This window comes from Mesorhizobium sp. M0145 (assembly GCF_040322355.1).
GTDB lineage: Bacteria > Pseudomonadota > Alphaproteobacteria > Rhizobiales > Rhizobiaceae > Mesorhizobium.
Genome location: NZ_JAMYTK010000002.1, coordinates 1 through 227373, shown reverse-complemented (window position 1 = coordinate 227373; position 227373 = coordinate 1). Strand labels below are relative to the sequence as shown.

Here is a 227373-nt window from a genome sequence, read left to right as displayed (position 1 = left end):
GGGCTCGAACAGATGGTCATCGGCTGCCTCGTGCCAGGTAAAGACCCGCTTGCCCCATCCGGCGCGAAGATAGCTTTCCCGCAGCGCCTCGCCGAAGGCGAGCACGCCGTCGTAATGTTCAAGCTGCAAGGCAGAAATCGCTTGCGTGGCCGAGATGGCGCGATGGTGCGTGTCGTGGAACAGCAGCGTGAAACGGCCGCCAGTTGCTTTCGCCTTGCCCAGCCGCGCAACAAGGTCCGGCTCGGTCCACTCATGCACGATCACCACATCGGCATCGGATATCCAGGCTTCGTGGTCGAAAGCGGCATCGTAGGTCACCGGCATCAACTCGGGGAAATCCTTCCGGAATCGCTCGATCGCGAAGGACCCTTTCTCGGCTACCAGGTTCGACCGGCTCCAACCGTCGGCGGGTTCCAGCGCGATCGCCTGGTGCCCGCGCGCGACCAGCTCGCGCATGATGCCGCGCAGGAAATGTGCGTTGCCGTGGTTCCAGTCGGAAACGATCGAATGGGTGTAGAATAAAAATCGCATAATCAATTATCCGCCATGGTGGCCAGGGCCGCCTTGTCGTAGACGCCGCGCATGGCGGTCGCCTGCCTTGCCAGTGAAAATCTGCGGCTTCGGCGCGCCGCCGCCTCACCGAGCTCTCGCCGGCGCTGCGCGTCATTGCAAAGGCCATTGATGCAGCTGGCGAGATCACTCGGATCGCGCACGTCGTAGAACAGGGCCGCGCCGTCCCACAGTTCCTGGTAGGTCGCGATATCGGCGAGCACCAAGGGCGTTGCCGACATTGCGGCTTCCAGCGTGGCCAGGCCGAACGGTTCGTAGAGCGACGGCGATACGAAGATACCGGCCCGAGCCATCAGCGAGCGCACTTCCTCATGTGGCACCGGCCCGAGGGGAACGGCGCCACTGAAGCCAACATGCTGGCCGTCCGGGCCTTGCAAGGAGCCGGCGACGAAGACCGGCCATTGCGTCAGGGAGGCGGCTTGGTCCAGCACCGCCGCATTCTTTCCTTCGTCCCACCAGCGCGCGGCGGCGAAAACCACCGATTCCCGCCTTTCGCTCTTGGCGCCGGGCCGCGCCCCGTTGCCGACGACGCTCAGGCGGGCGATCGGCCCGTAGCAGGTTTCGAGCATGTCGGCATGGCTGCGGCTCGGCGCAACGACAATGCCTGCTTTGTCGAGACCGCGCCGGTTGCGGTCCTTCTGCCAGGCCCATTCGCCGTCCACCGCCTGTCCTTTGACGGCGTGGAACCATGTCACCACGCAGGAATGCGACACCGCCACGACGGGGCAAGGCACGTCGAGCCCCGCGGCCTGCGTCGGCGCGTTGAGATGGACGATGTCGATGGCGTAGTCACGTAGGAGTGGGTGCAGCTCCTGCTGCAATGTGTCGAGGTCGTGCTCGTTACGGGTCATCCAGTCGGGCGGCGTGTTGAGCCATGTCAGGGTTGCGAATGACTGGGCCTCCTCCGCCTGCTGCCTGGACGGTTCCGGACCAAGCCCGGCAAGCACGACGCTGTCGCCGCCGGCGACCAGTTGCCTGGCCAGATCGAGCGCATAACGCCAGACGCCCCCAACGGCATCGACAGTCATCAGGATACGCCGCGGCCGCGGGCTCAGTGTCCGCAACATGTGGCCTCCAATTCGGCCAGCGGACGCGGCCGCTTCTCCTGGATGTCGCTGAACGTTCGGAAGGATGCGAGATAATGTTCATGCGCGCGCTCCCAGGCGAGATCGTCCGGCTCGCCCCAAAGTTCGCGGTAGCTCGGCGAACTCGGATAAGGATAGAGCGGCACCGGTTCGTTGGCCCAAACGCCGTTGTCGATCAGGTGCTTCCGCCAATAATCGACGAGCGCGGGATCGTCCTCGACCACGCCGATCAGATTGGCCTGCACGAACGGCACGTGGCGCCTTGCGTCGACCAGCAACGCGGCCAGCTCCTCGGTGCCCAAACGGCAGCGTTTTGCCAGCATGGCGCGGCCTTCCACCGTCAGGCTTTCGAGCCCCGCCTCTATGGAGACGCAGCCGGCGGCGCCGAGCAGTCTCAGCAATTCCGGTTTCCAGAGGTCGATACGGGTCTGCACGCCGAACTTCACATCGCGATCGACCAGCGCCTCCAGCAAAGCCTTTTGTGGCAGGAATATCTCGTCGATGAAGTAGATGTAACCGACACCCTGTGCGATCAGCCGGTCGATCTCGGCGATCACCGCCTCGTGGTTCCTGCGGCGGTAAGCATCGCGGAAATCGATCTTGGCGCAGAAGCTGCAATTATACGGGCAACCGCGCGACGCTTCGACCTCCGCTCCGAAACCGACCTGATCATCGTCGAAGCGATGATGGTGGTGCGAATGGGCGGCAATCCAGTCCGATGGCCATTCGAGCGCTGGGTGATCGATGAACGAGCTCGCATGGACGCCGCCGTTCGAGACCAGTTTTCCATGCTCGAATTGAGCGGTGGACGGCACCGCGCTCCAGTCGTCGCGCCGGGCAAGTTCAGCGACCACTTCCTCGCATTCGCCGCGCACGACGATGTCGACGCCAAGCTTGCGTAATGTCGGCGCCGGCGTCGCAGAGCCATGCGGACCGACGGCGACGGCGCGGCCGCCGCGCCCGGCAAGATGGTTGAGGAAATCGGCCGGCACGCGCAACTCGGGCGGTGCGCAACGCCAGAACAGATAGGTCGGCGCGGTGCTGACGACGGTCATGTCAGGCTCGAATGCGGCGACGCGATCGGCGAGCGCGGCGTTGTCGAGCTTCTGGATCTGCCCGTCCAGCATCAGCACCTCGTGGCCGGCTGCTTCGAGCAGCGCTTTCGAATAGCCGAGTTCGAGCGGCAGATGCGGCTGGCGGCAGCCGAAATAGATGCTGTCCTGGTACGTCCAGGACGGATTGACCAGAGCGACCCTCATGCCACGTACCTCGCCGGTTCGGGATGCGGGTCGAGGCGATGACGCTGCAGCCAGTCGGCGAGGTCGCGGATGCCGTTTTGCCACGGGACGTGCGCTTTCCATCCCAGCGCCGCCTCGATCGCGCGTGTGTCGGCGACGAAGAACGGTTGGTCGCCGGTGCGTTCGCGGTCGTAACGGATCGGAACGTCCCGTTTCGTTATGTCGCGAATCTCCTTCAGCAGCATGCGCAGGCTGACGGCGTTTTCCGGTCCGCCGCCGAGATTGAATGCTTGGCCCCTGATCGCCTCGATCCGGTCGAGCACGGCGCGATAAGCCGCGACCGCGTCGGCAACGTGGAGGATGTCGCGCACCTGCTTGCCATCACCGTAGATGGTGATCGGCCGGCCGGAGAACGCGTTAAGCAGGAAATGGGCGACCCAGCCCTGATCCTCCGTCCCGAACTGGCGCGGTCCATAGATGCAGCTCATGCGCAGCGCCGCCGTCGGCAGATCGTATGACTTGGCGTAGTCGAGGACATACTGGTCCGCTGCGCCCTTGGAGCAGCCATAGGGCGTGCAGAAATCGAGGCCGCGCGTCTCGTCGACGCCGTGCGCTCGGATGCCCGCGTCGCGAGGCGCGTATCTGCCGTCTTCTTCGCGCATGGCAAGGTCGGCGAGGCGGCCATAGACCTTGTTGGTGCTGGCGAAAACGACGGGGATGCGCTTGCCGCTGCGGCGAGCCGCTTCCAGGACGTTGAACGTCCCGCGCAGGTTGATGTCGAAATCCTCGTCCGGCCGAACCAGGCTCGTGGTGACGGCGGTCTGCGCGGCAAAGTGGAAAACCGCCCTCGAGCCTGCCACCAACGGCGTGAGCGCCTCGGCGTCACGGACATCGGCGATTTCGACAGCGAGGCGGTTGCCGTGCTTTTGCGTCAGCCATTCCAGGTTCTGCTCGACGCCGGGACGGCTCAGATTGTCGATGACCAGCACCGGCTCGCCGTCCGACAACAGGCTGTCGGCGAGGTTCGAGCCGATGAAGCCGCTGCCGCCGATAATGGCGACGGGCGCTTCGCGAAAATTGCGTGAATCCGGTCTCATGATACCAGCCCTCGCGCTTCGAGTTCCCGCTTCATCTCGGCGCTGCGATCGATGGCGACCGTGTTACGCACCCAGGCGACGAAATCGCCGAGCGAATGCTCCAGCCGGTGCTGCGGCTGGAAGCCGAGCAGTTCGCGCGCCTTGGAGATGTCGGCAAAGCAGTTGCGGATATCGCCGGAGCGTGCCTTGCCGAGGATTTCCGGCTGGCGCCCAGGCACGCCCATCGCTTCGGCGAGCAGCCGGGCGACGTCGCTGACCGGGTAGGCCCGCCCGCTGCCGATGTTGATGACGTGGCTTCGCGCCTGGGGCTGTTCCAGCGCCAGCCGGAAGGCGCGGGCAACGTCGCGCACGTGCACGAAGTCGCGCTGCTGTTCGCCGTCCTCGAAAATCAGCGGCCGCTGGCCATTGGCGATGCGCGAGGCGAAGTTCGCCAACACGCCGGTATACGGGTTGGAGAGTGCCTGTCCGGCACCGAAGACATTGAACAGGCGCAGCGCCACCGCATCGACGCCATAGGCTTCGCCGAAGATCAGCACGGCTCGTTCCTGGGCATATTTCGTCAGCGCGTAGATCGAGGCGAGGTCGACCGGTTTCTGCTCGTCGGTCGGCAGCGGCAACAGGACTTCTCCTTCCGGCGAGAGGGGATTCCATTGGCCGCTGCGGATGTCGTCCGGCTGCCGTCTTGCATTGTCGATGCGCCGGCCGTCCGGCGTGGCATAGAGACCCTCGCCATAGACGCTCATCGACGACGCAACGACGATCCGTTCGATCGGCCGTTTGATCAGTGCCTCCAGCAACGTGGCGGTGCCGAGGTCGTTGGCGCCGACATAGCGGGCGATCTCGTACATGGACTGGCCGACGCCCACTTCAGCCGCCAGGTGAATGATCGCGTCGACATCGTCGACCGCCTCTGCGATGGCGTCGCGATCACGAACGTCGCCTTTGATCAGCTTGGCGCCTGGCGGCAGGCTGATTGCCTCGCCGCCATGCACCTGGTCCAGCAGCGCATCGAGAATTGAAACCCCATAGCCATGTTCAACGAGTTCCTGGGCGACGTGGCGGCCGATAAAACCGCAGCCTCCCGTGACCAGTATACGTTTCACGACAACTCCTCATACGAATGGCTTTGCCGCCCCAAACTTCCGGGCGAAAGGTTTGTTCCCTTGCTTCAACAAAGTTCAGGAGGCTCGCCGGGGTAGGTTCAACCAGGCGTGGGAACATCGAAGGCTGCTTGGTGTTAGGAGCCATGTTCGACCAACCGCGCACATGCCGGGCAGCGATGCATCTGCTGGTTGTGTGGAGGCAGACCGGCAACGCGGGGGTCTCGCGGTCTGCGGTGGAATCGAAGGGAGATTGCGATGTCTGAATCGAAGACGACCACCGATCACGACGAAATCCGCCGTTGGGCCGAGGATCGCGACGGGCGGCCGGCGGTGGTGCGCACCAAGGGCGAGGGCGGCATACTGCGCATCGACTTCGGCGAGCCTGAAGAGACGTTCGAGCCCGTCGAATGGGACGAGTTCTTCAGGATATTCGATGAGAACGAACTGGCGTTCCTCTACCAGGATGAGACCAGCGGCGGAAAGACTAGCCGCTTCAACAAGTTCGTCGAGCGCAGCCGGAAAGGCTAACATCGTCTAGTACCCCTGCACAGAGGATTCGACGGGTTCGATGGGTTGTAGCCTGGGTAGGATATCGGGTTTGACGAGCAGTTCAAATGCTGCGCCGAGGCCCGGTTGCCTGCGGATCAATCCGACCCGCTCGAGGGTGAGCACCATCTGATGGACGGAAGGCGCGGTGACGCTGAAGAAGCGCTGCATGTCGCGTTGGCCGCAGAACTATTCGAGACGACGGAAGCGATCGAGCGCGTCCTCGTCATAAGGGATGCCTCCCAACTCTCGGGGTGCGCCGAGGCTAGACTTCGCCTGGAAAAGGCGACGACGCGCATCATCGACTATGGCAGCGGCGACCTCACGCAAGAACCCTTTCACGTGAGGATCGTGCTTGCAGATGGCGTCGCCGCCTACGTCGGATCGGCCAACCTGCTCAGGCGCTCGAAGGTAGCAAACCCGAGTGCGGAATGTTATCGAGGGTCCGGCTGTTCATGCCGTCAAAGTGCTCGTCGATGCGGTTGCCAACATGGCGGAAGCAATCTCCACGAGGTGCTGACCACGAAACGGTATCATGGAACTATTGCCAATGCCGTCATGGCGAGAGTGTTAGCGCAATCGCTGTCACCGGAAGCGCGCGCTTATGTGCCGTGCTGGAATGCACATGAAGAATCCGCGTCCGCGCGGCCTCGTCGATTTCCTTGCCTTCGAGGAAATCGTCGATCTGTTCATACGTGACGCCATGGGCATCTTCGTCAGGACGAAGCGGGACAAGGTTCTCCAGGTCGGCGGTCGGGATCTTGTCGACGAGTTCGGGCGGAGCGCCCAGATGCGCGGCCAAGGCTCGCACCCTGCGTTTGTTTAGCCCCGAAAGAGGAAGGATATCGGCGGCGCCGTCGCCGAACTTGGTGAAGAAGCCCATCAGTGCCTCGGCCGCATGGTCGGTGCCGATGACCAGTCCTCGGCTGGCGCCGGCGAGCGCGAACTGGGCAATCATGCGCTGACGCGCCTTGATGTTGCCAAGCAAGAAATCCTCGCGGCCTGCGTCGCCGAACTCGACACCAGCCCGCTTGATCGAATCTAGCATTGCGTCGGCAGCCGGCTTGATGTCGACCCGATGCACTTCGTCCGCCCCTATGGTGTCCAAAGCCCGCTGGGCGTCGCTCTCGTCGGCCTGGTTGCCATACGGGAGCCGAACGGCCAGGAATTTGGCGTCGTATCCAGCCGTTCGCAGTTCCTCAACGGCCCGTTGAGCCAGAAGGGCCGCGGCAAGTGAATCCACCCCGCCGCTGATCCCCAGTACATAGGTGCTGAGCCCCGATGCACGCAGATACGTGCCGAGAAAGTCGATACGCCGGCGTGCCTCCAGCGCGACGTCAACACTGGGAGCGACACCCAACGCGTTGATAATCATTTCCTGTTCGGTCATTGGCAGTGGGTGCTCCTGATATCACAGCAATGACGGGTTCGATGGGTTGTAGCCTGGGTAAGATATCGGGTTTGACGAGCAGTTCAATGCTGTGCGCGAGGCTGGGTTGCCTGCGGATCAATCCAGCGCGCTCAAGGGCGAGCACCATCTGATGGACGGAAGGTGCGGTGACGCCGAAGAAGCGCTGCATGTCGCGTTCGGCCGGCGCGCGATCGTTGAGCAGGCCGTAGGTCCAGATGAAGGCGAGGTACTGGCCCTGCTTTTCGGTGAAGCGGGGTCGGTCTGGCGGCCGTCCGTCACCTAATTGATTCATTTTCTGATTCTTCCGGAACCTCCGCAACCGAAGGAGGCCTTCCGGGATGAATGTACGCTATCGCGTCGATCTCGACCAACCCGAACGCGACGAACTCACAGCCATGCTGGCAGGCGGCAAGCATCCGGCGCGCAAGCTCAAGCGGGCGCAGATCCTGCTTGCTGCCGATGCCGGCCGCAGTGACGAGACCATTGCCACAACGGGTGGCGGTCGGCGGCTCCACTGTCTACCGCACCAAGCGCCGCTTCGTGGAGATGGGCCTAGAGGCGGCGCTCAGCGAAGAGCCACGCGCAGGCGCGCAACGCAAGCTGACGGGCAAGGAAGAAGCCCTGCTGGTGGCCACCGCCTGCTCCAGTCCGCCGCCGGGTCGGGCCCGTTGGACACTGGATCTGCTGGCCGATGCGTTCGTCAAGCTGACCGAGCACGAACAGCTGGCGCGCGAGACGGTGCGCCGGCGCCTGGCCGAGAACGATCTCAAGCCGTGGCGCAAGGACATGTGGTGCATTCCAAAGGTTGACGCGGAGTATGTCGCGCGCATGGAGGATGTGCTCGACCTCTATGCCGAGGCACCGGACCCGAAGCGGCCGGTGGTGTGCTTCGACGAAAGCCCGACCCAACTCATCGGCGAGGTGCGTCAGCCAATCCCGGCCGCGCCGGGAAGGCTGGAGCGCTACGACTGCGAGTACAAACGCAACCGCACCGCAAACCTGTTCGTCTTCCTCGACGCGCATCGTAAGCGCTGTTTGCCTCGCACCTTGACCACGACGCCGTTGTGCCGTTTCGAAGACTGCCGCTGTGACGGAGATGGCAACAAATGCGCCAACAGCGGACGTTGTTGGATTGCGATCCGCAGCACCAAGGTGACGAAGGCCGTCAATATTCTTCGCGTTGACAGCGGTTCTGTGGGACGCGAAAGCTGCGTCCAATAGGAAGCTCGCGCTACCTCTTCTCCAGGCCTTTGAGATGTTCGATGAAGGCCCGCAGTTTGGGGTGAACTTGAGACCGCTGCGGGTAGTAGAGGTACACACCCGAGCTTGTCCCGGTGAAGTGGTCCAGAACGACTTCGAGCTTGCCGCTCGTCAACTTGTCGCTGATCGCTTCTTCAGGGCTGTAAACGACCCCTAAGCCGTCGACGGCCGCATCGATCGCCAGCAGAACATCATTGAGGATCAGCGGCCCCTTTACCTGAACCTCAAATTCCTTGCCGTCGCTCTCGAACTCCCACCGATCGTACACACGATTGCCAGCTCCCGCGCAGATGCAAGGATGGGCCAACAGGTCTTTTGGATGTTCAGGGTGCCCATGCTTGTCAAGGTAGGCCGGTGCAGCAGCCACAACCCATCGGACGGGACCGAAGAGTTTGAGCGCCACGACATCTTTGGCAAGGATGTCTGACACCCGTATTCCTGCATCAAACCCGCGCTCGAATATGTTGGTGGCCGCGTTCTCGAAGAAGATCTCAACCGTCACATCCGGGTACTTTTCGATAAAGGTCGCGATCAGCGGCCTAAGGAAGTTCGGATAGACGGTCTGCGGGACATTCAAGCGCAGACGACCGGCAGGCTTGTCCGCTGCGCTTCCCGCGTCCTTCATAGCGGAAAGGATCGCATCCAGCGCCGGTCCCGCCTGTTGCAGGAATTTCTCCCCGGCTTCGGTCAAGCTCGTAGCTCGTGTCGTTCTTGTAAGCAGGGTGACGCCCAGGCGAGTTTCGAGGTGTCTGATCATCTTGCTTATCGCAGGCGGCGAAACCCTGAGTGCTTCTGCCGCCGCCGTGAAGTTCCGCTTCTCGGCGACAAGCGCAAACGCCACAAGCCCATCAAGCTGATCCTTGTCCATTATGAACCTCTGGTTAATGTCGCATCAACCCGAATGCCATTTTTTGAAAGGAACGGCCATCGTATTCTGCGCTCACTCACGAAGACACAGCCGCAAACGCTGATGTGTTTCGGAGGTTGATCAAACCCAGTGGAGGTGCAGCACCATGAAGAACTATGCAGACGATTTCGAAACAGGCGCTCCCGAGATGCCAAGCCGCCGTAAATTGTTCGCCGCTGGGCTAGGCATCGCCGCAGCGTCGCTGCTGCCTCTTTCCGAGTCGAGAGCTCAAACGGCAACATCGGGTGCCGCAGCCACAGGTGCAAGGTCATCGAACCTTCAGCGTCGCATGCTCGGCTCGCTGGAAGTCTCTGCCATGGGGATGGGCTGCCAAAACTTTGCCGGGATGTACAGCCCGCCCACGAACAGGCAGGAGGCCGTGCGGATCATCCGGGCGGCGCATGACCGGGGCGTGACCTTTTTCGACGTCGCTGAAGTCTATGGACCCTTCCTGGGCGAGGATATTGTTGGCGAGGCGCTTTCGCCGATCCGCGACCAGGTGATCATCGCGACCAAGTTCGGCTTCGACATCACGCCCGAAGGCCAGGTCACAGGCGTCAACAGCCGCCCTGACAATATCAAGCGGGTGACCGAGCAACAGCTCCGCCGCTTGAAGACGGACTACATTGATCTTCAATACCAACACCGTGTCGATCCGACCGTGCCCATCGAAGACGTGGCCGGAGCGGTGCAGGAATTGATCCGTGAAGGCAAGGTCCGCCACTTCGGCCTGTCCGCTGCAGGCGAAGCGACCATCCGCCGCGCCCACAAAGTGCAGCCAGTCACGGCGGTGCAGAATGAATACTCTGTCTGGACCCGCGATCCGGAGGTGGAGGTTCTGGCGACCTGCGAGGAGCTTGGCATCGGGTTCGTGCCATGGAGCCCGCTCGGCATGGGATACCTGACCGGTACAGTCACCCCCATGTTCGTGCATGGCCCTGCCGACCTACGGGCCAACCTGCCGCGCTTCACGCCTGAAGCCCGCCGCGCCAACTGGCCGGTGGTCGAACTGCTACAGCGCGTAGGCGCACGTCATCAGGCTGCGCCCGGCCAGGTCGCCCTTGCCTGGTTGCTCGCCCGCAAGCCGTGGATCGTGCCCATTCCCGGCCCGATAACGGAGGACCAGATGGACCAGAACATGGACGCGCTGCAGGTCCAGTTGAGTGCGGCCGATGTCAAGGAGATCGATGACGGCTTTGCCCGGATCACGGTCCAGGGCGCGCGTCTGAGCCCACCAATGCTCGCGATGATCGATACTGGCGCAAAACTTGCAACGAGTTCCAAGGGCGGAACCGGCATGTCACCGGTCAGGTGACCAACCCACAAGAACCGACGGGCTGAAGTCTAGCCGGGTACCTGCGGCGCTTCTTGTCCGAGGCGCTGCCACCTCTGTGGTCCTCGCTCCGGTCTTTCCGAATCGGTAGGGCCAGCCAGAGAGCACAACGAAGGGGACTACCATGAATAACAACAATCGGGTCGCTGTAATCACTGGTGCATCCTCCGGAATCGGTGAGGCGCTGGCACGTGAGCTTCTTTCAGAAGGATATCGCGTAGCCCTTCTAGGGCGGCGCCTCGAGCGTGTCGCGGCACTCGCAGACGAACTCGGCGAAGGCGCTATCGCGATCCAGGCTGACGTGACCGACCGGGACTCCATCGCTGGAGCCGCCGCGCGCGTCCAGGAGTTCGGCGGCGCCGATGTTCTAGTCAATAACGCAGGCGTGATGCTCACAGCGCCGTTTGGATCGGACAAGCGATCCGAGCATCGGCAGATGGTCGAAACCAATCTCCTGGGTGCCATGACTGTGACTGAGGTTTTCCTTGACCAACTCCGCGCCAAGAAGGGAGATCTGGTGAACATCTCTTCTGTGGCAGGTCGCGTAGCTCCAGCCGGGTTCGCTGCCTATTCGGCAACCAAATGGGGGATCAACGGCTGGTCCGAGGCGCTTCGCGTCGAACTCCAGCCAGACATCCGCGTGATAGTCATCGAGCCTGGTGCGGTGGCGACAGAATTATCCGACCACATCACCCACGAGGAAAGCAAAAAGTCTGCTCAGGACTACCGCGACAACGTTGCAATTCCGGCTCAGGACATCGCCGAAATCATAGCCTTTGCTCTCAGCCGGCCGAAGCGGACGTCCCTCAACGAGATCCTGGTCCGCCCGACCGTGCAGGCGATGTGAACAACTGTCTTACAGCCCGCCGCAAGATCGGTGAAGGGCTGACAACATGAAAGGACACATGAGATGAGTAACAAAGTGTGGTTCATCACCGGGGCAGGACGTGGCCTCGGCCTGGACATTGCCAAGGCGGCCCTGGCAGCCGGCCACAAGGTGGTCGCGACTGGTCGTAATCCAGACAATGTGGCGAACGCTCTAGGTGCTTCCGACGACCTTCTTGTCGTGAAACTCGATGTCACAAAGGCCGCTGACGCCGACGCCGCCGCGCAGGCGACCCTTGAGCGGTTCGGACGGATCGACGTGCTGGTCAACAACGCGGCCAGCTTCTACGCCGGGTATTTCGAGGAACTGTCTCCCAAGCAGATGCAGTTGCAGCTAAGCACGAGCCTTGACGGTCCGATGATCGTGACGCGGGCGTTCCTTCCGGTCATGCGCAAGCAGCGCTCCGGCCAGATCGTCTCGATCTCCTCGACGGCAGGTCTGATGGGCTTTGAATTCTGCACAGCCTACTCTGCTTCGAAGTTTGGCCTCGATGGCTGGATGGAAGCGCTGCAGACTGAAGTCGGTCCGTTCGGCATCGAGACGATGATCGTCAACCCAGGCTTTTTCCGCACGGAGCTTCTGACGGAGGAGTCCACCAGTTACGCGGAAATCGCGATCGAAGATTATCACGAGCGACGCACGGCACAGATTGCCTTCTGGAAGTCCCAGAACGGCAAGCAGGGCGGTGACCCCGCTAAGCTGGCACGCGCTCTAATCATGCTCGCTGAGCAGGACGAACTGCCACGGCGCTTCCTCGCTGGCTCTGACGCTATCCAGGTGGCGGAGCAGAAGATTGCTCTCTTGCAGCAGCAGATCGAAGCGTACCGAGAACTGTCGAGTTCTCTCGCCATAGACTGAGGACGCTGGAACGCCCTGAGTCCACACCCTGCGTGCGGGCTTTGGGGCATTCGCCGATCCTCTATCTGCGTACCTTCCGAAGTCCGCTTTGGGCCGACTGTAGTCTTCGGGGCCACATTACTTCCCCTTGTAAGCCCAAGGCAGCAGCTCATCGATCCGGCTCTGCTTGTGACCGTTGACGATGGCGGTGAGCGTATTGATCAGGTAGGCCTGCGGATCGACGGCGTTGAGTTTGCAGGTCTCGATGAGCGATGCGATGGTGGCCCAGTTCTCGGCTCCAGCGTCGTGCCCCGCAAAGAGTGCATTCTTGCGATTGAGGGCTATCGGCCGGATGGTTCGCTCGACGCTGTTGTTGTCGATCTCGATGCGGCCGTCGGTCAGGAAGAGCTTCAAACCATCCCAATATTTGGCGATGTACGCCAAGGCCTCGCCGAGTGGAGACTTGGTCGCGACACGGGCCCGGTGATGGACGAGCCAGGTCTGCATGTCGGTGACCAGTGGCGTTGATCGTTCCTGTCGTCCGGCGAGGCGAGCCTCCGGATCAAGGCCACGCAGTTCGGCCTCGATCCGACCCAGTTCGCTGATCCGCTTGACGCCCTCTTCGGCGATAGGTGCTGCTCCGTTGCGGGTTATCTCCACCAGCTTGCGGCGAGCGTGTGCCCAACAATAGGCAAGCCGGATGTCCGAGCCGACACGGTCAGGTGCGATCAGTCTGTTGTATCCGGCATAGCCATCGACCTGCAGGATGCCGGAGAAGCCCTGCAATATCCGCTCGGCATGAATGCCCCGAGCGTAGGTGAAGGCCACACCAGGCGGAGCACCGCCGCAACTGGATGTTCTCAACCGAACAGGCGCGCCTCAAATTGGCTAAGGCCTATCCAAAGCCAACCGCCAAAGAGTCATAATCCATGTGCAGAGATGCTAGTTGCCGGCGGGCATGGTCAGTGCAGCAGGTTTGCTCCGCGTGCCTTGACGATGTTTCGCATGATGCCGTTAAGCCAGTCCTCGGTGGAGGAACCGGATCGTCTCCTGTCGATCTCGCCGATCGCCTGCTCGAGCGTCCGCTCGACCAGCCGGTCGGAAGCGTCAACGTCTCCCAGCAGCAGACGCGCTGCGAGCCTGAGCTTAGGCAGCAGGGAAAATACGTCGTCTGACGGCTCGGTCGCCAGATTTCCGCTTGATGCTTTGGGCTCGGAGGGGAAGAGAGCATCGAAAACAGCCTGGCCGTCCGAGGATTTTCTGAGGCTGCTGGCATACCGAAGGCGCTCAGGAATAACGATGTCTTCGTCGCCGCTGAAAAACACGAACGGCACGCCGCGGCGCATCAGTTCGTCCGCGATCGGGAATACCCGTCTTCCGTTGAGATTGACGTCCAGGATTGCGGCTTCCGCCTCATCGGTATGCTTCGACGCCTGTTCGACTGTCGCCACGGGGCCAAGCACGACGGCGCCCATCTTGCTGAAATAACGTGCAAGATCGCCCGCCAGCATCCATTCGTCCTCGACGATCAGGATATGCAAGCCTTGCAGGTCGCGCACCTCATTGTTCCTTCTTTCTGCGGGAGTCACGGCTGTCGGCGCGGACTTGTACAAAATGACGGGACAAAGCCTCTTGCAACCGTTCCGCGCGCGCGAGCAGACGAGGCGGGATTTCTTCGGATACCGGGACCTTGGCCAGATCCGGCGAACGTAACGAGATTTGTTTTGCCGGCTTTATCTCAGGTGGTCGTTTTGCCATTGGAACCGCCTCGAAAACCGGATGTTAATGCCCACCGGCGGTGCTTTGTTCCGTTCGAGGACTATTTACTGGCCTGAGGCTCGGTCCGGTCCTAAAGCACGTCGCGTTTTGCCGGCCTCATGCGACGCGCTTTAGGCTGTTGTTTTTATTCATCTCGTTATCGCAAAACCGCTGCACACTTTTGCGCGACATGCATTAGTCTGAGGTCCGATTTGGCGGTTTCGCAGCCGCGGCTGTTACCGAGGCGTGGCATGGTATTCCAGAACGGAAGATTTCCCATTGTCGGCGTCGGCGCATCGGCCGGCGGCATTCCCGCGATGGAGGGCCTGTTCAAAGGACTGACCGGCGGCACCGGCATGGCGTTCGTCGTCGTCACTAATCTGAGCCCAGAACGCGAAAGCCTGCTGCATGACGTTATCGCACGTTACACCGGAATGCCGGTCATCGTCGCCGAGGAGGGCATGGCGGTCCAACCCGACCAGGTCTATGTGATGCCGCAAAACGTCGTCCTCACCATCCGTAAGGGCGCGCTTTCGCTACGCCGGCCGAACACGCTTAACCGCGAGCGCAAACCGATCGACATCTTCTTCCGTGCACTGGCCGAGGACCAAGGGGAGTACGCCGTAGGCATCATCTTGTCGGGGGGCGATTCGGACGGCACGCTGGGCGCCCGGGCGATCAAGGAACATGGCGGACTGACGATTGCCCAAGCCTCCAACGGTTCCGGCCCGCGCAACCCGGACATGCCGCAAAGCGCGATTTCGAGCGGCCTGATCGATATCGCAGCGCCCGCCGAGGAGATCGGCGCAAAGCTTCAGGCGTTTGGCCGCGGCTTCAATGTGCTGAACGGGCTGGCCGAGGGGGGTGGCGAGCACAAAGCTGACGTGGATCGGGCCGCCGATGAAATCGACCCCACTCTGCGCGGCCATTCCGGTCACGACTTTTCCAGCTATAAGACGAAGACGTTCTCCGCCAATGAAGAGGCGCAGTCGACTAATGAGGAGCTTGAGGCCTCGAAGGAGGAGAAGCAGTCGCTCAACGAAGAGCTCAGCACCATCAACGCAGAGCTGACCAGCAAGATTGAGGAGCTCGACCGCGCCAACAGCGATCTCAGAAACCTGTTCGAAAGCACAGAGATCGCAACCATATTCCTCGACCGCAACCTTGTGGTGCGGACCTTTACCCCCGCTGCATCGGCCTTCTTCAATCTGCGCCCATCCGATGTCGGACGGCCGCTGACCGACCTTTCAAGCCAGCTCGACTATCCCGAGCTGAGGCCTCACATCGAGGCAGTGCTCGAGACGGGAGAGATCCTGAACCATCACCTTGCGCGCGACGACAAGGGCCGGTTCTACCTGGTTCGCATCAACCCGTACCGGGACAAGAGCGGCAGCATCCAGGGCGTCGTCGTGACCCTGATCGACGTGACGACGCTGGCGCAGGCGGAAGAGCGTCAGCAGGTGCTCATCTCCGAGCTGAACCATCGCGTCAAGAACATGCTGGCGGTCGTGGCCAGCATCACCAACCGGACCCGTGAAAACTCGGCATCGAAAGAGGAGTTCGCCGAAGCCTTGATCGGGCGCCTGCATGCCATGTCACGAGCCTATAGTCTGCTCTCGCGCGAGAGCTGGACGGAAGCCTCCGTCGAGGAACTGCTGCGTCAGGAACTCGATCCCTTCGGCCCCGAACGGTTTGAGCTCGATGGCAAGAGGGTAAATCTCAAGCCGGCACAAGGGCTTTCCTTCGGCATGGCCATCCATGAACTGGCGACGAATGCCGCCAAGTATGGCGCACTGTCGAGGCCTGCCGGGCGGATAGTTGTCAAATGGTCGGTGGCCGACGGAACCTTCAAGCTCGTCTGGCGCGAGAAGGGCGGCCCCCGCATCAAGGAGCCAACCGACAGCGGCTTCGGCCTTACCCTTCTGCGCGGAGAAATCGGCTATAGGCTGGGCGGAAAAGTTGAAACAAGTTTCCGCTCAAATGGTTTGGAGGCGGAAATCGCATTTCCTCTGACCCGCGAGGGCTCGTCGTGACCGGAAAGGTGCGTGTGCTGATCGTCGAGGATGAATGGCTGATCGCCGACGATGCGGCGGCTTACCTGCGCAAAGCCGGCCATCAGGTGGTTGGACCTGTTTCGTCGGTGACGGCGGCACTCCGGCTCGTTGGCGAAGGCGGCGTCGACGCGGCGTTACTGGATATCCAGTTGAACGACGAAACCAGCTATCCGATTGCGGAAGCGTTGCGGACGCGTGGTGTTCCGTTCGCCTTCCTCTCAGGCTTTGGTGAACGCGAAATTCCGGCCGGGTTCCGCGCTTGCAGGATCGTGCAGAAGCCGGCGAGCCAGAGTGCGATCCTGAATGCCGTGGATGAACTCGCGCGAGCCGGCTGAGGTCGCGATTTGAAAGTCGCGCCAGGTCACATCGGCGTGGTGCGTGCCTGCCGCGAACGACGAACGCCTATGGCAATATCCGCACCGGTACCGATTTGACCGCCGGAACATGAGCCTTCTCGGCTCTGTGCCACAAAGGAACCAGCGGGTTGAGCTCGGGGTAGTAACCGGCGCAATTTCCCTCCGGCACCGAGTAAGGCGTGATGCGCAGTCCGTGCACGCGGCGCTCCACACCGTCCCGCGCGTTGGCTTCGAGATCGACCTCCTGTCCGGCGCTCAAACCGAGGCGCTGGATATCCTTTTCATTCATCAACAGCACCATGCGTGTGCCGCTGATGCCGCGCAGCCGGTCGTTGTAGCCGTAGACGGTCGTGTTGAACTGGTCGTTGGAGCGCACCGTGATCAGTGTCAGCACATCACGGCCGGCGACATCGATGTCAGGATCGGTTTCAAGGCCAGTTGGCAGCTTGAAATTGGCCTTCTTGTTCGGCGTCTCCCACACCCGCTTGCTCGCCTTGATGTCGCGATGGAAGCCACCGGGCGTCAGGAAACGCTTGTTGAAGTCGCGGAAATGTTGGGGGTAGCAGCGCTCGATTTCGTCGCGGATGCGGGAATAGTCGCCAACCCACTCATCCCACGGGATCGAACTCCTGCCCGGCACCGTCGCCTTGGCGAGTTCGGCGACGATCCTGGGCTCTGAAAGCAGATGCGGCGAAGCCGGAGGTCGCGATCCGAACGAGCCGTGGATACAGGCGGTGGAATCCTCTACCGACACCCTTTGGTCGCCGCTTGCCTGATGATCTCTTTCCAGCCGTGACAGGCAAGGCAGCAAATAGGTTGTCCGCCCGGCGATCAGGTGGCTGCGGTTGAGCTTGGTCGCGATCTCGACATGCAGGTCGAGCCCACGCCAGGCTTTCTCGACCAGGCCGGTTTCCGGAACGGCCCGCACGAAATTGCCGCCCAGCCCGACGAAGCCCTTGACCGATCCGTCGATGACGCCTTCGCAGGTCTCGACCGTATCGCGACCTTTCTCGCGCGGCGGTTCAAAGGCGTAGAATTCGGCGAACTTGTCGAGCGGGACGAGCTCGGGCTTTTCCGATATGCCGACGGTGCGCTGCCCCTGGACATTGGAATGGCCGCGCAGCGGCGAAATGCCGGCGCCGGCTTTTCCGATATTGCCGCGCATCATCAAAAGGTTGCACAGCATCTGGACGTTCTCGGTGCCGTGCCGATGCTGGGTCAGGCCCATGCCGTAATTGCCGATCACCGCGTTGGCATGGCTGTAGACTTCGGCGACATGTTCCAGGTCGGTCTGCGCAATGCCGGATCGCGCGACGATATCGCTCCACTGGGTTTTGCGCAGGAAGGCCTCGAATTCGGCGAAGCCATGCGTGTGTTCGGCGATGAAAGCCGTGTCGAGGACACGCCTCCTGCCGCTTTCGCGGGCGGCATCGTCGAGCGCCAGCAACGCTTTGGCGATACCCGTCATCGCGGCAATGTCGCCGCCGGAACGAACCTGGAAGTAGTCGCTGGACATTTTGGTGCCAGGCCCGGGCGACAGCATGTCGACAGGGTTTTGCGGGTTCTTGAAGCGCTTCAGTCCCCGCTCGGGCAAGGGATTGAAGGTGAAGACGGGCACGTTGCGTTGACGTGCCTCTTGCAGCGGATGCAGCAGGCGCGGCGCCGTCACCCCGGTGTTGTGCCCGAAGAAGAACATCATGTCGCATTTCGCAAAGTCTTCGAGCTGCACGGTCCCGACCGGCGAGCCGATCGATTCCGGCAAGCCGACCGAGGTCGATTCATGACACATGTTGGACGAATCGGGCAGGTTCGAAGACCCATAGATTCGCGCAAAAAGCTGGTACATGAACGAGGCCTCGAGCGAGGCCCGGCCGGACGTGTAGAACACCACCGATTTGGGATCGAGCCGCCCCAGTTCGGCAGCTATGTCGCGGAATGCATCGTCCCAGGAAACCGGCTCGTAACGGTCGGTGGCGGCACTGTAGCGCATGGGCTCTGTTAGCCTGCCCTGTTTCTCCAGATCGTGATCCGGCCAATCGAGCAGTTCCGTCACCGAATGCTCGGCGAAGAAAGCGGGTTCGCAGCGCAGCTTGGTCTGATCCCACATCGTCGCCTTGGCGCCGTTTTCACAGAATTCGAAAGGCCTCGGCTGGGCTGGCTTTGCCCATGAGCAAGACACGCACATATAGCCGTCGGCCTTGTTCTGCTTGAGCAGCGTGCTCCATATCCCGGACAACAGCAGGCCTTCGCCTCGCGCCTTGCGGACCAGTGATTTGAGCGATCCCCAGCCGCCTGTCGGGTGGTCGTATTTCTTGGTTTCGATGCGATCGGTTACGGCGGGTCTCATGCAAGCCACTCCCTGTAAGAAGAGCACTCATACGAACCCGCGGTGAGGCTGAATGTTCCGGGCTGGGTCCGTACCGTCACGCCGTCCGTCTAACCGGAACCATTTCCGCCATCGTTTGTTCGGCTCGAAGAAAGGAGCCGCGCAAAATGGAGCGACGTAATGCATTAATTGCGATGGTGATTTCGGCCATCATCATCGTCGGCCTTCTCATAGGCTTTTTGTACGGCGATATGGGCTGGCAGACTTCGCCGCTCAAAAGAGCCCCTGAACAGAACCAGGGTGGCAATGCTCCGGCCGATACCTCGCCTGCCGCCGGCATCAAGAAGAACCCCAAGGAAAATACCGAAATGCCAGGCCAGCAATGACGTAGGGCCAGCAATGAAATTCAGCAGCAAGGCAATGCCACGAACTGAAACGGGTTCCTGTTTTTGCGGCGCCATAACGACGGAGATGCGCGGCGAGCCTTTCTGGATTTGCTCCGATCACGATGACGACTGCCGCAAGGCGATAGGAAGCCCTCTGTCGGTGTGGGTCGGTTATCGGCCTTCCGAATTCTCGTTGCTCACCGGCACACCGAAGACCTTTTCGAAAACCCCCGGCGTGCTTCGGTCCTTCTGTGCGGATTGCGGAACATCGATCGGCTATGTCGACCAGGGCCTGCCCGACGAACTCTATCTGGCGATCGGCTTCCTCGATCATCCCGAACGGTTTCCGCCGCAGGCCCACGCATATTGGGACATGAGGCTTCCCTGGGTCGACTTTCCAGACGAGCTGCCGCGGGTGGGAACGTATTCGAGGCGGCGCGATCCGGCCTTCGGAAATCCGGCGGAACGCTAGCCTGCTGCCCGCCTGCAGGTGGAAACGTACCGTTCGCAGCCTCGTACGAAAACGACAATTGGCGCGCGGCCGAAAACGCGCGATCATGTGCCCAATGGGCCGCCGTTTGGATGACAAGCTCGATTGCAAGGCGTGCGGGACGATCCTGATGGAGATTCCCGACAACCCGAAGGATTCGACGCCGATCCATTGCAGCAATTGCGGCGCCTATCTCGGCGAATGGGGCGATCTGCAGGAGGATTTCTTCAGGCAGGCGTTCGGTGCCCAGGCCTTCGATCTGAACAACGGAAACATCATCAAGAAATAATCCTGGATCCCGCCGGCCCCAAGCCACGGCCTGTGGACCCGGCTCGTTGCGGCAATCACCGTTAGTATCGGACCCTCGGGAACCTTTCTCCCGAGCCGCTTGTTTGGGTGGCGGAAGGAGAAACGCCATGAGCACAAAACCTCCGCCTGTGCCGCCGAAGAATCTGAGCCCAAAAGGCGCCGGTGACAAAAAATCGGTAGCAGCCGACCAGGCGCCGCAATCTGCCGTTCCGGATCCCGACAAGCAGGGCCAGCAAGGCAATACGAAGGTCAATACCACCCATCAAGGCAACGTCCAGGATCGCTAGGTCATGTCCACGTCGAAGAAGACTCCTGCCAGCATCCGCCAGGGCGGTCCCGGCGCCGCGCACGAAAACGCCAAGAAGCCGCTGAGCATCGAAAAGCCGCCGGCCGACTCCGACCGTCGCAGCCACAGCAAGGTCTCCGGCGGCGGCGGCGAACGCGACAGCCACCATACCCACGACCCCGAAAAGAAAGGCGACACCCGGCCCGCGCATCAGGACAAGTGACGTCGGGCGGCGACGCGACGATCGGTGAGGTTCGAGCGAAGTGTCAGCGGGGACGGCGCGCCAAGGCAAACGGCACGACGTTGTCGACATTTACTACCGGGACCACCGGCAAGTCGAACAGCATCGGAAGCCCCCGCGTCGCGGCCATTTCCACGATCAGCTCCTCGATGGAGTGATCGGTCAGACGGGTCTCGACGCCCAGCCGGATCATCGCCGCCAGCTTGTGCACCGGCACTGGCACGGACTTCGCCCGGTCGTCGAGCAGCTTGCTGATTTCGATCACGACGTCGGCGTCGATATTCCTGGGCAAGTCTCGCATAAGCGCCTCCCCGCCAAACGAAACGAAAAGCCCGCCGCACCTTTCGATACGGCGGGCGATCCAGTAATGCGTACCGGCGAGGGGATCGGGGTGGGCGTGCCGGCGCGCGCAGATCGCAAGTAATTTTAGTTAAATCCGTCAACTTCGATGTGTCACGGAAAAACGTCTGTACGGTTTTTACCGAACCGCGCGGATCGTTAGCTGTCCCCGCCGTCGCGCGGCGCGGCAGCACAGATGGCGCGATCCATTGCCCTCCGGATAGCGAACTCAAACAGTATACATTATAAACTTAAAACATCTTGCCAGGTGATCCAGCCTATGCTCCACTTGAGCCGGTAACATGGCTGATAGGTCGATTTCTGCCGACACGTGGCTGCATTTCAAACGGCACGACTACGAGAACACAGCCTCAAACGATATACGAAATCTTCGCATGGGAAGGCGTGGATGACGGAAACGATAGAGCTCAAACGGGTTGGCGATGGCAATCTGCGTGCCCAGGTCTATCAACAAATCCGGCTGACGATACAGCTTGGCGAATTGGCGCCTGGCCAGAAGCTCGTCGACGTCGATATTGCCGCCCAGCTCGGCATTTCCAGAATGCCTGTCCGCGACGCCTTGATGCAATTAGTGCATGAGGGCTATCTCGTCGGCACCACACGCGGCTTCACCCTGCCCACGCTTACCGCAACGGATGTCGCCGACATCTTCGAGGTCCGCCGCTTGCTCGAGCCGCGGGCCGCCGCGCACGCCGCACGGACACTTGACGCCGCTGGCCTCAAGACCCTGGCAGCCGCGCTTCGGGAGGCCGAGGCTGCGGCCGCCGCCGGCGATGCCGACCGCTTTTTCCAGGCCAATTCGGCATTCAGGAATTGTTGGCTCGGCGCCGTCGAGAACGAGCGCCTTTCCCAAACGATTGCAAGGTTCGCCGACCATGTGCTCGTCGTCCGCTTAAGGACGCTGTCGCACCAGCCGACGCAGGCCGTTATCGTTGCCGGCATGCGCGCAATCTATGAGGCATTCGTCAAGCGCGACGCCGTCGCCGCTTACGACCGCATGACCCACTTCATTCAGAACGCCGAGGAGCGTTTCATGAAGCTTAGCCCACCGTTTCAAAACTCCAACGGTGAAGGTGAGAGCATGTCGCAGCGGGGGAAAGAATGATCAGGAAGCAGCACCCGCTGAAAGGGCCGAACAGGTTCAAGCTCGGCGTCTTTTCAATGAACGCCGATGGCGGCCTGGCAATGACCACCGTTCCCGAGCGCTGGCGTGCCCGCTGGGAAGACAACCTCAATTCCGCCTGTATCGCCGACCGCGCCGGCCTCGAGTTTCTGCTGCCGATCGCCCGCTGGCGCGGCTTCGGCGGTTTGACGCATGTGCGGGAATGGTCGTTCGAGACTTTCACCTGGGCGGCGGGCCTTGCTGTCGCCACGGAAAACATCGGCCTGTTCATGACGGTGCATGTGCCGCTGGTTCATCCGCTGCAGGCTGCAAAAGCGCTGGCGACGGTCGACCACATCTCCAATGGGCGGGCCGGCTTGAACATTGTCTGCGGCTGGAACCCCGACGAGTTCGCCATGTTCGGGCAGACGGTCGGCGATCGAACCTACGATCAAGCCGAGGAATGGATCAACATCATCGTGCGTGCCTATCAATCGAGGGAGCCGTTCGATTTCGGCGGCGAGTTCTATGATCTGAAGGGGGTCGTCAGCCGCCCACCAAGTCTGCAGGCGCCACGACCGGTGACCATGAACGCCGCCTTCGGCGCGCCAGGGCGCAACTATGCAGCGCGCCACTGCGACTATTTGTTTTCGACTTTTTCCGAAATCGCCGACGGCCGTGCGCATGTGGTCGACATCACCAACCGAGCGGCCGAAGTCGGACGCGAAGTCGGCGTCTATACGGTCTGTCACGTCGTCTGCCGGGAGACCCAGCAGGAAGCCGAGGACTACTACCGGCATTACGCGCTGGAATGCGCGGACGAGGGTGCGGTCGACGAGCACATGCGCAAGAAGAAGGAATTCGCGAACTCGCACGACGCGAAGGCTTTCACCGAATATCGGCAAAGGTTCGCCGGCGGTGCCGGAACGTTCCCGCTCATCGGCACGCCGGAAAAGATCGTCGACGATCTCACTGAGATCATGGACCAGGGCTATTCCGGCGCCGCCCTTACATTCGTCAACTACACCTACGAATTGCCCTTCTTCTGCGACCGCGTGCTGCCGCTGATGCGCCAGGCCGGGCTTCGAGTCAATTGATGCCGGCGGCCGCCATTCCGACCCCGTGGGTGGATGGGCACGACGCCATCAATCCGCGCGCCTTCAAGCAGGCGATGCGGGCGGTGGCGGGCTCGGTCGCCATCCTTGCCTCGGAACATCACGAGATCGGCTTTTGCGGCATCACGGCGACGGCTCTCTGCTCGTTCAGCGCCGAGCCGCCGTCGCTGCTGGCCTGCGTCAACCGCGGCAGCACCTTTGCCTCGGCCATTCGCGAAGACTTGCCGTTTTCGGTCAATCTTCCCGCCGGCGACCAAGAGAACGTTGTGCGTGCCTTTGGCGGCATGACCAAAGCCAAGGGCGCCGCGCGGTTCTCGTCCGGATCATGGGTGCGTGGCGAAACCGGCGCGCCCTTGCTTGTCGGCGCGCGGGCAATGTTCGAATGCCGGGTGGCCGAAATCATTGTGCGGGCGTCGCACATGATCGTTATCGGCATCGTCTCAGGCGTCGCGCTGGATCGCGCTGACCGATCGCCGGTCTTCTACGCGCATGGGCGGTTCCTGACAGTAGGAGATGATGCCAACTAATCGCCGTTCACGCGGCGGCGCAGCGATTGCAATTTTAGATCGACCCGATCATGGGCGAACTATCAGAGGGAGTACGGCAATGCGCATTTGGAAGTCCCTTGTTCTGGCTGCACTCATGTCGGGCTTGGCGGGTAGCGCCACGGCCGAAGAGGTCGTCCTCAACGCCGTGCATTTTACGCCGACGCAGAACGGCTACGCCCAGAGCTTCTTGAAATTCGTTCAGAAGGTGAACGAAAAGGGCAAGGGCGTGGTCCAGATCAACGTCCGTGGCGGGCCGGAGGTCATTCCGCCGATCCAGCAGGGCGCGGCGCTCAGGAGCGGCCTGATCGACGTGATCGACACACCGGCAGGGCAGTTCCTCGAACTCGTGCCCGAAGGCGAGGTTTTCTCCGCATCGACGAAGACGCCCTGGGAGGTTCGCGACAATGGCGGCTGGGATTTCATCAACGGAATTTTCGAGAAGAAGGCCAATGCCCATCTGCTGGCGCATGTCGACGCGGGCTCGGGCTTCAACGTCTTCACCGTCGACGAACCCAAGCTCAACAGCGAAGGCAGCATCGACTGGGGCGGCCTGAAAATCCGTTCCTCGCCGCTCTATCGCGATTTCCTCGAATCGCTAGGCGCGACGGTGATCGTGCAGGCGCCGGGGGATGTCTACACCTCGCTCGAGCGCGGCGTCGTCAATGCCAACGCGTATACCGTATTTGGCTATGCGTCGTTCGGCTGGGACAAATTCACCAAATACCGTGTCGACCCGCAATTCTTCAAAACCGATGTGCTGATCTCGATCAACAAGGCCAAATGGGACACGCTGTCGCCCGAGGCGCAGAAGCTGCTTGCCGACACGGCCGTCGAATACGAGCGCGTGAGCTATGACGCCAATCTCGCCGAGTCCGAAAAGCAGGCACAGGCAATGATCGGCGGCGGGCAGAAGGTGATCAGCTTGACCGGCGCCGGCCGCGACAAATTCCTGGCGGCTGCCACGCAGGCGAGCTGGGCGAGAATGACCAAACGCGATCCCACCAACATCGATCAGTTGAAGAAATTCTTCCAGTAGCCCGAGCCGAGGGCGCTCGTGCGCCCCTTCATCAAGGTGGATATGAGGGTCGTGGGAAATGGAAGGATTGTTTGCAGCGATCGGGAAGCTGAGCCTTGCGTTGGCGGCGGCGGCAAAAGCAGTGCTTGGCCTCATCATCGTCGCGGTGGTTGCTGATGTGTGCGTCCGCAATCTGGGCCTGAGGCCGCTTGCCTGGGCAGTATCGGCGACGGAATACGGTCTGCTCTATGCGGCATTTCTGCCGATGCCCTGGCTGGTCCACAGCAAGGGCCATGTCTTCGTCGAGTTCCTGCGCCAGGCGCTGCCGGTGCGGGCACGGGCGGTGCTTGAAAAGCTGGTCTATCTCGCCTGCATTGCCGTCAGCCTCTACCTCGGCAGCGTCGCTCTGTCTTCGCTGACAAGTGCTGTGGCGGGCGGCGAATACGAAACGCGCAGTTTCGATATGCCGAAATGGCTGGTCTTTCTGCCCATCATGCTCGCCTTCTATCTCTCGGCGCTGGAATGGCTCAGATATCTGCTCGGCCGTGACACGCTGTACACGCTCGATCCGCTGGAAATGGAAGGGCTCTGAGGAGTGGCCTGGCTGTTTCCATTCGCCGTGCTCGTTGGCACCATCCTTGTCTTGATGGGCCTTGGGCTGCCGGTCGCCTTCGCATTCTTCGTCACCAATGTGATCGGGCTGTACCTGTTCTTCGGCGGTTCGATCGGCGTGACGCAGATGGTCGCCAACTTCTCCGACGCTGTCTCGACCTATGCGCTTGCCCCGCTGCCGATGTTTCTTGTCATGGGCAGCCTGTTCTTCCGCTCCGGCCTCGGCGAGAAGGTCATCTACGCGCTCGACCTGTGCATCGGCAATCTGCGCGGACGTCTTGCCTATGTCGTCCTCGCCGCCGGCACGATCTTTTCCGCGCTGTCAGGTTCCAGCCTTGCCAATACCGGCATGATGGGCTCGCTGATGGTGCCCGAGATGCTGAAGCGAGGCTACAAGCCGCATATGGCCTACGGCCCGGTGCTTGGCGCCGGAAGCCTTGCCGTCATCATCCCGCCATCCTCGCTGGCTGTCTTGCTCGGCTCGCTTGCCCAGATCGATGTCGGCGCGCTGCTCATAGCAGGGGCTCTGCCTGGACTGCTGCTCGTTGTCATGTACGCGGCGCTGATCTTCGCGCAGACAAAGATCGATCCGGACGCCGCTCCGCACTATCCGGTGCCCGCCGTTCGTGCGGCCGAGAAGGTGAGGGCGGTCGCCGTCAACATCATTCCGATGAGCGTCATCGTGTTCATGGTGGTCGGCACGATCATCCTTGGGATAGCGACGCCGACGGAATCGGCCGGACTCGGCTGTGCCGCCGTCTTCGCCTTGTTGTTTGTCTACCGACGGTTCAGCTGGTCGGTTGTCTGGAAGTCGCTGGACGATGCGATGAAGGTCACCGGCATGACCTTCCTGATCATCTCGGCTTCGACGACGTTCTCGCAGATATTCGCCTTCTCCGGCGCCTCCAACGGCTTTATCCAGTTCATTGTGGGCTACGATCTTGGACCGTATCCCATGCTGCTCATGATGGTGCTCGTCATCCTGCTGCTCGGCATGTTCATGGATCAGGTCTCGATGATGCTGATCACGCTGCCGATCTTCCTGCCGATCGCCCAGCAATTCGGCTACGAGCCGGTATGGTTCGGGCTGATCCTGCTGCTCGCCTACGAGGTCGGCTTCACCACGCCGCCGTTTGGTCTGCTGCTGTTCATCATGATCGGCGTTGCGCCGAAAGGCACATCGCTCAAGACGGTTGCCATGGCTGCGGCGCCGTACATCGCGCTGACGCTTCTGCTGATCCTGCTGATTGTCCTCTTTCCGCAGATCGCTCTCTTTCTTCCGAATTTGATCTAGTCGAACTCGATCCAGCAGGTGTCCACATGCGCTTTGCCTATCTTGCTTTCTTCCATGATGACCGCGAGGCAAATTTGGCCATCGCCGGCGAAGATGTTGACGCCGTGCGGCGTGTGATTGCTTCAACGCCGGGTCTTGCGCTTGCAAACATCTATCTACCCGAAGTGGCGACGGACATGTTCAACAACGATGGTCCACCGCCGGTCTTTGGCTTCCAGCTCTATTTCGACGAACTGGCGGACATGGAGGCGGCGCTGGCGCCGTCCGGCCATCTGCAGGCGCTTGCCGCACCTGGTATGCTGTCGAGCATCGCCGGTTCGAGGCCGACGCAACAGGCAATGTGCGTGCGTCCGTTTCCCGTCGACGACGCTGGCGTCAAGACGTCCGGGCTCCCCTGCAGCTATCTTGTCCACTATCCCGGGCCGGCCGAAGACATGAATGCCTGGCTCTACCACTATGTGACGCATCATCCGCAATTGATGCGGGGCTTTCCCGGCATTCGCCACATCGAGGTTCTGTCGCGACTGGATTGGTGCGGTTCGCTGCCCTGGCCGCGGGTCGACCATATGCAGCGCAATCGCGTCATGTTCGACAGCCCAGCGGCGTTGACGCACGCACTGCAATCGCCGGCGCGGCTGGAGATGCGCGCCGACTACAAGACCTTCCCGCCGTTTTCAGGCGGCAGCCGGCATTTTCCGATGTCGACGGAAGCCGTGCATCCTTCGTCAAGGGCCACATAGGCAAACAGGTTTTTTGCCGACGCAGAAAATTTCTGGAGATTTCATGTACGACTTTCGCAAGAAATGTGTCTCTCTCGATCGCCTCATCGGTACCTTCTGTGCCATCCCGCACCCTGTGGCGGTCGAAGTGGCCGCCGCCAGCGGGGTCGATTTCCTGTGCATCGACTGGGAGCATTCGCAGATCGGCCGCGAACGGCTCGAGGATCTGATCCGCGCCGCCGATGTCCACAAGGTTCCCGCGATGGTGCGCGTTCCCGGCCACACGCCGGAGTGGATGGCCGCCGCGCTCGACGCCGGCGCGTCGGGTGTCCTGGTACCCCGCGTCTCCACGGCCGAGCAAGCGCGCGTGGCGGTCATGGCCTGCCGGTACCCGCCGGTCGGCGCCCGCGGTGTCGGCCCGGGCCGCGCCGCCGGTTACGGCTACAGCATTCCGGACTACCTCAAATCGGCCAACGATGTCCTGACGGTCGCCATCCAGGTCGAGACGGCCGAAGGGCTCGCCAACATCGACGACATCGTCCAGGTCGACGGCGTCGACGTGATCTTCATCGGTCCCGGCGACCTGTCGGTTTCGATCGACGCCATGGGGCCGGCCGGCCAGGAAAAGCTCAATGCAGCGATTATGAGGATCGCGGCCGCGGCGCGCACGGCCCGCAAGGCCGTCGGCATCTTTCGCCCTTCGGCGGATGATGTCGGCAAATGGTCGCGGCACGGCATCAGCTTCTACATGCTGGCCAGCGATACGATGTTTCTCGGGGCCGGCCTTGCCGCCGGCGTCGCCTCGGCGCACAGCGCCTCATAGCAAGAGTTTGCCATGAAGATCATCAAGACCGACGGCGTGTTGTCAGTCGAGGAGGAGCAGCTGCGCTACCTCGACGGCTTGAGCGCCGAGTTTGTCGAAAAGACGCTGCTCACGGAAGATGCCCTGATCGAACACTGCCGCGACGCCGACGCATTGATGGTATTGCGGGAGCCGATCACGGCTCGCGTTTTGGCGGAACTGAAGAGGCTCAAGGTCATCGGGCGGTTCGGCGTAGGGCTCGATTCGATCGACGTCGAGGCCGCCAGCCGAGCCGGTGTTCAGGTAACCTACGTGCCGGACGCCAATCTGGTTGAAGTCAGCACCCACGCCATGGCCCTGATCCTGGCCTTGACGCGCAGGCTGAAACAGTTCGACAGCGCGGTGCGCGCCGGCCGCTGGGCTGCAATGACCGACGGCGCCGGCATCACGCGGCCCGACAGGCAGATCCTCGGCCTGATCGGCTTCGGCCAGATCGGGCGGCTGACTGCCGAGCGGGCGCGGGTCTTCGGCTACCACATCATCGCCTACGACCCGCATATGCCGGCCGAGCGCATCGCGGCCGGTGGTGCCGAACCGGTCGGCTTCGACGAGCTGCTGGCCAGGGCCGACATCGTCTCGCTGCACGTTCCAGCGACACCGGAGACCAGAAACATCATGTCGGCGGAAGCCCTGTCGCGGATGAAGGAAGGGGCGATACTCATCAACGTGGCCCGCGGCGGCCTTGTCGACGAGGTCGCATTGGCGGACGCGATCCGGCGCGGCCATCTGGCAGGCGCCGGCATCGACACGTTCGAGCGGGAGCCGCCTTCGCCCGACAATCCGCTGCTGGCGCTGGACACCGTCCTGGTCAGTCCACACGCGGCGCACTACTCGACCCAGTCTTACGCGGAGGTTCGCAACAAGGTGTTTGCCGATGTCGCATCGGTCCTGCGCGGCGGCAAGCCGGTATATCCGGTCAACCGGATATGACCAATTCCCGATGTCGGCACCACCTCTATCCGCCTGCTCCGAGGAACCCAAGTCCTGCAAGTCGGGGTTCGCAGGGCGATAAGGGCAGCGCAACCTGTCGCGATTTATCCGGTTTGCCACATTTTGTTCTTGCTTTGTGCCGGCAGCTATGCTACTAATTTGGGTATGGTGCTGATTCGCACTGAGGACCCGCCGCAAGGCGGTTTTTTTGTCTTTAGGTTTCAGCGCCATCCGTCGAGGCTCAACTCGGCTTGTCGCGACGCTCGACGATGTAGATGTGATCGGCGGCCAGCACCACGTCGCCATGCTGGTTGATCACCTCGCAGCGCTCGACGACCCGGCCTGAATCGGGTCGCTTCGGGTCGTCTTCCTTGGCCGAGATGGTGGTGCGGGTCCTGATCGTATCGCCGATGAACACCGGCTTGATGAAGCGCAGCCTGTCGTAGCCATAGGAGAAGGCAACCGGGTTGACGACGCTGGCCGTCAGCCCGACGCCGACCGAAAACACCAGCGTGCCGTGGGCGATGCGCTGCCCGAACGGCGTCGTCTTCATGAACTCGGCGTCCATGTGGTGGGGAAAGAAATCACCGGTATGGCCGGCATGGACGACGAAATCGGTCTCGGTGATCGTGCGCCCGCTGGTCACGCGCGACGAGCCGATCCGGTAGTCCTCGAAATAGACAGTCTGCTCCATGTCAGGGCCTCGCCGCTATCGGTGTTGCCGGCGCCGCGCTCGATCGGTAGGCGGCTTCGACCAGCGCCATGGTGTTCCAGCCGTCCTCGACGGAACTGACAAGCTCGGCGTCCTCGCCCGATGCATAGCGCTGGACATTGGCCATGCGGCCGGCAAAGGCGTCCGGAAACCATGCGCCGACGAGTGGAACCGCAATCCAGTCCGTGCCGCCTTTGGGGTAGATTTCGAGAATGTCCGGCTCGCCGCGCGGATAGTCGAGGTTGACGCCTAGTTTGAGGTAAGCGGCGCCTTCGGTGCCGCAGATGCGGAATTCGCAGGCCTGGTGTTTTCGACCGAATTTGTGATCGTGGTTGATCGACAGTGCACAGCGCACGGTGTCGCCATAGTCGAGGATCGCGCTGGTGCGCGTTTGCGCAACCTTATGGCCGGGATGGCCGAGTGTCTTGGCGTGAACCCCCTTGGGGTCGCCGAGCAATTGCCGGATCAGGTCGAGATAATGGATGGAATGCATGGTGATCTCGACGCGCGGCGCCTGCAACAGGAATTCCCAGAGCTGCCAGGGTGTCGCCAGCGCCAGCCATGCGTCGAAATCGACCACGTCGCCGAGCCAGCCCTTGGCGATCGCATCCCTGAGCGCCAGCATCATCGGCGCGAAGCGGAGCTGGAAATTCACCGCCGCCTTCAGGTCTTTGGAGCGGCAGATTTCGAGGATGTCGGTCGCCTCGATGAGATTGCTGCCCATCGGCTTCTGGATCAGCGCCACCGCACCATCGGGCAGCGCCCTGAGCACCCCGGCATGATAGGCCGGCGGCGTCGCCAGATCGAAGACGGCGTCCTTGATTGACGCAGCTTCCTCGACCGACCGGTAAGCGGTGACGCCCCATTTCTGCGCCAGTCCTTCCGCCTTGGCCAGGTCGGGGTCGAAAAGCCCGGCAACCGGGAAACCGGCTTTCCCATAGGCCGGGAAATGCGCATCGCCGACGATCGAGCCGGCGCCGAAAATCACGATCGGCTTGGGCTTTGACGGCTGTGCCCAGGCCTGGGAGAGCGAGGCAGGATCGAAAATGTCATCAGTCATAATGGAAGACTTCGTCCATCGACGCCCACCACTCGCCCTCCTTGCGGGTCGGCAGCGGCTCCTGACATGGCATGCAGAGCGCCCACCATTCCTGCGTCGTGGGATCGGCGGCCATCTTGGCCATGTCGGCGGCATAGTCGGTGCCGTGGTACTCGAAGGTGCTGAACAAAAGGTGCTCCGGCTCCCTCAGATAAATCGAATAATTCTTGATGTTGCAGGCGGAAATCATCTTGAGGACGTCCGGCCAGACGGCAGCGTGAAGCCGCACATACTCGGCGACTTTCTCCGGCTTGAGGCCGAGCACCATTCCCATTCGCTGCATGTCCGCCTCCTACTTCACTATCGCCATGGTGAATTCCGCGATGCTCTTCGACTTGATCGCATCCCAGTCCCAGTCGATGCCGATGCCGGGCTCGTCCGGCGCCAGCGCGTGCCCGTCCTCGATTCGCATTTTCTTGCCGGTCAGCTCGTCGAGCTGGGGAATATACTCGACATATCTGCCGTTCTGAACGGCGCATGTCAGGCTGACATGCAGTTCCATCAGGAAATGCGGGCAGACCGGTATGTCGAACGCCTCGGCTGCATGCGCCACCTTCAGCCACGGCGTGATGCCGCCGATGCGGCCGACATCGACCTGCACGATCGAGCACGCGCCCTTCTGCATATATTCGCGGAAATGCCGGATCGAGTAGAGCGACTCGCCGACGGCGATCGGCGTCGACGTCGCATTCGACAGGCGGATATGGCCGTCTATGTCGTCGGCCGGCAACGGTTCCTCGATCCAGGCGAGATCGAGTTCACGCAAGCGCTCGGCCCGGCGGACTGCCTCGTCGACCGAGAAGCCCTGGTTGCAGTCGGTCATGATCTCGTAGGAGTCTCCAACCGCCCGGCGCACCGCCGTCAGCCGGGCAAGATCCTCGGAGCCGTGCGGCTTGCCGATCTTGACCTTCGAGCCGCGAAACCCCTTGGCCTTGGCGGCCAGCGCATCCTCGACCAGCGCCTCGGTTTCGATATGCAGCCAGCCGCCTTCGGTCGTGTAGAGCGGGCAGCGGTCCTTGGCGCCGCCGGCAAGCTTCCACAGCGGCAGCCTCTGTTTCTTGGCCCGCAGGTCCCAAAGGGCAGTGTCGATGGCCGCGAGCGCGATTGCCGTGATCGCGCCGATCGTCGTGGCATGGGTGGCGAACTCCAGCTCGTGCCAGATCGCCTCGATCATGTCGGCGTCGCGGCCGATCAGCCGCGGCGCAAGGTGGTCGGCCAGCAGCCGCATCACCGAGGAGCCGCCCGTGCCGATCGTATAGCTGTAGCCGGTGCCGACCGCGCCGTCGGCGTCGGTGATGGTGACGATCGGTGTTTCCTGGCTGACAAAACTCTGGATGGCATCGGTGCGCTTGACCTTCGGCACCAGGTCGACCATCCGCAGTTCGATTTTCTCGATCTTTGCCATGATTTTAACCTCGCAATGTCTCGCCCGTTTCGGCGGAAAACAGATGGGCCTGCGACAGGTCCAGGCTCATCTTGACCCGGTCGCCGGCTTTCAGCGGCTTTGGATTGAGCATCCGCGATACCCAGTCGCTGCCGTTGAATTCGGCGAACACCAGCGTCTCGTTGCCGAGCGGCTCGGTGATGGTCACCGGCAACTCCACCTGGTGGACGTCGACGTCTTCGCCGGAGCTGATGCCATGCCCGGTCGGATAGATGTCGTCGGGCCTGAGGCCGAACACGACTTTGTCGCCGGCCTCGATATTGGCCTTGAACTGGCTGGGCAAAGGCAGCCTCTCGCCGCTGGCGAACAGCAACTGTCCGTCGTCGACAACCGCCTCATGCAGATTCATCGGCGGCGAGCCGATGAAGCCCGCGACGAAGCGTGTCTGCGGCCGGCGGAAGACCTCGTCGGGTGTGCCGACCTGCTCGATGAAACCGTCACGCATGATGACGATACGGTCCGCCAATGTCATCGCTTCGACCTGGTCATGGGTGACGTAGATCACTGTCGACTTGACCTTGGCGTGCAGCTTCTTGATCTCGGTGCGCATCTGCGTCCGAAGCTTGGCGTCGAGATTGGAAAGCGGCTCGTCGAACAGGAAGACGTCGGGATCGCGCACGATGGCGCGGCCCATGGCGACGCGCTGGCGCTGTCCGCCGGACAGCTGCGACGGCCGGCGGTCGAGCAACTGGTCGAGGCCGAGAATGCCGGACGCTTCGGCGACGCGACGGTCCATTTCTTCTTTCGCGGCGCCCGCTATCTTGAGCGAGAAGCCGAGGTTTTCGCGCACGGTCATATGCGGATAGAGCGCGTAGGACTGGAACACCATCGAGATGTTGCGCGAGCGCGGCGGCAGGTCGTTGACCATGCGGCCGCCGATCTCGATGATCCCGTCGCTGATCGCCTCGAGGCCGGCGATCATGCGCAGGGTTGTCGACTTGCCGCAGCCGGACGGCCCGACCAGCGCGATGAATTCGCGGTCGGCGACCTCGAGATCGATGCCGTGCACCACCGCCACCGGGCCATAGCTTTTGGTGAGGTTCTTGAGGGATACAGTTGCCATGTCAGCCTTTCACCGCGCCGGAAGTGAGGCCGCCGACGAGGTGTTTCTGGACGATGAAGGTAAGCGTGAGCGCCGGTATGACCATGACCACGGCGAGCGCGCACATGCCGCGCCAGTCGATGGTGAATTCGGCCGTATAGTCGAGCAGGCCGACCGGCAGGGTCTTGGAGTTGATCGAGCGCGTCAGCTGCGAGGCGAGCGCGAACTCGTTCCAGGAGGTGAGGAAGGCAAAGATGCCGGCCGAGGCGATGCCGGGCCCGGCGAGTGGAAACTCGACCTGCCAGAAGGCCTGCCAGCGCGTGCAGCCGTCGATCTGCGCGGCTTCGGCGAGATCTTTCGGCACCTGGCGGAAAAAGCCGTCGGTCAGCCAGACGGTGAAGGGCACGTTGAGCGCGACATAGACCAGGATCAGCCCGAAATGCGTGTCGATGATGCCGAGCCGCGCAAAGACGAAGAACAGCGGCAGCGACAGCGCGATGCCGGGCACCGTGCGCGTCAGCATCAGGCCGAGGAACATCGCCGACTTGGCGCGAAAGCGGTAGCGGGCAAAGGCGTAGCCGCCGGCCATGCCGATGACGATGGCGATCACCGTCGAGGTCACCGAGATGATCAGCGAATTGCGGAAGTAGTCGAGCACCGGAATGCCGCCCTGGCCGACGCCGCTGAACATGGCGATGTAAGCGTCGAGCGAAAGCTGCTGCGGAATCCACACCGGCGGCTTGGCCATGATTTCGACGGTCGGCCGCAGCGACGACAGCACGATCCAGATGCCGGGCAGGCAGATGACCAGCATGGCCAGGAACAGTCCGATGCCGTGAACGATTCCGAGCGCTTTGTTGCCGACGCGATGCAGGCTGTTCTGGTCCATCCTCACCACTCCGCCGCGATCTGCGTGCGCGCTGCGGCGAGCTTGCGGTAGAAATAGACGGTGAACAGGATCGACAGCAGGATCGAGAAATAGGCCATGGCATTGGCCATTCCCATCCTGGCGTCGCTGTAGGCGGTGCGGGCGACCAGCGTCCAGACCAGTTCGGTGCGGCCGGCGGGGCCGCCGTCGGTCATGATCTTTACGATGTCATAGGCGCGCGCGACGTCGAGTGAGCGGATGGTCATGGCGATAAAGGCAAACGGCATGATGAACGGCCAGGTGACATAGCGGAATGTCTGCCACGGCGTGCAGCCGTCGACGCGGGCCGCCTCGACCGGTTCGCGCGGCATCGCCAGCAGCCCGGCCAGGATCAGGATCGCGAACACCGAGGTCGACGACCAGATCTCGGCGATCAGGATGGCGATGAAGGCGAGATTGCCGTCGATCAGCCACGGGATGGCGCGATCGGTCAGGCCGAGCCCCTGCAGGGCGTTGTTCACCAGGCCGATATTGTCATTGAACATGAATTTGAACTGGAAGCCGACGAGGATCGGCGAAAACATCATCGGAAACATCATGATGGTGCGCAGGATCCGCTGGCCGCGCGACGCCTTCTCCACCAGCAGGGCCAGCCCGAGCCCGATCAGCATTTCCAGGTTGAGCGCGACGGTCAGCAGCACCACGGTGCGGGCAAAGGCGACCCAGAAAGCGCGGCTGGTCAAGATGGTGACGTAGTTGCGCGCGCCGATGAAGACCCAGAACGTCTCCGGCCTGGTCAGCCGGAACGGCGTGAAGCTGGAATAGAGCGAAAGCAGCAGCGGCACCACCACCACCGCCGCCAGAACGATCACCGCCGGCAGCAGGAGCAGCAATGGCGGCGAAGGTCTCCAGCCTTTCATGGCGATCCGGTTCTGGTTGGTGCCCGGACACCGAAGGCCGCCATCGGCGAGCTGGGATCAAGACAAAGCGTGTTGCGCATGGTTCGTAAAAAAGTTCGGGGGCGCCGCTCTTCGATGAGCGCGGCGCCCCCTTGGGAGAATGGTCAAAGCTTGCCGGCGTCCTCGAGGATCTGGGTGGCCTTGGCGGCAGCGTCGTCCAGCGCCTGCTTGGAGGTCTTGTCGCCCAGGATGGCGGCCTGCAATTCGGGATAGACGGCATTGGAGATTTCGATCCATTCAGGTGTCTGCGGCACGGCAAAAGCGTGCTTTGCCTCTTCCTGGAAAGCCGCCAGCACTTCCTTCTTGTAAGGATCGCTGGCCGCCTGCTGGATGTCCCAGTCCCACACCGCCGTGCGGGTCGGCAGTGGACCGCCTGCTGCTTCAAGCTTCTGGCTGTCCTCATTGGTCAGGAACCAGACCAGCGATGCCGCGGCTTCCTTGCTGGCGCAGTTTTCGGTGACCGAAAATCCGTGGTGCCCCGACCAGCCGGTGCGAATGCCGGCCGATCCCTTCGGCGCCACCTTCACGCCGACATTGCCGGCGACCTTCGACGACTTCGGATCGTTGAAGAAGCCTGCCCAGCCCGGCCAGTCGAGGTTGATGGCGACGGTGCCCGAGGCAAAGCCCTGGCCGAGATCGTCCCACAGATAGTTGGTGGTGCCGGCCGGCACCGCCTTGGCCTTGTAGAGATTGACGAACCAGTCGAGCGCGTGCACGCCGGCTTCCGAGTTGAAGGCCGGCTTGCCATCCTTGTCGAGATATTCGCCGCCGTCGGCGATGAGCATCTCGTAAAAGCGGCCGTTGATCGCCTCTTCCTTGCCGGCGAACTGGGTACCGTAGAAATCGGGCGGGCTGGCGAAGAATTCCGCCTGCTGGGCGACCTCGTCCCAGGTGTCGGGCGGTGTCAGTTCCTTGCCGTACTTGGCCTTGTAGGCGGCCTTCTTGGCTTCGTCCTGGTAGAGGCTCTTCTGGTAGTAGAGCGCCGACACGTCGAACTGCGCGCGCGGCAGCATCACCAGCTTGCCGTCGAGCGTCGAGGCCTTGATCGTCGACGGCACGAAGGCGTCGATCTCCTCCTTCGGCAGCAGCTTGTTTAGGTCGGTGTAGATATCAGGATATTGCGGCGCGAAGGACGAGTGGTTCGACCCGACGCACCAGTTGATGCTGCCGGAGGCGATGTCCGACTTGATTTCCTTGTCGAGCTCGAAGTGATTTTTCTTCGAGATCACGTTGACCTTGGCGCCGGTCAGTTTTTCCCATTCGCCGATGCGCGCGTACAGCCCTTCATATTGCTGGCCGCCGATCAGCTTGGCGTCGATGGTGACGCCGTCGAATTTGCCGGGCAGGTCGGCAGCAAGGGCACTCGCACCCAGTGCGAGCAGCGTTACGCCGGCCGACAGGCCGCAAAACAGTTTCGTCATTGGTATCCTCCCAAGAGTCTGCGTCGATCCATAGCGAGGGCTGATCGGCAGCTTCATTCATATACAAACAAAACATTTATAGGATCGTCAAGCCGAAAGTTCTTCCGGAAGCAATGCCGTTATGCGTATATGAAAGATGAAATTCACTGGAGAAGCCCAATGGCAGAGGACGAGGAAGACGACCGCTATCGAGCCCCGGCGTTGGACAAGGGGCTCGACATTCTCGAGCTGCTGGCCGGCGTCGACGGCGGCCTGACGCAGGCGGAAATCGCCAAGAAGCTCGACCGCAGCCCGAACGAGTTCTACCGCATGCTGGACCGGCTGGTGCGGCGCGGCTACGTCACGCGGCCGGATGGCGACCGTTATTCGCTGACGCTCAAGCTGTTTGGCCTGGCGCAGCTGCACGCGCCGGTGCGCCGGCTGGTTTCCTATGCGACGTCGCTGATGCGCGAACTGGCCGAAACCACACAGCAGGCAAATCAGTTGGTTGTCTTCGACCGCGGTTCCGCGGTGGTGATCGCACAGCAGGAAGCGCCGGATTACTGGGGCATCTCCATTCGCGTCGGCTCGCATATCAGCCTGTTCGACACCGGCTCCGGCCATGTCTTGCTGGCGTTCCGCCCGCCGGAAGAGCGGCAGATGATGATCTCAGAACATCTGCGCAGCACCGACAAGCCACCGCAATCGCCGGAATTCTTTGCCCGCCTCGACCAGATCCGGGAACGCGGCTACGAGATGATGGCATCGATGCAGACCGCCGGTGTCTTCAACCTGTCGACACCGGTTCTTGGTTCGGACGGCAGGGCGATCGCCGCGCTGTCGATCCCCTACATAACCCTGGTCAACGCACCCAAGGCGCCCGACATTACGAGGACGATTGAGCTGCTGCTGGCAGCGACCGAAAAGCTGTCGCAACTGGCGGGATCGACCGTCAAGCAATCGAGATGAATTCTTATTTGAATGAAGAATTTCTCCGTGAGATGATCTCGAAGTCGCCAAGGAGGAGCGCGCCACCATGATCTTCGACACCCATCTGCACCTGATCGACCAGTCCGCGCTGCGCTATCCCTGGCTGGCCGGCGTGCCGGCGCTCAACCGCGATTTCCCCTACGACGAATATGCAGTCCAGGCCCGCCGCGCCGGCATCGAGGGCGCATTGCATATGGAGGTCGATGTCGATCCTGCCGACATCGAGGCTGAAACCAGCCGTGTCAAAGCGCTGTCGCGGGAAAAGGCCAGCTTGCTGCGGGGGGCAATTGCCTCCTGCCGTCCGGAAGAGCCCGGCTTTGCCGCCTATCTCGAGCGCCAGCGCGCCGATCCTTTCGTCAAGGGCTTTCGCCGCGTGCTGCACGTCATGCCGGACGAGCTTTCGGAGGGCGCGCTGTTTCGTGAAAACATCAAGCGGCTTGCCGGCAGCGGCCTGACCTTCGACCTTGTCGTTCTGCCGCACCAGATCCCCAAGGCGATTGCACTCGCCGACCTCGCGCCGGACGTGCAATTCGTGCTCGACCATTGCGGCGTGCCCGACATCAAGGGTGGTGCCGAGCACCCCTGGCGCGAGCACATGGCGGAGATTGCACTGCGCCCGAACGTCGTCGGCAAAATTTCCGGTGTGGTCGCCTATGCGGATGCCGGATCCTGGACTGTCGAAACGCTGCTTCCCTATGTCGAGCACACCATCGAATGCTTCGGTTGGGATCGCGTCGTCTGGGGCAGCGACTGGCCGGTCTGCACGCTCGGCGGCGGGCTTGCGACCTGGGTGGCTGCGACGCATGCGCTGCTCGCCGGTGCAAGCATCGATGAACGGCAAAAGCTGCTCTCCGGCAATGCGAAGCGGCTTTGGAGCTTGTAGAGCATTTTGCAGCCAAGTGGGATCACTTGGCGTCGCACAAATGCGGCTAAGACGAAGGCGGCCTCAGATCGTCGCCGACACGTGCCGCTCGCGACCGTAGAGCGAAACCAGGAGCACGATGACCAGGCCAAGTGCCGCCTGCACGGTCGAGGGCCGGAAGCCGAGGCCGATCAGCAGCGTGTTGATCTCCGTCAGCACCAGCACGCCGGCAATGGTGCCGAAATAGCTGCCGCGGCCGCCGATAAGGGCGGCGCCGCCGACCACCACTGCCGCGATCGTCTGGAACAGATAGGGCTGGCCGACATCGCCATAGGCAGAGCCGGTGAAGCCGAGCAGCAGCACGCCGGCTGCGGCGGCGAAGAAGGCGCTCGCGGCATAGGTCACGGTCCACATGCGGACTGGATCGATCAGCGCCAGCGGCGCAGCACCTGGATTGCTGCCTAGGGCGTAGAGACGGCGGCCGTATGGCGTGCGCGCCAGCACCAGCGCCACCAGCAAGGTCAGCACCGCGACGCATGGCACCAGCCCCGGCACCGGCAGCGGTCCGACCGAACCGCCGATCGAAACGAAGGCGGAAACCGCTTGCGGCGCCGATCCGGACGGAAAGCCGCCGGTCCATAACAGGACGGCGCCTTGCACGATCATGCCAGTGCCGAGCGTGACGATCAGGGGGTGGATATCGAGCCCGCGCGAGATCAGGCCGTTCAGCGCCCCGATCAGTATGGCGAGCGCGACGACGACTGCGCAGACAAGGGCAAAATTCCAGCCGCCGCCGTAGAGCTGTGCGGCAACGACATTGGCAAAGCCGATGATGAAGGGGATCGACAGATCGATACCGCCCAGGATTACGACGAGGGTCTGGCCGATCGATGCCACCGCCAGCAGCGAGGCGATCACCAGCAGCGCCCGGATGGCGAACGGCTGGGAGTAACCCGGGATGAGCAAGGTGCCAAGGAGATGCAAGGCGACAGCGACGGCAAAGGCACCGGCGACGCGGGCATTGGTGGATTGGAACCAGGTCTGGCGCATGCTTCTCAGCCTTTCCCTCCCGAGAGCCGTTCCTGCAGCGCCGTCATGATGACGGCCACAACCAGGATCGCGCCATAGGCGATCTGCAGCACATAGGTGGAGACGTTGAAGGCGGTCAGCACGCTCTGCAGCAGGAAGATGTCGACAGCGCCGATGGCGGCGCCGGCGAGCCCGCCGCGCCCGCCGGCAAGGCTGACGCCGCCGAGCGCCACCGCGGCAATCGCGATCAACGTGTAGGTTGGCCCGATATTAGGGTCGGCCGAACCGATCAGGGCGGTCAGCATGAGGCCGGCACAGGCGGCAAGTATGCCGGTCATGACATAGGCGATGAAACGTACTTTCGTCACCGGAATGCCGGCCGTGTAGGCGGCGCGGTCGTCGCTGCCCACCGCCATCAGCTGGTCGTAATAAGGCGTCTGTCGCACCAGCCACCAGAACAGGAAGATCAGCGCCAGCGGCAGTGCCGACCAGGGTCCGGCCATTGCCTTCAGCCAGCCCGGCGCCGGCCCGATCGGCGCCGGCAGGACGGTCAGCGTCATGCCGGTGAGGATCAGATAGGTGCCGAGCGTCGCAACGATCGGCTGGATGCGAACGATGGTCGCCAAGAAGCCGTTGGCAGCGCCGACGATTGCGCCGATCAGAAGCGCCGCCGGCACGATGACCAGCGGCGAAGACATGCCAAGCCTGAGAAACAGCAGCTGGATCACCATCGCATTGACGAAGCCCATCAATGGCCCGACGGAAATGTCGATGCCGCCGCGCCCGGCCAGGATCACCGGAGCCGAGGCGACCGCTGCGCCGATCAGCGGCGCGGCGAGCCCGATCAGCGCGCCCCAGGCGGCAGGATGGAAGCGCGCCGGATTAAGCAGCAGATTGACCGCGATCAGGATGACCAGCAGAACTGCCGCAAAGCTAGCGCCGCGCCATCGCGCCGCCATGCGCCGCAACCCGCTCATGCGGCGCGTCCGAACATGGCGGCTATCACCGTATCGCTTTTCATGTCGTCTCCGGTGATTTCGGCCGCGACCTGCTGTTCGCGAAATACCAGCACGCGATGGCAAAGCAGCAAGATTTCCTCGATCTCGCTCGACAGGATGACCAGCGCCATGCCGTCGGCGGCCAGCCTGCGGAACACGTCATAAAGGACGTGGCGCGTCGCCACGTCGACACCGCGCGTCGGATCATTGAGGAGCAGGATCGCCGGTTCCAGCGCCAATGCGCGGGCCAGCAGCACCTTCTGCTGGTTGCCGCCGGAAAGCGTGGTGATCGGGGCGTCCGGCCGTGGCGCGATGATCGACAGTCTGTCCCGGTAGCTCTCATAGCGCTGCCGCCGCGCGGCGAAGCTGAGCAGACCGAAACGCATATCGCGCGACAGCGTCGAGACGGCAAAATTGTCGAGCACCGATTGGGTCGGAAAAATGCCGGTGGTGCGCCGGTCGCGCGGCAAATAGGCGATGCCGCCGGCGACCGCCTTGCGGAAATTGGTGATCGCGCGCGCTCCGGTTGGCGCCTCGACGGTCACCTCGCCGCCGGCCGGGCGTTCCAGGCCGGCCAGCACTTTCAGGAACCGCTCCTGTCCGTGGCCGTCGAGGCCGGCAAGGCCGACGATCTCGCCCGGCCCAATGGTTTGCGTCATGGGGCTTGCGCCCGGCGCGATCACCAGGCCGCGCACCGAAAGGCTGGCGCGATCAGCCATGCGCCAGCTCCGCCGCCGTGCGTGGCGCCATTGCCTTGAGAAGTTCGGATGCGGTGGACGTGCCGCGTTCCTCAGTCGTGACCACGCTGCCGCCGCGCAGCACGGAAATCCGGTCCGAAAGCGACATCACCTCGTCCATGCGATGGGTGATGAACAGGATCAGGCAGCCTTCCGAAGCAAGCTTGCGCATCATGGCAAAGACCGCCTCGCGATCGGCAAAGTCGAGCGCAGCCGTAACCTCGTCAAGGATGAGAATGCGCGGGCTGCGGACCACAGCGCGGGCGAGCACTACCAATTGCTGAACCGCAAGCGGCAATTGCCCGGCCAACTGGTCGAGCGGGATCTCGGTCACCGCAAAGCGCTTCAGCACCGCTTGCGCGCGTTGCCGCCGCTCGGCGCGCGGCACGGTGCGCGTCAGCAGGCCGTCGAGGCCGAGCAGGATGTTGTCCGTCACCGAACGGTCAGGCGCGATCAGCACTTCCTGGAACACAGTGGCGAACCCGACGCCCTGGAACGCCGCCGGCGAGAGGCCGGTAAAGGGCGCTCCGTCGAGCAGGATCGCGCCGCTGTCCGGCTGGACGATTCCCGACAGCAGCTTGACCAGGGTGCTCTTGCCCGAACCGTTCTCGCCCAGGATGGTGTGGATCGTGCCGGCGCGGAATGCGATGGAGGCATTGGCCAGCGCAATCGTTTCGCCGTAGCGTTTCGAGATGGCCTGGACTTCCAGCATGAGCAATCCTGATGGAGAAAGCCGGCACCGCTGGTGCGGAGCCGGCCCTCATAAATGCTACTTGGCGCAGGCGTCCGGCACCTTCGAATAGTCCCAGCCCTTGGTCGGTGCCGGATTGGCGAAATAGGCATCGAGCCATTCCTCCGGCATCGGATCCTTCGGCGGGACCGGGAAGATCGAGACGGCGTCCGGCGTCATGCAGTCCTTGTACCAGGCGCCGAGGTCGGCATTGTGCACCGGCGGAATCGGGATCAGCAGCGTGTTGAGCTTGGGCTTCTGCCCATCCAGCATGCGCGCCCCGACACGAAACAGCGTCTCGGCCGTCCAGTGCGGCAGAACCGCATGGCCTTCGAAGCGGTATTTGTCGGGATTGGCCTTCCAGTAGCCGAGCGCATCGCCGGTGATCGAGCCGGTGATCAGCGGGGCAGGGCGGCCGGCCTCGGCAAAGGCCTCGGCGACGACGCGGCTTTCGCTGCCCGTCGTCCACACTGCATCGATCGGCGCCGGATTGGTGGCGATTGCCTGCAGCACCGCCGTCTTGGTGACGTTGGCCGTCCAATTTCCGTTGACGGTGCGCGAGACCTTGAGCTTTGAATTTTCGGCCAGCGCCTTGTCGGCACCCTGGCGCTCCTGCACGACGATCGGGTGACCGGCAATGCCTTCGACCAGAAGCACGCTGCCGCCGTCCGGCATTGCTTTGCCGATCGCCGTCATCATGTCGTAGCCCCAGCGCGCATAGTTGGAATCGACATTGATCGCATTCGCGCTGGTCACCGACCCAGCTGCCGTGATGAAGGGGATGCCGGCTTTGGCTGCGGCATCGATGGCATCGTCCAGCGCCGTCGCCGAGCCGGGGATCGAGGTGATGATCGAGCATTTCTTGTCGATGAAGGCGCGGATCTGGTTGATCTGCTGACTGGCGTCATTGTTGGAATCCGACACCTCGAAGCTCGCCACGGTGCCGTCGGCGATCAGGCCGTCGACCAGCCGCTTCAACTCCTTGGTCACGGTGACGCGCCACGGATTGCCCTGGTAGGACTCGGAGTGGCACCATTTCCACGGCTTTGACGGCGGCGTGAAATTATCCCAGGCCGACGGCAGCACCTTCTGCGGCGCGCCGTCATATTGTGCCTTCAGTTCGGTCGGCAATCCAGCAATCACGCCCGAAACGTCTTGAGCGCAGGCTATGGTCGTGACCGATGCAAGTGCGGTTGCGGCCATAAGGCCGCGGATCAGGCTGTTCATGTTCTCCTCCGTTCGGTTGTTCAGGCTCCTCCGCCGGCAACGCCGGACACCTGCGTCGAAAGGCTCTCCCGAAACAGGCGATTGAGATCGGCAACGACGCGAGCGGCATTGTGCCTTTCGCTCAGGCCGAGATTGATGCGATCGGACGCCGCCTGCTGGAACGCCATGTAGCCGTCGTGCCGCGGCCTCACCCAGGCACCTTCGAGCGTGGCCCGCGTGTCCTTGTAGAAATTGCCGGCGGCGGCGTTGACGGCGGCATCCGCCCAGGCTGCCGCATGGCCGGGCTGGCCGCCGGCCGAGGCGTAAGGGCCGCGCTGCACGTCACCGCTGGCGATCCAGTAGGCGAAGTCGATTGCTTCCTGTCCGGCCTTCGAGAAGGCCGACACGGCGATGCCGGTCCCGCCGAGCGCCGAGCCTTTGGGGCCGGCATTGCCAGCGGCCGGGATATCCGCGAAAGCCAGGCGGTTGGGTCGAAACCCGGCGATGGCATAGGAGACATAGCCATAGATCAGCGGTGCGCAGGCGATCCGCGAGCCGGATCCGGCCATTTGCTCCAGAACCGCGATCGGATCCATGCCAAGACAGGCCGGGTCGACGAGGGCTGCGATCTCGCGCATCATCTCGAAGACCTGCTTGCCCGCTGCCGGATCCACATGGTCGCCAGGGCCTTCACCGGCGGGTCGGCCGAGATTGCCGGCAAGCGTGTAGAACACCATCAGCGAATGCGGCGGCCTGAGCGGCAACAGCACGTGGCCTTGCCGGGCCAGATCGAGGGCATCGGCCCAGCTCGCCGGCGCAGCCGAAAGCATGTCGGGCCGCCATGCCTGCACCTGGCTGGCCGCGTCGATCGGAAACGCCCACTGCCGGCCTTGCCAGTTGTAGCTCGGAAAGGACCGGCCGACACTGCCCGCCGTAAGTGCTGCACGTTCGGCTTCCCGGCCGGCGACATCGAGCGGCGCCAGGCAATTCTCGGCGGTGATCTGGCCGACATGCGGATGGTCGACGACGATTAGGTCGTAGGCACGAGCCAGTTCCTCGACCGGGAAGGATTCGAAATCCTGCAGCGAGCGCTTGTCCCATTCAACGGCGACGCCGGTGCGTTCCGTCCACACTGCCGAACAGGCGACCATCGGGTCATAGCCGCGCGGATGGCTCCAGGTCATGCCTTTGAGCGTGACGTCGCTCACAGCCCGAACTCCGCGCGGATTTTTGCGCTGTGCTCGCCGATGCGTGGCGCGGCCCGCTCGACCTTCGCGCGGATGCCGTCTACCCTGAGCGGCGAGCGCGTGGTGAGGATCGAAACATCATCCTCGCGCGTCACCGTCTGCAGCATGTCGAGGACCTGGAAGCCTTCGCTGGCCATCATCTCCGGCCAGGTCAAAACCTTGGCGCACCAGATGTCGGCAGGCTCGAGAATGGCAAGCCATTCGTCGACCGTCTTCGTTGCGATCTTTTGCGCGATGATCGCCTTGATCTCGTCGCGGGCGGTGAACCAGGTCGACGGCTGGTCGCGATAGGGCGCAAGCTCCTCGAGCCCGAGGAGATCGGCGAGTTTCGAGATCGGCGTCATGGCGATCGCCAGATAGCCGTCCTTGGCCGGATAGACGCCGTAGGGCGCCGAGAGATAGGCGTGCGCGCTGCGGAAGCTCGACCGCCGCGGCAGCCGGCGCCCGTCATTGAGATGCGTGGTCAGCACCTCGAACTGGAAGTCGACCAGCGCTTCGAGCAGGCTGGTCTCGACATGGCTGCCCTTGCCGGTCACGCCGCGCCGCACCAGTGCGGCGAGGATGCCTTGCGCGGCGGCGGAACCCGCCAGCATGTCGGCGATCGCCAGGCCGAAGGGCACCGGCCCTTGGTCCTCGTCGCCGTTCAGCCACATCACGCCGGAGCGGGCCTGCGCCAGCAGATCCTGCCCGGGCCGCTTGACCCACGGGCCTTCCTCGCCATAGCCGCTGATCGAGGCATAGACCAGGCGCGGATTGATCTTGCGCACCGCCTCGTAATCGAAGCCCAGGCGTTCGATGACGCCGGGCCTGAAATTCTGGATCAGCACGTCGGCCTTGGCCAGCAGGCCGCGCAGCGCCGCAAGGTCGGCCTCGTCCTTCAAGTCGATGGCAAGGCTTTCCTTGGCGCGGTTGATCGCATGGAAAATGGTGGAATCGCCGCCGATCTCGGTGTCGCTGAGATAGAGCCGGCGCGACAGATCGCCGCCGTCCGGCCGTTCGATCTTGATGACGCGAGCGCCGAGGTCGAGCAGTCGCAGCGAGCAGTAAGGCCCGGACAAGAACTGGCTCATATCGACAACGATGAGCCCGGTCAGCGGCAGTTCGGCAATGGCAGCCATTGCCTATTTCTCCGTCTTGCCGGCGAAATCGGCCGGATTGCGGTACTTCACCGTCTGCAGGTGCTCGCAATAAAGCACGAGCTCGCCTTCACCCTTGAAGACTTCATAGCTGGCGCGGATCAGCCCCATTTCCTTGTATTTTGGCTTCTTGTCGAGGTTGGAGCGGATCGAATAGATCGTGTCGCCTATGAACACCGGCTTGATGAAGCGCAATTTGTCGTAGCCATACGAAAAGGCGTTGATGCAATTGGTGGCGACGAGACCGAGCCCGGCCGAGAACACGAAGGCCCCTGCCACCAGCCGCTTTCCGAAAATGCCTTGCGTCTCGGCGAACATCTGGTCCTGCACGTATGGATGGATGTCGAGCACCAGCGTGTTGAAGAGATGGCTGTCGCCCTCGGCAATGGTCCGGCGCAGCGAGCGGATCTTCTGGCCGACCGGCCAGTCTTCGTAGAACCAGTTCTCCGCGTTCCAGACGGGAAGGTCGGCGTGATCCCTAGGCATGTTGGCGGGGTGTGTCGATGCCACGCCCACGGTTGGCGCGAAACCGCTCATGACGACTTCCTCTGGGAGCGGGAATCGTCCATCAGGGCGCGCCGCAGACCAGCGAAATGCATGATCGGTCCTCCCGTCAATCTTCTTTTGTGAATAGTATTTTCACATATGGGGTTGTGTTGCAAGCGTGAACAGGCGAAATTTTGCCTGCTCCGTCGGGGCCAATGCCGGCGGAACAAGGGAGGAAGTGATGCAGAATGCCTGTCTGGTTTTCGTCGGCAGCCTCAATCGCGACGCCCCGTATTTTCAGGGCGCGCGCGGCATCGGGCTGGGTGTCTACAGTTTCGACGAAGGGACGCTGCAGACGAAGAAACTGGCCGAGACGGGAGACATCGACAATCCCACCTTCCTGTCGGTGACGCCGGACGGCTCCCACATCTATGCCAACTCAGAAGTGTTCACCTGGCGCGAAGGGGTGGTCTCGGCCTACCGTTTCGACAGGCAGACCGCCACGCTGTCCTACATCAACAAGCAGCCGACGCTGGGCAGCATCACGGCGCACAACACCATCACGCGCGACCGGACGAAGCTGCTGGTCGCCAATTACGGCATGGGCGAGGGCGGCCCCGATCGCTCGGTCGTGCTCTATGGGTTGGGTGAGAATGGCGGCCTGACAGCGCCGTTGTCGAGCGTTGCCCATAGCGGGACCGGACCAGATCCTGCCCGCCAGGAGCGGCCGCATGCCCATAGCGTAACCGAGACGGTTGCCGGCGGCATGGCGATCGTCGCTGACCTCGGCATCGACCGGCTGGTGTCCTATCGCATCGGCTCAGACGGCAGCCTGACGAAGCTCGCCGAGTCGGCGCTTGCGCCAGGCGCGGGTCCGCGCCATCTCGCACTGCATCCGGGCGGTCGCTTCGTGTTCGTCATGAACGAGCTGGATTCGACGGTTGTCTCGCTGGCGCTGGACGAAGGATCAGGCAAGCTTACGGTGATCGACAGCAAGCCGGCCGTGCCGCCCGAGGCGCGCGACGGCAATCACTGCGCCGATATCCAGATCTCGCCTGACGGCCGCTTTCTCTACGGCTCCAACCGCGGCCATGACAGCATCGTGGTGTTTTCGATCGACCAGCAAACCGGCAGGCTTGCCCTTGTGGGCTATACGCCTTGCGGCGGCGCCACGCCGCGCAATCTGGCCCTGACGCCCTCGGGCGGCCATCTGTTCTCGGCCAACCAGAATGCCGACCGCATCTCGATTTTCGCCCGTGATGCCGCAGCCGGCCGGCTGACCGACACCGGCCGATCCATCGATATTGGCACGCCGATGTGCGTGAGGATCGTGCGTTGACGCGATCTCAGAACTCGAGCGCCTGCCTGAGTGCCGGGCCGCTCCTGACGCGCAGATCGAGGTCGGCCTCGATATGGTCGATGTGGTGCAGCATCAGCGCGCTGGCGCGTTCGGCATTGCCATTTTCCAGCGCCTCGAGGATCTGCGTGTGTTCGTTGTGGCCGCAGCTCGAGATGCCCGAGCGGCCATAGAGTGCGATCACCAGCGATGAACGAGCGACCAATTCCTCCATGAAGCGCTGCAGGATGACGTTTCCCGCGACCGACGCCAGAAGCAGGTGAAAATCCCCCGACGCCTTGATTTCCGATCGCCTTGCGTTCGGTCCGCGTTCGGCGATGAAACGGCCTTCTTCGTCGAGCTGGGCCTTGAACGCGGCGACATGCGCCGGCGTCATCCGTCCGGCGGCGGCAATCGCGATGCCTGGTTCGATGAGCCGGCGCGAAGCAAAAACCTGCCGCGCTTCCTCCGGCGACGGATTGGCGACGAAGGCGCCGCGATTGCGCTCGGTGCGCACCAATCCCTCGAAGGAAAGCATCTGCAGTGCGGCACGCGCCACGGTGCGGCTGACATCGAACAGCGTGCCGACTTCGCCTTCGGAAAGCTTTGTTCCCGGCGCCAGCCGGCGATCGACGATCGCGTCGCGCAACTGGTCGCGAATCGCCTGCGCGCGATCCTCGTTGGCGGCCTCGATAGCAGGGAAGGTCTGGTCGGCAATGTTCATAGCAGTGGTCCTGCGTTCTTCTACCCTGAATCGCATCGCTTGGACGAGAGACAAAGTGAATACAGAGATGAAAAAGATTGCATACGATCTTTGCGAAGATCGGCGGCAATCGCCTATAATTTGTGCATTGCACAAGGGCGACGTATCGGCAGCTATATAGAGGCGGCCCTGATTTCTTCGAGGATTCAGTCGGTTGGTGCGGCGGCGCGCAACTGGCACGCATGATGCTTTGGCTAATCCGACCAAAGGGGAAGCTGGATGTCCAAAGCCGCCGAAATCGACATTGTGTCCGTTTCGAAAGTCTATGGCGCGACGACTGCCGTCGAAGGCATCAGCCTGAAAATCCCTGCGGGAACCTATTGCTGCCTGCTCGGTCCGTCCGGCTGTGGCAAGACCTCGACGCTGCGCATGATCGCCGGGCACGAGAGCATATCGAGTGGCGACGTGCGTCTCGGCAACACAGTGGTCACCGACCTGCCGCCGGCCAGGCGCGGCACTGCCATGATGTTCCAGTCCTACGCACTGTTTCCGCATCTCGACCTGATCGACAATGTCGCCTTCAGCCTGAAGATGAAAGGCGTCGGCAAGGAGGAGCGCCGCGCCAAGGCACTCGACATGCTGAAGCTGATGCAGATGGAGGCCTATGCCAGCCGCCGCCCGGCGCAGCTTTCCGGCGGGCAGCAGCAGCGCGTTGCTCTTGCGCGCGCATTGATCACCGATCCCGAGGCGCTGTTGCTCGACGAACCGCTTTCGGCGCTCGATCCTTTCCTGAAGATCCGCATGCGAGCCGAACTGAAGAAGCTGCAGACGTCGCTCGGCATCACTTTCGTCCACGTCACCCACAGCCAGGAAGAGGCGATGGCGCTGGCCGACCTGATCGTGGTGATGAACGATGGCCGTATCGAGCAGGCGGCGCACCCTCGCACGGTGTTCGAGCGGCCGGCCACGGCCTTCGTCGCTCGTTTCATGGGCGACCACAATGTCATCTCCGGGCGCGTCGCCGGCAGTCGCGACGGCATGGTCGTTTTCGATGTGCCCGGCGGCGTCACGCTCGCGGCCAGCGGGCAGGGCAGGGAGACCGGGGAACCCATCGACATCGCCATTCGCACCGACCACGTGCGCATCGGCGAGCCGCCGGCAGCCGGGCTCGGCTTCACCGGCATCGTTTCAAACGTCGAGTACCGCGGTTCGACCGTGAAGCTCTCGGTCAATGGCGCCGGCATCGAGGATTTCACCGTAATCGTCGACGACACCAGCTTCTTCGCCAGCCCGGTTGCCGTCGGCGACGCAGTGCCGATCGCCTGGGACGCCGAGGACGCGATCGTCCTTGGTCGTCTCGATTCCTGAAATCCAGCATAACCAATCAAAACAGGGGAACTGAACATGACCAACACCACCGACAAGAAGACTGGAATATCGCGACGTTCGCTGCTCAAGACAGGTGCCGCCGCCGTCGGTTTCGCCGCCGGTTCCGGCGCCATATCTGGCTTTCCGACCATCTGGGCGCAATCGAACATCACGCTGCGCCAGTTCGGCACCGGCGTATCCAACCTCAATGCCATCGCCGACAAGTGCAAGGCCGATCTCGGCATCACGCTGGAGATGACAGCAACCGATTCCGACGCCGCCGCACAGCGCGCCGTGACGCAGCCCGACAGCTACGACATCGCCGACATCGAATACTGGATCTGCAAGAAGGTGTTCCCGACAGGCGTCCTGCAGCCGATGGATGTCACCAAGCTGAAATATTACGACGAGCTGGTGCCGCTGTTCAAAACCGGCAAGCTGGCGCCGGACAGCGTTATCGCCCAGGGCACCGCGCCGCACACGGTCGGTTACGTCGAGGCGCAGGACAGCAAGGTCTTCGCCAAGGCGCCGACCAACTGGTTCACCATGGTGCCGACGATCTACAATGCCGATACGCTCGGCATCCGCCCCGACCTCGTCGGCCGCGATATCACCACCTGGGCCGACATCATGGATCCGGCCTTCAAGGGCAAGACCGCCATCCTCAACATCCCGTCGATCGGCATCATGGATGCGGCGATGATCATGGAAGCCACCGGCAACATCAAATACGCCGACAAGGGCAACATGACCAAGGAGGAGATCGACAAGACGATCGACTTCCTGATCAAGGCCAAGCAAGCCGGCCAGTTCCGCGCCTTCTGGAAATCCTTCGACGAGAGCGTCAACCTGATGGCTTCAGGCGAAGTGGTGATCCAGTCAATGTGGTCGCCGGCCGTGGCCGCGGTCCGCTCCAAGGGCATCGCGTGCCGGTTCCAGCCGCTCAAGGAAGGCTACCGGTCCTGGGGTGGCGGGCTTGGCCTGGCAGCCCATCTCTCCGGCGCCGAACTCGATGCCGCCTATGAATACATCAACTGGTACACGTCCGGCTGGGTTGGCGGCTATCTCAACCGCCAGGGCTATTACTCGGCCAACATGGTGTCGGCCAAGAAGTTCATGTCCGAGGACGAGTGGGGCTACTGGATCGAAGGCAAGCCGGCAAAGGGCGATATCCTGTCGCCGGACGGCAAGGTCATGGAAAAGGCTGGCGCCGTGCGTGACGGCGGCTCTTTCGAAGAGCGCATGGGCAAGGTCGCCTGCTGGAACTCGGTCATGGACGAAGACCGCTACATGGTGAAGCGCTGGAACGAGTTCATCGCTGCGTAGGTACAACGTCTTCCCCTTCTCCCCTTGTGGGAGAAGGTGGATTGGCGCGCAGCGCCAAGACGGTTGAGGGGTGCCGGCCGGAGCGCTGTTGGTGCCAAGCTGGAACACCCCTCATCCGACCGAGCTTCGCTCGGCCACCTTCTCCCACAAGGGGGAGAAGGAAAGGCGGCTTCGCCGCATCGCTGACTTATACCGAGATGTTCATGACAGCCGCGCTCGAACGCCCCGCCACCGCCGCCGCCAAACCCGCCAGACGCCGCCGGCTCTCGATCGGCGCCCTCGTCCCCTATCTCCAGGCAACACCACTTGCCCTGATCCTCGGCGCGTTCCTCCTGCTGCCAATTCTGATGATCGCCGTGGTCTCATTCTGGGATTACGATTTCGCAGCGATGTATCCGGATTTCCTGACCACCAATTATTCCGACACGCTCGGCTCCTGGGTCACCTGGAAAACCTACCTGAATACGCTGAAATACGCCGCCATCGTCTGGGCGCTGACGCTGTTCATCGGTTTCTGGGTCGCCTATTTCCTTGCCTTCCATATCAGGACCACGGCCATGCAGATGGTGCTGTTCCTTGTCTGCACGGTGCCGTTCCTGACCTCCAACATCATCCGCATGATCTCGTGGATTCCGGTGCTTGGCCGCAATGGCCTGGTCAACTCGACGCTGGTGCAAATGGGGCTGATCCCGAAGCCGATCGAATGGCTGCTCTATTCCGAATTCGCCGTGGTGCTGGCCATGGTGCATCTCTATACGCTGTTCATGGTGACGCCGATCTTCAACACGCTGATGCGCATCGACAAGTCATTGATAGAAGCCGCGCGCGACGCCGGCGCTTCCGGCTGGCAGGTTCTGTGGAACGTCGTCATTCCGCTCGCCAAGCCCGGCATGGCGATCGGCACCATTTTCGTCGTCACCCTGGTGATGGCCGACTTCTCGACGGTGCAGGTGATGTCCGGCGGGCAGAGCGCCTCCGTCGCGCTGATGATGAAGAACCAGATGTCGCTGCTGCAATATCCGGCAGCCGCCGCCAACGCCGTCGTGCTCTTGGTGCTGGTGCTGCTGATGGTCGCGGGCATCCTGCGCATCGTCGACATCCGCAAGGAGCTGTGAGGCGATGAGCCAGGACAAGCGCACCCTCGAATTCTATGTGTTGGCGGCGTTCTTCGGTCTTTTCGTGTTGTTCCTCTACGGCCCGCTTTCGGCGATCCTGATCCTCTCTTTCCAGGGCGAGAACGGCGGTCTGACATTTCCGCTGAACGGCGTGTCGCTGCACTGGTTCGCCAATTTGTTCGAGCGCCAGGCGGTCGGCGACTTCGGCAGCAGCTTCAAACGCTCGCTCGTCCTTGGCCTGATGGTGATGGTCGTCACTGTCGCCGTGTCGCTGCTCGCCGGCCTGGCCTTCCGGCAGAAATTTCGCGGCGCAACCGCACTGTTCTATCTGGCCGTCGCCAGCCTGGTCGTGCCGTCGATCATCATCAGTCTCGGCATCGGCGTCGTCTTCCAGCAGATCGGCTTCCGCCCCGCCTGGTACACCTCCGCTTTCGGCGCCCATCTGACCTGGACCTTGCCTTTCGGCGTGCTGATCATGTTTGCTGTCTTCAACCGGTTCTCGCCAGCCTATGAGGAAGCCGCGCGCGATCTCGGAGCATCGTCGTGGCAGACCTTTGCCCATGTCGTGCTGCCGATGATCGCGCCCAGCCTGATCGGCGTCGGCCTGTTCGGCTTCACTCTGTCATATGACGAGTTCGCCCGCACGCTGATGACCTCGGGCACGTTCAACACGTTGCCGCTCGAAATCTACGGCATGACGACGAATGTCACGACGCCGGTGCTCTATGCGCTGGGCACCGTGACGACCGTGTTTTCCTTCCTGGTGATCCTGCTGACGCTCGGCGCAATCGTCTATGTCGGCCGCCGCCGCGAGCGTGCCTGACAGTGCAGATCCTCGTCGTCAATCCAAACACCACCGCCAGCATGACCGATACTATCGCGGTCGCCGCCCGATCGGTCGCTGCTCAATCGACGAAGATCGTTGCCGTCACCTCGTCGATGGGACCTGTATCGATCGAAGGCTATTACGATGAAGCACTTGCCGTGCCCGGCCTGCTGGTCGAGATCGCCGCCGGCGAACGCTCGGGCGCGCAAGCCGCGATCATTGCCTGTTTCGACGACACCGGCCTCGATGCCGCGCGCGCCATGGCCAACATTCCGGTCATCGGCATTTGCGAGGCATCGCTCAGCACGGCCTCGTTCATCGCCCAGCGCTTCACCGTCGTCACCACCACCGGACGTTCGCGCGTGCCGGTCGAAGGGTTGGTGCAGCGCTATGGCATGGCAGGGCGCGCGCGTGTGCGCGCCGCCGACATCCCGGTTCTTGCCCTCGAAGATCCGGCGTCCGACGCACTGCTCAGGCTGCGCAACGAGATTGCGCGCGCCATCGACGAGGATCGCGCCGAGGCGATCGTGCTCGGCTGTGCCGGCATGGCCGATCTGGCGGCGGCGCTGCAGCGGGAATTCGGGCTTCCGGTCATCGACGGCGTGGGCGCTGCCGTGAAACAGGCCGAGGCATTGATCGCCCTTGGCCTGACGACATCCAAGCGCGGCGCCTATGCAAGCCCGTTGGCAAAGTCCTATCATGGCGCGTTGAAATCCTTCGCGCCTGGCGCCGCCGAGTGATCGCAATGCCCCGAACGATCCGAACGCTCGCACGTGAAGAAGTGCAAACCCTTGTCGATTGGGCGGCGGCGGAAGGCTGGAATCCCGGCCTTAACGATGCCGGGCTGTTTCAGGCAGCCGACCCGCAGGGCTTCATCGGCGCCTTTATCGATGGCGAGATGGCGGCGGGCATTTCGGCCGTTGCCTATGGCGACGGTTTCGGCTTCATCGGCCTCTACATCTGCCGGCCGGACAAGCGTGGCCAAGGCCATGGCAAGGTCGTTTGGGATGCCGGCACGGCGCGGCTCGGCAAGCGCACGATCGGCCTCGACGGTGTCGTCGAACAGCAGGCCAACTACCGCAGCATGGGTTTTGCACCGGCCTACCGGACGATCCGGTTCATGGGGTCACCGAATGTCCCGGCAGCCGTCGGCAACGACATTCGCGCCATAGGGCCGGAACTCGTGCCGGACATACTGGACTATGACCGCCGCTTCTTTCCCGGCCCGAGGCGATCCTTCCTGGAACACTGGCTGCGCCCGCCGCATATGGCGCTTGCGATCCTCAAGGGGGGCGCCATTGCGGGATACGGCGTCGCGCGCCAATGCCGGGACGGCTGCAAGATCGGCCCGCTCTTTGCCGACAGCCTGGACGCGGCAAGCCATCTCTTCGCCGCGCTCGCGCACATGTCCGGTCCCGGAAACGTCCATCTCGACGTTCCCGAAACCAGCCGGCAATTTGCAGACTTGCTGTCGTCCGCAGGCCTTCAACCGGGCTTCGAGACGGCTCGGATGTACAAGGGAAAGGCGCCGCAGCTCATGCAGTCCGGAGTTTTTGCGATAACGACTTTGGAGTTGGGGTGAGGCGGTACAAGCCGACGTCCAGTGCAAAGTCGGGCAACAGGACTACGCGTCTATTTTTCCTGAACTGAAATGCCGGAATCGTCGATGCGAAGTTCCACGCCTTTCGGCCTAGTCTCCACGCGATAAACGTAAATCCCCAACGCAATAACGGCGACGGCCAAAGCGCCGATGATGAGATAAAGATAGTTCTGCTTCATCCGCTGTCGTTAACAACATGATTTGAGCGAGTCTAGCGGTTCGGTATCAGGACGGCGGACGGAGACGCACGTCGATCAGCCATCCAGCCGGTCGCGCAGCATGCTCCAGGGGAGCACCATGTTTGGTGCATGCCGCATCAGGCTATGGAACGGGATCGGCGACGGCGGCGCAAACGGCAGCGGCAAATCCTGAGGCTTTGTTCCATCAGCCCAATCCGCAAGCACCTTGCCCATGCTCGTGGTCATGGCGATGCCGCGCCCGTTGCAGGCAAAGCCCGCGATCAGGCCGAGGCCGAGATCGACGAGGTGCGGCAGGAAGTCGGGCTCGACGGCAGCCATCCCCGACCAGCTGTATTCAAGCGGCGGGATGTCCGGGAGATCGAGATGCCCGGCAAGCCGCCGCCAGATCGCCCGCGGCACCCGCGTGTCGGCACCGGGGCCAAAAACATGCATGCCGCCGGTGATCAGCCTGTTTTCGCCGTCGAAGCGGAAGGTGAAGAGATTGCGTCTTGTGTCGCCGACGCCTTGCCCGCCAGGAAGCAGGCGAGTGCGTATTTCGCGCGGCAGCGGCGCTGTCGCGATCTGGAAGATTTTCAGCGGGAAATAGGTTCGCTGCAACGCGCGATCCAGCGCTCCGCCATAGGCGTTGGTGGCGACCAGCACCTTTCCTGCGCGTACCGAACCGGAGGGCGTCTTCAAAGCCCAACCATCGCCTATGTGATCGATCGACGCGACACGCGTATGCTCGAAGATGCGCGCTCCGGCCTTTTCCGCCGCGTCGGCCAATCCGCGCGCATATTCGACCGGATTGAGGACGCCACCCGATCTGTCGATCCAGCCGCCGAGATAACCGCGAACGCCGGTCAGCTCTTCGACCGCCTGTCTATCCAGTGCAACAGCCGGCCTTCCGCGTGGTGCCCATTGTTCGGCGCGCGATCTGGTCTTTTGCAAAGCGGCCGGTGAATGGGCTGGTTGTATCCAGCCGCTCTGGACGGCATCGCATTCGATGGCATGCCGCCTGATCAGGTCGAAGACGAGGTCGGCGCTGCCGGCGGCGAAATCGACAAGGCGTTCGCCGCGTTCGGGCCCGAGCTGGGCAATGATATCGTCGGGGTCTCTTTTCGCGAAATTCGGCACGACGAAGCCGGCATTCCTGCCGGTTGCCCCCCAGGCGATGATTTCCGCCTCGAGGACGGCAACCGAGATGCCTTTCTCGGCACTGTGCAGCGCGGTGGAAAGGCCTGAAAACCCGCCGCCGACAATTGCCAGATCGACATCGAGTGCGCCTTCGAGGGTGGGCCGGTCGCGGCGACTGCGGCTGACGGCATGCCAAAGGGAAACGCCGGGAGACGCGGCAACGCTGCTCATGGCCTTGCGGCGCTCTCGTCCGGAGCCGCTTTCGTGCCCTTGCCGAACCTTGCACGCCGCGGCTTGTCGCCAAACAGGCCGTTCGGCCTGACCAGAAGGATGACGCACAGCATCACGCCGATGGCGACGATCTGCAGCGAGGCGGCGCGGGCCTGTTGTTCGGGCGAGAACAACATACTGGTCAAGGCTCCTGATCCGGCCCATATCGCCCAGACCAGGATGCTGCCGGTGACGGCGCCGATGTTGCTGCCGGAGCCACCGACGATCAGCATCACCCAGACCTGGAAAGTCAGCGCCGGCAAATAATTGTCCGGCGCGATGAAGCCGGTGAAATGCGCCTGCAGCGCACCGGCAAGAGCCATGATGGCGCCGCCGACGGCAAAGGCCTGGACGCGGTAGAACCGCGCGCTTTTACCTAGGGATATCGCGGCCCGCTCATCCTCGCGAAGCGCCTTCAACACGCGCCCCCATGGGCTGCGCGACAGATGCTCCAGCGCGAGATAGACGATCAGCGTCACCACCGAGACGATCGCAAGGTTCGAAAGGTTGAACAGCAACGGCGTTTCGGCAAGACCGCCGAACGGACGCGGAATGAAGCCGATGCCGAACGGCCCGCCGGTCAGCTTCTGGGCATTGAGCGCTACCAGTTGCACGACGACGGCGACGCCGAAAGTAGTGATCGCCAGATAGTCCGATCTCAGACGTAGCGTGGCAATGCCGGTGATGGCAGCGGCGACGCCGCCCAACAGCATGGCGCCAAGCCAGCCGATAAGGATCGGCAGGTCGAAGCCGCCCAGGCGCGCGGCATCGTCGGGCGTGGTCAGCAGCGCCGAGGTGTAGGCGCCGATGGCAACGAAGCCGGCGACCCCGACATTGAAAAGCCCGGTCAGCCCCCATTGCAGATTGAGCCCGAGCGTGATGAGCGAAAAGATCAGCGCGGTGGTCAGGAAGAAGGCGCCGTAACCGAGCAGATCCATCAGCGTTCCCTCACTCCGAAAAGGCCGATGGGCCGCACGAACAGCACCGCCATCAGGATGATGAAGGAGACGGCTGCCCGCCATTCGGCGCCGATCAATTGCACGGCAGCCGCTTCGGCCATGCCGATGATCAGGCCGCCGAGAACGGCGCCGGGCACGCTGCCGATGCCGCCGAGGATGGCGGCCGCGAACATCGGCAGCAGCATCTCGAAACCCATGAACGGGCGGATCTGGATGAGAATGCCGATCATGACGCCGGCGACGCAGGCCAGCGCGCCGCCGATGATCCAGGTGACGCGCACCACCCTGGCGACGTCGATGCCGACGATGCGGGCAAGTGCCGCGTTCTGGCTCAATGCCTGCATCGAGCGGCCGGTCTGGGTGCGCGTCATCAGGAGATGCACGCCGAGCACCAGCACGGCGGTCAGCAGCAGCAGCGCGATCTGGTCCGGGGTGATGCGGATGCCGAAGCCTATCGGCATCGCGATCTGGATCGCCCGGCTGAAATAGGTCGGACGCGAGGTGAAGATGAATTCGAGCAGGCTTCTCAGCGCCATCGAGGCGCCGAAGCTCGCCATCACCACGATGATCGCCTGCCCCTTGGCCCGCAGCCGCGCGAACAGCACGATGTCGAGCGCCAGCGCCAGCAGGCCGGTGGCCGCCATGCCGATGATGAGCGCGACGATCAGCGGCCAACCGAAGGAGAGGGGCGCGATCGGCGCGATCTTGCCGAAAATCGCGCCAATGGCGCCAACCACGGCGAGCGTCGCATAGGCGCCCCAGGCCATGAAGTCGCCATGGGCGAAGTTCGAGAAGCGCAGGATCGAATAGGTGAGTGTCACGCCGATGGCGCCGAGGCCGATCATCGACCCTGCCAGCAGTCCGTCGACGACGAATTGCAGGTTCATGCCGCGCTTCCTTGTCCAAGGTCGAGGCGGCGCTGGCCAAGATAGAGTTCAGCGACGACCGGGTCGTTCCAGAGCTCGGAGGCGACGCCCTGGTGCCGCTCCTTGCCCTCGACCAGCACATAGGCGCGGTCTCCAATGGCAAGCGCTGCCTTGGCGTTCTGTTCGACCAGCAGGATGGTGACGCCGGACTTTCGGATGCCGGCCAGCATCTCGAGCACCATCGCCACGAATTTCGGCGACAGGCCGGCCGACGGCTCGTCGAGCACCAGCACCTTGGGATGGACGATCAACGCCCGGGCGACGGCCAGCATCTGCCGCTGTCCACCCGACAGATTGCCCGCGGCCGTTCTGCGCTGACGGGCGAGATCGGGAAAGGCCGCATACATTTCCTCGATGCGGGCTGGGACCTCGCGCGGCCTCAGGATGCCGCAGGCGACCCTGAGATTGTCCTCGACCGACATCAGCGGGAAGATGTTCTCTGTCTGTGGCACGAAGGCAAGGCCAAGGCGGACCATGATGTGAGCGGGCGACGCCGTGATATCCTTGCCGTCCAGCAGCACCGTGCCGCCGGTGATCGGGACAAGGCCGGCGATGGCCTTGATAAGGCTCGACTTGCCGGCGCCGTTGGGACCGAGAACGACGACGATCTCGCCCTGGTCGACGGTGATCGAAGCGCCGCGCACGATCGGAACGCCAGGCTCGTAGCCGGCTTCGAGATCGCGGACATCAAGTACCTTTTGGCTCATGCCGTGCCTCCGAGGTAGGCCTCGATGACGCGCGGGTCGCGCGCCACCTCCTCCGGGGTGCCTTCGCACAGAAGCTGGCCGCTCGCCATGACCAGCACGCGGTGGCAAAGCCGCGTCACCATGTCGATATTGTGCTCGATCAGCAGGAAGGTGATGCCGCGCGCATTGATGTCGCGGATGCGGTCGATAATGATCTCGAGCAGGGTTGCGTTGACCCCGGCCGCCGGCTCGTCGAGCAGGATGATCGCCGGGTCGGCCATCATCACGCGGGCCAACTCGAGCAGCTTGCGCTGGCCGCCTGAAAGCACGCGCGCAGGTTCGTGCGCGAGGTGAGCGATCGTGACGAGCTCGAGCAGTTCGACGGCTCTTGTCTCGGCAGCCCTTTCTTCGGCAGCGACCCGCCGGGGCGTCAGGAAATTGGCGAGCAGTTTTTCTCCGGCCTGCCCTTGCGCGGCCAGCATGACGTTTTCGATCAGCGTCAGGTTAGGCAAGGGCCGGGGGATCTGGAACGTGCGGCCAAGGCCGCGGCCAATGCGGCGATGGGCAGCTTCCCCCGACACCGATACGCCGTTGAGGAGGATTTCGCCGCTGGTCGGCAGAATGCTGCCGGCGAGCAGGTCGAACATCGTGGTCTTGCCGGCGCCGTTCGGGCCGATAAGGCCAAGTATTTCGCCCGGCCGGACGTCAAACGAGACATTGTTGACCGCGACCAGGCCGCCGAAGCGTCTGAGGACGTTCCTGGCCGTGAGGACCGGCGTACGGATCTCCTCCTGCCGTTCCGTCGTGTCGCTCATCAATTCCTCTGGCCGAAAAGCGATCTTCGTCGCCTATGATTTGATTTGTGATCACGCTTGCTTTGATCACGCTATTCGGCTTTAATTTCTTCCGCAAGCCGAAAACGGCCATGACCGGGATTGCCTATGCAGAAGGCCGCCATCGAAAAGAACAATGAGATGATCGCAGCCCAGCTTACGCCGGTCGGCCGCGAGACCGTGCAGGATCGCGTCTATTCGGAGCTGCGCCGCGCCTTGATCGGCGGCCTTTTCGAGCCGAGCCAGGTTCTGACCATCCGCGGCCTGGCCGACGCGCTGGTCACCAGCACCATGCCGGTGCGCGAGGCGCTCGGACGGCTGATCACCGAGAAGGCGCTGGAGGCGCTTCCTAACCGCTCGGTGCGCGTGCCGCCGATCACGCTGGAGCGCATCGACGACCTCTTGCGCGCCCGCTCCCTGATCGAGGGCGAAGCGATCGCCCTGGCCGCCACGCGCATGAACCCGCGCCAGATTGCTTCGGTCGAGGCCATGCTCGGCGAATGGGACGAGATGCGGGCGCTGAAGCACAAGAAGGATATCGACCGCGAGGCCACGCTCAACCAGAGCTTCCACTTCGAGATCTACCGTTGCTGCGGTTCCGCCGTGCTGATCCCGATGATCGAGAGCCTGTGGTTGCAATCCGGGCCTTGCATCCGCGTTGCCATCTACGCCTTCTCCGACGCCGGCGAGGTCGATACGGCCCACTACCACCGCAGCATCGTCGCAGCGCTTGCGAGGCAGGATGCGCAAGCGGCGCGCGAGGCGCTGGTGGCCGATATCAGCCGGCCCTTCGCCTTTCTGCGCGACAAGCTCCAATCCACAAGCAAGGAAGGATTGAGGGCATGACGGCGCCTGGCATCAGCATCACCGAGCCACGCTCGAAGCTTTCCGTGACCGCGCTGCTGTTGCCTGAAAAGGCGCCCGACAACGCCGCCTTCCTGCTGGCGTATCTCGAGCAGCCGCGCGTCGTTTCCGGCATCCATGCTATGTGGACGGGGCCGGAAATCTCCTGCCCGGTTCCATCAGCCGAACTTAAGGGCCAAACCTATGCCAGGCCCTTGCCGGCGGAGAACGCAACGCTGACGCCGCAGCCGGGCGACATCGTGCTGTCCTACGTGCCGCCGCGCATGTGGGGCGGCAACCCGAATGCCATCTTTGACGTCGGCCTGTTCTACGGAGCGGGTGCACGCCTGCTGTTCCCGATCGGCTGGCTTGCCGGAAGCGTCGTCGCGCAGGTGGTGCCTGAGGATCGCGATAAATTCGCAGCCGCTTGTGGCGTCATCCGCCGCAACGGTGCCTGCGACATCACCTTCACCCGGGTGGAGATCTGAATGGCTGAGACCGACGACAGTTTCGAACTCTTCGACCTTCGCGTCGAGGCGGTTATCCCCGAGGGCAAGCCGATCTATTGCGGCGCCAAGCCCGGCGACTATTTCGAGTTGAAGGGCGAGATGCTGTCGATGCCGGCGGGGCAAGGTTTCTCGATCTATTCCATTGCGGCAGTGTTGCCGCTTCTGGCCGCAAAGCAGCGCCCGACCCACAGGAACGACTGGATGACGTCGGACGCCGAGATCGCTTGTCCGGATCCCAATTGTGCCAGCCGGCTCCGGATCGTCAGGACCGGCAAGCGGCGGTTCAGCCATGCCGAAACGACGGCGGTGCCGCTGCCGAAGGAGAATGACCGGAGATGACCGCCAAGGCTTTCGAGCTCAGCCCCGGCTATACGATCTCGTGCGTTATTCGCGGCGGCTGGCAGCTTGCCGGCGGGCACGGCGCGATCGACCGCCAACAGGCGGTAGCTGACCTGATCGCCACCTTCGACGCCGGCATCAGGACCTATGATTGCGCCGATATCTATACCGGTGTCGAAGAGCTGATCGGCGCGGCGCGCCTGCGCCTTGCCAATGAGCGTGGCCTCGACGCTGCCACCAAAATGAAGGTGCACACCAAGCTGGTGCCTGACCTGGAAAGGCTTTCCAATATCAGTCGCGACTACATCAGAGGCATCGTCGAGCAATCGCTGCGGCGGCTGAAGACCGAGCGGCTCGATCTCGTGCAGTTCCACTGGTGGGACTATGCGCTGCCCGGCTACGTCGAAGCGATGGGCTGGCTCAACGAAATCCGCAGGGAAGGCAAGGTGCGCAACATCGGCACCACGAACTTCGACACGCCGCGGTTGGCCGAGATCCTGGCCGCCGGTGTGCCGCTGGTCAGCCAGCAATTGCAATACTCGGTGCTCGACCAGCGGCCAGCCAACAGCCTTGCAGCGCTCGCCAGCCGGCACGGCGTGAGTTTCCTCTGCTACGGTTCGGTGGCGGGCGGCTTCCTCAGCGAAAAATGGCTTGGCGCTGCCGAGCCGCAGACGCCGCTCGAAAACCGATCGCTGGTCAAATACAAGCTGATCATTGACGACTTTGGTGGCTGGGAGCTTTTCCAGGAGTTGCTTCGCACACTGAAGGCCGTCGCCGACCGCCACGGCGTCGATATCGCCACCATCGCCAGCGCCTGGGTGCTGGAGCAGCCGCAAGTGGCGGCCGTCATCGTCGGCGCCCGCAACCAGGCGCACGCCCTTGCCAATGCCAGAATCATGGACGTCGCGCTCGATGCCGACGACCGGGCGAGGATCGCTGCCGTGATCGCGCAAAGCCGTGGGCCGCTGGGCGACGTCTACACATTGGAACGCGACCGTCACGGCCGCCACGGCTCGATCATGCATTACAATTTGAATGCAGGCAGGAAATGAACGCGGCCATGGACGAAAAGCCCTCCTTGCTTTCCCGCGCCAGCGCCGAGGTGGTCGATCTCCACCGCTTCTTCGTCGACTGGTTCAATGCGGCGAGTGCGGACAATTCAGATTTCAGGCGCTTCGAACGCGTCATGGGCGAAGGCTTCTGCATGGTTGTGCCGGATGGCCAGGTCCTCGATCGTGACGCGGTGCTCGACCATGTCAGGGCAAGCCGCGCCACTTGTGACGGCGATTTCACCATCTCGATCGAGGAAATCCGGGCCGGCTGGCAACAAGGCGACACGATCGTCGTCAGCTACATCGAAGCGCAGCAGCGCGCCGGCAAACATAGCCGCCGCCGCTCGAGTGCCGTTTTCACCACCAGTTCATCGGCGCCCAACGGCGTCGAATGGCGACATCTGCATGAAACCTGGCTGCAGATGCCGGAAGGCTGAACAGGCTCAAGACATCAATGAGAGTCGTGTAACGAAAGGGGAACAACAATGAAAAAGACCATACTTCAGATCACCACCGCGCTCGCACTGCTGACAGCGGCCGGCGCAGCGCAAGCCGCCGATTGCAAGATCACCGTCGGCCTCGTCATGGAACTGACAGGCCCGGCCGGCGAGTACGGCCAGGCCGGCGCCAAATCGGTCGAGATGGCCTTCCGCGACATCAACGATGCGGGCGGCGTCCGCGGCTGCGATCTCGCGACCGACACGCGCGACAGCCAGAGCCAGGGCAACATTGCGGTCGACGCCGCGACGCAGCTCGTGCAGGTCAAGAAGGTGCCGGTGATCATCGGCGGCATCATCTCCTCGGTGTCGATCCCGATCCTGACCTCGGTCACCGCTCCGGCCAAGATAGTCCAGGTGTCGCCTGCTTCCTCGTCGCCGACGCTGACGGCGCTCGGGCGCGACGGCAAGACCAACGGCATCTTCTTCCGCACCATCACATCTGATGCGCTGCAGGGCGTCGCTGCCGCCAAATATGCCATCGACAAAGGCTTCAAGAAGCTGTCGGTCATCCACGTCAACAACGACTTCGGCGTCAACATGGTGGCGGAATTTTCGCGCGCCTATAAGGCACTCGGCGGCACCATTGTCTCCGACACGCCCTACAATGAAAAGCAGTCGAGCTATGCCTCGGAAGTGACGGCGGCGATGGCTGGCGAGCCCGACGGGCTTTATCTCGTCAGCACGCCTGTCGACGGCGCAACCATCGCCCGCACCTGGATTTCGCAGGGCGGTGTCCAGAAATTCCTGCTCAATGACGGCATGAACAGCCCGGACTTCATCGAATCCGTTGGCGCGGATTACCTGAAGGATGCGTACGGCACTTCCTCCGGCACCAGTCCGACCGCATCGACCGAGTATTTCACCAAGAACTACAAGGAATTTTCGGGCATCGAACCGTCGAACCCGGCGGCCGACCGGTCGTATGATGCCGGCGCCATCGTCGGCTTGGCCATCGCCATTGCCGGCTCCGAGGATCCGGCCAAGATCAAGGACGCGATGTACAAGGCGGTCGACCCGGCCGGCACGGCGATCTATGCCGGCAAGGACGAGTTCGCCAAGGCGCTCGGCCTGATCAAGGATGGCAAGCCGATCCGCTACGAAGGCGTCATCGGCCCGGTCGCCTTCGACAAATACGGCGACATCACCGGCCCGTTCCGCCTCTGGAAGATCGTCGATGGCAAGGTGACGACCGACGGCGAAATGACGACGGATGACGTCAACGCCCTGCAGGCGAAGCTTCAGTAAGCCGCCTATGTCTTGTCCGGCGTCGATCCCATTTCAATGAGGTTGATGCCGGCCACTTGCATGTCCTGCCGCTGGTTAGGCCGGCCTGGAAACGACCACCGCACCTGCCGCCGGCATGATCCAAGGGCAGGCATAGTAATCGGCGATGCGATTTATGGTCCCGCCGGCGGCTTCGATCCGAACCGGATGGGCCGGCTTCCAACCGTTTTCGCCATGGTGGAGCACTAGCAGCACCGCCTGGCCATCGATCTCGCCAACCGCCATTTTCCAGGTCGTCGAGGCTCTTTCATATTCAACGAAGTAAGGTGATTCCGACAGCCTGCCCTTGAAGCAATCCGCGACACGCAATTGTGCGTCGGCGCTGGTCAACGCCCGTACCCCATCCCAGTCGCGGCGGTTGAACAGTTCGACATAGCGGCTGAGCAATTCCAGGAATTCCGGATCGCGTTGGGGCTCCGAACGGACGATTGGGTCGCCTGACAAGGCGGCCAATTTCGAACGGCCACGGCTCAACGCAGCCTTGACGCCGCCCACGGTCGAGCCGACGAGGTCGGCGATCTCTTCCAGCGAATAGTCGAAGACGTCCTTGAGCAGGACGCAGGCGCGTTCTTTGGGCGGCAGGTGGATCACCAGCCGTTCGATCGCGCGATCCGCGCCCTGGCCCGCCGGCTCGACCGGCAGGATGATCTCGTCTTCGGCGAAATTGGCCTCCGCATGCTGACGCACCTGCCGGCTTCGCAGAAAATCGATGCAGCGATTATGTGCAATGCGAAAAAGCCAGGGGCGAAGAGCACTCGCATCGTCCAGCTTCTCGATCTTCCGATAGGCCTCGAACAGCGCCTCTTGCATCACGTCTTCGGCGTCGAGCGTTGAACCGGTCATGCGTGCACAGTAGCGGTGCAGCCGTCCACGCAAATGCGCGACTGTCTCCAGAAAACCGGCGTAGCGGACGTCGAAAAGCCCGGTCGGGTCAAGTCTTGGCTGCATCTTCATGGCATACGGATCATAGCGGGACATAGGTCAACGTAATGACGCCGTTCTTGAAACGGTGGGTATCTATAAGCTCCAGTCTGACCAGGGACGGGTCGACATCCTGGAAAGCGCGTTTGCCATGTCCGACGCGGGTCGGCACGATCGAGAGCTGATACTCGTCGACAAGCCTGTTGGCGAGCAGCGTCTGGTCGAGATTGCTCACTCCGTACTTCAAAATGTTGCCGCCGGCCTGCTGCTTGATCCTGGCAATTTCGGCAGCGATGTCGCCTTCGATCAGCGACGCGTTCCAGCTCACTTCCTTGAGGCTGCGCGACGCGACGAGCTTCTTCAGCCCGTTCATGCGATCCATGTACTTGCTGCCTTTGACCTGCGGCCAACGCGCCGAAAACATTTCGTAGGTGACGCGGCCGAGCAGGAAAAAATCCGCCTCGCCGGCCTTTTCATAGGAGTGTTCCTTCATCTCTTCGTCGAAGAACGGTGACGCCCATTCCATTGGTGCTTCGATGACGCCGTCCAGCGAAATGAAGCTGCCTACGATTAATTTTCTCATCGCGTGTCTCCGGTTGCGCAACAGGCATCCCGTCGGATCCAAGAACCGGCGCAAACGAACCGGCCCGACGGATGACCACAGGATGCAGTGCCTAAGACGTTTCCGGTTCGACTTTGGATACGCGTGAGAATCGTTTGAGCTAATAAAGCGGCTTGGCCATATGCCGGGGGGTCGGCCATTCCGTCGTTATCCCGGGCTGCACTGGCCGCTCGAGATAGGTCGACAGGACCACATAGCTTCGGGTCGAGGTGACGCCAGGCGTTTCGTAGAGGCGCGACAGCAGGCCTTCGAGTGCCCGCGTGTCCTCGGTGCGGACCTTGATCAGCATGCATGTGTCGCCGGCCACCGAATGGATCTCCTCGACTTCGGGGTGCTCGGAGATCGCCATCAGCTCCGGCGTCTTTCCCCACCCCTTGGTATCGATATGGACGAAGGCGAGCAGCGGCTTGCGCACCGCCTTGGGGTCGATGATGGCCGCGGTGTTGCGGATGGTGCCGCTGCGCCGGAGGCGCTTGACGCGTTCATGGGCTGCCGGCGGTGAAAGGCCGACGCGGTCGCCGAGCTCGGCATAGCTGATCGTGGCGTCGTCGACCAGAACGCCTAATATTTTTCGGTCGGTTGCATCGATATCGCGGGCGGCAGGCCTGTTCTGCGGAATGCCATCTGTTTCTTCATCCATATTAAAATTCCCGATTGATGCAGAATTTAATACGGCCATTATTGCCATATGTCGAACACTGATCAAGTCGCTACATTCGCAGCGGCCCCCAAGCCGCCAATCCCGGCACTCGCTTACCTGCTGACGGGGTGCATTGCCGTGATCGGCTCGAACTCGCTGGTGCTCGGTCCGATCGCGCCGGCGGTGGCCGCGTCCTTCGGCACAAGCGTGCCGGCGGTTATGATCGCGTCGGCCGCGTTCGGGCTCGGGACGTCGGCAAGCGCCTTGTTCCTGGCGCGCTATATCGACCGGCTTGGTGCCCGCCGCATGCTGCAAGGAGCGTTGCTGCTGCTGGCGATAGCGCTCGTCGCCAGCGCTGCTGCGCCGACGGTGACGGCGCTGGTCGCGGCCCAGCTTCTCGCCGGCATCGCTGCAGGTGTCGCCATGCCGGCAATCTACGCCAGCTCAGCCGCGATTGCACCGCCCGGCCGCGAAAGCGGCACCATAGGCGTCGTGCTGACCGGCTGGACGCTGAGCATGGTCGCCGGGGTTTCGCTGTCGGCCGTACTTGCCGACCTGGTGCATTGGCGCGCCGTTTTCACGGCGGTCGCGGTGCTCGCAGCACTCGCATTGGCAAGCCTGGCGCTGACGTCGCTGAGCGATGTCAGGAAGAGCGGCCCGGCGCCGACGCCGCTGGGCGCCTTGAGCGTCCCTGGCATAGTGCCGCTTCTGGTTGCCTGCGCCGCATTCATGACCGCGTTCTACGGTGTCTACGGCTATCTTGGCGATCACCTTCACAATGGCTTGGGACGGCCGGTCAGCGCCAACGGGCTGGCCGCGCTCGCTTATGGCGCCGGATTTGGTGCGGCGGCACTTCTTGACGGCGTTATCGACCGCCTGGGCGCGCGGCGTGTCATGCCATTTGCCTATCTGCTTGTCGCGGTCGTCTATGTCGTGATTGCCGCGGCAAGCAGTAGTTTTCATCTGACCATAGCGGTGATAGCCGTCTGGGGCCTTGCCAATCATTTCGGGCTGAACGTCCTGGTGATGCGCCTGTCGGCGCTCGACCCTGCGCGTCGCGGCACGATCATGGGTTTGAACAGCGCGGTGACCTATCTTGCGGTGTTCGTCGGCACCACGGCGTTCGGACCGCTCTATTCCACGTTCGGTTTTGCAGCATCGGCGGTGATTGCAGCTTTGCTCATGCTAATCGCTGCTGCGGCAGCGGCGTGGCGTTCGCCGAAGCTATAGCGCAGCAAGGCTTGCTTCTCGGTCCCGTCCTTCGATAGATGCTTGGTGGATGGACAATACAACGCTTGAGACAACCGCCGATCCCTTGCCGCACGAGCTGGCTTTTCTCGGAGAGCGGCTTGCGGCGTTCAACGACAGTGATGTCGGCGCCTCCTGCAGGAAGGCATTGGCCGTGTTCGTGCGCGATGAGCACGGCGCTATTGTCGCCGGCATCTCGGGATATACAGCCTGGGGCTGGCTCTATGTGCAATGGCTCTGGGTCGATGAAAAACTGCGCGGTCACCGCATGGCTGGCAGGATGCTCGAAGCGGCCGAGAGGGAGGCGATCGCGCGCGACTGTCACGGCGCCTGGATCGACACGTTCAATCCCAAGGCCGCCAAGGCCTATGAGCGCCAGGGCTATTTGCCCTTCGGCGTGCTTGCCGATTTCCCCATTGGCCGCAGCCGTATCTTCCTGCAGAAGAAATTGTTGGCTTAGTTAGCTGGCAAGGCGTCCGCCGCGCATCGGCTGGGGCACGCCGGTCGTACTGGGGAAGCTGATCGGCAAGCCTCTGAGCACGCGCACTGCCAGGAACGCAAAACACTCCGCCTCCACCGCATCGCCCTTCCAGCCAAGCGCCTCGGCCGGAACCGCTTCGACGCCAGCGCGGCTGGCAAGCATGGCCATGATCGTTGGGTTGTGTCGACCGCCACCGCTGACCACCAGCCGCTTCGGCCGGCGCGGCAGAAGATCGAGCGCCTTGCCGACGGCGGCCGCGGTGAAGGCCGTCAGCAGGGCTGCGCCATCCTCGGCGTTCATTCCGTCCGCCATCGAGGCGCCGAAATCGAAACGGTCCAGCGATTTCGGATAGGGTTTGGTCAAATACGGATGCTGCAGGAGCTTGGCCAGCCGTGCCTCGTCGACCGTGCCGGCGCGGGCAAGGGCGCCGTCGCGGTCCATTTCGCCGAGCCCCTTCGATTTGATGAAATCGTTCAGCGGTGCGTTGGCGGGCCCGGTGTCGAAGGCAACAACATTGTCCGTGCCGTCCCACCAGGTGATGTTGGCGACGCCGCCGAGATTGAGCACCGCCGTGTCGCCGGTGGCGTCGGCTTCGCGCAGCAGCGCGGCGTGATAGGCGGCCGACAGCGGCGCGCCCTGGCCGCCGGCGCGCATGTCGGCCGAGCGGAAGTCATAGGCGACCCTGGTGCCAAGGATGGCATGCATCAGCTCGCCGTCGCCAAGCTGGCGGGTCTGGCCCAGTCGGCCCACTTGCGGGGCACGGTGCAGCACGGTCTGGCCGTGGAAGCCGACGACCCCTATATCGGCCATCGTCAGCCCGTGGCTTTCGACCAGATCCTTGACCGCCGCGGACTGGGCGCGCGTCAGCGCTTCCTCTGCCTCGTGGAAGATTGCCGGTTCCGGCCCTGTGAAATTCCAGCTCCTTGCCTGCCGCAGCGTCTCTTCCAGCAAGGTCCGGATCGACTGCGGGTAGGGGGCCAGCGTGTAGATGCCGAAGTCGTCAATCCGTTCGCCGTCGGTCTTGATCAGCGCGACATCGATATTGCCGTCCAGCACGGTGCCGGTCATCAGGCCGACGGCCCACATGGGTTCGCCATTTTTCGGATTCATGGTTGTCAGGCTCCGTTGACGAGATCGCCGACCGCTTGGCGAAGCGCTGCGATCCCGCTGTTGAAATGACGTGTCGGATGGATCCGGTTGGTGAGCAAGGTCCAGGCTCTGCCTTTGTCGAAGTCGACCCACAGCCCGACACCGGTAAAGCCGGTATGCCCGATGGTTTCGGGGCTGCATAACCGGCCGCCGGACCAGCCTTCGTAGGGTCGCTCCCAGCCATGGGTGCGGGTTGCCGACAAGGGCGTGCGCATTAGCGCGATCGAACGCTGCGACGCGCCGGTCCCGTCCAGCAGCCCTTGCGCAAAGTCGAGGACCGAAGCCGCCGTTCCGAACAGGCCGGCGTGACCGGCACCTTGCAAGGCCGAGCAATTGTCGTCGTGGACTTCGCCGCAGAGCACGCGATGGCGCCATGTGCAGTCTTCGGTCGCCGCCGCTTGATCCGGTTCGGCGGAGAACGCGAAGCCCGGACCGGGATCTATGTCGCGAATGGTCTTGCCAGACAGGCGCTCCAGGACGAAGCCGAGCAGGATGAAGTTGATATCGGAATAGACCGGCTCGCCAGCCTGCCATTCGCGCTGCAGGATGAAGGCGCGCAGCAGCTCGGGGTCACGCCCATAGGTGTAGATTGGCGCGACGGCGGGAAATGGTGTCTGATGGCCGAGACACTGGCGAAACGTTACGTTCCGTTCCCAGGCTTTTTCGTCATATTGGCGAAGGTCGGGCAGGGCGGAAATCAGCGGCGCGTCGAGGTCGATGACGCCTTCTTCCGCCAGTGCCAGGATACGCGACGTGGTGAAGATGACTTTGGTCAGGGATGCCAGGTCGAACCATGTCCCGACATGCATCGGCCGTATCTTGGGCACGACTTGGGCTGAGCCGATTGCCCGGACGATGCGTTCGCCGTCCCCGTCAACTATGCCGAGCACGCCGCCCGGAATGCGCGATGCGGCCACGGCCGCTTCGAGCGGGGCGAATGCGCGGGAGAAGAGATCATGGTCGATCAACTACGCCTCCGTTTGGAAGGCAGCGATGGGGCTGTCCCTCCGGCCTTTCATATCCTTGGGCGACAATCATCACACTTCCACCCGTGCTCTATGATCCGGCCCGAATTGCTGCCAATTGGCCGGGCCCGGCTCAAACCCCAGCGGACGCACGAGCGAGGGGACCTGGCGCGTGTCCAGCTCGAAACGTTTATGCCGTCGGTCTATAGTAGGAACGGCCGCGATAAGCTGTTTGGTATAGGAGTGCTTCGGCTCCGAGAGCACCGATCTGGCATCGCCGATCTCGACAATCTGGCCGGCATAGATGACCGCGATGCGATGGGCGATCCGCTCGACGACAGCCATGTCATGCGAGATGAACAGATAGGCCAGCCCGAATTCACGCTGCAGCTCGATCAAAAGCTTCAACACCCTGGCCTGCACCGACACATCGAGCGCCGAAACCGCTTCGTCGAGGACGATAACCGAAGGATTGAGCATCAGCGCGCGAGCGATGCACAGGCGTTGCCGCTGGCCGCCGGAGAATTCGTGCGGATAGCGCTGCAGGCTGTTTTCCGGCAGGCCGACGCGTTTCAGCAGCGCGGCCATTTTCGCCCGCGTTTCAGCAGTTATCCGTCCGCCGGTAGCGATCACCGGCTCTGCGAGGAGGTTTTCGACGGTGAGTCTGGGATTGAGCGAGCCATAGGGATTCTGGAACACCATCTGCACGGGAAGGGCGCTCTGCCCGGCGGCGGCCTTGCGCGCGCTGGCCGAGATTGTGCCGCGCGTCGAGCGCACCAGCCCCAGAATCGCGCGGGCGGTGGTGGACTTTCCGGAACCGCTCTCGCCGACGACCGCCAATGTCTCGCCCGGCATTAGCTCGAAATCCACACCGTCCACGGCATGGACGGCACCGCTGGTACGGCTGAGAAAACCACCCTTGACCGGAAATCGCACTACGAGGCCATCGACCTTCAGCGCCGGCTCGGCAGCTTTTTGCTTTTCGCGTTGCGCGTCCCTGCGTGTCGCGCTGCCGCCGGCGAAATGCGGAACCGCATGTAGCAGATGCCGCGTATAGGGATGCTGCGGATCGTCCAATATCTGGTTCAATGCGCCCTGCTCGACAGCTTCTCCGCCTTGCATCACCATCACCTTGTCGGCGATGCCTGCAACCAGACCGATGTCGTGGGTGATGAAGATCATCGACATCCCGGTTTCCTGCTTCAACTCGGCGAGCAGCGCCATGATCTGCGCCTGCACCGTAACATCCAGCGCCGTCGTTGGCTCGTCGGCAATGAGGAGGCGCGGGTTGCACGCAATCGCCATGGCGATCATCACCCGCTGCAGCATGCCGCCCGACAGCTGGTTGGGCGTGTATTTCAACCGCCTCGCTGCGTCCGGAATACGCACGCGGTCGAGCGCGTCCTTGGCCGCCGCCGTTGCTTGTCGTCCGGTCAGGCCGCGATGCAGGCGAAATGATTCCTCGATCTGCCAGCCAATGGTCAGCACCGGATTGAGCGAGGTCATCGGCTCCTGGAAGATCATGCCGATTTCGCCCCCGCGGATCTTCGTCAATTGCGGCTCGGCTGCGGCTGTCAGGTCGAAGGTGCTGCCGTCGGCCCGCCTCAGCTTGATCGACCCGCCGGTGATGCGGCCGCCGCCATAATCGACAAGGCGATTGATCGACAGCGCCGTAACCGATTTGCCCGAACCGCTTTCGCCGACGATGGCCAGCGTTTCGCCGTCGGCGAGATCGAAGCTGACGCCGCGCACGACCTCGTTGCCTTGCGGGTTGCGGCCGAAGCCGACGCGCAATCCGCTGACGGACAGCAGCGGGATCATGCGATCGATCTCCGCATCTTCGGGTCGAGGACATCGCGCAACGCATCGCCGAGCAGGTTGAAACCGAGGATGCCGATCATGATCGCCACGCCCGGGAAGATCATCAGCCAGGGAGCTGTCTCCATCAGATTGCGGCTGTCGCTCAGCATCAGGCCGAGCGACGCGGCGGGCGGCTGCGTGCCGAGCCCGAGGAAGCTTAAGCCGGCTTCGGTCAGCAGTGCCCAGGCCAGCGCCAGCGTCACCTGAACCGTCAGTGGCGCCACCAGATTGAGCAGCAGATGCCGTGTTACGATATAGCCCGCACTGCTGCCGAACGTGCGGGCCGCGTCGACGAACTCGCGCGCCTTGAGCGACAGAGCCGGACCTCGCACGACGCGCGTGAAGATCGGTGTGTAGACGATGGCGATGGCAATGACGCTGGTCGAGGTTCCCGGTCCCGCAACCGCGACGATCAGCAGCGCCAGCAGGATCGCCGGGAACGCCAGCACAACGTCCATGATGCGCATCACTAGGCCGTCCCAGCGGCGCCCGAACCAGGCTGCCGCCAGCCCGAGCACGGTGCCGGCCAGTGTCGCGACGGCGACCGAAAAGAAGGCCACGATGAAGGACTGGCCGATCCCGGTCATCAGGCGGCTTGCGACATCGCGGCCGAATAGGTCCGTGCCCATCCAGTAGGTGCTATCAGGCGCATGGAGCCGTTCGACCCGGTGCTGCGTCAGCGGATTGTGCGGCGTCAGCCCCAGCATGCCAAGCACGGCAAGCAGCAGATAAAGCGCAACGATCGCACCGCCGATGCGGCCGCTGGGATGCGCAAATATAGCCCGCAATGTCGCCATCAGTGCTCACTTAGCCGGATACGCGGGTCGAGCGCGACATAGGCGAGGTCGACGAGGAGATTGACGATCATGAAGTTGAAGGCGATGAACAGCACGCTTCCCTGCACCAGCGCGTAATCGCGCTGCTGGATGGCATCCAGCACCATGCGGCCGAGACCGGGCAGCGCATAGATCTGCTCGACGATGACAGCTCCGCCCAGGAGGTAGCCGAACTCTATGCCGCTCAGCGTCACGACCGGGATGAGCGCGTTGGGCAAAGCATGCCGCCAGATGACGCCGCGCGCCGAAACGCCCTTGCTGCGCGCCGTCCTGACATAGTCGTCGCTGAGCACATCGAGCATCGCCGAACGCGATATGCGGGTCACCGAAGCCGCGAAGGCAAATCCAAGCGTGACCGCAGGCAGCAACAGCTGGCCGAGATTGCGCAGCGGATCCTGCCACAGCGGCGAAAACTCGCCCATCGCCGGCAAAACGCCAAACCCCGCCGACAGCGTGTAGATGATCAGCAGGGCAAGGACGAAGTTCGGCGTCGACTGCCCGATCATTGCGACAACGCGCACGCCGAGGTCGGACAGCTTTTCGTTATGGGTGGCGGCAAAGATCCCCGCCGGCATGCCGACAAGCAGGGCGATGACCATCGACAGCAGGGCGAGTTCCAGCGTTAGCGGGAAACGCTCGAGGATGACGTCGAGCACCGGCCTGCCATAGGTGGACGAAATGCCGAGATTACCTTGGAAAAGACCAAGCAGCCAGCGCCAGTATTGGATGAACCAGGGCTGGTCGATGCCGAAATAAGCTGCAAGCGCATCGCGCTGCTGCGGCGTCAGCAGGCCGGCTTCGGTCCCCAGCATTGCCGTGATCGAATCGCCCGGAACCATCCGGATCGCCAGGAACACCACGATGGACACGCCAAGCAGGACGAGAGGGAAGGTCGCCAGTCGCCGCATCAGATAGTTCACGCGAAGAATATCCTCTCGTTCGGCATCGAAGCAGCTACTGGATCGTCACCTTGGCGAGGCTGAACAGCGAACCTGTCGGCACCGGTTCGAATCCTGCGATATTCTTCTGCTGTGCCGTGTAGCTGTAGGACGTGTAGAGCCAGATCCAGGGCGACATCTCAGTGATGTGCTTCTCGAAGTCGGCGAAGATCGCTTTGCGCGCTGCCGGGTCGGTCTCGGTGCGGCCCTTCTGCATAAGACTGTCCAGCGTGTCGTCGATATAGTTCGCCACCTTCTGCAGATTGCCCGTCTTGGTCCAGTAGCGGTTGTACATAGTGTAGGGATCGGCCCTGCCGCCGTTCAGCGCGACTGCCATGTCGAAATCGCCCTTCAGCCAGGCGTCGACATAGACGTTGAGCTCCATCATCTTGATGTCGAGCTTGACGCCGATTTCTGCGAGTTGCGACTGGATGACCTGGGCTTCCGCCGCTGCCGTCGGCGGCTCGCCGGTGGCGCCGATCACGGTCGCCGAAAAGCCGTCGGCATAGCCGGCTTCGGCCATCAACTGCTTGGCCCTCTCAATGTCGCGCTTATAGCAGAACAACTGCTTCGGATCGGTCGCCAGTGCCGGGATGGTCAGCGGGCCGGTGACCTTGCCTTCGCCGAGCGAGGCGGTGTCCAGCACTTCCTGCCGGTCGATGGCGCAGGAAATCGCCTGACGCACCTTGAGTTCGGTCATCGGCTTGCGGGAAGGATTGAGCTGCAGCACGTGATAGGCAAGCACCGGCACGCGGTTCAACTGCAGGCTGGCTTCCTTGGGCACCAGCGTGGCGACAAGCGGATCGTTGAGCAGGGCAAAATCGATCTGCTTGGTGCGCATCGCCGCCAGAATCGCCGTCTCGTCCGGCAGCACGCTGATATCGATGCCGTCGACGCCGGTCGCGCCGCCTGCCCAGTCCTTGTTGGCGACAAGCACTTCCTTGGAATTCGGATCCCATTTTTCGAGCTTGAACGGACCCGAGCCGATCGTTGTCGTGCCGATCGAGCCGGCCGCGATTTCGCTTGCCGGGACGATCGCCGCGTTGACGTCGCTCATCGCCGTCAGGATCGGCACGTCCGGCTGCGAGAGGTGGAACACGACGGTGGCGGGATCGGGCGTGTCGATGCTGGCGATCGAGAGAAAGTTGGCGCGCGCCGCAGCACCCGTCTTCTCGTCGAGTATGCGCTCGAACGATGCCTTGACGTCGGCCGAGGTCACGGCGGCGCCGTTCTGGAATTTTGCTTTCGGATTGAGCCTGAAGCTCAGCTCCTTGCCGTCCGGCGAGAACTGCCATGAATCGGCAATCGCGGGCGTGATTTGCAGGTTTGCGTCGAGCCGCACCAGCGGTTCGTAGATCAGCTCCAGCAGCCGCAGTGAGGAGAATGCGGTCTGCTTGTGCGGATCAAGCCCGGTGGCGTCCTGCGACCACGCCATATGCAGCGTCGCCGCACTCGCCTGCACCGGTAGCGCGGCGATGGCAACCATTGCCGCGAGCGTCATGCCGGTAAGCAGTTTCTTGCCAATGTGCCGTACCATTGTCGTCTCCCATTATTGTTAAACCAGATGCCTTGCAGTTCCCCGGACCGCTTCAAAGGGACACACGCCCCGGAACATCGGCCCAGTATCCATGCGGTCTTACACCGTCTTTTCGCCTATCGCCTTGCGCAGGAAACCTCCCGCGTTGGCAAGCGCCTTACGTGCTTCTTCGACACCCATGCCGGTGATCGTCACCAGGATTGCCAGTTTTACATCATTGCCGGTCTGGTCGAGTGCCTGTCGTGCCTGCTGTGCCGCGCAGCCGGTCGTCTGCATCACGATCCTGACCGCCCTTGCGACAAGCTTCTTGTTGCTTGGATTGAGGTCAACCATCAGGTTCTGATAGCTCTTGCCGATGCGGATCATGCTGGCGGTAGACAGCATATTGAGCACCAGCTTTTGCGCGGTTCCCGATTTCAGCCGGGTCGAGCCGGTGAGGACCTCCGGGCCAACCACCGGAGAGATGCCAATATCGGCAATGCCGGCAATGGTCGATCGAGGATTGCAGGACAACGCCACGGTGGTGGCTCCCACTTCCTTGGCATAGGTCAGGCCACCGATCACATAAGGTGTGCGTCCGCTGACAGCGATGCCGACCACCACGTCGCCAGCGGTCAGCTTGATGTCCTGCAGCGCCTTTATTCCCTGTTTCGGATCGTCCTCGGCGCCTTCCGCAGAGTGCATCAGCGCGTCGACGCCGCCGGCGATCAGGCCCACCACCATGTCCTCGGGTACGCCGAAGGTCGGCGGACATTCCGAGGCGTCGAGGACGCCGAGCCGGCCGCTGGTGCCAGCCCCCATATAGACAAGGCGTGCACCGTTCTGGAACGCGCTCACGATCCGGTCCACGGCCGCAGCAATATCGGGGATGACCTTCTCGACGGCTGCCGCAACGCCTTTGTCCTCGTCATTGATCTTGCGCAGCACCTCGAGGGTCGGCAACAGATCGATGTCCATGGTTTTCGGGTTCCGGTCCTCGGAAACCAGCCGCTCCAGCTCCGACATCAACCCTTGTTCGACCACTTCGCTTACTTTCAAGTGCGACTGCGAGCAGGACTGTGATGCCCGCGGCAAGCGGCGTCCAGTGCTTGCACCTGGCCGTCGGCTCCGTACCGGCTGCGCCGGTTCTGTTTCGTTAACTTTTTAGAATTCGATATTCCCTCTGTCAACGGAAAGTAGGAATATTATATTCCTTGCCGAGCAAGGCATCACTGGCGGCAGAGGGATTTTCTGGCCAGGATTATGGCTCCCGAAACCGCATCGCCGTCGGCCGGCTTCAGCCGTCGGCGGACGTCGGGAGCGAGCCATGGCTCAAGCGGGCTGGACAACCCTCCGAGCAACGTAACCCGCGGCGCGCCTTTTTCGAACAGCACCCGCACGAAGGTGTCGATCTGCTCGGCAGCGCCTTGCACGATCCGCCGACCGGCCGGATCGCCCTGGTCGGCATGGCGGATCACCATCGGCGCCATGGCGGCATAGTCCGTCGCGCTGGCGCGGTCCATCCAGGCCACCGCCTCGAACGGATCGTCCTTGAAGCGCTGCATCACCTCGGCCAGCAGCGCCGTCCGCTCATGCCGGCCGTCATGGGCTCGCAAGGCAAGCTGCACTGCCTTCAGTCCGAGATCGGCGCCGCTGCCCTCGTCGGAAATCGGAAAACCGTAGCCGCCGACGCGCAGGTCGCGCCCTTCGACAAAGCCGAGCCCGATCGAACCGGTCCCGGCTATGACGATGGCGCCGTCTTGACCCGAATGCGCGCCAAGGCAAGCCGCGACGCCGTCGCTGACGAAGTCGATGCTCGCAAAGGGTCGTTCGATGCCATTAAACGCCTCGAGCGCACCCTTACGGCCCATGCCGGCAACACCGATACCCGCGCGGATCCTGGCGATTTCCGCCGCCGCGAACCCTGCCTCTTCGATCGCCGCGCCAAAGGCTTTGGCAATCGAGGCCCAGGCCACCTCTATACCGAGTCGCGTTGTCGCCGGGCCCGACAGGCCTTGCCCGAGCACGGTTCCTGCCTCGTCTTCGATACGCGCCCGGCAGCCGGTTCCGCCGCCATCGACGCCCAGGAAATAATGCGGAGACGCCCCACCGGCACTCATTGCCTTATTCGTTCGATCTGGGCGCCGCACAGCCGGAGCTTGCGGTCCAACTGCTCGTACCCGCGGTCGAGATGATAGACGCGATTGATCGTCGTCTCGCCCTCCGACACCAGCGCTGCCAGCACCAGCGAGACGGAGGCGCGCAGGTCGGTCGCCATCACTTGCGCGCCCTTCAGCTTCTCGCCTCCGCGCACCAGCGCCATGGTGCCTTGCAGCTTGATATTGGCGCCGAGCCGCATCAGTTCAGGCACATGCATGAAGCGGTTCTCGAAGATCGTCTCGCGCAACAGCGAAGCGCCCTCGGCACAGCACATCAACGCCATGAACTGCGCCTGGAGATCGGTCGGAAAGCCCGGATAGGGCTCCGTCGTCACGTCGACCGCCTTGAGCGGCCCGTCTCTCGATACGATCAGCCCGCGGTCGCCCGGCCATATTTTCACACCGGCTGCTTCGAGCAGCTGGACGACGGATGCCATGTGCTCGAGCCGCGCGTGGGTCAGCTCGAGCTGACCGCCGGTGATGGCCGCTGCGACGGCATAGGTGCCGGCCTCTATCCGGTCCGGGATGATGTCGTGCGTGGCGGCGCGCCAGTCTGTGCTGTCCCCGATCAGGATGCGGTGCGTGCCGGCGCCCTCGATCCGCGCGCCCATGGCGTTCAGGCAGGCGGCAAGATCGGCCACCTCCGGCTCGCGGGCCGCGTTGAGGATCTCGGTCTCGCCGTTTGCCGTCGTCGCCGCCATCAACGCCGTTTCGGTCGCGCCGACCGACGGCGAGCTCAAAACGATGCGCGCGCCTTTCAGTCCGCTCGGCGCAGACGCGACGATCAGTCCGTTTTCGATCGCGATATCGGCGCCAAGTGCGGCAAGTGCGGCGACATGCATGTCGACCGGCCGTGCGCCGATCGCGCAGCCGCCAGGCAGCGAGACTCGGGCATGGCCGAAGCGGGCAAGCAGTGGACCGAGAACCAGCACCGTCGCGCGCATGCGCCTGACGGTATCGTAGCTTGTCTCCCTGGAAGCGGCAGCACTGGTATCGATTGTGGCGGCATGCGCCGATCTGGTGACTTCGGCCCCATGAAGGCCGACGACGCCAAGCATGTTGTCGACATCCGTCACCTCAGGCAGGTTGGTCAGCTGCAGCGGATAGGGGCTGAGCAACGCCGCCGCTATTTGCGGCAAGGCCGCGTTCTTGGCGCCGGAGATCGTCACCGCGCCCTCAAGCCTGTGCCCGCCGACGATCCGCAATTTGTCCATGGCTCTGACCTAATCCCGAGCTGTCGGCGTGTCTACGATCTTTCATGTCCGAATCGTCGACATGCCCGAAGGCTGGGCCGCAACCGCACCAGTCGAGATTTGATGGTTCATTCTTCGCTGTCAATCAGAGACGGAATAATTTATTCCTTGGCTTGGCATTGTCGATGACAGGCAATGGAGGAACGCATGTCCGTCCTGAAGAAGATCGAGGCCAAGCTCGAAGTCATGGCGCCCGGCGACCGCGAGATCGGTCGGTATATCGTCGATAATCCCGACCAGATGCTCCGCCTGTCGACGGCGGCGCTTGCCGCCGAGATCGGCCGCAGCCAGTCGAGCGTCGTCAAGTTCAGCCAGAAGCTCGGCTATTCCAGCTATCAGGAGCTTAAGCTCGCCGTCAGTGAGGCCAAGTCGCAGGAATGGCACGTGCCGGCCGGCATGATCCACGGTTCGATCGAGGTCGGCGACAGCTATCTGGTCATCTTGCGCAAGCTGATCGGCAGCAAGCTCTTGTCGATGCAACAGACCGTCGCGGCCAACACCGAGCAGGAAATCGGCAAGGCCCTCGAAGCGTTGAACGGTGCGCGCCGCATTCATTTGGCCGGCGTCGGCGCATCCTCGCTGGTGGCGCGCGATTTCTCCTACAAGCTGATGAAGCTCGGCCGCAACGTGCTGCACGACAGCGACAGCCACGTGCAAATGGCCAATGTCTCGACGCTTGGACGAGGTGACGTGCTGTTCGCGCTCTCCTATTCCGGGGCGAGCATCGAAACCCTGCGGATAGCCGAACTTGCCCGCAAACGTGGCACGACCGTGATCGCCGTCACCGGACTTCGCGACAATCCGCTGAGCCGGGTTGCCGACATTCGCCTGCACACGATCGCCAACGAAGAGCGCGCGCGCTCTTCGTCGATAACCGCACGCGACGCACAACTGACGCTGACCGACCTGCTGTTCATCCTGCTCGTGCAGAAGCAGCCTGACGCCAACGAATACGTCCACAACAGCGAATTGGCCGTCTCGGTGCTGAAGGCTTAGCGCTCTTCGCCGTCTCGCGTTAAGGCCTCAGTCCCTCCCTGGCGCTGCACGCCGACAAGAGCAACTTTCGTCCTCCTTGGTGAAATAGCTTTCTTTCTTCAATGCGCTCACCCGTTTTCTTGGTCCGGCTGGCAGAGAGTCGCGGGAGCGCCGATTGGTCAAATGCCGCCGGTCGAAACAAGTGTTGACAATGTCATCTGTTGTTGCGAAAGCGTTCAGCCTCGAATTTGACGGCCGGGTGAGACAATGGACGACCTTGGAGCACAGGAACAAGCGGTTCTCGACCTCATTGCGGCGAACCCATTCGCCGGCCAGCAGGACATAGCAACGGTACTCGGCATCGCCCGCTCGACGGTCGCGGCCCACATCGTGCAACTCGTCAACAAGGGATACATTCTCGGCCGTGGTTACGTCTTGCCGACGTCCAAGCGCATGGTCTGCGTCGGCGGCGCGGTGCTCGACCGCAAATACCACGCCAAGAAGGATCTGATTTTCGAGACGTCGAACCCGGTCGACGGCTATCGCAGCTTCGGCGGGGTTGCCCGCAACGTCGCCGAAAACCTTGCCCGCCTCGGCGTCGACATAAGCTTCGTCTCGATCGTCGGCGACGATGAAACCGGCCGCTCACTGGTGCGGCATCTGCGCGACCTCGGCGCCGATGTCAGCCAGGTCATCACCACCACGGAACGGCCGACGGCGGAATACGCGGCCATCCTCGACCGCAACAACGACCTCGTGCTCGGCATTGCCGACATGGAGATCTTCGATCTGTTTTCGTCGTCCTATCTTGACCGCTTCTGGCCGCATCTGGCTTCGGCGACATGGGTGTTCATCGACTGCAATCTGCCGGCCGCGACCCTCGCAGCACTGATGTCGCGCAAGCAGGGTGCGCGCTTCAAGCTCGCAGTCGACACGGTATCGGCGCCGAAATCAGCGCGCCTGCCGAAGGACCTGACCGGCATCGATCTTCTGTTCACCAATCATGACGAGGCCAATACGATGCTCGGCATGACGGATGCCGACAGGCGGCTGACGCCGGAGGAAGCAGCGGCAGCGCTGCGCGCGGCCGGCGCCGGCGAGGTGATCGTGACCGTGGGCGCGCATGGATTTGCCGTTGCGACCGAGAGCGGTGTGACGACCATGCACTCCGTCCCGGCCCAGCCCGTCGATATCACCGGCGCCGGTGACGCGATGATCGCCGGCACACTGTACAAGGTGCTTTCGGGTGAGCCGGTCGCTCATGCCGTGCGCACCGGCGCGCTGCTTGCCACACTGACCACCGAGAGCGAATCCAGCGTCCATCCCGATCTGTCGCCGCGCTTCCTTGCCGCCGGCATGTACCGCATTCCTGCCTGAAAGCGAGATGATATGAAACCTTTCCTTGTCCACCTGAACGATGAAGTCGCTGCTGCGCTTGATGAAGGCCGCGCGGTGGTGGCATTGGAATCGACGATTATCACCCACGGCATGCCATATCCGGCCAATCTGGAAACTGCCCGTGGTGTCGAGACCGTAGTGCGTGAAAACGGCGCCGTGCCCGCCACGATCGCAGTGGTCGCCGGCAAGATCAAGGTTGGCCTCGACGACCGTGAACTGGAAGAGCTGGCAGCGGCAAAGGGCGTGGTCAAGGCTTCCGGGCGCGATCTCGCCGCCATCATGGTGCGCGGCGGCTCGGCCGGAACCACCGTCTCGGCGACGATGCGGATCGCCGCTTTAGCCGGGATCGGCATTTTTGCGACCGGCGGTGTCGGCGGCGTGCATCGCGGCGCCGAAGCCACTTTCGATATCTCCGCCGACCTGACCGAACTCGGCCAAACCGGCACGACCGTCGTCTGCGCCGGAGTTAAGTCGATCCTCGATATTGCGAAGACGCTGGAATATCTGGAAACTCAGCGTGTGCCGGTGATCGCCTATGGGAGCGATGATTTTCCGGCTTTCTACACCCGCTCCAGCGGGCTCAAGGCCGATCATCGCCTCGACACGCCCGACGAGATCGCGCGAGCCATGCTGCTGCATGACGAGATGGAATCCGGCACCGGCATTCTCGTCGCCAACCCTATCCCCGAAGCGGACGCGCTCGATCCGGCGTTCATCGACGGCACGATCGCAGCGGCCGTGGCTGAGGCCGAGAAGCGCGGCATCGGGCGCAAGGAACTAACGCCATTTCTGCTCGCACGCATCAATGAGCTTTCGCAAGGCCGCAGCCTGAAGGCCAACATCGCGCTGGTCCGCAACAACGCCGCGCTTGCTGCCCGCATTGCGGTTGCGCATGCGGAATTGAAGAGCGCGACCAGATAGAGACAGTATCCGGCCAGCGCTACCGGCCTTCGATTTCAGCCCGGCGCCAGGTCGAAGATGCGCCCGGCATTGAGGATGTTGTTCGGGTCGAAGGCTGCTTTCAGGCGGCGCATGGCCGCGATCTCGGCGTCGCTGCGCACAAGGTGCAGCCATTCCTTCTTGTCGAGGCCGATGCCATGTTCGGCCGAAACGCCACCGCCGGCGGTGGCAACACCGCGGTACACGATGCCGTATGCGGCCGCCGGATCCGCGGTGCGGACCTGATAATGCAGATTGCCATCGCCGAGATGGCCGAAGACGTAGATGTCGGCGCCAGGGTCGACGGCCCTGATGGCGGCTTCTGTTTCGCCCAGGAAAGTCGCCATTCTCGCCAGTGGGATGCTGATATCGACGCCGATCAGGCCTGCCATCGAAAACAGGAAACGGTTGGCCTCTTCTCGCACCGCCCAGAGCGCCCGGAATTCGCGCGGCGATTGCGAGACGACCACGTCGTCGATCACGCCATCTTCAACCGCCTGCATCAGCACCGCGGCAAAACGTTCGCCGTCGCGGTCGGGCTCGCTGCCCTGTATCTCGGCAAGCACATAGACGGGCGAGCCGGCGGGCAGCGGCGCCGGCGCCTCCATGCCGGCGATCATGGCGCCATAGAGCGGTGCGAAATTCACCTCATAGGCCGACAGCAAGGGCCCGAGCTTCCGCCTGAGCAGCGCAAGCAACGTGATCGCCGCGTCCAGCGAAGCAAGCGCGCAGAAGGCGTTGATCTCGGTGGCCGGCTTCGGATGCAGCCGCAGGCATGCGCGTGTGACCACGCCGAGCGTGCCTTCGCTGCCGATGAACAATTGGCTGAGATCGTAGCCGGAGTTGTCCTTCGCCAAACCCTTGAGCGAGGTCAGGATACTGCCGTCGGCAAGCACCGCTTCCAGCCCAAGCACCTGCGCCCGGTACATGCCGTAGCGCAGCACGCGGATGCCGCCGGCATTGGTGGCGACATTGCCACCGACGGTGGCCGTGCCGCGCGCTCCGATGTCGACGCCGAACAGCAAGCCGGCCGCATCGGCGGCTTCCTGCACCGCTTGCAGCGGCGCGCCGGCCTCGGCGATGATGGTCGCCGCCTCGCGGTCGAGAGCTTCAACGGAAGTCATGCGCTCCAGCGACAGCACAGCTTCGCCGGGTTGGATGCGAGCGCCGCTGGCAAGCCCGGTCCGGCCCCCCTGGACCACAAGCCTCTGCCCCGCCTCATTGCACAGGCGCAGTATGTCCGACACCTCGCCGGCAGTGCGCGGTCGCAGCACGACCTCCGGCCGCGCACCGGTCTTGCCGTCGGGGTCTTCCCTGTAACGCGGCCCGGCCTCATCTGCCGAGACGATCGCCGACCGATCCAGCCGACCCTCAAGTCGCGACAGAAGTTCGGCGGTTCGCGAGGAGAGGGCGCTCACGGATGCTATTGGCGCGCAGATATCGATGCAACGCACGCGAAGACCGCTGAGGATTGCAGGAGCGGCTTGACGCGAATTTCGCTGGAAAGAAAACATGCGGAAAACCCGCCAAAAATGCAGTCGGTTGCTGTCGCCATGCACCGCTCCTGTAACAGGTCGACCATAGGCGCGGACCGCGTTTTGTCAAACTGTGGCAGTTGGTGATGGGTGGCTCGACGCCTGCGTTTCGGCGCGGACCACCTTGATGTCGGCGCCTGCCGCCCATGCTCCGATATCGTCGCGGCGTAAGGCCGCAGCCATCATGTCCGGAAACAGATCCGGCGTGCAGGCGAAGACGGGAATACCAAGGGCTGCTACCGAGCCTGCCATTGTTGGATCGTAGCCGGGCCGGCCTTGATCGGTCAGCGCCAGAAGCACGACGACATTTACGCCGGATCGAACCAGCGCTGCCAGTCGCCGCAGCAGTTCCTGGCCATTACCGCCTTCATAGAGATCGGTGATCAGCACCAGATGCGACTTGGTGGGCCGTTCGATACGGTCGGCGCAATAGGCGACCGCCTGATTGATGTCGGTGCCGCCGCCAAGCTGCACGCCGAACAGCACCTCGACGGGATCGCTGAGCTCTTCGGTCAGGTCGACGATCACCGTATCGAAGCAGACAAGCTTCGTGCGCACAACCGGCAGCGAGGCCATCACCGCCGCGAAGATCGAGGCGTAGACCACCGAGCTTGCCATCGAGCCGGACTGGTCGACGCAGAGAACGACCTCATCCAGATCGACAAGCCGGCGCTGCTTGCGCATGAAGCCGACCAGTTTCTCCGGCACGATGGTCCTATGCTCGGGTTGATAGTGGCGAAGGTTCGCCGAAATAGTGCGCTGCCAGTCGATATCGCGTGCACGCGGGCGGTTGGTGCGTCTCGATCGATCGAGAGCGCCGCGTATCGCCTCGGCGGTCTTCTGCTCCAGCTTCTGCATCAGCTTGCCGACGATATCGGCAATGATCGTCCGGGCAATGTCCTTGGTCTTGGCCGGCATGACCGAGCGCAGCGAAATCAGGTCGGCGACGAGATTGACGTCCGCCTCGATCGCCTTGAGGAATTCCGGTTCCATCAGCATCTGCTTCAGGTCCAGCCGTTCGAAGGCGTCCTTCTGGACGATCTGGACGACCTGCGCCGGAAAGAAGGAGCGGATGTCGCTCATCCATTGTGCAACGCGCGGCGCCGACCGGCCAAGGCCGCCACGCCGCTTGCGTGGGTCGGCAGAAGCGGCGCTAATGCCGTCGCCGTAGAGAGCGTCGAGTGCCGCCGAAAGCCGTTTGTCGTCGCTGGAAAGTGCCCCAGACGTTTCGTCATCGGCGCCGATCGCCAGTCGCCAGCGGCGCTCCCTTCCGCCATCGGCAGTGAGCGGGCCGGGTTCGTTCATTTCGGCCTCGTCATCCATTGCCGGTTTCTCCGTTGAGCAATGGTCCAAGCAGCCCCAGGTGCCGGCGCCATGCCTCGCCGCCATCCGGCGTCGGCGTCAGGCCAGCCGGCAAGCGCGCGGCGCGGCCGAGGACCGCTTCGATCAGCCGGCGGCGTTCCATGCGATCCAGATTGGAAAAGACGCGGCGCAGCAACGGCAGGTGCGCGATGAAAGCATCTTCGTCCAGGGATCTGAGCCACCCATCGACCGCACCGCGCAGACCCTCGTCATAAATCAGCCGTTGACCGGCTGTGCTGAAGAAGCCTTCGAAGAACCCGGCCGCGTCAGTGACAGGCGTCCCCGGTGACAGGCGTCGCCCGAGCAGCCCGGCAGCGGCTTCGGCGGACAGGCGACCAGCTTCATACAGCAGGTGTGCGGCGCACCCGGCCAGCAGCGCCGTCGACCGTGACGCCTCCAGTACGGCCGCCAGCCCGTTGCGCCATCCGTCCAGCACGTCTTGGCCGGGTTCGACCAGCCTGATCGCCTCATCGGCCTTGCGCATCGCACCAACCAGTGTCGCGGCGGCCTGCTCATCCAGATCGCGCGCAGCGTAGGGAAGCGCGATCGCACCTTCGACGATCAGCCGCTCCATGAGGCCGGACAGCCGGTCCGTTTGCGTTTTGCGGGCCTCGCCGTAGCGGACAATGTCGGCGAGCGGCGGCACCGACGCCAGGATCTCCAGGCATTCACTGCTGCGCGCCGCGCGTGCCTCCAACGCCGTGAGGCCGGCAGTCGATGCTTCCGACAGGCCTGCAGTGATGGCGCTCTGGACCAGTGCCGCAAGCGTATCGAGCGTCGCCGCCGTTTCGATCATCTGGATCAGGCGGCCATTGGCAGCCTTTTCGATGGTCGGCCCGTAGATCAGGTTCTCGACCAGACGGACGGCATATTCCGGTTCCCACGCTAGGGTCCACCGCTCGCGGAAGGTGCCACGGCTGCGGCCGCTGTCAGTCAACTTACCCCAATGCACACCAAGCACGTGCAGCCGATGCAGCAATGTCGAGCGGAACAGCCCGCTCTCGCTTCGCAGGTCGACCGACAGTTCCCGCTCCAGCGCCTCGGGTTTTAGGCGCGCCGCCTTTTGGCTACGCTGCAGATCCTCGATCAGTGGCGCCAGCGGTGTGTCGGGCGGAATTTCGCCGACGTCCGAACCCAGAAGCAGCTCGGCCTCGACCAGCCCCCACAGCAACGCTTCGCCGTTGAAGAGGGCGGCGATCGCGGCGTCGCGCAATTCCTCAAATCCGGGTTTCGGTCGTTCGCGAATCGCGGCTAGCGTCCGGGCGAGCCGCTCCGCTTCGATCAACGAAGCGGTCGAGATCAGGTGACCCTTCGCCCGCAGCACGGCGGCGATCGTCGCAAGCCACAGGGTCGCCGCATCGCGCCGGCCGCGCGTGCGCCAGAGATGCTTGCACCAGCCCGGTGCGACGACGCCCGCGCCATAGCCGTATCCCCGCGCCAGGCGCGGTCCCGTCCACGGTGCCCATGTCATTGTGCTCTTGCGCCGGGCAATTCCCTTGATCAGGACCTGATCGTTTTTCTGAGTGTGGGTGGCCTGCAGCGCCGGCACATGCCATGCCCCGCAGACGACGGCGATCGGCCCGTCGAACTGCTTACGCGCCTTGGCGATTTCGAGCCGCATATGCGCCTCGCGCTTGGCTTCGAACTGCGCGATCGGACCCTCACCATTCCGCAGTGTCGTCATCGCATCGGCGATGGCCGCAAATATGGGGCCGGGTTCCGGGTTCTGTTCAATGATGTCCGACCACCAGCTTTCGCCGTCCTCATAACCGGCGGCGTGTGCCAGCATGGCTATCGGATCACGCGGAAGCGGAGCCGCGTCACCATCCTCGGGGGCTTGGGTAGCTTCGGTCGCATCGGTGTCCTCCGCGCCACCGATCGCAGCAGTGGTGAACCGTGCCGATGACGGCAGGTCGATAAACTGCAACGTCGCCTTATTGCCCACAGCCCAAAGCGCCGCCTGGTATTCGGGCGAGAACTCGGCAAAAGGCCAGAAGCTTGTCGAAGCCGGATCGTCCTCCGGATAGCAAAGGAGCGCCACAGGCGGCTGCATTTCGGGGCGGGCCAGCATGGGCAGAAGCTCAGAGGCGTCGATCGGCCCCTCGATCAGCACGGCGACCGGGTTCAAATCCTGCAGTGCCTGCACCAGGCTGTCGGCGGAACCCGGCCCGTGATGGCGTATCCCGAAATAGGCAATGTCGCCGTGGCCCATGGCGTCAGATCGCTGCGTTCAGCGCCGCGTAATAGCCGGCATAGTCGGCCCGCTTCTTGAGCACGGTTTCCAGATATTCCTCCAGCACCACCTTGTCCTGCACCGGATCCTTCACGATCGCGCCGACAAGGCTGGCGGCGAGACCTTCGGCGCCGAGCTTGCCACTGTCGAACCACGCCGCCTGGCTGAGCCCGCCAACCATCGTGGCGATCGCTTCTGCGGTCGACAGCGAGCCGGAAGGCGTCTTCAGCGTCACCTTGCCGTCGGCAGTCGCGCCGGAGCGCAATTCGCGGAAGATGGTCAGCACACGGGCGATCTCCTCGCCGACATTTTTCGGCACCGGCAGGTCGAGTCCGCCAGCCATCTCGTCGACCCGTTTGGAGACGATCGCCACCTCTTCGGCCATGTCTTCCGGCAATGGCAGCACCACGACATTGAAGCGACGCTTGAGCGCCGAGGAGAGCTCGTTGACACCTTTGTCGCGGTTGTTTGCCGTGGCGATAATGTTGAAGCCGCGCTGGGCGTAGATCGAGGTGTTCAATTCCGGGATAGGCATCATCTTTTCGGAAAGCACGGTGATCAGCGTGTCCTGCACGTCTGAGCCCATGCGGGTCAGTTCCTCCAGCCGGCAGAGCTTGCCGTTCTGCATGGCTCGGTAGAGCGGCGTCGGCACCAACGCTTCCTGGCTCGGGCCCTTTGCCAGTAGCTGCGCATAGTTCCAGCCATAGCGGATCTGGTTCTCGTCGGTGCCGGCCGTGCACTGCACGATCAGCGTCGAGTCGCCCATGATGGCGGCGGCAAGATGTTCAGACACCCAGGACTTGGCGGTTCCGGGAACGCCGAGCAGCAAGAGTGCACGGTCGGTGGCGAGCGTCGCTACCGCGGTTTCCATCAACCGGCGGCGACCGACATATTTTGGCGTTACCAAGGTGCCGTCACCGGCCTTCCCGCCTAGCAAATAGGTCAGCACAGCCTGTGGCGACAGGCTCCAGCCGGCAGGCCTCTGCCGGTCGTCATCGCGCGCCAGCGCCTGCAATTCCGAAGCGTAGGCCTGCTCGACCGGGAGGCGGATGGCTGCGTTCATTTTGCTGTTCTCCGGATTGGTCATGTGTTGGTTCCAGGCCCCGCCAGTGATGCGTTGAGACGTAGAAGCCCGAGTGAAGGAGCCGCGGGCGGCACGCCCGCCGCGACCATGTCGTCGATCAATTTCGCTGCCGTGGTCGCGGTGGCAAGGAAGCCGATCGTCTCCAGTACATCGTCGAGACCCCGCCGCGCGGCGTCGTCTTTTCCGCCGGCGGCGGAACGCAGTGCGGCGAGCGCCTGTCCATTCGTCAGGTCGTCCCATTCCAGCCAGTCGACATCGATGCCTTCCGCCAGGTTGATCATGCCAAGATAAGTTGTCTCCTTGAGGATCAGCCTGATGAGGACACGCTTTCTGCTGCTGTCCAGGCGCGGCATGAGGTGAAGCACGAACAGCGCCGGTTTGCCGCCTTCGGCGATAAGTGTATCCGCCATCTGCGTAAGGGCGGCTTCGCTCCCTGAGGCGGCGACCATTCGTGCGATCAGGATGTCGGCTTTATTGTCGGCACCGAATTGCCAGCCTCCTATGAATTCGGCTTCCGTAGTGTTGAACCGTTCGGCAACCTCGACGAGGTTGCATATCTCGAACAGTTCGGCGCGGCGTTGCTCCTGCGCTTGGGATTTTAGTTTTGCTGGAGTGTAGATCGTCCGGCGGCGGATGAAGCCCGATCTGCCTTCAGTGATAAAGGCGGCGAGTTCGGCTACGGGATCGTCCGGTCCACCGTCGCTCGGGCGAACGTGCTCTCCTAATCTTGCCAGCAGCCGGCCAGCCAGTTCGCGCACCTTGCCGGACCTGTCGGCGGAAAGGCTTTTCAGGAAAGGCACGTCCTCGGCACTCAGGCCGAAGCGCATAAGCTCGACCAGCGCAAGTCTGACTTCCGCCGGTTCGCCCGACGCCTTGGCTTCGATCAACATTCGAGCCGATGTCGGGTCAGTACGGCGCATATCGGCAAGGGCCAAGCGTCGCGCGGCGGGATAGAACTCATCCCAGTTTTCCGCAGTCAGTTTCTCTTGTGGGGCAAGCCTTTCCCCGTTCATGCTTGCTTGCCAGTCTACCCATGGTGCGTAGACGTCAGGGCTGTTCTGATCCGAGGGCATCCAGTCCATGGGATGGAGCACAAAGCCGCGGCTGGCGACGAGCGCCGCCACGCGTGCCTTTCGCCTCGCGTCGGCGGCGTGCTTCAGAGCGGCTCTCAACAACGGCCGAAATCGTGCCGGCAGAATGGGCAGGGCAAGTCTGGGCAGCGGCGGACGACGCTTGAGTGTCGTCGGCGCGGCCGGCCGCAGCGCGACGTCGAGTGCTTGTGCTGCGATTGCCAGGAGCCGGCGCTCCTGTTCGTCGGGACTTGCACCGCCGGCGATTGCCTTCCATCCGGCCGGAGCCAGATCGAACGTAGCACCGCCGGTGATCCAGCAATCGCGCATTGCCGCCAGGCCTGTTTGCTCGCTTTCGTTCACGCCAGATCAAGCCTCCCGAACTCGCTTTGCGCCGCCAGAAGCTCAAGCCGGGCGCCGTTCCAGAGCGCTGCCGTGGCTGCAAGGTCGAGGCCGAGCAAGGTTTGATCTACCGCGCCGGCGATCGGCAAGGCGATCCCCTGCGGTTCATCCTCCGCCTGCCACCATGCCGTGCCCCGATCGTCGAGCAGGATAGCACCGGGCGGCAGCATGAGGGGACAATCGGCGATCCAGGGCGCGGCGTCCTGATGGGAAGCATGCGTGGCGAGCGGATCCTTCGCGGTGCCAAAAGCAAAATCGGGCCACGCGCCGGGCACAACCTCCCCCATGCGCTCCACCACGAGGGCGCGGAGCGGCAGGCGTGATGGATAAAACACCAGTCGGGCATTGAAACGGTCGCCTGGTGCAAAAGCGTTGGACCGGCGCCCGGCCGAAGCCGGGAAAAAGTCGAGCAGCACGGCAAATTGCGGGGTGGCGCTTTTCAAATCGAGCAGCCAGGTCGAATGGCTGACCAGACCATCGCGGCGGCTCTCGATCTTCTCGCCGAGAACTTCCCAGAGGCTTTCAACCTGTCTTGCATCCGGACTGCTGAGAACCTGTTGGCGGGGTTCCGACGTTGATACGAGGCGCTTCAGCTCGGGGTCGTCGGGCTCCGACCGCCACGCCTTGGCCAGCAGCACGAGCTTGCCGAGCTCGCGGATTGCCGCATCAGACCGTTCCTCGCTGCGCAGCGCCATCAGCCGCGACGGAATCTCGTCGATACGGCCGGCGAGCGCGGCTGCCTTCATATCGACCAGCCGCGCAGCAATCCGCCGGCAACGGTCGCTGCTGGCGTCGACAAACCCGGACAGACCGAGCCGTAACTGGTCGGCAATCCACTGGTCAAGCTCATCGAGCCCAGCCGACACTGCTTCTCGTGTGCTTTCCGCCCGCTTGCGCTGCGCCGCCTCGCGACGCTCCAGCGCCGCGATGTCTTCAATGGCGGTGCTCTCGTCGGCTTGTGAGGCTTCGCCGATGCGCTTGGCTTCCGCACCGGGTACCGGTTGCGCCGGCTGTGGCGTTGTCTTCCTGCGTCGGCCAAGCCAGTCATTCACCCATTCCGGCGTGGTATTGGCAGCGGCAAAACTGGCTGGCGCGGTGGCGGCAATCCACATCAGGGCCAGAGTGTGCTTGCATGGGAATTTGCGCGAAGGGCAGGTGCATTTGTAGCCGTGATCACCCGTGTCGACCACCACTCGATAAGGATTGGAGCCGGAGCCCTGGCATTCGCCCCAGATGAGCGCCTGCTGCTCATGCTTTTCGAGCCGCGGCCAGTTCGTTCGTTTGGTGAGCTTGGAGGCGGCGCTCAGCGACGCCTGATCGGGAGCAAGCGCCTCAATGGTTTTCAGATCGAATTCCAAGCCGCGCTTCTCCCCGCCCCGACGCAGTATAGATAGCGGTTTGTGAAGAATTATTATAGCTCTGGCATGGTGAAGATTGGCATGCCTTGGCCCTGTTTTGATGGGCCGGGACATGCCTCAGACGCAAATGGGGTCGACTGTTATTCGGCAGACAGAACGGGCTTTGGTAGCCGGCGGCCTAGGCGGAAGCGTTCAGGCTCTGCCCTTCAGGAACTCGATCACCATTGCCGCGGTCCAGGTGAAGCGATTGCCGCCGAGCGGCTCGCCGCTGAGGGGATCGTAATATTCGGCAAAACCGCTCTCGGCGATCAGCTCGAGACTGGATTGCGTGATCCGTTGTGCGATTTGGCTGTGGCCGGCGGCGGCAAGGCCGTCGGCGATCATGTAGTTGACCACCAGCCAGACCGGGCCGCGCCAGTAGCGCTTTGGGTCGAAGCGCCCATCCTCAGGATCGTGCGACGGGACGATGTAACGCGCTTTGCCGGCGATGCGCTCGATCGTTGCAGCGATGGTCGCTGCCCGGCTTTCCGGGATGGCCGAAAATACCGACAGAATGCCGCCGACCGACGCGCTGTCAACATGCTTTCCGGCCACTCGGTCGAAACAAATGTACTGGCCATGCGCGTCGCTCCACAGCCGTTCCATTGCCGAAAGCCCCTTTTCGGCACGGGCGCGATTGGCTTCTGCGATTTCGGTTTCGCCAAGTGCCTCGGCGAGATCGGCAAGGTCGGCGGCGGAACGGATCAGGATGGCGTTGAAGCCGGGATCGACGACCTGGAATGGCGAGGCATCGTGCAGCCGGGCATTATCCCAGCCAAGCCCGCGGAAATGCTGCAACAGCCAGACATAGCGGTCATACTGTGCCTTGGTTGGACGATGCGCCGGATCGGCGTGCAGGATGTCGCGGCGGGTGTAGGGCTCGACGCCTTCGGTCGGCACGCGCTCGAACGCCTCGTCCCAGTCGATCGAGTTGTCGCGGCCGGACTCCCATGGGTGGATTATGGCGACCAGCCCTTCGCCGTCCGGGTCGCGATTTTCGTAGAACCAGCGGTGCCAGGCATCGATTTTCGGCAACAGCGCGCGGGCGCGCTCGGCCGCCAGGGCCTTGTCCTTGGCCTGGTCGAACAAGCGGCGCACGGCAAAGCCGGCGACCGCCGGCTGGGTGATGCCGGAGGTGGCAGTCGGGCGGTTGGTTCGCCAGACCTCCGGCCCGGGGAAATAGCCGTCGCTCCAGACATGGAAGACGATGTGCGGCACCATGCCGTCTGGCCATTGGTGGGCGAACAGCGTGTCGATCTCGGTCCAGGCGCGCGCCTCGTCATAGTGGGCAAGGCCGAGCGCGGTCAGGCAGGAATCCCAGTTCCACTGAAACGGGTAGAGCCCCTTGGTCGGTATGGTATAGGTGCCTTGGTCATTTTCCCTGAGCACCTCGACGGCGCGGGCGATGGTTTCGTCGACAGCAAGAGATATCATCGGGGCGTTCGTACTTTCAGAATCGAAGGGGATCAAAGGGCGTTGGTGGTTTCGGGATCGAACCAGCGGATGCGATCGGGTTTGGGCGAAAGCCGCAAGTGATCGCCGACGGCGACCGTGGCATTCGATTCGAGGATGGCGCGGAACAGGCCGCCCTCGACGTCGCAGGTGACCAGCGTGTGCGGTCCGAGCGGCTCGACAACGCGCACGGTGGCGTTAATACCTTCGTTGCCGGCGTCCACATCCTCGGGGCGAATGGCGAATTCTATCGTCTGCTTGTCCGATTTGGGGCCGGGCAGCGTCAGCCCGGCGACGGTCCAACTGCCGTCGGCCGTCTTCGTCGCCGGGATGAAATTCATCGGCGGGTTGCCGATGAAGGAGCCGACGAAGCGGGCCGCCGGATTGCGGTAGACCTCTACCGGCGAGGCGGCCTGGACGATACGGCCCTGATGCATGACGGCGATGCGGTCGGCGAGGCTCATCGCCTCGACCTGGTCGTGGGTAACGTAGATGGTGGTGGTCTTGGACGCCGCGAGCACACCTTTGAGCTCGGCGCGCATTTCGAGCCGCAGCAGCGCGTCTAGGTTGGACAGCGGCTCGTCCATCAAGATCACGTCAGGCTCCATCGCCAGGGCCCGGGCCACAGCCACGCGTTGGCGCTGACCGCCGGAAAGCTGGCCCGAATAGCGCTTCAAAAGCTGTTCGATATGCATGAGCTCGGCGGTGCGGTTGACGCGCCCGTCGACCTCCTGCTGCGGCAGCTTCTTCATGCGCAGGCCGAAGGCGATATTCTCGAATACCGTCAGGTGCGGAAACACGGCGTAATTCTGGAACACCATGGCGATGCCGCGTTCGCGCGGCGGCAGATGGTCGACGCGACGGCCGCCGATCCAGACCTCGCCCTGGCTTGGCGTTTCCAGCCCGGCGACGATCCTCAGCAGCGTGGTCTTGCCGCAACCCGAGGCGCCAAGCAGCACCATGAATTCCTGGTCGGCGATGGTCAGGTCGATCGAATGCAGCGCGGTGAAGCCGCCGAAACGTTTTGCCACCTGCTTGATGACGATCTCAGCCATCGGCGTTCTCTTTTGTGCGCGTCATCGGTTGGCGATCCCCCACATGGCGAACAGATATTTGCGAACGGCGAAGATGAAGATCAGCGCCGGAATGACCAGTGCCGCGCCACCGGCAAATTTGAGGTAGAGCGGCGATTCGCCGAGGCTCTGCAACAGGAAGGCGGTCAGCGTCCGGTTCTCTATGGTGAGCACTGCGGCAGCAAACACCTCGTTCCAGGAGATGGTGAAGGCAAACACCGCCGACGCCGCGATGCCCGGCAGCGCCAGCGGCAGAATGACTTTTCGGAATGCCTGCAATCTCGTGCAGCCGAGCGTCCAGGCCGCCTCCTCCAGCTCGACGGGAATGCCGGAGAACAGCGAGAAGGTGATCAGCACCGCAAACGGCAGCGCCAGCGTGGTGTGGACCAGCGCCAGCCCGATCGCGGTGTCGTCGAGGCCGGTGCGGATGAACATCACCGCCAGCGGCAGCGCCAGCAGCGGCAGCGGGAAGGCGCGGGTCATCAGCACAAGGAAACGGAACGTTTCCTTGCCCGGGAATTCGAAGCGCGACAGCGCGTAGCCCGCGGGTGCGCCGAAGCCGATCGAGAGGAGCATCGTCAGCGTGGCGACGAGAACGGAGTTCCACAGCGCCTTGGCGACGCCGGCGAAATTGATGAAGAAAGAAAGGCTGCCGAAATCGAATGACGGGAAGAAGCGCTTGGGAAAGGCGGTCACCTCTTCCGGCGACGACAGCGCGTTGACGATCAACAGATAGATCGGCAGCAGCACCCAGACGCAAAGCAGGATGACCGTTGCGACCAGCAACCAGTTGCCGGCTTTGCGGGCCTCAGGCGCGGCAATCGAGAGCTCCGCGACAGTGCTCATATGCGAGTCTCCTTCGGCACACGCAGCACCCGCAGGAAGAACAGCGTGAAGCCGATCGAGATGGCGAGGATGAACAGCGCCATGGCGGCGGCGACATTGTGGTCCTGCAGCGTGAACTGCCAATTGTAGGTCTCGCCCATCAGCACCGGCAGATTGGTGCCGCCGAGTGCTGCAACCACGGCAAAGACCTCAAAGGCAAGGATGACGCGCAGGATGATCGCCGTCTGCAGGCTTGGGCGCAGCAGAGGCAGCGTGATCTTGATGAAGCGCTTCCACGGGCTAGCGCCAAAAACCTCCGCCGCCTCGTAGTATTCCCGGGGGATCAGCCCCATGCCGGCGACCAGAATGACCATCATGATGGCGGTCGCGCGCCAGATCTCGGCCAGCGCCACGGCGATGAAGATCGTCAGCTTGCTCTGGTAGCCGAGGAACATAACCGGCCTGTCGATGACGCCGAGATTGGAGAGCAAGGTGTTCAGGAAGCCGGACTGGTCGAAGATGGCGAGCCAGATCAGCCCGGCGGCGAGATCGGATATGCCGAGCGGAATAGCGAAGATGTAAAGCGCAGCGCTGCGCCCGGCTTCAAGCCGCGACACCACCGTTGCCATCAGCAGCGCCATCACCAGTTGGATCGGCACGACGATGGCGCTCAGCAGCAGCGTATTGCGGACAGTGACCGGAAACTTCCAGCTGCCCGCCATGGTGCGGAAATTGTCGAGCGTAAAGCCGCCGTCGCGGGTGAACGCCTCGAAGGCGACCAACACGAACGGGTAGAGGAAAAAGACACAGAGGAACAGCGTCGCCGGCGTCAGCAGCAGAGAGGGCAGGGCCTTGCTGTGCATGGAGCGCTCTCTATTCGAAGCTTCAAAAGGGGTGGGCGCCCGGCGCGCTGGAAATCCGGACGCCCGGGAGGATTCTTAATCGACCGGGCAGGCGCCTTGCGAGGGCTTGTCGGGCGCCCAGCATGGCGCCTTTGCCTGGTCGATGATCGCCTTCAGCGCCGTCGCCTGTTCGTCGAGCACGCCGTGCACATCCTCGCCGCCGAGCACGATGCGCTCGAAGCTGTCGGTGTAGACCTGGTTGAACTTGCCGCCGAGGCCGCCAAGTCCCATCGGCAGCAGCGCCGGCAACGCATCGGGAGCTCCGGTCATGGTGGCGATCACTGGGCTGAAGGCCTTCACCGAGGCCGGCATCTCGTCGGGCAGCTTGACGTCGACGATGGGAAAGAAGTTTGTCGCCTTCAGCGTCGCGATCTGGGTTTCCGGTTTCAGCATATAGGCGACCAGCGCCTTGGCCTTGTCCATGTCAGGCGAGGTCTTCGGGATAGCGACACCGGCCACCACCGGCATGTAGCCGCGGCCTGCCGGGCCAGCCGGCGCCGGGAAGGCGACAAACTCGTCGGGTTTCTGGTTGAAGGCGTCGGCGAGGCGCGCCACGTGATCGAATGCCACCCAGACTTCGCCGGTCAGCAGCGGCTCCTGCATGAAGGCATAGTTGGTCGAATTCGGGTTGGTGTATTGCCACAATTCCTTGAACTTGTTCCACGCCGTCTCGGCCTCCGCCGAGCGGAACTTCGTCACCATCGAGCCGGTATACGATGGAAGGAGAAAACCCTCGAAGAAACGGTGCTTCAGCCCTTTCGGGCCGGCCGGAAAACCGAATTTGGGGGAACCGGTCTTTTCAGCGATGTTTTTCGCCCACTCGATCAGTTGGTCATAAGTGATGGTGTTGAGATCGGTACCGGCCGGCAGATATTGCAGCGCCTGTTTGTTGGCCGCCATCAGAAAGGTGGCCTGCATCCATGGCAGGTACTTCTGCTCGCCGGTGCCGAGCATGCCGAGCTTCTTGTAGGTCTCGTTGACCTTGACGCGACCGAGATCGATGCCAGAGAGATCGACAAGGTTCGCGCCGACGGTGGAGAAGTCTCCGTGCAGGCCGCCGAGCACGCCTATGGTGCCGGAACCGGCCTGCAGTTCGGCCTGAAGGCGGGTAAGCCAGGGCCCGTCCTCGGCGACCTGATAGTCGACCTGGCCGTCAAACCCGTTCAGCACTTCGCTGCGCATCTTCTGTGTCTCTTCCACTGGTCGCGCCTGTGTCGACCAGAACAACACCTGCTGGGCTTGTGCTGCGCCGGCAGCAAGCGACAACGCCAGCACCGCACCTGCCAATGTCCTCAACGCATTCATCGTCGTCTTCCTCCCTGGTTGTGCGCCGCTAAGGCGTCAGTTCCGTCCTGTGGGTGCCGGGCCATGGCTTGCCCGCGAGACAAGTGTCGGCCGGACCAGCCGCGTCAGTGGCGCGTCCGGCCTGTCGCCGATGACGGTCAGCAGCATCTCGCCGATCTCGCGCGCGCACCGGCGGATCGAGGCGTCGAAAGTGGTCAGCCCCGGCGGCGCATAGGCGGAGGCGGCTATGTTGTCGAAGCCGATCACCGAAAGGTCGCGAGGAATGGCAAGTCCGGCGCGCCCCGCCTCTTCCATCACAGTCAGCGCCAGCTCGTCGAACAGCGCGACAATCGCCGTCGGCCGCTCGGTGGCGTGCAGAAGCCGGATGATTGCCTGGATGCGGGCACCGCGATCGAAACGCGGCGCCGTCGCCACATCGAGCCTGACGGACGGATCGCCCCGGCGGGCGATCGCCGCGGCGAGCCCGTCCTGTCTGAGATGGCGAAATGTCATCGGCTCGGAAATCGTCACCAGGCCGAAATGGCGGTGTCCGAGATCGTAGAGCATGTCGAAGGCCTCGCCGAATGCGTGCGCGCCATCGGTATCGAGCCAATGGTAGGCAAAGTCGCCGTCGAGCAGCCGGCCATGCGCGACGAACGGGAAATTGCGGTGACGCAGATAGGCAAGCCGCTCGTCGACCTCGGCGATGCGGGTGACGACGACCCCATCGGCGCGTCCGGATTCGACGACATGGCGAAGCACGGAAAGTTCCGACTGGCCCTGCGCCGCTGCGGCCAGGATCAGGTCGGAGCCGTGCGAAACCAACCCTTCGCCGAGCCCGGTGACGAATTCGCCGAGGAAGGAATCGACCAGATTGGGGCCGCGGATCGGAAGCACCATGCCGACAAAGCCGCTGCGGCCGGAGACCAGCGTGCGGGCTGCGGTGTTCGGCACATAGCCGGCCTGATGCGCAGCCTCGGCGACACGTTGGCGCGTTTTCAAGGCAATTTGCTCGTGACCGGCAAGGGCGCGCGAAACGGTGGTAATCGACAGGCCGAGCTGCGCAGCAAGTTCCTTGAGGGTGGTAACGCGGGCCGGCATCGTTCCTCCCGAACGAAGTTTTGAAAACGTTTGTAATCACTTCAAGCGAAATTGCAAACGTTTTAAATGGCGCGCGGTCGGTGTTATTTCTTGCCCGTTGGTTAGCGCGGCCCTATTCGGCCCCGGCCGGCAAGCTCCTGGCCGGAGATTTAAACGCAGCGGTTGCTTGACTCGGGCGACGCCTTGTGAAAAATTTTGCAGCAACTGATAAAAATATCAAAGGGCGGAAATGGTTGGTTTTGGCAACGGCCTGCTGCGCGACGATGAGACCGGCATGGCAGCCCGTGCCGCCTGGCTTCACTATGCCGGCGGCCTGACCCAGTCGGAGGTCGCCAAACGGCTTGGCCTGACCAGTCTCAAGGCGCATCGCCTGATCACCAAGGCCAATCAGGAAGGCCTGGTCAAAGTCTACATCGACGGCGAAGTCTCAGAATGCGTGGAGCTTGAGGATGAGTTGTCCGGCCGGTACGGCCTCGACTACTGCGAGGTGGTTCCGGACTTCGATGCCGAAGACCTGCCGCTCAAGGCGCTCGGCATTGCTGGCGCGCAGTTTCTCAAGCGCGAGATCGAACGCGGCGAAGAGGCGCTGATCGGCGTCGGCCACGGCCGCACGCTTGCCGCCTGCGTGGAATATCTGCCGCGCATATCGGCCGGCAGGATCCGTTTCGTCTCGCTGCTTGGCGGCCTGACGCGCAAGTTCTCGGCCAATCCGCATGACGTCATCCACCGCGTCGCCGAGCGGACTGGTGCGGAGGCCTATGTGATGCCCGTACCGATGTTCGCCAACACGGTCGAGGATCGAACGGTGTTGCTCGGGCAGAAGGGCGTCAGCGATGTCTTCGACCTCGCCAAGACCGCCGACTTGCTCATTGCCGGCATCGGCACCGCCGAGCGTGAGGCCTCGCTTGTCGCCACCGGCATGATCGAGAAGGGCGAGATGGAGGAGATTCGCCGCAACGGCGGCGTCGGCGAACTGCTCGGCCATTTCTTCGACGATGCCGGAAAGGCCGTTGCGACGACCCTTTCCAACCGGGCGCTGGCACTGGCGCGCGAAGACATCAGCAACCGCAGGATTGTCGCCGTCGCCGGCGGCAAGGTGAAGGTTCGCGCCATCAAGTCAGTGCTGGAGGGCCGCTATCTCAAGGGCCTGATAACCGACGAGCGGACGGCGCGATCGCTCGTGGAACAGACGCCGGTCGGGTAGCCGGCAACCATTTCGTTGAAACTACCCTGTGGAGGAGAAGAGAAATGCATGAGAAAGAGAAAGACCTCATCGACGCATTCCTGCGTGGACAAGTCGACCGCCGTGGGCTGATCAAGGGCCTCGGTGCAATGGGCCTTGCCGCCAGCACCGCCGGCACACTGCTCAATTTCGGGCAGACCCGCGCCCTGGCGGCTGATTTCGACTGGCAGGCGCATAAGGGCAAAACCATCAAGCTGTTGCTCAACAAGCATCCTTACGCCGATGCGATGATCGCCAACCTCGACAATTTCAAGAAGCTGACCGGCATGGAAGTCGTCTATGACGTATTCCCGGAAGACGTCTATTTCGACAAGGTTACCGCCGCGCTGTCGGCCAGCTCGCCCGAATACGATGCCTTCATGACCGGCGCCTACATGACCTGGACCTACGGCCCGGCCGGCTGGATCACCGACCTCAACGAATGGATCAAGGATCCGGCCAAGACCAACCCGAAATATGCCTGGGACGACTTCCTGCCAGGCGTCAAGAACTCCTGCGCCTGGAACGGCCAGCCGGGCGGCGCGCTCGGTTCGGCGGACGCCAAGCAATGGTGCATTCCGTGGGGCTTCGAGCAGAACAACATCACCTACAACAAGGGCATGTTCGACAAGGTCGGCGTCAGCGTTCCCGGCAATATGGATGAGATGGTCGCTACGGCGGCGAAGCTCACCAAGGACGTCGGCGGTGGCGTCTACGGCATCGGCGTGCGCGGCTCGCGCTCCTGGGCAACGATCCACCCGGGCTTCCTGTCGGCCTACGCCAATTTCGACCAGAAGGACCTGAACGTCTCGGCTGACGGCAAGCTGTCGGCCGCGATGAGCACCGCCGAATCCAAGGCTTTCCACAAGCAGTGGGTCCAGATGATCCAGGAGAGCGGCCCGAAGGACTGGTCGACCTACACCTGGTATCAGGTCGGCACCGATCTCGGTGCAGGTGCTTCGGCGATGATTTACGACGCCGACATCCTTGGCTACTTCATGAATGGCGGCGACAACAAGATGGCCGGCAAGCTCGCCTTTTCGGCATTCAAGGCCAATCCTGCCGCCAAGGCGCCGACGCCCAATATTTGGATCTGGTCGCTGTCGATGTCCAACTTCTCCAAGGACAAGGACGCCACCTGGTACTTCATGCAATGGGCATCCGGACCCGAGCATGCATTGTTCGGTGCGACCAAGATGGACTTCGTCAATCCGGTTCGTCAGTCGGTCTGGAACGACGAGATGTTCCGCGAGAAGCTGAACAAGAGCTATCCGGGTTATGTCGAGATGTTCGACGTCTCGGCGCCAGGCGCCAGCATCAAGTTCACCCCGCAGCCGCTGTTCTTCGATCTCACCACCGAATGGGCGGCGACGCTGCAGAAGATGGTGGCCAAGGAAGTGCCGGTCGACGAGGGCCTCGACAAGCTGGCCGAGAGCATCAACAGCCAGCTCAAGGAAGCCGGGCTCGGCTAAGCCGCGGCCAAGGCTGACCCGTCCGCGGGCCAGCCTTTGAGATGTGATACGTTTGCGACGCGGTCCCGAAAGGTGCCGCCTGCTCGCCCGACCGGCCGCCTTGCTCCCTTGGGCGGCCGGGACGGCGAAGCAACAGGATGACGGAGCAGCCGATGACTGCGGCGACAATACAAAGAAACAGGCCGTCGGGCTTCAGGATCAGCAAGCGGGTGCTGCCCTATCTCCTCAGCCTGCCGGCTCTGCTGGTCTGCATCGGCATCCTGATCCCGTTCCTGACGTCGGTGGTCTATTCGTTCCAGCGCTACCGGTTGAGCCAACCCTGGGCGCGGCAGTTCAACTGGGGCGACAACTATATCTCCTTCTTCACCGACCCGAAGTTCTGGAACACGCTGGAGATCTCGCTGCTCTACGCCGGCATCACCGTTGTGCTTGAACTGCTTCTCGGTCTCGGCATCGCCATGCTGCTGCAAAAGCGCTCGACGCTGAACAACTTCATCTCGATCATGCTGCTGATGCCGCTGATGACGGCGCCGGCGCTCGCCGCGCTGATGTGGAAGCTGATGACCAATCCCGGTTTCGGCGTGCTCAGCTATCTCGCCAGCCTGATCGGGTTGCAGGATTTCCGCTGGGCCTCGTCTCCGTCGACGGCACTGCTCACCGTCGTTCTTGTCGACATCTGGGTCTACACGCCCTTTATCATGATCCTGCTGCTTGCCGGCCTGCGCAGCCTGCCGACGCAGCCCTTCGAGGCGGCAGCACTCGACGGCGTGCCACGCAGCTTCGTCTTCTTCCGCATCACACTGCCGATGCTGACCCCCTACATCTTGACGGCGACCTTGTTCCGCCTGCTCGATTCGATCCAGCAATTCGACATCATCTACGCTATGACCCAGGGCGGTCCGGGCGACACGCTGACCGTGTTCCAGGTCGAGGCCTATCTCAATTTCTTCCAGTCGACCAATGTCGGCCGCTCGGCGGCACTGATGATCATCCTGTGGGCGATCACCTATTTCCTCTCGAACATTTTCATCAAGAACTGGCTGCGGCTGCGCGAACGCGCCCGCGGCCAGGCATAGGAGGCTGGCGTGGAACACACCTCGCTTCTCGAACGCATCCTGCGCGGCATTGCCCTGGCGCTGGTCGTGATCTTCTTCATGTTCCCGATCGTCTGGATCCTGATGATGTCGTTCCAGACCAACGAGACAATCCTGCGGATTCCGCCGCAGCTTGTCTTCGAGCCGACGCTCGCCAACTACACTGCCTTGATCACCGGCAAGCTGATGACGGCGGCCGGCACGCTCGATATCGCCTTCATGCGCAACCTCTGGAATTCCGTCTTCCTGTCGGTCACCTCGGTTGCCGTCGCGTTGCTGCTCGGCGTTCCGGCGGCCTACGCCTTTGCGCGGCACAAATTCCGCGGCTCGGAGGACATTGCCTTTACGCTGCTGTCGTTCCGGTTTGCGCCGGCGCTGCTGGTGCTCCTGCCGCTCACCCTCTATTTCCAGAAGCTCGGGCTGGCCAACACCTATATCGGGCTGATCTGGGTCTATCAGCTGATCTGCCTGCCGTTGATCCTGTGGATCGTGCGCGGCTATTTCGAGGACATTCCCGCCGACATCGAATACGCCTACCGCATTGCCGGACATTCCTGGTTTGCCACCTTCCGCAAGATCGCGCTGCCGCTCGCCGGCCCAGGCATTGCCGCTGCCGGTCTGCTCGCCTTCATCTTTGCCTGGAACAATTTCGTTTTTGCGCTGGTGCTCGCCTCGGCCGACAAGCAGCCGGTGACGGTCGGCGCGCTCGCCTTCATCACCTCCTCGGGCATCCAGTACGGCCAGATCTCGGCGGCGATCGTGCTGTCGATCACGCCAACGCTGGCGCTCGCGCTCTATGCACAACGCTATCTCGTCGAAGGCCTGTCGCTTGGCGCGGTGAAAGGATAGTCCGATGGCAAGCCTCGAACTGCGAAACATCGTCAAGCGCTATAAAAGCCAGACTGTTCTCGACAATCTGTCGCTGACCGTCGCCGACGGCGAAACGCTGGTCCTGTTCGGGCCGTCCGGCGCCGGCAAGACCGTGCTGCTGCGGCTGGTGGCCGGCGTCATCGACCCCGACGAGGGAAAGATACTCATCGGCGGCGAGGACATGACCGATCTCGACGCCGAGTTCCGCGGCGTCGGCATGGCATTTCAGAACTTCGCGCTGTTCCCGCATATGACGGCGTTCGATAACATTGCGACGCCGCTGCAGGCGAAGCACTCATCGCAAGGCACGATAAAGACCGGCGTCGAGAGCGTCGCCAAGCTGTTGAAAATCGGCCATGTGCTCAGCCACAAGCCACGGGCGCTGTCCAACGGCCAGAAGCAACGCACCGCACTTGCCCGCGCCCTGGTCGGCTCGCCGCCGCTGCTGCTGCTCGATGATCCCTTGCGCAACGTCGATGCCAAATTGCGCTTCGAAATGCGGCTGGAATTGCCAAGACTGCTGGCGGATCGTGGCGCGACCGTCATCTACGTCACCCAGGACTACAAGGAAGCGATGGCGCTCGGCGACCGCATCGCGGTGATGTCGCAGGGCGTCGTCAAACAGCTCGGCACGCCCGAGCAGATCTACCGCGAGCCGGCCAACGTCGAGATCGCCCGGCTGTTCGGCGATCCGACCATCAACCTTCTGGACGTCAAGCCGGCGCGGGACGCCAAGGGCATCTATGTCGGCCTGTCCAACGTCCAGGTCCATCTTGCCGGCGCTCATGAGGCGGCGGTCGGCCGCGACTGCGTGATCGGTTTGCGGCCGGAGGCGCTGGCGTTTGTCGATGAACGCACGCCCGGCGCCATCCCGGTGACGGTCGAGGCCGAGACGCCGCTCAACGAGAAGATCGTCACGCTGGTGCGCACCGTGCGTGGCCGTGAAATCCTGGTTTCGCGTCCTTCCGGGACACCGGGCCAATCCGAGGGCAAGGTCTACATTGCCGTCGACAGTAAAAGCGCCCTTTTGTTCGATCGCACAAGCGGCGAGCGCATCGGCTCGAAAAACGTCGTCAATTTGCGCAGCGGAGAAGCGGCATGAGCCCGACCGCAATCACCATTTCGGGCGTCGACAAGTTCTACGGTCCGATCGACCGCGGCGTACACGCCGTCAAGAACCTGACGATGGAAATCGCCAAGGGCGAGATCGTGGCGCTGCTCGGCTCGTCCGGCTGCGGCAAGACCTCGACATTGCGCATGATCGCAGGCTTCGAAGAGGTCTCGCGCGGCACCATCGCGGTTGCCGGCCGCAAGGTGCACACGTTGCCGCCGGTCAGGCGCAACGTCGCAATGGCCTTCGAGGGCTATTCGCTCTACCCGCCGCTGACCGTGCGCGAGAACATGGCCTTCGCCCTCAAGGCGGCCAGGCTGGCGAAGAGTGCGGTCGATGCAAAGGTTGCCAACATCGCCAAGCTGCTCGAGATCGAGGACATTCTCGAGCGCTATCCGAGCTCGATCTCCGGCGGCCAGCAGCAGCGCGCCAGCCTCGGCCGGGCGCTGATCCGCGAGGCCGACCTGCATCTGCTGGACGAGCCGATGGGCCAGCTCGAGCCGCAGCTTCGCGCCGTGCTGCGCGGCCGCATCAAGCACTTCATCAAGGAGCGCGGCCTGACCGCGATTCTGGTCACCCACGACCAGACCGAGGCCAATGCGCTGGCCGACCGCATCGCCGTTATGGAGGGCGGCGTGCTGCAGCAGTTCGATACGCCTGACAGGCTCAAGGAGCGGCCGGCAAACCTGTTCACCGGCACCTTCGTCGGCGAGCCGCCGATGAATGTCTTCGAGGCCTATGTCGGCACGGCTGCCGGCAAGATCAGTCTCAAGCTGCCCGACGGGCTTTCGCTCGACTACGACAAGGATGCGTTCAGCGGCCCGGTTCGCGACGAATTGCTCAACCGCCAACGCGTCGTCATCGGCGTCAGGCCCTATGCCGTGCGCCGCTCGAAGGATGGCGTCCCGGCCATGGTTTCGGCCAATCAATGGCTTGGCGACCAGACCCATATTGCCGCCGATTTCGCCGGCGGTTCGCTGGTTCTGGTCGAACATGACCGGACGCGCCTGGAGCTCGGCGCACCGATCAAGATCAGCATCGATCCGAAAAACCTGCACGTCTTCGATCAGGCGAGCGGCGACGCCATTTCGCACGGCACGGAGCTTGCTTGATGCAGGATGTGCTGATCGGCATCGACGCCGGCACGTCTGTCATAAAATCCGTCGCCTTTGACACGGCGGGCAGGCAGATCGCGTCCGCCGCGCTGCCCAATAAATACGAGACACTGCCGGGCGGCGGTGCCGAGCAGGACCTGACACGCACCTGGGCCGATACCGCGACGACCTTGCGCGAGCTTGCCGACAAGGTGCCGGATCTCGCCAGCCGGACCATTGCCATCGCCGTGACCGGGCAGGGCGACGGTACCTGGCTGATCGACAAGGATGGCGAGCCGGTTGCCAAGGGCTGGCTGTGGCTCGACGCGCGCGCTGCCGCGGTCGTCGAGGAGATCCGCGCGCGGCCGGAGGACCGGCTGCGCTTCGAAAAGACCGGCAGCGGGCTCGCTGCCTGCCAGCAGGGATCGCAGTTCGTGTTCATGAAGCGCCACATGCCCGCGATGCTTGCCAATGCAGCGACGGCGTTCCACTGCAAGGACTGGCTCTATTTCAAGTTGACCGGCCACCGCGCCACCGACCCGTCCGAGGGCACCTTCACCTTCGGCGACTTCCGCACGCGCGGCTATTGCGATGATGTGCTCGAGGTACTCGGCGTCACCGATCTCCGGCATCTGTTGCCGCCCATCGTCGATGGCACCAGGCAAAGCACCTCGCTGTCGGTGGCAGCAGCCGATGCGACCGGCCTGCTCGCCGGCACACCGGTCGTTCTGGCCTATGTCGATGTCGCCTGCACGGCGCTTGGCGCCGGCCTGTTCGATCGCGAGCGCAAGCCGGGATGCTCGATCATCGGTTCCACCGGCATGCATATGCGGCTTGCCGAAACACCGGACGAGGTGCTGCTCAACGAGGCTGCAACCGGCTACACGATGACGATGCCGGCACCCGGCGTCTTTGCGCAGATGCAGTCGAACATGGCGGCAACGCTCAATATTGACTGGGTCCTTGGCCTCGCCTCCGGCATTCTCGCCTCGCAAGGGATTACGCGGACCAACGGCGAGATGATCGCGCTGGTCGACCAGTGGATATCGTCGTCTGAGCCAGGCTCGCTGCTCTACCAGCCCTATGTCTCGGAGGCCGGCGAGCGCGGGCCGTTCGTCGATGCCAATGCCAGGGCCGGCTTCATCGGCATTTCGTCCAGGCACGGCTATGCCGACATGGTCCGCGCGGTGTTCGAGGGGCTGGCTTTCGCGGCACGCGATTGCTACGCCGCCATGGGGCCACTGCCCAAGGAAATCCGCCTGACCGGCGGAGCGGCCAGGAGCCCGGCTCTGCGCAAGATCCTGGGTGCTGCGGTCGGCGCCGACATTCGCACCAGCGAGCGCGAGGAGGCCGGTGCTGCGGGCGCCGCAATGATTGCTGCGGTCTGCGTCGGCCAGTACGCATCGATGGACGATTGCGTCAGTGAATGGGTCACGCCTTTGCTCCGTGCGGCCGAGCCCAGCGACCGGAAACTTGCCGGTGCCTACGAGGCGATGGCCCCATCCTACACATTGGCGCATGAGGCGCTGCGGCCGGTCTGGCGTTCGATGGCCGCGTCCAGGCAAACCGACGTGAATTGAGAAGAGCATGCCCAAGAAAATTGCGATCATCGGCGACCGCTTCATGCTTCCGGAAGTGTTTCGCGAGAAAATCGAGGCGGCCTGCGGCGACAACCTCGACATCCGCAGCATTGAGACCGCTTGGCCCGACGAGCCGATGCAATTCGGCAATGCCGCGCTTGGTCTGGACAAGGTCAAGGAGTATTTCGGCGATCCCGACGAGGTGGTGGATTTCATCGGCGACGCCGAAATCTTCGTCACCCAGCTTGCGCCGCTCTCCGAAAGCATGATGCAGCGCCTGCCCACGCTCAAGCTGGTTGCGGTCTCGCGCGGCGGACCGATCAACATCGACATGGCCGCCGCCAAGGCCCACGGCATCACCGTGGTCAATGTGCCCGGCCGCAACGCCAGCGCCGTGGCCGAGTTCACCATCGGCGCCATTCTCGCTGAAACGCGGCTGATCCGCGTCGGTCACGAAGCCTTGCGCAAGGGCGAATGGCGCGGCGATCTCTACCGCGCCGATCGCACCGGCCGCGAGCTCAACGAAATGACCGTCGGCGTCATCGGCTACGGCAATATCGGCACCAGGCTGGTTCGCCTGCTGCGCGCCTTCGGCTGCCGCATCCTGGTTTGCGATCCCTATGTGCAATTGAGCGCCGAGGACCGCAATGCCGGCGTCGAACTGGTTGCGCTGGACGATCTGCTGTCGCGCTCCGATGTGGTCACGCTGCATTCCCGGGTCACCGAGGAGACGCGCGGCCTGATCGGCAAGAACGCCATCGCCCGGATGAAACCCGGCGTAATCTTCGTCAATACCGCGCGCGGACCGCTGGTCGACTACGATGCGCTCTACGAGGCGCTCGTCTCGGGGCAGATCGGCAGCGCTATGCTGGAGACGTTCGCCGTCGAGCCGGTGCCTGCCGACTGGCCGCTGTTGCAACTGCCGAACGTGACGCTGACGCCGCATATCGCCGGCGCGTCGGTACGCACCGTGACCTACGCGGCCGAGCAGGCGGCCGAGGAAGTGCGCCGCTTCATCGCCGGTCTGCCGCCGGTCAACCCATGCTGACGGTGGGGCCTAAGGTGAGATGAGCAGTGACAGCGAAATCGTCGATCTCTTCGTCATCGGCGGCGGTGTCAATGGCGCCGGCATTGCGCGCGATGCAGCAGGCCGGGGGCTGTCGGTCATCCTCTGCGAAAAAGACGACCTCGCCGAGGGCACCAGTTCGCGATCGGGAAAGCTCGTCCATGGCGGTTTGCGGTACCTCGAATATTACGAGTTCCGCCTGGTGCGCGAGGCGCTGATCGAGCGCGAGGTGCTGCTGGAATCGGCGCCGCACATCATCTGGCCGATGCGCTTCGTGCTGCCACACAGCCCCGATGACCGGCCGGCCTGGCTGGTCCGGCTCGGCCTGTTCCTCTACGACCATCTTGGCGGCCGCAAGCGGCTGCCGGCCACGCGTACGCTCGACCTGCGCACCGCGCCCGAAGGCGCGCCGATCAAGGACGCCTTCAAGCGCGGCTTCGAATATTCCGACTGTTGGGTCGACGACGCTCGCCTGGTCGTCATCGACGCGCTCGACGCCGCTGAGCGCGGAGCCAGGATATTCACCCGCACCGCCTGCATAGCCGCCCGTCGCGAAAACGGCCTGTGGTCGGTGGAGATGCGCGACGGTCGAACCGGCGTCAGGACCACAGTCCGGGCACGGGCGCTGATCAACGCCGCCGGACCCTGGGTCAACGACGTCATCAACCGCGTCGCCGGCCAGAATTCCAGGCGCAACGTGCGCCTGGTCAAGGGCAGCCACATCGTTGTGCCGAAATTCTGGGAAGGGCGGCAGGCCTATCTGGTCCAAAACAGCGACAAGCGCGTGATCTTCATCAATCCCTACCAGAACGATCTGGCGCTGATCGGTACCACCGACATTCCCTATGACGGGCGGCCGGAAGACGTGACCGCCGATGCGAGCGAGATCGATTACCTGATCAAGGCAGTCAATCGCTACTTCAAGCGCCAGCTCGCACGAAGCGATGTCGTCTACTCGTTTTCCGGCGTCAGGCCGCTCTATGACGACAATGCCGACAATCCGAGCGCGGTGACCCGCGATTACATATTCGAACTCGACGCACCGGCTGGGCAGGCGCCGCTGCTTTCGGTCTTCGGCGGCAAGATCACCACCTTCCGCAAATTGGCCGAGCACGCGCTCGACCGTATCGCCCCGTTCTTTCCGAAAATGGGCAAGCCGTGGACCTCGAAAGGGCACCTGCCGGGCGGCGATATCGCCAATGCCGATTTCGAGCAGTTTCTGGGCGACCTCGGCCATGAATTTCCCTGGATGCCGGCATCGCTGGTCAAGCATTACGGCAGGCTCTACGGCACAAGGACGCGCGATCTGGTCGGCGCGGCCACCTCGCTCGCCGAACTGGGCCGGCGCTTCGGCAAGGATTTTTTCGAGCGCGAAGCCAATTACCTGTTCGAGCATGAATGGGCCGAGACCGCCGCCGATGTCCTCGAACGGCGCACCAAGCACGGCCTGCATCTGTCCGCCGCGGAAAGAGAAGCCTTCGAGGACTGGTGCTCGAGCCGGCTGGCAAAGGCCGGCTGATGGCCTTTACGCTTTCGCTCAACACCAATCCGCTGGTCAACCGCTTTGCCGAGCCGGACGACCTGATCGATACGATCGCCTACGACATCGGCATCCGCGACGTGCAGCTCACGCATGAATTCGTCAATCCCGGCTGGCCGGCGGCGACGATCTCGAAATTCCTCCGCCTGTTTCGCACCGCGCTCAACCGCACCGGTGTGCGCGTGACCTCCGCGATGACCGGCCCTTACGGCCGGCTCAATCATTTCGGCCATCCCGATGCCGACGTGCGGCGCTACTACGTCGACTGGTTCAAGACCTTTTCAGAAGTTTCGGCCGAGCTCGGCGCCGCGGGCATGGGCACGCAATTCGCGATCTTCACCCACCGGGATTACGACAATCCTGAGCGTCGCGCGCGGCTTTTCGACATCGCGCTGGAATGCTGGCGCGAGGTCGCCGAGCATGCCAAAACAGCCGGCTTGACCTACCTGTTCTGGGAGCCGATGTCGGTCGGCCGCGAATTCGGCCATACGATCGAAAGCTGCCGGGCACTGCAGCGCGAGATCGAAGCGGCCGGCATGGCCGTCCCGCTCAAGATGATGGTCGACATCGACCATGGCGACGTGACCTCGAGCAATCCGGCGGACACCGACCCTTATGCCTGGGCCGAAGCCTTTCCCAGGCAATCGCCGATCATCCACGTCAAGCAGTCGTCGATGAACAAGGGCGGCCATTGGCCGTTCACTGCGACCTACAACAACGACGGCCGTATCACGCCGGAAAAGCTCCTTCAGACGGTGCGTCGCGGCGGCGGCGTCGACAACGAGATCTGCCTCGAATTGTCGTTCCGCGAGCGCGAGCCCGTCGACCACCAGGTCATCGCCATGATCCGCGAGTCGGTCGACTACTGGGCACCATTTATCGAGACCGGCAGGGCCGATCTCTTGCCGCGAGCATGATCGGATGAGCAGGAGCTGAGGCAGCTCCTGCTCAGAACCGGAATACGTCAGCCAAATTTCGGATCGAGGCTTCCGGACTTGTAGCGCTTGGCCATTTCCGACAGCGGCAGCGGCTTGATCTTCGGTGCGTTGCCGGCGGTGCCGAATTGCTCGAAGCGCTCCTTGCACAGCTTCCGCATCGCGGCCATTGCCGGTGTCAGATATTTGCGCGGATCGAATTCGCTCGGGTTCTCGGTCAGCACCTTGCGGATTGCGCCGGTCAGCGCCATGCGGTTGTCGGTATCGATATTGATCTTGCGCACCCCGTGCTTGATGCCGCGCTGGATCTCTTCGACCGGCACGCCCCATGTCGGCTTCATCTGGCCGCCATATTTGTTGATGATCTCCTGCAACTCCTCTGGCACCGAGGACGAGCCGTGCATGACGAGATGCATACTCGGCAGACGGCGGTGGATTTCCTCGATGACGTTCATGGCCAGTACAGCGCCGTCCGGCTTGCGGCTGAACTTGTAGGCGCCGTGGCTGGTGCCCATGGCGACGGCCAGCGCATCGACACGGGTGTCGCGCACGAATTGTTCGGCCTGCACCGGGTCGGTCAGCAGCTGGTCGTGGCTGATGACGCCCTCGACGCCATGGCCGTCTTCCTGCTCGCCGCCGCCCATCTCAAGCGATCCAAGGACGCCGATCTCGCCTTCCACCGCGACGCCGCCCCAATGCGCCATGTCGACGACGCGGCGGGTGATGCCGGAATTATAGGCGTAGTCGGCCGGCGTCTTGCCGTCTTCCTTCAGCGATCCGTCCATCATCACCGAAGTGAAGCCGTGCTGGATCGCGGTGACGCAAGTGGCTTCGTTGTTGCCATGGTCGAGATGCATGCAGACCGGGATATCGGGATGGATTTCGACCAGCGCGTCGATCAGCTTGGCTAGCACCACGTCGTTGGCGTAGGCTCGCGCGCCGCGGCTGGCCTGCAGGATAACCGGCGATTTGGTCTCCTCGGCTGCCTCCATGATGGCGAGGCCCTGTTCCATATTGTTCATGTTGAAGGCAGGCACGCCATAGCCGTATTCGGCGGCATGATCGAGCAATTGTCTCAGTGTGATGCGAGCCACTCAGTAGTCTCCCGTATCCGGTTTCGAGCCAGTGTTTGCGGGCCGTTCGGTTGTCGTCGAGCCCCTGATGCTTCTGGCCGGATTTCCGCGGCACCGCAACCGCTGGGCGCTCGGCCGGCAGCAATTCTTGTTACAGGACGCGACCAGAAGCGTCATGACATCCCATAGAGATATAACATTATCACAAAAAATTGGTGGCTTGTGCAACGTTTGCTGTTATATCTCGGAACCGGATTGCACGAGGAAGCCGCGGAAATGAAGAGCGACGGCCGTCGGCAAGGCATCATGGATTTTCTGATGGACATCGGCACCGCCAGTGTCGACGATCTTGCCTCACGCTTCGGCGTGTCAAAGATGACTGTCCACCGCGACCTCGACGAGCTCGAGGAAAGCGGCTTCCTGCGCAAGGTGCGCGGCGGCGCCTCGATCCAGCCGAGCAGCCTTTTCGAGAGCGATTTCCGCTACCGCCAGCGGCTGGCCGGCGACGAGAAGAAGCGCATCGCCGCCGCTGCCGTGACGATGATCGAACCGGGTCAGACGGTGATCATCGACGACGGCTCAACCGCGGGCGGCGTTGCTCGGCAGCTTGCCGATCTGCGTCCGCTGACGGTGATCTCGAACAATCTGGCTGTCATCCAGGATTTGGCGGGCGTTGCCGGCATCAACCTGATTGCGCTCGGCGGCCAATACAACAAGAAGTTTCACGGCTTCTTCGGCCTGCTCGCCGAGGACACGCTGAAATCATTGCGCGCCGATGTCGCGTTCATGTCGTCATCGGCCATCCATGGTGCCTCTGCCTTTCACCAGGATCAGGAAGTGGTCCAGACCAAACGGCTGATGATGGCCGCAGCAGCGCGCAAATATCTGCTGGTCGATCATGGGAAATTCGGCCGCACTGCCTTGCACTTCCTGACAGATCTCAAGGCCTTTGACACGGTCTTCACCGGCCGCGAGCCGCAGCCGCAGATGCGCGCCGCGCTGGATGGTGCCGGCGTTTCGCTGACAGTGATCGCAGAATAGGAGGGCACGTATGGTTTATTGGGTCGGCACCAGCTGGAAAATGAACAAGACGCTCGCCGAGGCGTTGGCTTTCGCCGAGGCGCTGGCGGAGTTCGTCCCCGGTTTCGACGAGCGCATCCAGCCTTTCGTCATCCCGCCCTTCACGGCGATCCGCGAGGTCAAGAAAGCGCTGTCGCCGACGCGCATCAAGGTCGGCGCGCAGAACATGCATTGGGCCGACGCCGGTGCCTGGACCGGCGAGATCTCGCCGGCCATGCTGAAAGACTGCGGGCTCGACATGGTCGAGCTCGGCCACAGCGAACGGCGCGAGCATTTCGGCGAGACCGACAAGGCTGTCGGGCTGAAGACTGCGGCGGCGGTGAAGCACGGTCTCGTGCCACTCATCTGCGTCGGCGAGACCTTGGCTCAACGCGACAGCGGGCAGGCCGCTGCGGTGCTGGCCTTGCAGGTGCACGGCGCGCTGCAGTTTCTCGAAGGCGCGGCGAAGGCGGCGACGATCCTGTTTGCCTATGAGCCCGTCTGGGCGATCGGCGACAAGGGCGTGCCGGCCAGTTCGGACTATGCCGACAGGCAGCAGGCGCTAATCAAGAAAATCGCACGCGACCTGCTGCCGGTGGTGCCGCCGGTGCTTTATGGCGGCAGCGTCAATCCGCAAAATGCCGCCGAACTGGTCGGCCAGCCCAACATCGACGGCTTGTTCATCGGCCGCTCGGCCTGGCAGGCGGACGGCTATATCGACATCCTCAAGCGCGCCTCGGCGGCGATCTGAATCATCAAACAGGAAGGAAACGGAACATGAAAATTGCCATTGGAGCTGATAGCGCCGGCAAGCCGCTGCTCGACGTCATTGCCGCTCACCTCGCTACCAAGCCCGGCCTCACGGTTAGCGACCTCAGCCAGTCGGGCTACTATGCCGACCTGTCACAGAAGCTCGCGCAGACCATCCTGGACGGCGAAAACGATCGCGGCATCCTGTTTTGCGGCACCGGCATCGGCGTATCCATATCCGCCAACAAGGTGCCCGGCATTCGCGCCGCACTCACCCACGACACCTATTCGGCCGAGCGCGCGGCAAAATCCAACAACGCCCAGATCATCACCATGGGCGCCCGGGTTATCGGCCCGGAACTGGCCAAGTCGATCGTCGATGCATGGCTTGCATCGGAATTCGATGAGAAGGGACCATCGGCCGGCAATGTCCAGGCGATCGACAGGCTCGACGCGGCGAAGCGGGGTTAAGCCAGACTGTTCCACATCGCTCTGATGATCGTCACGGCCGATGCGGCGCCGGGGTCCATATGCCCGAGCGAGCGCTCGCCGAGCCGCGATGAGCGGCCCTTGGCGGCGATCATGTCCTTGGTCGCCTCGGCACCTCGTTCAGCCGCTGCAAGTGCAGCCTCCAGGCTCTCGGACAGGCTCTTGCCGGCTTCCTGCGCGGCACCCGCTGCTTGCGCCGCCGGCAGCCAGGCGTCGACCATGGTCTTTTCGCCGAGCTCGGCCTTGCCGCGATCCTGGATGCCTTGCGCCATCGCCCGGAGCATGGCGATGATGTCAGCGTCCTCCAGAATTGCCTTGCCTTTGACGGCGGCGGCACCGCGCATGAAGGCGGTCGCATAGAGCGGGCCTGACGAGGCGCCCACCGCGTTGAGGAAGGATTTCGCCGCAGTGTTGAGCAGCGCCGTCGGCTCGGTCGCCGCGAGGTCGAGTTGCGCTAGTGCATCGCGCGCAGCAGTGAAGCCTAGTGCCATGGCGATGCCATGGTCGGCGTCGCCGATGACGCCGTCGAGTTGGCAGAGCCTGTCCTTGTCGGCGTCGATCGTCGCCGCGATCTCATCGAACATTCTTTTCAAGCCGACTGAATCGATCGAGGTCATGATGCTTTCTCAGCCGGCGCGGAACATGGCGCAGTCGCAAGGATGGTCGAGCATCGCCTGCAACTCGCCGTCGAGATGCATCAGCGTCACCGAGGCGCCGGCCATTTCGAGAGAGGTGCAGTAATTGCCGACCCAGGTCGCGTGGACGGAAACGCCGATCTCGTCGAGCCTCTGCTTGACCCGCCGGTTCATGATGTAGAGTTCCATCAGCGGCGTCGAGCCGAGCGAATTGACCAGAACGGCGACCTTATCGCCGCGCGCCGGCGCCATCTCGTCGAGGACCTTGTCCAGCATTTCGTCGGTGATCTCGTCGGCCGTTTTCAACTTTCCGCGCGCGATGCCTGGCTCGCCATGGATGCCCATGCCGATCTCCATCTCGTCCGGTCCGATCTCGAAATTGGGCCGGCGGGTCTGCGGCAGCGAGCAGGGCGACAGCGCCACGCCCATGGTGAAGGTGTGATCGTTGGCCTTCCTGGCGATACGCTCGCATTCATCGAATGACAGCATCTGGTCGCATGCGGCACCGGCGGCCTTGAAGATGAAGAAATTGCCGGCGACGCCGCGCCGCTTCTGCCTCTGGTCGCGCGGCGCCGAGGCGACATCGTCGGTGGTCAGCACGGTGCGCACCTCGATGTCGTCCATTGCCGCCATTTCGGCGGCCATGTCGAAGTTCATCACGTCGCCGGCATAGTTGCCGTACATGAACAGCACGCCGGCGCCACCGCTGGCCGCCTTGGCGCATTCGAGGATCGGGTCCGGCGGCGGCGAAGCGAAGACATTGCCGATCGCGGCGGCGTCGGCCAGCCCCTTGCCGACGAAGCCGAGGAAGGTCGGCTCATGGCCCGAGCCGCCGCCGATGACAAGGCCGACCTTGTCTGGGCGCGGTCCGTCGCGGGCGATAATGGCGCGCGGACTGCCGTCCGCGCTTCTGAGGTGGCGCGGATGCGCGGCCAGAATACCCTCCAGCATCTCGTCGACGGAGCGATTGCCGTCATTGATGATCTTCTTGGTCTGCACCGGCATCCTCCTGCTTCGTGAGATACTACAGCGCCTTACCGGGATTTCCACCCGGCGGTGGAGGTTTCACGCCGCGATGTGTTCGCGTGCTGCCAGCAGTTGCACGCAGGCACTGGCCGCCTCTTTGCCCTTGACCTTGAAATGTTCGAAGAAGAAGCGGTGATGGTCCGCGCTGTCATGGTAGTTGTGCGGCGTCAGCACCGCCGAAAGCACCGGCACGCCAGTCGACAATTGCACATTCATCATGCCGTCGATGACCGCGCTTGCAACAAACTCGTGCCGGTAGATGCCGCCATTGACGACGAACGCGGCGCCGAGGATAGCGGCATAGCGGCCGGTCACGGCAAGCGTCTTTGCATGCAGGGGAATCTCATAAGCGCCAGGCACATCGAAGACATCGACGGCAAAGCGTTTCTCTCCGAGAACCGCCAGTTCCGCCTCGAATGCTTCAACGCATTGGTCGACGATATCGGCATGCCAACGCGCGCGAATGACGGCAACGCGGATCGTTTCATAGTCGTTGTGGGAATGCTGATTCATGGGTCCATCCTTCCGTTTCGAACCAGAATCAGGACGCACGATACGGAGTCCGAACCGCGAAAGCGGACCGTCTTCCATTTCGTTCTCTTCCATCCGGACTGTGACCGTCGGCTCCGGAATCACACCGGATCTGCTGACCCCTCCGGCTAACCGGAGAGCGCTCGCGGGCTTGGGCCGAGACCCTTACCGCCGGTGGGGACTTTCACCCCGCCCTGAGAACATTGACGGCGTTTGTATGGAAGGGCCGGAAAGCGCTGTCAACCACCGGCGTCGTCGTCGATGGCGCAGAAATAGCGATCCGTTTCGACCTGGTCACCGTTGAGGGCGAGGGAGGAGAGCGTCAAATGGCGATCACCGGTAAGGCAGGCAGCACCTTGTCCAAGGTGATGGGAAATTCACGCACTCGCACGCCGGCCGCGTTGTAAACGGCGTTGGCGACAGCAGCCCCCGCACCGCACACGCCGAGCTCGCCGAGACCCTTTGCGCCAAGCGGGTTGGCCTTGTCGTCGTCTTCCTCGAGGAAGGCGACCTCCATATCGGGGACATCGCCATTGACCGGCACATGATACTCGCCAAGATCGTGATTGACGAAATGGCCGTAGCGCGGGTCGAGCACCGTCTGCTCCATCAGCGCTGCACCGATCCCCCAGGTCATGCCGCCGATGATTTGCGAGCGCGCGGTCTTGGCGTTGAGGATACGGCCCGCGCCGATCACAGCCAGCATCCGGCGCATGCGGATTTCACCGGTATCGCAATCGACAGCGACCTCTGCGAAATGCGCGCCATAGGAATGCTGCGAATAGGTCTTGTATGACTGGGTGGTGGCGCCCGCGGCTACGGAGCCTTCGGCTTCGAGCCCGTCGGGAGAGATCCCTCGGATAAGATCGGCCAGGCTCGCCGATCGCTGGCCGACCCTGACCTCGCCGTCGGCAAAGCTTGCCTCGGTGGCGTTCGCGCCGCGCAACTGCGAGGCTTCGTTCGACTGCGCCGCCTCCAAGATCTGTTTCTTGAGGACGTTGCACGCATTATACAAGGCCGAACCCGCGCTTGCTGCGCCCCAGGACCCGCCGGAGCCGGCGGTACGCGGGAAGCGGCTGTCGCCGAGCTCCACCTTGACGGACGAGATCGGCAGGCCGAGGCTCTCGGCGGCAATCTGGGTCAGGATCGTATAGGTGCCGGTCCCAATATCGGTCATGTCGAGCCGCGCCGTCACCCGACCGTCCCGGTCGATCGCAACCCGCGCCGTCGCCGCGCCGATATAGTTCGGACGGATCGCCGCCGCCATGCCGTGGCCGATAAGCTTGCGGCCCTCCCGAGTTCGGCCCGGTGTCGGGTTTCTCCGCTCCCAGCCGAAACGGCGGGCGCCTTCCTCCATGCAGGCGACGAGATTGCGGGTGGAGAACGGCACGCCGCGCTCGGGATCCTGTGCCGGTTCGTTGCGGATCCTGAGTTCGATCGGGTCCAGACCGGCGCGCTCGGCGAGCTCATCCATGGCGCATTCGAAAGCCAGCATGCCGGGCGCTTCGCCGGGAGAGCGCATCCATTCGCCGCGGTTGATGTCCAGCGGAACCAGGCGATGGCGGGTGAGACGGTTCGGCGCCGCGTAGAGCGAGCGCGCAAAAACTGCCGTTTGTTCGCAGTACTCCTCGAAGCTGGACGTTGCGGACCAGACATCGTGTGCGATCCCGGTGAGCCGCCCGTCAGTGTCCGCGCCGAGACGTACCTGTTGGACCATCTCTGCGCGATGACCGGCATTGGCGAACATCTGTTGTCGCGTCAGCGCGATCTTCACGGGGCGCTGCAGCACCTGCGCTGCAAGTGCGGCCAGGATCGTGTCGGCATGGGCAATCAGCTTGGAGCCGAAGCCTCCGCCGATGAAGGGGCTGACGATGCGCACTCGCTCGAGCGGGATGCGAAGCGTGCTGGCGACCCCGGCCCGGAAGTTCGCGAGGGTCTGCGCCGATGTACGGATCGTCAGCTCGTTGCCTGACCAGGCAGCAAGCGTCGCATGCGGCTCCATCGGATTGTGATGTTCGAAGGGGGTCCCGTAAGTGGAATCGATCTTGATCGGCGCCGTCGCAAAGGCGCGCTCGAAGTCGCCGACCACGCTGTCGGTCTCGAAGCCGGCATTGGTCCGCTTTGGCGCGTAGGCGTCGGCGATATATCCCGGTAGATCGTAGAGGCCCGGCTCCTCGTCGTAGCGTACTCTGATGAGGCCCGCAGCAGCGCGTGCAGCCTCGAACGTCTCCGCAACGACCAGCGCGACCGGCTCGTCGTAATACCGTACCCGATCGCTGTTGAGCGCGGGCCGGGGGCGCGTGAAGACCTCCGGCACCGTTGGCGTGACCGTTGGGCCGAAATCCGGCTGGGCCGGCGCATTCCGGTGCGTCATGACGAGCAGCACTGCCGGCGCCCGTTCGGCTTCGGCCGTGTCGATCTCGGCGATGCGGCCCTTGGCGACGGAGGCGCCGAGAATGTAGCCATAGGCTGTACCATCCAGCTCATTCTCGTAAGCGTATGTGGCGCCGCCCGTCACTTTGAGCGGACCGTCGATGCGGTCGATCGGCCGCCCGATGATGCCAACATCGGCACGAGGTTTCACCCTTGAATGGGTGGCGGAGCCGGGCAGTCCGGGTATGGTCTCGTTCATAAGTCACCTAAAGATTTTTCATCTGGAGTTCGGAAGCATCGAGGCCGCGACGACGCCGCTTCCTCGCACCTTTATGTTCGTCGCGCGGCGGCCGGAACTCACGCGGCGATCTCGCCGAAATACTCGCGAAACTCGACCAGCCTCCCTGTTGGGCCGGCTCGCATGAAGATCGCATGCAGGCCAGTGTAGGGCGCGCCACTGATTGTCCCGCTCCCGCGATCGCAGACGATGACCCAGTCGGCGGCGAAGAGCTTGAGATCGACGGTCGATTTCGTGATCCTGTTCCCCTGCGCTTGATGCGCGGCGGTCCAGGCTGCGAGTGCCCGTTTGCCCTCTGGCGGTCTGTGTCGGCCTCGTTGCTCGCCGACAGGGAATTGGAAGGTCATCGTCTCATCGCAACAGTCAAGGAATGCCGTCCAGTCGCCAGAGGCCCAGCCGGCAAAGAAGGCGTCTACGGCGGCCTCGAGCCCGTGACGAGCTCCCGGATCGGATGTGGCGCCCCAGGCTGTGGCGGCAGAGACGAGAAGGCCGCCACCCGCGGCGGCAACGGCGCGTCGCGTGAGTTTCATATCGATCTCCTGCTCGGCGCCTGCATCTGGGAACAGCGGTTCGGGGTCGTCGTCTCTGTCATCGCATCACCTCATGCACTCTCGGCGGCAGCAGCGAGCGTGTGCCGCATCGTCCGTTTCGCCAGCGGGATCTTGAAACCATTGGCGCCATGCCCGACGGCTCCGGCGAGCGCGGCTTCGGCCGCGTCGCTAAAGGCACCGTCGGACGCCGCCGCGCCTGCCAGCGCGCGCTCCGCCTCCGTCGCGCGCCAGGGTTTCGCTGCCACGCCGCCCATGGCGATTCGAGCGCTTCGGATACGGTCGCCGCTTTTCTCGACGATTGCTGCCACCGACACCAGCGCGAAGGCGTAGGAAGCACGGTCGCGCACCTTACGGTAAAGCTGTCGGCCGGGCGGTGGTGGCGGCAGGGCCACCGCAACGACTATTTCGCCGTGGCCGAGCACGGTCTCCACCTGGGGCGTCGCCTCGGGCAATCGATGGAAATCGCCGATCGGGATCGTGCGGGTCTCGCCGCCGGGCGAGACGGTCTCGATCCTGGCGTCGAGCCCGGACATGGCGACCGCCATGTCGGAGGGATGGACCGCGATGCAGGCTTCGCTCGCGCCGAGTACGGCGTGCATGCGGTTGAAGCCCTGAAGTGCCGCGCAGCCCGAACCCGGCTGGCGCTTGTTTCAGGGCATGTTGCGGTCGTAGAAATAGGGGCAGCGCGTGCGCTGCAGGAGATTGCCGCTGGTCGAGGCCTTGTTGCGTATCTGGCCGGACGCTCCCGCCAGCAGCGCTTGCGTGAGCATCGGATAGTGCGACCTTACCCGCGGGTCGGCGGCGAGATTGCTATTGCGGACCTGGGCGCCGACCCGAAGCCCGCCTTCCGCCGTCTCTTCGATCCGATCAAGCGGCAGCCGGCTGATGTCGACGAGATGCGCTGGGCGCTCGATCTCGAGCTTCATCAGGTCGAGCAGGTTGGTGCCGCCGCTGATGAACTTGGCGTCCGGCCGGGCCGCAACTGCGGCCGCCGCCTGCTCAGCACTCGTCGCACGTTCATAAGTGAAGGACTGCATTGCTCATGCCTCCTCTGCCGCGTCGCGGATTGCAGCGACAATGTTCGGATAGGCGGCGCAACGGCAGATGTTGCCGCTCATCCGCTCGCGGATCTCGGCATCGGTGAGAGCGACGGAAGCCGCTGCCACGTCGGCGCTCGCATGGCTTGGCCAGCCGGCCCGCGCCTCGCCCAGCATGCCAACCGCCGAGCAGATCTGGCCTGGCGTACAGTAGCCGCACTGGAAACCGTCGCGGGCGACGAAGGCGGCCTGGACCGGATGCAGCCGGTCACCCTCGGCAAGGCCCTCGACCGTGGTGATCTCGTCGCCTTCATGCATTGCGGCAAGCGTCAGGCAGGAATTGATCCGGCGCCCATCAACGAGCACCGTGCATGCGCCGCACTGGCCGTGGTCGCAGCCCTTCTTCGAGCCGGTGAGGCCGAGATGGTTGCGCAGGGCGTCGAGCAGCGTCGTCCGCGGGTCGAGCTCGATGGCAATATCCTTCGCGTTGATCCGTAACGACATCGTCATCGTCGGTAGTGGTGAGGACGACGCAGCCGCCGTGACGGTCTCGGCCGGCTCGGCGTCAACCGGTAGTCCGGTAGCCAGGAGCACCCCGGTCGCAACACCGCCTTCCAATACCATCCGACGCGTCGGCCCGCTCCTGTTGCCCGTTTTGGCCATGCATGATCTCCCAGCCGCAATGAAGCGCAGACGGCAACTTGACCCGAGCGAACCCTCGGGTTCTGTCACCCAACGACACTGGAGGTGGGAGTGCGGGCGGCGGCTTTCTTTCAAGAAACCGGCGGCACTATCAGGATTCTGGAGAAGAATTCACCCGATAGGCACGAGGCGTCATGCCCCTCAGACGTCGGAAGGTCGTGGTGAAGTGGCTCTGGCTTGAGAAGCCGAGCCGAAAGGCAATGACACCGATCGACAAACCCGTTTCGCGCAGCAGCACCTCCGCTCGCCGCACCCGTTCCTCGATCACATAGGCGTAGGGTGCAAGGCCGGTCGTCGCCTTGAAGCGACGCGCAAAACTGTCGACGGCCATGCCCGCGGCGGCTGCCAGCTCGCTTAGCGAAATGTCGGAATTCATATGCGCATCGATGTAATCCCGAACGCGACCAAGTGCCCGGCGGCTGAGACAGCCGTGACGTACAAACCGCGGTTGCTCCCGGCTCAGGTTGGCCACGCGGAGACTGACGAGGGCGACCAGATGCTCGACATAGGCAGTGTCTGGCTTGTGGCCGAGTGCCATCTCGTCACGAAGCGAACTCAGCAGCGTGGCGACGACCGCGTCTTTCTTGTTTACCAGTATAGGCAGGTTCCTCAGGCGTTCGCATCCGGGAAGCCCGATATCGGGATCGATCCACAGGGCTGAATAGGAGAGGTTTACATCGCGATAGAAGCCCTGTCGTTCCGCGCCTGCCGGGACGAAGGTGAGGGCTCCGGGACGGTCCATTCCGTCGTAAAGGGATCGTGCCTCGTGCCGGATGGATGTCTGGGACGTGCCGCCTTCTTCGGTCAGCACGATCAGATGATGAGGGGCTGTCCAGCGGAGCTCCGCCTCCCGGCACGCCCACCGCCGGTTGTCGAAGACGATCGAGGAGCTGACCCATGACGCGGTTTGCAGGGGCTCCGACTTCTCGTCCTGGCTCCGAACCCGTCCGTCACCAAGCAATGGTCTGAATGACATCGCGGTATCCCGCTGGTTCACTCGCCGAGCCGTGGGCAACCCCGGCTTCGAGCGTTGGGCGCCGCCCCGCCGCTACGCATACGGCCGTCCATGTGGGACAGGCAACGGGCGTTTTTAACCGTGCCGTGTTCAAGAAATCGTGAGATCAGGCAAATCCGGAGCGCCCTCTCGGCAAAGCGGATCATCCGCGCTCGGGAAACATCGCCCTCAGGCCTTCGCGCGAGGCCGTAGCGACACCGCGTTCGGTGATCAAGCCGGTGACCAGCCGCGCCGGCGTCACGTCGAAGGCCGGATTGGCCGCCGGCGTGGCTTCCGGCGATACGCGGACCTGGGCGATCTCGCCGGAAGCGGTCTTGCCCCAGACCAGTGAGACCTCGTCGGGCGAGCGCTGTTCGATCGGGATGTCGGCCAGCCCGTCGCCCACGGTCCAGTCGATCGTCGGCGACGGCAGCGCGACATAGAACGGCACGTCGTTGTCGTCGGCGGCGAGCGCCTTGAGATAGGTACCGATCTTATTGCAGACATCGCCGTCGGCGGTGGTCCTGTCGGTGCCGACGACGACCATGTCGATCTGGCCGCGCTGCATCAGATGGCCGCCGGCATTGTCGACGATCAGCGTATGCGGCACGCCGTGGCCCGCCATCTCCCAGGCGGTCAATTGGGCACCCTGGTTGCGGGGTCGTGTTTCGTCGACATAGACATGGACTGGAATGCCGGCTTCCGTCGCCAGATAGATCGGCGCGGTGGCGGTGCCGTAGTCGACCGTGGCCAGCCAGCCGGCGTTGCAGTGGGTCAGAATATTGACCGGTTCGCCCGGCTGCTTGCGCGCCGCGATCGCCTTGATGATTTCGAGCCCATGGGCGCCGATGGCGCGGTTGAGGCCGACATCCTCGTCGGCGATCTCGCCGGCACGCCGATAGGCAGCCGCGGCACGTTCTGCCAGGGGAAGCGTCAGCAGGAAGCGCTGCATTTCGTTCAGCGCCCAGCGCAAATTGATCGCCGTCGGGCGCGTTTCGTGCAAGGTTGCCCAGACGGCGTCGAGTGCTGCATCCGACGGATCGTCGGCCATCTGCATGGCGACGCCATAGGCCGCGGTGACGCCGATCAGCGGCGCCCCGCGCACCCACATGTCGCGGATTGCCGTGGCGATGCCGGCGACGGTATCGATCTTTTCGATGCGGAAATCATGCGGCAGCCAGCGCTGGTCGATGATCTCCACCGAACGCCCGTCGTCACTCGGCCAGATGGTGCGGTAGTGGCGGTCGCCGACGTTCAAATCCTGCTCTCCCGTTCGATCAGCGCGGCCAACCGGTTGACCTCGTCGATGCTGTGGATCTGGCGCCGGTTGACGGCGAGGTGACGGCCGAATTTCAGCGCCTTTGCCTCACATCTGGCGCGCAGATCCGGATCGGCAATAGTCTCGAAATCGGCATTGTGGGCAAGTCCGAGAATTCGCCGGTGAACCTCGACGCCGGCAAAGCCAAGCAGATCGGTCCAGATCGAATGCAGCATGTGGTCTAGCGCCTGCTCGGCGCCAAGCCTGTCGCCCTGATCTTCGAATAGGCTCTTCTGGTAGAGCATGCCGGTACGCTCGGTTCGCCACAGATGCGAGAACTCGGCGCGAAACACCGACCATGTCTCGACCGTAACGCCGAGCAGATAGTCACGCATGGCGTCGCGGCTTCCGTCCTGTTCATGGCCGCGCTGCGAGAAGAACGCCATCCAGAAATTGGCGAGCAGCATGCCGACGTCGAAGGCGATCGGCCCGTAGAAAGCGAATTCGGGGTCGATCATCCGCGTTTCGGTGTCGGTGACCATGATCGAGCCGGAATGCAGGTCGCCATGCAGCAGCGTCTCGGCATTGGCAGCGAAGATGTGCTTCATGCGCTGCGCCTCGACCTTGAGGTCGCGGTCGGCGCGCAGCTCGGCGACAATGCCATCGAGCTGCGGGCTGGTGTGCCGGTTCATCTTGGCATCGAAATACGGATCCGAGAAAACCAGGTTCTCGGTGATGTCGCAGAGTTCGACATTGTCGGCGAACAGTGCCAGATCGGCCTTGCGGTCCTTGGTCGCCATATGCAGGTCGGAGCCGCGAAACAACGTGTGGGCCATGAACAAGCCGATGTCTGTCGCGATATTGGGCAATTGCCGGCCTTCGATCAGCGCCCGCCGCAGGATAATGTGCGGCGACAGATACTCCATGATGATCAGCGCCTGGCCTTCGTCGAAGTGATAGATATCGGGCACCGAACCCGGCGCCCGCGCCTGTTGCCGCGTCAGCGCATGGTATTCGAAGAAGGAGCGTTTTAGCGGCAGCGGCCAGCTGTCGCCGACCAGCCGGACGTAGGGCAGGGCCTGCTTGACGACGGCCGCACCCTCAGCACCCTCGACGATGAACACCAGGTTCAGATTGCCGTCGCCGACTTCACGAACCTTCCACTGGCTCGTATCCTTGCCGATCTGCGAACACAGGGGCTCGTTGGCACCGAGACGGCCCGCCAGTGTCTCGACCGACAGTGCTTCGAACGGCGATTTCCCAGTCATCCTCACCTCCCGCTCATGTGCTCCGATGATAGCGGAGCCAACGCGGTCGGGCCAAGCTAGGAAGCCTGCTGGCAATTGTCAATCGTGTTGACAATTGCCGATATAGCCCATAGCGTCATGGTCAGGGAGGAACGAATGGGCAATGATGCCGTGTTCCGCGTCGACGGCCTGAGGAAATCCTTTGGCCATATCGAGGTGCTTGGCGGCGTCTCGCTCGAATTGCATGCCGGCGAAGTGACCGTGCTGATGGGCGCCAACGGCGCCGGCAAATCCACCCTCGTCAAGATCATCAGTGGCGTCTACGACCATGGCGGCGGCTCGATGTCGCTTGCCGGTCATGAGTTCGACCCGAAAACGCCGGCGGAGGCGATCCGCGCCGGCGTCGTTACCGTCCACCAGAACATCAATGACGGTGTCGTCGCAGACCTCGACGTCGCCACCAATCTTACCCTCGACAGGTTGAGCGGCAGCGGCGTGCCGACCCTGTTCAATCCAGGCCGGGTGCGTCGCGAGGCAAAGGCGGTGGCCGACCGCATGGGACTGGCCATGGACCTCAAGGCCCGGATCAGCGATCTCTCTCTGGCCGACCGCCAGATGGTGGCGATCGCCCGCGCCATGGCGCACCGGCCGAAAGTGCTGATCCTCGACGAGCCGACTTCCTCGCTGTCCAGCGCCGAGGCCGACCGGCTGTTCGCATTGCTCGACCGGCTTCGCCAGCAAGGCGTGGCCATCCTCTACATTTCGCACCGTATGTCTGACATCAGGCGGCTTGCCGATCGCATCATTTCGATGCGCGATGGGGTCATCTCAGGCATCTTCGACAAGAAGCCGCTGGATTACGAAGGTGCGGTCAACGCCATGCTCGGCCGCAAGATCCAGCTCGAGCGGATCGTCGCCAGGAATTCGGCCAAAGCAATTTTTGCCACGGACGGGTTGCGGGTTGCAGAAGGCGCCCGGCCGATTTCGCTGACCCTCGGCGACGGCGAGGTCGTTGCCATCACCGGCCTCGTCGGCGTCGGCAAGACCGCGCTCGCCGAGACGCTGTTCGGCCTGCGCCAGCCGCTGGGCGGGACCATGATGCTGAACGGGAAACCCTATGCGCCGGCATCGACCGGCGAAGCGATTGCCGCCGGTGTGTTTCTCGTCGCCAAGGACCGGGGCGAAAACGGCATCGTCGGCGACTTCAACGTCCAGGAGAATATCAGCCTGCCGTTCCACAGGCGCATGTCGCGTCTCGGCGTCCTCAAGCGCCGTATCGAACGCGCCATTGCTCGCCAGCAGATCCAGGAGTTGGGCATCGTCTGTCGCTCCGAGAGGGACGAGATGGCGTCGCTTTCCGGTGGCAATCAGCAGAAGGTGATGGTCGCCCGCTGGATGTCGCAGGCGGCAAGGCTTTTCATCCTCGACGAGCCGTTTCAAGGTGTGGACATCTCGGCCAGACGCGATATCGCCGCCAAGCTGCGGACCAGCGCCCACGGCCGCGCGACGCTGCTGTTCGTCACCGAACTCGACGAAGCCCTGGAGACGGCCGATCGCATCCTGGTGATGTCGGAGCAGACGATCGTCGGCGAGCACCGCAATACCGATGTCGATCTCGAGCGTCTGCTGGCCGAAGTGGCGGGCGGGCCTTTGCACAGCGCAGCCTGAGAGCGGGAAGACGATGAGAATTGGAATGGAGAGGGCATGAATTCGGGTCGGATAAAGACGGTGCCAGCGTGCGGGAGCGCTGAATGATCCTGCGCGACAATGCTATTCGCTACGGCTTCATCGTTCTGTTGTTCGGGCTGATCGCCTATTTCGCTGTTGCCGCCGATGGTTTCGTCTCGCCGCAAAGCGCCGTCTTCATCTTCCAGTCGGTCGCCATCACCGGTGTTCTGGCGCTCGGCGTCACCGCCACGCTGGTCGTCGGCGGCTTCGACCTGTCGATCGGCTCTGTCGCCACCAGCGCCATGATGGCGGCTGCCTATGTCATGGTGGTGCTGGGGCAGAACGCCGTCGTGGCGGTCGTCGTCTGTCTTGTGATCGGCGCCGTCGTCGGCCTGATCAATGGCTGGCTGATCGTCTATATGCGGGTTCCGGACCTTTTGGCGACGCTCGGCATGATGTTCCTGCTTGTCGGCCTGCAGCGCATACCGACCGAGGGCCGTTCGATCGCCACTGGCATGACCATGCCCGACGGCTCGGTCGCCAACGGCAGTTTCGGCGCCGCGTTCCTGGCGCTTGGCCGCCATCGCTTCGATTTCTTCATCCCGAACCTCATTCCGGTGTCGGTCGTCGTCCTGCTCGTGCTGGCGGTGCTGATCTGGTTCTTTCTCGAATACACGCGTTTCGGGCGCATGATGTATGCGGTCGGCAGCAACGAACGCGCCGCAGAACTCGCCGGCGCGCCTGTCAAGGCATACAAAATCTGGGCCTATGTGATTTCGGGAGTTTTTGCCTCGATCGGCGGCATTTTGCTCGCTGCCCGGCTTGGACGCGGCGACATCGCCTCGGGTAATAATCTGTTGCTCGACGCGGTGGCTGCGGCACTCATCGGTTACGCGGTTCTCGGCGCCGCCAAGCCGAACGCCTTCGGCACGGCTGTCGGCGCGGTGTTTGTCGGCGTGCTGTTGCAGGGCCTGACGATGATGAACGCGCCTTACTACACGCAGGATTTCGTCAAGGGCGTGGTTCTCGTGGTCGCCCTTGTCTTTACCTTCGCCCTTTCCGGCAGGGGCAGGAGATAGGGGTTCGACCGGGTCACATTTTGGGTTCAACAAGTGGAGGAAACGACGTGAACATCACAAGAAGGCTTTTAGGGAAGGCAGCGCTCGGGCTTGCCGGCGCAACATTGCTTATGCAGTTGCCGGCGATGGCGCAGGACAGGCCGGCGCCGTTCGACAAGCCGGGCGCCGTCAAGATAGCGCTGGTCCGCTATCTCTCGACTGGCGACTTCTTCCAGGCGTATCTGTCCGGCGTCGAGGCGCAGGCCAAGGCACTCGGTGTCGACCTGCGCGTGCTCGACAGCCGCCAGGACGCGGCGCTTCAGGCGGACATGGTCGACCAGGCCATCGCGCTCGGCGTCCAGGGCATCATCATCCAGCACGGCCTGACGGAATCGATGAAGGACGCCGCCCAGCGCGCGGTCGAGGCCGGCATCAAGGTCGTCGCCTTCGACGTCAATGTCGAAAACCCCAAGATCCCGCAGATCGAGCAATCCGACCGCGACCTCGCGCGCCTGGCGCTCGAACAGGCGGTCAAGGACAATGGCGAGAGCTGGAAGGCCGGCTATGTCTATGTCGCCGGCATCGCGCCGCTCGACCGCCGCAACGAGACCTGGGTCGAATTCAAGAAGAAATATTCGGGCATCAACGAAGCCGCCATGTTCGGCACGCTCGACAATCCGATCGCCAATTCGGTCGCCAACCAGGCCCGTTCGGTGCTATCGGCCCACCCCGACATCAAGGTGATGTTCGCGCCCTATGACGAATTCGCCAAGGGCGTGAAGATCGCGGTCGACGAAGCCGGACTGAACAAGGACATCAAGATCTATTCGGCCGACATCTCGACCTCGGACATCGCCGCGATGCGCGAGCCGGACAGCGCCTGGGCGGCAACCGCCGCCACCAACCCGGCCGTCGTCGGCCAGGTCTCGGTGCGTGCGCTGGCGCAGCTGTTGGCCGGTGAAGATCCCGGCCACAACGTCATTGTACCGCCGACGCTGATCACCCAGAAGGACCTCGTCGACAAGGACATCAAGAACATGGAAGACCTCTCGGCCAAGCTGCCGCAATTCGCCCATGCCGACGTCGCGATGCCGGCCTGGATGCCGAACCCGAACGCGAAGTAGTCTTTCGCTATAGGCAAAGGAAAAGAGCGGCTCGCGGGCCGCTCTTTTTGTTGGTCCGGTGTTTAGATCTACCTCAACGCCGCCGCGATGTTGCCGCCATCGACCGTCGTCACATCGGCGGTGGTCCGCTCGGCCAGCGCCTGATGCAGGAAGGCTTGGGCGACGTCTTCTGCCGTCACTTCCTGGCCGAGCAGGTTGCCGGACATGTACTCCTTCTCCGACACGCCGCGTGCGCCCGAGCGGCTGGCGATCATGGCATCGGTCAACAGCCCCGAACGGATGCGGTCGGCGTTGACGGCATTGGAGCGGATGCCATGGGCGCCGTAGTCGAGCGCATATTGCCTGGACAAAAACAACGTTGCCGCCTTGGGAATGCCATAGGCGCCGAACTTCGGCCCCGGATTGACCGCCTGCTTGGAGGTGTTGAACAACAGCACGCCGCCGGTGCCCTGTTCCAGCATGATGCGCACGGCATTCTGCGCCGCCGACTGATGGGCGAAGAAATTGAGTTCGAAGCTTTTGCGCAAGGTGGCGTCGTCGAGCTCGCCGATCCGGCCCTCCCAGGCAGCACCGGCATTGGACACGAGAATGTCGAGGCCGCCGTAGACGTCGACCGCTTTGTCGAAGGCGGCGCGCATCTGCGCCGGATCGGTGATGTCGGCGCCAATGCCGATCGAACCGTTGCCGGCCCTTTTTGCCGCCTCGGCAGCCCTTGATCCATCGAGATCGACGACGACGGCATGGGCACCGTTGTCGGCGAACAGCTTTGCCGTGGCAGCACCGATCGCGCCGGCGCCGCCGGTGACCAGCACCACCTGGCCGGTCAGCGGCTTCGGCTTGTTGGAGGCGAGCTTGGCCTGTTCCAGCGACCAGTATTCGAGCGGGAACAGGTCGGCTTTGGAGAGCGGGCGGAAGTCACCGACGGCTTCGGCGCCGCGCACCGCCTCGATCCACATTTCGCCGACGTCCGAGGCAATCTTCGCATCCTTCAGCGTGCGACCGTGGCCGAACATGCCGAGGCCGGGCACCAGCGTCAGCCGCGGCATCGGGTCGAGCATGGTGCGCTTCACGTCGTCGAGCGCATCATTGGTTTCGAAATAGGCGCGATAGTCCTTGGCGAATTTCTCGACATGCTGGCGGATGACGGATTTGTAGTCGCCGACCTTGTCCGCGTCGGGCGCCGGCAGTGCCATCGGTCCGGTTTTGATGCGGATCGACAGGTCAGGTGTCGACACGCCGCGCCCGGCATAGTCGGCAATTTTTGCCGAATTGATGAAATCGACGATCGCATCCGAGGTGCGGAAATCGCTGATCATCCGATCGAAGCGGCCTTCGCCGCGTGCCACCGCCACCGCGCCGCGCAGCATCGGCGCAATCTCCGCAGGCTTCGCCAGCCTGGCCGGCAGTGCCACTTTTTCGGTGCGCGGCTTGCCGTTTCCGGCGATGAAATCCTCGGCGACGTTCACATAATGGATCATCCGGTCATAGGCCTGCCTGGCATCGTCGCCGAAGGTGAAGATGCCGTGCTTGTCTAGGATCAGGCCTTCGACCGTCGGATCGGCGTCGAATACATCGGCGGCCGCCTTGGCCAGATCGAAGCCCGGCATGATGTAAGGCACGAAGCCCATCTTTTCGCCGAACACCTTCCGGCTCAGCGCCTCGCTGTCCTCCTGGTCGACGATGGCCAGGATCGCCGTCGAATGCGTGTGGTCGACGAATTTGTGCGGCAGGAAGGCGTGCAGCAGCGTCTCGACCGACGGATTGGGCGAGGACGGATCGATGAGGTTCGCCCGCTGCAGCGCGACCATGTCCTCGTCGGAGAGCTTCTTGAGCGACCGCGCCTTCAACAGCGCGCCGAGCTTGACCGCCGGCAGGCCCTGCGGCTCGATGACGCCCATGTCCCAGCCGCTGCCCTTGACGCAGAGCACGTCCCATTCGTCGCCGACGAGATCGGTGGCCCTGGTCTTGCACGAGGTGTTGCCGCCGCCATGCAGGACGAGCCGCGGCTCGCCGCCCAGCAGCCTGGTCGTGTAGACGCGCAGCGCCAGGTCGCGGGCCACACCCTTCTTTGCATAGTCGGCGACCAGCTTCTCCGCCTCGCCGTCATTCCACAGGTTCTTCATGTCAGCTTCGTCCGATTTCTCTTTTGTTGTGAACAGGAATACCGCGACGCCTTGATGACAATGCGTCGGCGGCTGAAACTAGGTATCAGGCGACCTCTTCTGCTGCTGCTCCGGCATGGTCGAGCAGCCGCCGCGCCATGCGCGCGCCGACGACGAGATGGGTGCAGAGCCCGCCGGCGATCGCCGCGACGAGCGGTTCGAACTTGCTCTCTTCCTGCACCACCACAAGGCGCTTTCCGATCTGGCGCAGCGATGACAGCTCTGCCGAAATCAGCCGGCGGTTGTAGCTGCAGTCGAGCGCCTGGCCTCGGGCGTCGATGATCTGCCCGGCAATGACGCCGGCCGCACCCGCCTTGCGCAATACAGCCATTTCGCTTGGCGTCAGCGCGCCGCATTTGACCAGATGGCTGTCGGTGTCCACCGAGCCTACCGAATACAGCGCCAGGCCGCATTCGCCGATGCCCGACAATTGCTCGCGGATCACCGGCTCGGCGCGCAGGCCGCGTGCCAGTTCTTCCGTCGTCAGCACCAGCGGCGCGTAGAAATTCAGCCCCTTGGCGTTGAGCCGGCGCGCGATTTCCATCGTGCATTGGTCCGGCCGGTACGAATAGGGGGCGCCCAGATTGCCGCAGAGCTGCACCACGGTGACGTCCTGCAGATCGGCATAGGACATGATGTCGGCGATCGTGTAGATGGTCCGTCCCCAGGCGACGCCGATGCGGTCGCCCTTCCTGATCAGCTCGAGAAAGACGCTTGCCGCCAGCACCGCGATGTCGGTCGAGGGGTCGGCGACATAGCCGTTTTCCGGCGCGATCCAGACCGCGTCGAGCTTCAGCGCGTCTTCCAGCTTGCGTGCCAGCACGTCGTCGGTGAAAAGCTGGGTCGAGGTCGAGATGTTGACGATGCCGGTCTCGCGCGCCTTGCGCAGATACATCGCCACCGAGGCACGGGAAATCTTGAGCTGGCTGGCCACCTGGTCCTGGCGCAGGCCGTGTGCATAGTAAAGCCAGGCGGCCTTGTGGATAAGCTGTTCTGCCGGTCGGATCGCCATGCCATCTCCTTGCTGACATTATTCACGGCTCTCGACAAAAGTCAAATTGGAGGAAGGAATAGATGCGCTTTCGCCGCCGAATCTAGACCATTCTTGTGCCACACGCGGTCTATGATGGCATCGTTGGTGGTGACGGGCCGGAAGCCGGTAGCTAAAGTTCTCGACGAACACATTGCGCGGAGGACGGGATGGGCAATCCCTACGAACAGGACCTAGACAGGAACCCGGCCAACCATCAGCCGCTGACGCCGCTGACCTATTTCGAGCGGGCGGCAAAGACCTTTCCCGATCAGACCGCCATCATCCATGGCCGCCAGCGCACGACCTATCGCGATTTCTGGAAGCGCTCGCTGAGGCTTGCCTCGGCGCTGGCGAAGCGCGGTATCGGCAAGGGCGACACCGTCACCGTCATGCTGTCCAACACACCGCCGATGCTGGAAGCGCATTTCGGCGTGCCGATGACCAGGGCGGTGCTGCATTCGCTCAACACCCGCCTCGACGCCGCCGTCATTGCCTTCCAGCTCGATCACGCCGAAAGCAAGGTGCTGATCGTCGACCGCGAATTCGCCGGCGTGGTCCGGCAAGCGCTGACGCTGGCCAAGGTCAGGCCGCTGCTGATCGATTACGACGATCCCGACTATGCCGCCGATGCGCCCTATCCCAAGGGGGAGCGGATCGGCACGCTGGACTATGAGGCGTTTGTCGCCGACGGCGACGAGGATTTCGCCTGGTCGATGCCGGACGATGAATGGGATGCCATTTCGCTCAACTACACCTCCGGCACGACAGGCAATCCGAAGGGCGTCGTCTGTCACCATCGCGGCGCGGCACTGATGGCCTATGCCAACACCATCCATGCCGGCATGGGCAAGCACCCGGTCTATCTGTGGACGCTGCCGATGTTCCACTGCAATGGCTGGTGCTTTCCCTGGACGCTTGCCGTGCAGGCTGGCACGCATGTCTGCCTGCGCTGGGTGCGGCCGAAGCCGATCTACGACGCCATCGCCGATCACGGCGTCACCCATCTGTGTGGCGCGCCGGTGGTGATGTCGGTGCTGATCAACGCCAGGGACGAGGACAAGCGGCAGTTTCCTCAGACCGTCACCTTCAACACGGCCGCGGCGCCGCCGCCTGAGGCGGTGCTGTCGGGCATGGCCGATGCGGGCTTTGCCGTCACCCATCTCTACGGCCTGACCGAGACCTACGGCCCGGCCGTCGTCAACGAATGGCACGGCGAGTGGGACCGGCTGGAGAAAGGGGCGAGGGCGGCGAAGAAGGCCAGGCAAGGCGTGCGCTACGCCGCGCTCGAAGGCCTGACTGTGATGGACCCGCAGACGATGCAAGAGACGCCGGCCGACGGCGAGACCATCGGCGAGGTGATGTTCCGCGGCAACATCGTCATGAAAGGCTATCTCAAGAACCGCAAGGCGAGCGACGAGGCCTTTGCCGGCGGCTGGTTCCATTCGGGCGACCTCGGCGTCATGCATCCGGACGGCTACATCCAGCTCAAGGACCGTTCCAAGGACATCATCATCTCCGGCGGCGAAAACATCTCCTCGATCGAGGTCGAGGAGGCGCTGTACAAGCATCCCGCCGTCGGCTCCTGCGGCGTTGTCGCCATATCCGACGACAAATGGGGCGAGGTGCCGGTCGCCTATGTCGAGCTGAAGCCGGGCAAGGCGGCGACCGAGGCGGAGGTAATCGAGCACTGCCGCGCGCTGCTCGCCCGCTTCAAGGTGCCGAAAGCGGTGATCTTCGCGGAAATCCCGAAGACTTCGACGGGCAAGATCCAGAAGTTCCGGCTGCGGGAGATGGCAAAGCAGCCTTAGGGCCTGATCCGAAAACGGAACCGATTTCGGAAAGCATCTTTTCAAGATCCTTCGCAAAAAACACGGGGCGGCGTTGCAGGCGCGCCCGGCGGAAACCACATGCGTTTCATGGGCCGACTCCGTCCAGGGATGTCACCATCTGTCATCAGCAGCCAAAATCGTGCCTTGACAGGTGATGGTTTTCAATTTACGAGTGACGAAATTCTAAATTCGTCAGTCGTAAATTGGCCAACGAGATGCTTGAAACCCTAGATACCACCGCCGATTCCGCCCGCCAGGAAAATGTCACGCGCATCCTGGATTGCGCGGAGCGATTGTTTCGCCACTACGGCTACGGCAAGACCAACGTCGCCGACATTGCGCGCGAACTCGGCATGTCGACTGCCAACATCTATCGCTTCTTCGCCTCCAAGGTGGAAATCCACCAGGCGGTTTGCGGCCGTATGCTGGAGACCTGCTACCGGTTGAGCTACGAAGCCTGCCATAGCCCCGGCACCGCCAGCGAGAAGCTCCGCCGCTACGTGCATACGCACTATCAGTGGACGCTGGAAACCATGATCGACCAGGAGAAGGTGCACGAGATGGTCATCGTCGCCATCGAGCGCGATTGGCATGTCATCGAAAAGCACATCGACCGCATCCACGACCTGGTCGCTGAAGTGATCCGCGAGGGCATCGCCACCGGCGAGTTCGTCGATCAGGATCCGGTGGTCGCTTCCCGGTGTTTCGGTGCTGCCATTATCAGCCTCTCTCATCCACAGATGATGGCTCAGTGCCTCGCCAAGAAGAACCGGGCGACGCCGGACGAGCTTACCGAGTTTGCCATCAGAGCCTTGAAGAAATGACCGTTGCCGCCCGTCGGGCGGCGATACCGGCAATTCATCTCCACAGTTCGGGAGTACGAAAAGTGTCTTTGTCCAAGTCCATCACCTACAGGCGACCGGCCGCCGGCCTGGCACTGATTATCGTTGTCGCTCTCGGCCTCGCCGGCTGCTCGCAGGAGAAAGCCGAGGTCACCGAGATCATCCGCCCGGTCAAGGTGGTCGAGATCGCTAAGGCGAGCGATACCCGTCAGCTTTCCTATTCCGGATCGGTGCGTGCCCGCACCGAGATGAATCTCGGTTTTCGCATCAACGGCAAGATCACCGAGCGCCTTGTCGACATCGGTGACCGCGTCAAGCCGGGCGACGTTCTCGCCCGCATCGATCCCACCGACTACGAGCTTTCGGTGAGAAGCGCTCAGGCCAGCCTCGATGCTGCCGACCGTCAGGTCGAGACAGTCGAGCTTACGCGCAAGCGGGCCGAACAGCTCTACGCCAAGAATTTCGCGCCGAAGTCGCAGCTCGAGCAGGCGACGCTCGCCTATAATCAGGCTGTCGCCACGCGAGACTCCGCCCGCTCGCAGCTTGCCCAGGCACAGAACCAGGTCCGCTATACCGATCTCAAGGCGGACAAGAACGGCATCGTCACTGCCGTTGCCGCCGATGTCGGCCAGGTGGTCGGCTCCGGCACGCCGGTGGTGACCGTTGCCATCGACGGCGAGAAGGAAGTCCTGATCGCTGTTCCGGAAACCGATATCGCCGAATTCAAGCCGGGCAAGACCGTCAAGGCTGGCTTCTGGTCCGATGAGGCGCTGACGCTCGACGGCAAGGTCCGCGAAGTCGCCGGCAGCGCCGATCCGCAGTCGCGCACCTTTGCCGTTCGCGTCAGCCTGCCCAACGATTCTCGCGTGCTGCTAGGCATGACCGCCTCCATCGAAGCCGCGGCGGACAACCGGCAGCAACTGGTGTCGATCCCGCTGGCCGCGTTGGCGCAAAAGGACAGCCAATCGATCGTCTGGACAGTCGACCGCAACGGCGGGACCGTCCATGCGCATCCGGTCAAGGTCGCCGCCTTCACCCCCGACGGCGTCAGTGTCGCCGATGGGCTGAAGCCGGGTGACGTCGTCGTCGCCGCCGGCACGCAGTTCATGACCGAGAATCTGAAAGTCAAGCTGACCGGTGATGCGGCGCAACAGTCGGCGTCGGCCGATGACGCTGCAAGGCGCTTGCGCTGACGGCCAGGCAATTCACGGTTTCCGGGCGGCAGGCGCCCCCGATTTTCGAGATCTCAGGTCGATGTAACCCCCACGTCGATCCTCGCGTCCCACCGCGATGTAGATCTCTCAACTCGGAAAGCCACGCCGCCCGGAAGCCCACATCGGAAGTTCCTTGGGCATGCGAAAGCGCGTGCTCTGTTGATCAAATTGAAACGGACTGACGCCGATGACCATCGACACCAATGAAAAGCGGTCTTTCAATCTTTCGCGCTGGGCAATCGGCCATCCGAGCATTGCCCGCTTCCTGTTCGGGCTGATCATCGTGGCCGGTGCGCTCGGCCTGATGCGCATGGGCCAAAAGGAAGACCCCGATTTCACCTTCCGCGTCATGGTCGTCCAGGCGATCTGGCCAGGCTCCTCGATCAAGGAGATGGAGGACCAGGTCGTCAACAAGATCGAGCGCAAGCTGCAGGAAACGCCGCACCTCGATTTCGTCCGCTCCTACACCCGCGCCGGCAGCGCCATCATCACCTTGCAGGTCAAGGGCGACACCAATCCGGCGCAGGTCGCCGATGCTTTCTATCAGGTGCGCAAGAAGGTCGGCGATATCGCCAATGAGCTGCCGCAGGGGCTGCTTGGGCCTTACTTCAATGACGAATTCGGTGACACGTTCATCACCCTGCATTCGATCAGCGGCGACGGCTACAGCTATCCCGAGCTGAAGAAATTCGCCATCCAGGCGCGTGACATGCTGCTGACGACGCCCGGTGTCGAGAAGGCCGTGATCATCGGCGACCAGCCGGAAAAACTCTACATCGACGTTTCATCCAAGGCGCTTGCCGAACGTGGCCTGACGTTGACCGACCTGCAGAATGCGATCCGAGGCCAGAACAATGTCGACCCGGCAGGTTCGGTCGACACCGGCCAGCGTTCGGTGCGCATTTCGGTCGAGGGCGATGTCACCAGGGCGGCCGACATCCGCGAGCTTCGCCTGCGCGCCGGCAACCAGGTGACGCGCCTCGGCGACATCGCCACCGTGACCTCGGGCCTCGAGGATCCGTACCAGCGCAAGTACCGTTTCAACGGACACGACAGCGTCCAGCTCGGCGTCGTCATGGCCAAGGGCTTCAACGTCACCGACGTCGGCAAGGACGTCGAAGCGACCTACAAGCGCTTCGAAGAGGCGCTGCCCTATGGCGTTTCGGTCGATCAGATTTCCGACCAGCCGCATGTCGTGAAGGAGGCGGTGAGCGAGTTCATGGAAGCGCTCGGCGAAGCGCTGCTGATCGTGCTTTTTGTATCGTTCCTGTCGATCGGCTGGCGCTCGGGCCTGGTGATCGCGATCGTCATTCCGCTGGTCCTGGCCGCCACCTTCGCCATCATGTACGAGCTCGGCATCGACCTGCAGCGCATTTCGCTCGGCGCGCTGATCATCGCTCTTGGGCTCTTGGTCGACGACGCGATGATCGTCGTCGAAATGATGGAGCGAAAACTAGAGGAAGGCTTGGTCAAGGTCGAGGCGGCGAGCTTCGCCTACTCCTCGACCGCTTTCCCGATGCTGACCGGCACGCTGATCACGACGGCCGGCTTCATTCCCGTCGGGTTCGCTGCCTCGACCGCCGGCGAATATGTGCGCACCCTTTTTTACGTCGTCGGCATCGCGCTGATCGTGTCCTGGTTCGCGGCGGTCTATTTCACGCCATGGCTCGGCCACATGATCCTGAAGCAGCGCAAGCACGCCGGCAACCATCACGATGTCTTCGACACGCGCTTCTACCGCCGTCTTCGCTCGACCGTTGCATGGGCGGTGCGCCACCGCATCATCGTCCTGGTGATGACGCTGATGACGTTTGCCACCAGCCTGTGGGCGTTCCAGTTCATCCCGCAGAATTTCTTCCCGCAATCGTCGCGCCCGGAAATCCTTGTCGACCTCTGGTTGCCGGAAGGCACCAGCATCAAGGAAGTCGAGACCCAGGCCAAGGCGCTCGAAGCCAGGATGATGGACGACAAGGACAAGCGCTTCATCGCCACCTATATCGGCGAAGGCGCGCCGCGCTTCTTCCTGCCGCTCGACCAGCAGCTTCGCAACCCGAACTTCGCCCAGCTTCTGGTGATGGCCAATGACGAACCAGCCCGCGAGCGGCTGATCGTCAAGCTGCGCACCATCCTGGCCGAGGATTTCCCATCGATCCGCGCCAAGGTCGATCGCCTGTTCCTTGGTCCGCCGACCGGCTGGCCGGTGCAGATGCGCGTCATGGGTCCGGATCGCCAGGAGGTGCGCCGCATCGCCGACGAGGTGAAGGCGAAGTTCCAGGCAAATCCGCTGCTTGGCGCCATCCACGACGACTGGCTGGAGCCGGTGCCGGCGATGAAGCTGGTGATTGACCAGGATCGTGCCCGTGCGCTCGGCGTCACCTCGCAGCGCATCCGCCAGATACTGCAGGCGACCATGTCGGGAGCGCCGCTCGATGACTTCCGCGACGGCGAGGAGACGGTTTCGATCGTCGCCCGTGAGCCGGAGGCAAGCCGTCACCTGCTGTCGGCGGTCGACTCCGTCTACATCCCGACCGATTTCGGTGGCTCCGTGCCGCTGTCGCAGGTCGCCAAGATCGTCCCGGTGCTGGAGCAAGGCGTCGAATGGCGGCGCGACCGCTTGCCGACCATCAGCGTACGCGCCACGCTTCCGGACGGCGTGCAGTCGAACGATGTCGCCATGAAGATGTACAGCGACATGCAGGGCCTGCGCGCCAGCCTCGCCCCCGGCTACAAGATCGAGATCCAGGGCGGCGCCGAGGATGCGGCCGAAAGCCAGGCCTCGATTGCGGCGAAAGCGCCGATCATGCTGGCCGTCATCGTCGTGCTGCTGATGATCCAGCTGCAGCATTTCGGCAAGGCCATGCTGGTGCTGGCGACCGGTCCGCTCGGCATCATCGGCGCGGCGGCGGCACTTTTGATCAGCGGCGCGCCGTTCGGCTTCGTCGCCATCCTCGGTGTCATCGCCCTGCTCGGCATCATCATGCGCAACTCGATCATCCTGGTCGATCAGATCGATCAGGACATCGCCGCCGGCGTAGAGCGTTCCGAGGCCATCATCGGCTCGGCGGTGCGCCGGTTCCGGCCGATCGTGCTGACGGCGCTGACGGCGGTGCTGGCGCTGATCCCGATCTCGCGCGGCGTCTTCTGGGGGCCGCTCGCCTACGCCATGATGGGCGGCATTCTCGTCGCCACGGTGCTGACCATCCTTGTCCTGCCGGCAGCCTATGCGCTGTTCTTCGGCAGGGAGCGCAAGAAGGTGGTGGCAACGGAAGAGGCGGCCAAGGTGGCAGAAGAAAGCGAAAGGCCGCAACTGGCCCTGGCGGCCGAATAGAGCTATTGGCAAATGTGACCTCCGGCGGTTTAATCCGCCCACCAGGCGTAGGCGCCGGAGGAGGACGGTCATGACCATGGCTCAGACAAAGGCACCGCTGCGGCTGCCGATCGACGGGCGCCATCGCCAGATGTTCATCGGCGGCGGCTGGGTCGATGCCCGCTCCGGCCGGACCATGGAGAGCCGCAATCCCGCCACCGGCGCGGTCATCGCCACGGTGCCGCGCGCCGACCGCCAGGACATCGACTTGGCGGTGACTGCTGCGCGCAAGGCGTTCGAGGGCCCGTGGAGCCGGTTCAAGCCTTATGAGCGGCAGGTGCTGCTGCTGAGGATCGCCGACCTCTTCGAAAAGCACTGGGAAGAGATCAGCCGCTCCGACACCACCGACATGGGCATGCCGATCATACGCACCCGCGCCAATCGCAACCGCGTCATCGGCATGCTGCGCTACTATGCCGGCATGGCGACGGCGCTGCACGGCGAGACGATCGACAACTCGCTGCCCGGCGAAATCGTCTCTTTCACCCGCAAGGAGCCGGTCGGCGTCGTCGGCGCCATCATTCCCTGGAACGCGCCAACGGCGGCGTCGATCTGGAAGATCGGCCCGGCGCTGGCGACCGGTTGCACCATCGTGCTGAAACCATCGGAAGAGGCGCCGCTGACGCCGCTTTTGATCGCCGACATCATGAACGAGGCCGGCGTTCCGGAAGGCGTCGTCAACATCGTCACCGGCACCGGCACCGAGGCAGGTGCCGCACTCGCCGAGCATATGGGCGTCGACAAGATCGTCTTCACCGGCTCGACGGCGACCGGCCAGTCGATCGTGCGGGCCTCGGCCGGCAACCTCAAGCGCGTCTCGCTGGAGCTCGGCGGCAAGTCGCCGGTCATCGTCTGCGCCGATGCCGATCTCGACAAGGCGGTGCCGGTGGCGGCGATGTCGGTGTTCGCCAATTCCGGCCAGATCTGCATCGCCGGTTCGCGCCTTTTCGTCGAACGCGCCGTCCATGACGAGTTCGTCGAGCGGCTCGCGGCATACGCCAAGGGTCTCAGGGTCGGCGACGGCATCGACCCGGCGACCGAGATCGGTCCGCTCGTCTCCGAAAAGCAGCTGCAACGGGTCACCGGTTACCTCGAGGCCGGCACCGCGGAAGGGGCGAAACTCGTCACCGGAGGCACCCGGCTTGTGGAAGGCGCACTTGCCGCCGGCAATTTCGTCGCGCCGACTGTCTTTGCCGGCGTCTCGGACGACATGAAGATCGCCCGTGAGGAGATATTCGGGCCGGTGATTTCAGCCTTGCCGTTCGATGCTCTGGACGAGGCGGTCGAGCGGGCCAACAACACGCCTTACGGCCTGGCTGCAGGGGTCTGCACCCAAAATCTCGCCACCGCCCACCAGCTGTCGCGAAAGATCCGCGCCGGCTCGGTCTGGGTCAACACCTATCACGCGATCGATCCGGCCGTGCCCTTCGGTGGCTACAAGATGAGCGGCTACGGCCGCGAGGGCGGCGCCGAGCACCTCGCCGAATATCTCAACACCAAGGGCGTGTTCATCAAGATCGATTGATCGGTCCGCCGCCCGCACAAAAAATGCTCCCCGACGCCGGTTTTGCAAAACAGAATTCCTTCCCATGGCCGCAAAGCCATCCCATGCTCGAGCAATTGGAGCGTTACGCTCGTCGTCATCGGTGCGTTTTTCCATGGCAGAAAATCGACAATTGCGGCTTGGCGCTTTCATGCGGCCCGTCAGCCTTCATACCGGCGCCTGGCGCTACCCGGGCGCCTATCCCGACGCCAACTTCAATTTCGCGCATCTCAAGCACTTCGCGCAAAGGCTGGAAGCGGCGAAGTTCGACGCCTTCTTCATGGCCGACCACCTGGCCGTGCTCAACATGCCGATCGAGGCGCTGCGGCGCAGCCACACGGTCACGTCCTTCGAGCCGTTCACGCTGTTGTCGGCGCTTGCCGCCGTCACCGATCGTATCGGGCTGATCGCAACCGCCTCGACGACGTTCGACGCGCCGTACCACATCGCCCGTCGTTTCGCCTCTCTCGACCATATCAGCGGCGGGCGCGCCGGCTGGAATATCGTCACCACATCCAATCCCGACGCCGCGCTGAATTTCGGCTTCGACGAGCATGTCGAGCACGACGAGCGTTATCGCCGGGCGCGGGAGTTTTACGATGTCGTCACCGGCCTGTGGGACAGTTTTGCCGAGGATGCCTTCATCCGCGACGCCGAAAGCGGGCTCTATTTCGATCCGGCGAAGCTGCATGTGCTCGACCACAAGGGCGAATATCTTTCGGTGCGGGGACCGCTCAATATCGCGCGGCCGGTGCAGGGCTGGCCGGTCATCGTGCAGGCCGGCGCGTCGGAGGCCGGACGGCAGCTCGCCGCGGAAACGGCCGAGGTGATCTTCGCCGCCCATGCCGATCTCGCCTCGGGGCAGCGCTTCTTTGCCGACGTCAAGAAACGTGCGCAAAAACTTGGCCGGTCGCGCGACGACATCAAGATCCTGCCCGGCGCCTTCGTCATTGTCGGCGAGACCGTCGAGGAGGCGCAGACGAAGCGGGCCAAGCTCGACAGCCTCGTCTATTACGAGAGCGGCGTCGCCTCGCTGTCGATCGCGCTCGGCCACGACGCGTCGCGGTTCGATCCGGATTCAGTCTTGCCCGAAATCCCGGAAAGCAACGCCAGCAAGAGCGGCCGCGAGCGCGTCATCGAACTGGCGCGCAAGGAAAACCTGACCGTCAGGCAGCTTGCGCAGCGGCTGGGCGGCTATTCCGGTCTTGCCTTCGTCGGCACTTCGAAAACCATCGCCGACGAGATGGAGGAATGGCTGGTCACCGAAGGCTCGGACGGGTTCAACGTCATGTTCCCCTATCTTCCCGCCGGATTGGATGATTTCGTCGAGAAAATCGTGCCCGAATTGCAGCGGCGCGGCATTTTCAGGAGCGAATACGAAGGATCGACCCTGCGCGAAAATCTTGGCCTGAAGCGGCCGCCAAACCGGTTCTTCCAACCTGAGACGGCAGCGATCCGCAAAGCTGGTTAGAACCGGTAATGATTTTAGACCGTGGCAAGCATCCGTTCTTTTCGTTCGGTCCGAATGTCCATAGGGTCATGAGCAGCGGGCTGGCAGCCCGAAATCATCGCGAGGGCTTTGCATCATGACCAATCCGGCCGTTGTCGGTTTCTCAGGCAATTTCACCCGGCCGTCCAAGACGCGCGGCTTCGTCGATCGTATCGTGAACGAGGTAGCCGGCAGATATGGCCTGGCCGCCAGCACGCATGACGTCGTCGACCTCGGCCCCAGCCTCGGTGGCGCCAAATGGGCGCGTGAACTGGATGCGCAAGCGGGCGATATCCTCAAGCGCGTCGTCGCGGCGGACGTGCTCGTCGTTGGCTCGCCCACCTACAAGGGCAGCTATACCGGCCTGTTCAAGCACTTCTTCGATCTTGTCGACCCAACGGCGCTCAGGGGCAAGCCGGTGGTGCTGCTGGCGACCGGCGGCGGCGACCGGCATGCGCTGATCATCGAGCACCAGCTGAGACCGCTGTTCGGCTTCTTCGAGGCCTTTACGCTGCCGACCGCGATCTACGCTTCGGACAGGGATTTCATCGACGGCGTGCTTGCGTCCGAGACGATCCAGGCGCGCGTCGGACAGGTGATCGAGGATATCGGTGCAGCGCTTGGCGGTCGCTCCCGCGCTGGCACCGCTGCCGAATAGCCCCTAAAAAGAAAAAACCCGCCTCGGCGGCGGGTCTCGGGGCGAATCAGCACCATACCGAAGTTAGTAGCATAGCTGCCGGCACAAAGCAAGAACAAAATGCAGGGATCGAGCGCGCCTTGCGCGCCCGATTCTCAAGGCAAGCCGTCAGATGACGAACAGCCAGTTGGCGAGCAGCATCACCACGACGCCGGCGACCAGCGTCAGATAGGGCAGCATCCCCGCCTTTTTCACCGCAAGGTCGGACGAGCTCATGCCGAGATCGGCCAGCATGTGGTCGGGGAATCTGCCCTTGTCCTGGATGTAGTGCCGGAAGCAGAACACCGGGATGATCAAGGCTGCCGTGATCAGCCCGGCCCACAATGCCATCGGGTTCCACACCTTGGCGCCGGCGCCCATGAAGACCGCGTTGACGTAGGCAAAGATCGCGCCGAGGCCGAGCAGCCAGCTCGGCGCCTTCCATGGCCGCGCGATGTGGCCATTGTCGATGCGGTGAATCCAGCCGGCATTGAGGTTAAGGAAGTTGAAGATGATGTAGCCGCAATTCGACACGGCGAGGATGAAGAAGAAGCTCGTTGCGTCGGCCGAGGCGATGGCCAGCACGATCAGGTTGAAGATCAGGTCGGTCCACATCGCCCGCGTCGGGGCGCCGTGCTCGTTGACATGGCTGAGATAGCGCGGCAGCCAGCCGTCGACCGAACCTTGATAGAGCGTGCGCGAGGAGCCGGCCATCGCCGTCATGATGCAGAGCACCAGGGCCAGGATCATCAGCATCACCAGCAGGCTGTGGATCAGCTGTCCGCCGCCGACCATGCCGGCCAGCGCATCGGCAACGCCGGAGCCGTCGACGATCGGCGTCGCCAGCATGCCGTTCAAGCCGAGCACGCCCTGGAAGGTGAACGGCACCAGGATGAACAGCAGCATGCATAGCAGGCCGGAGTAGAAGATCGCCTTGAAGGTATCGGTGCCCGGGTTTTTGAACTCGGAGGTGTAGCAGACCGCGGTCTCGAAGCCGTAGGTCGACCATGCCGCGATGAACATGCCGCCGAGCACCAGCGTCCAGCCGGCGATGTTCCATGCGCCGGGCTCCGGCGCATAGGCTGCCGCGAGCGGCACCAGCGGCGAGAAGTTTGCCCAGTTGATCTGGCCGGTGACGATCGGCACCACGCCGACGATGAGCATCGGGATGATCACCAGCAGGCCGATATATTTCTGCACGTTGGCCGTGCCCAGGATGCCGCGATGCTGGATCGAGAAGATGATCAGCATCAGCACCGCGCCGATGAAGAAGGTTGCGTTGAAGGTGAAGGAAACCGGGCCAAGCGTGTGACCGTAGAGCGTCCAGTTACGGATCGCCGGCGTCGCCGCCGCGGTGACCGCGGTGATGGCGTCAGCGGCGCTGGTTCCGGCATGGGCCGCAATATAGGCGGCGACTTCCGGCGAAGTGTCGGTGAACAGCGGCACCGGCGCCAGTGCGTTGAGGATATAGGCGGCGGCGATCGAGCAGCCGAGCGACAGCACCGGCGACCAGGCGAACCAGTTGCACCACACCGAAAGCGGCGCGATGAATTTCGAATAGCGCAGCCACGCGGTGGCGCCGTAGACCGAGGCGCCGCCGGATTTGTTCGGGAACAGCCCGGCGATCTCCGCATAGGTGAAGGACTGCAGGAAGCCCATGACCATGGATACGGCCCAGATCAGGAAGGCCAGTGTTCCGGTGGTGCCGGCGATGCCGCCGATCGAAAACAGGACAAGGGCCGGAACGCCGCTTGCCACCCAGAAGGCGCCGCGCCAATCGATGTTCCGGTGCAGCTGCCCTTCGGCAGGCGGCACCAAGGTGGTGACTATCGTGCTCATTTACGTGGATTCCCCATTTTTGATGTTCCCCATCGGCAACAGCCGCAATCTCGCGAGGCGTCATCGACGCTCACGTTGAACGGCCCCAGGCGTTTTCCGCTCAGTAGTATTTTTTTCTTAGCAGTGAAGATTGACCCAACGCGCTTTCACGTCAAGCGCTTTGTGACGCTGTGCACATTGCGCTTGTGTGAGAAGGGAAGAACCAGGCAGCGTCGATCACGAGCGCGGCCTGGTCTTTTGCGGGTCGTAATGGGCGAAGGCGACGACGCGCGCCGGTAGCCGCTTGCTGTGGCCGTCGAGCTTGCCGATTTCGACCTCGGTGCCGATCGCCGAATGCGCGACGTCGAGCCTGGCCAGCGCGATAGTCTTGTTCAGCACCGGCGAGCGCATGCCCGAGGTGACGACGCCGATCTGGGCCCGGCCGACATGCACGCAATCGCCGTGGCCGACGGCGACATTGGCGTCGATGTCGAGGCCGACCAGCTTCTTCTGCGGGTTTTCCTTGCGCCGGATCAGCGCCTCGCGGCCGATGAAATCGTCGCTCTTGGTCTTCAGCGGTACGGTGAAGCCGATGCCGGCCTCGAACGGATCCGTCTGGTCGGAAAACTCGTAGCCGGCAAAGATCAGCCCGGCCTCGATGCGTACCATATCGAGCGCCTGCAGCCCCATCGGCTTCAGGCCGTGCGGCTGGCCGGCCTGCCAGATCGCGTCGAACACCTTTTCGGCGTCGCGCGGATGGCACCAGATCTCATAGCCGAGCTCGCCGGTGTAGCCGGTGCGCGACACCACGACGGGAATGCCGTTGCCGCCGCCGATGCGGGCGACGGCGAAACGGAACCATTCGAGCTCGTCGATCGACGGCTGTAGCGGCGAGGTCCAGATGATCTGCCGCAGGATGTCGCGGCTTTTCGGTCCCTGCACGGCAACATTGTGCATCTGGTCGGTCGAGGAGCGCACCAGCACGGTGAGGCCGAGTTTTTGCGCCGTTTCCCGCAGCCATTCGCCGGATAGATCGTCGCCGCCGACCCAGCGGAAATTATCCTTGCCGAGCCTGAGCAGTGTGCCGTCGTCGATCATGCCGCCATGCTCGTAGCACATGGCGGAATAGACGATCTGGCCGACGCCGAGCTTCTTGATGTCGCGGGTCAGCGTGTATTGCAGCAGCGCCTCGGAGTCCGGCCCGGTGACCTCGAACTTGCGCAGCGGCGACAGGTCCATGATCACGGCGTCCTGCCGGCAGGCCCAGTATTCATCGATCGGGCCTTGCCTGGCGAAGGAATTGGCCAGCCAATAGCCCTTGTACTCGACGAAGTTGCGGGTGTGCTTGGCAAAGCTCGAATGAAAGGCGGTCTCGCGGGTCATTTTCGGTTCCGAATCGGGCGTCATGCGTCTGGCGATCGCTCGCGAGAATTTGTGCTGGCCGGAATAGGTTCGCACATGGATGTCGGTCAGGTTCCAGCCATTGGCCGGCGTCGTATCGTCGGGGCAGGCGGACGAGACGCAGACGATGTCCGTGAGCGCCCTGAGTAGCACATAGTCGCCCGGCCGCGACCACGGCTCGTCCGATACCACGACGCCATGCGCGTCGATGGCCGTGTTGAAGAAGAAGTTGATCGCCATCCAGCCGGCGCGAGGCGTGACACCCTTGTCGGCCAGCGCGCGGTTGAAATTCTCCGAGCAGTTGGGATGGCCGGGATAACCGATGTCGTCGTAATATTTGGCCGCGCAGGCGAGCGCGAATGCATCGTGGCGGCCGCAAGTGTCCTGCACAACCTCGACCAGCGGCTCCATGTCCTGGTCGTAGTATTTCGAGTGCAGACCGGGCATCGGATAGCTCGAACCCATCAGCGTGCGCGTCGTCGTCACGTCGAGCGGATGATCGCGGCCCTTGTCCAGCTTGCGCGCCGAAAAGCACTGGAAGTCGGTGCATTGACGCCCGTCGACATCGATGATCTGCAGATAGTCGCCCGCCTTGACGAAGTAGGCCTCCGCCGTCGCCGAATGGACGCGCAGGTCGAGCACGGGATCGGCCAGCGGGTCGGCAAGCCCGGATTTTGCCGCCGGGCGGATGGTGGCGCGGCGGACGATGACGCTAACCGGCGTCGCCGTATCGTGGCCGTCGACCAGCATCGGCCCGCCGGGCGCGGCAATCAGCATCGACCCATCGCGGGCGACGGTAAAAGCCTGTTCGGTACCGGCAGGGGTGGCGCCGCCGAAAACGCGAACCGCCTTCGCCTGGTCGATCTGCACCTGGCGCCGCTCGAGCCCCCGGCGCAAGGATGCGAGGCTGTCGTCGCCTTCGGCCAGCAGCGCCTTGATGCCGGCGGCATTGCTGTTCGATTTCTCGCCGAGAATGCCGGGATCGGTCGCGTCGCTGCTGTCCCATGCCAGCAGCTCGCAGGCCTGCCCGCCCTCGACATCGCGCACGGTGACAATGTCGCCGGCCTCGACCTCGATCAGCACCGCACCATTGCCCTGAACCGAGTAGCGCTCCATCCCGGCCGGCAGCGTAATCTGGCCTGGCCGCAGGATCAGGCTCGGCCGGGGCGGTCCGGCGACGACGGCGGGGTAGGGCGACTGGCTCATCTCAACCTTGGTTTCGAGAAACAAGTTTGCCTGTGTGTGAAATTATTTTAGCGGGAAGAATAGGATAGAAGAGCCGGAGTTGGCAAGTGAAGGCGGCGCGCGCGCCTCTTCCTTCTCTCCTTGTGGGAGAAGGTGGATCGGCGCGCAGCGCCGAGACGGTTGAGGGGTGTTGGACGGAGTGCCGTCATAGCCAAGCTGGAGCACCCCTCATCCGACCGAGCTTCGCTCGGCCACCTTCTCCCACAGGGGGAGAAGGGAAGGTGGCGCACAATCCTACCCCAATTCCTCGGAATGCCCGATCTCGACGCCATACTCGGCGGCAGCGTCCAGCATCGTATGCCACAGGCTTTCCGCGAAGGTGGCGAACACCAGAAGATTGAACACCGCCTGTCCGTTCGGCCGGTCATTGGCGCGCCAGAGATTGATGCTGGTGTGATCGACCGAGGTCGCCGCAGCGGTGCCGGCCGGGAACGCCGCGGGGTGCAGGTCTAGCGACGACAGTTTGGCCAGCATCGCGCGCGCCTTTTCTCCGGAAACGCTGATCAGCGCGCGCGCATGCGACTGGTCGGACAACGAGGCGGATTGCGCAAACGCCTGGCTCAGCGGTTCGCTCGCGTGCTTGCCGCCATTGGACAGGACCAGGAACTGATCCGGTCCCGACCAGATCAGCCTAGCGTCGGGAGTTCGGGTCGCCTTGGGCGTTTCCGGGGCGGCAACGCCGAAGCGGGTTTCGGCGGCCTTCGCCAGTTCTGCCGCTTTGCCGCGCCGCGCCATCACCTGGATCAGGTCGAAATTGCGGATCTCGGTGAGCGATACGCCGGCCGCCGTGCCGCGCGCGCCATAGGCGCCGACAACAAGCGCTTTCTCCAGCGGACTGCGGGCAATCCAGGAAAACTCAGCCACGCTGGCGCCCTCCATCCGGATCGTATAAGACCGGGCTGCACAGCTCGACGTCGTAGTCTTCGCCGCGTAGCGGATCGTGCGCATGGACGATCTCGCCGATGCGCTCGCGGCCACGCTCAACAAGCGCCAGCCCGATCCACTGGTCGAGCATGGGCGAGAAGCAGACCGAGGTGACGTAGCCCTGGTCGTTATCGGGGCCGGGCGTCTCGCCCTTCGGAATGATATGCGCGCCGGAGCGCAGGCGGCGCGTCTTGTCGACGGGCTTGATGCCGACGACGACCTGCCGGTCCGGGGCAATCAGCGCCTCGCGGCCGGCCATGACGCGGCCGATGAAATCTTTTTTGGTCGACATCATCTTGCCAAGGCCGAGGTCGGCGGCCGTCGTCGTGCCGTTCAGCTCCGGTCCGGCGACATGGCCCTTTTCGATGCGCATGACGCCGAGCGCCTCGGTACCGTAGGGCGTAACGCCGAACGGCTTGCCGGCCAGCATCAAATTGCGCACCAGCGCCTCGCCATAGCGGGCGGGAACCGAAATCTCGAACGCCATTTCGCCCGAAAACGAGATGCGGAACAGCCGCGCCTTGATGCCACCGCGAAGCGCAACTTCCCGCGCCCCCATGAAGGGAAAGCCTTCGTTCGACAAATCCTCCGCCGGATCGACCATTTCCCGAAGCAGGTCCCGGGTCTTCGGCCCGGCGATCGAGAATTGCGCCCACTGGTCGGAGACCGAGGTCAACTGCACGTCGAATTCCGGGAACAGCACCTGCCGGCAGAATTCGAGATGCTGCATCACCAGCCCGGCCTTGGCGGTGGTGGTGGTCAGGAAATAATGATCCTCGGCCAGCCGCGACGTCGTGCCGTCGTCATAGACGATGCCGTCCTCGCGCAGCATCAGCCCGTAGCGGGCTTTGCCGACGGCGAGACTGGAGAAGGTGTTGATGTAGACGCGGTCGAGAAAGGCGCCGGCATCCGGGCCGTGCACGTCGATCTTGCCGAGCGTCGAGACATCGCAGAAGCCGACGCCGGAGCGCACCGCCTTGACCTCGCGGGTGACCGATTCCAGCCAGTCCTTTTCGCCGGCGCGCGGATACCATTGCGCCCGCTTCCACAGGCCGGTGTCGACGAACACCGCGCCCTGTTCGGCTGCCCAGTGATGCGACGGCGTCAGCCTCGTCGCATGGAAGTCTTCGTCGCGATGATGGCCGGCGAAGGCGCCGATGGCGACCGGCACATAGGGCGGGCGGTAGATCGTCGTGCCGGTTTCGGGGATCGATTTGCCGCTGATTGCCGCCATGATGGCGAGACCGGCGACGTTCGAGGTCTTGCCCTGGTCGGTGGCCATGCCGAGCGTCGTATAGCGCTTGAGATGCTCGACCGATTCGAAACCTTCGCGCTGCGCCAGTTCGATATCGGACGCGGTCACGTCATGCTGGTAATCGACGAAGGCTTTCCCTTTGCCGGCCACATACCAAAGCGGCGTCAGCGAAAACGCCTCGCTGTCGGCGACCGGCGATGTGCCGGCATTGCCGCTGCGTCCAGCACCCTGCGCTGCCGCAGCACCCGCGGCAAAGCCCTGGCGCAGGCAGTCGCCCAGCCCGAAGGCGCCGTTGGCGGCGCCGACGGCCACCATGCCGGGCGGCGCACCATCCGGTACGAAGGCTGCGATATCGTCCTGCCATTTCGGCCGGCCGCGATGATAGGAGGTCAGCCCGACCGCCGGATTCCAGCCGCCGGACACGGCAAGCCCGTCGACTTCGACTTCCGCCCGTGCGCCGCCGGTCAGCGCCACCACGATTTTCCGGAGCCCGTCCTTGCCGCCTTCGACCCCGCTGACCGAGCCGTTGAGCACGGCAAAGCCGCCTTTGGCGGCAAGCGCGCGATGCGCGGCGGAGACGTCCGGGCGCGCATCGACGACCGCCGCGATCTGCAAACCGGCGCCAAGCGCGGGCTCGACCGTGCGCCAGCCATCCTCATTGTTGGTGAACAGCGCGATCCTCTTGGCAGGGGTAACCGCGTAGCGCGCGACATAGGTCCGCATAGCCGAAGCCATCATCACGCCCGGCGTGTCGTTACCGGCAAAGACGATCGGCCGCTCGATGGCGCCGGCGGCGACGACGCAGCGCTTGGCCACGATCCGCCACAGCCGCTGGCGCACCTGGTGCTCGGGCGGCGAGGGCAGGTGGTCGTTGACCCGCTCGATGGCGCCATAGGTGCCGCCATCATAGACGCCGAACAATGTCGTGCGGGTCATGATGCGGACATCGGGCAGTGCGGCAAGTTCGGCCAGCGTGCGCGTAATCCATTCGGCCGCCGGCGCGCCGTCGATCATGCCGCCGTCGGCGAGCAGACGGCCGCCAAGCGCAAAATCTTCCTCGCACAGGATGACGCGGGCGCCGCCGCGCCCGGCCGCCAGTGCCGCAGCCAGCCCGGCCGGGCCGGACCCGGCAATCAGCACGTCGCAATGCGCCCACGCCTTGTCGTAATGGTCGGGATCGGCGACGCCTGCAGCGCGGCCGAGGCCGGCGGCGCGGCGAATCGTTGGCTCGTAGATCGTTTCCCAGAATTTCGCCGGCCACATGAAGGTCTTGTAGTAGAAGCCGGCGACGAAGATCGGCGCGAACAGCTGATTGACCGCCATCAGATCGTGGCGCAGCGACGGCCAGCGGTTCTGGCTGGCGGCTTCGAGCCCGTCATAGAGTTCGGCCGTGGTCGCCTTGGTGTTCGGCTCGCGCCGCGCTCCGCTGCGCAGTTCGACCAGCGCGTTGGGCTCCTCCGAACCAGCGGTCAGGATGCCGCGCGGTCGATGGTATTTGAAAGAGCGGCCGACCAGCTTGACGCCATTGGCGATCAGCGCCGAGGCCAGCGTGTCGCCTTGGAAGCCGGCAAAGCTCTTGCCGTCGAAGCGGAAGGCCAGCGGCGCGGCGCGATCGATGAGACCGCCGCTCTCCAGCCGATGTATCTGCGCGGAGCCAACCATCAGGCGCCAACCTTGGCGGCACCAACGCCGGCCGCCGGCTCGACGGAGGAAATCTCATGCCTCAGCGTGTTGCGGGCGACCTTCAGCCAGGCCCGGCAGCCGCCGCCATGGTACCAGTATTCGCTCATCGGCCCGGCGATGTTGTCGCGCAGATAGACGTAGTCGAAGACCTCGTCTTCGGTGGCGCCGGCCGCCGGACGCACCGGCTTGGCGTCGCCCAGATAGGTGAACTCGCCGAGTTCGCGTTCGCCGCAGAAGGGACAGACAATGCGCATGCTTCTTCAGCCAGCCTTCAATGCAGGTTCGGTTGGGCGCCCTGGCCCTTTTCGTCGATCATCGCACCTCGCCGGAAGCGGTCGAGACGAAAGCGGGCAGCCTCCTTGTGCGGCTCGTCGCGCGCCAGCAGATGAGCAAAGACCAGGCCGGAGCCGGGCGTCGCCTTGAAGCCGCCATAGCACCAGCCGGCGTTGAGATAGAGCCCGTCGACCGGTGTTTTGTCGATGATCGGCGAGCCGTCCATCGACATGTCCATGATGCCGCCCCACTGACGCAGAAGCCGTATCCGGCCGATCATCGGCATCAGCGCCATGCCGCCTTCGCAGACGTCTTCCATGACAGGCAGATTGCCGCGCTGGGCGTAGGAATTGTAGCCGTCTATATCGCCGCCGAAGACCAGGCCGCCCTTGTCGGACTGGCTGACGTAGAAATGGCCGGCGCCGAACGTCATGACATTGGGGATCAGCGGCTTGATCGCCTCGGAGACGAAGGCCTGCAGCACATGGCTTTCGATCGGCAGCCGCATGCCGGCCATCGCCGCGACGCGCGACGAGGAGCCGGCGACCGCCATGCCGACCTTGGCCGCGCCGATCCTGCCGCGGCTCGTCTCGACGCCGGTCACCTTGCCGCTTCCATCGCGGACAAAGCCGGTCACCTCGCAGTTCTGGATGATGTCGACGCCGAGCGCGCTCGCCGCATGCGCATAGCCCCAGACCACGGCGTCGTGGCGCGCCGTGCCGCCGCGCCGCTGCAAAAGCCCGCCTTGCACTGGAAAGCGCGCATCGTCGAAGTTCAGGAACGGCATCATCTTCCTGACCGCCGCCAGATCGAGCAGTTCGGCATCGATGCCGTTGATGCGCATGGTGTTGCCGCGCCGCGCATAGGCGTCGCGCTGCGCGTCGGAATGGTAGAGGTTGATGACGCCGCGCTGGCTGACCATGGTGTTGTAGTTTAGGTCCTGCTCCATCCGCTCCCACAGCTTCATCGACAGCTCGTAGAAGCCGGTATTGCCGGGCAGCCCGTAATTGGAGCGGATGATGGTGGTGTTGCGGCCGGCATTGCCGGAGCCGATCCAGCCCTTTTCCAGCACGGCGACATTCCTGATGCCGTATTCGCTGGCGAGGAACCATGCCGTCGCCAGGCCATGGCCGCCGCCGCCGATGATCACCACGTCGTAGTGGCTCTTTGGGCTGGCGTCGCGCCAAGTGCGCTGCCAGTTCTTATGGCCGGAAAATGCCGCCCGGGCGAGGGAGAAGATCGAGTATTTCATGAACCTGTTTCGCGCCGGCGTGCAACAATTCCGGATCAGATGTCGAGCGTGTGGTCGCGCTCCCACTGGGTGAAGTGGGAAGCATAGGAATTCCATTCCTGCTGCTTGAGCTTTAGATAGGCCGACGAGAATTCCTCACCCAGCGCCGCCTTGAGCGATTTGTCGTTGTCGAACTCGCGCAACGCGTCGAGCAGGTTGAGCGGCAGCTTCGGCGCCCCTTCGACCGTATGGCCGAACTGGTACATGTCGATGTCGTAGCGCCGGCCGGGATCGGCCTTCGAGCGGATACCGTCGAGCCCGGCGGCGATGATCACCGCCTGCAGCAGATACGGGTTCGCCGCGCCGTCGGGCAGGCGCAGCTCGAAGCGGCCGGGGCCGGGTACGCGCACCATGTGGGTGCGGTTGTTGCCCGTCCAGGTCACCGTGTTCGGCGCCCAGGTGGCGCCGGAGATGGTGCGCGGTGCGTTGATGCGCTTGTAGGAATTGACCGTCGGGTTGGTGATGGCGGCAAGCGCGGACGCATGTTTCATGATGCCGCCGAGGAAATTCCTGCCCTTGGCCGACAGGCCGAGCTCCATCGCATTATCGGCAAAGACATTGGTCTTGCCGTCTTTGTCCCACACCGAGATATGCGCATGGCAGCCATTGCCGGTCAGGCCCTGGAAGGGTTTAGGCATGAAGGTTGCGCGCAGGCCGTGCTTTTCGGCGACCGATTTCACCATGAATTTGAAGAAGGAATGCTTGTCGGCGGTCGCCAGCGCATCGTCGAAGGCCCAGTTCATCTCGAACTGGCCGTTGGCGTCCTCGTGGTCGTTCTGGTAGGCGCCCCAGCCGAGCGCCAGCATGTGGTCGCAGATCTCGGCGATCACATCGTAGCGGCGCATCACCGCTTGCTGGTCGTAGCAGGGCTTCGACGCCGTGTCGTATTCGTCGGAAATCGTCTTGCCATCCGGCGAGATCAGGAAGAATTCGGCCTCGACGCCGGTCTTGATGTGCATGCCGTCGCCGGCCGCCTCCGCGATCAACCGCTTCAGCGTGTTGCGCGGCGCCTGCTCGACCGATTTGTCGTCCATGATGCAGTTGGCGGCGACCCAGGCGACCTCCGGCTTCCAAGGCAACTGGATCACCGAGGCCGGATCCGGCACCGCCAGCATGTCGGGATGCGCCGGCGTCAGGTCGAGCCAGGTGGCAAAGCCGGCAAAGCCGGCACCGTCCCGCTGCATGTCGGCGATCGCCTGCGCCGGCACCAGCTTGGCGCGTTGCCCACCGAACAGGTCGGTGTAGGATATCATGAAATATTTGACGCCCTTCTCCTTGGCGAAGGCGGCGAGATCGTTCCCCATTATAGTTCCTCGCTTACTGGCATTTGGTTTGTTTTAGAAGCCGTTCTTGCCCGGTATCCAGTTGGTGCCGGCCAGCGGCACGCCGGCCATGGCGGCGGCTTCGATCGTCAAGGCGACAAGATCCTCGGGCTCGAGATTGTGCAGGCTGTTCTTGCCGCAGGCGCGTGCGATTGTCTGAGCCTCAAGTGTCATCACCTTAAGATAATTCGCCAGCCGCCGTCCGGCCGCAATCGGATCGACCCGTTTCATTAGCTCGGGATCCTGCGTGGTGATGCCGGCCGGGTCGCGACCCTCGTGCCAGTCGTCATAGGCGCCGGCGGTGGTGCCGAGCTCGTTGTATTCCGCCTCCCAGCGCGGGTCGTTGTCGCCGAGCGCGACAAGCGCTGCCGTGCCGATCGACACCGCGTCGACGCCCAGCGCCAGCGCCTTGGCGACGTCGGCCCCGTTGCGTATGCCGCCTGAGACGATCAGCTGCACCTTGCGGTGCATGCCGAGATCCTGCAGCGCCTGCACCGCCGGCCTGATACAGGCAAGCGTCGGCTGGCCGACATTTTCAATGAACACTTCCTGGGTCGCCGCAGTGCCGCCCTGCATGCCGTCGACGACGACGACATCGGCGCCCGATTTCACCGCAAGCGCGGTATCGTAATAGGGCCGCGCGCCGCCGACCTTGACGTAGATCGGCTTTTCCCAGTCGGTGATTTCGCGCAGTTCGAGGATCTTGATCTCGAGGTCGTCCGGCCCGGTCCAGTCGGGGTGGCGCGAGGCCGAGCGCTGGTCGATGCCTTTCGGCAGCGTGCGCATTTCGGCGACGCGGTCGGAGATCTTCTGGCCGAGCAGCATGCCGCCGCCGCCTGGCTTGGCGCCCTGGCCGACGACAACCTCGATCGCGTCGGCACGGCGCAGATCGCGCGGGTTCATGCCGTAGCGCGACGGCAGATACTGGTAGACCAGCGTCTTCGAATGGCCGCGCTCTTCCTCGGTCATGCCGCCGTCGCCGGTGGTCGTCGAGGTGCCCGACAGCGTCGCGCCACGGCCGAGCGCTTCCTTCGCCGGGCCGGACAGCGAGCCGAAGCTCATGCCCGCAATGGTGATCGGGATTTTCAATTCGATCGGTTTTCTCGCATAGCGCGAGCCGAGCACGACGCTGGTGTCGCAGCGCTCGCGATAGCCTTCGAGCGGATAGCGCGAGATCGAAGCACCGAGGAACAGAAGGTCGTCGAAATGCGGCAGCTTGCGCTTGGCGCCGGCGCCGCGGATGTCATAGATGCCGGTCGCCGCGGCGCGGCGGATCTCGGAAAGCGTGTAGTCGTCGAAGGTCGCGGATTTGCGCGGCGTCGTCGGCGGGTTGCGATAGGTCATTGAGCCTCAATACGCGTCGGCGTTGTCGATATTGAAATTGTAGAGGGTACGAGCCGAGCCATAACGCTTGAACTCCGCCGCCTTGACGCCGGTCACGCCGGCGCGGTCGAGCAAGCCTTGCAGCAATTCGAGATGCTCGGGCCGCATCTCCTTGGCGATGCAGTCGGCGCCGAGGCTTTCGACCTTGCCGCGCACGAAAAGCCGCGCCTCGTAAATGGAATCGCCGAGCGCATCGCCGGCGTCGCCCAGCACCACGAGGTTGCCGGACTGCGCCATGAAGGCCGACATATGGCCGATATTGCCATGGACGACGATGTCGATGCCTTTCATCGAGATGCCGCAGCGCGACGACGCGTTGCCTTCGATGACGAGCAACCCGCCCCGGCCGGTGGCGCCGGCATACTGGCTGGCGTCGCCTTTGACGATGATTGCGCCGGACATCATGTTCTCGCCGACGCCGGGTCCGGCCGAGCCATGCACGGTGATGGTGCCGCCGTCGTTCATGCCGCCGCAATAATAGCCGACGCTGCCGCGCACATCGATGGCGACCGGCTGGTCGACGCCGACGGCGACCGAATGGCTGCCTCGCGGGTGGAGCACCTCCCAGGCGGTCTCGTTCGAACCGGGCGCCAGATCGTGCAGCGCCTGGTTGAGCTCGCGCAGCGACATTTCGGCCAGGTCGAAGACCCGCGATGCCTGGCCCGGCTCGCGCGCGGCCTTGGAGAGGTTGCCCGTATTGAAGGCATTGCTTGCCGGCATTGGTTCAATGCTCCCAGAAATAGACGGTTGCGGGCTCGGGTTCCCAGACCTTCGCATTGTCTATGCCGGGCAGTTTGGTGAGCGCACGATATTCCGAGCCGAAGGCGACATACTGGTCGGTTTCGGCCATTACGGCGGGCTTGCAGGCGATCGGATCGCGCACCACGCCGAAGCCGTTCTTGGTGCCGACGACGAAGGTGAAAAAGCCGTCGAGATCGCTCAGCGTGCCTTCCAGTGCCTCGCCCAGATTCTTGCCATGCGCCATCTGCGAGGAGAGATAGGCGGCAGCGACCTCGGTGTCGTTCTCGGTCTCGAATGTCATGCCTTCGCGGATCAGCTCGCGGCGGACATTGTTGTGGTTGGACAGCGAGCCATTATGCACCAGGCACTGGTCGGCGCCGGTCGAGAACGGATGCGCGCCCATCGTCGTCACCGCCGATTCGGTCGCCATACGGGTATGGCCGATGCCGTGCGTGCCGGTCATCTCGCGGACGCCGAAACGGTCGACGACCGCTTCCGGCAAGCCGACTTCCTTGTAGATTTCGACGACGTCGCCGGCGCCCATGATGCGGATGTCGGGGCGCAGCGTCTGGATCGCCTCGCGCGCTTCGTCGATCTTGGCAGGCATCGTCCGGACCACGGCATGCGTCGACTTCGCAGCAATGCTCACCGGCGCGCCGATTGCCTTGGCGAGTTCGGCGTCGAGGCCGCGGAAATCGCGCTCCGGCTTGGCCGACTGAATGGTGATCTTGGCTTCATTGGAGGGCGCGCCATAGATGGCGATGCCGGCGCTGTCGGGACCGCGATCGCTGAGCGAGATCAGCATCTCCGACAGCATCGCGCCAAGCTGGGGCTCGAGCGACTTGTCCTTCAAAAACAGTCCGACGATTCCGCACATGTCAGCCTCCGCGAGTTTGTTCCCTCCGAGATGTATCGAATGAGTCCCGGGAATTCAATGGTATGAAAAAAATTTTCCTGTCGTTATATATCGGCTGAGGCGCCGCCGGCCGCACTATCGCTGCGCTGGCCGCCATTGTGAACCCATTTGGCATAGCGGATGCGGGCGATCTTGTAGGCATCCAGGATCGACAGGGCATAGATCAGGAAGCCGCCGGCATGGCGTCCGACGAAGCTGGCGTCGGGCGGCGCGATCTTGGCGGTGACCCAGGCAAGGATCACCATGAAGAACAGGAATTGCAGGCCGCGCACCGGCACGCCGAGCACGACCTGCCCGCTCGCCGGCAAGACAATCGCAGCGCCCAGAACCAGATAGGGGCTCGGTGGTGCGGGGGAGGTGGTGATCTGGCTGGTCATGCTGCTTGCCGTTCGCTTTGATTGATGGCATCGCGCAGCGCCGAAGCCGACGACAGCAGCCTCTCGATCAGCACCGGATCGAGCCTGACCGTGCCGAATTCGGCTTGCCGGAATACGCCGTAGCGCGCCCGCTCGGCCTCGGCCAGCAGCCAGACGATGCGCACGCCGTTCGGCGTGATCAGCAATTCCTTGGCGCGCTCCTCGGCAAAGACATCGAGGTGGCCGGCGATGACGGCTTCGGGGAAGCGCACGCCCTTGCGGTCGCTCCGCAGCACCGCCTCGGCCGGAAACCCCGCCGCCTTCGGCAGCGTATGGACGAGATGATCGAAATTGGAAAAAGTCGTCGGCGATCCCGGCCGCATCATCATATCGAAAGTGCCTGGTATCGCGACCTTTTCGGTGATCGAAACGCTCAGCCAGCGCGCCGGCAGCTTCCTGATCGCCAGCGTGTCGACGATGGTCCGCACCTGCACCCGCCGGCCGTTCCACGAGCCGGCGAAGGTAACGACGCCGGCAGTGCCGTCCGAGACGTTGGCCGCGTCGGGGATGACGGCGCGGACGCCGGCTTCGTCGGCGGCAAGCCCGGTCGAAGCCTTGGCGCGGCTGGCCCGCGCAAGCCAGGCTATATGGAGGACGAGAGCCAGGGCAACCGCCCCGGCGAGCAATGCTGAGATCACCTAACGCACCTCGTCACGCAAATGCCCGCCCAGACCGGGCGCGCCGTCAGTAGCCCTGCGGCTTCGGCCACGGCATGGTGAACTGGGCACCACGGCGCACGAATTTGTAGCGGTAGAAGTGGAACCACAGCGAGATCAGGAAGTAGAAAGCGACCATGGCGATCAGCTGCGAGCCGAAGCCGAGGAAGATCGCAAAGAAGGTGACGACGCAAAGGCAGAACAAGACGATAGCCGGCAGCGGATGGAACGGATGGGTGTAGCCGCGGCGGATCGAGCCGAGCGGCCACTTTTTCCTGAACATGATGATGTTGATGCTCATGAAGGTGTATTGCAGCACGCCCGACAGGATCGAGAAGGTGATCGCCTGGTTGAGGTCGGCGATGAAGGCAAAGGCAAGCGCGATCGGCAGCAGAAACAGGATCGAGCGATAGGGCGTGCGGTATTTCGGATGCACCGCCGAGAACCAGGTCGGCAGATAGCGGTCGCGGCCGAGCGAAAACCAGGCGCGCGCGGCGTCGTTGATGCAGCCATTGGCGGAGGCGAGCGCGGCAAGTAGCGTCGCGATGAACAACAGGTTTTCCAGCAGCGCACTGCCGGTCAGTTTGCCTGCGTCCCACAGCGGATAGTAGGTGATGCCGAGATATTCCCAGGGCATCAGCGAGGCGCAGACATACCAGGTCATGGCGGCGGCGATCAGAAGCGTGATCATGCCGGCCATCGTGCCGTAGGGCAGCGAGCGCGCCGGCGAGCGCACTTCCTCGGCGGCCTGCGTGGTGCCCTCGATGCCGAGGTAGTACCAGATGCCGAACTGGAAGGCGGCGATGACGCCGATCCAGCCATAGGGCAGGGCGTTGCCCGGGGTCACCAACTCGTTCAGCTTGAGCACGGCGCCTTGCGTCCACGGGCTGACCGAGAAGAACAGGATGACGATCGAGACATAGGCGATGGCGGTGATGACGAAATTGACGTTGAGCGTCATCAGCACGCCGCGATAGTTCAGCCATGCCAGCACGACGATGGTCGCGGCGATGAAGGAATTGTGGTTGAGCCCCTCGACGCCGGCTTTGGCGACGATGGTGTCGCCGAGCAGGATCGCGTCCGACACTTCGAGCATGGTGTAGGCAAAGACCAGGAACAGCGCGACGTTGAAGGCCATCAGCGGCCCGACAATGTGCTTGGCCTGGGCATATTGGCCGCCGGCGGCGGCAACCGTCGAGGTAACTTCGGAATCGATCATCGCGACCGACGTGTAGAGCAGGCCGACGATCCAGCAGACGATCAGCGCCGCCAGCGCGCCGCCCTTGTCCGCCGCGAAATTCCAGCCGGTGAATTCGCCGACCAGAACGATGCCGACACCGAGCGCCCAGACATGGGCGGGGCCGAGCACCCTGAGCAGTGAAACCCTGTCGCCTTGCACTTGCACCGCTGGTTCAGCCGTGATCGTCATCGTTCAATCCCCCACTCAGATCCGGTGTTTTTCGGACACGGCTTCAAGTTCGCCTTCCCTGGACGAGGTCAGCATCTCTTCGGAATAGGTCGTGTCGATCTTGAACCAGTCGTAGAGCATCCACAGCGCGAGCACGATCGAGATGCCCCAGCATGCGTAAGAGAGTGCCACCCACATGACGATGCTTCCTATCTATTTGTCGCCGAACTTTTCGTCGATGACGTCGCGGTATTCGCGGTCCGATGCGCGGAACAGAAAGATGAAATAGCCGATCAGCACTGCCGCCATGATGATCAGCGTCGGCCAGTCGATGATGTAGTGGAACCGGTTCTGGATGATGTCGTGCGCGGTTTCCGGCGTGTAGCCGAGCTTTTCCCAGATCGAGGCCATGGTCGGGTTTTGTCCGAGCGCTTCCCACGTCTTGGCGTCGAGCGCGTCAATGGATTTTGCCGCCCCTGCCAGACCTAGTTTCAGCGGCAGCCACAGCGCGACGAAAATCGCGACCACGACGACGGCGATATCGAAAACCTGTCCGGCCTTGCTCTGTTCGGGCGGTGTATAGCGGGCCATGCGTCTCCCCCTCAGGACTTGCGGTTGCGGTAGGCGTCGGCGTTCTTGATGTCGAGGCCGTAGATGAAGTCCTTGTCTTCCTTGTAGTGGTTGACCATCGCCAGGATCGCGGCCGTGTTGAAGATCAGCACCGCGGCGGCGGCGACCGCGACGACGAGCTTGATGCCTGCGTCGGGGACGTATGGCCATGTCATGAACAGGACAAAGAGGATCGTCGCCCACAGGCAGACGATCAGGAGCATGGATCCACGCACGTCGGAACGGTACAACGCTTCCACGCGCTGTTGCAGGTCGGACATCGGCTTTCCCCTTTTTCAACGCCGGTCCGGATTGGCCGGTCATTGCCCTCTTTCAAGAGAGTGAAATTTTTTTCATAAAATCCGGCCGAATTCTGGAATTGTCAAGACGATTTTACGCGACGTTAACCGTTAGTTTGGGCGCGCCGGATTTGCCTGACAATGAAATTATTTGCTTACGGGTATTGCAGGCTCCCGGCGTTTGCGATCAATATTCAAGGCAACGCTCCCGCCTGTGTGCAGGGAGCAGGGGAAAGCAAAAAAGTTTCTTTCGAACGGAGGACAGCGGATGACGGCATCCTGGAGATTTTCGACGCTTGCGGATCGCCATCGCGCGCTCGGCTCGAAGCTCGAGGACTGGAGCGGCATGGGCACCGCCTGGACCTACGACAAGGACGCGGACGAAGAGTATATCGCCATCCGCACCAAGGCCGGCCTGATGGATGTGTCCGGCTTGAAGAAGGTTCACATCACCGGGCCGCACGCCTCGCACCTGATCGATCTGGCGACGACGCGCGACGTCGAAAAGATCTATCCCGGCAAGTCGGCCTATGCCTGCATGCTCAACGAGGCCGGCAAGTTCACCGACGACTGCATCCTCTACCGCACCGGCCCGAATTCCTGGATGGTCGTGCATGGCTCGGGCACCGGCCATGAAGAGCTGCAGCGCGCTTGCGTCGGTCGCGACGTGTCGCTGCGCTTCGACGACAATCTGCACGACCTTTCGCTGCAGGGGCCGCTAGCCGTGGATTATCTGGCAAAGCATGTGCCCGGCATTCGCGACCTCAACTATTTCCACCACATGCAGACGCAGTTGTTCGGCTTTCCGGTGATGATCTCGCGCACCGGCTACACCGGCGAGCGCGGCTACGAGATCTTCTGCCGTGGCCAGGACGCCGGAACGATCTGGGACAGGATCCTCGACGAGGGCAAGAGCGCCGGCATCATCCCGTGCCGCTTCACCACGCTCGACATGCTGCGCGTCGAGAGCTACCTGCTGTTTTACCCCTACGACAATTCGCAGAAATACCCGTTTGAGAACGAAGGCCCCGGCGACACGCTGTGGGAGCTTGGTCTCGACTTCACCGTCAGCCCCGGCAAGACGGGCTTTCGCGGTGCCGAGGAGCACTACCGCCTCAAGGGCAAGGAGCGCTTCAAGATCTTCGGCGTGCTGCTCGAAGGCAAGGAGCCGGCCGACGAGGGCGCACCGGTCTATCGCGACGGCAAAAAGGTCGGCGTGGTGACCTGCGCAATGTATTCGCCGCTGGTCAAAAAATCGATGGGCATTGCCCGGCTCGACGTCGACTGCGCGGTACAGGGCACCAGGCTCGAGATCCGCAACAAGAGCGGCCCCATCAGCGCAACCGCCGAGCCGCTTCCTTTCGACGATCCGAAGAAGACCAAGCGCACGGCGAAAGGCTGAGGCATACTGCGGGTATGGCAGCGAAAAGCATCATCAGCCGGCCGGTCTATGGGACCCTGTCTCCGCAGCCCGGCAAGCATCATCTTTTCATAGCGGATGCAGAAGGAGCGCTGGCCATTGCCGATCTGGCCGCCAAGGCACCGGCGGATTTCTTCGGCGGCGCCCGCATCATCTTCATTCCCGGCCGCGACGGAAAATACGCCGATGCGGTCGAAGCCCTGAAGCCGGCACAGTTCTACCTCGGTCATTCCTTTGCCAGCGCCCTGCCGCGGCTGAAGCAGATGCTGGCCAACGCCCATATGGGCCTCAGGCTCTATCTCGCCGGCACCGAGGGGCTGATCGGCCAGGCCATGCAGGCGGCGCTCGAAGCCGGCATCGACCACACCTCGGTTCAGACCGAGCATCGCGGCTCGCTGGCGCGCCGCATGCAGTGCGTCCATTGCAAGGGCATCACCGAGAACGTGACGACGCAGCCGGCAACCTGTTCGCATTGCGGCCTCTTGCTTCTGGTGCGCGACCACTATTCGCGGCGCCTCGCCGCCTTCCAGGGCGTCTGCATCAACGCCGAGGACCGCAGCGAAATTCCTCCGATCGAGGAGGTCTTTCGATGAGCGCCGGCACAACTAAGCTCGATGTCGTCGTCAGCGATGTCGTCCCGGTCAACGAGCTGGTGACGCGCTTTCATTTCCGCCGGCGCGACGGCGAGCTTTTGCCGACCTTCTCCGGCGGCGCCCATGTCGTCGTCGAGATGCGCGATGGCGAACGCACCAGGCTCAATCCCTATTCGCTGATGGGCTCGCCGCTAGACACCCGCGAATACACCATCTCGGTGCGCCGCGACGACGCCGGCCGCGGCGGCTCGTTGTTCATGCACAGGCAGGTCAGGCCGGGCACGGAGATGGTGGTCAGCTATCCCGTCAACCTGTTCTCGCTCGATCTGCGCGCCAGGAAGCATCTGATGCTGGCCGGCGGCATCGGCATCACCCCGTTCATGGCGCAGACCGCGCAGCTGGCGGCGGAAGGCGGCAATTTCGAATTGCATTACACCTGCCGCACCGCCTCGCTCGGCACCTATGCCGACCTGCTGAGAGAGCGCTACGATCACCGGGTCAGGCTCTATCACGACGACCGCGACGAGCGCGTCGATCTCGACCGGCTGTTGTCATCGCAGCCGCTCGGCACGCATCTCTATGTCTGCGGCCCGTCGGGCATGATTGGCTGGGTGCGCGAGCGTGCCGCGGCGCTCGGCTGGCCTCCGGAGACCGTGCATTTCGAGCATTTCGCGGCGCCGCAGCCCGGCGCCCCCTTCGACGTGACGCTGGCGCTCAGCGGCAAGACCATCCGTGTCGACGAGCAGCAGAGCCTGCTCGAGGCGATCGAGGCGGCCGGCGTCGATCCGCCCTATCTCTGCCGCGGCGGCGTCTGCGGCCAGTGCGAGACCAACGTCATTTCGCATGACGGCAAATTCATCCACAACGACCACTGGCTGAGCGAGGAAGACCACCGTTCGGGCTGCAAGATCATGCCCTGCGTCTCGCGCTTCGAGGGCAGGTCGCTGGTGCTGGAAAGATAGGAGGCGAGCTTGGGCATCACCTTTCGCAAGGAAACGTTCCGCGACGACTTTACCTTCAGGAACAGCCCCGAGCACATCAGGCGGTTCCCGTTCCCGTTCCATGAAGACAGCTACATGTATGCCGTCAACATCGAGCCGCATGTCGTCGGGCCGAAGGGCAGCGTGCTGGAGAATTTGATCGACGTCGACGAGCACTATGTCGCCGAGATGCAGGACCGCGCTTTGGTGCTGGCCGAGGATCCGCTGCGCTGCCAGTCGCTGCCGCACATGACGCTGGCCGGCTGGGATCTGCTCGAGCTTTTGATGGAGCAGCAGGCGCTGGGCTATCCCGAGCATTTCACGCTGACGCGCGATGGCGACCGCTGGCGCTGGATCAACCGGCCGCTTGGCATCGACGACAGCTTCACCTTTGGCGATGTCTCGACGCTGCCCTATGGGCCGATGGAATACATCACCCGCCAGAGCCAGGGCGATTTCTGCATCCTCGACCAGCGCGACGGCAACCTGTGGATGGATGCCGGCATGGTCACCACCCAGGCCGACTGGTCGCTCGATTTCGACATCGGCATGAACTTCTTCGAATGGCACGCGCCGGTGCCGCTGGCGCATGAGAAGGGCATATTCGTCCGGGCGCTGAAATTCCTCACCAACATCCAGCAGGGCAAACCCGCACGCCGGCTGAACTGGACGATGACCATCAATCCGCGCCTCGATACCAGCCCGGAAAATTACCACAAATGGGGTCCGGACCGCGCCACGGTGACGCCGGAAAACGTCGGCGACAAGGTTCATCTGCGCGTCGAGCTGCAGAGCTTCTGGCGGCTGCCGCGCTCGAATGCGATCGTCTTCCCGATCCGCTGCTACCTGATCAAGATGGACGAGCTGGTGACGCAGCCGAAATGGGCACGGCGCCTGCACCGCGTCATCCGCGACCTGCCCGAGGAACTCGCCAACTACAAGGGCCTGACGCGTTACCGTGCGACATTGGTCGAGTGGCTGTCGAAGTTGGATGACGGCAGTGCGACGTCGCCGGGGTTTGGGCCGGATTGAGGTTCTGTTTGCGAGGTTCGCGCTGCCCGTCAAGCTGCCAATCTCCCCCCAAGAGGGGGAGATGCCCGGCAGGGCAGAGGGGGGCGCCGTAGAGCGCCGGCCTTTAGCCCCCTTGCGACCAATCGAGGACGAGCTTGCCCTGCAGTTCAACGTAGCAGCGCGTGGAGGTTACGGCATGGATCCTAGGGTCTCCGCTACGTCGCTTCGCTCCTGCTCCGCCCTAGGATGACGAAGTGAGGGACGCTTCAGCTAACCTCGAAACTTGCGAATTGCCGTCGGCCACCAACCTCTAAGCCGCGATGCAACTGCCAATCTCCGACATCCGCGATTAGCCTTGGACCCCACGCCTTCGTCATCCTAGGGCGAAGCAGGAGCGAAGCGACGTAGCGGAGACCCTAGGATCCATGCCGTTACCGTGGCCGTGGAGTGCAGCGATCCAGGATTGCTTGTGCGCCCTCATCTCCGGCTCACCCCGCGCTCTGCGGGTAGCAGATGATCGACAGATAGCGCATCGGCAGAACGCTCAGCACTTCCGGTCCGTGCGGCGCGTCGGCGTCGAAGAACAGGCTGTCGCCGGGCTTCATCGGGTAAAGATTGCTGCCGTGCCGGTAAACCACCTCGCCCTCGAGCATATAGAGGAATTCCATGCCCTCGTGCTGGAAGGTCGGGAACACGTCGGAATCCTCGGTCAGCGTGATCAGATAGGGTTCCACGACGACGCCGCTGGTGTTGGAGCCGATATGGCCGAGCAGATTGTACTGGTGGCCGGCGCGCGTGCCGCGGCGTTCGACGTCGAGGCCTTCGCCGGCCTTGACGAAGACGGCACTGCGCTCTTCCTCGAAGCGGCGGAAGAAGGCGGTGACGGGAACGCCGAGCGCCCGTGACAGCGCCTGCAACGTGGTCAGCGATGGCGAGGTGATGCCGTTCTCGATCTTCGACAGCATGCCAAGCGAAATGTCGGTGGCGGCAGCCAGATCGGCCACCGTAATGCCGAGCTTCTTGCGGAAGGCCCGCACCTCGCGGCCGATGGCGACCTCCAGGACCTTTTCGCGGGTGTCGCGAATGGCGTGCGGGTTCTGGGTGAGCGGCGCGCGTATCTTGCGCGGATCGATTGCAGCGACCGACGGCTTGGCTTTGGCGGCGACGACGGCCGCAGCGGGCTTTAGACTGGATGCTTTTTTCGCCATGTTGCCACCCCGGACCTTGCCGATTCATTTCACTCACGGTGAACATATTCGGTGCCGATACAGAAGCGCAACTGCCACGGCAAGCCACCCGTGTCGAATTGCGCAATGTCCGGATTTCGCCCGAGCTACTGCGTCGCTTGGAAATCCAGCTGGGCGAAACGCGGTTTCGCGACAAGCCCTGTTGACAGCATCGAAGGGGCAATTACTGTCCTGTCAGTGAAATTTGTTTCGTTAGGGAAATGAGATCGGGAGGCCCGCAATGAAAGATCGTGTTGCCGCCATCGGAGCCGGGCCGTCCGGCATGGCCCAGCTCAGGGCCTTCAAGTCGGCCGCCGACAAGGGCGCCGATATTCCCGAAATCGTCTGCTTCGAAAAGCAGTCCGACTGGGGCGGCCTGTGGAACTACACCTGGCGCACCGGCCTCGACGAGCACGGCGACCCGGTGCACGGCTCGATGTACCGCTATCTCTGGTCGAACGGCCCGAAGGAATGTCTCGAATTCGCCGACTACACCTTCGAGGAGCATTTCGGCCGGCCGATCGGCTCCTATCCGCCGCGCGCCGTGCTGTGGGACTACATCAAGGGCCGCGTCGAAAAATCCGGCGTGCGCCAATGGGTGCGCTTCAACAGCCCGGTGCGCATGGTCACCTTTTCCGAAACGACAAAAAAATTCACGGTCACCGCGCATGACCGCACCAGCGACGTCACCTACTCGGAAGAGTTCGACAATGTCGTCGTCGCTTCGGGGCATTTCTCCGTGCCCAACGTTCCCTATTTCGAGGGCTTTTCGACCTTCAACGGCCGTATCCTGCACAGCCACGATTTCCGCGACGCGATGGAATTCAAGGGCAAGGACATATTGATCATCGGCCGCTCCTATTCAGCCGAGGACATCGGCTCGCAATGCTACAAATACGGCGCCAGATCGATCACCTCCAGCTACCGCTCGAAGCCGATGGGCTTCAAATGGCCGGAGAACTGGAAGGAAGTGCCGCTTCTGCAGAGGGTCGTCGGCAAGACGGCGCATTTCAAGGACGGCAGCACCAAAGACGTCGACGCCATCATCCTGTGCACCGGCTACCTCCATTCCTTCCCGTTCCTCACCGAGGATTTGAAGCTGAAGACCGCCAACCGTATGTGGCCGGACGGGCTCTACGAGGGCGTCGTCTGGGAGAAAAACCCGAAGCTGTCCTATATCGGCATGCAGGACCAGTTCTACACCTTCAACATGTTCGACGCGCAGGCCTGGTTCGCCCGCGACGTGATCATGGGCCGCATCAAGCTGCCGTCGGCCGAAGCGATGGCCGAGCACGGCCGGAAATGGCGGGCACGCGAGGAAACGCTGGAAGACGCCGAGCAGATGATCTGGTTCCAGGGCGACTACACCAGGGAGCTGATGGAGCAGACCGACTATCCCGGCTTCGATGTCGAGGCCGTCAATCAGACCTTCATGGAATGGGAGCACCATAAGGCGCAAGACATTATGGGCTTCCGCGACCATGCCTATCGCTCGCTGATGACCGGCACGATGGCGCCGCTGCACCATACGCCCTGGCTGCAGGCGATGGACGATTCGATGGAGAGCTATCTCGAGGTGAAGGGCGTGGCGGCGGAGTAAGCAGTCCGAACGGCGATTGACTTGCCTCAGACAACTTCCCGCGCCGGGCCGGCTGCCAGCGCCAGGGAATTTGCGACGTGCTCGAGGTGCTCCTCGCTCAGGATGCTGGTCGCGACGCGCACGGCGCTGGGCTTTCCGGTCGAAAACTTCGCCCCGGCATGGACCGCGATGCCGTGTGCGGCCAACTGGACGTCGACCGAAAACATTATCCCGACAAGTGTTGTCGACGGGGGCCGATCGGCACTCCCGCCGCAACAAGCCTCATGTGGTTTTCTCGCGGCCGGGCCGATTTAGGGTGCTCGCGTATGTGTGAATCTTCGCGATATGGGCGAGCACCTCGGCCTTGCTTGGCCCGCGAGCTATGACAGCCCAGTCGGTTGAGGACGGGCGGGTATCCTTTCCAAATGAACGAGACATGGTCTGATCTCCTGTGGTTTCGGTTGCGAAGCGTTCTCGGCGCTTACGGGAGATCGCACCGCGCGAGGAAGCAAAGCGTTTGAAGGCCCGCCGTTTCGCTGATTGCGGATCCGGCGCTGTTCACGACTGGTTGACGCAAAAAAACCTCTCGTTTTCCCACTGTTGTTCCCACTGCACGTCAAACGCTGCCGGCCGAGGTTTAGCCGTCCGGGGCGATCCCGGTCGCGCAACATCCGAACCCAGGAGTGAATGACATGCAGGACGATACAATGGTCATGGAAAAGGCTTCCGTTAAGAAGGCGTCGCGGGAGCCGAGGAACGGCGTCAATACGCCCACCCTTCTGGCCACCATCAATGCCGTCGCGGGCCAGCCGGAGCTTGCCAAGTTCCAGTTCCGGGCCAAGAGCCGCTGGATCACCGGCACGCACAGCCGCAGCACGATGGCCAACTTCTTCGGCGCCGGCGCCGAGCAGCCGCATGTGACGGCATACCAGGCCGACAGCGATCATCCGGCGGTCCTGTGCGGCGAAGACAACGGCCCGACGCCGGTCGAATACCTCCTCCACGCGCTTGCTTCCTGCCTCACCGCCGGCATCGCGAACATCGCGGCCGCGCGCGGCGTGACGCTGCATGAGGTGGAATCGACCGTCGAAGGCGACATCGACCTTCGCGGCATCCTCGGCATCTCTAACGAAGTCCGCAACGGCTACCAGGGCATCCGTATCTCCTTCAAGATCAAGGGCGATGCTTCGGCTGAGAAGCTCGAGGAAATCGTAATGCAGTCGCGCGCCCGTTCCGCGGTGTTCGACGTGCTGACCAACGGCGTGCCGGTCTCGGTTGCCGTGAAAGGCTGACTTCGGTCCGCAAGAGCAATATCGCCGGCCTCGTCCTGAAAAGGATGGCGCCGGCGATCTGTTGCCCCTGCTTACAAGGCGCGGATTCCATGCAGCATACAGACGTAGCCATTATCGGCGCCGGACAGGCGGGTTTAGCCATGAGCCGGTGCCTGTCCGAGCGCGGGGTCTACCACGTCGTGCTGGAGCGCGGCCGCATCGCTGAGCGCTGGCGCAGCGAACGGTGGGATTCGCTGCGCCTGCTGACGCCCAACTGGATGACACGCCTGCCCGGCGGCGGTTATCGCGGAGCCAATCCCGACGGCTTCATGACAATGGCCGAGACGGTGGGGTTCCTAGAGGATTACGCGTGCTCGATCACCGCACCGGTGGAGGACGGCGTGGAGGTGCTTTCGACCGAAAGGGTCGACGGAGGCTTCCGGCTGCTGACCGATCGCGGCCAATGGAGCGTACGTGCGGTCGTGGTCGCGACCGGATACAGCAACAGGCCACGCATTCCGCCACTAGCAAAGCAGATCTCCTCTCGTATCAGGCAAATCGTGCCGCGGGACTATCGCAATCCTCAGCAACTGCCCCAGGGTGGCGTTCTCGTGGCCGGGGCCTCGGCGACCGGCATACAACTTGCGGAGGAGATCAATCGCTCCGGGCGCCCGGTGACCCTGTCGGTCGGCAGTCATACACGCCTACCGAGGCTTTACCGCGGGCACGACATCCTGTGGTGGCTCGACCGGCTGGGAATGCTTGCCAAGCCTGTCGCTGAAATTCCGGATCTCACCGCGGCACGGCGGCAGCCCTCCCTGCAGCTGATAGGCACACCCGAGCGCAGGACGCTCGACCTTGCCGGTCTTCGGGAGCAAGGCGTTCGTCTTGTCGGTCGAGCGGCTGCCGCCTGCGATACACGCATTCGGTTCAACGGCGATCTCGCCGAAACGACCATGGCGGCGGAACGCAGGCTGAGGCGCGTGCTGGCCAATATAGACCGCGCGGCCGCCGGCGATGGCCTCTACTCGATCGATCCCGGTTCCATTCCGAGCCTGATTCTGAGCGCCGAGGCGACCGAAATCGACCTCATCGACCAGGGTATCCAGACGATCATATGGGCTACCGGCTATCGCCGGGAATACCCATGGCTGAAGCTGGATGTGTTCGACGCCCGGGGCGAAATCCTGAACGATGGCGGCGTCTGCGCGTATCCGGGACTCTACGTGCTCGGCCTCAATTTCATGCGCCATCGAAGCTCCAGCTTCCTCGACGGCGTCGGCCGCGATGCGGAGGCGCTGGCGGCTCACCTGGCAATGTTTCTCGACGTCTCCCGCCGAGCAGCGGCCTGACCGCCGAATACAACGCTAGCGCGGCAAAAATCGACGTTGCCTTCAACGATGAAGCTCACGGCGGACAACGACAAGGGCTCCACTGGCGCCGTAGTCAGCGCCCGCAACCATGGAGAAAATCAAAATGAGTGAAATGGTGAACCCATCCCTGTGCCTCACCAGAACGCGAGGTTTGCGCTGGGCTGGCGGAACAATGTTGGCCGCAGTCTGGCGTTTCATTCGTATCCAACGGGACCGTAGACAGCTTTATGAGTTGCCGGACTACATCTTGCGCGACATCGCATCACCCGCTTCGAGATCAACTGGATCACTTCGTTTGCCGGGCGTGATCCCAGCCGCCGCACGCGTTTTTTGAGGGCGGAGGAGGGCGGGGCTCGATGATTGCCGCATCGACGTCCCACGTCACGCATAGGGCGTGTCAGGCACCGCTTGTCATCGCCCTGCACTGCTCAGGCGGCAGCGGACGGCAATGGCGCAGCCTGGCGGAGCGGCTCGATGACAGCTACCGGCTCATCGCACCCGATCTGATCGGGGCGCCGGGCGGCGGCACCTGGACTGGTGCCGGCGCTTTCCATCTGACCCACGAAGCCGCCGGTATCCTGGAGATGATCGACCACCATGACGGGCCTGTGCATCTTGTTGGCCATTCCTATGGTGGTGGATTGGCCCCGCATATAGCGGCGATGCGTCCAGACCGGCTGGCCAGCCTCTCCCTTTATGAGCCGTCTGCCTTTCACCTGCTGCGCGAGCTGGACTGTGAGGGCCACGAGGCGCTCGGCGAAGTCTTGGCGATCGCAGGCACCGTCCATGACGGCCTGATCAACGGCAGTTACCTGACCGCGACAGCTCATTTCATCGACTACTGGGGTGGGGCCGGCATCTTCGCCGCGATGAAGCCGGAACTTCAGGCTGCACTCGTGCGGTTTCTGCCGAAGGCCAGCCTGGACTTCCACGCATTGATCCATGAATCGACGCCAGCAAGCGAATATGCCCGATTTGGCTTTCCGGTCTTGGTATTGCGCGGCGAATTTGCACCAGTTCCGACGCGGCTCATCGCCCGCGAACTCGTTTCCCGCGTTCCGGCCGCAATCGGGGCGATTGTTCCTGGCGCCGGACATATGGGACCGCTGACCCACGCAGACGTGGTGGCGGATCGTTTGGTCCGGCAGATATCGTTCCATGACACCGCGGGGTCGCGAGCTGCGTGACCGCGGCTTGCTTGCCCTACAGGCAGCGCAAACCTTCGAAGCAGATCCCTGGATGCGGAGGGATCAAGCCGTAACCGCCATGGGAACGCGATCGGGCAGGACACTTCCGGTCGGCTCCTCCATGCCGGAGAAATCCTCCCGCATCTGCATTTCTGTGTAGAGCTTGGCCGCTTGCGCGAGAGTTGCATCCGCGCCAGCAATCTTGCCGCGCCGCTTCGCGAGCCCGAGAGCTAGCAAGGAGCGGGCAAGCTCCGGCCGCAATTCAACCCGCCTGGCAAGATTGCAGGCCTGTTCGAGCCAGCCAATGGCCGATCTGGAAGGCTTCAGCTCGGCAAGGCCGCGCAGTACGATGATCTCGCTCCACGGATCGCCGCGTCCCCGCGCAAGCTCGAGCGCATGGCCGAGATTGGCCGCAGCTTCCGGCTCATACAGGCGCGCACGCACGCATGCGAGCACCGCGCGCGCGTGACATTCGAACTGGGCAAGATCGAGCCGCTCAGCCTCGGTCACCGCCATTTCCAAGGTGGCGCCCGCGTCGTGGTTGCGGCCGAGCAGGAATTCCGCATGCCCGAGCACGGTCAACAGCCATGGCCGGAGTAGGATAGATGCGCTGGTAGCGGCTTCGGAGGACCACAATTGCAGCGCCTCGACAAGCGCCGGCTCGGGGCCGCGCAGGACGCCCACCACACCGGTGAAATAGGCGGCCGCGCAGCTATCGATCGGGCGCGCCACTTCGGCGGCGACCTTCTGCAGTTCGGCAAGCGAACGTTCCGCATCATCGAACCGGCCAAGGCGTGCTTCCGCCTGCGCGCGGTGCCCCAGGTACCAAACCGCACGCGCACCGAGCTGTCCGAAACGCTCCAGACGCCAAGCTTTGGTGAACCTCTCCTCATGCGGAACAAGCCGCTCCAGCACCTGCCGCGCCTCGCTGCGGATCAGAAGCGCCTGTGAGGCGGCCAGGTCCGACTCGCTTATGCAGCGCTGCACGCCATTTGCCGTCGCGCCGCGCTTGAGTGTGTCGGCCGGTTCCAGCGCCTCCTCGTAGCGGCCGTGGGAGCTGTTGAGATAGCTCAAGTGGAGCAACACGTCGGAGATGAGTTGCGGATCGCCCAGTTCCATGGCCAGTTCGCGCGCTTCCAATAGCTGCGGCAGCGCCTTCCGATAGGCACCCAGGGCGCCGTAGGCGGGCCGCATCCGCACCCGCAGGTTGATCGCCTGGGCGAGGGTTTTCGGATTTCGGGGCAGCGCGGCGACTGCTTTGCGGGCGTTTTCGAGGAACTGGACCGCGGCGGAATAGGCCGAGCGTTCCTCGGCCCGGCCCGCCGCTTGCAGCAGATAATCCGCGGCCGGTTCCCAAGCCTCGGCACGAAGCGCGTGTTCGGCCAGTTCCTCGATGTGGTGGTTCAGCGATCCGGCATAGAGTCTGTCCATCGCAACCAATGCAGCCCGATGCAGCCTTTTTCGGTCCTCCGCCAGGAGAGATTCGTAGGTCACCTTGAGCGTCAACGCGTGCTTGAACGTATACTCCACGTGAGGATAGCTCTGGACCTCGAACAGGAATTCCAAACTCTGCAGTTTGGCCAGGCATACCCCCAGCTCCGCCTCCGAGAGCGGCGAGAGCGCCCTCAGCAGGGGATACGGAACATTCTTGCCGATAACCGAAGCGAGTTGGAGTGCCTGCCTTTCCGAGTCACCCAGCTGCTGGATACGTGCGGCGATGAGCGATTGAACTGTCGACGGGATGGTGATGGAATCCACTGGCCTCTTGAGCTCGTAGCGGCCGGACTGGCCGGCAAGTGCACCGTCCGCAACCAATCCGCGCACCATTTCTTCCAGGAATAGCGGCGTGCCCTCGGCCCGCTCGGCAAGCGATTGCCGCAGTTCCCCCAAGCTGGGATCGGATCCCAGCAATTCGGTGAGGAACTGCTCCATTTCGTCCCGCGCGAACCGCTCCAACCTTATCTGCTGGAAATAGCCGCGGCGGTTCCATTCGTGTCGGTACTGCGGCCTGTAGGTGGCGAGCAGCATGATACGGTTGGCGCCCATGACCTCGACCAGCCTGTTCATTACGGCCTCGCTCTCGGCATCGATCCAGTGCAGATCCTCGATAAGCACGGCTACGGGCGAGGCCCGGCTCAAGGCAACGAGAAATGCGCTCATCGCCTCGGATACCCGTGAGGTCCGCTCCCGCGCATCGAGATGCCACCAGGAAGAATCGTCGACCGGCAGGTCCGCGAGGAAGGAAAGCGGCGCCGTATGACTTGGATCCAGGTCCAGTTCAGCCCGTTTGAATGCAAACAGGCGCTGGGCTTCCGCCAAGCCGTCTTCGCCACGAATGCCACAAGCCGAGAGCAGCAGCTTCTTTACAGCACCCAGAGTAACTGATGAATCAAACTCCAGACCGCCACATTCAAGCACAGTAAAACCGGCCACCTCGTCGAGGGAGAGAAATTCATGGGCAAGCCTCGACTTGCCCATGCCGGCGTCGGCGACGATCCCGGCGACCTGGCCGTGGCCCTCCCTGACCCGGCGCCAGGTTGCAAGAAGGATTTTCAGCTCGAGCTCGCGCGCCACCAGTCCGGTGAGGCCGCGATTGGCCCTCAGGTGCCAGCGCGACAAAGCGTGATTTTCGCCCAACAGCTCGTAAATGCGTTCCTCGTGGCCAAGTTGCGGATGCTCCGAATGCGCTAAGCGGTGCATCTGCACATAGCCCCCGGCGGCTGCGCGCGCCCGGCCTGTCGCGGCGATCGTCGCACGGTGCAAGGCACGCATCAGCCGGTTGGCCGCACGCGGCGCGGCTCCGGCCAGTTCAACCTTGCTGGCTTTGGTCGTCCATTGCTGCCGCACGATCACCTCGCCGGTGTCTATTCCGGCCCTCAACTGGATCCCGCCCTGGGAAAGCTCCTCCACTGCCAGCTTGGCCGCAAGCGCGGCGCGGCATGCAAGATAAGCGTGATCCTCGGTGGCGCGAGCGAGGCCGAATGCTGCGGTGATTGTCCCGTCAGCAGCCGACGTGACGACGCCGCCATGGCTCTCCACGACGTCTATCACCCGATCCTCGACGGGCTGGAATTCGCGGATCGCCACTTCCGGATCCTCCGTTTCGAGGAGATGCATGGGACTGACCACTTCCGCGGCCAGCACTGTTATGTATTGCCGAGAGCGGTTGATTCCCAAGGACGCCGGAGGGCCTGCCAGTTGCTGCGTCTGTTCGGGGTCGGCAAGGAAACGACGCGTTTCGTCGACGAAGGTCGCGAATGCCGGTTCGTGGCCAAGCAGCACGTGGTTGACGCTGTCTAGCGCAACGAAACGCGCGCCGGGGATTTTCCCAGCCATCGCCTGGCCATGATCGAACGGAATGACCGCGTCTCCCGTAGCATGCATCACCAGGGTCGGGACGCGGACCCGCGGTAACAGCTCGTCAACGTCAATGACGGCGCCTTCCTCGAAGATGCGATGGGCAATCTCCGGCGAGACGGTATTGCGTTGCAACTCGTTATACCAATTCCTCTGTTCCGGCGTTGCTTCCGGAATGAAGAGGGAGGTGAACATTTGCCGGAACACCGGGTCGTCTTGGCCCCAGCCTTCCTGAATCAGCGCTCCCATCGCTTCGCGGCGTGCTATTTCGCGCTGATTGCCCCGTTTGCGCCAACCTTTGGTGAATCCGCCATACAGCACCATCCCCGCCACACGCTCTGGATGCCGGACGGCATAGGCTATCGAAACGGCGCACCCCTGGGAAATGCCAAGCAGGGAAACGCGGCGCAGACCAGCGGCATCGATGATGCTCTCCAGGTCGGCAACCATGGCCTCGAAGGACAGGTCGGCGGGATACCGGTCCGACAGGCCGTTGCCGCGCTGGTCGTAACGTATCAGCTGGTAGTGCGCGGAGAGGCCCTCGATCCAATGCTTCCACACCGGACTGTCCCATTCGAGCTCGAGATGGGACATCCAGTGGGCGGCCCTTACCAAAGGGGGGCCTTGACCACTCAAGGAATAGGCCAAGCGCGCGCCGTCGGGCGTCGTGCACCGGCGAATCTCCTGCGCAAGGATTCGCTCCGGCGGAGAGGCAAGCTGTATCTCCGACGCAGGCAAAACACGCGTCGGAGGGACGTTCTCATCGGCGGGAGCGACCCCGATGTCGCTACTCGAAGCGCGGCTCTGGACCATGGCGGATTGCCGTGCTGCCTCGCTCAGCCGGCGGATGTCCGCTCGAAGAGCCTCGTCCCCAGGCTCCAACCCGTCCAGGACATGCGCGTACGGAAGTGCCCGCGCCGGCTCAAGCCGGTCGACGAGCACCCGAAGGATGCGCAGATGCGTCACGTGCAGTTCGTCGGCGGTCGCAATGCGCCAGGCTTCGAATTCCGGACAGCGCGGCAGTGAAAGATCATCCAAAAAACGGCCGCGGAACGCTCCGGCGAGGGCCTCCAGTTTCTCCGGTCCGAGAGCCTCTATGTCACGACCGCCGAGGCCCCGGAGCGGCGCGATGTCCAGCACGACTTCGCTGGTGTTCAGGCGAACTGCGTTGCGGTCGGCTTGCAGGATCTCGCCGTTCCCGAGGTCGACGACCTGTCGGATCTTCGAGAGACTCCAGCGCAGGGCGCCGCGAGGATCGTCCGGTACCTCCCAGAACATCTCGCAAAGGCGCTCGCGCCGCTGCGGGCGCTCTACGAGCGCAAGATAGGCCAGTAGCGCCCGCGTCTTTTTCGAAGGCGGCAAGGAAACGACCTCGCCAAGGCGAAGGACGGTCAGATCTCCGAGAACGCGAATTTCGAGCGACACTTTGCCAATCCCAGTCGCTGCTAAATTAGCCATGGATTGTATCAAGTCCGTGCCGTTGCCGAAAGCGTTCGTTTCCGGAAGCGTGAGGTTTCCGCCTGCGCTCTGATTTGCCTTCCCTTCGTGGGAAGGCCGACACGGACAAGTCCACATGAATGCCGAGCCGGAACGGGATCACGCCCGTTCCGGCTCGCTTTGATGGTGGCGACCGCACTCTGAAAGGCCCGGAGGCGGGGTCTCACGCTGCCGCGCGCACCCATCGGGGCAGCAGGCTCTCGGGATTTGCGCATGCGCCGGGCGTGTAGTTTGCGCCAACGAACTCCAGCCGGGCGGCGAGCGTGCCGTCCCGCCAGGCCGCAAGCGTCTCCATGCAGCCACCGATATGCTTGCCGCCGACAAAGACCTGCGGAATTGTAGGCGAACCGATCCGGGCCCTCAGAGCCTTGCGGATTTCCCCGTCCCGGCCGTTCTTCTGGAATTCCGGAGCATCGATGTCGATGGACCTGTAGACGATTCCGGCACGGTCGAAGAGCTTTCTTACCGTCCAGCAGAATTCGCACCATGTCAGGGCGAATATGACCACCGGATGCTCCGCATCATAGATCGCCTCATCGACAAACGCATGCGCCGACTGATCGATTTGGATTTCGTTCACGGGCGCCGATGAAAGGGCGAAGGACGGCGGCCGGTCGAAGCGGTAGCCGGGTGTGGAGCGAGAGATCGCCTCTTCGGCCGGCGACATTTCCTCGCTGATGTGATCGAACAGGATCGTGCTGAGATACCGCTCGCCCGTGTCAGGCAACATACAGAGCACGTTGCGGTCCGGTCCGACGCGTCGAGCGATTTCCAGTGCGCCGCTCAAGGTAGCCCCGCCGGAGATCCCCGCCAGTATTCCTTCTTCCGTCGCAAGCCGGCGCGCAGCTTCCAAAGCGCTGGCGCCTGAAACCGGCAAGATTTCGTCCACAAGATCGTCAGCCATCGCGTTGCCGACGATCTGCGGAATGAAATCAGGGCTCCAGCCCTGCATCGGGTGTGGCCGGAAGCGAGTGTGCGCCCGAGTGGGCAGTCCGTGTTCGTCGAAAGTTTGGGGAATGCCACTCGACAGCAGCGCCGAATTGTCGGGCTCGCAGACGATGATCCGCGTTTGCGGGCGCTCGCGCTTGAGTACTCGCGCCACACCGGCCAGCGTTCCGCCGGTCCCGGTGCCGGTGACCCAGTAATCGAGTGGACGGTCCTGGAACGCCGCGAGGATTTCGAGCGCTGTCGTGCGGGCATGGACATCGGCGTTGACGGGCGTCTCGAATTGCCGGCAGAGGAACCAGCCGTGCGCTCCGGCCAGCTCGACCGCCTTGGCGAGCGTGCCGCTGCCGCGCTCGACGGCAGGGGTCAACACGACCTTGGCACCGAAGAAACGCATCAGCTTGCGGCGTTCGAGGCTGGCGTTCTCCGGCATGACGATGACGAGAGGATAGCCTTTCCGCGCGCAAACCATGGCAAGTCCGATGCCCGTGTTGCCGCTCGTCGCCTCGATCACCGTCTGGCCGGGCCGAAGTGCACCCGAACTCTCCGCTTCTTCGATGATCGCGGCGGCAAGACGGTCCTTGACCGAGCCGCCAGGATTGAACGCCTCGATCTTGGCATAGAGCGAAGCGGCACCATTGTTGATGCGGGAAAGGCGGACGACCGGCGTGTCGCCGATCGTGTCGAGAATGCTGTCGTAAATACTGCTCATCTCAGCTGTCCTTGCCTGGTGATGACGGTGCTCCGCCCTCTTCGATCTCTAAGGTTGGCAGGAAGGCCGTGGTTTGCAGCGTTCGAACCAACGTGGAATTAAATGGATTTCGACGTTTGAATCAGCGGCTCATCGCAGGACCGGCAAGGCGGCGCATAATGGGACCTGCGCTCTTGCGCCGGATGATGCCGCCAATACGCCCAGAACCACGAGATTGGCCGCGCCTGCGACAGATGCCACCAGGAAAGCGCGCCCATAGCTGCCGAAGGTGTCATAGACGAAACCGCCGAAATAACCGGCCACCCCCATGCCCAGCCAGGCGATCAGCATGACGATGCCGAGTGACTGGCCAAAGCATTCGGCTGGCGCAAACTGGCGCACGCAAAGGATCAGGCACGTCATGTTTCCGGCGAAGCCGAAGCCGAAAACCGCCGACAGCGCCAGCAGGCTCAGCTGCTGGTCCAGCGCGGGAAAAATCGCAACGCATGCCGTCTGAATAAACGACGCCAGGGCATAGGCGGCAAGATTGCTTGCCCGGTCGGCGAGGAGCCCGAACGCGATCCGCCCGACGGCGCCGAACAGCATGGCGGTCAGCAGGCTGAGCGATCCGACATCCGAAGACCCGCACACAGCCGTGACGAAGCTCGTGAGGTGCATCAGCGGGACGCCCATGCAGGCGCAGCAGAGGAAGGCTGCGGCAGATAGCAGCGTCACCGGGGAAAGGCGGCCACCTTGGAAACTTGGTTTCGCTGAAAAATGCACCGGTGCGATAACGGTCCGATCGACGGGCGGCGTCTGAACCGCTGGCATGGAGATCGCCAGCGCAGCCATCGTCCCCGCCGCCATGATCGCGTATGCGAGGCGCCAGCCGACGCCGTCAATCAAGGCATTTGCGGCGTAGGGCATTATGCCTTGGCCTAGGGCTCCGCCTGCTGTGACGATCCCTATCGCCAGGCCGCGGCGGCGGTCGAACCAGAGTCCGGTCACTGCAAGTACCGGCGCGTACAGACAGGCAAAGCCTAGCCCGCCCAAAGCGAAGTTGGCCGCATAGATCTGCCAGAGCGAAGTGGCGGAGGAAAGCGCGGCGAGCGCGATCACCATGCCAGCCGAGCCGATGAATAGCAGGCTTTTGACATTCAGGCGGTCCGACAGCCGGCCCCAGAACAGCCCGCCCAACGCCATGCCGACGCTTGATAGCGTGTAGGCAAGGCTGATGTCGGCTCGCGACCAGCCAAACTCCGCCTCAAGCGGTCTGATGAAGACGGATGTCAGCGCCAGGCTGCCAAATCCGAACGCCATGGCGGTTGTGGCACCGGCCGCAGCCAACAGGCCGCGCAGCCGTATTGCGCCGTCCCGAACCTCCCTGCCTCCAGTTGGTGATACCTGACGATTCGACATGTTTCTGCCCTCGAAGGACCTCTTCGAAGCTGTCATCGGCCAGCGGTATGGAAGCAGGCGTGTGCGTCAGCGTGGAAACTCCAACGCGGGCCGTGGAAACGCCCCGCCTAAACTTGCAGCCTCCTCTCGGTGAACGGCGGATCAGGGAGATCTTATGATCATCGCCAGCGCCACCATGACGGACTGGTTGACGCCGAGCATGATCTCGGGACCGGCCAGCGGCAGTTGAACGCGAAAGAAGACAGGGTCTGTATATGGCCAGTCGGCAACTATCCGTCGGAGCAGCTGACCCTTTAGCTAACCTCCCGTGCCGGGTCGGCTGCCAGCGCCAGGGAATCCGCGACGTGCTCGAGGTGCTCCTCGCTCAAGATGCTGGTCGCGACGCGCACGGCGCTGGTCTTTCCGGTCGAAAACTTCGCCCCGGCATGGACCGCGATACCATGTGCAGCCAGCGTGACCATCGCGTAAGGTTCCGAGGCAACGGGAATGAGGACGCTGAGCCCATGTCCGGCGTCGATCGCGACGTTGCGTTTCGCCAGTTCGCCGGCGAGCCGTTCGCGACGGCCGCGGTATACCTCCTTCGCCTGCTCCACCAGGGCGGCCGTGGCCTGGTTTTGCAGCAGCCAGGCGGTGGCCGCCTGCAGGATGCGGCTGGTCCATCCCGAGCTGAAGCTGCGGTAGGACTGGATCTGCTCGACGATCGTCGCCGATCCGGACAGCACGGCGAGCCGCAGGTCCGGGCCATGGGTCTTGGAATAGGATAGGATATGGACGACGCGATCGGGAAAACGCCGGCCAAGCGAAATGCGCGGCGCCGAGGCAATATCGCCGACGCCGTCATCTTCGACAATCAGCACGTCGGTGCCGGCGAGCAGGTCGCCGATGACTTCCAGCCGCGCCGACGACATGCAGGCGCCGGTAACCGAATGGACGCGCGGCTGGAACAGGAACGCGACGGGCCGCTGCCGCAGAGCGTTGGCAAGTGCATCCGGCAAGGGACCGTCGCTGTCGCAGTCTACCGGGATGATCGGCACGTCGAGATCCTCGAGGATGTCGAGCAGGCGAAGCGCCGTTGGGTTCTCGATGGCCACCGGCGCCCCCGGCGGGACCAGCGCATGCAGCAAGGTGTAGATGGCGTTGTAACCGCCATTGGTGGCCAGGAACGCGCCGGGATCGTACGGCCATGACGGGCGCACTGCGGCCTCCAGCTCGGGCAGGATGCGCACCCGCTCGTAGCTGTTGAGCTTTTCGGCGCGCGCACCATGCGCCAGCGCGATGTCGAGCGGCGGCAAGAGCCTCACATCGGGCTCCGCGATCGCCAGGTTCAGAACATCCTGTCCGTAATTGCCGCCGCTCATGTGGCGCTCGGGCCGGGCGGCAAAGCGGTTGCCCATGATCCAGGTGCCGTTGCGTCCGCGGCCGCCGATGATCTTGTAGCGCCGCAACTCGCTCCACGCCTGCGAGACCGTCGCCGGGCTGACGCCAAGCACATAGGCCAGATCGCGCACCGGCGGAAGCTTTGCGCCGACAGGCAGCGCGCCGCTTCTGATTAGCGCACTGGTCTCGCGCGCGATGCCGCGCATCGTGCGGTCGCCAAGGCGATCAGCGAACCATCCTGCATCGAAATCCATCGGCACCCGCGACCATTAAAGCTAATGTTCAATAACATAATAACATTTGATCGGCCAAAAATAAACGTTTACCAATCGCCGGTCAAACATAGCGTTGAAGTTCATGCCGATGCCCGTTTCCATCACTGTAGCCACCCGCGATTGGGACTATCTCACCCCTTTGGTGCTGGGTGACGTCACTTCGAGCCGCTTGTCGGTGAAGGTTGATCGCGTCGCCACGCTCATTCCGGACCTCGGTACCGATCCGAACTACGATGCGGCGGAGGTCTCATTCAGCCGTTATGTGTCGGCCATGGCTTCGGGCGTCGATACGGTGGTTGGATTACCGTGCTTCATCATGCGCGGCTTTCGCCATCGCTGCATCATAACGGTCGAGACCAGCCCGCTGGAACGGCTTTCCGACCTTGCCGGCAAACGCATCGGCGTGACCGGCTGGCGCGATTCCGGTAACACATGGACGCGCGCAGCACTTCGCCGGGAAGGCGTCGGCGTCGAGGATGCCTATTGGTTCGCCGGCAGGCTGACATCGGGGCACCCGATCGCCGACCGCCTCGACGGATTCGGCAGGCCGGGGCGCATCGAAGCAGCACCAGGCGAGCGCCCGATGATGGAGCTGCTGTCGCAAGGCGAGCTCGACGCCGTTTTCACGCCCTTCATGCCGGACGGCTTTTTCGGCCCGGCTTCCGGCTTCCGGCAAGTGCTGCGCGATTTTCGCGCGGCCGAACGCGCCTATTTCGCCGACGTCGGTTATGTCCCGGGCATGCATCTGGTCGCCGTCAAGGCCGCCCTGGTCAGGGAGCACCCCTGGCTGCCGCAGGAACTCGCCAGGCTGATCGACGAAAGCCAGCGCGTCTGGACGGGCAAGCGCCGAAAATATGCCGACACCTCGCCCTGGATCCTCGAGGAGCTGCTCCACACGGGACGCGACCTGCCTGCCTCCTGGAATGCTAGCGGCCTGCCCGCCAACCAGCGCATGATCGAGGATTTCGTCACCGAGCTCCATGCCCAGGGCATTCTGGCGGAACCGATTTCCGCCGAAGCCTTGTTTCCTTTCGAGGCCAGATCGCGGGCCACCGCAGCCTGACAACGCACAACGAAGAACACGAAGGAGAATGCCATGAGGACAATCAGCTTCATATTCGCCTCGCTCGTCACCATGCTGGCGCAGGCCAGCTTTGCCCAGGATATCCAGAAGCAATCGGTGAACGAGGATTTGCGGGCCCGGCTGCCGGAAGAGATCCGCGCGGCGGGAAAGATCACAGCCGTCAACAACGGCTCATTCCCGCCCTATGAGATCGTCACCGGCACCGAACTGTCGGGGGCGACCAGGGACATTTCCGACGCCATCGGCCAGCTGCTCGGCGTCGAGATCGATCATGCCTCGGTCGCCGGCCTGCCGGCTTTGCTGAGCGGCATCAATGCCGGCCGTTATCAGTTCGCGATGGGGCCTGTCGGCGACTATCCCGACCGCCAGAAATCCAACGACTTCATCGATTGGGTGCGCGAATACGTCGTCTTCGCCGTCGAGAAGGGCAACCCGCAAGGCATCACCTCGCTCGACACCGCGTGCGGCAAGCGCATCGCCGTCATGTCGGGTGGCTCGGCCGAAAAGGTCATCAAGCAGCAGGCGCAGAAATGCACCGAGGGCGACAAGCCGGCCGTCGAGGTGCAATCCTTCACCGACCAGCCGAGCTCGATACTGGCCGTCCGGTCGAAACGCTCCGACGCATTCTTCTCCTCGCAGGCGCCGCTGACCTATTTCGTCGAGCAGGCGAAGGGCCAGCTGGAACTCGCCGGTGTCGGCCAGGCCAACGGCTTTAAGGACATCTACCAAGGCGCCGTCGTAAAGAAGGGTTCGCCGCTGGGCGGCGTGCTGCTCGACGCCTTCAAGATCCTGATGAAGAACGGCACCTACGCCGCGGTCATGAAGAAGTGGGGCCTCGAGAAGAACATGATCGACGCGCCAGGCATCAACCAGGGCCAGTAGAGGCTGCCATGACCGACGCCACCGCTGCCTACGCGGCCGGGCTGCCGCGACGTCCCGACGACGCGCTGCGCGACGTCAAACGAGCCCACAGGCCGTTTCCGCTCGTCCGGCTGGCGCTCTGGGCGTTCACCGTCGCCGTGGCGGCCGGCTTCGCCTATATCGTTGCGGTCAACCCGAATTTCGGCTGGCCGGTGGTCGCCCAGTATTTCTTCGATCCGACGGTCATGCAGGGGCTTTCCGTAACGCTCGGCCTGACGGTCGTGGCGATGATCCTGGGTATCGTGCTCGGCCTGCTGCTCGCCATCGCGCGCATGTCGAACGACAGGCTGGCATCCCTTCTCTCCGGCCTGTTCATCTGGTTCTTCCGGGGAACGCCGCTGCTGGTGCAATTGATCCTGTGGTACAACCTTTCGACGCTGTTTCCGCGCATTTCCATTGGCTTCGCCAGTTGGAACACCAACGACCTGATCACGCCTTTGACGGCCGCCGTTCTTGGTCTGGCGCTGAACGAGGCCGCCTACATGGCCGAGATCATCCGTGGCGGGCTGCTGTCGGTGGACAAGGGACAGGCCGAAACGGCTGAAGCCTTCGGCATGACCCGCGCCCGGTCCTTGCGGCGCATCATCATCCCGCAGGCGATGCGGTCGATCGTGCCGCCGACCGGCAATCAGCTGATCAGCATGATCAAGGCGACGTCGCTTGTCAGCGTCATCGCCATGGCCGACCTGCTCTACTCGGTGCAGTCGATCTACAACCGCACCTTCGAAATCGTTCCGCTGCTGATGGTTGCAGTGCTGTGGTACCTGCTGATCACCTCGGTCCTCAATGTCGCGCAAGGCGCGATCGAACGCCACTACAGCCGCGGCGACCGCGGCGCGCGCGAGAAGACCGCGACCGCCACCCTGGAGGCCGCCAATGAGCGCGCATGACACGCCCCTGGTCCGGGCGCGCAACGTTCACAAGGCGTTCGGCCCGCTCGAGGTGCTGAAGGGCATTGATCTGGACGTCGCGCCTGGCGAGGTGGTGGTCATTCTCGGACCGTCCGGCTCCGGAAAGTCGACCTTCCTGCGATGCATCAATCATCTCGAGGCGATCGACCAAGGGTCGATCGAGGTGGACGGCGAGCAGATCGGTTACCGGTTGCACGACGGCCGCCTCGACAAGCTTTCCGACCGCGCGATCGCCGCGCAGCGGCGCAAGATCGGCATGGTGTTCCAGCAGTTCAATCTCTATCCGCACATGACGACGCTGCAGAACGTCATCGAGGCTCCGGTCGGCGTTCACCGGGAGAACCGCAAGGAGGCGATCGGCTACGCCCGCGAACTGCTGACCCGTGTCGGTCTTGCCGACAAGATCGACGCTTATCCGCGCCAGCTTTCAGGCGGCCAGCAGCAGCGCGTCGCCATCGCCCGTGCGCTCGCCATCCGCCCGAAATTGATGCTCTTCGACGAGCCGACGTCGGCGCTCGATCCGGAGCTGGTCGGCGAGGTGCTCGCCACCATGCGCGATCTCGCCAGGCAGGGCTTGACCATGATCGTGGTCACGCATGAGATCGGGTTCGCCCGCGAAGCAGCGGATCGGGTGGTGTTCATGGACGACGGTAATGTGATCGAGGCCGGGCCTCCGGACGAGGTTCTCGCTAAACCCAGGCACCCGCGCACGCGGGCTTTCCTGAGTCGTTTCATCTAAAAGCAAAACCGGCGCGGCACCTGCTCGGCCGGCAAAGGACCTCCCATGCCAAAGACCTCCAACCAGTTCGCCGACATTTCCGACTTCGCCGACAAGGCCGCCGAGCTTGCAGCGGCCCGCCAGCACCTGCACGCGCATCCCGAGCTTTCATTCCAGGAGCAAGAAACGGCTGCATACGTTGCCGAACGGCTCGAAAGCTGGGGCTATGAGGTGACGCGCAATGTCGGCGGGCTCGGGGTCGTCGGCCGTCTGCGCCAGGGCAGCGGCCGCAGCATCGCCATCCGTGCCGACATGGACGCCCTGCCGATCACCGAAGCGACCAATCTCCCTTATGCCAGCCAGGCCAGCGGCAAGATGCACGCCTGCGGTCATGACGGCCACACCACGATGCTGCTCGGCGCCGCCGAATACCTGGCGCGCACACGGCATTTCAACGGCACGGTGAACCTTATCTTCCAGCCGGCCGAGGAAGCCGGCAAGGGAAGCGGGGCGCAGGCGATGATCGCCGACGGCCTGTTCGAGCGCTTTCCCTGCGATGCGATATTCGGGCTGCACAACCACCCGGGCGCGCCGACGGGTTCGTTCCTGATGCGCGCCGGGCCGCTGATGGCGGCGAGCGATACCGTCACCATCAGGATCGCCGGGCGTGGCGGCCACGCCTCGCGTCCGCACCTGACGGTCGACCCGATCGTCGCTGCCGCCAACATCGTCATGACCCTGCAGACGGTTGTGTCGCGCAACGTCAACCCGATCGAGACAGCTGTCGTCACCGTCGGCACGATTCACGGAGGCACGGCCTCCAACGTCATCCCGGAACACGCCGAAATCACGCTGAGCGTCCGCTCCTTCTCGGCCGAGATCCGCGACACGCTCGAGCAGCGTATTCGCAATATCGCAGCACTTGTGGCGCAGGCGCATGGCGCAACAGTCGAGATCGATTACGAGCGCGGCTACCCGGTGGTGGTCAATTCCGAGCGCGAGACGTCCTTTGCGACAGACATCGCTGTCGAACTCGTCGGTCAGGACAAGGTGTCCGTCTGCCCGTTGATCCCCGGCAGCGAAGATTTTTCTTATTTCCTCGAACACAAACCCGGTTGCTTCCTGCGCCTCGGAAACGGCGAGGATTCAGCCATCCTGCACAGCTCGAAATATGATTTCAACGACGGCAATCTGACCGTCGGCGCAGCGCTCTGGGCTCGATTGACCGAGAGATTCCTGGCCGCTTGACCCATACCTGCGGCTGGGATCGTCGATCGGCCGGTCGAGCACAATTGGGGCGACCGGCCGCGACGATCTTCAACGAACTCTCACCGCATTCCAGTTCATTCGAACAGGGTAGGGTTTCGCTCTCTCAGACGAACAGAAAGTCACTCGCTGCCAGCAGGCTCGTAAAATTTGCGAGAGTAACTTGATCGTCTCCCGCTGTAATGATGGTGCTGGTTCCACTTTGCGCAATTGTGAGATCATCGAACGATTGCACGCCCCCCACGCCACTAAACACGATGGTGTCGCCTTGGGTCTGGTTGAAGTCGTAGATGGTGTTTTGGGTTCCGACCGTCATTGAACCATCGTCCTTGAATATGAATTGGTCTCGGCCGCCCTGAGCCAACTCGCTCAGTTGCCCATCCCCCCACATGTCATTGATGACCGTACAGCCGGGTGCCGCGCTCCCGGCGTACAGGGTATCGTTGCCGCCCGTGGCCGAACCGGACATCTGCAGAGCGTCGCCGCACAAGAAGTTACGGACTTGGCCGCTTTCGCTGTTCTGGCCGCCGGTAAGAATATCGTTGCCGCCCGTGGCGGAACCGGACATGAAAGGTGCGTCGCCATACAACTCGCTTTGAACATCATCAGGACCAGAGCTCTTATTGCCGCCGGTCAGAGTATCGTTGCCGCCCAAAGCATTGCCGGCCATCGCACCAGCATCGCCATAGCCGAAATTATTGGTGCCTTGCAGCACGGCCACGTCATCGCCACCGCGAGCATGGCCGGACATGATGCCGGCCGCGTCACCATGGAAACTTATCCCGGACCCACCCACGCTCGTGAAGGTATCGTTGCCGCCCTGAGCAAAGTCGGACATATGTAGGCTCGCGTCGCCAAAGAAACTTTTGGTCTGAACCGTGCCACCAAAGTCTGTGTAATGGTCGTCGCCACCCTGAGCATGGCCAGACATGCTGCGACCGGTGTCACCGTAGAAAATGTTGTCGGCGTTACTGGCGCCATTGAAATTGTCGTTGCCGCCCTTACTGTAGCCCGACATATCGCCGTTGGCGTCCCCGTAGAAAGCGTTGCTGGAGTCGCTCCTGGCCATGAAACTGTCGTCGCCACCTTGAGCATGGCCAGACATGTTGTTCCCGGCGTCGCCGAAGAAAATGTTGACGGCGACACTGGCGCCCTCGAAGGTGTCGTTGCCGCCCTTGCTGTGGTCCGACATATCGACGCCGGCGTCACCGTAGAAGTCGTTGAAAGAGTTAGGAAGGGCCGTGAAACTGTCATCTCCGCCCTGAGCATGGCCGATCATGTTGCCGCCGGCGTCACCGAAGAAAGTGTTGATGACCTGTGTGGAGCTGCCTTGGAAGGAGTCGTTGCCGCCCTTGCTGTGGTCCGACATATCCTCGCCCGCATCACCGTAAGCAGTGGTGATGGAGAAACTCGACCCCGTGAAGGTATCATCACCGCCTCGAGTAAAATTGAACATGCTGCCAACCGCGTCACCGTAAAGGGTGTAGGTCGAGGGTTCGTTTTCCGTGAAGGTATCGTTGCCGCCCCTCGAGAAATCGAGCAGGCTGCCGCCAGCATCACCGATTAAGATGTTTGTATTTAGATCGCCTGCGAGGGTGTCATTGGTGCCCCATTGACGATCTGCTAGATCACCGGGAGTAAAGGGAACGCGTTTAGACATTGTACGCTCTCCTGTTGAGCCTCCGACCCATCACAGCCTTACGCTGTGAGGCAGGAGCGAGCAATAATCACAAAGGGCTATATCTCTGGGTATAAGGGGGTCGGCAGCTCATCACCGCCGCGCCATTGGCGACGGCCAGCTAACCGAGTGTTGATTTTTGCCTATCCCAGCCTTGCCCGAGCCTTCGCCGTCCAGGCGTTGAACAGCCGGTCTGCGACGATGCCGATGAAGGCGATGGCCAGGCCGGCGACGATGCCGCGACCGGAATCGGCCTTGGATAGGGCGATGAACACCTCCTGGCCGAGATCGCGCGTGCCGACCATGGCGCAGATGATGATCATCGCCAGCGCCATCAGGATGGTCTGGTTGACGCCGAGCATGATCTCGGGCAACGCCAGCGGCAGCTGCACGCGAAAGAAGGTCTGGCGCCTGGTGCAGCCCGAAACCTTCGCCGCCTCGATCAGCGCCGGCGGCACCTGTCGAATGCCGTGATTGGTATAGCGGATGGCCGGCACCACGGCGAACGCGACGGTGGCGATCATCGCCGTGACGTCGCCGACCCTGAACAGCATGACCACCGGAATGATGAAGCAGAACGACGGCAGCACCTGCAGCGTGTCGATGACCGGCGTGACGATCTTTTCGAAGCGGTCGCTGCGCGATGCCATCAGCCCGATCGGGATGCCGATCAGGCAGGCGATAAAGGCCGAGATGCCGCACAAATAGACCGTCGCCATGGTCTTTTCCCAAAGTCCGGTGGCGGCGCAGAACGCTGTCAATGCCGCGACCAGGGCGGCGAGGCGCAAGCCGCCGAGCTGGTAGCCGGCAAGGCCGAGGAGACACACCGCGCCCAGCCACGGAAAGCCCTCGCAGAAGGCGCGCACCGGGTTGAGCACATTGAGGATAAGCGCCACGCGGAACGCTTCGATCGTGTCGAAGAAGTTGATGGTGATCCAGTTCACCGCCGCCTTCCACAAAGGCGCGGTGGTGAAGGTGATCGCTTTCGGCACAGCGGCGAACGCCGGCACGAACAGGCCGAGCAGCGTGGCGACGGCGAGGATGGCAACGGCCAGCGTCAGATTGGGATAGCGCCGCCAGAAACTCGTGCTGGCCTGGTGGCGGACATTGCCCTTGGCGTGATTGTGCGCGATCGCCTGGCTCAGCCGGTCGAGTGCAATTGCCAGTGCGACGATGGCGAGGCCAGCTTCCATCGCCTCGCCGACCTTGAGCGCGCGCAACGCCAAAAGCACGTCATAGCCGAGCCCACCGGCACCGATCATCGAGGCGATGATCACCATATTGAGCGCCAGCATGATGACCTGGTTGACGCCGACCATCAATGTCGGCCGCGCCGACGGCAACAGCACCCGCCACAGCTTTTGCCGTGCCGTGCAGCCGGCCATCTCGCTGAAATCGTCGATCTCCGACGGCACCCGCGACAGGCCGAGCATCGTCGCCCGCACCATTGGCGGCGTCGCGAAAATTGCCGTCGCGATCATTGCCGAGACCGGGCTGTTGCCGAACAGAAGCAGCATCGGGATCAGATAGGCGAAGGTCGGGATCGTCTGCATCAGATCGAGGGCAGGGGAGATCAACAACCTCTCCGCCCAAGGCTTGCGCCATGCCCAGATGCCGGCGAACAGCCCGGTGACAATGCAAAACGGCACGGCGATCGAGATCAAGCCCAGCGTCAGCATGGCGCTGGTCCACTGCCCGAACAGCGCGATGTAGAGAAAACAGCCGCCGGCCAGCGCACCCAGCTTCCAGCCGCCGGCGGCGCGTCCGGCAAGGTAGGCGGAAGCGCAGACGCCGACCCAGGACAGGCGCGGCAAGACGATCATATCCGCGCCATGGCCGATCTTGAAATTCTTGGCCAGAAGAGCGAGCGCGAAATCGAGCGGCACGCCAAGCACCGCGGTGATCGAGCGGGTCAGCCAGGAGATGTTCGACTTCACCCAGTTCATCAGCGCACCGACCCAGTCTGCGACAGGAACGATCGCGCCGGCCGGGTAATTGACCGCCCAGGGCAGGCTTTCCTGCAGCAGGAAGACAATAAGCACGGCGGCGAGCGCACAGGCCCAGATCGCCAGCCAGGTTTGAACCGGCCGGGGCCTCGCTGCGCTGGCGCTTGCCGTGACCGTCATGCGCCGGCCCCACGACGTTCTATGCCGGCGAGAAGATCGATCACCGCCTGCGGCGTGACTAAGCCGATCGGCTTGCCGGTGCCGTTGACCACCGCGAAGGGCTTGCCGGCAGAGACGATATCAGCCGAAAAACTTGATATCTTGGCATCCGGCGCGACCGTGCCGCCGTACTCGGCGCCGTCGCAGGCGCGCATCAGGCTGCGCGCCGATATCACCTTGGCGCGATCGACATCGCGGGTGAATTCGGCGACATAGTCGGTCGCCGGATTGACCACCAGCTCTTCCGGCGTGCCGATCTGGATGACCTCGCCGTCCTTCATGATGGCGATCCGGTCGGCCAGCCGGATGGCCTCGTCGAAATCATGGGTAATGAAGACGATGGTCTTGTGCAGCATGGTCTGCAGCCGCATCAGCTCGTCCTGCATCTCACGGCGAATCAGCGGATCGAGGGCCGAGAACGGCTCGTCGAGGAACCAGATTTCCGGCTTCGTGGCGAGGCTGCGGGCGATGCCGACACGCTGCTGCTGGCCGCCGGAAAGCTCGCGCGGATAGAAATGCTCGCGACCGCGCAAGCCGACCAGCTCGATCACTTCCCGCGCGCGCGCCTCGCGCGTCGGCCGGTCCTGCCCCTGGATGCCGAGGGGGAAGGCAATGTTCTCCAGTACGTTGAGATGCGGCAGCAAGGCAAAATTCTGGAACACCATGCCCATGCGGTGGCGTCGCAGCTCGATCAGCGCGGCATCGGAAATCTTGAGCAGGTCCTTGCCTTCAAACTCGACCTTGCCGTGGGTCGGCTCGATCAGCCGCGACATGCAGCGCACCAGCGTCGATTTGCCGGACCCCGAAAGTCCCATGATGATGAAGATCTCGCCTTGGCGGATTTCGAGATCGACGGCGCGCACCGCGCCAACCAGTCCGGCAGCGGCGATGTCCGCCAGGCTGGCCTTGCCGTCGCGCCGGCGGATGAAATCGGCCGCGTCCGCCCCGAACAGCTTCCAGACATTGCGACAGGCAAGCTTTATCGGGCGGGCATCGTTGCCCGCTTTCGCCGCCTGTTCAATCGTATCGGTCATGCGATCGTCCTTCTGGAACACGGGATCGAGACCCGGCCACGGATGGCCGGGTCGTCGGATTTCCAGTCAGACGGTCACTCGGCCCAGGCTTTCCAGTCGGCTTCGTGGGCGGCGATCCAGGCGGCGGCGACGTCTTCCGGCGTCTTGCCTTCGAGATCGATCTCGCCGCTCATCTTGTTGAGCTCGTCGGTATCGACCGTGTAGTTTTTCGCGACCTTGTAGGCGACAGGCCATTTGTCCTTCATGCCGGCCCAGGAATATTTCCAGATCTCGCCATGCGGCTTGCCGCAGTCATATTTCGCGTCGGGGTTCACACCCCATTTCGGGTCGGTGTAGCACTCTGTCGTATAGTCGGGGAATTCGACCCATTCGCCCTTGTATTTGGCCGGCGCCCAATGCGGCGAATAGATCCACAGCATGATCGGCGCCTTGCGCTGATAGGCCGAGTCCAGTTCGGCGAACATCGCCGCATCGGTTCCGGCATGGATGACGGTGAAGGGCAGTTTCAGCGCCTCGACGCGTTCGTCGTCAAAACCTTCCCATGTCACCGGGCCGCCGAGATAGCGCCCCTTCGGTGTGGTTTCGGCCGTCGAAAAGGCCTCGGCGCATTTCGGATCTTTCAGCGCTTCCCAGTTCGGCAGGCCGGGGCATTTCTCTTTCATATATTCGGGAAACCACCATTCTTCCTTGGCCTTGGGTCCGAGCTTGCCGAGGCGTTCGGTCTGGCCCGTCGCGTCCGAGGCCTTCATCGCCTCGCCGGCCGTCGTGTCCCAGAATTCCAGGCCGACATCGATGTCGCCATTGGTCAGGCCGGTGGTCAGGCTGGAGAGATAGTCGGCGGTCGGATACTCGACGGTATAGCCGAGCTTTTCGAGGATGCCGCCGAGGATCTTGGCGTTCAGATTGACGCTGGTCCAATCGAACAGTGCGATCTTGATCGGGTCGTTGGATTCCGGCGCTGCCGCATAGGCCGAAGATGTCAGTGCGGCTGCGGCAAGTGTTAAGGCTCCCATTGAGAAATTCGAAATCATGCTCCGAAGTGACATGCTTGTTCTCCTGTCAAGCTCTGGTGGACGTTATCGTTAGTTCCCTTCTTGCGTCTTTTTTGATTGTGTTGGAACAGCTGGTCGTTGCGCAAGGCCGTAGGCGCCACAATGCTGCCGAAGCGGATGCCGGCGCAAAACGGGGGTGGTGCCCAAATTGGTGAAGATGTGGCGGGACCGGCCGCGTCATGACTGCCGAAGGATTGCTGCCAAGGCAGTCATCCACGGATCGATCGCCGGTCTTGAGGGGCAAACCATCAAAGTCCCATGATCTCGGCTGTTGGCTCGGCAACTCGCCCAGAGCCACTTTCATGGGATGAAATTATATATACCAACGTTCACGTCGCGCAACGATTAACGCCGGTGCCAATTTCACGGCCCGTCTTTTTACATGGACCCGGAGATCGGTTCAAAAAAAGCCAAGGTTGCCGGTCATCCCGTATGCGAGCCGCGAGGACAGGGTACCGATACAATGCAGCAGACCAAAATGCCTTACTTCTTCGCCAACCGCGGGATCGCCGCCGGCTTGTGACCTTTCAACACCAGATCATATCCGAGGCTTTCATGACCTCTTCCTTGAACAGACTGCGAATTGCCGTGCTCTTTGGCGGACGTTCCGCCGAACATGACGTTTCGGTGCTTTCAGCAACCAATGTCATGCGTGCGCTGCTGTCCGCGAAATACGATGCCCTCCCAATCTTCGTCACGAGCGAAGGACAGTGGCTGCTGAGCAGCTTCCAGGATGGTACGCTCGCAAAACCTGCGGCCGGCATGGAAGTTTGCCTGGTTCCGGGCGGGCGCGGACGGATGATGGCGATCCCGGCCGACGGCACGCCCTATGATCTGCCGAAGATCGACATCCTGTTTCCTGTCCTGCACGGCCCTCATGGCGAAGACGGCTCGGTACAGGGGGTGGCCGAGGTGGCTCGGGTGCCGCTCGCCGGCTGCGGCATCCTGGGTTCGGCAACCGCGCTGGACAAGGACATCGCCAAACGGCTCCTGGAAGCGGCGGGGCTGCCAATCGCGCGCTCAGTGACGATCCATGAAGGTGCGGCGCCCGCCCTCGCTGCACTGGAAAGCGAACTCGGCCTGCCGTTCTTCATCAAACCGGCGCGTCAGGGATCGTCTGTCGGCGTCGGAAAAGTCCATGCCAGCCAGGAATTCGATGGAGCGCTTGCTGAAGCCTTCCGGCACGATTGCAAGCTGTTGGCCGAGGAATTCATTCGTGGGCGCGAGATCGAATATAGCGTGTTGGAGGACCCGGCAGGCGACCTGTTCGTCTCGCGGCCAGGCGAGATCGTGCCGGCCGAAAGCCACGATTTCTACAGCTACGATGCCAAATACATCGACGAGAACGGCGCGGCACTTAAAGTGCCGGCCGAACTGCCGCCGGAGGTCGAGGCAGCCATGCGGGACGTGGCCGCAAGGGCTTTCAGAGCCGTCGGCTGTGACGGGATGGCGCGCGTCGACTTTTTCCTGACACCGGACATGCAATTCCTGGTCAATGAAATCAACACCATCCCCGGCTTCACCGATATCAGCATGTATTCCAAGGCAATGGCGGCGAGCGGCGTCAGCTATTCCGAAATCATCGACCGGCTCGTGGAGCATGGATTGGCACGGGCCGGCCGACCAGGCTGAACGCAGCGAAGCGGCTTTCATATCCGGTGGATGGTACGTCGGCCCGCGCCGCTCACGACATGATCAGGCCGCCATCGACATTGATGGTCTGGCCGGTGATGTAGGCCGCATCTTCGCTGGCGAGAAAGCTGACCAGGCCGGAGACATCCTCGCCGCTGCCGGCGCGGCCCATCGGGATGTTCTTCACCCATTCGGCCATCAGCTCGCCGGGCTTGTAGTCGCCCATCAACTTGCCCCATGCGGCGTCGTTATAGGCCCACATATCGGTGTCGATGATGCCGGGGCAGATCGCGTTGACGGTGATCTTCTCCTTGGCCACTTCCTTGGCCAGGCTCTGGGTGACGCCGACGACGCCGAATTTCGAGGCCGCATAATGCGGCGTGTAGATAAAGCCCTGCCGCGCCTGGCCGGATGCGGTGTTGATCAGCCGGCCGCCATCGCCATGCTTGCGGATGCGCGCGATCGCCTCCTGGCAGCACAGGAACACGCCCTTGGTGTTGACCGCCATCACCTTGTCCCATTCGGCCTCGGTTATCGCCTCGATCCTGGCGATGGTGATGACACCGGCATTCTGCACGGAGATGTCGATGCGGCCGAATTGTTGCTCGGCCAGGTCATAAAGGGCGACGACCTCGTCCTTTTTGGTCACGTCCATGCGCAGCGATGCGACCCTGGCGCCCGCAGCCTTGAGATCGGCGGCGACCTCGTCGACGCGCGCGTCGATGGCGCTGACGACGACCGCGGCACCTTCCGCCGCGAAGCGCCTGGCCATTGCCGCACCAATGCCGCCGCTGGCGCCGGTGATGACCGCCGTTTTTCCCTGGAATCGCATCTGCATTTTTTCTCCTACCAGCAGACGAAGCCGCCATCGACGATCAGGTCGATGCCGGTGACGAAACTCGAGGCGCGGCTGGCCAGGAACACGGTCGGGCCGACCATCTCCTCCGGCGCCGCCATGCGGCCCATCGGCGTGTCGCGCTCGAAGATTTTGACCTGGTCGGCGACCTCCGGCCGCTTGTTCATCGGCGTCAGCGTGTAGCCGGGGCTGACGACATTGACGCGCAGGCCGCGATCGGCCCATTCCATGGCGAGGCTCTTCGACATGTGGATCACCGCGGCCTTCGACGAATTGTAATGCGCCTGGGTCAGGCCGCGATTGACGATCGAGCCCGACATCGACGCGATGTTGATGATCGAGCCATTGCGCCGCGTCAGCATGGCGCGGGCCTCGGCCTGGCAGGACAGGAACACGCCGCTGACATTGACGTCATAGAGCTTCTGCCATTTCTCCAGCGACAGCATCTCTGCCGGTTCAGCTCCGGCGACGCCGGCATTATTGACGGCGATGGTCAACGCGCCGAGTTCCATCTCCGTACGCTCGATCGCGGCCGCGAGATCGGCCTCTGAAGTCACCGTGCCGTTCAGCACCAGCGCCTTGCGGCCGAGTGCCGTGATCCGGTGCGCGGTCTCCTCCAGCCCGCCTTTCGAGGCGTGGCCGAAGCAGGCTATGTCGGCGCCGGCCTCGGCCAGCCCAATGGCGATTGCCTGCCCGATGCCGCTGCCGGCGCCTGTCACAAGTGCCACGTCACCATGAAGGTCGAATAATTTCATCGTCGGTCCCTCTGCTCCAACCGCCGTCCTCCGGAAATAAAGGGGCGCCAACTCTGTTGCTGGCGCCCCGCGCGGTCTGGTGCCCGGGAGGATACCACCTGCTGCGCTTTGTTTCGATGGGCTGTTCCTAGCTCGTGGCGAGTTCCATCACGGCGATATTGCTTGCTTCGCTGCGGTCGAGAATGCCGCGTTGCCGGCCGCGGCTCACCACCAGCACGCGATGCGACAGGCCGAGAACTTCCTCGAGGTCGGAGCTCACCACCACCACCGCCATGCCGGAGCGGGCAAGGTCGGCGATGACATCATAGATCGCGGCGCGTGCACCGACGTCGATGCCGCGCGTCGGCTCGTCCAGGATGAATACCTTGGGCGGGCGCGACACCCATTTGGCGATGATCACTTTCTGCTGGTTGCCGCCGGAAAGCTTGCTGACCGCCTGGTTCGGCCGGCCCTTGACGCCGAGCCGGCGAATGCCGGCCTCGGCGAATTTCTGCACCGCCTTCGGGAACACCCAGCCATTCGGCGCGACATGGTCGAAATTGCCGATCGCCAGGTTCTCGCCGATCGTCTGGTCGAGCACCACGCCCTGCGCCTTGCGGTCTTCCGGTACCAGGACGACGCCGGCCTTGATCGCCGCCGCCGGGCCATTGAGATGCACCGGCTTGCCGGCGACGCGCACCGATCCCGATGAGATCGGATCGGCACCGGCGATCGCCCGCACCAGCTCCGTGCGTCCGGCGCCGATCAGCCCGGCAATGCCGAGGATTTCGCCGGCCCGCACTGAAAAGCTGACATTTTGAAAGCTGCGTTCCGGCGAGGACAGGTTCTCGACCTCGAGCAGCGTGTCGTTGCCCGGCGCCGATACCGTAGGGAACATCCGCTCGACACTGCGGCCGACCATTTGCTCGACGACAGTGCGCACCGGAATGTCGGCGCGCTCGTGCCGGGCGACGATGCGCCCGTCGCGCATCACCACCACGCGATCGGCGATCTGGGCGATCTCGTCCAGCCGGTGGCTGATATAGATGAAGGACATGCCTTCCGCCTTGAGCTTGCGGATCTGCTGGAACAGGAGCTCCGTTTCCTCGCCGCCAAGGGCTGCGGTTGGTTCGTCGAAGATCAGCAGCTCGGCATTGAGCGTCAGCGCCTTGGCGATCTCGACCTGCTGCTGGGCGGCGATACGCAGCGTGCGCACCTTGCGCTCGGGCGAGACATCGAGGCCGAGGCGCTTCAACTGGGCCGATGCCCGCGCATTCATTGCCGCGCGGTCGATGCGGCCGCCACGCATCGGCAGGCGCCCGACATAGACGTTTTCGGCGACCGACAGATCGGGCAAGAGCTTCAGCTCCTGGTGGATCATGCCGATGCCGACGTCGATCGCCGCGGCAGGATTGGCGGGGGAATAAGCGTTCCCCCGCCAGGTGATGGTGCCGGCATCGGGTTTCGTCGACCCGGCGATGATGTTCGAGACAGTCGACTTGCCGGCGCCGTTTTCGCCAAGCAGCGCCACGACCTCGCCCGGCCGCACCTCGAAGCTCGCATCGGCCAGGACCTGCACCGGCCCGTAGCTTTTGCAGAGGCCGCTGACGACGAGCCCGTTATGGGGGCTGTGCGTGTGGCGAGGATCGGTGGACATCGTTGCGCTCGTCGATTGCCGGACTGGTCTCAATCAGGGATGCTTGGCGATGAACTGCTCGACATTGTCCTTGGTGGTCAGCGTCGCATCCTGCAGCTGTTCGGCGGGAATGGTCTCGCCGGCCACCAGCTTGATTGCTGCATCGACGGCGAGCCGGCCCATGCCCTGGGTCTGCTGCGTCGCGGTCACGTCGAAGACGCCGTCCTTCAGTGCCTTGAGCGCCGCCACGTCGCCGTCGAAGCCGGCAACCCAGACCTTGTGGCCGGGATTGGCGACCTTGACGGCCTGCGCCGCACCGAGCGCCAGCGCGTCGGCCTGGCCGATGACGATCGACACGTCGGGGTGCGACTGCAACAGATCCTGCGTCAGCTTGAAGCCTTCGTCCTGGTGCCAGCCTTCGCTCCACAATTCGCCGACAACCTTGATGTCGGGATAGCCTTTCAGCGCTTCGCCGCAGCCCTTCGAGCGGTCGACCTCGGGCGTCGTGCCCTTCTGGCCGTGGATGATGATCAACTCGCCCTTGCCGCCGGCCTGCTTGGCGATGTAGTCGCAAACCGCCTTGGCCGATGCCACGCTGTTGGTGGCGATGAAGGTGTCGCCGGGCGCGCCGTCGGCGTTGCGGTCGACATTGATGACTGGGATGCCGGCAGCCTTGGCGGTCTTGGTCGGCACGGTGGCGGCGGTGGCGCCGGCCGGAATGTAGATCAGCGCGTCGATGTTTTGCGTGATCAGGTCCTGTACCTGGCTGACCTGGGTCGCCGAATCGCCCTTGGCATCGACGGTAACGACCTCTATGCCCTTTTCCTTGCCGTAGGCTTCGACGGACTGCTTGATCTGATTGAAGAAGTCGGCCTGCAGATTGGCGACGGCGAGGCCGAGCTTTTTGGCCTCCTTGGCCGAGGCCATGTCGGACAGGCCAAGCAGCGGGATGACGGCCGCGGCGGCAAGCAGCAATGAACGTTTGGTCAGCATGTTTATTCCTCCGTTGATGTTCAATCTGTCCTGCCCGCGCATCGCGGCGCCCCTTGGCCGAACAACTCCCAGTTTCGGATCACCGATCCGTTTTCGCCCGAATATCGGGGCGAATCTCATTGAGCCCAATTCTTCATTGTGCCCCATTCTTCATTGTGCTCGGCGCCGCCACGTGTCGGTGGCCACCGCCAGCGCGATCACCACGCCGATAACCACTTGCTGGATGAAGGGCGAGACACCGAGCAGGTTCAGCCCGTTGCGCAGCACGCCGATGATGAGGACGCCGATGGCTGTGCCGCCGATCGAACCGACGCCGCCCGACAGGCTGGCGCCGCCGATCACCACCGCCGCGATGGTGTCGAGTTCGTAGCCAAGGCCGGAGCTCGGCTGGACGGAATCGAGCCGGGCGGCAAGCACGATGCCGGCGAGACCGGCCAGCACGGCGCAGATCGCATAGACCCAGTTGGTCAGCGACTTGACTGGTATGCCGGACAGCCGGGCGACTTCGGCGCTGCCGCCGATCGCGTACAGGCTACGGCCGGTAGCGCGATAATTCAGGAAGATCGCGAAAATGACGGCAAGCACGATCATCAGCCCGACGGTGACCGAGAGGAATCCGAAATGGCGGATTATCGACAGGCTGGTGAACCAGTCGGGAAAGCCGACGATCTGCGAGCCGTCGGTGATCATGTTGGCGAGGCCGCGCGCCACCGACATCATCGCCAACGTGGCGATGAAGGGCGGCAGCTTGGTGACCGTCACCAGCAGGCCCGAAACCAGCCCGCAAAGGCCGGCGACGACGAGGGCTGCGGCGATGCCGGCCGGCAGGCCGAGATTGAGATAGTCCGGATGGGCGACGAAGCCCATCACCATGGAAGCCAGCGCCAGTACCGAGCCGACGGACAGGTCGATGCCGCCGATCAGGATGACCAGCGTCATGCCGATCGCCATGATGCCGAGCACGGTGACCTGGTCGAGAACGTTGAGGATGTTGCGGACAGTCAGGAAGGTGTCGGTGGTTAGCGAGAGCGCCACGCACAGCAGAACCAGCCCGATCAGCGGGCCCATGGTTCCGGCAAAGACAGCCGAAAACCTTGCGCCCGCCGTAGCCTGCGCGCCAGAGCCTGCCTTCAACTCGCCTGCCTTCAAATTGCTTGCGTCGTTGCTCACAGCCACTTTGTCTCCTCCACAGCAATCCGGCGCTGCATCACCGGGCCACTTTGTTCACCAGGCCCCTCCCTGTGAACAATTTATCTTTAACATGCAATTTTGTTCAGCTAAACTGTTCGTCGGAAAATTGTCAAGACCTGCCCGCTTCATTCGAGCACGGTTTGCGCTGTTCGCCGGTTTGCCTTACGCAATGTCTCGGAAATCTTGGGCATTTCGAAGTCGCCGGATTGGAATATCATGAGCAGAGCCGGCGACTGCGGCAAGGCAAACAGATGACGATCATAGAGAACGAAAGAGCCTCGCGCTTCCCCGACGCCGAACTCAAGGCCCGCGCCGCCTGGCACTATTATGTCGAGGGTCTTACGCAGGAGCGGATTTCCGAAATTCTCGGCGTCGGCCGCATCAAGGTGCATCGCATTCTCTCGGCCGCCCGCGAAGAGGGTGTCGTCCAGTTCCGCATCCGCGACAGCGTTGTCGAATGCGTGATCCTGGAGGAAAGCCTCAAGCAGCGCTTCGGGCTCAGCCAGGCTGTTGTGGTACCGTCGGCGGCCGACCGAAGCAACGCGCCGCTGATGATCGGCCACGCCGCCGCCGCCTACCTGGCCGACCATGTGAACGCCGGCGATGTCATCGCGCTGGGCTGGGGGCGGACGCTGAAATTCGCCATCAATGAATTGCCACGGCGGCCGATCGCCAGGACAACGGTGGTTTCGATGCTTGGCGGCCTCACCCATGCACAGCCGCTCAACCCGACCGAAAGCGCCTGGGATTTCGCCGAGAAGATCGGTGCGGAGTGTTTCCTGCTGCCGGTGCCGGTCTATGCCGACAGGCCGGAGCAGCGCGATGCTTTCATGAGCCAGCGCAGCGTTCAGGATGTTGTTTTCCGTGCACGCCGGGCAAACATCGCCGTGCTCAGCGTCGGCTCGTTTTCCAACGACAGCCCGATCGCCAATTACGGCTTCATCAAGCCAAGCGAACTCGAGGAATTGCAGGCGGCCGGTGCCGTCGGCGATATTCTGTGTCATTTCATCGACGCCGAGGGCCGCCCGGTCGACCACGAGGTCAACCGCCGCGTCTGTGCCTATCCGCTGCAGGATCTGTCGGATATTCCTAGCATAATCCTGGTTTCGGGAGGGCAGGAAAAGATTGCCATCATGCGGGCGGCGCTGGCCAACACCAAGGTATCGGTTCTGATCACCGACGAGGATGCGGCCAAGGGGCTGCTCAACCGCTAGATTTCGTCGAGAGCGCCGAGGCGGGTGTGGATGTCGCGCGTCGCCTGATAAAGGTCGCGGTAGATTTCCTTGCGGCTGCGATAGGCGGCGACAAGCCCGTCGACCGGATCGACATGCCTGGTGGGAGCGGCAGCCATTACCTCTGCTGCGGCTTCCGGCGAGGCAAACCAGCCGACAGCCGCTGCCGCCAGCATGGCAGCGCCGAGTGCGGCGGCTTCGTTGACCGGCGAAACCGAGAGCGGCCGCTCGAGCACGCTTGCCATGATCTGCATTAGCAGCGCGCAATTGGTGCCGCCGCCGGCGGCAATCAGCGCCGCCGGTCCGCCGGCCTGGGCTTCCATGGCCTCGGTGGCGACGGCCTGCTCGAAGGCGATGCCTTCCAGGACAGCGCGGAAGAGATGCTCCGGCCGGTGATCGAGCGACAGGCCGACAATGGCGCCGCGCGCCGCACCGTCCCAATACGGGCTCATGACGCCGGCCCAATAGGGCATGATGAGCAGGCCCTCGCTGCCCGCGGCAACATCCAGCGCCACTTTCTCCAGCGCTGCCGCCGAGGGCGAACCGGTGGTTCGCACGATCCAGTCGACCAGCTGCATGCCCGAGCGCAGCACGGTCTCCAGCATGAAACCGGAGCCGGTCGGCGAGACCAGCGTGCGAAAGGCGTCCGAGGTTTTCACCTTGCCGGAATAGCAGCCGCTGACCACGCCGGAGCCGAGCGAGAGATAGCTCTTGCCCTCGCCGTAGACGCCCATGCCGAGGCCCATCGCCTGGCCGTCCCCAGCGCCGGCAACGACCGGCGTGCCGGCCCTCAGGCCGGTCAGCTGCGCTATGCTTGCGGAAAGACTGCCGCAGACCACGCCTGGCGCGACCAGCTCGGGCAATTGCTCCATCTGCAGTCCGGCGGCCGCAACGAGGCGGGGATGCCAGGTACCTTTCTCGACGTCGAGCAGCCCGAGCGGATCCGCACTTGCGGTGCTGGTGACCAATCGCCCGGTCAGCCGCTGGACGAAGAAACCGTGCACGTCGACCAGTGCCGCTGCCCGGCGAAGCACTTGCGGCTGGTGCTCGGCAAGCCAGGCAATGGCGTAGAGCGCCGGCGTCGGGTCCGGCGGCTTGCCGCTCCAGTCGCGGATCGCCTCGCGGCCGAGTTCGGCCGAAAGCCTGATAACCTGCGGTCGGGCGCGTTCGTCGAGCCACAGGATCGCCGGCATGAGTGCTTTGCCGGCGCTGTCGACCAGCGTGAAGGTCTCTCGCTGATGGGCGATGCAGATCGCCGCCACCCGCGCAGCGCCGACCGCCTCGGTGACCTGCCTCAATGCGCCAAGCAGCGCCGTCCACCACTGTTCGGCGTCCTGCTCGAAATGGCCGGGCTTCGGATTTGAAAGCGGGTACGGCTCGCGCGCCTGGAACAGCTCCTCGCCGTCGTGCGCGAAGGCAATTGCCTTCACGGCCGTGGTCGAGGCGTCGATCCCGATTACGACATCGTCCATCAGGCGGAGATCCGGCGGGGTCAGGCTGCGTTTGTAACGAACCGTCCGTCCGACTGGTCGAGACGGCGGCGGATCTGGGTTATCACCATCGAATCGTCGGGTACACAATTTTCATAGGTCAGGAAGTCGCCGGTCTTGAGCGGCTTGACCACCTTGGCGCGTTCGGCAAGGCCGAGCGGCAGGGCGCCGCGGGCGCGCGCATCCCCCCAGGTCATGGCGAAGCCGCGATAGTCGTTCTCGCCGATCATGCCGAGCGACTGGCCAACGCCAAGATCGCTCTTGGCGACCGCCACCGCCTCGGCCACAGGATGGTCGAGCGGCTCCATGTCGGCCCGCTTGTAGACCACGGCGCGCGCCGCCGACAGCGGCACTTCCAGGCTGGTCAGATGATAGGGCCGGAAGATCGTGAAATAGGGGCCCTTGCCGACCTTGAGGTCGATCATGCGCTCCAGCACACGCGGATGCCGGGTCTCGATGATGCAGAACACGCCGGGCGCCACTCCCTTGCCGATCGAGTAATCGACCACGCCCTTGCGATGCAGCACGCCGCCATCCTCGCGCGGGCAAAGCACGCTGGCCAACTCCTCCAGCGTCGCGGTCGGGCCGTGCATGCCCGGCACGTCGGGCACCAGGCCGGTCGCATTGGCGATCGCCACCATCTCGATCGCCGTCTTCGAGCCGTCGACGAATTCGACCAGCATGCGCGCATTCATGTTGCGCTCGGCCGCCTCCTTCTCGTAGTCGGCCGGCATGGCGTCGATCTTCAGCGGATTGTTCTTGCCCTTGCCGGCGGCGATGATGTTGAAGCCGAGGCTTTTGGCAAAGCCGATGATCTCCAGCGTGCAGGCGGGCTCGTCGCCGGCGGCACCGGTATAGACGACGCCGGCCTTGCGTGCCTCCTCCTTGAGGAAGCGGCCGATGGTGATGTCGGCCTCGACATTGAGCATGACGATATGCTTGCCGTTCTTCATCACTTCGAGCGCAAACAGCGTGCCGATATTGGGATTACCCGTTGCGTCGATGATGACGTCGATCCGGCCGGCCGCCGCCAGCGCATGCAAATCTTCGGTCACCGCGATCTTGCCGGCCTCGATGGCGCGGTCGATCGCGGCCGCATTGCCGGCATGGACGATGTCGGAACGGTCATGGCCAGCGAGCAGCGCCGCGTCGATCGCTGCCTGCGGCCTGACTTCGGAAATGGCGCCGATCCGCATGCCCGGCATCAGCGCGACCTGGACGACGATGTCGGTGCCCATCTGTCCGGCGCCGGCAAGCCCGATGGTGATCGGCCCCTGCTGTTCAGCGCGCTGCAGAAGTTCCGCTGCAAATTGCGGATGGGACATGTCGCTTCCTCCAGTTCCTGACGCGCCGCAGCGTCCAAATCAACGGTTTGAACATTTCTATTTGCAAATGAAAAATATTTCAACCGGCAATTGGGCATTGTCGCTCTGCAATCGGCCGAAGACGATTGGAGGAGCGGTCATCCACACGGCCGTGCCTCCGCAGTCAGAAGGACGCGGCATATTCAGGTTGATTGGGTGCAGCCTTGTTGTAGCTCAGCTGCCGATTTCGAAGAAGGGCGCACCAAGCAGGCCGGGAACGACATCGATGCCGAGGCCCGGCCCATCCGGAATGCCCATACGGCTTCCCGAAACCGGCGGCATGTTGGATGCGGTGCGCACCGTCACCCATTCGTGGAAGGCGATGGCGTGCAGCCGGCGCTCCTCCGGCGTCGACAGCGACAGATGCGCCATGGCCGATGTGTCGATCTCGGCGCCGCCAGTGTCTTCGACCGTGATCATGAAGCCGAGGTCGACGGCAAGGTCGCGGATCTGGCGCGTTTTGGTGACGCCGCCGAGGCGCGAGATCTTCAGCGTCAGCCCGTCGGCCGCGCCCTTGCGGTGGATGTCGAGCATATCGTCCAACGAGGCGACGGATTCGTCGAGCACCATCGGCTTGTCGAGCGAGCGGCGCACCGACAGGCATTCGTCGATCGTCGTGCAGGGCTGCTCGAACGTGTAGTCGATGGTGCGCGTCGCATCCACGAACTGGCGCGCCTCGTAAGGGGTCCAGCCGGCATTGGCGTCGCAGAAGATGACGGTGCCCTTCGGCACCGCGGCGGCAACGGCTGTGACGCGTTCGATGTCGTCATGGACGTTGCCGCCGACCTTGACCTGCAGCCGTTGAAATCCTTTCCCGACGATGTGCTTGGCAAGTGCGGCCATCGCGTCGACCGTGCCGTGGGTGACGACCTTGTAGAGTTCCGCCGTCTCGCTCTCGCGGCCGCCAAGCAACGTGACCAGCGGCACGTCGGCGGCGCGCGCCGCGAGATCCGAGCATGCCATGTCGAGCGCCGACTTGATGTAGGGATGGCCCTTGAACACCGTGTCCATCAACCTGTTGATACTGGCAAGCCCGCGTGGGTCATGGCCAATGAGATGCGGCGCGATCTCGACGACGCCGGCGCGAGTACCCGCAGCGAAGGCAGGCGAATAGAAATTGCCAAGCGGCGCCATCTCGCCCCAGCCGGTGAGCCCGCTATCGGCGGTGACGGCGACGATCACCGCGTCGAACGCATCGGCGACACGCCCCTTGGACATGCGGTAGGGCCCGTCCACGAAGGGCTGCACGACATGGTAGGCCTTGATGGTTTTGATCTGCACGTTTTCTGTCCGTTGTCTGTGTTCCGGGATGTCCGTCAAATTTGTCGGGCTCAGCCGCCTTTAGGTCGGCCGGCACGATCGGCGCCGGCGCCCTTTGAGCCGCGCTGTTCCAGCCCGCGCGCATAGGCGAGCAGTTCTTCGAAATCCAGGTCGATATGGTCCTTGGCGTGGCGCTGTGCGGCGCGCATGTCGCTGCCCTTGAGCAGCCGTACATAGGTCTCGTGGACGTCTACGGCAGGCACCGGCTCGTTGCGCGCCCGCTGGTGCAGCGCGAAATACATCTGCAGCCGGCTGGTCAGCCGCTGCCAGGTTTCCAGCAGCACCGAATTGTCGGCCCATTCGTGGATCAGGCCATGCAGTTGCAGCGCTGTTTCGATCTGCCGCGTCGTGTCCAGGTCGCGCGTCGCCTCCTTCACCGCCGCATGGCGCCGGTCAAGCTCGTCGAAGAAGCGCTGCTCGCGAAGCGGCCAGGTCCGCTCGATGGCGAACTCGTCGAGCACCTTGTTGAGCGAATAGGCGTCGTCGATGTCCTTGGCGGTGACGTTGATGACGAAGGTTCCGGCGTAGGGGATGCTGGTCAGGATGCCTTCCTGCACCAGCTCGCGCATTGCCTCGCGCAGCGGCGCGCGGCTCACCCGCATCTGCTCGGAAATCCTGAGTTCGTTGAGCTTCTGTCCCGGTTCCAGCCGGCCGGTCAGGATCGCCCGCCGGAGCAGCCCCACGATCTCGGCCCTGCGTGTCGTATCCGCGATCGGACTGAAATCCAGCTTTGCCATTCGGCTGCTCCAGGGAACCGAAAGCAAGACAAGCAGATTGTCGACAATCTTACAAGAGCTGGATTCTCGATCCTGGAGACATTGGCGCCCTTCCGGCCTCGGCCAGCCTGACCATGCAAGCCGACCAGGTCCCGGCCGCTGAGCGTCAGCTGGCTTCTCGCAGCGGGAAACAACCTGGTGCGTAGCCTTCGCAATGTCCATTGACGACTGGGAAGGTTTGTGTCACTAGCAGTGACATGAATTCACAAACGATGACTCAGAAATACGAGAGCCCGCTGCGGGCAGAGCAGGCGCAGGCCACGCGCGAGCGCATCCTCGCGTCCATTCGAACGATTCTGGAGCAAAATCCGTACAGCCTCCTTGGCTTCGATGAGGTTGCCGAGGTTTCGGGCGTAAACCGACGGACCATCTTCCGCCATTTCCCGACGAAGGAAGCGCTTTTGGAAGCCTTTTGGGCCAGCACCAATGCCTCGCTGGGAGTGCGGTTCTGGCCTGAGCGGGAGCAGGATCTGATCGATCTTCCTCCCGACCTTTTCGCCTCGTTGGACGCAATCGAAGGCGTAGTCAGAGCCTCGCATGCGAGCGCTACCGGGCGCGAGATGCGCCTGCAAGCCAATGGTGAGCGGCAACGTGCCTTTCAGAGCAGCCTTTCGCAAGTCGCAAACGGAATGGACCCGAAGGCGGCGCGCCAGCTTGAGGCCGTGATCCAGCTCCTGTTCAGCGCCACTGCCTGGCAGACGATGAAAGACTACTGGGGTCTTACCGGCCGTGAGGCCGGAGAGGCAGCCGCCTGGGCAATTCGCGCCTTGCTCAATGCGGCAAAATCGCAGCAAGGCGCTGTTCGAAAGGAAAAAGCAAGTGACTTGGCATAAGACCAAAGCGACGGTCCATCCGGCCGATTCGGTTCAAGGCTTCTGGGTGATGGGCGATCAGGTCGCTGTCCGGGCAAAGCTCGCTGGGACGGCACTCAACGTGATCGACGTCACGGTACCTCCTGGAAGCGGCACGCCGCCCCACACGCATCCTTCCGCGGAAATTTTCCGCATTCTCGAGGGCACCCTCACGATATGGACAATGATCGATGGGGTCGCGCAAGAATATGAGGTGGAACCCGGTGATGTCGTCACCATTCCGGGCAACGCGCCCCATGGCTATCGCAATGCTGGTCCCGTGCCGGTTATTTTCATGGCGATCGTCGACGACGAGATGATCGCATTCTTCGAAGAGGCTGCATCCAAGGACGCGCCCTCCGGCCCGCCGACCGCTGGCATGATTAACCGCGTGATCGAGCTTACCGGACGCCACGGGATCCGGATCCTGCAGGCGGCCTGACCGGCGAAACCGTTGCGCCAGGATTTGACCTGGAAGACGGTGCCTTATGCCGCCTAAATCCAGCAGTCCATCCCTCCAGGTCGAAGCGGGCGTTCGCGCGAGTGATACGTGTAGCCGCGACAAGCCGTCGGCTGGATGGATGTCTCGTTTGCTGATCCACAAACTGCCTTCACAGTTGGAGAGCGCCTCTATGCTGCCATCGTCGCCAGAGCCGCCGTTCGCACAACGGCTTGAATCGGCCGTGTCGAAAACATCAGCAAAAACGGCGCCCTTGGCGTGGGAGCCGAGGGCGCCGCGGGACCGGAACCTGATGGGGGTTATCAGGTGGCCGGTTTCTCGGGCAGCGGCGAGATCGGCATTCCCGGGCCGATCTTCTGCAGATTGCCGGTAATCACCCGGTCGCCTTCGGCCACACCGCTCAAGATGGCGACCTGATCGCCATTGGTCGGTCCGAGCGAAACGATACGCTGGTCGACCGTGTTGTCCTTGCCGACGACATAGAGATATTTGCCGAGCTGGCCTGAGCCGAGTGCCGTCTGCGGTACCATCAGCGCATCGGGCTGCTCTTTGACGTGCAGCCGGACGCGGACATATTGGCCGGGCAGCAGCGTGAACTTGCCGTTGCCGACCGTCGCCCGTGCCGTGATCGTGCCGGTCGAGCGATCGATCGTGTTGTCTATGAAGGTAAGATCGCCCTTCTGGCGCGGTTCCGTTTCACCGGGAAGCAGGACGTCGACACTGATCGGTCCCGCGGCCCGGGCTTCCTCGATCTGTGTCAGGTCCGTTTCGCTCGGATTGAAGGTGACGTAGATCGGATCGAGCTGCACCAGCGAATTGAGCACCGTGCCGGCGACGCTGACCAGCGTTCCAACGGATGCTTGGCTGCGTCCGATGCGTCCCGCGAACGGGGCACGGATTTCGGTATAGCTCAAATTGAGCTCGGCGGTCCGCAAGGCGGCCTGGTTCACGGCAAGCGAGGCCTGAGCCTCACGCAAGGTGCTGGTGCGCTGGTCGAACACGTCCTTGGCGAGATAGCCGCTCTTGACGAGTTCGCTGCCGCGCCCGAGATTGGAGCGCGCATAATCGAGCGTCGCCGTGTCGCGCTGGATAAGCGCCTTCGCCTGCTCGAGGGCAGCCTGGAAATCCTCCGGCGCGATCTTGTAGAGAAGGTCGCCCTTCGCAACGTCGCTGCCGTCGGTGGCGACCTGCTCCTGCAGATAACCCGGCACGCGCGCCTGCAGCGTGATGCTGCGGATCGACTCCACCCGGGCGGCGTAGTCGAGATAGATCGGGATCGTCTTCTTGACGACGCTCACCACCGGCACCGGCATGACAAAGGCTTCCGGCTTGGGGGTTGCCGCCCCGGCTGTGCCGGCGTTGAGGCTGAGGCTGCCCATGTCGAGCAGGTGAACGCTCGCCACCGAAATTGCCCCAAGGGCGACGGCCGTTCCCAGCGCGATTTTCCATTTACGCATGATCAATTCTCCAGTCCTATTCAGCCGCTTCGGCCAATGGCTCGAAGGCGGGTTCGGCAGTTGGTTGTTCGGTCGCTTCGGAAACCGGTTCGCTCTCGCTGCGGCGCTCGCGCAGCTGCTCGATCACCGCATAGAAGACCGGCACGAACACCAGCGACAGGATCGTCGCCGCGACCATGCCGCCAAAGACGGTGGTGCCGATCGACTGCCGGCTCGCCGCACCTGCACCTGTAGCGAACATCAGCGGCAGCACGCCGAGGATGAAGGCGAAGGCGGTCATCAGGATCGGTCGCAGCCGAAGCCGCGCCGCTTCCATCGCGGCGTCGACGATGCTGAGGCCTTCTTCGCGCCGGCGCCGGGCAAACTCGACGATCAGAATCGCGTTCTTGGCCGCCAGTCCGATCAGCATGACGAAGCCTATCTGCGAATAGACGTCGATCTGCATGCCGCGCAGCCACAGCACGACGAATGCACCGAACAGTGCGAGCGGCACCGCCAGCAGCACCATGAACGGCATCGCCCAGCTCTCATATTGCGCGGCGAGGATCAGGAAGACGAAGACGATCGCGAGACCAAAGACGACGGATGCGATCGATCCTGCCTTGAGCTCCTGATAGGTGATACCGGTCCATTCGTAGCCGAAATCTCTCGGCAATGCCGTGGCAGCGGCACGTTCCATTGCCGCCACCGCCTGGCCGGACGAAAAGCCGGGCGCGGCGCCGCCATTGATCAGGGCCGACGCATTGTTGTTGTAGTGCGGCACGGTCTCGGGGCCGACGACGGGCACAAGCTTGCCCAGCGTGCTCAGCGGCACCATGCCACCCGACGCATTGCGGACATAGAGCCGCGATATGTCGGCCGGACCGGCGCGAGAGTCCTTGTCGGCCTGGATCGTCACCCGGAAGGTGCGGCCGAACAGGTTGAAATCGTTCACGTAGAGCGAGCCGAGATAGATCTGCAGCGTATTGAACACGTCCGGCAGGTTGAGCCCGAGCAGCTTCGCCTTGGCGCGATCGAGATCGTAGTTGAACTGCGGCGTCGAGGTCGAGAAGGACGAGAACAATTGCTGCGGGTTGAGCTCCGGCTGCTTGCGCGCCTCGGCAATCACGGCTTGCGTCGCATCGTTGAGCGCCACGCTGCCGCGCCCGGTCAGGTCCTCGACCTGGAACTCGAAGCCACCGGTGGTGCCGATGCCCGGGATCGACGGCGGGTCGAAGCTCAGCGCAAAAGCCTCCGGAATTTGCAGCAGCTTGTTGCGCACGTCGGCGACGAGCTTAGACGCGCTCTGATCGGGGCCGCGTTCGTCCCATGGCTTCAGGATAGCGAATTCGACCGCCGAATTCGACTGCGCGGCACTGGTCAGGAAGTTCAAGCCGCTGATCGAGCCGACGATGTCGACGCCGGGCGTGTTCTGCAGGATGTCGCGTGCCTTTTGCGCCACCGCGTCGGTGCGTTCCAGCGAGGCCCCGTCGGGGAGCTGGATGACGACGAAGAAATAGCCCTGGTCCTCGACCGGAAGGAAGGTCGAGGGCAGGCGCTGCCAGACGAAATAGGTCGCGACAAGTCCGGCCGCGAACACGCCGAGCATGATCCAGCGCAGGCGGATGAGAATACGGACCCCATTCGCATAGGCATGCGCCAGCCGTTCGAAGCCCATGTTGAACCAGCGGAACAGCACGAACTGTGTTTCCGGCCGGTGGCGCAGGAAGGCCGCGCTGAGCGACGGGGTAAGCGTCAGCGAGACGAAGGCCGAGATGCCGAAGGAGATCGCCACCGTCAGGGCGAACTGGTTGTAGAGCCGGCCGGACACGCCGGGAATGAAGGCAACCGGCACGAACACAGCCATCAGCACGGCGGTCGTGGCGATGATCGGGCCAGTGACCTCGGCCATCGCCGTTCGCGTGGCAGCCAGCGGTTTGAGGCCGGCCTCAAGTTGGCGTTCGACATTCTCGACGACGACGATGGCGTCGTCGACGACGAGGCCGATCGCCAGCACCATGCCGAGCAGGCTGAGCATGTTCAGTGAGAAGCCAAGCATGTGCATGACGGCCAGCGTCGCCACCAGCGACACCGGAATTGCGATCGTCGGGATGATCGTGGTGCGCCAGCTTTGCAGGAAGATGAACACCACGGCGACGACCAGGACCAGCGCTTCGCCGAGCGTGATCAGCACGTCGTGCATTGAGGCCGAAACGAAACGTGTCGTATCGTAATGCATGGCGTAGCTGACGCCCTTCGGGAAACGGGCCGACAGCTCCTGCATCTTGTCCTTGACGCGCTGCTGCAGATCGAGCGCGTTGGACCCCGGCATCTGGTAGACCGCGAGCACCACCGTCGGGTCCTTGCCGAAGAAGGCCGACGACGAATATTGCAGCGCACCGAGCTCGATGCGCGCAACGTCGCGCAGCCTGACCAGTGAGCCGTTGGCGGTATTGGCCCGCACGACGATGTCGCCGAACTCCTTGGGATCGCTCAGCCTGCCGACGGCGTTGACCTGCATCTCGAAGGCGGTGCCGGCCGGAGCCGGCGACTGCCCGATCTTGCCGGCCGCCACCTGGACGTTCTGCTCGGCGACGGCGTTCTGCACGTCGACGGCAGTAATGCCGAGATTGGCGAGCTTGTCGGGGTCGAGCCAGATGCGCATCGAATAGCGCCGCTCGCCGAAGATCTGCACGTCGCCGACGCCGGGCAGGCGCTTCAGCGGATCGACCACCTGCAGATAGGCGAGATTGCTCAGCGCGACCGGGTTGACGGAACCGTCCGGCGAGGTGAGGTCGACGATCAGGACGAAGTTCGGGTTCTGCTTCTTGATCGTCACGCCGCCCTGATTGACGATGGCCGGCAACGAGGAAGCCGCCTGCGAAACGCGGTTCTGGACGTCGACGGCCGCCGTGCTCAGATCGTAGCCGACGTCGAAGGTGATGGTGATCGTCGAGGAGCCGTCATTGGAGCTCGACGACGACATATAGGTCATCCCCTGGACGCCGTTGATCTGCTGTTCGAGCGGCGTCGTCACCGTGTCGGCGACGACCTGCGCGCTGGCGCCCGGGTAATGGGCGCTGACCACGACCTGGGGCGGCGTGATGTCGGGAAACTGCGAGACGGGCAGGAGGAAATAACAGATCGCTCCGGCGAGCACCATGATGATGGCGATAGCCGACGCAAAGATCGGACGATGAATGAAGAAGTTTACCATGATATGCACGCCTCGCCCGATGCTCTGGCCCGGCCAAACGCCCTGGCTACCCTGGAAAGCCGCCGGCTGCGTGTTGAGCCGGAATCTTCGAGAAAGCCGAAATCTTCAAGGCGGCGCGGCGCATTGCGGCGCTCGGCCTGTTCGTCCGCCAGCGCACGCAGCATCGCCTCGAAGGACCGCGGGTCGACGCGGTCGGCCCTCATCAGCATGCGGATCATCGGATCCCTTACGACTTCATCGATCGTCAGATCATTGCGCTGCGACATCGAAGCGGCTCCTGGTTTTTGGTATCCGCGGCAAGCCGCGGATCTGGTGTTTTCTTGCTCGCCGGCCGAGGCCGTGAGGTGCGGTTCGTCCCCTTGCCGATCGGGGCAGGGCTGATGGCCGGCACTTGCGAGTTTGACATGATGCAATGCGGGTGTTACAGGTAAGTAACATCTCTAACGTTACAGACCGGTAACACCCTAGTCAAGAGGTGCACCGAGGGAATTTCGGGAAACGCAATCACGGAGGTTTTGATGACAGACGTTGTTGTGGAGCGTGTTCGCCCCCGGGACAGGATCCTGGAGACGGCACGGGACATGTTTCACAAGCATGGCATTCGCGGCGTCGGCATCGACGCCATCACCGAGGCCGCCGGCACCAACAAGATGACGCTCTACCGGCATTTCGAGTCCAAGGACGACCTGATCATCGAATGTCTGCGGGCAACCGCCTGCAGCGCCAACGCGATGTGGGAAAAGTTCGAGGCTGAGAATCCGGGCGACAAGCTGGCGCAGCTGCATGCCTGGGTCCGGATGGCGGCCGATTGCCTGATGTCGGACCGCCGCGGTTGCGACATGGCCAACGCCGCCATCGAGCTGAGCGAGGCGGATCATCCGGCAAGGCAAGTGATCAAGGAACTCAAGGAAGCGCAGCGCGAGCGGCTGGTTTCGCTGTGTCGCGATGCCGGCATCGGACAGGCCGAGCTTCTTGCGGACACGCTGTCGCTGTTGCTCGAGGGCGCCCGCGTCAGCCTGCAAAGCGTCGGCGCCGAGGGCCCGAGCGCGCAGTTCGTCCGCATGGCGGAAGGCCTGATCACGTCTTTCAGGGCCAGATAGTCTCGCAAGCGGCGAAACGATACGTGGCGTTTCGATTGCGGGCCGCGCCGCCGGGTGATGTCTCGTCCCATCGCGATGTGCCATCTCGCGTCTCCTGTGCCGATCCTCCGCACCATGGCCGGCGCGGCGTTGATTGCTGGTCGTGAGGCAGGATAGGGCCGCCGGCGAACCGGTGAGAGTGACAAGTGTGACAGGATTCTGCCCGACAAAGCCGCGGCGGTCGCAGCGAAGCTCATCGATCCGCGGATCAGCAAACGTGTCCGGTGCTGTCCCGACCGCAAGCATTGGCCGCTATCCCGGAGCCGAAACAAAAAAAGCCCGCTGCCGGGAGGAGGTGGCAGCGGGCTCGATTTCGAATACGGCACGGGAGGAGGTGTACCGCACTCAGCGTCGGCATCGCATCTGGGAGGAGTAGATGGCCGACACCTGCGAAACTATCGATTGCCCAATGATTCGGCAACCACAAAAGTTGCATAGGTGATGTGCAGATTTGCGGTATCAACCGAATTTTAACGATCCACTGGCCCGAGCCATCGCCTCGCGCGACATCACTGCACCGGGACATTTTCCTTGAAGATCAGGCGCGGCTCGATGAATTTCCGCGTCAGATAGGGCGCCGACGAGGCGATCGAGCCGAGCAGGCGAATGACCGACTGTTCGGCGATCAGCCGCGCATTCTGGTCGATGACGACGTCGAGCAGATCGTCGACCAGATAGCCGCGCGTCTCGCGCGTCAGATCATGGCAGATGAACACCGGCTTCGTCTGCGGCCTGACTTCGAGCAATGCTTTTGCCACGCCCGAGCGCCCGGCGCCGATACAATAGATGCCGAGCAGCTCCGGCTCGTTGTGCAGCGCCTTCATGGTCGCGGTATAACTGACCTCCGGCTCATCGTTGATCTCGACGGCGCTGGTGACGGTCAGATTGGGGAACTCCTCGCCGAGCACGGAGCGAAAGCCCATCTCGCGTTCCTCATGGCCGCGGTAGGAGCGTGAACCGACGACCATCGCCAGATGGCCCTGGCGGCCGCCGAGGAACCGTCCCATCAGCAGCGCCGCCGTTCGTCCGGCCACACGGTTGTCGATGCCGACGTAGGCCGAGCGGGGTGCGCCCGGAACGTCGGACACCAGCGTGACCAGGCGGATGCCGGCCTCGACGATCTCGCGCAAGATGTTGCGCGTTCTCGGATGATCGATGGCGATGACGCCGACGCCGTTCGCCTTGAGCGAGAGGTTTTCGACGGCCGCCTGCAAGGCGCTCGGCGAGATGCCGGCGAGCTTGTGGATGCGGCAGGAGGCGACCAGCGGCAGGCGCGCCGCATAATCCTCGATGTGTCTGGCCAGATCGGCCATGAAGGCATTGCTGCCGATCGGCAGGAAGAATTCGAGATGCGCCGGCCGCGAGGGCAACGCGACCTGGTCGACGACCGGCAGATAGCCGAGCTGCTTGGCCGCCTCCATCACGCGCTGCCGGTTGGCGGCACTGGCTCCCGCCCGGTTGTTGAGCACACGGTCGACCGTCGCGGTCGACAGGCCGCAGCTCCTGGCAATATCCGAAACGGTGGCTTTCATGTCGCAACCATGTGGCGATGCGATCCAGTGCCTCGACGATCAGGCCGACCCCCGGCTGCTCAGCTGGGCCGTTGCGTGCCCTCGACCAGCGCGTCATGGATCTCCTTGTCCGACATGCCGGTGATGACGCGTTCGACTTCGGCGACGCTGGTCTTCTTCGGGTCGATATCGTCGGCGACCACCTTACCGCGGCGCATGACGACGATGCGGTCGACCACCTGGAAGACATGATGGATGTTGTGGGCGATGAAGATGCAGGAATGGCCGGAATCGCGGGCACTGCGCACGAAGCTCAGCACGCCTTGCGTTTCGGCGACGCCGAGATTGTTGGTCGGCTCGTCGAGGATGATGAGATCGCTGTCGAAATGCATGGCGCGCGCAATCGCCACCGCCTGCCGCTCGCCGCCGGAGAGCGAGCCGATCGGCGTCGTCGGCGGGATGTTCTTCGAGATGCCGACCTGCTTGAGCAGGTCACGGGCAACCACGTTCATCGCCTCCTGGTCCATGCGGTTGAGGAAACGCGGCGGCTTGATCGGCTCGCGTCCGAGGAACAGGTTGCGGGCGATCGACAGCTGCGTCACCAGCGCCGAGTCCTGGTAGATCGTCTCGATGCCATGGGCGATGGCGTCGCTGGTACTGCGCAAATTCACCTTCTTGCCGCGGATGAAGATGTCGCCGCTGGTCAGCGGGACCGCGCCCGAAAGCACCTTGATCAGCGTCGACTTGCCGGCGCCGTTGTCGCCGAGCAGTCCGACGATCTCTCTTTCGTTGACATGGAAATTGGCATCAACCAGCGCCTGCACGCGGCCATAGGACTTGCGGATATTTTCCATGCGGACAAGCGGTTCGGCCATGGTTCAAGTCCCTGCCTGATGCCGGCGTTCCAGCCATGAATGGAGCGCCATCATGCCGAGGATGATGGCGCCGATGAAAATATTATAGGCAAGGCCGGGCACGCCGATCAGCACGATGCCGTTGCGCATCACGCGCAGGATCAGGATACCGAGCACCGTGCCGATGATTGTGCCGCGCCCGCCGGTCAGCGCCGTGCCGCCGATCACAACCATGGCGATGACTTCGAGCTCGTAGCCGGTGCCGCTGTTGGGGTTGGCCGCCGAGGTGCGCAGCGAGGAGATGACGCCGGCCAGCGAGGCCAGGATCGACGACAGAATGAACAGGCCGATCTTGACACCGCTGACATTGACGCCGCGCGCCCTTGCAGCACTCGGGTTGCCGCCGGCCGCCTGGATCCAGTTGCCTGTCCGGCTCTGCGTCAGAACGTAGCCGAGCGCGATTGCGGCGGCGATGAACCAGAACAGCGACATGTAGATACGGAACGGCCCGATGAAAAAATCGCCGACCAGCGCTTCCGCCAGCCAGCTGCCCTCGGCGCTCCAGGTCCGCTGCGGAAACCCGTTGGTGACGAACAAAGCGGTGCCGCGCACCACCAGCAGCATGCCCAGCGTCACCAGGAAGGACGGGATCTTGAGCTGCGTCACGAACCAGCCATTGACCAGTCCAATGAACGCAGCGACCACCAGCGCAATGACGAAGGCGGCTTCCAGCGAGGCGACGCCGCTGTTGAACAACGTCCACATCAGGACCGGCGAGAAGCCGAACACCGAGCCGACCGAGAGATCGAATTCGCCTGATGTCATCAACAGCGTCATCGCCAGCGCGATCAGCCCGAGCTCGACCGTGAAGGCCAGCGTGTTCGAGATGTTTTGCGGCGACAGGAAGTCGTGGTTGATGCCCCAGAACACGGCGATCTCGACGACGAGCAGCACAAACGGCCCGAACTCGGGCCGCGCGATCGAGCGTTGGATAAGAGAACGATTTTCCACCTTGGACCCGCGATAGGATTGGATTTGGCCGCGACCGCAACCGGCTTCGGCGGAATGATGAGACAGTCACGGCCGCCGAAGCGGCCGTGACCAACTCGATCGCGGATTTATTTGCCGGACAGGATCTTGTCGTAGACTGCCGCGGTGTCCTTCTCGTAGAGCGCGCCGGTGATCACGTCGAAGCCGGGCGGAATACCGCTCGCCGCCATGTTGGCGAGCGAGAGCGCGACGTAGCTGGTCGCCTGCGGATCCTGCCACTGCGCGGCATTGACGTAGCCGTTAAGCACTTCCTGGGTGGTGTCGAGCGAGTTGCCCCAGCCGACGACCGGGATTTCGCCCGGCTTGACGCCGACCTGGTCGAACACCCGCTTGATCGAACCGGTGACAAGGTCGCCGAGGCCGATAACCGCCTTGACCTTGGCCCTGTTGGCGGTGAGGTAATCGACCATGCGGTTGATCACTTCGGCCTGGTCGAGCGTCGCTTCGGTGATTTCATAGGTGATGCCGAGCGGCTCGAACACGCTCTTGATGCCTTCCTCTTCCTGGACGCCATAGGTGGCGCCGGGAATCTCGACCGGCATCCAGACGAAGTCGCCCTTCTTCACAAGGCCCTTGTCGACCAGATACTGCGCCCAATGTTTGCCGAAGGTGACGTTGTCGCCGCCGACATAGGCGTTGAAATCCGCCTTCGGGTCGGGCGTGTTGAAGTTGATGATCGGGATGTTCGCCGCCCGCGCTTCCTTGGCGATCTCGACAAGGCTGCCCGGATCAGGGCTGGTCGTGGTGATGCCGTCGGCCTTGGCGGAAATCGCGGCGCGAACAGCCTCCTGCTGCGACGCCACGTCGCCATTGTGGAACGACGTGTTGACGGTGTTGCCGGTGTCCGCCGCCCATTGCTTGGCGCCGGCAAGGAAGTATGTCCAGACCGGATCGGCCGGGCCGCCATGCGAAATCCAGTAGAACGTCTTGGCCTGTGCCGCGGCCGGAATGGCCAGCGCCACCATCAAGCCAAGTACAAGCAGTCTTAGCCTCGTCAGCATTTGATTTCCTCCCATTTGAACCGAACTCCTCCTCCGACGACGATCGCGGCCAAAAACCGTGCGCGGCCAAAGCCGTGATCGCATTTGCCAGCGTCGACCTGGGCGCATTAGAGCATTCCCTTTTTCGATCGATGGCAAGCCTCGATTGCCAATGGACGTTGGCGCAAGGCACCACGCCATCAGCAATCCCATCAGATTGCATCAGTTTGGCTGATATTTTCCAGGCGGCCGACGATCGGCCTTGCGACCGTCATGCAATGCTGCGCGGCGGCGCGCCGAGCACGTATTGCTCTAGGTCGATAAGCGTCCCGGTCATCAGCCCGGAGGCGTCGCTGAGCAGGAACAGCGTTAGCTGGGCGACTTCGTCCATGGTCAGCAATCGACCAAGCGGCAGGCCGGCGGCGGCAATCTTTGCCCAGTTTTCGCCCTTGCCCAGCGTGCGCGCCTGCATCTCTTGTTCGGCCGGCGTCGCTACCCAGCCCATGTTGATGCCGTTGACGCGGATGCGATCGGAAAGATGCGCGTTGGCAATGTTTCTGGTCAGCGTCGAAAGCGCGCCCTTGGTTGCGGAATAGATGGCAAGGTCCGGCGCACCGCAATGCGCATTCACCGACAGTATGTTGACGATGGCGCCCGCCGCCCGCCGTGTCTTCATGTCGGCTACGGCCGCCTGCATGAGGAAGAACGGCGCGCGCGCATTGACGGAAAACAACCTGTCCCAGTCGTCGATTGTGCCAGTTTCCAGCGAGGCCCGGTCGGTGAGGGCCGCGGCGTTCACCAGACAATCGATGCGGCCGAGTCTTTTGATCGCTTCCGCCATGACAGCTGCAGGCGCGGCCGGATCTCCAAGGTCGGCCTGGATGAAGACGACGGGCCGGCTTGGTCGTGAAAGCTCTTCGGCGATGCGTCTGCCACGCTCGGCATTGCGGCCGACAATGGCGATCCCTTCGCCGCCGTCGGCTGAGGCCAGCCGGGCGATGGTCTCGCCAAGCCCTTGCGTTCCGCCGGTAACGACAAGGGTCTTGCCCTCAAGAGCGACGATCAATGGACTCTCCCGAATGCCGACGAGCAGGTATTCCAATCAGAGAATTCTAGAATCTATCGGATGTTAGGCTGCGGGACTAGATGAGGTCGGCCCTTGCGAGGTCACGCATCAGGTGGCTGGCGCCGTAGGTCCAGTGTGGGCAGTCGGGCGACAGCCGCACGCGGTTGACCAAGGCGCCGAATTTCTCCGACGAGATGGTGACGATGTCGCCGACCTTGTGGGTAAAGCCCTTGCCTGTTTCGCCCCGATCCTTCGACGGCACGAACATGGTGCCGAGATAAAGCGCCAGCCCGTCGGGGTATTGATGATGTGGCCCCATGGCGGCGGCGACCAACTCTTCCGGCGAGCGGCTGATCTCGGCCATCGAACTGGCGCCCTCCAGCGAGAACCCATCCTCGCCTTCGACTTTCAACCGTACGATCGCCTGCTTCACGTCGCCAATGGAAAATGTCTCATCGAACAGCCGGATAAAGGGGCCAAGTGCTGCCGAAGCGTTGTTGTCCTTGGCTTTGCCGAGCAGCAGCGCCGAGCGCCCCTCGACGTCGCGCAGATTGACGTCGTTGCCGATCGTCGCCCCGACAATCCTGCCGCTGCCGGCGGCAATCATGGCGATCTCCGGCTCCGGATTGTTCCATGTCGAAACCGGATGCAGGCCGACATCGGCGCCGAAGCCGACCGAGGCCATCGGCTGGCACTTGGTGAAGATCTCGGCATCGGGGCCGATGCCGACTTCCAGATATTGCGACCAGGCGCCGCGCGCAATCAGCTTGGCCTTGATCTCCATCGCTTCCGGCGAGCCGGGCTTGAGCTTCGACAGATCGTGGCCGATCAGCCCGGCGATGTCGGCGCGAATGGCGTCGGCCTTTTCCGCCGAACCGCGCGCCTGCTCCTCGATCACCCGTTCGAGCAGGCTGACGACAAAGGTGACGCCAGATGCCTTGATCGCCTGCAGGTCGACGGGGGACAGCAGATACGGTTTCCCCGGATCGCGCGCTGTCTCGAAACTGTTAGCGGCAATGGCATCGAGCGGGCCGATCGGCCGCCCCTTGGCCGAGCGGACGTGCCCCGCCGGATCCGGCAATTCGCAAACGTCGCGCACGGTCGGCGCCACATTTGACGTGATGTCGAAGACCGTGCCGTCACGCACCGTGACCACCAGCGGATGGGAAGCATCGCTCGCCCGGGCGCGGCCCACGAAGAGGCCTTCGGCGGGCAAATGTGTGGCGTTCGTCATGGCTTACATTTCCTGTTGTCTTGTCCTTCGGCCGCGGCACTTTCAACAAATTCCCGCCAAAGGTCTATCCCGCTTGCAGGGCGAGCTTTGTCAATTCTTTCAAGCGGTCTTCGCATCGCTGGACCTTGATCGAGCCTGACGTGCGCCAACGGCGACGGAAAACGCTCTTTCAAAATAATGAAACCGTCGCTAGGGTTTTCACCTACTGAAATCTCCAGGTGACGCTTGCCCGTACGGTTTTCCGATCCAATCTGGCAGAAGCCGCGGACAGCCACCGCGTTCCAGTCGCTTTTTCCCGCCGGCCAATGCGTCGATGTCGTTATCGTCGGCGGCGGTATCATGGGGCTGTCGACAGCCTTGCACGCTGCCCGGTTCGGCCTTGCTGTCCAGGTGCTGGAGGCCGGCGAAATTGGCAATGGCGCATCCGGCCTGAACGGCGGTCAGGTCATTCCCGGCCTGAAATACGATCCGGATTGGCTGCTGGAGCATTTTGGTCTCGAACGCGGCGAAGCGCTCGTCAACTTTGCCGCCTCGACCGCTGACACCGTCTTCGAATTGATCCGCGACGAAAGACTGGCGGTGCCGTTCGTCCGCAATGGCTGGATCCAGGCCGCGCATACCGAGACCGCGCTGAAAGCGGCGGCGAACCGGGATCGGCAGTGGCGCGCCCGCGGCGCCGATGTCCGGCTGCTGAGCGGGACGGAGATCGCGACGATGACCGGCGCGCAAGGCTATCTCGGCGGCTGGCTCGATCGCCGCGCCGGTGTCATCGATCCGCTCGCCTACACGTCGGAACTGGCGCGCGTCGCTGCAGCGGCGGGCGTAAAGATCGCCGAGCGCCAGAACGTGATGCAGATCAGCAAGAATGCTGGCTTTTGGCACGTTTCTACGGAAAGCGGCGCCGAACTCCAGGCCAAGGCGGTCGTTCTGGCGACCAACGCCTATACCGGCGACCTGCTCCCCGGCCTCGCCGAGACGATCGTGCCGCTGCATTCCTTTCAGATCGCGACAGCGCCGCTATCGTCCAATCTCGCGGCGGCGATCCTGCCGGAAGGGCAGGCGGTGTCGGATTCGCGCCGCATCCTCGTCTATTATCGCAAGAGTGCCGACGGCCGGCTGGTGCTCGGCGGGCGCGGCCGCATGGCTTTGCCGAACGGCCCGGCCGACTGGGCGCATCTGGAACGCGCGCTGCTGCGGCTTTATCCGGCGCTGTCAGACATTGCCATTGAAAAGCGCTGGTTCGGCCGGGTGGCAATGACGCCGGACCATCTCCCGCATATCCACGAGCCAGAGAAGGGCCTGCTGGCGGTCGTCGGTTGCCAGGGCCGCGGCATCGGCCTGATGACCGCGCTTGGCGAGCGCATCGCCTCCTATTTGTCGAGCGGCGACACCAGGCAATTGCCGTTCCCGGTCTCGCCGATCCGGCCGATCCCGTTTCATGCGTTTCGGCAGGTCGGCGTTGCCGCGACGATCGCCTGGTACCGGATGCTGGACGCCTTCGAACGCTGACGTTCATGCCCAAGCGTGAAACAGCTTGACAGCTTCACGAATATGAAAAAAGTTTAGTCGATTTCAAATTATGATGGGTAGTCGATGTCGACCATCGCCGCAACGCAGCCGCTGCCGGAAACCCGGTCTTCGCCGGGTTTTCGCTTCGCCATGCTGCTGCCCGGCGGGTTGGTCACCTTCTTGCTGATCCTTTTCGCCCTCGGCCTGGTGTTCTTTCTCGCCTTTCGCGGCAATGACGGCTCGCTGCTGGGGGCTGGTTTCACCCTTGCGAATTTCGTCACTGTGGCCACCGATCCGCTGTACTGGACGGTGACGCTGCGCTCGCTGGGCATCGCCGGGCTGGTGACGCTGGCAACCGTCGTCACCGCCTATCCCGTTGCCTACTATCTGGCTTTCCATGCCGGGCGGCGGCGTGGGCTGCTGCTGTTCCTGCTGACCCTGCCGTTCTGGACCAGCTATCTGCTGCGCGTCTTCGCCTGGAAGATCGTGCTTGCCTATAATGGCGTGCTGAACTCGGCGCTGATCGAAAGCGGCATCTGGTCGGAGCCGACATTGGCGTTCTTGAATACGCCGGCAGCGGTCGTCGTCACGCTTGCCCACGCCTATGCGCCGTTCGCCATCCTGCCCATCTATGTGGCGCTGGACACCATCCCGAAATCGCTGCTCGAGGCCGCTTCCGATCTCGGCGCAAAACCATTCACCAGTTTCCGCCGCATCGTGCTGCCCAATTCGATGCCGGGCGTGCTGGCGGCCGCTCTCGTCGTCTTCGTGCCGACCGTCGGCGATTATGTGACGCCGGCGCTGGTCGGCGGCCCTGCCAGTACAATGATCGGCACACTGATCCAGGCCGAGTTCGGCAAGGCCAATGACTGGCCGTTCGGCGCCGCACTCGCCGTCGCCGTCATGCTGGTCATTCTCGCCGTGGTGCTGGTGGTGCGCTTCGCCGACCGGCGATACGGCAGCCGCACATGAACACGGCGCGCCTGGACGCAAAGCAAGGCGGCGGCTGGCTCGGAGCCTACGTCCTTGCCTATCTGGTGTTTCTGTATCTGCCGATATTGCTGATCCCGCTGTTTTCATTCAACAATTCGATCCAGGCGGCATTTCCGCTGCAAGGCTTCACGCTGGAATGGTACGGCACGCTGGTCGGCAATTCGGCGCTGTCCGGTGCGCTTGCCACCAGCCTCGTCATCGGCGCCATTGCCGCCACCGGCGCAACACTCTGCGGCATCACCGTGTCCTATATGGACCTCTACGGCCGCTCGCCGCTGGCCGCCACGATCAGTGCCATTGCGCGGCTGCCCATCCTGATCCCCGGCGTCATCGTCGGCATCTCGCTGTTGATCCTGGTCAATCTCGCCGGTTTCGGGCCGTCACGCATTGCCATTGTGCTCGGCCATGTATTGGTGGCGCTGCCGACGACGGTGGTGGTCATGCGCAGCCGCTTCGCCGCCATCCCGAAGACCATCCGCGAGGCAGCGCTCGACCTCGGCGCCTCGGACTGGACGACCTTCAGACGGGTGATGCTGCCGCTCAGCCTGCCCGCCATTATTTCGGCGTTCATGCTGGCCTTCCTGACCTCGTTCGACGAGTTCATCGTCGCCTTCTTCCTTGCCGGCACCGAGCCGACGCTGCCGCTTTATATCTGGAGCCAGCTGCGCTTCCCGAAATCGCTGCCGACCGTCATGGCGCTCGGCACGGCGATCCTGGCCGTGTCGTTCGTCATCGCCGCACTCGCCGAAATCCTGCGCCATCGCGGGCTTGCCGCCGCTCAGCGGCCAGCGCCCGCCAGCCTGTCAAAACCAGAAGAAACCGAAAGAGGAGAACTGCAATGGCATTCGACTTGAAATCGATAACGACAAAGACAGCGAAAACCGGACTGGCCGCCTTCGCGCTGGCGCTTGCATCGACTGTCGCCTTTGCCGGCGACAAGCTGCAATATTTCACCTGGTCGGGTTACGAGCTGCCCGACTTCAACAAGAGCTTCCTCGCCGCGCACCCTGATGGCGTCGAAGCCTCGATGTTTGGCGACGACGATGACGCCTTCACCAAGGTCAAGGCCGGCTTCCGCCCCGATGTCGCGCACCCTTGCTATGACAAGGTGGCGCGCTGGAACAAGGAAGGCCTGCTGCAGCCGATCGACACCAAGCGCATCAAGAACTGGGATTCGATCTTCCCGGTCTTCAAGAACCTGCCCGACCTGCAGGCCGGCGACGGCAAGGTCTGGATGGTGCCGTGGGACTGGGGCAATACCTCGATCCTCTACCGCACCGATCTGGTGAAGAACCCGGAAGCCAGCTGGAATCTGCTCTGGGACAAGCAATATGCCGGGCGCATGGCGACCATCGATGCCGTCCACGACACACCGGTGGTGGCGGCCCTTCTGGCCGGCGTCAATCCATTCGACATGACACCGGAACAGATGGACAAGGTGGCGGAGAAACTGCGCGAGCAGCGCCCGCTGCTCTCGAACTACACCACCGACATGACCTCGGTCGAACAGGCACTGGCGAGCGGCCAGCTGGTCGCGGCCATGACCTGGAACGCCTCGGCCACCTCGCTGAAGAAGCAGGGCGTGCCTGTCGAGTTCATGAAGCCGAAAGAAGGCATGCTGACCTGGGCTTGCGGCTTCGTCATGCTCAAGGACGCCAAGAACGTCGACCTAGCCTATGACTTCATCAACAGCCGGCTGGAGACGGATTCCGGAAAGTATCTGATCCAGGCCTACGGCTATGGCAGCTCGACCAGCTCGGCTTTCGCCGCCGTGCCAAAGGAGGAGTTGGAGAAACTGCAGCTGCCGTCCGATCCCGAGGTGATGCTGAAGACCACGATCTTCACCGGGCCGATGAAACAGAATGACGAACTCGCCAAGATGTTCGAGAAGGTCAAGGCAGGCGGCTGAGTTCGCTCTTCCTTCTCCCCTTGTGGGAGAAGGTGGATTGGCGCGCAGCGCCAAGACGGTTGAGGGGTGTTGGAAGGAATGAGGCGTTGGTGTTTTCTGGAACACCCCTCATCCGACCGAGCTTCGCTCGGCCACCTTCTCCCACAAGGGGGAGAAGGAAAGACCGCGCGGCGCCGGCCAAAAATACTGTAACAAGGACGAACGAATGGACATGCTGGACGAAGCGGCTGAGAAGCCGAAGGACGACGCCGACGTCAGGGTCGGCCGGCGCGTGCGGGCGCTCAGGCTGGAGCGCAATCTCTCGCTGGCCGAACTTGCCGCCAAAGCCGGTGTCTCGATAGGTGCGCTAAGCCAGATCGAGCGCGGCATGTCGTCATTGCGGGTCCGCGTGATCTGGCCGCTTGCCGCCGCCCTCGATGTAGAGCCGTCGGCGCTGATCGCCGACGGCAATGATGTCGGCAACGATCTTTATTGTGTGCGCGCCAACAGCCGGCGTCAGATCCCGGTCAAGTCGGAAGGCATCGCCAAGGCGCTGCTGTCGCCGCCGGCCGCCACGCTGACCGGCATGCTGGTGACCGTGGAAGCCGGTGGCGGCACCGCCGAAGCCTACGCTCATGCCGGCCATGAATTCGGCTTCGTCCTGTCCGGCGAGGTCGAGCTGGTGGTCGATTCGACCAGGTACGGGCTGAAGGCCGGCGACAGCTTCGCCTTCAAGAGCACGTTGCTGCATGCCTTCCGCAATCCGGGCAGCGAGCGCTGCCAGATCCTGTGGGTCAACACGACCAAACCGTCCGAGGTTCGCGATGGCGCCTGATCCGCTCGTCCGGCTGGACAAGGTCTCCAAGATTTTCCCCGGCGGCATCATCGGGCTCGACGCCGTCGATCTTGACATTGCCCGCGGCGAGTTCCTGACCTTGCTCGGACCGTCCGGCTGCGGCAAGACCACCAGCCTGCGTGTCATCGCCGGCTTCGAGAGCCCGTCGAACGGCAGGGTCCTGCTCGAAGGCCGCGACATCACGGCGCTCAGGCCCTTCGGCCGTCCCGTCAATACCGTGTTCCAGGACTACGCGCTGTTCCCACACATGAACGTTGCCGAAAATGTCTGCTTCGGCCTGTCGCTGCGCAAGCTCTCCGGTGCCGAACAGGCAAAGCGCGTCGGCGCAGCGCTCGACATGGTCGGCCTTGCTGAAAAGCTCGGCGCCCGCGTGTCGGAATTGTCGGGTGGCCAGCGCCAGCGCGTCGCGCTTGCCCGCGCGATCGTCTGCGAGCCGCGTGTGCTGCTGCTCGACGAGCCGCTGTCGGCGCTCGACGCGCATCTGCGCGAGCAGATGCAGGTCGAACTGAAGCGACTGCAGTCGCGGCTTGGCACCACTTTCGTCATGGTCACGCACGACCAGACCGAGGCGCTGTCGATCTCAGACCGCATTGTCGTCATGAACAAGGGCCGCATAGAGCAGATTGCGCCGCCGGCGACCCTTTACGATCGACCCGCCACCAAATTCGTCGCCAGCTTCATCGGCACCATGAACCTTCTGCAGTCGCGCTTTGTCGGCCGTGACGGCGAGCGCTTGCGGTTCATCGCCGGCGCTCTGCCGCTGGAAGCGATTTCGGATAAAGGCGAGCTGCCTGGCGAGGGCACGGTGCGCACCATTGGCGTGCGTCCGGAGGACCTTTTGGCCACGACCGAGGCGGCGGCCGGTACTGCACCGGTGCGGGTGAACAGCATCGTCTTTCACGGCCGCACCTTGCGCCTTCATGCAGAGTTGGGGCAGGGGACACAGGTGGTGATCGACGCGCCGCGCCGGACAGAGGGTTTTCAATTCAGCGTCGGCGACGTGGCGCATATCAGCCTGCGCCGTGGTGCCAACTGCCCTATGCTGCCTAGCTAGTCTCACTCATTTCCAGAAAACCGGAGCACGGCCCATGAGCAATCATCTCAATTTTTTCATCGGCGGCAAATGGGTCGGCCCCGTGGTTCCGGCAACGCTGGATGTGATCGATCCGTCCACTGAAGAGGCCTACACCAAAATCTCGGTCGGCTCGAAAGCCGATGTCGACAAGGCCGTGGCTGCAGCCAAGGCGGCATTCCCGGCCTTTTCGCAAACGACCAAGGCCGAGCGCCTGAAGCTGCTGAAGCGTATCCTCGAAGTCTACAATGAGCGCTACGAGGACATCGCCCAGGCGGTCAGCCAGGAAATGGGTGCGCCGATCAGGTGGGCGCGCGAGGCGCAGGCCTGGGCGGGCAGGGCGCACATGGAAGCCACTATCAAGGCGCTGGAGGATTACGAGTTCAGCGAGAAGCGCGGCACCACCATGGTGGTCAAGGAGCCGATCGGCGTCTGCGCGCTGATTACACCGTGGAACTGGCCGCTCAACCAGATAGTCTGCAAGGTGGCGCCGGCCATCGCCGCCGGCTGCACCGTCGTTTTAAAGCCTTCCGAAATCGCGCCGATCAGCGGCATCATCTTTTCCGAGGTGATGGACGCCGCCGGCACGCCGAAGGGCGTCTACAATATGGTGAATGGCACCGGTCCGGATGTCGGCCAGGTCATGGCTGGCCATCCCGACGTCGACATGGTCTCGTTCACCGGGTCGACCCGGGCCGGCATCATCGTCGCCAAGACGGCGGCCGAGACCGTCAAGCGCGTGGCGCAGGAGCTGGGCGGCAAATCGGCCAACATCGTGTTGCCCGACGCTGACTTCGAGACGGCGGTGCGCAAGGGTGTCAACGCCTGCTTCGGCAATAGCGGCCAGTCCTGCGATGCGCCGACCCGCATGCTGGTGCCGGCCGCCCGTCACGACGAGGCGCTGACGATCGCCAGGAAGGCCGCCGAACGGCACAAGGTCGGCGACCCGCGCTCGGAGGAGACCAAGCTCGGGCCGGTGGTCAGCAACATCCAGTTCGACAAGATCCAGCGGTTGATCGAGGCCGGTATCGCCGAGGGTGCGACGCTGGTCACCGGCGGCCCCGGCCGGCCGGAGCACCTCAACCGTGGCTACTATGTGCGACCGACCGTTTTCGGCCACGTCAGGCCTGGCATGACCATCGAGAAGGAGGAGATTTTCGGGCCGGTCCTGTCGGTCATCTCCTACGATGACGATGATGATGCGGTGAAGATCGCCAACGACACCGTCTATGGCCTGGCTGCCTATGTGCAGTCCGGGGATATCGACCACGCCCGCAAGATTGCCAGCCGGCTGCGCGCCGGGCAGGTGTCGATCAACTATCCGGAATGGGATACGTTCGCGCCCTTCGGCGGCTACAAGCAGTCCGGCAACGGCCGCGAATACGCCGACTGGGCGATCCACGACTTCCTCGAGATCAAGGGCATCATCGGCTACGGCGCCTGAGCCTTCGACATCTGGCATTGCGCCAACCATCGAAATTTGTTCCGAGCGTTGGTGCCTTCGGCACCGGCGTTCGGCTGAACGGCCACAACGATTGCGTGGCCGCAATGTGAGTGCGAAGCAGGGTCGCCTCAGATCGTCTTGAGATAGCCGGCCAACTGATCCGCCACCGTGCCCCAGCCGTCGTAGAAGCCCATCTCCTCGTGGCTGTTGCGCGTGGCTTCGTCGCGGTGGATGGCGGTGGCGGTGTAGCGCGTCGTCTCGCCATGCGATTGCAGCGCTATGACGGCTGTGATGAATGGGTCGCCTGACGGCCGGTAGCCGGGCAGCAGCGCATCGGTCCACACCAGCCGCTCGTCCTGGACGATCTCGAGGTAGCAGCAACGCCTATCGTTGACCTCCTTGCCGTCGGGCGACTGCATGCGGGTGCGGAACAGGCCGCCGGGCCGCAGGTCGATCTCGCAATCGGTGATGATCCACGGCTTCGGCGTGAACCATTGGCTGACATGCTCGGGTCTCGTCAGGGCCATCCACAGCAGTTCTCGCGGCGCCTCGATCGTCCGTTGGAGCACGAGGTCGAGCTTCGGATCGGGTTGGAACAACGGGACCATATTCATCTGTCTGTCTCCTTGAGTTTCAGCACGTAGTCGTCGAACTGGTCGAGACGGCGCTCCCACAGCGCACGCTGCTCGGCCAACCAGTTTTCCGCGAGCTTCAACGGCTCCGGCGCGAGCCGGTAGGTCCTGACGCGGCCGGCCTTTTCCGAATGCACCAGCCCGCAGCCTTCCAGAACCCTGAGGTGCTCGATGAAGGATGGCAGGGCCATCTCGAACGGCCGGGCAAGCTCGCTGACCGAGGCGGGGCTTCGGTTCAGTCGCTCGACCACGCGTCGCCGGGTCGGATCGGCGAGCGCCCGGAAAATGCCGTCAATGGGCGGGGGGCTTTCGGTCTGCAGGCCCGTCATGTCGTTTCCTTGCATCGGCTATTTCGTGAGAAAATTAGCTCGGGAAATAGTTAGGAAGATTCCTTACTATTGGCAAGCGCGAAAATCGCAGACGGCCGGCGAGGCCGCTGGAAAAGTGAGAGGCGCGGTTTTAGGGTGCCGTCAGATTCGACTGGTCCGAGGACGCGTTTTGACGATCACCATGTACGGCATCACCAATTGCGATACGGTCAAGAAGGCGCGTTCCTGGCTGGCGAGCCACGATGTTGCCTATCGCTTTCACGACTACAGGGCAGACGGCCTTGACGCGGATCGGCTGAACGGCTGGTCAGGCAAGGTCGGCTGGGAAATTCTGCTCAACAAGGCGAGCACAACGTTCCGTGAACTGTCGGACGAGGACAGACTGGGCCTGGACGAGAAGAAGGCCAAGGCGCTGATGCTGGCCAAACCGACGATGATCAAGCGTCCGGTGCTGGAACTTGGCGACAGGGTTCTCGTCGGGTTCAAGCCCGATGTTTATCAGCAGGCGGTGAGTGGGAAGTAGAACCGACCCGCCGCGATCCGTCGCGCCCCCCTCTGTCCTGCCGGACATCTCCCCCTCTGGTGGGGAGATTGGATGTCACTTCGGCTTTTGCTAGTCTCCAAAGAAGGGCGCTTTCGGCGAAGCTGCCAATCTCCCCCCTTGAGGGGGAGATGGCCGGCAGGCCAGAGGGGGGCGCTGTCCCATAAGCGCTAACTTAGGGCATGGCAGCTATCCTTGCTGCGGCGGATTGGTTTTTGCGCCGTCTTGGTGGGTCGCAGACGTGACGAATGATTTCGGTGACGCGGGTGAGGATTTTTCCCGGCCGCATCACCCTCAGTATGGCGTTGAGGATTTCAGAACGCAGGAGACTATGCAGCCTCCAAAGGGACAGCGATTGCGCCGTGCGTGGTTTGGTCTTCACGGGGGGGAGAGTCGAGAACGTCGGTGACGGCCTCGTCGATCATCAGGGCCAGGATCAGGTGGGCCGTCAGCCAGCTTCGGGCGAGCCGCTCATCTCGCGCGGGAAGCTTATGGATGCCCATTCCGCTCTTGAGCCGCTTGAAGGCGAGTTCGACCTGCCAGCGCAGCCGATAGGTCTGCAGAACCTCGTCGGCCGTCAATTCATCGGCCGGGACCGAGGTCAGCAGCATGACGAAGCCTGCGGCAATGAGGGTCATCGGCTGCAGCCTGTTGCTGCAGCGGCGCTGATTGCCCCGCTTTGCCGCCTTCTGGGCCTTTTGCGTGGCCTTCTCATCCTTGCGCTTGACGATGAGCCTTGTCGGCAAGGGCGGCTTGCCTCGGCCCTTGCGACCCGAATGCTCCACGAGCACGTTCATCTCGCAAACCTCACCGGGCTGCATAGGCTCATAGATGGCGTTCCAGTCGACCCGTTGCCCGTCGGGCGTGGTCAGCCGAACACTGGTCCAGCCCGTGCGCACAATAAAGTCGGCACCCGCCGCTGCCACCTTTTCAAGGGACGGGGCACGGGCGTAGGCGCGATCGCCAACAACAATGTCGCCTTGGCGTAGCGGAACACGCAAGAAGCTTTCACC

Annotated in this window: 208 protein-coding genes, 3 pseudogenes and 1 riboswitch (1 of these 212 only partly in view); of the genes and pseudogenes, 90 read left to right on the top strand and 121 right to left on the bottom strand. The window is 63.2% G+C overall.

The genetic code is table 11. From position 1 onward, the window contains the following. The 5 genes in view from NKJ28_RS05985 to NKJ28_RS05965 are tightly spaced (at most 2 nt apart) and all read right to left on the bottom strand, a layout consistent with a single transcriptional unit that may run on beyond the window. A protein-coding gene (locus tag NKJ28_RS05985) for a CgeB family protein (RefSeq protein WP_352634527.1) crosses the window boundary here: on the bottom strand, positions 1 to 531 show its 5' end (the start). It extends 600 nt beyond the left edge of the window; 531 of the gene's 1131 nt are visible here — the first part of the coding sequence; its start codon is at positions 529 to 531; its stop codon lies off the left edge, out of view. Between the two features lie 2 nt (positions 532 to 533). Beyond that, positions 534 to 1637 carry a glycosyltransferase family 4 protein gene (locus NKJ28_RS05980; protein ID WP_352634525.1) on the bottom strand — a complete coding sequence of 368 codons (1104 nt, stop codon included), beginning with the start codon at positions 1635 to 1637 and terminating at the stop codon, positions 534 to 536. Next, entirely contained in the window at positions 1622 to 2914 is a 1293-nt protein-coding gene (locus tag NKJ28_RS05975; RefSeq protein ID WP_352634523.1) for a TIGR04295 family B12-binding domain-containing radical SAM protein, read from the bottom strand. The genes NKJ28_RS05980 and NKJ28_RS05975 overlap by 16 nt, the downstream gene beginning before the upstream one ends. Next, positions 2911 to 3990, bottom strand: coding sequence for an NAD-dependent epimerase/dehydratase family protein (locus tag NKJ28_RS05970; RefSeq protein WP_352634521.1), 1080 nt, complete (start codon positions 3988 to 3990; stop codon positions 2911 to 2913). The genes NKJ28_RS05975 and NKJ28_RS05970 overlap by 4 nt, the downstream gene beginning before the upstream one ends. After that, positions 3987 to 5093 (bottom strand): NAD-dependent epimerase/dehydratase family protein, encoded by a 1107-nt coding sequence (locus NKJ28_RS05965; RefSeq protein ID WP_352634519.1) that lies wholly within the window; start codon positions 5091 to 5093, stop codon positions 3987 to 3989. The genes NKJ28_RS05970 and NKJ28_RS05965 overlap by 4 nt, the downstream gene beginning before the upstream one ends. A gap of 255 nt (positions 5094 to 5348) precedes the next feature. On the opposite strand from NKJ28_RS05965, the gene NKJ28_RS05960 reads away from it, so the two are divergent. After that, a complete protein-coding gene (locus NKJ28_RS05960) occupies positions 5349 to 5621 on the top strand; it encodes a hypothetical protein (protein WP_023676123.1) in 273 nt (90 codons plus the stop codon). 6 nt (positions 5622 to 5627) lie between these two features. On the opposite strand, the gene NKJ28_RS05955 is transcribed toward NKJ28_RS05960, so the two are convergent. The 3 genes from NKJ28_RS05955 to NKJ28_RS05945 all read right to left on the bottom strand — a co-directional run bounded on the left by NKJ28_RS05955 (position 5628) and on the right by NKJ28_RS05945 (position 7342). Then, a complete protein-coding gene (locus tag NKJ28_RS05955; RefSeq protein ID WP_352579605.1) occupies positions 5628 to 5810 on the bottom strand; it encodes a hypothetical protein in 183 nt (60 codons plus the stop codon). A gap of 385 nt (positions 5811 to 6195) precedes the next feature. Continuing rightward, a complete protein-coding gene (nadE, locus tag NKJ28_RS05950) occupies positions 6196 to 7029 on the bottom strand; it encodes an NAD(+) synthase (protein ID WP_023676120.1) in 834 nt (277 codons plus the stop codon). Next, on the bottom strand, positions 6977 to 7342 hold the full coding sequence (locus NKJ28_RS05945) for a LexA family protein (protein ID WP_352579606.1): 366 nt from the start codon (positions 7340 to 7342) through the stop codon (positions 6977 to 6979). Before NKJ28_RS05945 ends, nadE begins: the two co-directional genes overlap by 53 nt. Before the next feature lie 46 nt (positions 7343 to 7388). Between NKJ28_RS05945 and NKJ28_RS05940 the strand changes: the two are divergent. Continuing rightward, positions 7389 to 8076 (top strand): annotated as a pseudogene (locus NKJ28_RS05940) (IS630 family transposase); the annotation flags it as partial. 205 nt (positions 8077 to 8281) lie between these two features. On the opposite strand, the gene NKJ28_RS05935 reads toward NKJ28_RS05940, so the two are convergent. Next, complete coding sequence (locus tag NKJ28_RS05935; RefSeq protein WP_023676118.1) at positions 8282 to 9178, bottom strand: LysR substrate-binding domain-containing protein; 897 nt, start codon at positions 9176 to 9178, stop codon at positions 8282 to 8284. Between the two features lie 328 nt (positions 9179 to 9506). Between NKJ28_RS05935 and NKJ28_RS05930 the strand changes: the two genes are divergently transcribed. From NKJ28_RS05930 to NKJ28_RS05920, 3 genes are all read left to right on the top strand, one after another. Beyond that, the gene (locus NKJ28_RS05930) at positions 9507 to 10532 is read left to right on the top strand and encodes an aldo/keto reductase (protein ID WP_352634734.1); all 1026 of its coding nucleotides are present in this window, start codon (positions 9507 to 9509) and stop codon (positions 10530 to 10532) included. Between the two features lie 142 nt (positions 10533 to 10674). Beyond that, the gene (locus NKJ28_RS05925; RefSeq protein WP_023676116.1) at positions 10675 to 11397 is read left to right on the top strand and encodes an SDR family oxidoreductase; all 723 of its coding nucleotides are present in this window, start codon (positions 10675 to 10677) and stop codon (positions 11395 to 11397) included. A 63-nt stretch (positions 11398 to 11460) separates the two neighbouring features. Then, positions 11461 to 12294 carry an SDR family NAD(P)-dependent oxidoreductase gene (locus tag NKJ28_RS05920; protein ID WP_352634516.1) on the top strand — a complete coding sequence of 278 codons (834 nt, stop codon included), beginning with the start codon at positions 11461 to 11463 and terminating at the stop codon, positions 12292 to 12294. A gap of 117 nt (positions 12295 to 12411) precedes the next feature. Here the strand turns inward: NKJ28_RS05920 and tnpC are convergent. The 3 genes and pseudogenes from tnpC to NKJ28_RS05905 all read right to left on the bottom strand — a co-directional run. Then, positions 12412 to 13119 (bottom strand): annotated as a pseudogene (gene tnpC / locus NKJ28_RS05915) (IS66 family transposase); the annotation flags it as partial. Between the two features lie 116 nt (positions 13120 to 13235). Further along, a complete protein-coding gene (locus NKJ28_RS05910; RefSeq protein WP_036238319.1) occupies positions 13236 to 13832 on the bottom strand; it encodes a response regulator in 597 nt (198 codons plus the stop codon). A 1-nt stretch (position 13833) separates the two neighbouring features. Then, positions 13834 to 14031: a hypothetical protein gene (locus NKJ28_RS05905; RefSeq protein WP_156937318.1), complete on the bottom strand. Its 198-nt coding sequence runs from the start codon at positions 14029 to 14031 to the stop codon at positions 13834 to 13836. A gap of 251 nt (positions 14032 to 14282) precedes the next feature. Here NKJ28_RS05905 and NKJ28_RS05900 point away from each other — a divergent pair, with 251 nt between their 5' ends. Continuing rightward, complete coding sequence (locus NKJ28_RS05900; RefSeq protein WP_352634514.1) at positions 14283 to 16064, top strand: chemotaxis protein CheB; 1782 nt, start codon at positions 14283 to 14285, stop codon at positions 16062 to 16064. Between the two features lie 14 nt (positions 16065 to 16078). Next, positions 16079 to 16420, top strand: coding sequence for a response regulator (locus NKJ28_RS05895; RefSeq protein WP_245274673.1), 342 nt, complete (start codon positions 16079 to 16081; stop codon positions 16418 to 16420). Positions 16421 to 16487: 67 nt separating this feature from the next. Here the strand turns inward: NKJ28_RS05895 and NKJ28_RS05890 are convergent, their stop codons facing one another. Further along, positions 16488 to 18788: an FdhF/YdeP family oxidoreductase gene (locus tag NKJ28_RS05890; RefSeq protein ID WP_352634512.1), complete on the bottom strand. Its 2301-nt coding sequence runs from the start codon at positions 18786 to 18788 to the stop codon at positions 16488 to 16490. Positions 18789 to 18934: 146 nt separating this feature from the next. Here NKJ28_RS05890 and NKJ28_RS05885 point away from each other — a divergent pair, with 146 nt between their 5' ends. From NKJ28_RS05885 to NKJ28_RS05865, 5 genes are all read left to right on the top strand, one after another. Next, positions 18935 to 19153 (top strand): hypothetical protein, encoded by a 219-nt coding sequence (locus NKJ28_RS05885; RefSeq protein WP_023676110.1) that lies wholly within the window; start codon positions 18935 to 18937, stop codon positions 19151 to 19153. A gap of 34 nt (positions 19154 to 19187) precedes the next feature. After that, positions 19188 to 19625, top strand: a complete 438-nt coding sequence (locus NKJ28_RS05880; RefSeq protein ID WP_352634510.1) for a GFA family protein — start codon at positions 19188 to 19190, stop codon at positions 19623 to 19625. Positions 19626 to 19773: 148 nt separating this feature from the next. Continuing rightward, entirely contained in the window at positions 19774 to 19932 is a 159-nt protein-coding gene (locus NKJ28_RS05875; RefSeq protein WP_023676108.1) for a hypothetical protein, read from the top strand. Positions 19933 to 20059: 127 nt separating this feature from the next. Further along, on the top strand, positions 20060 to 20239 hold the full coding sequence (locus NKJ28_RS05870; RefSeq protein ID WP_292657139.1) for a hypothetical protein: 180 nt from the start codon (positions 20060 to 20062) through the stop codon (positions 20237 to 20239). A gap of 3 nt (positions 20240 to 20242) precedes the next feature. Further along, the gene (locus NKJ28_RS05865) at positions 20243 to 20461 is read left to right on the top strand and encodes a hypothetical protein (RefSeq protein WP_352575479.1); all 219 of its coding nucleotides are present in this window, start codon (positions 20243 to 20245) and stop codon (positions 20459 to 20461) included. A gap of 43 nt (positions 20462 to 20504) precedes the next feature. On the opposite strand, the gene NKJ28_RS05860 is transcribed toward NKJ28_RS05865, so the two are convergent. Continuing rightward, entirely contained in the window at positions 20505 to 20780 is a 276-nt protein-coding gene (locus tag NKJ28_RS05860) for a hypothetical protein (protein WP_352634508.1), read from the bottom strand. Positions 20781 to 21227: 447 nt separating this feature from the next. Between NKJ28_RS05860 and NKJ28_RS05855 the strand changes: the two genes are divergently transcribed. The 9 genes from NKJ28_RS05855 to NKJ28_RS05815 all read left to right on the top strand — a co-directional run bounded on the left by NKJ28_RS05855 (position 21228) and on the right by NKJ28_RS05815 (position 29036). Further along, a complete protein-coding gene (locus tag NKJ28_RS05855; RefSeq protein ID WP_352634506.1) occupies positions 21228 to 21944 on the top strand; it encodes a GntR family transcriptional regulator in 717 nt (238 codons plus the stop codon). Next, a complete protein-coding gene (locus tag NKJ28_RS05850) occupies positions 21944 to 23038 on the top strand; it encodes an LLM class flavin-dependent oxidoreductase (protein WP_352451596.1) in 1095 nt (364 codons plus the stop codon). Before NKJ28_RS05855 ends, NKJ28_RS05850 begins: the two co-directional genes overlap by 1 nt. Beyond that, positions 23038 to 23583, top strand: a complete 546-nt coding sequence (locus NKJ28_RS05845; RefSeq protein WP_023676102.1) for a flavin reductase family protein — start codon at positions 23038 to 23040, stop codon at positions 23581 to 23583. Before NKJ28_RS05850 ends, NKJ28_RS05845 begins: the two co-directional genes overlap by 1 nt. A gap of 79 nt (positions 23584 to 23662) precedes the next feature. Next, complete coding sequence (gene dctP, locus NKJ28_RS05840; RefSeq protein ID WP_352634503.1) at positions 23663 to 24640, top strand: TRAP transporter substrate-binding protein DctP; 978 nt, start codon at positions 23663 to 23665, stop codon at positions 24638 to 24640. Between the two features lie 58 nt (positions 24641 to 24698). Beyond that, positions 24699 to 25211, top strand: a complete 513-nt coding sequence (locus tag NKJ28_RS05835) for a TRAP transporter small permease (RefSeq protein WP_352575489.1) — start codon at positions 24699 to 24701, stop codon at positions 25209 to 25211. Positions 25212 to 25214: 3 nt separating this feature from the next. After that, positions 25215 to 26525 (top strand): TRAP transporter large permease, encoded by a 1311-nt coding sequence (locus tag NKJ28_RS05830; protein ID WP_352575490.1) that lies wholly within the window; start codon positions 25215 to 25217, stop codon positions 26523 to 26525. A 26-nt stretch (positions 26526 to 26551) separates the two neighbouring features. Further along, positions 26552 to 27265, top strand: a complete 714-nt coding sequence (locus NKJ28_RS05825; protein ID WP_352634500.1) for a hypothetical protein — start codon at positions 26552 to 26554, stop codon at positions 27263 to 27265. A 43-nt stretch (positions 27266 to 27308) separates the two neighbouring features. Further along, a complete protein-coding gene (locus NKJ28_RS05820) occupies positions 27309 to 28067 on the top strand; it encodes an HpcH/HpaI aldolase family protein (protein WP_352634498.1) in 759 nt (252 codons plus the stop codon). A 12-nt stretch (positions 28068 to 28079) separates the two neighbouring features. After that, positions 28080 to 29036, top strand: coding sequence for a C-terminal binding protein (locus NKJ28_RS05815; protein ID WP_352634496.1), 957 nt, complete (start codon positions 28080 to 28082; stop codon positions 29034 to 29036). 241 nt (positions 29037 to 29277) lie between these two features. Here the strand turns inward: NKJ28_RS05815 and NKJ28_RS05810 are convergent, their stop codons facing one another. From NKJ28_RS05810 to NKJ28_RS05775, 8 genes are all read right to left on the bottom strand, one after another. Continuing rightward, complete coding sequence (locus NKJ28_RS05810; protein ID WP_352575496.1) at positions 29278 to 29730, bottom strand: MaoC/PaaZ C-terminal domain-containing protein; 453 nt, start codon at positions 29728 to 29730, stop codon at positions 29278 to 29280. A gap of 1 nt (position 29731) precedes the next feature. Then, positions 29732 to 30808, bottom strand: a complete 1077-nt coding sequence (locus NKJ28_RS05805; RefSeq protein ID WP_352634494.1) for a Gfo/Idh/MocA family protein — start codon at positions 30806 to 30808, stop codon at positions 29732 to 29734. Continuing rightward, positions 30801 to 31130 (bottom strand): L-rhamnose mutarotase, encoded by a 330-nt coding sequence (locus NKJ28_RS05800; protein WP_023676093.1) that lies wholly within the window; start codon positions 31128 to 31130, stop codon positions 30801 to 30803. The genes NKJ28_RS05805 and NKJ28_RS05800 overlap by 8 nt, the downstream gene beginning before the upstream one ends. 9 nt (positions 31131 to 31139) lie before the next feature. Continuing rightward, positions 31140 to 32252 (bottom strand): mandelate racemase/muconate lactonizing enzyme family protein, encoded by a 1113-nt coding sequence (locus tag NKJ28_RS05795; RefSeq protein WP_352575500.1) that lies wholly within the window; start codon positions 32250 to 32252, stop codon positions 31140 to 31142. Positions 32253 to 32256: 4 nt separating this feature from the next. Further along, complete coding sequence (locus NKJ28_RS05790) at positions 32257 to 33354, bottom strand: ABC transporter ATP-binding protein (RefSeq protein WP_352634492.1); 1098 nt, start codon at positions 33352 to 33354, stop codon at positions 32257 to 32259. Position 33355: 1 nt separating this feature from the next. Beyond that, positions 33356 to 34222: a carbohydrate ABC transporter permease gene (locus tag NKJ28_RS05785; protein WP_352634490.1), complete on the bottom strand. Its 867-nt coding sequence runs from the start codon at positions 34220 to 34222 to the stop codon at positions 33356 to 33358. A 2-nt stretch (positions 34223 to 34224) separates the two neighbouring features. Then, on the bottom strand, positions 34225 to 35121 hold the full coding sequence (locus tag NKJ28_RS05780; protein WP_023676089.1) for a carbohydrate ABC transporter permease: 897 nt from the start codon (positions 35119 to 35121) through the stop codon (positions 34225 to 34227). 143 nt (positions 35122 to 35264) lie between these two features. Next, a complete protein-coding gene (locus tag NKJ28_RS05775; protein ID WP_352634487.1) occupies positions 35265 to 36581 on the bottom strand; it encodes a type 2 periplasmic-binding domain-containing protein in 1317 nt (438 codons plus the stop codon). A gap of 159 nt (positions 36582 to 36740) precedes the next feature. Here NKJ28_RS05775 and NKJ28_RS05770 point away from each other — a divergent pair, with 159 nt between their 5' ends. Beyond that, positions 36741 to 37529 carry an IclR family transcriptional regulator gene (locus NKJ28_RS05770; protein WP_352590371.1) on the top strand — a complete coding sequence of 263 codons (789 nt, stop codon included), beginning with the start codon at positions 36741 to 36743 and terminating at the stop codon, positions 37527 to 37529. Positions 37530 to 37596: 67 nt separating this feature from the next. Continuing rightward, complete coding sequence (locus tag NKJ28_RS05765; RefSeq protein ID WP_352634485.1) at positions 37597 to 38433, top strand: amidohydrolase family protein; 837 nt, start codon at positions 37597 to 37599, stop codon at positions 38431 to 38433. Between the two features lie 63 nt (positions 38434 to 38496). Here the strand turns inward: NKJ28_RS05765 and NKJ28_RS05760 are convergent, their stop codons facing one another. From NKJ28_RS05760 to NKJ28_RS05725, 8 genes are read right to left on the bottom strand one after another with little or no spacing between them, the layout of a single operon-like run. Next, positions 38497 to 39462, bottom strand: coding sequence for an ABC transporter permease (locus tag NKJ28_RS05760; RefSeq protein ID WP_352634483.1), 966 nt, complete (start codon positions 39460 to 39462; stop codon positions 38497 to 38499). A 5-nt stretch (positions 39463 to 39467) separates the two neighbouring features. Beyond that, positions 39468 to 40418, bottom strand: a complete 951-nt coding sequence (locus tag NKJ28_RS05755) for an ABC transporter permease (RefSeq protein ID WP_352634481.1) — start codon at positions 40416 to 40418, stop codon at positions 39468 to 39470. Beyond that, entirely contained in the window at positions 40415 to 41158 is a 744-nt protein-coding gene (locus NKJ28_RS05750) for an ATP-binding cassette domain-containing protein (protein WP_352634479.1), read from the bottom strand. The genes NKJ28_RS05755 and NKJ28_RS05750 overlap by 4 nt, the downstream gene beginning before the upstream one ends. Further along, positions 41151 to 41888, bottom strand: coding sequence for an ATP-binding cassette domain-containing protein (locus NKJ28_RS05745; protein WP_352634477.1), 738 nt, complete (start codon positions 41886 to 41888; stop codon positions 41151 to 41153). Before NKJ28_RS05745 ends, NKJ28_RS05750 begins: the two co-directional genes overlap by 8 nt. Positions 41889 to 41945: 57 nt before the next feature. Then, positions 41946 to 43133: an ABC transporter substrate-binding protein gene (locus tag NKJ28_RS05740; RefSeq protein WP_352634475.1), complete on the bottom strand. Its 1188-nt coding sequence runs from the start codon at positions 43131 to 43133 to the stop codon at positions 41946 to 41948. A gap of 20 nt (positions 43134 to 43153) precedes the next feature. Next, the gene (locus NKJ28_RS05735) at positions 43154 to 44296 is read right to left on the bottom strand and encodes an extracellular solute-binding protein (RefSeq protein WP_352634732.1); all 1143 of its coding nucleotides are present in this window, start codon (positions 44294 to 44296) and stop codon (positions 43154 to 43156) included. 20 nt (positions 44297 to 44316) lie between these two features. Continuing rightward, positions 44317 to 45477, bottom strand: a complete 1161-nt coding sequence (locus tag NKJ28_RS05730) for a CaiB/BaiF CoA transferase family protein (protein WP_352472920.1) — start codon at positions 45475 to 45477, stop codon at positions 44317 to 44319. Positions 45478 to 45480: 3 nt separating this feature from the next. After that, positions 45481 to 46032 (bottom strand): MaoC family dehydratase, encoded by a 552-nt coding sequence (locus NKJ28_RS05725; protein ID WP_352455282.1) that lies wholly within the window; start codon positions 46030 to 46032, stop codon positions 45481 to 45483. 190 nt (positions 46033 to 46222) lie between these two features. On the opposite strand from NKJ28_RS05725, the gene NKJ28_RS05720 reads away from it, so the two are divergent. After that, the gene (locus NKJ28_RS05720) at positions 46223 to 47320 is read left to right on the top strand and encodes a lactonase family protein (protein ID WP_352634473.1); all 1098 of its coding nucleotides are present in this window, start codon (positions 46223 to 46225) and stop codon (positions 47318 to 47320) included. A gap of 7 nt (positions 47321 to 47327) precedes the next feature. On the opposite strand, the gene NKJ28_RS05715 is transcribed toward NKJ28_RS05720, so the two are convergent. Then, positions 47328 to 48041 (bottom strand): GntR family transcriptional regulator, encoded by a 714-nt coding sequence (locus NKJ28_RS05715; protein ID WP_023676076.1) that lies wholly within the window; start codon positions 48039 to 48041, stop codon positions 47328 to 47330. Between the two features lie 258 nt (positions 48042 to 48299). On the opposite strand from NKJ28_RS05715, the gene NKJ28_RS05710 reads away from it, so the two are divergent. The 6 genes from NKJ28_RS05710 (at position 48300) to NKJ28_RS05685 (ending at position 54237) form a co-directional block, all read left to right on the top strand. After that, complete coding sequence (locus NKJ28_RS05710) at positions 48300 to 49388, top strand: ABC transporter ATP-binding protein (RefSeq protein WP_352569303.1); 1089 nt, start codon at positions 48300 to 48302, stop codon at positions 49386 to 49388. Between the two features lie 36 nt (positions 49389 to 49424). Beyond that, complete coding sequence (locus NKJ28_RS05705) at positions 49425 to 50714, top strand: ABC transporter substrate-binding protein (protein ID WP_023676074.1); 1290 nt, start codon at positions 49425 to 49427, stop codon at positions 50712 to 50714. Positions 50715 to 50917: 203 nt separating this feature from the next. Continuing rightward, positions 50918 to 51829, top strand: coding sequence for an ABC transporter permease (locus NKJ28_RS05700; RefSeq protein WP_023676073.1), 912 nt, complete (start codon positions 50918 to 50920; stop codon positions 51827 to 51829). A 4-nt stretch (positions 51830 to 51833) separates the two neighbouring features. Then, a complete protein-coding gene (locus NKJ28_RS05695; protein WP_352634470.1) occupies positions 51834 to 52652 on the top strand; it encodes an ABC transporter permease in 819 nt (272 codons plus the stop codon). 2 nt (positions 52653 to 52654) lie between these two features. Further along, positions 52655 to 53395, top strand: coding sequence for an aspartate/glutamate racemase family protein (locus NKJ28_RS05690; RefSeq protein WP_023676071.1), 741 nt, complete (start codon positions 52655 to 52657; stop codon positions 53393 to 53395). A gap of 5 nt (positions 53396 to 53400) precedes the next feature. Then, entirely contained in the window at positions 53401 to 54237 is an 837-nt protein-coding gene (locus NKJ28_RS05685) for a GNAT family N-acetyltransferase (protein ID WP_352634468.1), read from the top strand. 50 nt (positions 54238 to 54287) lie between these two features. Here the strand turns inward: NKJ28_RS05685 and NKJ28_RS05680 are convergent, their stop codons facing one another. The 6 genes from NKJ28_RS05680 to NKJ28_RS05655 all read right to left on the bottom strand — a co-directional run bounded on the left by NKJ28_RS05680 (position 54288) and on the right by NKJ28_RS05655 (position 59227). Next, positions 54288 to 54434 (bottom strand): hypothetical protein, encoded by a 147-nt coding sequence (locus tag NKJ28_RS05680; protein WP_352634466.1) that lies wholly within the window; start codon positions 54432 to 54434, stop codon positions 54288 to 54290. A 75-nt stretch (positions 54435 to 54509) separates the two neighbouring features. Further along, the gene (locus NKJ28_RS05675; RefSeq protein WP_352634464.1) at positions 54510 to 55802 is read right to left on the bottom strand and encodes an NAD(P)/FAD-dependent oxidoreductase; all 1293 of its coding nucleotides are present in this window, start codon (positions 55800 to 55802) and stop codon (positions 54510 to 54512) included. After that, entirely contained in the window at positions 55799 to 56782 is a 984-nt protein-coding gene (locus NKJ28_RS05670; RefSeq protein ID WP_352634730.1) for a branched-chain amino acid ABC transporter permease, read from the bottom strand. Before NKJ28_RS05670 ends, NKJ28_RS05675 begins: the two co-directional genes overlap by 4 nt. Next, the gene (locus NKJ28_RS05665; RefSeq protein WP_352634462.1) at positions 56779 to 57687 is read right to left on the bottom strand and encodes a branched-chain amino acid ABC transporter permease; all 909 of its coding nucleotides are present in this window, start codon (positions 57685 to 57687) and stop codon (positions 56779 to 56781) included. The genes NKJ28_RS05670 and NKJ28_RS05665 overlap by 4 nt, the downstream gene beginning before the upstream one ends. Next, the gene (locus tag NKJ28_RS05660) at positions 57684 to 58433 is read right to left on the bottom strand and encodes an ABC transporter ATP-binding protein (protein WP_352634460.1); all 750 of its coding nucleotides are present in this window, start codon (positions 58431 to 58433) and stop codon (positions 57684 to 57686) included. Before NKJ28_RS05660 ends, NKJ28_RS05665 begins: the two co-directional genes overlap by 4 nt. Then, a complete protein-coding gene (locus NKJ28_RS05655; RefSeq protein ID WP_352455272.1) occupies positions 58430 to 59227 on the bottom strand; it encodes an ABC transporter ATP-binding protein in 798 nt (265 codons plus the stop codon). The genes NKJ28_RS05660 and NKJ28_RS05655 overlap by 4 nt, the downstream gene beginning before the upstream one ends. Before the next feature lie 126 nt (positions 59228 to 59353). Here NKJ28_RS05655 and NKJ28_RS05650 point away from each other — a divergent pair, with 126 nt between their 5' ends. Genes NKJ28_RS05650 through NKJ28_RS05625 form a run of 6 tightly spaced genes read left to right on the top strand, consistent with a single transcriptional unit; the run spans position 59354 to position 63733 of the window. Continuing rightward, positions 59354 to 60091 (top strand): GntR family transcriptional regulator, encoded by a 738-nt coding sequence (locus tag NKJ28_RS05650; protein WP_352634458.1) that lies wholly within the window; start codon positions 59354 to 59356, stop codon positions 60089 to 60091. Next, entirely contained in the window at positions 60088 to 60576 is a 489-nt protein-coding gene (locus tag NKJ28_RS05645; RefSeq protein ID WP_352634456.1) for a DUF3830 family protein, read from the top strand. Before NKJ28_RS05650 ends, NKJ28_RS05645 begins: the two co-directional genes overlap by 4 nt. After that, positions 60577 to 60936 (top strand): TIGR04076 family protein, encoded by a 360-nt coding sequence (locus NKJ28_RS05640; RefSeq protein ID WP_352472221.1) that lies wholly within the window; start codon positions 60577 to 60579, stop codon positions 60934 to 60936. Next, positions 60933 to 61988, top strand: coding sequence for an aldo/keto reductase (locus NKJ28_RS05635; RefSeq protein WP_352634454.1), 1056 nt, complete (start codon positions 60933 to 60935; stop codon positions 61986 to 61988). The genes NKJ28_RS05640 and NKJ28_RS05635 overlap by 4 nt, the downstream gene beginning before the upstream one ends. An 8-nt stretch (positions 61989 to 61996) precedes the next feature. Further along, the gene (locus NKJ28_RS05630) at positions 61997 to 62425 is read left to right on the top strand and encodes a DUF4440 domain-containing protein (protein WP_352615013.1); all 429 of its coding nucleotides are present in this window, start codon (positions 61997 to 61999) and stop codon (positions 62423 to 62425) included. A gap of 48 nt (positions 62426 to 62473) precedes the next feature. Beyond that, complete coding sequence (locus NKJ28_RS05625; RefSeq protein WP_352634452.1) at positions 62474 to 63733, top strand: ABC transporter substrate-binding protein; 1260 nt, start codon at positions 62474 to 62476, stop codon at positions 63731 to 63733. A gap of 75 nt (positions 63734 to 63808) precedes the next feature. Here NKJ28_RS05625 and NKJ28_RS05620 read toward each other — a convergent pair whose 3' ends face one another. The 3 genes from NKJ28_RS05620 to NKJ28_RS05610 form a co-directional block, all read right to left on the bottom strand. Beyond that, entirely contained in the window at positions 63809 to 64726 is a 918-nt protein-coding gene (locus NKJ28_RS05620; RefSeq protein ID WP_036238331.1) for a sigma-70 family RNA polymerase sigma factor, read from the bottom strand. A 10-nt stretch (positions 64727 to 64736) separates the two neighbouring features. Then, positions 64737 to 65276: a dihydrofolate reductase family protein gene (locus tag NKJ28_RS05615; protein WP_023676056.1), complete on the bottom strand. Its 540-nt coding sequence runs from the start codon at positions 65274 to 65276 to the stop codon at positions 64737 to 64739. A gap of 139 nt (positions 65277 to 65415) precedes the next feature. Next, positions 65416 to 65955, bottom strand: coding sequence for an Lrp/AsnC family transcriptional regulator (locus NKJ28_RS05610; protein WP_023676055.1), 540 nt, complete (start codon positions 65953 to 65955; stop codon positions 65416 to 65418). Between the two features lie 48 nt (positions 65956 to 66003). On the opposite strand from NKJ28_RS05610, the gene NKJ28_RS05605 reads away from it, so the two are divergent. Beyond that, positions 66004 to 67185 carry an MFS transporter gene (locus NKJ28_RS05605; protein ID WP_352634449.1) on the top strand — a complete coding sequence of 394 codons (1182 nt, stop codon included), beginning with the start codon at positions 66004 to 66006 and terminating at the stop codon, positions 67183 to 67185. Between the two features lie 49 nt (positions 67186 to 67234). Beyond that, on the top strand, positions 67235 to 67663 hold the full coding sequence (locus tag NKJ28_RS05600) for a GNAT family N-acetyltransferase (RefSeq protein ID WP_023676053.1): 429 nt from the start codon (positions 67235 to 67237) through the stop codon (positions 67661 to 67663). Here the strand turns inward: NKJ28_RS05600 and NKJ28_RS05595 are convergent, their stop codons facing one another. From NKJ28_RS05595 to murA, 9 genes are all read right to left on the bottom strand, one after another. Then, positions 67664 to 68794: an anhydro-N-acetylmuramic acid kinase gene (locus NKJ28_RS05595; RefSeq protein WP_031211590.1), complete on the bottom strand. Its 1131-nt coding sequence runs from the start codon at positions 68792 to 68794 to the stop codon at positions 67664 to 67666. Positions 68795 to 68799: 5 nt separating this feature from the next. Beyond that, positions 68800 to 69801, bottom strand: coding sequence for a serine hydrolase domain-containing protein (locus NKJ28_RS05590; protein WP_352590307.1), 1002 nt, complete (start codon positions 69799 to 69801; stop codon positions 68800 to 68802). A 69-nt stretch (positions 69802 to 69870) separates the two neighbouring features. After that, a complete protein-coding gene (locus NKJ28_RS05585; protein ID WP_352634445.1) occupies positions 69871 to 71619 on the bottom strand; it encodes an ABC transporter ATP-binding protein in 1749 nt (582 codons plus the stop codon). Next, entirely contained in the window at positions 71616 to 72455 is an 840-nt protein-coding gene (locus NKJ28_RS05580) for an ABC transporter permease (protein WP_023676049.1), read from the bottom strand. The genes NKJ28_RS05585 and NKJ28_RS05580 overlap by 4 nt, the downstream gene beginning before the upstream one ends. Continuing rightward, a complete protein-coding gene (locus NKJ28_RS05575; RefSeq protein WP_352634443.1) occupies positions 72455 to 73414 on the bottom strand; it encodes an ABC transporter permease in 960 nt (319 codons plus the stop codon). The genes NKJ28_RS05580 and NKJ28_RS05575 overlap by 1 nt, the downstream gene beginning before the upstream one ends. A gap of 34 nt (positions 73415 to 73448) precedes the next feature. Continuing rightward, positions 73449 to 74969: an ABC transporter substrate-binding protein gene (locus tag NKJ28_RS05570; protein WP_352634441.1), complete on the bottom strand. Its 1521-nt coding sequence runs from the start codon at positions 74967 to 74969 to the stop codon at positions 73449 to 73451. A 99-nt stretch (positions 74970 to 75068) separates the two neighbouring features. After that, the gene (gene murQ / locus NKJ28_RS05565; protein WP_352569444.1) at positions 75069 to 75992 is read right to left on the bottom strand and encodes an N-acetylmuramic acid 6-phosphate etherase; all 924 of its coding nucleotides are present in this window, start codon (positions 75990 to 75992) and stop codon (positions 75069 to 75071) included. A 185-nt stretch (positions 75993 to 76177) separates the two neighbouring features. Further along, the gene (locus NKJ28_RS05560) at positions 76178 to 77068 is read right to left on the bottom strand and encodes a glucosamine kinase nucleotide-binding domain-containing protein (protein WP_352634439.1); all 891 of its coding nucleotides are present in this window, start codon (positions 77066 to 77068) and stop codon (positions 76178 to 76180) included. Beyond that, a complete protein-coding gene (gene murA / locus NKJ28_RS05555; protein ID WP_352634437.1) occupies positions 77065 to 78321 on the bottom strand; it encodes a UDP-N-acetylglucosamine 1-carboxyvinyltransferase in 1257 nt (418 codons plus the stop codon). The genes NKJ28_RS05560 and murA overlap by 4 nt, the downstream gene beginning before the upstream one ends. Positions 78322 to 78507: 186 nt before the next feature. Here murA and NKJ28_RS05550 point away from each other — a divergent pair, with 186 nt between their 5' ends. The 3 genes from NKJ28_RS05550 to NKJ28_RS05540 all read left to right on the top strand — a co-directional run bounded on the left by NKJ28_RS05550 (position 78508) and on the right by NKJ28_RS05540 (position 81654). Beyond that, positions 78508 to 79356 (top strand): MurR/RpiR family transcriptional regulator, encoded by an 849-nt coding sequence (locus tag NKJ28_RS05550; RefSeq protein WP_352634435.1) that lies wholly within the window; start codon positions 78508 to 78510, stop codon positions 79354 to 79356. A 246-nt stretch (positions 79357 to 79602) separates the two neighbouring features. After that, the gene (locus NKJ28_RS05545; protein WP_352634433.1) at positions 79603 to 80712 is read left to right on the top strand and encodes a carbohydrate kinase; all 1110 of its coding nucleotides are present in this window, start codon (positions 79603 to 79605) and stop codon (positions 80710 to 80712) included. Positions 80713 to 80724: 12 nt separating this feature from the next. Next, positions 80725 to 81654, top strand: a complete 930-nt coding sequence (locus NKJ28_RS05540) for a pseudouridine-5'-phosphate glycosidase (RefSeq protein WP_023676041.1) — start codon at positions 80725 to 80727, stop codon at positions 81652 to 81654. Between the two features lie 35 nt (positions 81655 to 81689). Here the strand turns inward: NKJ28_RS05540 and NKJ28_RS05535 are convergent, their stop codons facing one another. From NKJ28_RS05535 to NKJ28_RS05480, 12 genes are all read right to left on the bottom strand, one after another. After that, a complete protein-coding gene (locus NKJ28_RS05535) occupies positions 81690 to 83090 on the bottom strand; it encodes an FAD-binding oxidoreductase (protein WP_023676040.1) in 1401 nt (466 codons plus the stop codon). 183 nt (positions 83091 to 83273) lie between these two features. After that, entirely contained in the window at positions 83274 to 84530 is a 1257-nt protein-coding gene (locus NKJ28_RS05530; protein ID WP_023676039.1) for a VWA domain-containing protein, read from the bottom strand. Continuing rightward, positions 84523 to 86781 (bottom strand): DUF5682 family protein, encoded by a 2259-nt coding sequence (locus NKJ28_RS05525; RefSeq protein WP_352634431.1) that lies wholly within the window; start codon positions 86779 to 86781, stop codon positions 84523 to 84525. The genes NKJ28_RS05530 and NKJ28_RS05525 overlap by 8 nt, the downstream gene beginning before the upstream one ends. A 4-nt stretch (positions 86782 to 86785) precedes the next feature. Next, positions 86786 to 87865: an ATP-binding protein gene (locus NKJ28_RS05520; RefSeq protein WP_023676037.1), complete on the bottom strand. Its 1080-nt coding sequence runs from the start codon at positions 87863 to 87865 to the stop codon at positions 86786 to 86788. A gap of 20 nt (positions 87866 to 87885) precedes the next feature. Next, positions 87886 to 89010 carry a DUF5691 domain-containing protein gene (locus tag NKJ28_RS05515; RefSeq protein ID WP_352634429.1) on the bottom strand — a complete coding sequence of 375 codons (1125 nt, stop codon included), beginning with the start codon at positions 89008 to 89010 and terminating at the stop codon, positions 87886 to 87888. Positions 89011 to 89315: 305 nt separating this feature from the next. After that, the gene (locus NKJ28_RS05510; RefSeq protein WP_352634427.1) at positions 89316 to 90716 is read right to left on the bottom strand and encodes an SWIM zinc finger family protein; all 1401 of its coding nucleotides are present in this window, start codon (positions 90714 to 90716) and stop codon (positions 89316 to 89318) included. 192 nt (positions 90717 to 90908) lie between these two features. Continuing rightward, positions 90909 to 92189, bottom strand: a complete 1281-nt coding sequence (locus tag NKJ28_RS05505) for an amylo-alpha-1,6-glucosidase (protein WP_352634425.1) — start codon at positions 92187 to 92189, stop codon at positions 90909 to 90911. Positions 92190 to 92221: 32 nt separating this feature from the next. After that, positions 92222 to 93262: an ABC transporter ATP-binding protein gene (locus tag NKJ28_RS05500; protein WP_352455248.1), complete on the bottom strand. Its 1041-nt coding sequence runs from the start codon at positions 93260 to 93262 to the stop codon at positions 92222 to 92224. A gap of 21 nt (positions 93263 to 93283) precedes the next feature. Further along, positions 93284 to 94126 carry a carbohydrate ABC transporter permease gene (locus NKJ28_RS05495; RefSeq protein ID WP_023676032.1) on the bottom strand — a complete coding sequence of 281 codons (843 nt, stop codon included), beginning with the start codon at positions 94124 to 94126 and terminating at the stop codon, positions 93284 to 93286. Beyond that, positions 94123 to 94968 carry a carbohydrate ABC transporter permease gene (locus NKJ28_RS05490; protein ID WP_352634423.1) on the bottom strand — a complete coding sequence of 282 codons (846 nt, stop codon included), beginning with the start codon at positions 94966 to 94968 and terminating at the stop codon, positions 94123 to 94125. The genes NKJ28_RS05495 and NKJ28_RS05490 overlap by 4 nt, the downstream gene beginning before the upstream one ends. Before the next feature lie 75 nt (positions 94969 to 95043). Continuing rightward, positions 95044 to 96312: an ABC transporter substrate-binding protein gene (locus NKJ28_RS05485; protein WP_352634421.1), complete on the bottom strand. Its 1269-nt coding sequence runs from the start codon at positions 96310 to 96312 to the stop codon at positions 95044 to 95046. A gap of 36 nt (positions 96313 to 96348) precedes the next feature. After that, complete coding sequence (locus NKJ28_RS05480) at positions 96349 to 97392, bottom strand: LacI family DNA-binding transcriptional regulator (RefSeq protein ID WP_352634419.1); 1044 nt, start codon at positions 97390 to 97392, stop codon at positions 96349 to 96351. Positions 97393 to 97621: 229 nt separating this feature from the next. Between NKJ28_RS05480 and NKJ28_RS05475 the strand changes: the two genes are divergently transcribed. The 10 genes from NKJ28_RS05475 (at position 97622) to NKJ28_RS05430 (ending at position 109358) form a co-directional block, all read left to right on the top strand. Continuing rightward, positions 97622 to 98596, top strand: coding sequence for a sugar-binding transcriptional regulator (locus NKJ28_RS05475; protein WP_352455242.1), 975 nt, complete (start codon positions 97622 to 97624; stop codon positions 98594 to 98596). A gap of 44 nt (positions 98597 to 98640) precedes the next feature. Next, positions 98641 to 100086, top strand: a complete 1446-nt coding sequence (locus NKJ28_RS05470) for an ABC transporter substrate-binding protein (RefSeq protein ID WP_352455241.1) — start codon at positions 98641 to 98643, stop codon at positions 100084 to 100086. 152 nt (positions 100087 to 100238) lie between these two features. Next, positions 100239 to 101162, top strand: coding sequence for a carbohydrate ABC transporter permease (locus NKJ28_RS05465; protein WP_352452414.1), 924 nt, complete (start codon positions 100239 to 100241; stop codon positions 101160 to 101162). Between the two features lie 9 nt (positions 101163 to 101171). After that, the gene (locus NKJ28_RS05460; protein ID WP_023676025.1) at positions 101172 to 102029 is read left to right on the top strand and encodes a carbohydrate ABC transporter permease; all 858 of its coding nucleotides are present in this window, start codon (positions 101172 to 101174) and stop codon (positions 102027 to 102029) included. A 4-nt stretch (positions 102030 to 102033) separates the two neighbouring features. Further along, positions 102034 to 103152 (top strand): ABC transporter ATP-binding protein, encoded by a 1119-nt coding sequence (locus NKJ28_RS05455; RefSeq protein WP_023676024.1) that lies wholly within the window; start codon positions 102034 to 102036, stop codon positions 103150 to 103152. Next, positions 103149 to 104273 (top strand): ABC transporter ATP-binding protein, encoded by a 1125-nt coding sequence (locus NKJ28_RS05450; RefSeq protein ID WP_352455240.1) that lies wholly within the window; start codon positions 103149 to 103151, stop codon positions 104271 to 104273. The genes NKJ28_RS05455 and NKJ28_RS05450 overlap by 4 nt, the downstream gene beginning before the upstream one ends. After that, the gene (locus NKJ28_RS05445) at positions 104273 to 105835 is read left to right on the top strand and encodes an FGGY-family carbohydrate kinase (protein WP_352590274.1); all 1563 of its coding nucleotides are present in this window, start codon (positions 104273 to 104275) and stop codon (positions 105833 to 105835) included. The genes NKJ28_RS05450 and NKJ28_RS05445 overlap by 1 nt, the downstream gene beginning before the upstream one ends. Before the next feature lie 7 nt (positions 105836 to 105842). After that, positions 105843 to 106883: a 2-hydroxyacid dehydrogenase gene (locus tag NKJ28_RS05440; protein ID WP_352569340.1), complete on the top strand. Its 1041-nt coding sequence runs from the start codon at positions 105843 to 105845 to the stop codon at positions 106881 to 106883. 19 nt (positions 106884 to 106902) lie between these two features. Then, positions 106903 to 108420 carry a glycerol-3-phosphate dehydrogenase gene (locus NKJ28_RS05435; protein WP_352569341.1) on the top strand — a complete coding sequence of 506 codons (1518 nt, stop codon included), beginning with the start codon at positions 106903 to 106905 and terminating at the stop codon, positions 108418 to 108420. Beyond that, the gene (locus tag NKJ28_RS05430; RefSeq protein WP_352569446.1) at positions 108420 to 109358 is read left to right on the top strand and encodes a sugar phosphate isomerase/epimerase family protein; all 939 of its coding nucleotides are present in this window, start codon (positions 108420 to 108422) and stop codon (positions 109356 to 109358) included. Before NKJ28_RS05435 ends, NKJ28_RS05430 begins: the two co-directional genes overlap by 1 nt. Before the next feature lie 47 nt (positions 109359 to 109405). Here the strand turns inward: NKJ28_RS05430 and fba are convergent, their stop codons facing one another. After that, complete coding sequence (gene fba / locus NKJ28_RS05425; RefSeq protein ID WP_352569342.1) at positions 109406 to 110470, bottom strand: class II fructose-bisphosphate aldolase; 1065 nt, start codon at positions 110468 to 110470, stop codon at positions 109406 to 109408. A gap of 255 nt (positions 110471 to 110725) precedes the next feature. Here fba and NKJ28_RS05420 point away from each other — a divergent pair, with 255 nt between their 5' ends. Genes NKJ28_RS05420 through derI form a run of 3 tightly spaced genes read left to right on the top strand, consistent with a single transcriptional unit; the run spans position 110726 to position 112729 of the window. Next, positions 110726 to 111490: a DeoR/GlpR family DNA-binding transcription regulator gene (locus NKJ28_RS05420; protein WP_352569343.1), complete on the top strand. Its 765-nt coding sequence runs from the start codon at positions 110726 to 110728 to the stop codon at positions 111488 to 111490. Between the two features lie 10 nt (positions 111491 to 111500). Further along, entirely contained in the window at positions 111501 to 112259 is a 759-nt protein-coding gene (locus tag NKJ28_RS05415; protein WP_352569344.1) for a triose-phosphate isomerase, read from the top strand. 26 nt (positions 112260 to 112285) lie between these two features. Continuing rightward, entirely contained in the window at positions 112286 to 112729 is a 444-nt protein-coding gene (gene derI / locus NKJ28_RS05410) for a D-erythrulose-4-phosphate isomerase (RefSeq protein ID WP_023676015.1), read from the top strand. Here the strand turns inward: derI and dhaL are convergent. From dhaL to mtnK, 10 genes and pseudogenes are all read right to left on the bottom strand, one after another. Beyond that, complete coding sequence (gene dhaL / locus NKJ28_RS05405) at positions 112726 to 113364, bottom strand: dihydroxyacetone kinase subunit DhaL (protein WP_352569345.1); 639 nt, start codon at positions 113362 to 113364, stop codon at positions 112726 to 112728. The two genes, derI and dhaL, sit on opposite strands and share 4 nt — an antisense overlap. Before the next feature lie 9 nt (positions 113365 to 113373). Further along, positions 113374 to 114381: a dihydroxyacetone kinase subunit DhaK gene (locus tag NKJ28_RS05400; protein WP_352569347.1), complete on the bottom strand. Its 1008-nt coding sequence runs from the start codon at positions 114379 to 114381 to the stop codon at positions 113374 to 113376. A gap of 66 nt (positions 114382 to 114447) precedes the next feature. Further along, positions 114448 to 114921, bottom strand: coding sequence for a 6,7-dimethyl-8-ribityllumazine synthase (locus NKJ28_RS05395; protein WP_023676012.1), 474 nt, complete (start codon positions 114919 to 114921; stop codon positions 114448 to 114450). Between the two features lie 77 nt (positions 114922 to 114998). Continuing rightward, positions 114999 to 115145, bottom strand: a riboswitch (FMN riboswitch). A 116-nt stretch (positions 115146 to 115261) separates the two neighbouring features. Further along, positions 115262 to 117571 (bottom strand): xanthine dehydrogenase family protein molybdopterin-binding subunit, encoded by a 2310-nt coding sequence (locus NKJ28_RS05390; RefSeq protein WP_352634414.1) that lies wholly within the window; start codon positions 117569 to 117571, stop codon positions 115262 to 115264. Between the two features lie 98 nt (positions 117572 to 117669). Beyond that, positions 117670 to 118140 carry a nuclear transport factor 2 family protein gene (locus NKJ28_RS05385; RefSeq protein ID WP_352634412.1) on the bottom strand — a complete coding sequence of 157 codons (471 nt, stop codon included), beginning with the start codon at positions 118138 to 118140 and terminating at the stop codon, positions 117670 to 117672. A 71-nt stretch (positions 118141 to 118211) separates the two neighbouring features. Then, positions 118212 to 119198, bottom strand: a pseudogene (locus NKJ28_RS05380) (FAD binding domain-containing protein). Positions 119199 to 119201: 3 nt separating this feature from the next. Continuing rightward, positions 119202 to 119861, bottom strand: coding sequence for a 2Fe-2S iron-sulfur cluster-binding protein (locus NKJ28_RS05375; protein WP_352634410.1), 660 nt, complete (start codon positions 119859 to 119861; stop codon positions 119202 to 119204). 130 nt (positions 119862 to 119991) lie between these two features. Beyond that, positions 119992 to 120876: a helix-turn-helix domain-containing protein gene (locus tag NKJ28_RS05370; RefSeq protein ID WP_352590261.1), complete on the bottom strand. Its 885-nt coding sequence runs from the start codon at positions 120874 to 120876 to the stop codon at positions 119992 to 119994. A 181-nt stretch (positions 120877 to 121057) separates the two neighbouring features. Beyond that, positions 121058 to 122152, bottom strand: a complete 1095-nt coding sequence (mtnA, locus tag NKJ28_RS05365) for an S-methyl-5-thioribose-1-phosphate isomerase (RefSeq protein ID WP_352455228.1) — start codon at positions 122150 to 122152, stop codon at positions 121058 to 121060. Continuing rightward, positions 122149 to 123420, bottom strand: coding sequence for an S-methyl-5-thioribose kinase (mtnK, locus tag NKJ28_RS05360; RefSeq protein ID WP_352590258.1), 1272 nt, complete (start codon positions 123418 to 123420; stop codon positions 122149 to 122151). Before mtnK ends, mtnA begins: the two co-directional genes overlap by 4 nt. A 135-nt stretch (positions 123421 to 123555) precedes the next feature. Between mtnK and NKJ28_RS05355 the strand changes: the two genes are divergently transcribed. The 3 genes from NKJ28_RS05355 to NKJ28_RS05345 all read left to right on the top strand — a co-directional run bounded on the left by NKJ28_RS05355 (position 123556) and on the right by NKJ28_RS05345 (position 127249). Continuing rightward, complete coding sequence (locus tag NKJ28_RS05355; RefSeq protein ID WP_352590255.1) at positions 123556 to 125067, top strand: sugar ABC transporter ATP-binding protein; 1512 nt, start codon at positions 123556 to 123558, stop codon at positions 125065 to 125067. Positions 125068 to 125150: 83 nt separating this feature from the next. Beyond that, on the top strand, positions 125151 to 126146 hold the full coding sequence (locus NKJ28_RS05350; protein WP_023676003.1) for an ABC transporter permease: 996 nt from the start codon (positions 125151 to 125153) through the stop codon (positions 126144 to 126146). A gap of 47 nt (positions 126147 to 126193) precedes the next feature. Then, positions 126194 to 127249 (top strand): substrate-binding domain-containing protein, encoded by a 1056-nt coding sequence (locus NKJ28_RS05345; protein ID WP_023676002.1) that lies wholly within the window; start codon positions 126194 to 126196, stop codon positions 127247 to 127249. Positions 127250 to 127317: 68 nt separating this feature from the next. Here the strand turns inward: NKJ28_RS05345 and NKJ28_RS05340 are convergent, their stop codons facing one another. Beyond that, positions 127318 to 129372, bottom strand: coding sequence for a bifunctional aldolase/short-chain dehydrogenase (locus tag NKJ28_RS05340; RefSeq protein ID WP_352634406.1), 2055 nt, complete (start codon positions 129370 to 129372; stop codon positions 127318 to 127320). Positions 129373 to 129457: 85 nt separating this feature from the next. Continuing rightward, the gene (locus tag NKJ28_RS05335; RefSeq protein WP_352590243.1) at positions 129458 to 130423 is read right to left on the bottom strand and encodes a sugar-binding transcriptional regulator; all 966 of its coding nucleotides are present in this window, start codon (positions 130421 to 130423) and stop codon (positions 129458 to 129460) included. Between the two features lie 188 nt (positions 130424 to 130611). Between NKJ28_RS05335 and NKJ28_RS05330 the strand changes: the two genes are divergently transcribed. From NKJ28_RS05330 to msuE, 7 genes are all read left to right on the top strand, one after another. Beyond that, a complete protein-coding gene (locus NKJ28_RS05330) occupies positions 130612 to 132252 on the top strand; it encodes an acyl-CoA synthetase (protein ID WP_352634404.1) in 1641 nt (546 codons plus the stop codon). Between the two features lie 236 nt (positions 132253 to 132488). Then, the gene (locus NKJ28_RS05325) at positions 132489 to 133097 is read left to right on the top strand and encodes a TetR/AcrR family transcriptional regulator (RefSeq protein ID WP_352590238.1); all 609 of its coding nucleotides are present in this window, start codon (positions 132489 to 132491) and stop codon (positions 133095 to 133097) included. A gap of 62 nt (positions 133098 to 133159) precedes the next feature. Then, the gene (locus NKJ28_RS05320; RefSeq protein ID WP_352634402.1) at positions 133160 to 134308 is read left to right on the top strand and encodes an efflux RND transporter periplasmic adaptor subunit; all 1149 of its coding nucleotides are present in this window, start codon (positions 133160 to 133162) and stop codon (positions 134306 to 134308) included. A 208-nt stretch (positions 134309 to 134516) separates the two neighbouring features. Further along, entirely contained in the window at positions 134517 to 137657 is a 3141-nt protein-coding gene (locus NKJ28_RS05315; RefSeq protein WP_352634400.1) for an efflux RND transporter permease subunit, read from the top strand. A gap of 70 nt (positions 137658 to 137727) precedes the next feature. Continuing rightward, positions 137728 to 139221 carry an aldehyde dehydrogenase family protein gene (locus NKJ28_RS05310; protein WP_352590229.1) on the top strand — a complete coding sequence of 498 codons (1494 nt, stop codon included), beginning with the start codon at positions 137728 to 137730 and terminating at the stop codon, positions 139219 to 139221. Between the two features lie 133 nt (positions 139222 to 139354). After that, on the top strand, positions 139355 to 140710 hold the full coding sequence (locus tag NKJ28_RS05305; RefSeq protein ID WP_352634398.1) for an LLM class flavin-dependent oxidoreductase: 1356 nt from the start codon (positions 139355 to 139357) through the stop codon (positions 140708 to 140710). A gap of 115 nt (positions 140711 to 140825) precedes the next feature. Next, positions 140826 to 141386 (top strand): FMN reductase, encoded by a 561-nt coding sequence (msuE, locus tag NKJ28_RS05300; protein ID WP_352569355.1) that lies wholly within the window; start codon positions 140826 to 140828, stop codon positions 141384 to 141386. Between the two features lie 147 nt (positions 141387 to 141533). Here msuE and NKJ28_RS05295 read toward each other — a convergent pair whose 3' ends face one another. From NKJ28_RS05295 to NKJ28_RS05220, 16 genes are all read right to left on the bottom strand, one after another. Then, positions 141534 to 143243, bottom strand: a complete 1710-nt coding sequence (locus NKJ28_RS05295) for a trimethylamine N-oxide permease (RefSeq protein ID WP_352569356.1) — start codon at positions 143241 to 143243, stop codon at positions 141534 to 141536. A 216-nt stretch (positions 143244 to 143459) separates the two neighbouring features. Beyond that, positions 143460 to 145829, bottom strand: a complete 2370-nt coding sequence (locus NKJ28_RS05290; protein ID WP_352569358.1) for a trimethylamine N-oxide demethylase — start codon at positions 145827 to 145829, stop codon at positions 143460 to 143462. 273 nt (positions 145830 to 146102) lie between these two features. Next, positions 146103 to 146732 carry a sarcosine oxidase subunit gamma gene (locus NKJ28_RS05285; protein WP_352569359.1) on the bottom strand — a complete coding sequence of 210 codons (630 nt, stop codon included), beginning with the start codon at positions 146730 to 146732 and terminating at the stop codon, positions 146103 to 146105. Then, positions 146725 to 149709, bottom strand: a complete 2985-nt coding sequence (locus tag NKJ28_RS05280; protein WP_352634395.1) for a sarcosine oxidase subunit alpha — start codon at positions 149707 to 149709, stop codon at positions 146725 to 146727. Before NKJ28_RS05280 ends, NKJ28_RS05285 begins: the two co-directional genes overlap by 8 nt. Then, positions 149709 to 149984 (bottom strand): sarcosine oxidase subunit delta, encoded by a 276-nt coding sequence (locus tag NKJ28_RS05275; protein ID WP_023673981.1) that lies wholly within the window; start codon positions 149982 to 149984, stop codon positions 149709 to 149711. The genes NKJ28_RS05280 and NKJ28_RS05275 overlap by 1 nt, the downstream gene beginning before the upstream one ends. Before the next feature lie 17 nt (positions 149985 to 150001). After that, the gene (locus tag NKJ28_RS05270; RefSeq protein WP_023673982.1) at positions 150002 to 151255 is read right to left on the bottom strand and encodes a sarcosine oxidase subunit beta family protein; all 1254 of its coding nucleotides are present in this window, start codon (positions 151253 to 151255) and stop codon (positions 150002 to 150004) included. Between the two features lie 35 nt (positions 151256 to 151290). Then, positions 151291 to 152598: a type III glutamate--ammonia ligase gene (glnT, locus tag NKJ28_RS05265; RefSeq protein ID WP_352634393.1), complete on the bottom strand. Its 1308-nt coding sequence runs from the start codon at positions 152596 to 152598 to the stop codon at positions 151291 to 151293. A gap of 33 nt (positions 152599 to 152631) precedes the next feature. Next, positions 152632 to 153960: an FMN-binding glutamate synthase family protein gene (locus tag NKJ28_RS05260; protein WP_352634391.1), complete on the bottom strand. Its 1329-nt coding sequence runs from the start codon at positions 153958 to 153960 to the stop codon at positions 152632 to 152634. Between the two features lie 6 nt (positions 153961 to 153966). Further along, on the bottom strand, positions 153967 to 154629 hold the full coding sequence (locus NKJ28_RS05255; RefSeq protein ID WP_352634727.1) for a GltB/FmdC/FwdC-like GXGXG domain-containing protein: 663 nt from the start codon (positions 154627 to 154629) through the stop codon (positions 153967 to 153969). Between the two features lie 94 nt (positions 154630 to 154723). Continuing rightward, positions 154724 to 155617 carry a class II glutamine amidotransferase gene (locus tag NKJ28_RS05250; RefSeq protein ID WP_352634389.1) on the bottom strand — a complete coding sequence of 298 codons (894 nt, stop codon included), beginning with the start codon at positions 155615 to 155617 and terminating at the stop codon, positions 154724 to 154726. 83 nt (positions 155618 to 155700) lie between these two features. Further along, positions 155701 to 156033 (bottom strand): hypothetical protein, encoded by a 333-nt coding sequence (locus NKJ28_RS05245; RefSeq protein WP_352590210.1) that lies wholly within the window; start codon positions 156031 to 156033, stop codon positions 155701 to 155703. Continuing rightward, complete coding sequence (locus NKJ28_RS05240) at positions 156030 to 156710, bottom strand: hypothetical protein (RefSeq protein WP_352590207.1); 681 nt, start codon at positions 156708 to 156710, stop codon at positions 156030 to 156032. The genes NKJ28_RS05245 and NKJ28_RS05240 overlap by 4 nt, the downstream gene beginning before the upstream one ends. A gap of 46 nt (positions 156711 to 156756) precedes the next feature. Continuing rightward, complete coding sequence (locus tag NKJ28_RS05235; RefSeq protein ID WP_292653875.1) at positions 156757 to 158157, bottom strand: APC family permease; 1401 nt, start codon at positions 158155 to 158157, stop codon at positions 156757 to 156759. Between the two features lie 15 nt (positions 158158 to 158172). Then, positions 158173 to 158334, bottom strand: a complete 162-nt coding sequence (locus NKJ28_RS05230; RefSeq protein WP_023673991.1) for a hypothetical protein — start codon at positions 158332 to 158334, stop codon at positions 158173 to 158175. Between the two features lie 15 nt (positions 158335 to 158349). Next, positions 158350 to 158727, bottom strand: coding sequence for a hypothetical protein (locus NKJ28_RS05225; RefSeq protein WP_023673992.1), 378 nt, complete (start codon positions 158725 to 158727; stop codon positions 158350 to 158352). Between the two features lie 11 nt (positions 158728 to 158738). After that, positions 158739 to 159026, bottom strand: a complete 288-nt coding sequence (locus tag NKJ28_RS05220; RefSeq protein ID WP_023673993.1) for a hypothetical protein — start codon at positions 159024 to 159026, stop codon at positions 158739 to 158741. Positions 159027 to 159312: 286 nt separating this feature from the next. Here NKJ28_RS05220 and NKJ28_RS05215 point away from each other — a divergent pair, with 286 nt between their 5' ends. From NKJ28_RS05215 to NKJ28_RS05200, 4 genes are read left to right on the top strand one after another with little or no spacing between them, the layout of a single operon-like run. Then, a complete protein-coding gene (locus tag NKJ28_RS05215) occupies positions 159313 to 160446 on the top strand; it encodes an aminomethyl transferase family protein (RefSeq protein ID WP_352590204.1) in 1134 nt (377 codons plus the stop codon). Positions 160447 to 160460: 14 nt separating this feature from the next. Then, positions 160461 to 161057: a dimethylamine monooxygenase subunit DmmA family protein gene (locus NKJ28_RS05210; RefSeq protein WP_352634386.1), complete on the top strand. Its 597-nt coding sequence runs from the start codon at positions 160461 to 160463 to the stop codon at positions 161055 to 161057. Next, the gene (locus tag NKJ28_RS05205) at positions 161054 to 162019 is read left to right on the top strand and encodes a PDR/VanB family oxidoreductase (protein ID WP_352452526.1); all 966 of its coding nucleotides are present in this window, start codon (positions 161054 to 161056) and stop codon (positions 162017 to 162019) included. The genes NKJ28_RS05210 and NKJ28_RS05205 overlap by 4 nt, the downstream gene beginning before the upstream one ends. A 9-nt stretch (positions 162020 to 162028) precedes the next feature. Further along, on the top strand, positions 162029 to 163069 hold the full coding sequence (locus NKJ28_RS05200) for a heme-dependent oxidative N-demethylase family protein (protein ID WP_352590195.1): 1041 nt from the start codon (positions 162029 to 162031) through the stop codon (positions 163067 to 163069). A gap of 467 nt (positions 163070 to 163536) precedes the next feature. Here NKJ28_RS05200 and NKJ28_RS05195 read toward each other — a convergent pair whose 3' ends face one another. Further along, a complete protein-coding gene (locus NKJ28_RS05195) occupies positions 163537 to 164256 on the bottom strand; it encodes a helix-turn-helix domain-containing protein (RefSeq protein ID WP_352452528.1) in 720 nt (239 codons plus the stop codon). A 259-nt stretch (positions 164257 to 164515) separates the two neighbouring features. Between NKJ28_RS05195 and NKJ28_RS05190 the strand changes: the two genes are divergently transcribed. Further along, positions 164516 to 165874 (top strand): trimethylamine monooxygenase, encoded by a 1359-nt coding sequence (locus tag NKJ28_RS05190; RefSeq protein ID WP_352634384.1) that lies wholly within the window; start codon positions 164516 to 164518, stop codon positions 165872 to 165874. Positions 165875 to 165900: 26 nt separating this feature from the next. On the opposite strand, the gene NKJ28_RS05185 is transcribed toward NKJ28_RS05190, so the two are convergent. After that, entirely contained in the window at positions 165901 to 166080 is a 180-nt protein-coding gene (locus NKJ28_RS05185; protein WP_352634382.1) for a hypothetical protein, read from the bottom strand. Between the two features lie 465 nt (positions 166081 to 166545). On the opposite strand from NKJ28_RS05185, the gene NKJ28_RS05180 reads away from it, so the two are divergent. From NKJ28_RS05180 to NKJ28_RS05170, 3 genes are all read left to right on the top strand, one after another. Then, the gene (locus NKJ28_RS05180) at positions 166546 to 167145 is read left to right on the top strand and encodes an OsmC family protein (protein ID WP_023674002.1); all 600 of its coding nucleotides are present in this window, start codon (positions 166546 to 166548) and stop codon (positions 167143 to 167145) included. A gap of 44 nt (positions 167146 to 167189) precedes the next feature. Continuing rightward, positions 167190 to 168476, top strand: coding sequence for an NAD(P)-binding domain-containing protein (locus tag NKJ28_RS05175; RefSeq protein WP_352634380.1), 1287 nt, complete (start codon positions 167190 to 167192; stop codon positions 168474 to 168476). Between the two features lie 377 nt (positions 168477 to 168853). Then, positions 168854 to 169684 carry an alpha/beta fold hydrolase gene (locus NKJ28_RS05170; protein WP_023674005.1) on the top strand — a complete coding sequence of 277 codons (831 nt, stop codon included), beginning with the start codon at positions 168854 to 168856 and terminating at the stop codon, positions 169682 to 169684. 63 nt (positions 169685 to 169747) lie between these two features. Here the strand turns inward: NKJ28_RS05170 and NKJ28_RS05165 are convergent, their stop codons facing one another. The 4 genes from NKJ28_RS05165 to NKJ28_RS05150 all read right to left on the bottom strand — a co-directional run bounded on the left by NKJ28_RS05165 (position 169748) and on the right by NKJ28_RS05150 (position 179224). After that, positions 169748 to 174466, bottom strand: coding sequence for an alpha/beta fold hydrolase (locus tag NKJ28_RS05165; RefSeq protein ID WP_023674006.1), 4719 nt, complete (start codon positions 174464 to 174466; stop codon positions 169748 to 169750). A 235-nt stretch (positions 174467 to 174701) separates the two neighbouring features. Then, positions 174702 to 176195: a cysteine synthase A gene (gene cysK, locus NKJ28_RS05160; protein WP_352634378.1), complete on the bottom strand. Its 1494-nt coding sequence runs from the start codon at positions 176193 to 176195 to the stop codon at positions 174702 to 174704. A gap of 129 nt (positions 176196 to 176324) precedes the next feature. Continuing rightward, positions 176325 to 177494 (bottom strand): MFS transporter, encoded by a 1170-nt coding sequence (locus NKJ28_RS05155; protein ID WP_352634376.1) that lies wholly within the window; start codon positions 177492 to 177494, stop codon positions 176325 to 176327. Between the two features lie 392 nt (positions 177495 to 177886). Further along, complete coding sequence (locus NKJ28_RS05150) at positions 177887 to 179224, bottom strand: aminotransferase-like domain-containing protein (protein WP_352634374.1); 1338 nt, start codon at positions 179222 to 179224, stop codon at positions 177887 to 177889. A 109-nt stretch (positions 179225 to 179333) separates the two neighbouring features. Between NKJ28_RS05150 and NKJ28_RS05145 the strand changes: the two genes are divergently transcribed. The 5 genes from NKJ28_RS05145 to NKJ28_RS05125 all read left to right on the top strand — a co-directional run bounded on the left by NKJ28_RS05145 (position 179334) and on the right by NKJ28_RS05125 (position 184127). Further along, positions 179334 to 180308 (top strand): substrate-binding domain-containing protein, encoded by a 975-nt coding sequence (locus NKJ28_RS05145; protein WP_352634372.1) that lies wholly within the window; start codon positions 179334 to 179336, stop codon positions 180306 to 180308. A 72-nt stretch (positions 180309 to 180380) separates the two neighbouring features. Next, complete coding sequence (locus NKJ28_RS05140) at positions 180381 to 181211, top strand: ABC transporter substrate-binding protein (protein ID WP_502902162.1); 831 nt, start codon at positions 180381 to 180383, stop codon at positions 181209 to 181211. A gap of 8 nt (positions 181212 to 181219) precedes the next feature. Continuing rightward, positions 181220 to 182140, top strand: a complete 921-nt coding sequence (locus NKJ28_RS05135) for an amino acid ABC transporter permease (protein ID WP_352634368.1) — start codon at positions 181220 to 181222, stop codon at positions 182138 to 182140. Continuing rightward, positions 182127 to 182900, top strand: a complete 774-nt coding sequence (locus NKJ28_RS05130) for an amino acid ABC transporter ATP-binding protein (RefSeq protein ID WP_023674014.1) — start codon at positions 182127 to 182129, stop codon at positions 182898 to 182900. Before NKJ28_RS05135 ends, NKJ28_RS05130 begins: the two co-directional genes overlap by 14 nt. Positions 182901 to 182945: 45 nt before the next feature. Next, positions 182946 to 184127 carry a M20 aminoacylase family protein gene (locus NKJ28_RS05125; protein ID WP_023674015.1) on the top strand — a complete coding sequence of 394 codons (1182 nt, stop codon included), beginning with the start codon at positions 182946 to 182948 and terminating at the stop codon, positions 184125 to 184127. A 124-nt stretch (positions 184128 to 184251) separates the two neighbouring features. Here the strand turns inward: NKJ28_RS05125 and NKJ28_RS05120 are convergent, their stop codons facing one another. From NKJ28_RS05120 to NKJ28_RS05105, 4 genes are all read right to left on the bottom strand, one after another. Next, positions 184252 to 185805, bottom strand: coding sequence for an autotransporter outer membrane beta-barrel domain-containing protein (locus NKJ28_RS05120; RefSeq protein ID WP_352634365.1), 1554 nt, complete (start codon positions 185803 to 185805; stop codon positions 184252 to 184254). 161 nt (positions 185806 to 185966) lie between these two features. Then, positions 185967 to 187949, bottom strand: coding sequence for an ABC transporter permease (locus NKJ28_RS05115; RefSeq protein ID WP_352634363.1), 1983 nt, complete (start codon positions 187947 to 187949; stop codon positions 185967 to 185969). Then, on the bottom strand, positions 187946 to 189022 hold the full coding sequence (locus tag NKJ28_RS05110) for a quaternary amine ABC transporter ATP-binding protein (RefSeq protein ID WP_031211022.1): 1077 nt from the start codon (positions 189020 to 189022) through the stop codon (positions 187946 to 187948). The genes NKJ28_RS05115 and NKJ28_RS05110 overlap by 4 nt, the downstream gene beginning before the upstream one ends. Before the next feature lie 74 nt (positions 189023 to 189096). Continuing rightward, positions 189097 to 190068, bottom strand: coding sequence for an ABC transporter substrate-binding protein (locus NKJ28_RS05105; protein WP_031211023.1), 972 nt, complete (start codon positions 190066 to 190068; stop codon positions 189097 to 189099). A 561-nt stretch (positions 190069 to 190629) separates the two neighbouring features. Here NKJ28_RS05105 and NKJ28_RS05100 point away from each other — a divergent pair. Then, positions 190630 to 191706, top strand: coding sequence for a D-alanine--D-alanine ligase family protein (locus NKJ28_RS05100; protein WP_352590425.1), 1077 nt, complete (start codon positions 190630 to 190632; stop codon positions 191704 to 191706). Positions 191707 to 191758: 52 nt separating this feature from the next. Here NKJ28_RS05100 and NKJ28_RS05095 read toward each other — a convergent pair whose 3' ends face one another. From NKJ28_RS05095 to NKJ28_RS05075, 5 genes are all read right to left on the bottom strand, one after another. Then, positions 191759 to 192544 carry an SDR family oxidoreductase gene (locus NKJ28_RS05095; RefSeq protein ID WP_352590141.1) on the bottom strand — a complete coding sequence of 262 codons (786 nt, stop codon included), beginning with the start codon at positions 192542 to 192544 and terminating at the stop codon, positions 191759 to 191761. A gap of 8 nt (positions 192545 to 192552) precedes the next feature. Continuing rightward, the gene (locus tag NKJ28_RS05090; RefSeq protein WP_352590138.1) at positions 192553 to 193317 is read right to left on the bottom strand and encodes an SDR family oxidoreductase; all 765 of its coding nucleotides are present in this window, start codon (positions 193315 to 193317) and stop codon (positions 192553 to 192555) included. Positions 193318 to 193444: 127 nt separating this feature from the next. After that, complete coding sequence (locus NKJ28_RS05085; RefSeq protein ID WP_352621184.1) at positions 193445 to 194953, bottom strand: sugar ABC transporter ATP-binding protein; 1509 nt, start codon at positions 194951 to 194953, stop codon at positions 193445 to 193447. Between the two features lie 33 nt (positions 194954 to 194986). After that, on the bottom strand, positions 194987 to 195925 hold the full coding sequence (locus tag NKJ28_RS05080) for a sugar ABC transporter substrate-binding protein (protein ID WP_254820381.1): 939 nt from the start codon (positions 195923 to 195925) through the stop codon (positions 194987 to 194989). A gap of 150 nt (positions 195926 to 196075) precedes the next feature. Next, on the bottom strand, positions 196076 to 197059 hold the full coding sequence (locus tag NKJ28_RS05075; RefSeq protein WP_502897030.1) for an ABC transporter permease: 984 nt from the start codon (positions 197057 to 197059) through the stop codon (positions 196076 to 196078). A 308-nt stretch (positions 197060 to 197367) separates the two neighbouring features. Here NKJ28_RS05075 and NKJ28_RS05070 point away from each other — a divergent pair, with 308 nt between their 5' ends. After that, the gene (locus NKJ28_RS05070) at positions 197368 to 198330 is read left to right on the top strand and encodes a sugar-binding transcriptional regulator (protein ID WP_352634360.1); all 963 of its coding nucleotides are present in this window, start codon (positions 197368 to 197370) and stop codon (positions 198328 to 198330) included. On the opposite strand, the gene NKJ28_RS05065 is transcribed toward NKJ28_RS05070, so the two are convergent. The 4 genes from NKJ28_RS05065 to NKJ28_RS05050 form a co-directional block, all read right to left on the bottom strand. Next, positions 198327 to 199820: a xylulokinase gene (locus NKJ28_RS05065; RefSeq protein WP_352634358.1), complete on the bottom strand. Its 1494-nt coding sequence runs from the start codon at positions 199818 to 199820 to the stop codon at positions 198327 to 198329. The two genes, NKJ28_RS05070 and NKJ28_RS05065, sit on opposite strands and share 4 nt — an antisense overlap. 20 nt (positions 199821 to 199840) lie before the next feature. Then, a complete protein-coding gene (locus tag NKJ28_RS05060) occupies positions 199841 to 201163 on the bottom strand; it encodes an NAD(P)H-dependent oxidoreductase (protein ID WP_352590126.1) in 1323 nt (440 codons plus the stop codon). A gap of 213 nt (positions 201164 to 201376) precedes the next feature. Continuing rightward, positions 201377 to 202483, bottom strand: coding sequence for a mandelate racemase/muconate lactonizing enzyme family protein (locus NKJ28_RS05055; RefSeq protein WP_352590123.1), 1107 nt, complete (start codon positions 202481 to 202483; stop codon positions 201377 to 201379). A 50-nt stretch (positions 202484 to 202533) separates the two neighbouring features. Then, on the bottom strand, positions 202534 to 203259 hold the full coding sequence (locus tag NKJ28_RS05050; RefSeq protein ID WP_352634355.1) for a GntR family transcriptional regulator: 726 nt from the start codon (positions 203257 to 203259) through the stop codon (positions 202534 to 202536). Positions 203260 to 203510: 251 nt separating this feature from the next. Here NKJ28_RS05050 and NKJ28_RS05045 point away from each other — a divergent pair, with 251 nt between their 5' ends. Beyond that, entirely contained in the window at positions 203511 to 204131 is a 621-nt protein-coding gene (locus NKJ28_RS05045) for a TetR/AcrR family transcriptional regulator (RefSeq protein WP_352455172.1), read from the top strand. Continuing rightward, complete coding sequence (locus NKJ28_RS05040) at positions 204118 to 204591, top strand: cupin domain-containing protein (RefSeq protein WP_352590118.1); 474 nt, start codon at positions 204118 to 204120, stop codon at positions 204589 to 204591. Before NKJ28_RS05045 ends, NKJ28_RS05040 begins: the two co-directional genes overlap by 14 nt. Positions 204592 to 204911: 320 nt before the next feature. Here NKJ28_RS05040 and NKJ28_RS05035 read toward each other — a convergent pair whose 3' ends face one another. From NKJ28_RS05035 to NKJ28_RS05025, 3 genes are read right to left on the bottom strand one after another with little or no spacing between them, the layout of a single operon-like run. Further along, a complete protein-coding gene (locus NKJ28_RS05035) occupies positions 204912 to 206066 on the bottom strand; it encodes an efflux RND transporter periplasmic adaptor subunit (protein WP_352634353.1) in 1155 nt (384 codons plus the stop codon). Positions 206067 to 206082: 16 nt separating this feature from the next. Then, the gene (locus NKJ28_RS05030; RefSeq protein WP_352615187.1) at positions 206083 to 209262 is read right to left on the bottom strand and encodes an efflux RND transporter permease subunit; all 3180 of its coding nucleotides are present in this window, start codon (positions 209260 to 209262) and stop codon (positions 206083 to 206085) included. Further along, complete coding sequence (locus NKJ28_RS05025) at positions 209256 to 209528, bottom strand: hypothetical protein (RefSeq protein WP_352569409.1); 273 nt, start codon at positions 209526 to 209528, stop codon at positions 209256 to 209258. Before NKJ28_RS05025 ends, NKJ28_RS05030 begins: the two co-directional genes overlap by 7 nt. A 252-nt stretch (positions 209529 to 209780) precedes the next feature. On the opposite strand from NKJ28_RS05025, the gene NKJ28_RS05020 reads away from it, so the two are divergent. Then, positions 209781 to 210362: a TetR/AcrR family transcriptional regulator gene (locus NKJ28_RS05020; protein WP_352569411.1), complete on the top strand. Its 582-nt coding sequence runs from the start codon at positions 209781 to 209783 to the stop codon at positions 210360 to 210362. A 548-nt stretch (positions 210363 to 210910) separates the two neighbouring features. Here NKJ28_RS05020 and NKJ28_RS05015 read toward each other — a convergent pair. From NKJ28_RS05015 to NKJ28_RS04990, 6 genes are all read right to left on the bottom strand, one after another. Next, positions 210911 to 211933: a LacI family DNA-binding transcriptional regulator gene (locus tag NKJ28_RS05015; RefSeq protein WP_023674039.1), complete on the bottom strand. Its 1023-nt coding sequence runs from the start codon at positions 211931 to 211933 to the stop codon at positions 210911 to 210913. Positions 211934 to 211992: 59 nt separating this feature from the next. Continuing rightward, positions 211993 to 212787, bottom strand: a complete 795-nt coding sequence (locus NKJ28_RS05010; protein WP_352569415.1) for an ATP-binding cassette domain-containing protein — start codon at positions 212785 to 212787, stop codon at positions 211993 to 211995. Positions 212788 to 212790: 3 nt separating this feature from the next. Then, complete coding sequence (locus tag NKJ28_RS05005) at positions 212791 to 213777, bottom strand: ABC transporter permease (protein ID WP_023674041.1); 987 nt, start codon at positions 213775 to 213777, stop codon at positions 212791 to 212793. A gap of 107 nt (positions 213778 to 213884) precedes the next feature. Continuing rightward, positions 213885 to 214817, bottom strand: coding sequence for a substrate-binding domain-containing protein (locus tag NKJ28_RS05000; RefSeq protein ID WP_352455167.1), 933 nt, complete (start codon positions 214815 to 214817; stop codon positions 213885 to 213887). A 250-nt stretch (positions 214818 to 215067) separates the two neighbouring features. Beyond that, positions 215068 to 215862 carry an SDR family oxidoreductase gene (locus NKJ28_RS04995; RefSeq protein WP_352569416.1) on the bottom strand — a complete coding sequence of 265 codons (795 nt, stop codon included), beginning with the start codon at positions 215860 to 215862 and terminating at the stop codon, positions 215068 to 215070. Positions 215863 to 215938: 76 nt separating this feature from the next. Then, complete coding sequence (locus NKJ28_RS04990; protein ID WP_352621196.1) at positions 215939 to 217096, bottom strand: fumarylacetoacetate hydrolase family protein; 1158 nt, start codon at positions 217094 to 217096, stop codon at positions 215939 to 215941. A gap of 225 nt (positions 217097 to 217321) precedes the next feature. Between NKJ28_RS04990 and NKJ28_RS04985 the strand changes: the two genes are divergently transcribed. The 7 genes from NKJ28_RS04985 (at position 217322) to NKJ28_RS04955 (ending at position 224858) form a co-directional block, all read left to right on the top strand. Beyond that, the gene (locus NKJ28_RS04985; RefSeq protein ID WP_352634349.1) at positions 217322 to 218605 is read left to right on the top strand and encodes an NAD(P)/FAD-dependent oxidoreductase; all 1284 of its coding nucleotides are present in this window, start codon (positions 217322 to 217324) and stop codon (positions 218603 to 218605) included. 84 nt (positions 218606 to 218689) lie between these two features. After that, positions 218690 to 219577 (top strand): ABC transporter permease, encoded by an 888-nt coding sequence (locus NKJ28_RS04980; protein ID WP_352569420.1) that lies wholly within the window; start codon positions 218690 to 218692, stop codon positions 219575 to 219577. Further along, positions 219574 to 220452 carry an ABC transporter permease gene (locus tag NKJ28_RS04975; protein ID WP_352569421.1) on the top strand — a complete coding sequence of 293 codons (879 nt, stop codon included), beginning with the start codon at positions 219574 to 219576 and terminating at the stop codon, positions 220450 to 220452. Before NKJ28_RS04980 ends, NKJ28_RS04975 begins: the two co-directional genes overlap by 4 nt. Next, entirely contained in the window at positions 220437 to 221507 is a 1071-nt protein-coding gene (locus tag NKJ28_RS04970) for an ABC transporter substrate-binding protein (RefSeq protein ID WP_352569423.1), read from the top strand. The genes NKJ28_RS04975 and NKJ28_RS04970 overlap by 16 nt, the downstream gene beginning before the upstream one ends. A 205-nt stretch (positions 221508 to 221712) precedes the next feature. Continuing rightward, entirely contained in the window at positions 221713 to 222321 is a 609-nt protein-coding gene (locus tag NKJ28_RS04965; protein WP_352569425.1) for a cupin domain-containing protein, read from the top strand. Next, positions 222311 to 223396, top strand: coding sequence for an ABC transporter ATP-binding protein (locus NKJ28_RS04960; protein ID WP_352569426.1), 1086 nt, complete (start codon positions 222311 to 222313; stop codon positions 223394 to 223396). The genes NKJ28_RS04965 and NKJ28_RS04960 overlap by 11 nt, the downstream gene beginning before the upstream one ends. A 34-nt stretch (positions 223397 to 223430) precedes the next feature. Continuing rightward, on the top strand, positions 223431 to 224858 hold the full coding sequence (locus NKJ28_RS04955) for an aldehyde dehydrogenase family protein (RefSeq protein WP_352569428.1): 1428 nt from the start codon (positions 223431 to 223433) through the stop codon (positions 224856 to 224858). A 128-nt stretch (positions 224859 to 224986) separates the two neighbouring features. Here NKJ28_RS04955 and NKJ28_RS04950 read toward each other — a convergent pair whose 3' ends face one another. Beyond that, a complete protein-coding gene (locus NKJ28_RS04950; protein ID WP_502896663.1) occupies positions 224987 to 225472 on the bottom strand; it encodes an SRPBCC family protein in 486 nt (161 codons plus the stop codon). Beyond that, on the bottom strand, positions 225469 to 225819 hold the full coding sequence (locus NKJ28_RS04945) for an ArsR/SmtB family transcription factor (RefSeq protein ID WP_352569429.1): 351 nt from the start codon (positions 225817 to 225819) through the stop codon (positions 225469 to 225471). The genes NKJ28_RS04950 and NKJ28_RS04945 overlap by 4 nt, the downstream gene beginning before the upstream one ends. A 169-nt stretch (positions 225820 to 225988) precedes the next feature. On the opposite strand from NKJ28_RS04945, the gene NKJ28_RS04940 reads away from it, so the two are divergent. Beyond that, positions 225989 to 226342: an ArsC family reductase gene (locus tag NKJ28_RS04940; RefSeq protein ID WP_352569430.1), complete on the top strand. Its 354-nt coding sequence runs from the start codon at positions 225989 to 225991 to the stop codon at positions 226340 to 226342. A gap of 347 nt (positions 226343 to 226689) precedes the next feature. Here the strand turns inward: NKJ28_RS04940 and NKJ28_RS04935 are convergent. Then, positions 226690 to 227373: transposase (locus tag NKJ28_RS04935; RefSeq protein WP_352634345.1), on the bottom strand; the 684-nt coding region annotated here is incomplete at its 5' end.

Bases quoted from the DNA above. Each gene is read 5' to 3' on its own strand.
- NKJ28_RS05980 (WP_352634525.1), bottom strand. From the start codon at position 1,637: ATGTTGCGGACACTGAGCCCGCGGCCGCGGCGTATCCTGATGACTGTC.
- NKJ28_RS05975 (WP_352634523.1), bottom strand. From the start codon at position 2,914: ATGAGGGTCGCTCTGGTCAATCCGTCCTGGACGTACCAGGACAGCATC.
- NKJ28_RS05970 (WP_352634521.1), bottom strand. From the start codon at position 3,990: ATGAGACCGGATTCACGCAATTTTCGCGAAGCGCCCGTCGCCATTATC.
- NKJ28_RS05960 (WP_023676123.1), top strand. From the start codon at position 5,349: ATGTCTGAATCGAAGACGACCACCGATCACGACGAAATCCGCCGTTGG.
- NKJ28_RS05955 (WP_352579605.1), bottom strand. From the start codon at position 5,810: ATGCAGCGCTTCTTCAGCGTCACCGCGCCTTCCGTCCATCAGATGGTG.
- nadE (WP_023676120.1), bottom strand. From the start codon at position 7,029: ATGACCGAACAGGAAATGATTATCAACGCGTTGGGTGTCGCTCCCAGT.
- NKJ28_RS05945 (WP_352579606.1), bottom strand. From the start codon at position 7,342: ATGAATCAATTAGGTGACGGACGGCCGCCAGACCGACCCCGCTTCACC.
- NKJ28_RS05935 (WP_023676118.1), bottom strand. From the start codon at position 9,178: ATGGACAAGGATCAGCTTGATGGGCTTGTGGCGTTTGCGCTTGTCGCC.
- NKJ28_RS05930 (WP_352634734.1), top strand. From the start codon at position 9,507: ATGCTCGGCTCGCTGGAAGTCTCTGCCATGGGGATGGGCTGCCAAAAC.
- NKJ28_RS05925 (WP_023676116.1), top strand. From the start codon at position 10,675: ATGAATAACAACAATCGGGTCGCTGTAATCACTGGTGCATCCTCCGGA.
- NKJ28_RS05920 (WP_352634516.1), top strand. From the start codon at position 11,461: ATGAGTAACAAAGTGTGGTTCATCACCGGGGCAGGACGTGGCCTCGGC.
- NKJ28_RS05905 (WP_156937318.1), bottom strand. From the start codon at position 14,031: ATGGCAAAACGACCACCTGAGATAAAGCCGGCAAAACAAATCTCGTTA.
- NKJ28_RS05900 (WP_352634514.1), top strand. From the start codon at position 14,283: ATGGTATTCCAGAACGGAAGATTTCCCATTGTCGGCGTCGGCGCATCG.
- NKJ28_RS05890 (WP_352634512.1), bottom strand. From the start codon at position 18,788: ATGAGACCCGCCGTAACCGATCGCATCGAAACCAAGAAATACGACCAC.
- NKJ28_RS05885 (WP_023676110.1), top strand. From the start codon at position 18,935: ATGGAGCGACGTAATGCATTAATTGCGATGGTGATTTCGGCCATCATC.
- NKJ28_RS05880 (WP_352634510.1), top strand. From the start codon at position 19,188: ATGCCACGAACTGAAACGGGTTCCTGTTTTTGCGGCGCCATAACGACG.
- NKJ28_RS05875 (WP_023676108.1), top strand. From the start codon at position 19,774: ATGGAGATTCCCGACAACCCGAAGGATTCGACGCCGATCCATTGCAGC.
- NKJ28_RS05870 (WP_292657139.1), top strand. From the start codon at position 20,060: ATGAGCACAAAACCTCCGCCTGTGCCGCCGAAGAATCTGAGCCCAAAA.
- NKJ28_RS05865 (WP_352575479.1), top strand. From the start codon at position 20,243: ATGTCCACGTCGAAGAAGACTCCTGCCAGCATCCGCCAGGGCGGTCCC.
- NKJ28_RS05860 (WP_352634508.1), bottom strand. From the start codon at position 20,780: ATGCGAGACTTGCCCAGGAATATCGACGCCGACGTCGTGATCGAAATC.
- NKJ28_RS05855 (WP_352634506.1), top strand. From the start codon at position 21,228: ATGACGGAAACGATAGAGCTCAAACGGGTTGGCGATGGCAATCTGCGT.
- NKJ28_RS05845 (WP_023676102.1), top strand. From the start codon at position 23,038: ATGCCGGCGGCCGCCATTCCGACCCCGTGGGTGGATGGGCACGACGCC.
- dctP (WP_352634503.1), top strand. From the start codon at position 23,663: ATGCGCATTTGGAAGTCCCTTGTTCTGGCTGCACTCATGTCGGGCTTG.
- NKJ28_RS05835 (WP_352575489.1), top strand. From the start codon at position 24,699: ATGGAAGGATTGTTTGCAGCGATCGGGAAGCTGAGCCTTGCGTTGGCG.
- NKJ28_RS05825 (WP_352634500.1), top strand. From the start codon at position 26,552: ATGCGCTTTGCCTATCTTGCTTTCTTCCATGATGACCGCGAGGCAAAT.
- NKJ28_RS05820 (WP_352634498.1), top strand. From the start codon at position 27,309: ATGTACGACTTTCGCAAGAAATGTGTCTCTCTCGATCGCCTCATCGGT.
- NKJ28_RS05815 (WP_352634496.1), top strand. From the start codon at position 28,080: ATGAAGATCATCAAGACCGACGGCGTGTTGTCAGTCGAGGAGGAGCAG.
- NKJ28_RS05810 (WP_352575496.1), bottom strand. From the start codon at position 29,730: ATGGAGCAGACTGTCTATTTCGAGGACTACCGGATCGGCTCGTCGCGC.
- NKJ28_RS05805 (WP_352634494.1), bottom strand. From the start codon at position 30,808: ATGACTGATGACATTTTCGATCCTGCCTCGCTCTCCCAGGCCTGGGCA.
- NKJ28_RS05800 (WP_023676093.1), bottom strand. From the start codon at position 31,130: ATGCAGCGAATGGGAATGGTGCTCGGCCTCAAGCCGGAGAAAGTCGCC.
- NKJ28_RS05795 (WP_352575500.1), bottom strand. From the start codon at position 32,252: ATGGCAAAGATCGAGAAAATCGAACTGCGGATGGTCGACCTGGTGCCG.
- NKJ28_RS05790 (WP_352634492.1), bottom strand. From the start codon at position 33,354: ATGGCAACTGTATCCCTCAAGAACCTCACCAAAAGCTATGGCCCGGTG.
- NKJ28_RS05785 (WP_352634490.1), bottom strand. From the start codon at position 34,222: ATGGACCAGAACAGCCTGCATCGCGTCGGCAACAAAGCGCTCGGAATC.
- NKJ28_RS05780 (WP_023676089.1), bottom strand. From the start codon at position 35,121: ATGAAAGGCTGGAGACCTTCGCCGCCATTGCTGCTCCTGCTGCCGGCG.
- NKJ28_RS05775 (WP_352634487.1), bottom strand. From the start codon at position 36,581: ATGACGAAACTGTTTTGCGGCCTGTCGGCCGGCGTAACGCTGCTCGCA.
- NKJ28_RS05770 (WP_352590371.1), top strand. From the start codon at position 36,741: ATGGCAGAGGACGAGGAAGACGACCGCTATCGAGCCCCGGCGTTGGAC.
- NKJ28_RS05765 (WP_352634485.1), top strand. From the start codon at position 37,597: ATGATCTTCGACACCCATCTGCACCTGATCGACCAGTCCGCGCTGCGC.
- NKJ28_RS05760 (WP_352634483.1), bottom strand. From the start codon at position 39,462: ATGCGCCAGACCTGGTTCCAATCCACCAATGCCCGCGTCGCCGGTGCC.
- NKJ28_RS05755 (WP_352634481.1), bottom strand. From the start codon at position 40,418: ATGAGCGGGTTGCGGCGCATGGCGGCGCGATGGCGCGGCGCTAGCTTT.
- NKJ28_RS05750 (WP_352634479.1), bottom strand. From the start codon at position 41,158: ATGGCTGATCGCGCCAGCCTTTCGGTGCGCGGCCTGGTGATCGCGCCG.
- NKJ28_RS05745 (WP_352634477.1), bottom strand. From the start codon at position 41,888: ATGCTGGAAGTCCAGGCCATCTCGAAACGCTACGGCGAAACGATTGCG.
- NKJ28_RS05740 (WP_352634475.1), bottom strand. From the start codon at position 43,133: ATGAACAGCCTGATCCGCGGCCTTATGGCCGCAACCGCACTTGCATCG.
- NKJ28_RS05735 (WP_352634732.1), bottom strand. From the start codon at position 44,296: ATGACCTGGAGCCATCCGCGCGGCTATGACCCGATGGTCGCCTGTTCG.
- NKJ28_RS05730 (WP_352472920.1), bottom strand. From the start codon at position 45,477: ATGGCTGCCATTGCCGAACTGCCGCTGACCGGGCTCATCGTTGTCGAT.
- NKJ28_RS05725 (WP_352455282.1), bottom strand. From the start codon at position 46,032: ATGAGCGGTTTCGCGCCAACCGTGGGCGTGGCATCGACACACCCCGCC.
- NKJ28_RS05720 (WP_352634473.1), top strand. From the start codon at position 46,223: ATGCAGAATGCCTGTCTGGTTTTCGTCGGCAGCCTCAATCGCGACGCC.
- NKJ28_RS05715 (WP_023676076.1), bottom strand. From the start codon at position 48,041: ATGAACATTGCCGACCAGACCTTCCCTGCTATCGAGGCCGCCAACGAG.
- NKJ28_RS05710 (WP_352569303.1), top strand. From the start codon at position 48,300: ATGTCCAAAGCCGCCGAAATCGACATTGTGTCCGTTTCGAAAGTCTAT.
- NKJ28_RS05705 (WP_023676074.1), top strand. From the start codon at position 49,425: ATGACCAACACCACCGACAAGAAGACTGGAATATCGCGACGTTCGCTG.
- NKJ28_RS05700 (WP_023676073.1), top strand. From the start codon at position 50,918: ATGACAGCCGCGCTCGAACGCCCCGCCACCGCCGCCGCCAAACCCGCC.
- NKJ28_RS05695 (WP_352634470.1), top strand. From the start codon at position 51,834: ATGAGCCAGGACAAGCGCACCCTCGAATTCTATGTGTTGGCGGCGTTC.
- NKJ28_RS05685 (WP_352634468.1), top strand. From the start codon at position 53,401: ATGCCCCGAACGATCCGAACGCTCGCACGTGAAGAAGTGCAAACCCTT.
- NKJ28_RS05680 (WP_352634466.1), bottom strand. From the start codon at position 54,434: ATGAAGCAGAACTATCTTTATCTCATCATCGGCGCTTTGGCCGTCGCC.
- NKJ28_RS05675 (WP_352634464.1), bottom strand. From the start codon at position 55,802: ATGAGCAGCGTTGCCGCGTCTCCCGGCGTTTCCCTTTGGCATGCCGTC.
- NKJ28_RS05665 (WP_352634462.1), bottom strand. From the start codon at position 57,687: ATGAACCTGCAATTCGTCGTCGACGGACTGCTGGCAGGGTCGATGATC.
- NKJ28_RS05660 (WP_352634460.1), bottom strand. From the start codon at position 58,433: ATGAGCCAAAAGGTACTTGATGTCCGCGATCTCGAAGCCGGCTACGAG.
- NKJ28_RS05655 (WP_352455272.1), bottom strand. From the start codon at position 59,227: ATGAGCGACACGACGGAACGGCAGGAGGAGATCCGTACGCCGGTCCTC.
- NKJ28_RS05650 (WP_352634458.1), top strand. From the start codon at position 59,354: ATGCAGAAGGCCGCCATCGAAAAGAACAATGAGATGATCGCAGCCCAG.
- NKJ28_RS05645 (WP_352634456.1), top strand. From the start codon at position 60,088: ATGACGGCGCCTGGCATCAGCATCACCGAGCCACGCTCGAAGCTTTCC.
- NKJ28_RS05640 (WP_352472221.1), top strand. From the start codon at position 60,577: ATGGCTGAGACCGACGACAGTTTCGAACTCTTCGACCTTCGCGTCGAG.
- NKJ28_RS05635 (WP_352634454.1), top strand. From the start codon at position 60,933: ATGACCGCCAAGGCTTTCGAGCTCAGCCCCGGCTATACGATCTCGTGC.
- NKJ28_RS05630 (WP_352615013.1), top strand. From the start codon at position 61,997: ATGGACGAAAAGCCCTCCTTGCTTTCCCGCGCCAGCGCCGAGGTGGTC.
- NKJ28_RS05625 (WP_352634452.1), top strand. From the start codon at position 62,474: ATGAAAAAGACCATACTTCAGATCACCACCGCGCTCGCACTGCTGACA.
- NKJ28_RS05620 (WP_036238331.1), bottom strand. From the start codon at position 64,726: ATGAAGATGCAGCCAAGACTTGACCCGACCGGGCTTTTCGACGTCCGC.
- NKJ28_RS05615 (WP_023676056.1), bottom strand. From the start codon at position 65,276: ATGAGAAAATTAATCGTAGGCAGCTTCATTTCGCTGGACGGCGTCATC.
- NKJ28_RS05610 (WP_023676055.1), bottom strand. From the start codon at position 65,955: ATGGATGAAGAAACAGATGGCATTCCGCAGAACAGGCCTGCCGCCCGC.
- NKJ28_RS05605 (WP_352634449.1), top strand. From the start codon at position 66,004: ATGTCGAACACTGATCAAGTCGCTACATTCGCAGCGGCCCCCAAGCCG.
- NKJ28_RS05600 (WP_023676053.1), top strand. From the start codon at position 67,235: ATGGACAATACAACGCTTGAGACAACCGCCGATCCCTTGCCGCACGAG.
- NKJ28_RS05595 (WP_031211590.1), bottom strand. From the start codon at position 68,794: ATGAATCCGAAAAATGGCGAACCCATGTGGGCCGTCGGCCTGATGACC.
- NKJ28_RS05585 (WP_352634445.1), bottom strand. From the start codon at position 71,619: ATGATCCCGCTGCTGTCCGTCAGCGGATTGCGCGTCGGCTTCGGCCGC.
- NKJ28_RS05580 (WP_023676049.1), bottom strand. From the start codon at position 72,455: ATGGCGACATTGCGGGCTATATTTGCGCATCCCAGCGGCCGCATCGGC.
- NKJ28_RS05570 (WP_352634441.1), bottom strand. From the start codon at position 74,969: ATGGTACGGCACATTGGCAAGAAACTGCTTACCGGCATGACGCTCGCG.
- NKJ28_RS05560 (WP_352634439.1), bottom strand. From the start codon at position 77,068: ATGAGTGCCGGTGGGGCGTCTCCGCATTATTTCCTGGGCGTCGATGGC.
- murA (WP_352634437.1), bottom strand. From the start codon at position 78,321: ATGGACAAATTGCGGATCGTCGGCGGGCACAGGCTTGAGGGCGCGGTG.
- NKJ28_RS05550 (WP_352634435.1), top strand. From the start codon at position 78,508: ATGTCCGTCCTGAAGAAGATCGAGGCCAAGCTCGAAGTCATGGCGCCC.
- NKJ28_RS05545 (WP_352634433.1), top strand. From the start codon at position 79,603: ATGGACGACCTTGGAGCACAGGAACAAGCGGTTCTCGACCTCATTGCG.
- NKJ28_RS05540 (WP_023676041.1), top strand. From the start codon at position 80,725: ATGAAACCTTTCCTTGTCCACCTGAACGATGAAGTCGCTGCTGCGCTT.
- NKJ28_RS05530 (WP_023676039.1), bottom strand. From the start codon at position 84,530: ATGGATGACGAGGCCGAAATGAACGAACCCGGCCCGCTCACTGCCGAT.
- NKJ28_RS05525 (WP_352634431.1), bottom strand. From the start codon at position 86,781: ATGGGCCACGGCGACATTGCCTATTTCGGGATACGCCATCACGGGCCG.
- NKJ28_RS05520 (WP_023676037.1), bottom strand. From the start codon at position 87,865: ATGAACGCAGCCATCCGCCTCCCGGTCGAGCAGGCCTACGCTTCGGAA.
- NKJ28_RS05505 (WP_352634425.1), bottom strand. From the start codon at position 92,189: ATGATATCTCTTGCTGTCGACGAAACCATCGCCCGCGCCGTCGAGGTG.
- NKJ28_RS05500 (WP_352455248.1), bottom strand. From the start codon at position 93,262: ATGGCTGAGATCGTCATCAAGCAGGTGGCAAAACGTTTCGGCGGCTTC.
- NKJ28_RS05495 (WP_023676032.1), bottom strand. From the start codon at position 94,126: ATGAGCACTGTCGCGGAGCTCTCGATTGCCGCGCCTGAGGCCCGCAAA.
- NKJ28_RS05490 (WP_352634423.1), bottom strand. From the start codon at position 94,968: ATGCACAGCAAGGCCCTGCCCTCTCTGCTGCTGACGCCGGCGACGCTG.
- NKJ28_RS05485 (WP_352634421.1), bottom strand. From the start codon at position 96,312: ATGAATGCGTTGAGGACATTGGCAGGTGCGGTGCTGGCGTTGTCGCTT.
- NKJ28_RS05480 (WP_352634419.1), bottom strand. From the start codon at position 97,392: ATGCCGGCCCGCGTTACCACCCTCAAGGAACTTGCTGCGCAGCTCGGC.
- NKJ28_RS05475 (WP_352455242.1), top strand. From the start codon at position 97,622: ATGGTTGGTTTTGGCAACGGCCTGCTGCGCGACGATGAGACCGGCATG.
- NKJ28_RS05470 (WP_352455241.1), top strand. From the start codon at position 98,641: ATGCATGAGAAAGAGAAAGACCTCATCGACGCATTCCTGCGTGGACAA.
- NKJ28_RS05465 (WP_352452414.1), top strand. From the start codon at position 100,239: ATGACTGCGGCGACAATACAAAGAAACAGGCCGTCGGGCTTCAGGATC.
- NKJ28_RS05455 (WP_023676024.1), top strand. From the start codon at position 102,034: ATGGCAAGCCTCGAACTGCGAAACATCGTCAAGCGCTATAAAAGCCAG.
- NKJ28_RS05450 (WP_352455240.1), top strand. From the start codon at position 103,149: ATGAGCCCGACCGCAATCACCATTTCGGGCGTCGACAAGTTCTACGGT.
- NKJ28_RS05445 (WP_352590274.1), top strand. From the start codon at position 104,273: ATGCAGGATGTGCTGATCGGCATCGACGCCGGCACGTCTGTCATAAAA.
- NKJ28_RS05440 (WP_352569340.1), top strand. From the start codon at position 105,843: ATGCCCAAGAAAATTGCGATCATCGGCGACCGCTTCATGCTTCCGGAA.
- NKJ28_RS05435 (WP_352569341.1), top strand. From the start codon at position 106,903: ATGAGCAGTGACAGCGAAATCGTCGATCTCTTCGTCATCGGCGGCGGT.
- NKJ28_RS05430 (WP_352569446.1), top strand. From the start codon at position 108,420: ATGGCCTTTACGCTTTCGCTCAACACCAATCCGCTGGTCAACCGCTTT.
- NKJ28_RS05420 (WP_352569343.1), top strand. From the start codon at position 110,726: ATGAAGAGCGACGGCCGTCGGCAAGGCATCATGGATTTTCTGATGGAC.
- NKJ28_RS05415 (WP_352569344.1), top strand. From the start codon at position 111,501: ATGGTTTATTGGGTCGGCACCAGCTGGAAAATGAACAAGACGCTCGCC.
- derI (WP_023676015.1), top strand. From the start codon at position 112,286: ATGAAAATTGCCATTGGAGCTGATAGCGCCGGCAAGCCGCTGCTCGAC.
- dhaL (WP_352569345.1), bottom strand. From the start codon at position 113,364: ATGACCTCGATCGATTCAGTCGGCTTGAAAAGAATGTTCGATGAGATC.
- NKJ28_RS05395 (WP_023676012.1), bottom strand. From the start codon at position 114,921: ATGAATCAGCATTCCCACAACGACTATGAAACGATCCGCGTTGCCGTC.
- NKJ28_RS05390 (WP_352634414.1), bottom strand. From the start codon at position 117,571: ATGAACGAGACCATACCCGGACTGCCCGGCTCCGCCACCCATTCAAGG.
- NKJ28_RS05385 (WP_352634412.1), bottom strand. From the start codon at position 118,140: ATGAAACTCACGCGACGCGCCGTTGCCGCCGCGGGTGGCGGCCTTCTC.
- NKJ28_RS05375 (WP_352634410.1), bottom strand. From the start codon at position 119,861: ATGGCCAAAACGGGCAACAGGAGCGGGCCGACGCGTCGGATGGTATTG.
- NKJ28_RS05370 (WP_352590261.1), bottom strand. From the start codon at position 120,876: ATGTCATTCAGACCATTGCTTGGTGACGGACGGGTTCGGAGCCAGGAC.
- mtnK (WP_352590258.1), bottom strand. From the start codon at position 123,420: ATGACTGGGAAATCGCCGTTCGAAGCACTGTCGGTCGAGACACTGGCG.
- NKJ28_RS05355 (WP_352590255.1), top strand. From the start codon at position 123,556: ATGGGCAATGATGCCGTGTTCCGCGTCGACGGCCTGAGGAAATCCTTT.
- NKJ28_RS05350 (WP_023676003.1), top strand. From the start codon at position 125,151: ATGATCCTGCGCGACAATGCTATTCGCTACGGCTTCATCGTTCTGTTG.
- NKJ28_RS05340 (WP_352634406.1), bottom strand. From the start codon at position 129,372: ATGAAGAACCTGTGGAATGACGGCGAGGCGGAGAAGCTGGTCGCCGAC.
- NKJ28_RS05335 (WP_352590243.1), bottom strand. From the start codon at position 130,423: ATGGCGATCCGACCGGCAGAACAGCTTATCCACAAGGCCGCCTGGCTT.
- NKJ28_RS05330 (WP_352634404.1), top strand. From the start codon at position 130,612: ATGGGCAATCCCTACGAACAGGACCTAGACAGGAACCCGGCCAACCAT.
- NKJ28_RS05325 (WP_352590238.1), top strand. From the start codon at position 132,489: ATGCTTGAAACCCTAGATACCACCGCCGATTCCGCCCGCCAGGAAAAT.
- NKJ28_RS05315 (WP_352634400.1), top strand. From the start codon at position 134,517: ATGACCATCGACACCAATGAAAAGCGGTCTTTCAATCTTTCGCGCTGG.
- NKJ28_RS05310 (WP_352590229.1), top strand. From the start codon at position 137,728: ATGACCATGGCTCAGACAAAGGCACCGCTGCGGCTGCCGATCGACGGG.
- NKJ28_RS05305 (WP_352634398.1), top strand. From the start codon at position 139,355: ATGGCAGAAAATCGACAATTGCGGCTTGGCGCTTTCATGCGGCCCGTC.
- msuE (WP_352569355.1), top strand. From the start codon at position 140,826: ATGACCAATCCGGCCGTTGTCGGTTTCTCAGGCAATTTCACCCGGCCG.
- NKJ28_RS05295 (WP_352569356.1), bottom strand. From the start codon at position 143,243: ATGAGCACGATAGTCACCACCTTGGTGCCGCCTGCCGAAGGGCAGCTG.
- NKJ28_RS05290 (WP_352569358.1), bottom strand. From the start codon at position 145,829: ATGAGCCAGTCGCCCTACCCCGCCGTCGTCGCCGGACCGCCCCGGCCG.
- NKJ28_RS05280 (WP_352634395.1), bottom strand. From the start codon at position 149,709: ATGGTTGGCTCCGCGCAGATACATCGGCTGGAGAGCGGCGGTCTCATC.
- NKJ28_RS05275 (WP_023673981.1), bottom strand. From the start codon at position 149,984: ATGCGCATTGTCTGTCCCTTCTGCGGCGAACGCGAACTCGGCGAGTTC.
- NKJ28_RS05270 (WP_023673982.1), bottom strand. From the start codon at position 151,255: ATGAAATACTCGATCTTCTCCCTCGCCCGGGCGGCATTTTCCGGCCAT.
- glnT (WP_352634393.1), bottom strand. From the start codon at position 152,598: ATGGGGAACGATCTCGCCGCCTTCGCCAAGGAGAAGGGCGTCAAATAT.
- NKJ28_RS05260 (WP_352634391.1), bottom strand. From the start codon at position 153,960: ATGACCTATCGCAACCCGCCGACGACGCCGCGCAAATCCGCGACCTTC.
- NKJ28_RS05255 (WP_352634727.1), bottom strand. From the start codon at position 154,629: ATGTCGCTGCGCGAGCTCAACCAGGCGCTGCACGATCTGGCGCCCGGT.
- NKJ28_RS05250 (WP_352634389.1), bottom strand. From the start codon at position 155,617: ATGTGCGGAATCGTCGGACTGTTTTTGAAGGACAAGTCGCTCGAGCCC.
- NKJ28_RS05245 (WP_352590210.1), bottom strand. From the start codon at position 156,033: ATGACCAGCCAGATCACCACCTCCCCCGCACCACCGAGCCCCTATCTG.
- NKJ28_RS05235 (WP_292653875.1), bottom strand. From the start codon at position 158,157: ATGACGATCACGGCTGAACCAGCGGTGCAAGTGCAAGGCGACAGGGTT.
- NKJ28_RS05230 (WP_023673991.1), bottom strand. From the start codon at position 158,334: ATGTGGGTGGCACTCTCTTACGCATGCTGGGGCATCTCGATCGTGCTC.
- NKJ28_RS05225 (WP_023673992.1), bottom strand. From the start codon at position 158,727: ATGGCCCGCTATACACCGCCCGAACAGAGCAAGGCCGGACAGGTTTTC.
- NKJ28_RS05220 (WP_023673993.1), bottom strand. From the start codon at position 159,026: ATGTCCGACCTGCAACAGCGCGTGGAAGCGTTGTACCGTTCCGACGTG.
- NKJ28_RS05215 (WP_352590204.1), top strand. From the start codon at position 159,313: ATGACGGCATCCTGGAGATTTTCGACGCTTGCGGATCGCCATCGCGCG.
- NKJ28_RS05210 (WP_352634386.1), top strand. From the start codon at position 160,461: ATGGCAGCGAAAAGCATCATCAGCCGGCCGGTCTATGGGACCCTGTCT.
- NKJ28_RS05205 (WP_352452526.1), top strand. From the start codon at position 161,054: ATGAGCGCCGGCACAACTAAGCTCGATGTCGTCGTCAGCGATGTCGTC.
- NKJ28_RS05195 (WP_352452528.1), bottom strand. From the start codon at position 164,256: ATGGCGAAAAAAGCATCCAGTCTAAAGCCCGCTGCGGCCGTCGTCGCC.
- NKJ28_RS05190 (WP_352634384.1), top strand. From the start codon at position 164,516: ATGAAAGATCGTGTTGCCGCCATCGGAGCCGGGCCGTCCGGCATGGCC.
- NKJ28_RS05185 (WP_352634382.1), bottom strand. From the start codon at position 166,080: ATGTTTTCGGTCGACGTCCAGTTGGCCGCACACGGCATCGCGGTCCAT.
- NKJ28_RS05180 (WP_023674002.1), top strand. From the start codon at position 166,546: ATGCAGGACGATACAATGGTCATGGAAAAGGCTTCCGTTAAGAAGGCG.
- NKJ28_RS05175 (WP_352634380.1), top strand. From the start codon at position 167,190: ATGGCGCCGGCGATCTGTTGCCCCTGCTTACAAGGCGCGGATTCCATG.
- NKJ28_RS05170 (WP_023674005.1), top strand. From the start codon at position 168,854: ATGATTGCCGCATCGACGTCCCACGTCACGCATAGGGCGTGTCAGGCA.
- cysK (WP_352634378.1), bottom strand. From the start codon at position 176,195: ATGAGCAGTATTTACGACAGCATTCTCGACACGATCGGCGACACGCCG.
- NKJ28_RS05155 (WP_352634376.1), bottom strand. From the start codon at position 177,494: ATGGCGTTCGGATTTGGCAGCCTGGCGCTGACATCCGTCTTCATCAGA.
- NKJ28_RS05150 (WP_352634374.1), bottom strand. From the start codon at position 179,224: ATGGATTTCGATGCAGGATGGTTCGCTGATCGCCTTGGCGACCGCACG.
- NKJ28_RS05145 (WP_352634372.1), top strand. From the start codon at position 179,334: ATGCCCGTTTCCATCACTGTAGCCACCCGCGATTGGGACTATCTCACC.
- NKJ28_RS05140 (WP_502902162.1), top strand. From the start codon at position 180,381: ATGCTGGCGCAGGCCAGCTTTGCCCAGGATATCCAGAAGCAATCGGTG.
- NKJ28_RS05135 (WP_352634368.1), top strand. From the start codon at position 181,220: ATGACCGACGCCACCGCTGCCTACGCGGCCGGGCTGCCGCGACGTCCC.
- NKJ28_RS05130 (WP_023674014.1), top strand. From the start codon at position 182,127: ATGAGCGCGCATGACACGCCCCTGGTCCGGGCGCGCAACGTTCACAAG.
- NKJ28_RS05125 (WP_023674015.1), top strand. From the start codon at position 182,946: ATGCCAAAGACCTCCAACCAGTTCGCCGACATTTCCGACTTCGCCGAC.
- NKJ28_RS05120 (WP_352634365.1), bottom strand. From the start codon at position 185,805: ATGTCTAAACGCGTTCCCTTTACTCCCGGTGATCTAGCAGATCGTCAA.
- NKJ28_RS05115 (WP_352634363.1), bottom strand. From the start codon at position 187,949: ATGACGGTCACGGCAAGCGCCAGCGCAGCGAGGCCCCGGCCGGTTCAA.
- NKJ28_RS05110 (WP_031211022.1), bottom strand. From the start codon at position 189,022: ATGACCGATACGATTGAACAGGCGGCGAAAGCGGGCAACGATGCCCGC.
- NKJ28_RS05105 (WP_031211023.1), bottom strand. From the start codon at position 190,068: ATGTCACTTCGGAGCATGATTTCGAATTTCTCAATGGGAGCCTTAACA.
- NKJ28_RS05100 (WP_352590425.1), top strand. From the start codon at position 190,630: ATGACCTCTTCCTTGAACAGACTGCGAATTGCCGTGCTCTTTGGCGGA.
- NKJ28_RS05095 (WP_352590141.1), bottom strand. From the start codon at position 192,544: ATGCAGATGCGATTCCAGGGAAAAACGGCGGTCATCACCGGCGCCAGC.
- NKJ28_RS05090 (WP_352590138.1), bottom strand. From the start codon at position 193,317: ATGAAATTATTCGACCTTCATGGTGACGTGGCACTTGTGACAGGCGCC.
- NKJ28_RS05085 (WP_352621184.1), bottom strand. From the start codon at position 194,953: ATGTCCACCGATCCTCGCCACACGCACAGCCCCCATAACGGGCTCGTC.
- NKJ28_RS05080 (WP_254820381.1), bottom strand. From the start codon at position 195,925: ATGCTGACCAAACGTTCATTGCTGCTTGCCGCCGCGGCCGTCATCCCG.
- NKJ28_RS05070 (WP_352634360.1), top strand. From the start codon at position 197,368: ATGACGATCATAGAGAACGAAAGAGCCTCGCGCTTCCCCGACGCCGAA.
- NKJ28_RS05065 (WP_352634358.1), bottom strand. From the start codon at position 199,820: ATGGACGATGTCGTAATCGGGATCGACGCCTCGACCACGGCCGTGAAG.
- NKJ28_RS05060 (WP_352590126.1), bottom strand. From the start codon at position 201,163: ATGTCCCATCCGCAATTTGCAGCGGAACTTCTGCAGCGCGCTGAACAG.
- NKJ28_RS05050 (WP_352634355.1), bottom strand. From the start codon at position 203,259: ATGGCAAAGCTGGATTTCAGTCCGATCGCGGATACGACACGCAGGGCC.
- NKJ28_RS05045 (WP_352455172.1), top strand. From the start codon at position 203,511: ATGACTCAGAAATACGAGAGCCCGCTGCGGGCAGAGCAGGCGCAGGCC.
- NKJ28_RS05035 (WP_352634353.1), bottom strand. From the start codon at position 206,066: ATGCGTAAATGGAAAATCGCGCTGGGAACGGCCGTCGCCCTTGGGGCA.
- NKJ28_RS05030 (WP_352615187.1), bottom strand. From the start codon at position 209,262: ATGGTAAACTTCTTCATTCATCGTCCGATCTTTGCGTCGGCTATCGCC.
- NKJ28_RS05025 (WP_352569409.1), bottom strand. From the start codon at position 209,528: ATGTCGCAGCGCAATGATCTGACGATCGATGAAGTCGTAAGGGATCCG.
- NKJ28_RS05020 (WP_352569411.1), top strand. From the start codon at position 209,781: ATGACAGACGTTGTTGTGGAGCGTGTTCGCCCCCGGGACAGGATCCTG.
- NKJ28_RS05015 (WP_023674039.1), bottom strand. From the start codon at position 211,933: ATGAAAGCCACCGTTTCGGATATTGCCAGGAGCTGCGGCCTGTCGACC.
- NKJ28_RS05010 (WP_352569415.1), bottom strand. From the start codon at position 212,787: ATGGCCGAACCGCTTGTCCGCATGGAAAATATCCGCAAGTCCTATGGC.
- NKJ28_RS05000 (WP_352455167.1), bottom strand. From the start codon at position 214,817: ATGCTGACGAGGCTAAGACTGCTTGTACTTGGCTTGATGGTGGCGCTG.
- NKJ28_RS04990 (WP_352621196.1), bottom strand. From the start codon at position 217,096: ATGACGAACGCCACACATTTGCCCGCCGAAGGCCTCTTCGTGGGCCGC.
- NKJ28_RS04980 (WP_352569420.1), top strand. From the start codon at position 218,690: ATGTCGACCATCGCCGCAACGCAGCCGCTGCCGGAAACCCGGTCTTCG.
- NKJ28_RS04975 (WP_352569421.1), top strand. From the start codon at position 219,574: ATGAACACGGCGCGCCTGGACGCAAAGCAAGGCGGCGGCTGGCTCGGA.
- NKJ28_RS04970 (WP_352569423.1), top strand. From the start codon at position 220,437: ATGGCATTCGACTTGAAATCGATAACGACAAAGACAGCGAAAACCGGA.
- NKJ28_RS04965 (WP_352569425.1), top strand. From the start codon at position 221,713: ATGGACATGCTGGACGAAGCGGCTGAGAAGCCGAAGGACGACGCCGAC.
- NKJ28_RS04960 (WP_352569426.1), top strand. From the start codon at position 222,311: ATGGCGCCTGATCCGCTCGTCCGGCTGGACAAGGTCTCCAAGATTTTC.
- NKJ28_RS04955 (WP_352569428.1), top strand. From the start codon at position 223,431: ATGAGCAATCATCTCAATTTTTTCATCGGCGGCAAATGGGTCGGCCCC.
- NKJ28_RS04950 (WP_502896663.1), bottom strand. From the start codon at position 225,472: ATGAATATGGTCCCGTTGTTCCAACCCGATCCGAAGCTCGACCTCGTG.
- NKJ28_RS04945 (WP_352569429.1), bottom strand. From the start codon at position 225,819: ATGACGGGCCTGCAGACCGAAAGCCCCCCGCCCATTGACGGCATTTTC.